Source organism: Pseudoxanthomonas sp. F37 (assembly GCF_022965755.1).
Lineage (GTDB): Bacteria > Pseudomonadota > Gammaproteobacteria > Xanthomonadales > Xanthomonadaceae > Pseudoxanthomonas_A.
In genome coordinates this window covers 1,421,962-1,645,524 of sequence record NZ_CP095187.1, presented here as the reverse complement: position 1 = coordinate 1,645,524, position 223,563 = coordinate 1,421,962, and the positions used below count along the sequence as shown (strand labels likewise).

Here is a 223,563-nt window from a genome sequence, read left to right as displayed (position 1 = left end):
CACCTTGAAGGTGCGCACGTTCTTGGCGCCCTTCGCGGGGAAGTGCTTGCCCTGGGTGACGCGCGAGTTCTTCGGGAGGGAAAATTCGGCCATGGCTCAGATCCGGGAATGGGGAGTAGAGAAAGGGGAATGGGCAGAAGCGGGATACGGACGGCTGCAGATACCGCCGCCTTTCCCAGTCCCTATTCCCGATTCCCTATTCACGGCTTTCAGTAAACGCGCGGCTTGGGCGGCACCACGTCCACGTCCTTGCTGAGCGTGTACATGTGCACCGGGCGGGAATCGAAGCTGCAGGTGCCGTCGTCGGCCACGTTGACCAGCGTGTGCTTCTGCCAGTTGACGTCGTCGCGCTCGGGGAAATCCTCGTGCGCGTGCGCGCCGCGGCTCTCGTGGCGCTGTTCGGCCGAGTTGATGGTGGCCACGGCGTTGAGCAGCAGGTTGTGCAGTTCGTAGGTCTCGATCAGGTCCGAGTTCCAGACCAGCGAACGGTCGCTGACCTTCACGTCCTGGAAGCTGGCGAAGATGTCGGCCATCTTGTCGCAGCCTTCCTTCAGCGTCTTGCTGGTGCGGAACACGGCGGCGTCGGCCTGCATGGTGCGCTGCATGTTGTCGCGGATGACGGCCGTGGGCGTGTCGCCGTTGGCGTTGCGCAGCTTGTCCAGGTGCGACAGCGCCTTGTCGCAGGCGTCGCCCGCCAGCGGCTTGTGCGATGCCCCGCTCTTGATCGTCTCGGCGCAGCGGTTGGCCACCGCGCGGCCGAACACCACCAGGTCCAGCAGCGAGTTGGAACCCAGGCGGTTGGCGCCATGCACCGACACGCAGGCGGCCTCGCCGATGGCGTACAGGCCGGGCACCACGGCATCCGGGTTGTCGCCGACCTTGCGCACCACTTCGCCGTGGTAGTTGGTCGGGATGCCGCCCATGTTGTAGTGCACGGTCGGGATGACCGGGATGGGCTGCTTGGTCACGTCCACGCCGGCGAAGATGTGGGCGCTCTCGGCGATGCCGGGCAGCTTCTCGTTGATCACTTCCGGGCCCAGGTGGGTCAGGTCGAGCAGGATGTGGTCCTTGTGCTCGCCCACGCCGCGGCCTTCGCGGATCTCGATGGTCATCGAACGGCTGACCACGTCGCGCGAGGCCAGGTCCTTGTAGTGCGGGGCGTAGCGCTCCATGAAGCGCTCGCCGTTGCTGTTGCGCAGGATGCCGCCTTCGCCGCGCACGCCCTCGGTGATCAGGCAGCCCGCGCCGTAGATGCCGGTGGGGTGGAACTGCACGAACTCCATGTCCTGCATCGGCAGGCCGGCGCGCATCACCATGCCGCCGCCGTCGCCGGTGCAGGTATGGGCGGAGGTCGCCGAGAAATAGGCGCGGCCGTAGCCGCCGGTGGCCAGCACCACGCCATGCGAACGGAACAGGTGCAGCGTGCCGGTGGCCATGTCCAGGGCCAGCACGCCACGGCAGGCGCCTTCCTCGTCGAAGATCAGGTCCAGCGCGAAGTACTCCACCATGAAGCGCGCGTCGTGCGCCAGCGACTGCTGGTACAGCGTGTGCAGCATGGCATGGCCGGTGCGGTCGGCGGCGGCGCAGGTGCGCTGCGCCGGCGGACCTTCGCCGAACCGGGTGGTCATGCCGCCGAACGGACGCTGGTAGATCTTGCCGTCCTCGGTGCGGGAGAACGGCACGCCGTAGTGCTCCAGCTCGATGATGGCCGGGATGGCCTCGCGGCACATGTACTCGATGGCGTCCTGGTCGCCCAGCCAGTCCGAACCCTTGATGGTGTCGTAGAAGTGGTAGCGCCAGTCGTCCTCGCCCATGTTGCCCAGCGCGGCGGAAATGCCGCCCTGCGCCGCCACGGTGTGCGAGCGGGTCGGGAAGACCTTGGTCAGGCAGACGGTCTGCAGGCCCTTGGCGGCCAGGCCGAAGGTCGCGCGCAGGCCGGCGCCGCCGGCGCCCACCACGACCATGTCGTACTTGTGTTCGGTGATCTTGTAAGCGGACATGGACTCAATTCCCCAGCGCGATGCGGGCCACGGCGAAGACGCCGACGATGGCGCCCAGCACGGCGATGAACTTGACGGTGGTCTGCACCGCCAGGGCGAGCAGCGAGTTGTGGATGTAATCCTCCAGCACGACCTGCAGGCCGAGCTGGGCGTGCCAGAACATGGCCACCAGGAAGCCGACCAGCAGCACCGCGTTCCACGGCTTGGCGATGGCCGCGGTGGCGGTGACGTAATCCGCGCCCAGCAGGCTGAGGACGAACACCAGGAACCACAGGGTCAGCGCGACCAGCGCGGTGGCGGTGAGGCGCTGGTGGACGAAGTGTTCGGTACCGGTCTTCGCCGAGCCCAGGCCGCGCGCATTCTTGATGGGGGTGCGGAAATTGCTCACGCGCCACCTCCCAGCAGCACATAGCCCCAGACCAGGGCGGTGATGACCAGGCTGCCGATCACCGACAGCCAGCTGCTGCGCACGAACGTGGCGATGCTGTAGCCGATGGCGAAGTCCTGCACGATGTGGCGGATGCCGTTGCACAGGTGGTAGGCGAAGGCCCAGGTCCAGGCGAACAGGAAGGCCTGGCCGTACCAGGCGCCGGCGTGCGTGGTGACGCAGGTCCAGGCTTCGGGCCCGATCATCAGCGCCATCAGGCCGGCGGTGATCAGCAGCGCGCCGGCGGCCAGGACGATGCCGGTGGCGCGGTGCAGGATGGAGGTCACCATCTGGATCTGCCAGCGATAGACCTGCAGATGGGGGGAAAGCGGACGTTGTGGAGTCGCCATTCGTTGCGCTCGTTGTCTCGGCTGGGCGGTCAGGACCGCGTTGGCTTTACGCGTGCTGCTCAGAAATCGATGCAGCGCCCGTTCTTCTCCCAATCCCCGTATCGCGTGGGCTCGGGCCCGTCGCGTCCGCCGATCTCCTTCGCCACCTCCGCTCCTGCCGCTCCGTTACCCGCACGCGGGGAGGAGGTTTCGGATGGCTGTGTTCCGGGATCGGGGTCGGGAGTCGGGGGTGTTTGACCTATCATGGTGGTCTCGCAACGCACAAAATTTTAATCCCCGCCCCCTTGGCTTACAACCTTTCCCCTACCACTACGCCGGTTTTCGGCCTGCCCGACCATGCGCTGGTGACGCTGGAAGGCCCGGATGCCGTGGCTTTCGCCCACGCCCAGTTCGCCAACGATGTCGCCGCGCTGGCGCCCGGACACTGGCAGTGGAATGCGTGGCTGACGCCCAAAGGGCGCGTGATCGCGGTGTTCGCGCTGGCCCGGCTGGCCGAGGACCGCGTGTGGCTGGTGCTGCCCGACCACCCTGCCGACACCTTCGCCGAAGCGCTGCGTCGTTTCGTGTTTAGACGAAAGTTGAAGATCCAGGCGCCCGCGGACCGGGCCATCGGAGGCGCCCATGCCGCGCCGGCGCGCGCACAAGGCCCCCTGCTGGGCACCGTGGACGACACGGTGGAACTGGACATGGGGGGCGATGGCGGCCCGCGCACGCTGCGGATCGGGTCCACGGCGCCGCACGACGAGGCGGCACGCAGCGCATGGCAGGTGTCGGACCTGCGCCACGGCCTGCCCCGCCTGCCGGCGTCCCAGCGCGAGCAGTGGACGCCGCAACAGCTGGCGCTGGACCGGCTGGCCGCCTACAGCGTGAAGAAAGGCTGCTATCCCGGCCAGGAAATCGTGGCGCGCACGCATTTCCTGGGCAAGGCGAAGCGCTCGCTGCAGTGTTTCGCCGCCGCAGGCCCCGTGGTGGCGGGCACCCCGGTGCGCCACGACGGACAGGACGCGGGTGAGGTGGTGTGCGTGGCGCCCGACGGCGCGCGCAGCGTGCTGCTGGCGGTGATGCCGCTGGAGCATGCGGGCACCGGCCTGTTCGCCGGCGGCCACGCGCTGGAGCGGCTCCCGCTGTACGACGGCCTGCGCCGCTGAGGGACGGCCGCGCCGGGATTGATCCACGTCAATGCCGCTCGCGCACACCTGCCTAGACTGCCCGGGACCCCCAGCAGAAGGCATGCGCATGCATCACGACGTCATCATCATCGGCGCCGGCCCGGCCGGCCTGTGCCTGGCCAAGGCACTGTGCGACCTCGACCTGAAGGTGGCGCTGGTGGAGCGTCAGGCGCGTGCCGCGGTCGCCGAACCCGCCTTCGATGGGCGCGAGATCGCCCTCACCCACGCCTCCATACGGCAATTGCGCGACCTCGGCATCTGGCAGCACCTGCCCGACGACGCCGCTTCGCCCCTGCGCGCCGCGCGGGTGATGGAAGGCGACTGCCTGCACGACATGCGCATCGATGCCGCGCTGGCGGGCAAGTCCGAACTGGGCATGCTGGTGCCCAACCACCGCATCCGCGAGGCGGCATGGAAGGCCGTGAGCGACCTGCCGGGACTGGACTTCTTCGATGGCGCACGCGTGCACGCGGTCCGCACCACCGACGACCACGCCTGCGTGACGCTGGGCGACGGCCTGCGGCTGGAGGCGCCGCTGCTGGTGGCGGCCGACAGCCGGTTCTCCGAGACGCGGCGCGCGATGGGCATCGGCGCGGACCAGTACGACTTCGGCAAGAGCATGCTGGTGTGCCGCATGCACCACGAGCAGCCGCACCAGGGCGTGGCATGGGAATGGTTCGGCCACGGCCAGACGCTGGCCCTGCTGCCGTTGCAGGAACACCAGGCCTCGGTCGTGGTCACCCTGCCCGACAGCGCGGCCAGGCGCCTGGCGGCCCTGGACGTCGATGCGTTCGCCCACGAAATGGAACAGCGCTACGGCCACCGGCTGGGCCACATGCGGCTGGAAAGCAGCCGTCACGTGTATCCGCTGGTCGGCGTGTACGCGCGGCGTTTCGTCGCACGCCGCTTCGCCCTGGCCGGCGATGCCGCGGTCGGCATGCACCCGGTCACCGCGCATGGCTTCAACCTGGGCCTGGACAGCGTGACACGGCTGGCGGACATGGCACGCCAGGCCCTGCGCTGCGGTGGCGACCTGGGATGCGCCGAAGGCCTGGCGCGCTACGAGCGGCGCCACCGCCGGGGCACGCGTCCGCTCTACCTGGTCACCCGGGCCATCGTGGAGCTCTACACCAACGATCGCGCGCCCGCGCGCGTCGTGCGCGAGACGGTACTGCGCGCGGGGCGGCGCCTGACGCCGTTCCGGCGCGCCCTGGCCCGCACCCTGGCCGACGACGCACCGGTGAACCGCCCTTCCCTGCAACGCCTGCGCGACGGGCTGGCGCTGCTGCGCCCGTAGGCCCTGCCAGGCACGAGGGAAGCGGGCGGGCGCGCCGCCTGCGTCGCCCCGCTATGCGGCCAGCCAGGCCTCGAAGCGGTCGAGGAACAGCCGCAGGCGCTTGAGCAGGCGTTCGTCGCTGATGTTGCCGTCGGGGTCGATCTGGCCTTCGCGGTACTGGATGGCGATTTCCGGCTGCGGAAGGACCGCCAGATCCACCGCGGACAGCACGTTGCGGAGGTGCTGCTGCGCCGACACCGTGCCGTGCGCACCCGGCGATGTGCCGATGATCGCCGCGCGCTTGCCCGCAAAGGCATTGTCCCCGCCGGGACGCGTCCCGATGTCGATGGCGTTCTTCAGCACACCGGGGATGGAACGGTTGTATTCCGGGGTGACGAACAACAGCGCGTCGCAGGCCGCCACCTGCTGCTTGAAACGCAGGCCGGCGGCGGGAAACGCCGCGTCGTCGTCCTGGTCGTACAGCGGCAGGTCGGCGATGCCGATCTCCTCGAAGACGAAGCGCTCGCCCGCCAGCATCCGCACGGCGCCGGCCAGCTGGCGGTTGAAGGAACCGGCGCGCAGGCTGCCGATGACCAGGCCGATGCGTAGTGTGGGCATGTCCGTTCCTCAGTGAAGGGGCATGGCGATCATGCCAGCCTGTCGGCCGCCGCGACGATGTCGTCGTCGCCGGGCAGTACCAGGAACGCCGCGCCCGCCAGCGGCGTGTAGGTGTCGGCACCGACCACGCGCTGGAACGGGCGCGCCCGGTAGCCCGCTTCGGCGATGGCCGTGATGACGCCCTCGCCGACGCCCGCGGCGTGCCGCCCTTCGTCCACCACCAGGATGCGCTTGGCCGTCTGCGCCTGGGCCGCGATGAAACCCTGGTTGAGCGGCACCAGCCAGCGCAGGTCGACCACGCGCACCTTCCAACCGTGCCTGCGCTCGATGGTGCGTGCGGCGCGCAGGCTCATCGGCACGCCGTTGCCGTAGGTGAAGACGACCAGGTCGTCCGCGTCCCCGCCGTACACGCGGCCTTCGCCGAGCGGCATCGCCTGGTCCTGCGGCGGATACGGAAACAGCCACTGCCCGTCGCCGGCCTCGTGCAGGTCCTTGGTCATGTACAGCGCGATCGGCTCCAGGAAGACGCTGACGCGCCCGTCCACCTTGGCCAGCGCGGCCAGCGTGCGCAGCATGGTGGCCGCGTCGTCGCCGCGCGAGGGACAGCCCACGACCAGGCCCGGGATGTCGCGCAGGGCGGTGATCGAGTTGTCGTTGTGGAAATGCCCGCCGAAGCCGCGCTGGTAGCCCAGGCCGGCGATGCGCACGACCATCGGGTTGCGGTACTGGTCGTTGCTGAAGAACTGCAGGCTGGCGGCCTCGCCGCGGATCTGGTCGCAGGCGTTGTGGAAGTACGCCAGGTACTGGATCTCCGGCAGCGGCAGCATGCCCATGTTGGCGTAACCCTGGGCCAGGCCCAGGATCATGGTTTCGTCCAGCAGCGTATTGAACACCCGGCTGCCCTTGAACGCCTTCTGCAGGCCCTTGGTCACCGTGTACACGCCGCCCTTCTGCGCCACGTCCTCGCCGAACAGCAACGCTTCGGGGTACTTGCAGAACAAGTCGTGCAGCGCGTTGTTGATCTGGATGGCAAGGTGCCTGGGCGGCAGCTTCTCCGGCAGTCTGTCCTCGCTGCCGAATGCGGCCACGCGCGTTTCGTGCGGCGCCGCGCGCGACGCCTCCGCCGCCACGGCATCGGGCGTGTACGGCGCCAGCGGCGCCATCACCTGCTCCAGCGTGGCGATGCGCGGCCGACGGTCGGCGTCCTCGGCCGCGGCGAAACAGCGCGCGCGCGTGGCCTCGTACAGCCCCAGCAGCGCGTCCTTCGTCAGCAGTCCCGATTCCAGCGCGATCGCCGCCGAGCGCAGCAGCGGGTCGGTGGCTTCGACCGCGCACAACTCCTCCAGCGGACGCCACTCGATCTCGAAATCGGTGCCCGCGTGGCCCATGATGCGGGTGGTGCGCAGGTGCAGGAAGGTCGGCCGGCGCGTGCGCCGGCAGTGCTCGACCGCCGCCTGCACCTGGCCGTAGCCGGCCGCCAGGTCCAGGCCGTCGGCGTGGAAGTAGTCCAGGTCCGCGCGATCGCGGAAGTTGCGGCCGATCCAGCCATCCGGCGTCTTCACCGAAATGCCGATGCCGTTGTCCTCGCAGACGAACAGCACCGGCGCGGGCAGCTTCTGGTAGGCCGTCCATGCCGCCGCGTTGAACGCGGTCTGCGCCGTCGCGTGGTTGCTCGACGCATCGCCGAAGGAGCAGATGGCGATGCTGTCCTCGGGAATCGGCAGCACATGGCCGATGCGGCGCGCCTGTTCGATCGCCACCGCGGTACCCAGCGCCTTGGGCAGGTGCGATGCGATGGTCGAGGTCTGCGGCAGCACCCACAACGGCTTGCTGCCCCACACCTTGTGGCGGCCGCCGGAGGCCGGGTCCTCGGCGCTCGCGGCGAAGCTCAGCGCCGAGTCCATCACCGGGTCCATGCCGGGCAGCTTGCGGAACCGTTCGGCCATGAAACCGCCGCTGCGGTAATGCAGGAAGGCGGGGTCGGTATGGCGCGTCGTCCGCGCGACCATCGCGTTGCCCTCATGGCCACTGGAGCCGATGGTGTAGAAGACCTTGTTCTGCACGCGCAGCACGCGCGCCATCAGGTCCAGATGGCGGCTGATCAGCTGCGACTCCAGCAGTTCGACGAAGCCGCACGCGTCCAGCGCGCTGCCGGGCAGCACGGGATCGGTGGCGGCCGGCGTGCCGCGCACGGGGCCGTCCCATTCCTTCACGAACTCGATGAAATTCTGGTCGCAGATCTCGGCCCGGTTCAGGCCCTTCATGCGCGCTGGGATCGCTTTGGACGTCATGTGCTCGCTCGGATCAGGGGGAGGCCAGGCGTACGGCGACTTCGTCGCTCACACCCGGCATGGGAACGAAACCCGGCTGCGCGCGCACCCGCGCCAGCCAGTCGGTGACATGCGGGAAGGCGGCCAGGTCGAAACCGCCGTCTCCCGCGCAGTGGGTGTAGGCGAACAGCGCGATGTCGGCCACGCCGTACGCGGGACCGGTGAACCATGCTGCCTGCGCCAGATGCTTTTCCATCACCGCCAGCGCCTGCATGCCCCGTTCGTGCAGGCGCGGCAGCTCGGCACGGCGCGGCGAATCCAGCGGCGTCCAGCCGCGGATGAAGCGTGCCACGGCGATGTACGGCTCGTGGCTGTACTGTTCGAAGAACAGCCAGCTCAGTGCCTGCGCACGCTGCCATGCATCTTCCGGCAGGTACGCGCTGCCCTCGGCCAGCCAGCAGAGGATGGCGTTCGACTCCACCAGGAGGGCGCCATCGGCGCGCTCCAGCATCGGCACCTTGCCGTTCGGGTTCTTCGCCAGGTAGGCGGGCGTGCGGGTGCCGCCGTTGGCGCTGTCGACCTCGACCCACGTGTAGGGCCGGCCGAGTTGTTCGAGCAGCAGGCGCACCTTGTGGCAGTTGCCGGAGGTGGACATGCCATGGACGGTGACGGGATCAGGCGACATGCGGATGCTCCGGAACGGCGATGCGGGCGGCCTTGGCCAGGTCCTTGCCGCGGCCGAACGCGAGCAGGATGCGGCGCTGGTCGGCCAGCGTCGGGATGCGCACGGCGTGGCCGGCGATATCGATGCGCAGGTCGTCGTGCACACGGAGTTCCTGCCAGCCGGTGGCCGTCATCACCTCCAGGCCCCCCATGACTTCGAGCGGCATCGCCAGGTGCGTGAAGCGCGCGAAGAGGGAACGGAAGCGCGCTTCGTCCGCCGGCTGGAAGTGCCCATCGATATGGCCCGACCACGCCTCGCGCAGCCTGAGCGCATCGCCCCGGCTGCACAACACGTCGATGTCCTGCGGCACGATGCCCGGAACGCCCGCGAGCGCCATTGCGGCGCTGCCGATGATCCACCACGCATCGCGGAACGTCCGCGCCAGCTCGGGCAAGGCGTCATGCAGGCCTGCGTGCAGCGCGGGGGACGGGGTCACGGGTGCGCGGCCCTGCGTGCCTGCCATTGCGCGCGCGTCTGGCCCCAGACTTCCACCGGCTTCTCATGGTGCGGTTCCGGCAGGCGGTCCATCCGCAGGTAGGCTGATCCCAGCTTGGCGGCCACCGCCTTGGAGTTGGCGTTCTGTGGATCGATGGTATGGATCACCTCGTCCCAGCCAAGATGATCGAACGCCCAGCCGATGCTGGCCGCGGCGGCTTCCGGCGCATAGCCGCGGCCCCAGGCTGCCCGTGCGATGCTCCAGCCCACCTCGGTGCCCGGCCAGTCTTCCGGCTGCCAAGGCCCCACCCGGCCGACCCAGCGGCCTGTCGCCTTCTCGATCACCGAGAACATGCCGAACCCCTGCAGGTGCCAGCTGCCGAGCGTGGCCGCCAGGCTCCGCCACGCGGGCGAGCGGGCCTGCAGGCCGCCGATGAAACGGGTGGCTTCCTCATCGGCACCGAACGCCGCCCAGGCTTCGTAGTCCTCGCGCCGCGGCAGCCGCAGCAACAGGCGCGGAGTTTCGAGCTGGAGATCGGAAAGGTCCATCGACGCCACACCATCCCACCAGAAAACCGGACACGACGAGCGGCGAGGCCCGACTTCGCTGCACCTGCGCCGCCGCTACGGGAGCGGGCCCGTCAGAACGCGTTGATGCCCGTCAGTTCGCGGCCGATCACCAGCTGGTGCACGGTTTCGGTGCCCTCATAGGTGATGACCGACTCCAGGTTCAGCGCGTGGCGGATGGCGGCATGCTCGGTGGTGATGCCCGCACCGCCCAGCAGGTCGCGGCATTCGCGCGCGATGTCGATGGCCATGCGGCAGTTGTTCCACTTCGCCAGCGAGACCTGCTGCGGCGCCATGGTGCCGGCGTCCTTCAGGCGACCCAGCTGCAACGAGAGCAGCTGCGCCAGGGTGATACGGCGGGCCATCTCGGCCATCTTGATCTGCGCGCTCTGGGTGGCGGCCACCGGGCGGTCGAACAGGATGCGTTCCTTGGTGTAGGCCAGCACCTCGTCCAGGCAGGCGATGGCCGCGCCGATCGGCCCCCAGGTGATGCCGTAGCGCGCCTGGGTCAGGCAGCCCAGCGGGCCTTTCAGGCCCTTCACGTTGGGCAGGCGGCTACTGTCGGGCACGCGCACGTTGTCGAAGAACAGCGCGCTGGTGACCGACGCACGCAGGCTCATCTTGTGCTTGATCTCCTGCGCGGTGAATCCGGCCATGCCCTTCTCGAGCAGGAAACCCTGGATGCCCTCGTCGGTCTGCGCCCACACGATGGCGATGTCGGCCAGGTTGCCGTTGGTGATCCACATCTTGGAGCCGTTGATGACCCAGTCGTCGCCATCGCGGCGCGCATGGGTCTTCATGTTGGCCGGGTCGGAGCCACCGTGCGGCTCGGTCAGGCCGAAGCAGCCGATCACCTTGCCGGCGGCCATGTCCGGCAGCCAGCGCTGGCGCTGTTCTTCGCTGCCGTAGGCGTAGATGGGATACATGCACAGCGAGGACTGCACGCTGACGAAGCTGCGGATGCCGCTGTCGCCGCGCTCGAGTTCCTGGCAGATCAGGCCGTAGCTGACGGCGTTGAGGCCGGCGCAGCCGTACTTCTCCGGCAGCGACGAGCCCAGCAGGCCGAGTTCGGCGATCTCGGGCACCAGCTCTCTGGGGAAACGGCCCTGGTCGAAGGCGTCGCCGATGATCGGCCGTACGCGCTCGTCGGTGAAACGGGCGACGGCGTCCTGGACGGCGCGCTCCTCTTCGCTCAGCAGGGAACGGACATCGAACAGGTCGTACGGGTTAAGGGCCATCGCGTTTCAACCGGCGGTCGGGTATTCACCGCATTGTATGCGGTGCCCCTCGCCGCCGGTAAGCGCCAGTCCGCAAAGCAAAGGCCGGCGAAACGCCGGCCTTTGCTGGGTGCCACGTTGAAATGCAGGCCCTCGCAGGGCGTGGGCGTCAGCCCTTGCCGGGCGCGTCGATGGCGGCGGTCTGGGTCACCACCTGGCCGTCGATCACCGGCAGGCGCTCGCCCGGCTTCTGGTCCAGGCGGATGGTCTTCTCCTGGCCCTCGAACCGGTAGGTCACGTCATAGCCGATCACCTTGTCCGTGGTGCCCATGGCGATGCGGGTGCCCGGCTTGCTGTCCATGCGCATGGTGCCGGTGGTGCCGTCCGGGTTGCGGTAGGTGACGTTGTAACCGGTCACGCGCGAGGACTCGGAGGTCGCGTTCTCGGTATGGCACTGCCGCTCGGTGCGGTTGACGACCTTGCCGCCCACGTGGCGCTTGTCCACCTGGTTGCCGATCACGCCACCGGCCACGGCGCCGGCCACGGTGGCCGCCTTCTTGCCGCTGCCGCCGCCCACCTGGTTGCCCAGCAGGCCGCCGATCACCGCACCCGCGACCGTGCCGCCGGCATTGCCGTCGCGCTCGGGCAGGCGCTCCTGCACGACCACGTCTTCGCAGACTTCGCGCGGGGTGCTGGTGGTGGTGGTCTCGCGCACCGGCTCGGTGCCGATGACGGTGGCATAGAGCTTCTCCGAACTGGTGATCGGCTCGGCCTTCACCACCTCGGCGTACTGCAGGGTGCCGACCGGCAGCTGATTGTCGGTGGCCGCGGCATCATCGGCGACCAGTGCGCCCTCGGTGGCCGTCACCAGGCCGTCCTGCGCGGCCGGGCTCTTGTCGCCCCCCTTGAGGAAGGCTGCGGTGGCCACACCGCCCACCAGCAGCGCGCCGACGGCGACCAGGATCGTAGTGCTATTGCTCTTCATCGCTGCCTCCAAGTCGGGCTGTCCCCGATTCACGTTGGTCATCATTGCACCACTGCGAACCTGAACCAAGTACCCGGGTAAGGCCACGAAAACCAACGGAAAATGAACGATTCCGTCAGACAACGATCATGTTAGCGTGATGCCCATCCCATCGCGGTCGAGTGCCTGCGCCATGCCCAATCCTGTTCTCCTGCCCCTCCTCGACTGGGCGCGCAAGCTGCGCTACCCCACCCTGTTCAAGATCACCGCCGCGCTGTTCGTGGTGACCCTGTTCCTGCCCGATCCGGTCCCGTTCGTGGACGAGATCCTGTTCGGCCTGGGCACCCTGCTGCTGGCCAACTGGAAACGCCGCAAGGATCCGCCGTCCTCGCTGCAGGCCCCGGACACCCGTCGCTGACGTGATGCTGGTCGACAGCCACAGCCACTTCGACGCGCCCGAGTTCGACCACGACCGCGAGGCGGCGCTGGCACGGGCACGCGCCGCCGGCGTAACCCGGCAGGTGGTGCCGGCCGTGGCCGCCTCCGGCTGGCCGAAGCTGCGCGAGGTGTGCGCGCAGGACGCGGGCCTGTTCCCGGCTTACGGGCTGCATCCCATGTACCTGGCCGAACACCGCCCCCCGCACCTGGACCAGTTGCGCGCATGGATCGCGCGGGAGCGGCCGCTGGCGGTCGGCGAATGCGGGCTGGATTTCTTCGTCCAGGGCCTGGACGCGGACGAACAGCGCCGCTACTTCGAGGGCCAACTGCAGCTGGCGCGCGAGTTCGACCTGCCGCTGATCGTGCATGCGCGGCGCGCGGTGGACGCCGTGATCGCATCGGTCAGGCGCGTCGGCCGCCTGCGCGGCGTGGTGCACAGCTTCTCCGGCAGCCCGGAGCAGGCGCGCCAGCTGTGGCAGCTGGGATTCCTGATCGGGCTGGGGGGACCGGTGACCTACGAGCGCGCCAACCGCCTGCGCGCCCTCGTCCGCACGATGCCGCTGGATTACCTGCTGCTGGAAACCGACGCGCCCGACCAGCCCGACGCCGGCATCCGCGGACAGCGCAACGAACCCGCCCGCCTGCCGGTGGTGCGCGATGTCATCGCGGACCTGCGCGGAGCGGCGCCGGAGGACATCGCGGCTGCGACCACGCGCAACGCCGAACGGCTGTTCGCGCTGCCCTCCGCCAGCTGACGCTCAGCGCGCGGCCGCGCCCTCGGCCGATCCGGGAGTCCATGCGTGGTAGGCCTTGACCACGATGCGCCATGCGTCGTCGCGACGCAGCAGCGTCATGTGGTCCAGCGCCTTCATGTCGGGATAGTCCAGTTCGATCACCGCAGTCGCGACGTCGCCGGTCACGGTGATCTGCCGGATACGGCGCTTGCGTAGCGCCTCGTCCGCCGGCACATGACTGCTGGAAGAGACGTCGGTGTACTCGCGCGCGGGCCACTGGCGGTAGCGCCCGTCCTTCACGCCCACCAGCACCGCATCTTCCGCGAAGGCCCGCTCGAAGTGGCGGCGCTGGCCGGTTGCGTGTCCGTCCAGATACGCCTGCAGCGGCACGCGGACGGCGGCCACGCCATCGCCGCTGGCGTGGTCCACATTGTCCGCCGCCACCGCGACGACCACCTTGCCGCGGGTCGCGCCGGCGCGATTGTGCTGCTGCGCCTGGACGATCTGCGACAACGGATAGAGTCCGTCGATGTGGACACGCAGCCGACCGTCCGCGATCAGCGGCGCCACCTCCGCAAGTCCGGCCTGCACGTCCCACGCGGGCGCCGGAGGACAGAGGATGCGGCCAGGTGCACACAGCGCGGCGGGCACCTGCCCGACCAGCGTGACCAGACGTCCGCCGTCGCGCAGCACGGCCGGCGAACGCGCCAGCGTGTCGCCTCCCACCGTGTCGATGACGATGTCCATGTCATGCACCACGTCCTCGAAACGGACACTGCGGTAGTCGATGACCGCATCGGCGCCCAGTCCACGCAGGTAGTCGTGGTTGCGCGCGGACGCGGTAGCGGTCACATGGGCGCCGCGCGCTTTCGCCAGTTGCACGACCATTGATCCGACCCCGCCCGCACCGCCGTGCACCAGCACCCGGTCTCCGGACCGGACACCGGCCGCTCCCACCAGATAGCGCCACGCCGCGACGGCCACCGTCGGGTAAGCCGCGGCTTCCTGCAGGGTGAACGCAGCGGGCGCAGGCACGAGGGCCGTGACCTGTGCGGACACGTAGCCGGCATAGCTGCCGGAACGTTCGCGCGGATCAACGATGCCGGCGACGCGGTCACCGCACGCGAAGGCGGTCACGCCCGGGCCCACCGCCACGACCTCGCCGGCGAAGTCACCGCCCGGTGTCGCCGGAAACGGCAGGCGACCGGCTTCCTGCAGTTTCCAGTCGACAGGATTGACGCTCGCATAGTGCACGCGCACCAGCACCTCGCCTGCCGCCGGGACGGGTACCGCCACGCGCTCCACGCGCAACGCGTCCGGTCCCCCTGCGGCGTGGATGCGCGCGGCCTGCATGGTGTCGGGAATGGCGGGACAGGCCTGGGCCGTCGCAGCGAACGGCAGCAGACCGGCCAACATCAGCAGGAGACGGGTGGACATGCGGGTGGCACGCTCCGGGAGGGGCGGGCACTATCCCGCCGCGCGACCACCGTGCACAGACGGCATGCGCCAGAACGTCGCGTGCGTGCGCCGGGACGAGCCAGCCGGCCCCGTCAGGCGCCGGCGGCGGCCGCCTTGCGCGGTTTCGCCAGCAGTTCCAGCGCCCTGCCCACCATGGCGAAGGCGAACGCACCGGTGATGTGGGTGGCCGCCCCCAGCCCCACGCCGCAGTCCAGTTTCAGCGCCGCATCCGCGCCCAGCTGCGGGCGCAGGCCGCAGACGGTGCCATTGGCCTGCGGATACTTGACGTTCTCCAGCGAATAGACGGCCTGCACGCCGAAGTAGCGGTCCTTGTTCCTGGGGAAATTGAACTCGGCGCGCAGCTTCTTGCGCACCAGGGCCAGCAGCGCGTCGTGTTCGGTGCGGGAGAGATCGCGCAGCCGGATCTGGGTGGGGTCGGTGCGTCCACCGGCCGAGCCGGAGACGACGATGGGCAGCTTGCGGCGCCGGCACCACGCGATCATCTCCACCTTCACCCGGAAGCTGTCGCAGGCATCGAGCACCAGGTCGAAACCGCGATCCAGCAGGTCGGCCATGTTGGAGGCCGTCAGGAACTGCGGGATGGCGTCCACCTCCACCAGCGGATTGATCGCTCGGCAACGCTCGGCCATCGCCTCGGCCTTGTTGCGCCCGTACTGGCCGTCCAGCGCGGGCAACTGCCGGTTGGTGTTGGACACGCAGATGTCGTCGGCGTCGATAAGAGTGAGATGACCCACGCCCGAGCGCGCCAGGGCTTCCACCACCCACGAGCCCACGCCGCCCATGCCCACCACGGCCACGCGCGCCGCCGCGTGCCGTTCCACCGTGCCCACGCCGTACAGTCGGTCGATGCCGGCGAACCGGTCCCTGAGTTCTTTCTTCATGTCACCAGTGTAAGCCGTGGCGCAAACCGTGACGGCCGTCGTACCATCGCCGCGTCATCCACAAGGAGCCCGCCGCATGGCCAGCCAGCCCGAGATCAAGAAGCCTTCCGCCGCGTCGCGTTACCTGTTCCTGTTCCTGATCGGCCTGGTGGTGGGCGCCATCTGCACCGTGATGGCGATGCGCGCGCTGCAGGCGCGGCAGGACCCGTTCCCGGACAGCGTGATGCAGGTGATGGCCAAGCATTCGGGCCAACTGGCCGACAAGGTGAAGCAGAACCGCTGCGCCGCCACCGACACCATCCCGCACGTGCGCACGCTGCGCGCCATGGCGAACGATCTGGAGATGGCCTTCCCCGGCATCGCCGACGACGCCCGCTTCCAGACGCATACCAGCCAGTTCCGCGCCGACCTGGATGCCGCGTTGAACGCGCCGCCCACCGACTGCGCCGCCGCCGGCGCGCTGGTGGAGAAGGTGGGCACGGACTGCAAGGCCTGCCACCAGGACTTCCGCGGCTGAGGCGTGGCGCACGTCTGAATCGCACCTGACATCCGGGCCGCACAAGCGGCCCGATTGTCATGATGTTCACGCGTGCGTGTGGAGCATGCCGGTGAAGGGACCGCGCCGTGTCGGCCGCCCCACCCTCAGGAGGCTTCCATGAACATGCGTCTGATCGCCATCGGCCTGACCGCCACCCTCGCCCTCGCAGGCTGCGCCAGCACCTCGCCGGGCTACTCCAGCGGCTATGGCGGCGGCTACAACAGCGCGCCGGCCAACCGTTACTGCGCCGACTGCGGCATCGTCGAGCGCATCGACGTGGTCCCGTCGGGCCGCAGCGCGCCCTCGGCCACCGGCGCGGTGCTGGGCGGCATCGTCGGCGCGGTCGCCGGGCGCCAGATCTCCGATCGCACCGGCGGCAGCGAGGGCAACAAGAACGTCGCCACCGTGGCCGGTGCGGTCGCCGGTGCGGCAGCCGGCAACGCCATCCAGAACCGGACCACCGGCGATACCTACAACATCACCGTGCGCATGGACGACGGCCGCCGCGTGACGATCAACCAGCACGATCTGGGCGGCGTACGCGAGAACACCTATGTGCGCATCCAGAACGGCCGCGTGGTCATCCGCTGACTCCCGGCCACCGGAAAAGAAAAAGCCCGGCGCATGCCGGGCTTTTTTGTGGAGCCCGCGCGGATGCGCGGTTCGATGGGCCAGGTCAGACCGGCTGCACCGCATCGGCCTGCAGGCCCTTCTGGCCCTGCACGACGGTGAAGGTGACCTTCTGGCCTTCCTTGAGGCTCTTGAAGCCCTGGGTCTGGATGGCACGGAAATGCACGAACACGTCTTCACCATTTTCGCGGCTGATGAAGCCGAAGCCCTTGGCATCGTTGAACCATTTCACGGTTCCGGTTTCACGATCAGACATCTACTTGCTCCTTGAAACGGGTGGTGGATACGCCTGCTGGGCGGCTGGTTGCAAGGAGGAAGCGAGGTACAAGGATGTAGCGGATCATGGATCTACCCCATCAGGCCACGATTCACGGTGACCTTGGCAACGGCAGCGGCCGCACAGTAACCCGGCATTTGTGAAAATGCAAACGCCTCGACGATAAAGTCAAGCCCCCGGCAACCCCTTGATTCCGTAGGAGAATTGATTGGACATCCAGTTCCTGTATTACGCCATGGCCATCGTGCTGATCCTGGTCGGCATCGCCGGCGTGCTGCTGCCCGCCCTGCCCGGCCTGCCGCTGGTGTTCGCGGGCATGCTGCTGGCCGCCTGGGCGGGCGACTTCCAGCAGATCGGCTGGGTCACGCTGGTGGTGCTGGGCGTGCTGACGGCGCTTTCCTTCGTGGTGGACATCGTTTCCACGGCCATCGGCGCGCAGCGCGTGGGCGCCAGCCGCAAGGCGTTGCTGGGCACGGTGATCGGCACGTTCGCCGGCCTGTTCTTCATGCCCATCGGCCTGTTGGCCGGCCCCTTCGTCGGCGCGCTGCTGGGCGAACTGTGGCATGGCCGCGAGCTCCGCCAGGCCACCACGGTCGGGCTGGGCACGTGGCTGGGCATCGTGCTGGGCGTGGTGCTGAAGCTGGGACTGGCCTTTGCGATGCTGGGCCTGTTCGTCTTCGCCTGGATCTTCTGATCTTCGCGCGCCGGCTGGCAGAATGGCGGCGCCCCCACCGAGCGACCCCGCATGACGCATCGCATCCGACTGCTTCCGCTGGTAATTGGAGTTACATACGGACTGAGCGCCCACGCCCAGGAAGGCGCGCCGACCGCCACGCCCGCCGAGGCCTGCTTCTCGCTGGAGAACGATGCCGCCCGCCTGGCCTGTTACGACGCTGCGCTGGGCCGCACCGCCGCCGACACCCGGCGCGCCGACGAGGAAGCGACGGCGGCGAAAGAGGCCGAAGCGGCCGCGCGCGCCAGGGCGCGGGCCGAGGCGCGCGCCGCCGCCGAGGCGCAGGACCAGGAACTGGCCATGAGCGAGCGCACCCGCCGCCGGCTGGGAGCCTGGTTCCGTGCCGACGATCCGGGCGATGCCGGCCTGATCGCCAATGCCGGCCGCGGCTCCCTGCTGGACAGCCGCTGGGAACTGGCCAAGGACTCCAAGCTGGGCGTGTTCCAGCTGCGCGGCTACAAGCCGCTGTACCTGCTGCCGGCGTTCTGGACCAGCCGGGTCAACGAAACGCCCTCGTCCCCGAATCCCGACAACACGGTGACCGAGCCGCAGGCGTTGCAGGACATCGAGGCCAAGTTCCAGCTCAGCTTCAAGACCAAGTTCGCCGAGAACCTGTTCGGCGACAACGGCGACATCTGGGGCGCGTACACCCAGAGCTCGCGCTGGCAGGTCTACAACGGCGAGGAGTCGCGCCCCTTCCGCGAGACCAACTACGAGCCGGAAGTGATGCTGGTGTTCCGCAACAACTACAGCATCGCCGGCTGGAAGGGCCGCATGGCCGGCATCGGCATCAACCACCAGTCCAACGGCCGCGGAGACCCGCTCTCGCGCAGCTGGAACCGGGTCATCGCCACCATCGGCCTGGACCGTGAGAACTGGGCCTTCGTGGTGCGGCCCTGGTACCGCGTGCCCGACGGCAACGACGACGACAACCCGGACATCGAGGATTACATCGGCCGTGGCGACGCCATGCTGACCTACGCACGCGACGGCCACGTCTTCACCGTGCTGGGACGCCACTCGTTGCGCGGCGGCGAGGATTCGCACGGCGCGCTGCAGGTGGACTACGGCTTCCCGATCAACCGCACCTTCCGTGGCCACGTGCAGCTGTTCCATGGCTACGGCGAAAGCCTGATCGACTACAACCACAAGGCCACCTACCTGGGCCTGGGCATATCGCTGCTGGACTGGTACTGATGGACGAGGTGACGATCTACCACAACCCCGCCTGCGGCACCTCGCGCAACACGCTGGGGCTGATCCGCAATGCCGGCATCGAGCCGCACGTCGTCGAATACCTGCGCACGCCGCCCGACCGCGCCACGCTGCTGGCGTTGATCGCGGCCATAGGCGTGCCCGTGCGCGAGGTGGTGCGCACGAAGGAACCGCGCTACGCGGAACTGGGCCTGGCCGACGCCGACGACGCGACCCTCGTCGAGGCCATGGTGGCCCATCCGGTGCTGATCAACCGCCCCATCGTGGTCACCGCCCTGGGCACGAAGCTCTGCCGCCCATCGGAAACGGTGCTGGACATCCTGCCTCAGCCGCAGCGCGGCGCCTTCCGCAAGGAAGACGGCGAGCCGGTGGTGGACGCGGCCGGAAACCGCATCGTCTGACGTAAGATCGGGCGCAGGACCCGTACCGCCTGCCAAGGATGCCCCCCATGCCGCGCCCGCGCCGTTCGTTCTTCGCCTATGCCTCCGCCATGCTGGGCCTGCTCAGCCTGATGGCGGTGGCCTGTTTCCATTTCCCGGAACTGCTGACCAGCAAGGAGTTCCGCGCGGCGTACAACGAGCAGTTCGCCCGCCACCTGTTGCTGGTGGGGCTGGCGGCGGCGTTCGCCATGGGCACCTGGGCCATCCTGCGCGACCGCAACAAGCGCATCGCGCTGGTCGGCGTGGGCAGCGCGACCCTGGCTGTGCTGTCGGGCGGCACCAACGTGCAGTTCGACGCCATCGGCAAGACCCCGTACTCGCTGGGCCTGGACTGGTTCGTCATCTCGCTGTTCTTCTCGGCCCTGGTGTTCGTGCCGCTGGAGCACTACCTGGGCAAGCGCCGCATCTCGCCGCTGCGGCCGGGGTGGCGCACGGACGTGGCGTACTTCTTCATGAGCCACGTGCTGGTGCAGTTCATCCTGATCCTGGTGACCGCATCCACGTCCACCATCGCGGGGCTGGCCGCCTTCCCGGCCCTGAAGGACGCGATCCAGTCGCTGCCGGTGTGGGCGCAGTTCCTGATCGCCGTGTTCGTGGCCGACCTGGCGCAGGCGCTGCTGCACCGCGCGTACCACAACATCCCCTGGCTCTGGCGCTTCCACGCCGTGCACCACTCCAGCCGCGAAATGGACTGGCTGGCGGGTTCGCGCATCCATATCGTGGAGATCGTGCTGACCCGCAGCGCGGTGCTGCTGCCGCTGCTGGTGCTGGGCTTCTCCACGCCGGCGGTGAACGCCTACGTGATCCTGGTCGGGCTGCAGGCCGTGCTGGCGCATGCCAACCTCGGCATCCGCTTCGGCTGGCTGGAATACCTGCTGGTGCTGCCGCGCTACCACCACTGGCACCACGCGCGGCACAAGGACTACCTGGACGTGAACTACGCCATCCACCTGCCGCTGGTGGACATGCTGATGGGCACCTTCAAGCTGCCGCCGAAGCAGGAAGACTGGCCAGGGGAATATGGCGTGATGAAGCTGGAAACGGTGCCGCGCGGCATCCTGCGCCAGCACCTGATGCCGTTCCAGGGCGGCAGGAAGTTCGACGAATACGTGGACTGAGTGACCGGTACTGGCTGTTGTAGGAGCGACGTGAGTCGCGACCGCATGCCAAGACGGGCAGGAACACTGCTCCAAGCGATGCATTTTGCAGGCGAAATGCGCATGACCTTGGTTTCACGCCATTTCAGGATCCGCGGTCGCGACTTGCGTCGCTCCTGCATTGGGCCCGGCGATCGTCACGTCCAGTCCGTCAGCCCCTCGCGGGCATAGACTTCCTTGAAGCTCGGCAGCGCCTTCATGCGCTGCGCGTGGGCATGCAACACCGGCCAGCTGTCGGTCGGCCTGGGCATGTTGCGCGACCAGCGCATCAGCATGGTCAGCAGGAAGTCGGCGGCGCAGCGCTGCGCGCCCAGCAGGTAGGGGCCGTGCGCCTCCAGATGGTCGGCGACCTGCTGCCACGCGCGTTCCAGCTTGAGTCGTGCGTGCAGCCGGCTGGCCTCGGCGTTCTCCGGGCCCGCGATCTCGTCGGCATAGAACCACGCGCGGTAGGCAGGCATCAGCGTGTTGGCGCAGAACAGCATCCAGCGGTAGTACTGCGCGCGCTGGGTGGTCGCCACCGCAGGCGCCAGCTCGGCGCGGGGACGGGTATCGGCCAGGTGCATCAGGATGGCCGCGGTCTCGGTGACCACCTGCCCGTCCATCACCAGCGTGGGCACCACGCCGGCAGGGTTGAGCTTCAGGTAGTCCTCGGATTTCTGGTCGCGCCTGTCGAAATCCAGTTCCCGCAACGCGTGCGGGATGTCCAGTTCGATCAGCAGCCAGTGGACGACCAGGCTGGCGGTGCTGCGGGAGTAGTACAACGTCGTCGTCATGCGGGTCGCCTGCTGGTATTCAGGTGTTGGATCCGGGGGCGGCCACAGAGGCCTGTACCGGCGTACCGCACTGCGGACAGGCGCCGGCACGCAGGAAGGCGTCCAGCCCATCCAAAGCGTGAGCGCACCGGACGCAGTGGAAGCCGGGATCGATACGGCTGCGATCGACAGCCGGCACATGCATCACGCCTCGCTCGTCGGATTCGACCACCCACCCACGGCGAGAACGGTCGTAGCGGGCAGTGCCATGGATTTCGAGATCTTCGATGGCATCCGATTCATCGTAGGCCACCAACGCGAGACCCTCCTCAAGCACGATTCCCGCGTTCGACAGGTCTCTCGCCGAACCGAAAGTATCGAGCACAACCGAGACGCGACCGTCCACCGGTCCACGCACCAGACCATTGAAATCGGCATGGATCCGTGGCGCGGCGGTGGGCATCCGATCAGGCCACCACCACCGGAATCTTCCCGATCCGCGCCTGCCATTCCTTCGGGCCGGTCTGGTGCACCGAGGTCCCCTGCGAATCGACGGCCACCGTCACCGGCATGTCCTGCACGGTGAACTCGTAGATGGCCTCCATGCCCAGGTCGGCGAAGCCGACGACCTTGGCCGCCTTGATCGCCTTCGAGACCAGGTACGCCGCGCCGCCCACCGCCATCAGATAGGCCGACTGGTGCTTCCTGATGGCCTCGATCGCCGCCGGGCCGCGCTCGGCCTTGCCGACCATGCCCAGCAGGCCGGTCTGCGCCAGCACCTGCTCGGTGAACTTGTCCATGCGGGTGGCGGTGGTCGGGCCGGCGGGGCCGACGACCTCATCGCGCACCGGATCGACCGGGCCCACGTAGTAGATGAAGCGGCCCTTCAAGTCCACCGGCAGGGCCTCGCCCTTGTTGAGCATGTCGACCATGCGCTTGTGCGCGGCGTCGCGGCCCGTCAGCAGCTTGCCGTTGAGCAGCAGCACTTCGCCCGGCTTCCAGCTGGCCACGTCCTCGCGGGTCAGCGTGTCGAGGTTCACGCGACGGCCCTTGGAGGCGTCGTAGGTCAGCTGCGGCCAGTCTTCCAGCGACGGCGGGTCCAGCATGACCGGGCCGCTGCCGTCGAGGGTGAAGTGCGCGTGGCGGGTGGCCGCGCAGTTCGGGATCATCGCCACCGGCAGGTTGGCCGCATGGGTCGGGTAATCCTTGACCTTGATGTCCAGCACGGTGGTCAGGCCACCCAGGCCCTGTGCGCCGATGCCCAGCGCGTTGACCTTCTCGTACAGCTCCAGCCGCAGTTCTTCGGCGCGGTTGGACGGGCCACGTGCCTGCAGGTCGGTGATGTCGATCGGCTCCATCAGCGACTCCTTCGCCAGCAGCATCGCCTTTTCGGCGGTACCGCCGATGCCGATGCCCAGCATGCCCGGCGGGCACCAGCCGGCGCCCATGGTCGGCACGGTCTTCAGCACCCAGTCGACGATGGAGTCGGACGGGTTGAGCATGGCGAACTTCGACTTCGCTTCGGAACCGCCGCCCTTGGCGGCGACGATCACCTCGACCGTGTTGCCCGGCACCACCTTCACGTTGACCACGCCCGGCGTGTTGTCCTTGGTGTTGGTGCGCTTGCCGGCCGGGTCGGCCAGCACGCTGGCGCGCAGCTTGTTGTCCGGATGGTTGTAGGCGCGGCGCACGCCCTCGTGGACCATGTCCTCCACGCCCATCGTGGCGTCGTCCCAGCGCACGTCCATGCCGATCTCGAGGAACACGGTGACGATGCCGGTGTCCTGGCAGATCGGGCGGTGGCCCTCGGCGCACATGCGCGAATTGATCAGGATCTGGGCGATGGCGTCCTTCGCGGCCGGCGACGCCTCGCGTTCGTAGGCGGCGGCGAGGTGCTTGATGTAGTCCACCGGGTGGTAGTAGCTGATGTACTGCAGGGCATCGGCGATGGACTGGATGAGGTCTTCTTGCTTGATCGAGGTCATGGAGCGACGGGCGGCTGCCGGTGGGGTAGCGGGCGGAGGCGCCCATTTTAGGCCAAAGTAACCGCCCGCCCCGGTGTCACGGGCGGGCACCCTCGCCCGTCTTTGGTCGCATGAACGCCGAAAACACCTTCGAAAGCCACCGCTCCCGCCTGTTCGGGCTGTCCTACCGCCTGCTGGGCAGCCGCAGCGACGCCGAGGACGTGGTCCAGGACACCTGGCTGCGCTGGCAGCAGGCCGACAGGACGGGCATCCGCGACCCCGAAGCCTGGCTGGTCACCGCCGCCACCCGCCTGGGCATCGACCGCCTGCGCGCCGCCCGCGTGCAGCGCGAGCACTACACCGGGCCATGGCTGCCGCCGCCGTCGGAGATCGACGAATCGCCCTCGCCGGAGCAGTCGGCCGAAGTGACCGAACAGGTTTCGCTGGCCTTCCTGGCCGTGCTGGAACGGTTGGGACCGGAGGAACGCGCGGCCTTCCTGCTGAAGGAGGCCTTCGATTACGACTACGCGCAGATCGCGCCCCTGCTGGGCCAGAGCGAGGCGAACTGCCGGCAGATGGTCCACCGCGCGCGCGAACGCGTGCAGGCGGGCAGGCCGCGCTTCGATGTTCCCCGCGAGAACCATCGTCGCCTGCTGGAGCGCTTCATGCAGGCCGCCCGCCGCGGCGACCAGACCGCCATCACCGCCCTGCTGCGCGAGGACGCGCAACTGGTTTCCGACGGCGGCGGCAAGGCCGTGGCGGTCATCCGTCCGCTGCTGGGTGCCCTCCGCATTGCACGGTTGTTCTGGGCCGCCTATCGGCGACAGGATCCTGCCATCGACTGGCGCATGGGCACGGTGAACGGCGAGCCGGCCATCCTGCGCTATCGCGATGGCGTGCTGGTCGCGGTGATGGTGGCGGTGAGCGATGGCGAGCGCATCAGCGATATCTTCACCGTCGCCAATCCCGACAAGTTGGGCACGGCTGTCACGGCGAAGGACGGTGGCGCGTCCTGGTAGTGAAGGCGGCCATGGTGGCCGCCACGGAAGCCCTGCCATGAGCCAGAAGTTCCATCGCGTCGACTACCCCAAGCACGTCCCCGAAGCCTTCCGCGGCCTGTATGCCGCCAGCACCGCCCTGCACAACGGTGCGCTGGGCAAGGAATTCCTGGAACTGGTGTTCCTGCGCGTCTCCCAGATCAACGGCTGCGCCTATTGCATGGACATGCACGGCGGCGCCCTGCGCAAGGCGGGCGTGGAACCCCGCAAGCTGGATACGCTGGCCGGCTGGCGCGACAGCCGTTTCTTCGATGCCCGCGAAGGCGCCGCGCTGGCCTGGGCGGAACAGCTGACCACCCTGCCCTCGGGCGCCCCCGCCGACGCAACCTACGAAGCGCTGAAGGAACACTTCGATGAGTCCGGCATCGCCGAACTGACCATGGCGGTGGCCGCGATCAACGCCTGGAACCGGCTGGGCGTGGGCATGCAGCCCATCCTGCCCTGACCCGGCACGCCGCCAGGCGGCACAATGGGGGCCATGGAAACCCTGGTCCTCATCCTCGACCTGGTCGGCACGTTCGTGTTCGCGCTCAGCGGCGCCATGCTGGGCGTGCGGCGCCGGCTGGACCTCTTCGGCGTGCTGGTGCTGTCGTTCGCCGCGGCGACGGCGGGCGGCATCACCCGCGACCTGCTGATCGGCGCCACCCCGCCGGCGGCGCTCAGCGACTGGCGCTATCCGGTCACCTCGCTGGCCGCCGGGGTGGTGACGTTCTTCCGCGCAGCGTTGATCGAAAAACTGCACCACCCGGTGCGCCTGTTCGATGCGATGGGCCTGGCCCTGTTCGCGGTCGCCGGCACGCAGAAAGCCCTGGAGTACGGCATCGCGCCGCCGATGGCGGCCGCGATGGGCATGCTGACGGGCATCGGCGGGGGCATCGCCCGCGACGTGCTGCTGGCGCAGGTGCCGCTGGTGCTGCGCGCCGACCTGTACGCCGTGGCCGCACTGGCCGGCGCCCTGATCGTCGCCCTGGGCCACTGGCTGCAGTTGCCGCCGTTGCCCTGCGCGCTGGCGGGCGCCCTGGTCTGCTTCGGCTTGCGCATGGCCGCGATCACCTTCGGCTGGCACCTGCCGGTGGCCCTGCAATCCGGCGGCGACGGCGAACCGCCCGGTCCGCTGCACTGACGACGGGCCGCCTGCGCCCAAGCGTGCGCAGGGGCCGTCGAACCGTGCGGCACGCGCCGCCGCATGGGCTTAGCATGGCGGCACCTGCGCCCATCCCCGTCCGCCATGGCCATCGCCGCCTCCCGTCCGCTCGACATGCCCCGCCAGCAGGCTTTCTGGCTGCTGCACCTGGCCGGCTGGAGCGCCTACTTCGCGCAGGGCTGCCTGTACGCCGTCGCGCACGGCAAACCGTCGGGCTACTGGGTGGTGCCGCTGACCGCGGCGACGACCGGTGCCGTGGTCACGCTGGGGCTGCGCTACCTGCTGCGCGCCTGCTGGGGCCTGCCGCCGCGCCGGCTGCTGGCGGTGATGGTGCCGGCCATCCTGGTCAGTTCGGCGGTCATCGATTTCGTCACCCGCGAAGCGCTGGTCGACTTCTGCGAGACCTGCAGGCCGACCACCCGACTGGAGTTCATCGCCTACTCGCTGGGCTACATCTACGTGGTGCTGGCGTGGGTGGGCGCCTACATGGGGATCAAGTACTACCGCCAGCTGCAGGGCGAGACCGAGCGCGCGCTCGCCGCGCGCAGCATGGCCCACCAGGCGCAGCTGAAGATGCTGCGCTACCAGCTGAACCCGCACTTCCTGTTCAACACGCTCAACGCCATCTCCACGCTGATCCTGGACCGCGACAACGCCACCGCCAACCGCATGGTGCAGAGCCTGTCCTCGTTCCTGCGCCACTCGCTGGACAACGACCCGATGCAACGGGTCACCCTGCGCCAGGAACTGGATGCGCTGACGCTGTACCTGGACATCGAGAAGATCCGCTTCGCCGAGCGCCTGCGCATCGAGACCGCCATCGACGAGGACTGCTGGCGCGCCCTGTTGCCCAGCCTGCTGCTGCAGCCCCTGGTCGAGAACGCCATCAAGTACGCCGTCGCCAAGCAGGTCGCCGGCGGCTTGCTGCGCATCGAAGCCGAACGCGACGGCGAGCAACTGGTGCTGCGCGTGATCGACGACGGTCCCGGCTGCGGCGCCATCGAAGGCGACCAGCTGCCGCCCGGCAAGGGCGTGGGCCTGCGCAACACGCGCGAACGCCTGCACGTGCTGTACGGTGATGCCGGCGGCTTCTGTGTGTGCAACCGCGAGCGCGGCCTCCAGGTGACGCTGCGCCTGCCGTTCGAAACCTCGCAGACCCTGGGGGACTGACGCATGGACACCGCCGTTTCCGCCCCCTTGCGCGCCATCGTGGTCGACGATGAGCCGCTGGCCCGCCGCGGACTGGAGATCCGGCTTGCCGCCCATGCCGACGTGCAGATCGTGGGCTACTACGGCGATGGCGCTTCGGCCATCGGCGGACTGCGCGAGCACCGCCCCGACCTGATGTTCCTGGACGTGCAGATGCCGGGCATGGACGGCTTCCAGACCCTGCGGGCGATACCCGCCAGCGAGATGCCGCTGGTGGTGTTCGTCACCGCCTACGACCACTACGCGATCCGCGCGTTCGAGGCCTCGGCCACCGATTACCTGCTCAAGCCGGTGGAGGACTCCCGCCTGGCGCAGGCGCTGGCGCGGGTGCGCCAGGCACGCGCCCAGCGCCAGGCCAGCGGCCATTGTGCGCACCTGCTCGGCCTGCTGGGCGAACTCAGCGGCCGCCCGCTGCTGGACCTGGACGAAGCGCTCAAGCCCGACGCGCTGGACCTGTTGCGGCGCGAGGACAAGCTGGCGGTGCGCGACGGCGGCCGCACCGTGCGCGTGGACCTGCACAGCATCCGCTGGATCGACGCGGCCGGCGACTACATGTGCATCCATACCGACGGCGACGGGCCGAACGGCAATACCCTGGTGCTGCGCGCCACCATGCGCGAGCTGGAGAAGCAGCTGGACCCGCAGCGCTTTCCGCGCATCCACCGCTCCACCATCGTCAACGCGCGCCGCGTGGTGGAGATGCGCCCGCACACCAACGGCGAGAGCTTCCTGCGCCTGGACTGCGGCCAGGAACTGAAGCTCTCGCGCAGCCATCGCGACAAGCTGGCGGTGTTGCTGTAGCCGCGGCATTGCGGAACAGACGCTGCCCCGGGTGCGATCGAGACAATTCCGTCATCCCGGCGAACGCCGGGACCGCTATGGCTTCCGCTTCTTTCCATCGACCCATGGCAAGAGCGGAATGGATCGCGGCATTCGCCGGGATGACGATGCAGGAATCTGGTGCGTCTCCAGCGTAATCGGGAATCTCCAGACTCGGCTCGTCGTAGCGCATCCACCACTCACCGCAACGCCGCGCCACGCATGACTTCCGGGCCATAACGCCCGCGTTCGCTGCGCGCATCGTGCGCACCGCCGACCACCCCGCGGACCCGCACGATGAAACTCACCGAAGCCTCCCTGCGCAATCCGGCCGCCGTCGCGGTCGTCGTGGCGATGGTCTGCGCGTTCGGCCTGATGAGCCTGGGCAAGCTGCCGCTGCAGCTGTTCCCCGACATCGAACGCCCGCAGATGTCCATCCAGACCAGCTGGCGCGCCGCCTCGCCGCAGGAAATGGAGTCGGAGATCGTCGAGCCCATCGAGACGGTGATGCAGGGCCTGCCCGGGCTGGAGGAGATGGCCTCCAACGTCAATGCCGGCAACAGCTCCATCAACCTGACCTTCGCCGTGGGCAGCGACATGGACGCCATGCTGGTGGAAGTGCTGTCGCGGATGAACCGTCTGCAGCCGCTGCCCCGCGACGCCACGCCGCCGGTGGTGCAGGCCGGCGCGGACAACGCCAACAATTCGCTGACCTACTTCTTCGTGCAGAAGCTGCCCGGCACGCGTGGCGACATCCTGGATTACCGGCAGTTCATCGAGGACCGCATCGTGCCGCGGTTGACCTCGGTCGACGGCGTGGCCGGCGTGGACATCAATGGCGGCGCGGAAGAGGAGCTGACCATCACCCTGGACCTGGCGCGCGCCGCGGCGCTCGGCATCCAGATCCCCGAGGTGGCCGCCGTGGCCGCGCGCGCCACCGATGTGTCCGGGGGCGTGGTCGAAGCCGGCCGCCGCGAATACGTGCTGCGCTTCGCCGGGCGCTATTCGCCCGAGGCACTGGGCGAGCTGATCCTGGCCTGGCGCGACGGCCGCCCGGTGCGCCTGGCCGATGTCGCCAGCGTCCAGGTCAAGCGGCCCGAGCAGCGCTTCTTCGCCTACCAGAACGGCAATCCCGCCATCGGCCTGCGCATCCTGCGCGAGAGCGGCGCCAACGTCCTGAACACGCTGGACCAGGTCAAGCAGGTCGTCGCCGAGGTGCGCGAGCAGGAACTCCGGCCGCGGGGCCTGGACATCGCCCAGAGCTTCGATGCCTCGGTCTTCATCAACCGCGCACTGGGCCTGCTGTCCGGCAGCCTCACCGTCGGCGTGCTGCTGGCCGTGGGCTGCCTGTGGTGGTTCCTGCGCGACGTGCGCGCCACCGCGCTGATCGCCTGCGCCATTCCCATTTCGCTGCTGGCGACGTTCATCGTGCTGCAGCTGACCGGGCGCAGCCTCAACGTCATCTCGCTGGCCGGACTGGCGTTCGCGGTGGGCATGGTGATGGATGCGGCGGTGGTGGTGGCCGAGAACATCGTGCGCCTGCGCGAGCAAGGCCTGCCACCCGCGCGCGCCGCGCTGGAGGGCACGCGCCAGGTCGGTGGCGCACTGGTCGCCTCCACCCTGACGACGGTGGCGGTGTTCCTGCCGGTGATCTTCATGGAGGACGTGGAAGGCCAGCTGTTCGCCGATCTCGCCCTGACCATTTCCATCGCCGTCGGCATCTCGCTGCTGATCGCCGTCACCGTGTTGCCCGCCGCCGCCGGCAGTTGGCTGCGCACGCGGCCTGGCGAAGAACGCCAGCACCGGTTCTGGTCGCGCCTGAGCGACTGGGCACTGAAGACCACCGAGGGCCGGACGCGCCAGTGGGGCTGGGTCGGCGCGCTCGTGCTGGCGCCCGCCCTGCTCGCCGCGCTGCTGATGCCGCAGATCGACTACCTGCCGCCGGTGAAGCGCGCCGCCGTCGATGCGTTCTTCAACTTCCCGCCCGGCATGAGCCCGGAGCGCGTGAACCGCGAGATCGCACCGGTGCTGCTGGAACGCATGCGGCCCTACATGGACGGAGAGAAGGGGCCGCAGTTGAGCAACTGGTACCTCAACCTGTGGCCGGGCGGCGGCACGCTGGGCGCGCGCGTGGTGGACCCGGCCGATATCGGCGAACTGGAGCGCATCGTGCGCGATGAGATCGTCGTCGGCTTCCCGGACACGCGCGCCTTCGCCAGCGAGGGCGAGCTGTTCGGCAGCTTCGGGGGTTCGGCGCGCGCCATCGCCATCCACCTGCAGCACGGCGACGGCGACGCGCTCGCCCGCGCGGCGGAGTCCGGACGCAAGCTGCTGGCCGAGCGCTTCGCCGGCGCGAATGTGCAGGCCTGGCCCAGCGCCGACGGCGGCACGCCGGAACTGCGCGTCAATCCCGACGACCGGCGCCTGGCCGAAATAGGCTGGCGGCGACCCGAACTGGGCACCGTGGTGCGCACGCTGGGCGACGGACAGTGGCTGGGCGAGCATTTCGACGGCGACCGCCGCCTGGCCATCATCCTGCGCAGCGGCAGCGAAGACGACATCGCCGGCCTGGGCGCCGCACCCCTGGCCACGCCGCAGGGCGGCGTGCTGAGCCTGGCCGAGCTGGCGCAGGTGGACACCGTGCTGGCGCCCAACCAGCTGCGCCGCATCGACCGCCGCCGCACGGTCACCCTCACCGTCGATCCCCCGGCGGCGATGTCGCTGGAAGAGGCCCTGGACATCGTCGACGACGAGATCGTCCCGGCGCTGCGCGACCGCCTGCCGGCGGATGCCGCCATCCGCGTCTCCGGCAGCGCCGACCGGCTGGGCGAAGTGGTGCGCAGCATGGGCATGAACTTCGCCATGGCGCTGGTGGTGCTGTTCATGCTGATGGCGGCGATGTTCCGCTCGCTGCGCGACAGCGCCTTCGTCATGGCCACGCTGCCGATGGCCGTGCTGGGCGGCGTGGCCGGCCTGCGCGTGCTCGACCTGGCGGCCGGGCAGACGCTGGACCTGCTGTCCATGATCGGCTTCATCATGCTGCTGGGCATGGTGATCAACAACGCCATCCTGCTGGTCGCACAGACGCGCGAAGCGCAGGCGCAAGGCGCGTCCCTGGACACGGCCCTGAAGCAGGCGCTGGAACAGCGCCTGCGCCCGATCCTGATCGCGGCGCTCACCGGCGTGCTGGGCGCGTTGCCGATGGCCATCAATCCCGGCCCCGGCGCGGTGATCTATCGCGGCCTGGCCGCCGTGTCGGTGGGCGGCGTGGCGCTGAGCCTGCTGTTCACCGTGGTGCTGGTGCCTGCGCTGCTGCGCCTGGCGACCCGCCGCGCAGCCCCCGCCGCCGTGCCGTCGATGCACGCCGCGCCGCTGCATCCCCCCGCTTCCTGACCCCTGCTCCGGAGAACGACATGCCCCTGCTGCACAAATCCCTCATCGCGCTCGCGCTGGCCGGCATCCTCGCCCTGCCCCTGCTCCGCCTGGACGCCGATGCCAGTGCCCCCGCCGCCGAAGCGCCGCCCGCCATTGTCAGCGTCGCCCCGGCGGTGCGTACCGACTTCGCGCCACGCCACTGGGCGCCCGGCAGCATCATCAGCCGTCGCGACGCGCGGGTGGCGAGCGAACTGGAAGGGCGCGTGCTGCAGGTGGCCGAGGTCGGGCAGCGCGTACGCGCCGGACAGGCGCTGGCGGTGCTGGACGACACGGCGCTGCGCCTGCGCGCTCGCGAGAGCGAGGCGGAGCTGGCCCGCATCCGGGCCCAGCTGGATCTGGCCGTGCGCCAGGAGCAACGCTATGCGCAGCTGGCGGCCCAGCAGAACATCGCGCGTTCGCAGTACGAGCAGTTGCGGGCCGAGCGCGACATGCTGGCGCAGGACCATGCCCGCGCGCAGGCCCAGCTGGCCCAGATCCGGCACCAGCGCACCCAGATGGTGGTGCGTGCGCCGTTCGACGGCGTGGTGGCCGAACGCCACACCCAGCGCGGCGAGTACCTGGTGACCGGCGCATCGGTGGCGCGGCTGGTGGACACCGCCGCGCCCGAGGTGCGCGTGCGCGCGCCGGTGGAACTGGCACGTCACCTGGGCCCGGGCACGGCGGTACGCGTGCGCAGCGCCGACGGCGAGCGCGACTACCCCGTCAGCGCGCTGGTGCCGGTGGGCGACGAGGCCTCGCGACAGCTGGAACTGCGCATCGCCCTGGGCGGTGCGCAGGCACCGGTCGGCACGGCCGTGGAAGTGGGACTGCCCAGCGCCGAGCCCCGCAGCGTCGTGGCCGTGCCGCGCGATGCGGTGATCCTGCGCCGCGAAGGCGACTTCGTGCTGCGCGTGGACAATGCCGGCAAGGCCGAACGGCTGGCGGTGAAGACCGGCGCCACCGTGGACGGACTGGTCGAAATCAGCGGCGACGTGCGCGCCGGCGACCGCCTGATCGTGCGGGGCGGCGAACGCGTGGACGCCGGACAGCCCGTGTCCGTGCAACCGCTGGCGGCCCTGGCGCTGCGTTGAAGCCTCCACGCGCGATGACGCCGGCTCGGGAATCGGCGGCGCGAGGCGTTCACTGACGACGACGGGGATAGCAGGCACAATCCCCGCATGGCGTCCCCTTCCTCGCATGCGCCCGCGCGGCGCGCCGGCCAACCCAACCTGCGCGAACGCTTCGATGCGATGCGCAACCTGGCGCCCTTCCTGCGCCAGATCTGGCAGACCAGCCGCACGCTGACCCTCGCCAGCCTGGGCCTGCGGGGGGTGCGCGCGCTCATGCCGGTGGCCACGCTGTACATCGGCAAGCTGATCATCGACGAGGCCATCGGCCTGGTCGGGCTGGGGCTGGACTTCGGCTCGCTGGGCGAAGCCTGGCGCGGTGGCCAGCTCGACACCCTGCTGGGCCTGCTGGCGCTGGAATTCGGCCTGGCCATCGTGTCCGACCTGCTGGGACGGCTGGTGAGCTACGCCGATGCGCTGTTGTCGGAGCTGTTCACCAACGCCACCAGCATCCGCCTGATGGAGCATGCGGCGCAGCTGGACCTGGAGGACTTCGAAGACCCCGACCTGCAGGACAAGCTGGACCGCGCGCGCCGCCAGACGATGGGGCGCATGAACCTGATGAGCCAGCTGTTCGGCCAGGTGCAGGATGCCATCACCGTGGTCAGCTTCGCCGCCGGCCTGCTGGTGTACGCGCCATGGCTGATCGCGCTGCTGGCGCTGGCGCTGGTGCCGGCCTTCATCGGCGAGGCGCATTTCAATGCGCTGGGCTATTCGCTGAACTTCCAGTGGACGCCCGAACGCCGCCAGCTGGAGTACCTGCGCCAGATGGGCGCCAGCGTGGAAACGGCCAAGGAGGTGAAGATCTTCAACCTCCACCGTTTCCTGATCGACCGCTACCGCACGCTGGCCGAGAAGTTCTTCCTCGCCAACCGCGCGCTGGCGCGGCGGCGCGCGGTGTGGGGCGCGCTGCTGGCGGCGCTGGGAACGCTGGGCTACTACGTGGCCTACGGCTACATCGCCTGGCGCACGGTGCGCGGCGACTTCAGCATCGGCGACCTGACCTTCCTGGCCGGCAGTTTCCTGCGCCTGCGCCAGCTGCTGGAGGGCCTGCTGATCGGCTTTTCGCAGGTGGCCGGACAGGCCCTGTACCTGGACGATCTGTTCTCGTTCTTCGAGATCGAGCCGGAAATCACCTCACCGGCGCAGCCGGTGCCGGTGCCGCGCCCGATCGCCCGCGGCTTCGTGTTCGAGAACGTCGGCTTCCGCTATCCCGATGCCGAACGCTGGGCGGTGCGCCACCTGGACTTCGAACTGCACGCCGGCGAGGTGCTGGCGCTGGTGGGCGAGAACGGCGCCGGCAAGACCACCCTGGTGAAACTGCTGGCCCGCCTGTACGACCCGGACGAGGGCCGCATCCTGCTGGACGGCCGCGACCTGCGCGACTACGACATCGACGACCTGCGCGCCAACATCGGGGTGATCTTCCAGGACTTCGTGCGCTACCACCTGACCGCGGGCGAGAACATCGGCGTCGGCCGCATCGAGGCCATGCACGACCAGGACCGCATCCGCGCCGCCGCCGCGCGCGCGATGGCCGACGAGGTGATCGAACGCCTTCCGCGCGGCTACGACCAGCTGATCGGCCGCCGTTTCAAGGACAGCGTCGACCTTTCCGGCGGCCAGTGGCAGAAGATCGCCATCGCCCGCGCCTACATGCGCGATGCGCAGGTGATGATCCTGGACGAACCCACCGCCGCCCTGGACGCACGCTCGGAGTTCGAAGTCTTCCAACGCTTCAAGGAATTGTCGGACAATCGGACCGCCGTGCTGATCTCGCACCGTTTTTCCAGCGTGCGCATGGCCGACCGCATTTTGGTGCTCGACGAGGGCCGCCTGGAAGCCAGCGGCACGCACGAGCAGCTCATGGCCCAGGGTGGCCGTTACGCCGAACTGTTCGAACTGCAGGCCGCCGGCTACCGCTGACTTTCCCCCACAGGAGATACGACGTTGCGCCACGCTCCCCATCGACTCGCCACCGCCCTGCTGCTCGCGCTGCCGCTGGCCGCGTGCCATTCCTCCGCCAACGGCGACGCAACGGGCGCTACGGCGCCTGCGGCCGCACAGGCCGCGCCGGCCGCGCCGGCCAGCCCGCCCGCACAGACGCTGACCAGCGCCAAGGGCCAGATCCGCGTCACCCAGGTGGCCGGCGGCCTGGTCCATCCGTGGGCGCTGGCCTTCCTGCCCGACGGCGCGATGCTGGTCACCGAGCGCGGCGGCGCGCTGCGGCGCGTCGGTACCGACGGTGCGGTGTCCGCGCCCATCACCGGCGTGCCGGAGGTCTTCGCCACCGGCCAGGGCGGCCTGCTCGACGTGGCGCTCGCCCCGGATTTCGCCACCACGCAACGCCTGTACCTCAGCTATGCCGAGCCGGGCGAGAACGGCACCGCGGGCACCGCCGTCGCCTACGGCACGCTGGCCGGCAACGCGCTCACCGACGTGAAGGTCATCTACCGCCAGGAGCCTAAGGTCGACGGCCCCAACCATTTCGGCTCGCGGCTGGTCTTCGACGGCAAGGGCCATCTGTTCATCAGCCAGGGCGAACGCAACAAGCGGCCGATGTCGCAGCAGTTGGACAAGCTGCAGGGCAAGCTGGTGCGCCTGAACCTGGACGGCAGCGTGCCGCAGGACAACCCCTTCGTCGGCAAGCCCGGCGCGCGCCCGGAGATCTGGAGCTACGGCCACCGCAACATGCAGGGCATGGCGCTGGACCCGCGCACCGGCAAGCTGTGGCAGAGCGAGCACGGCCCGCGCGGCGGCGACGAGATCAACCTGCCCGAAGCCGGCAGGAACTACGGCTGGCCCGTCATCACCCATGGCATCAACTACTCCGGCCAGCCCATCCCCGAGGCCGAGGGCAAGGCGAAGGACGGCATGGAGCCGCCCTACCATGTCTGGGAGAAGTCGCCCGGCGTATCCGGCATGGCGTTCTACACCGGACGTCCCGAAAGTCCGTGGAACGACAGCCTGTTCCTCGGCTCGCTGGCCGAACGCAACCTGATCCGCCTGACCCTGCAGGGCGACACCGTCCTCGGCGAGGAACGCCTGCTCAACGAGATCGGCGAACGCGTGCGCGACGTGCGCGTGGGTCCGGACGGCAACGTCTACGTGGTCACCGACGAGGAAGACGGCAAGCTGCTGCGGATCGAACCGCCGAAGGCGCCGTGACCATGCGCCTGCCCGCCGCCGCCCTCGCCCTGCTCGTGCTCGCGGCGGCCACCGCGCTTTCCGCCCACGCGCAGTCGATCATGGACTATGCACAGGCCAAGCAGCGCGCCGACGCGGACGAAGCGTCGCTGCATCCCCTGACCTCGCAGGCGATGCGCGACGCCCAGGCACGCGTGCTGGACGACGCCATCGCCCGCTGCGCCGCCCCCGATGCCGACACCTCGCCGTTCGTGGTGGTGGCGGAACTGGACGCCGCCGGCAAGGTGGCGCGGACGTGGCGCGATGGCGGCACGGCGCTGGCAGCCTGCGTGCAGGCGCAGATCGCCGGCAGGACGCTGCCCGCCCCGCCGCGCGCGCCATTCCTCACCTCGTTCGAACTGAGCTTCACGCCATGAGCGACGGCACCGACATCAACGCCCTGCTGCGCGCGCGCCTGCCGGCGGACGCGCCCCTGCAGATCCCGCCGCCCTGTCTGACCGACATGCAGGGCGAGCCGGTCGGCTACGTCGAAGGGCAGTCGCTGGCCATGCGTTTCCCCGTGGTGCAGCGTTACCAGAATCCGATCGGGCACATGCAGGGCGGCTTCATCGTGGCGGCGCTGGACAATACGCTGGGCCCGTTCTCCTACCTGATCGCGCCGCCCAGCGTGACGACCTCGCTCAACACGCAGTACCTGCGCCCGGTGACGCAGGAGATGTCGCACATCATCTGTCATGCGCGGTTGGTGGAACGCACGCGCACGCAGTTGTTCCTCGCGGGCGAGGTGCGCGACGACGCCGGCCGTGTGCTGGTGATGTGCCAGGCGGTGTGCCAGATCCTGCCGCAGAAGGGCAGCTGACGCGGTTGGGTCCCTTTCCCTGCGGCGACCGAAGGACGTCCCTGTGGGAGAGAGGGGTTGGGGTGAGGGGCAACGACTGCGTGCGGTCTTGCCGCATCGGCGATGGTCTCCGAACGCATATTCCCTGTGAACCTGTCGGGTCTTCCGGGTTTGCCTGCTTTGTGTCCGGCATGGTGCCGCTCGCCGCGGGGGCGTTCCTTTCTTTGCTCGTGCAAAGAAAGGAACCAAAGAAACACGCCCCAGGCGGCACGCCCTGCGCTTCGCTCCGGGTCCGCGGGCGGGCCGGGAATTTTCGTATGGCACATCCCTGTGCCATACGAAAACGCCGTCATCCATGACGGCGCCCTGCGGGTTTTACCCGGCCCACTCGCCGTGCCTCATGGGGGCCCCGAAAAGCAGGAGCAACAGCACATGCAGATCGCGGGCGCGGACGCGTTTGCTTTTGCCCCTGGGGCCCCTTAGGTCCGGCAGTCCCGGCGGGTAAAACCCGCAGGGCGGCGCACAAGGATGTGCGCCGTTTTCGGCCGGGGCAGGATGCCCCGTCCGAAAATTCCCGCCGGGACTGCGCACCCGCCGCTCAGCGGCGGGCGGACCGCCGGGGTGTGTTTCTTTTGCTTACTTTTCTTTGCACAAGCAAAGAAAAGTAAGGCCCCCGCGGCCAGCGGCGCCATGCTTCAAAGGAGAAAAGCCCATCCCAGTGGGCCCAAGAACCGAAGCCCAACGCGAAGCTGGCTACCGCCAAGGCAGGCCCAAGGTACGGACTTCGTTAGCGCTCACCCCAATCCTCTCTCCCACAGGGACGTCCTTCGGTCGCCGCAGGGAGAGGACTTTGGGGGTTCCGGCGGCATGGTTCAGCGCAGCTCGAACCGGTCCGCATCCAGCATCGCCGGGAACCGTTCCCGATGCGCCACCAGCGCTTCAGCCGAAATCGTCGTTGTCACCACACCCTCGCCCGCCGGCAACTCCACCACCGGCTGCCCCAGCATGTCGACCACCGCACTGTCGCCCGCATACTCCAACCCATTGCCATCCGTGCCCGCACGATTCACCGCCGCCACGTAGCACAGGTTCTCGATGGCACGCGCCCGCAGCAGCGTCTTCCACGCATGAGCGCGCGGTGCCGGCCAGTTGGCGACGAAGAGCTGCAGGTCGAAATCCAGCTGTCCCGCCCGCTCCACGTCGTAGCGGTTGCGTGCGAACACCGGGAAGCGCAGGTCGTAGCAGACCAGCGGATTGATCCGCCACCCCTTCCACTCGACCGTCAGCCGGCCGCTGCCTGCCGCATACCGCTTGTGCTCGTTGGCGTAGCGGAACAGATGGCGCTTGTCGTAGTGCTGCAGGCTGCCATCGGGCGTGGCGAACAGCAGGCGGTTGAACACGCCGTCCGCTGTGCGCAGCTGCACGCTGCCGGTCACCGCCGCGCCCAGCCTGGACGCCTGTTCGCGGATCCATGCCACCGTGGCGCCGTCCATGCCCTCGGCCTGATCGATGGCCTCGTTGCTGAAGCCGCTGGTGAAGGTCTCCGGCAGCACCACCAGATCGGACTGTCCGGCCAGCGGCGCGATCAGGCCAGCGTAGTAGTCGCGGTTGCCCGCCGGGTCGTGCCAGCGGGTTTCGCCCTGGACAAGGGAAATGCGCAGGTCCTGCATGGATTCTGTCTCCAGACCGCCGTCAAGTGACGACGATCGCAATGGTTCCGACGTCATCCCAGCGAACGCTGGGATCCATTGGCTTTGCCACTTCCCGGACCTGGAGCAAAACCAGATGGATTCCGGCTTGAACAGCCATTCGGCTGTTGAAAGCCGCCGGAATGACGGATCACTACAGCGCTTTCAACCGCGCGATCGCCGCATCCAGCGTCGCCTCGTTCTTGGCGAAACACAGCCGCGCCAGGCGCTGGCCGGCCGGCGGCGTTTCGTAGAACGGCGACAGTGGAATCGCGGTGACGCCGTGCTCGACGGTCAGCCACTTCACGAACTCGGCATCCGGCAGGTCGCTGACGGCGGAATAGTCGACCAGCTGGAAGTAGCCGCCCGGCACCGGCAGCGGCTTGAACTTCGTGCCCAGCAGCTGTTCGCGGAAGCGGTCGCGCTTGTCCTGGTAGAACGCGCCCAACTGTTCGTAGTGCTCCGGCTCCTGCCGGATCATCGCGGCGAACGCATGCTGCGCCGGCGCGAACGTGCAGAACACGTTGTACTGGTGCACCTTGCGGAGCTCGGCGCTCAGTGCCGGCGGCGCGATGGCGTAGCCGATCTTCCAGCCGGTGCAGTGGTAGGTCTTGCCGAAGCTGGAGACCACGAAGGCGCGCGCGGCCAGTTCGGGATAGCGCAGGATGGACTCGTGGCGGCGGCCGTCGAACACGATGTGCTCGTACACCTCATCGGAGATCAGGTAGATGCCGGTGCCTTCCAGCAGCGCGGCCAGCGCGCGGATGTCGGCCTGGTCGAACATCGCGCCGGACGGGTTGTGCGGGCTGTTGACGATCAGCAGGCGCGTCTTCGGCGTGACGGCCGCGCGCACGCGGTCCCAGTCCACCGCGAAGGTCCGCGGATCCAGCGGCACGTGCACGGCGCGCGCGCCGGCCAGGTCGATGGCCGGTTCGTAGCTGTCGTAGGCCGGGTCCAGCACGATGACTTCTTCGCCCGGGCGCACCACCGCGTGGATCGCGTTGAACAGCGCCTCGGTGGCGCCGCTGGTCACGGTGATCTCGGTGTCCGGGTCGACCTGGCGGCCGTAGCAGCGCAGCACCTTCTCGGCGATGGCCTGGCGCAGCGGCGGCACGCCCGTCATCGGCGCGTACTGGTTGTGCCCGGCGCGCATGGCCGCGTCCAGTTCGTCCACCAGCCGCTGCGGCACCGCGAAGTCCGGGAAGCCCTGGCCCAGGTTGACCGCGCCGTGCTCGGCGGCGAGCTGCGACATCACGGTGAAGATGGTGGTGCCCACCTTGGGCAGCTTGGTCTGCGGCTGGAACATCCCGGTTCAGGTACTCGGCGGAGGGGGAGCACGGAGTGTACGCGCTCGGCGTTACGCGCGATGATGCGGCCATGGCCGAACACAGCGTTCCTGCCGACGGCACCGCGAACGGGGACGTGCCCGAATCCGAGCGCGCACGGCTGGCCAGCGCCTGGGCAGCGGCGCACTACTTCGTCACTCTTGGCCGCAGGGAATGGCTGTTCTGCACGGGCCTGACCGCGCCGGAGATCGAGCGGCAGCTCATGGCCGACCGCTATCTGTTCATCACGGCCTGGAATCCGCCACCGGGCGAGACCCCGCGCGCCGACAACCATGCCGCCCAGGCCCGGCTGGAGGCGCGCGTGCACGCGCTGGGGCTGACGCTGCACCCCGCGCTGGGCTGCGACCACCGCGGCGGCATGGCCGAGTACGGCTGCCTGGTCCTGGACGCCACCCTGGCCCAGGCCGATGCGCTGGCGCGGGAATTCGGCCAGGGCGGCACGCTCTGCTGGAGCGCCGGCCAGCCCGTCCGCCTGCGCATGATGTGGCCGCGCCCGGCCAATGCCGATGGCGATCCGCACACCGACTGGGTGGGCTGACCCGCCGGTACGGCGCGGGGCGCGACGGTCTGTCGCAGGCGGCCGGGTCGGCGGCTCCGTTTAGAATGGGCGGCTGAGCCTTCAGGACACCCCAGCCTCCCTTCCGGGAACGCCCGATCCGATGACCGACGCCGCTCCCTCCCATCCGCCGTTGCTGGCCGCCCAGGGCCTGACGTTCTCGCGCAACGACGAGCCGGTGTTCGGGCCCCTGCAGTTCGCCGTGGACGCGGGCGAGGCGCTGCTGGTGCAGGGCGGCAACGGCGTGGGCAAGACCACCCTGCTGCGCGTGCTTGCCGGGCTGCTGCGCGCCGATGCCGGCCGCATCGATATCGACGGACAACCCGCCGGCCCGTCCCGCCGGGCGCATGCGATGGCCTATCTGGGCCACCTGCCCGCGCTGAAGGCCGACCTGAGCGCGCTGGAGAACCTCGACTTCCTCTGCGGCCTGCATGGCCGCCGTGCGCGGCAGATGCCCGGCAACGCACTGGCCATGGTCGGCCTGGCCGGCTACGAGGACGCCCTGGCGCGGCAACTCTCCGCCGGGCAGAAGAAGCGCCTCTCGCTGGCCCGCCTGTGGCTGTCGCCCTCGCCGCTGTGGCTGCTGGACGAGCCCTACGCCAACCTCGACCTGGACGGCATCACCCTGGTGAACCGGATGATCTCGGCGCACCTGCGCGACGGTGGCGCGGCCCTGGTCACCACGCACGGCGCCTACGCGGCGCCGCCGGTGCAGACCCGCATGCTGCTGCTGGAGCGTCCGGCATGAGCGCCGCGCCTTCCCTGCTCCAGACCGCACGCGCGCTGGTCGTGCGCGACGTGCGGCTGCTGTGGCGCCGTCGCGGCGATGCGCTGCAGCCGGCACTGTTCGCGCTGCTGGTGGTGGTGCTGTTCGCGCTGGGCCTGGGCACCTCGCCGCAGGCGCTGTCGAAGGTGGCGCCCGCGGTGCTGTGGGTCGCCGTGCTGCTGGCCGGGCTGCTGTCGCTGGACACGCTGTTCCGCGGCGATGCCGAGGACGGCTCGCTGGAACAGTGGATCCTGGCCCCGGTGCCGCTGGCCTGGCTGGTGCTGGTGCGGGTGCTGACCCACTGGGCCACCACCGCCCTGCCGCTGGTGCTGGCCGCGCCGCTGCTGGGCGAGATGCTGCACCTGCCGCGCAGCGAGTGGCCGATGCTGCTGGCCACGCTGGCCCTGGGCACGCCGCTGCTGAGCCTGCTGGGCGCGGTGGTCGCCGCCCTGACGGTCGGCATGAGGCGCTCTGGTATCCTTGTGGCCCTGTTGGCGCTGCCGCTGTACGTGCCGGTGCTGGTGTTCGGCGCCGGCGCCGTGGCCGCCCACGCGCAAGGGCTGGATGCCTCCGGCGCCCTCCTCTGGCTGGCCGCCGGCCTGCTGCTGTCGCTGCTGCTCGCCCCGCTGGCCGCCGCCGCGGCGATCCGCATCGCCCTGACCTGAAGACCGACGCCGCGCATGAATCCCCAGGCCGTATGAACCCACTGCTCCGCTGGTTCCACCAACTCGGTTCGCCCCCCTACTTCGACCGCTTCGCGGCGCGCTGGACACCGTGGTGCTATCTGGCCGCCCTCGTGCTGTTGGGCGTCGGCCTGTGGCAGGCGCTGTTCGTGGCCCCGGCCGACTACCAGCAGGGCGACAGCTTCCGCATCCTCTACATCCACGTGCCCAGCGCGTGGATGAGCATGTTCGTGTTCGGCCTGATGGCGTTCTACGCGGCCATCGCGCTGGTCTGGCGGATCAAGCTGTGCGAGATCCTGGCCATGGCCTGCGCGCCCACCGGCGCGGCGTTCACCGTCATCACCCTGGCCACCGGCAGCATCTGGGGCAAGCCGATGTGGGGCACGTGGTGGGACTGGGACCCGCGCCTGACCACCGAGCTGCTGCTGCTGTTCCTGTACCTGGGCGTGATGGGCCTGTACGGCGCCATCGACGACCGCCGCAACGCCGCGCGCGCGGCCGGCCTGCTGGCCATCGTCGGCGTGGCGCTGCTGCCGGTGATCCGCTACTCGGTGGTGTGGTGGAACTCGCTGCACCAGGGCCAGACCATCCGCGTGTTCGGCGAGTCCAGCATGGACAGCAGCATGACCCTGCCGTTGGTGCTGATGGTGATCGCGACGAAGTTCTGGTTCGCCGGCTCGCTGCTGGCGCGCGCGCGCGCCGACAACCTGCGCCGCGAGGCCGGCAAGGACTGGGTGGCCAGACTCGCCGCCGCGAAGGGAGCCGCGCAGTGACCTACCTGGAATACGTCATCGGCGCCTACGCCGTGTTCGCCCTGGTGCTGGCGTGGGATTTCCTCGCACCACGCCTGCAGGTGCGGCGCGAACTGCGCGCCGCCCGCCTGCGCGCCGCGCGCGAGACCCGCCGCCACGCCGCCCCCGCCGACCTGGAACGCTGACCGCATGAATCCCGTCCGTCGCCGCCGCCTGCTGTTCGTGCTGCTGGCCCTGCTGGTGGCCGGTGCCGCCACCGCGCTGATCGCGATGGCCCTGCAGCGCAACGTGGCCTACCTGTACACGCCGGCCGAGGTGCTGCGCGGCGATGCCAGCGAGCGCGCCCGCTTCCGCCTGGGCGGCATGGTCGAGAAAGGTTCGTTCGAGCGCGAGAACGGCTCGCTGGTCTCGCACTTCCGCGTCACCGATGGCGATGCGCAGCTGACCGTGCGCTACGACAAGATCCTGCCGGACCTGTTCCGCGAGGGCCAGGCCGTGGTCGCCACCGGCGCCATGCAGGACGGCGTGTTCGTGGCCGAAGACGTGCTGGCCAAGCACGACGAGACCTACATGCCCAAGGAAGTCGCCGACAAGATGGGCAAGGCGCACCAGAAGCACGACGTGCAGACCGCACCGGCGGGGTCATCGAATTGATCCTCGCGCCTGCCGACCATTCCCGTCTCCCCGCGTGCGGGGAGAAGGTGGCCGCAGAGCCTGCCGCGTACTCGATACGGGGCCGGATGAGGGGCGCGTTTGCTTTCAGGCGCCGCTGTCGGACATCCCGTCCGCGCACCCGGATGTGCGCGGATGGTTCGCAACTCCGCGACGCCGCTCGCCCCTCACCCGCCTTCGGCACCCACCCCGGCCGGGCGCAGCGCGCCCGGCGTTCAAACGATCTGCGCGGCATGCCGCGCAAGCAGATCGTTCTCACCCCCGTCCGCAGGGCGAGGGAATGGATGACTGATGCTCCCTGAACTCGGACAAATCGCGCTGATCCTGGCCCTGCTGGTGGCCGCCCTGCAGGCGCTGCTGCCGCTGGCCGGGGCGCATCGCAACAAGGCCGCCTGGATGGACGTGGCGCGTCCGGCCGCCTACGCGCAGCTGTGGCTGGTGATGCTGGCCTTCATCGCGTTGACGGTGGCGTTCGTGCGGCAGGACTTCTCGGTGAAGTACGTCGCCGACAATTCCAACTCCCTGCTGCCGATGGTCTACCGCTATACCGCGGTGTGGGGCTCGCACGAGGGCTCGCTGCTGCTGTGGGCGCTGGTGCTGGCCATCTGGACCGGCGCGGTGGCGCTGTTCTCGCGCCGCCTGCCCGAGGTGGTGATGGCGCGGGTGCTGGGCGTGATGGGCGTGGTGGCGGTGGGCTTCCTCGCCTTCCTGATCTTCACCTCCAATCCCTTCATCCGCCTGCTGCCCTCGCCCGGCGAAGGCCGCGACCTGAACCCGCTGCTGCAGGACCCGGGGATGATCATCCATCCGCCGCTGCTGTACGTGGGCTACGTGGGTTTCGTGGTGCCGTTCGCGTTCGCCATCGCCGCCCTGCTGGACGGCCGCGTGGACGCGCGCTGGCTGCGCTGGACGCGGCCGTGGACCAACATCGCCTGGGGCTTCCTGACCCTGGGCATCGCCCTGGGCAGCTGGTGGGCCTATTACGAACTGGGCTGGGGCGGCTGGTGGTTCTGGGACCCGGTGGAGAACGCCAGCTTCATGCCCTGGCTGGTGGGCGCGGCGCTGATCCACTCGCAGGCCGTCACCGAGAAGCGCGGCGCCTTCCGCGGCTGGACCCTGCTGCTGGCCATCGCGGCCTTCTCGCTGTCGCTGCTGGGCACGTTCCTGGTGCGCTCGGGCGTGATCACCAGCGTGCACGCCTTCGCCGCCGACCCCAGCCGCGGCGTCTTCATCCTGGTCTTCCTCGGCCTCGTGATCGGCAGCTCGCTGCTGCTGTATGCCTGGCGCGCGCCGCAGCTGGCCGATGAGGCCTCGGAGAAGTCGTATTTCGCCGCCGGCTCGCGCGAGACGCTGCTGCTGGCCAACAACCTGCTGCTGGCCGCGGCCTGCGCGATGGTGCTGCTGGGCACGCTGTACCCGCTGATCGCCGACGCGCTGGACCTGGGCAAGATCTCGGTCGGCCCGCCCTACTTCAGCCTGCTGTTCATCGTGCTGATGGCGCCGCTGGTGGCGCTGGTGCCGTTCGGCCCGCTTACCAAGTGGCAGCGCGACAAGGCCTCGCGCCTGGGCGCGATGCTGCTGCCGTGGCTGCTGCTGTCGCTGGTGCTGGCCGTCGTGGCCTATTTCGTCGCGCCGCAGGGCAAGCTGAAGGCCGCCGCCGGCATCCTGGGCGCGGCCTGGGTCGGCCTGGGCACCGTGCGCTTCCTGTGGTCGCGCCTGCGCGCCAACGGCCGCTTCACCCCGGAGATGCTGGGCATGACGCTGGCGCACACCGGCATCGCCGTGTTCCTGGTCGGCGCGCTGCTGGTGGAAGCGCTGAACGTGCAGCGCGAACTGGCGGTGAAGCCGGGCCAGACCGTCGAGGTCGGCCGCTGGGGCTTCCACTTCCAGGGCGTGGATGAGACACAGGGCCCGAACTACCTGTCCGACCGCGGCCACGTGCAGGTGCTGCGCGACGGCCGCCCGGTCACGCTGCTGCACCCGGAGAAGCGCGCCTATGCCAGCGGCGGCCAGGTGATGACCGAGGCCGGCATCCGGCCCGGCGTGCTCGGCGATGTCTACGTCGCCATCGGCGAACCCCTGGGCGATGGCGCCTGGGCGCTGCGCGTGCACATCAAACCCTTCGTCCGCTGGATCTGGCTGGGCGCCGCGCTGATGGCGCTGGGCGGCTTCGTCACCGCCGCCGACCGCCGGTTCCGCAACCCCCGCAAGTCCGAGGCGACCCCCGCATGAACAACGCGTCCGAACTCCCGCCCTCGCCCCCGCGCTCACGCGGCGCGCTGACGTTCGCGCTGGTCATCATCGGCCTGTTCTTCGTCGGCCTGATGGGCCTGCTGTACTACGGCGTGAAGCAGTCCGACCGCGCCGGCCGCGACGCGCTGCCCTCGCCGCTGATCGGCAAGCCGGCACCGGCCTTCGACCTGCCGCTGCTGCACGAACCCAACAAGCGCGTGACCAACGCCGACCTGGCCGGCCAGCCCTACGTGATGAACGTATGGGGCAGCTGGTGCCCGGAATGCCGGGTCGAGCATCCGGTCCTCACCCAGTTCGCGCTGACCAAGCGCGTGCGCTTCATCGGCTACAACCTGAAGGACGAACGCCCGGACGCCCTGCGCTGGCTGGAGCAGTTCGGCAACCCGTACATGATGGTGCTCGCCGACGTGGAAGGCCGCACCGCCATCGACTGGGGCATCTACGGCGCGCCCGAAACCTTCCTGGTGGACGGCAACGGCGTGATCCGCTGGAAGCACGTCGGCGCCATCGACCAGGCCATCATCGACCACCAGTTGATTCCCGCGCTCGAGAAGATCGAAGCCGGCCGATGAGTACTTCTCCCGTCCTGCTGCTGCGCGCCTTGCTGCTGGCCCTGCTGGTCGCCGTCGCCGCGCCCCTCTTCGCCCAGGCCAGCGACCCCACCCCGCTGCAGTTCAACGATGCGGCGGAAGAAGCCCGCTTCCACAAGCTCACCGCCGAACTGCGCTGCGTGATGTGCCAGAACCAGTCGCTGGCCGATTCCAACGCGCAGATCGCCCACGACCTGCGGCGCGAGGTGCTGGAGCTGATGCGCCAGGGCAAGGACGACGCGCAGGTGAAGCAGTTCCTGGTGGACCGCTACGGCGAGTTCGTGCTGTACAAGCCCGACGTGGCGCCCGGCACCTACATCCTCTGGTTCGGGCCGCTGTTGCTGCTGCTGGCCGGCGGCGTGTGGGTCGGGCGCATCGTGGCGCGCCGCGCCAAACAGCCGGGCCCCGTCACCGACGACAACGACCAGGAGTGGTGATGACCGCCTTCGTGATCCTCGCCATCGTGCTGTCCGTGGCCGTGCTGCTGGCGGTGCTGTGGCCGCTGTGGCGCGATGCGCGCGGGCTGGTGCTGGCCGGCGTGGCGACGCTGGGCGTGGCCACCTTCGCGCTGTACCGCGTGGTCGGCACGCCCGCCGCGCTGGAACCGCAGGCCACCGCCACCATGCCGACCACGCTGGAAGAGGCCATCGGCCAGCTGGAGGCCGAGCTGCAGAAGAAGCCGAACGAACCCGAAGGCTGGCGCCTGCTGGGCAAGTCCTACGCCGCGCTGCAGCGCTACGCCGATGCGCAGAAGGCCTTCGAGCGCGCGGTGCAGCTGATGCCCGACGACGCCGACCTGCTGGTGGAAGCCGCGCAGGCGCGCCTGTTCAACAACGCCGAACGCAAGTTGGATGCGCGGGCCCGGGAGCTGCTGGACAAGGCCATCGCGATCAACCCCGACCACCAGCGCGCGCGGTGGTTCGTGGGCCTGGCGCAGCGGCAGGAAGGCAAGCACGCCGAGGCCGCGAAGACCTGGGAGCCGCTGCTGGCGAAGGTCGACCCGAATACCGCCGCCACCCTGCGCACCCAGATCGACGAAGCCCGCGCCGAAGCCGGCCTGCCGCCGCTGGCCGATGCCGCGCCCGCCGCGGACGCATCGCCGGCGCTGCTCACCGTCACCGTGGACCTCGCGCCCGCACTGGAAGAGAAGCTGGCGCCGGGCGACACGCTGTTCGTGTTCGCGCGCCAGGTGGGTGGCCCGCCGATGCCGGTCGCGGCCAAGCGCCTGCCGGCGTCGGCGTTCCCCGTCACCGTGCCGCTGGGCGACGGCGACAGCCCCATGCCCACGCTGAAGCTGTCGCAGCTGCCGCAGGTGCAGCTGGTCGCGCGCATCGCCAAGGGCAACGGCCCCGCCGCGCAGTCCGGCGACCTGGAAGCCGCCGCCGTCACCGCCGAGGTCAAGGCCGGCAACCGCTACACGCTGACGATCGATCGGGTGGTGCCGTAGGGCCGCACGCGGCAGGCGTTGCGCATCCGCATCTGTCGTACGCCTCCGCATCCGTTGTAGGAGCGCCCCATGGGCGCGATGCTTTTCAAGGCGGCGGCCATCCGGCTCACAAGCATCGCGCCCATGGGGCGCTCCTACACGGGCATTCTTGTACGCGGTCGTTGCTGAAATGGCATCACCCCGCCGCATTGCCTACACTGCCGCGATGACCGAATTCATTCCCCCCGGCACCCGCTTCCATCCCCTGCCCTCGCCGTTCCGCATGAAGCGCGGTGGCGCGCTGCATGGCGCGCGCATGGCCTACGAAACCTGGGGCACCTTGAACGAGCGCCGCGACAATGCGGTGTTGATCGTCACCGGGCTGTCGCCGGATGCGCATGCCGCGCGCACGCCCGGCAACCCGGCCGACGGCTGGTGGGAGCCCATGCTGGGCCCGGGCAAGCCGATCGACACCGACCGCTGGTTCGTCGTGTGCGTGAACTCGCTGGGCAGCTGCAAGGGTTCCACCGGCCCGGCCTCGGTCAATCCCGATACCGGTGCGCTGTACCGCCTGGACTTCCCCGAGCTGTCGGTGGAAGACGGCGCCCACGCGGCCTTCGACGTGGTGCGCGGGCTGGGCATCGAACAGCTGGCCTGCATCATCGGCAATTCGATGGGCGGGATGACCGCGCTGGCCTATCTGCTGCTGCATCCGGGCGCGGCGCGCACGCACATCAACATCTCCGGCAGTGCGCAGGCGCTGCCGTTCTCCATCGCCATCCGTTCGCTGCAGCGCGAGGCGATCCGGCTGGACCCGCACTGGAACGGCGGCCAGTACGACGACGACACGTATCCGGAATCGGGCATGCGCATGGCGCGCAAGCTGGGCGTGATCACCTACCGCTCGGCGCTGGAATGGGATGGCCGCTTCGGCCGGGTGCGGCTGGAGTCCGACCGCCCGGACGAGGATCCGTTCGGCCTGGAGTTCCAGGTGGAAAGCTATCTGGAAGGCCATGCGCGCCGCTTCGTGCGCCGCTTCGACCCCAATTGCTATCTCTATCTCAGCCGGTCGATGGACTGGTTCGACATGGCCGAATACGCGGACGGGGATGTCATGCGGGGGCTGGCGAAGATCCGCGTGCAGCGGGCGCTGGCCATCGGGGCGGCCACCGACATCCTGTTCCCGCTGCAGCAGCAGCAGCAGATCGCCGAGGGCCTGGCCGCCGGCGGTGCGCAGGCGGAGTTCCTGCCGCTGGAATCGCCGCAGGGCCACGATGCGTTCCTGGTGGACTACGACCGCTTCGGCCCGGCGGTGGCGGGGTTCCTGGGGTCGATCTGACCGCAGTTGCTCTCTTCTCCCCCGCGGCGGGGAGAAGGCGCGGAAGGCGGATGAGGCTGGGGGGAACCTCAAAGCTGTTCCTTCTCCCCGCGAGACGGGGAGAAGGTGCCCGGAGGGCGGATGAGGGGCGAGCGCGGTATCGCCCCGGCGCCGATGCGTTCCCTCTCCGTTCGCCCCTCACCCGCCCGTTGGGCACCCTCTCCCCGCCGCTAAGCGGGGCGAGGGAAACGCCGACCATCCCGCACCGCAAAACCCCGTCCGCGCCCACCCGGCTAAACTGGGCGCACCTTCTTACCGGGGCCGTCCCATGACCCTCGATTTTCCCGGCGCCGACAAGCTGGTCGCCTCGCTGGATGCGGCCGTCGCACTGGGCGACGACCGTGCCGTCACCGATGCGCTGCGCAAGTCGCTGTGCGAACTGATCTGCGACCAGGAGGTCAGCCTGCCGGCCTGTGTGCTGGAGCCGATCGCCGACCATTACGCGCGCCGTGAGCTGTACACCAGTCCGGAGCATGGCTACAGCGTGATCGCGATGACGTGGGGCCCGGGCCAGGGCACCAAGATCCACGATCATTCGGGCATGTGGTGCGTGGAGGGGGTGTGGCGGGGGCGGCTGGAGATCACCCAGTACGAGTTGGCCGAGCGCGATGACGTGCGGTACCGGTTCGTGCCGGCGGGCACCATCGAGGCGGGCACGGGGTCGGCGGGCAGCCTGATCCCGCCGCACGAGTACCACACCATCCGCAATCCCAGCGACAAGGCCATCGCGGTGAGCCTGCACGTGTACCAGCGCACGATGGTCCGGTGCGGGATCTACACGCCGGAGGACGAGGCCGGTGGCGGGGGCTGGCAGCGGCGCGGCGAGCGCCTGCTGGGCACCGATCAGGTGAATTGAGGCGCTGTAAGGCCCCCGGCCTGTCGGCGGGGGTGCCGGCTCGGCTATACTTCGCCTCCGCGCCGGAGTGGCGGAATGGTAGACGCAGCGGACTCAAAATCCGCCGCCCTTAAAAGCGTGTGGGTTCGAGTCCCACCTCCGGCACCACGATCAGACCCTGGACATCCGGGGTTTTTTCGTTTGTGAGGCCTAGGTATCTCGTAGGATGGGATGAGGCGCTGGCAGTTCTCAACGGCGATGCCGGGCTACCCGTCATTGCCGCATGCCGGCATCATGGCAATCGGTACTGAACCCTTCCCACGAGTTTTTACAAACACTATCTGCTTACAAGGAAGACCCAATGACAAGCAAAACTCTTGCGGACATACGGCAGGTGGATTTCGGTCGACTGGATGCAGAGAGCGATCCGAAGCTCACAGACTTCTTTCTGGACACCGGAGTTACGGAACATATCCGCAAAGGTGAGCGGATGATCGTGCTAGGCCGTAAAGGGTCGGGCAAGACTGCATTGTTTCGTGAAGCAAGGTTTCCGACGCCGCAAGTCGTTCGCCTCGAGTTTGATGACTATGCGTGGGACGCTCACAAAGCCATCCAAGAACTTGGCGGCACAGCCGACACCAGATACATGGCGTCATGGGTCTTCACATACCTTGTAGCAGCCTGCCGCGCGTGGATGAAATCGCCTCACAAGGACGTCAGTGCCGCCGCAACCGCCCTCCATCTAAAAATATATGGAGCGGATGCCGTCGGGGACACCCTCGATATACTGTTCGATAGAGCAAAACGCTTGAGAAAACTCGAACTCCCGAATGCAGGCGATATTGGCGGCTTGGGCGCGGTGGAGTTTAAAGATGCGGCGGAAGGAGCGACCCTCGCAAGGACCGCTCACGAGTGGAACAAGCAACTCGAGGCACTCGCGACTCAATGCCTTAAGAAGCACCCGCTGAGTATCTTTATCGATAAACTGGACGATGGATGGGATGCCTCAGATGAAATTAAGCTGATGCTCGCAGGCGCGATCAAAGCCGCGCGCAACCTCAACATCGTATTCAAACAAGCAATGCGAACGCCTTTTGTAGTTTTGTTCCTCAGGACGGACATCTACGATCTCTTACGCTTTGGCGACAAAGGGAAACTGGCTCAGGATATTGAAAAGATCGTTTGGACAGACGATGCACTCATTAAAATGGCAAGCAAACGCATCGCTGATGCTTGCCCTGTCACCATCGAGGACGCCTGGGACTCGGTGATTTCAACTCAGCGAATCCGCCAAAGAACGACGATAAAAAAATACATCCTGAAGCGCACAATGCGTCGCCCAAGAGACTTGATTTCGTTCTGCTTAGAGATAAAGAAAGCGGCGCAAAAGAACGGTGTGTCTATCGCAACACGCGACGAAGTTTATGCAGCCGAAGATTCCTACTCTGAACACATCTACGGTGAACTTGTAGACGAAATGCATAAGCAACTACCTAACACCGACGATTACTTTCTAACATTGAATCGTATTGGCCACGCGAAGTTCAATAAAGCGACGTGGGTGGCGACGGTAATGGAAGTGTCCCCCTCATGTAGCGACCCCACAAAGTGGCTGAGTGATCTTTACGACTACGGCGTCGTGGGCGTTCCCATTGTCGGAGGAAAGAAGGGCGGCAGCAAAGTAGAGTTCGTTTACGACACAAAGTTTCCGCAAAAGAATTTCAGCGGCGAAGTAGTCGTCCACCCCGCCCTTATAAAAGTATTGAAGCTAAAGGAAGGCTCGGCCGGCGATCCCTCTCCAGTTGAGTATGATGACGAAGAGGACGAGGCAATCTCCGATACCACAGATCATCCCGCTCCCCAACAACGTAGTGACTGACTCCGAGCTCATAGTTTGCATTGATGAATTGAAATTCAAATCTGCACGCCCTATGGCGCTGGGCTTCGCAAGCTCACCCCAACCTGTTCCTTCGATCCCGCACAAAACAAGGGAGCCATACGCCCCTTGTTATGCACCTATCCAACCGTAATCGGCATGCCCTACGCCGACGCTGCACTCTCCACCAACGGCTCCTCATCCTCTTCCGGCTCGCCCCTCGCCAGCTTGTTCTTGAACCGCACCGATAACTGCTTGCGCAACGAATCCAGGCCGCCGCACTGGCCGTCAAGCTTGAGCAGCTGGTAGCCCTCCACGCTGTTCGGGATGATCCGAGTGCGGGCTAAGTTCGCGAGCATCGGGTTCGCCGCCATGGGAGATATCGCGCCCATCGTCATAGGGAAATGGCCTCACCAGACGTCTACCGTGATGGATGGGCGCTGTTCGCAGCCCGTGCACTGTCGAGCAATGATCAAAGACCACCCGAATCCGTACATCCAAGCCTCGCTCCGCGAGCTCTCGGCCGCCCTGGACCGGTGTGCAGGCCAACTGCAGACGGCGAATGGGACCTTTGAGCGGCAGGATATGGCCCATCTGCTCCTCGCCACCGCCAAGCGCCTTGCCCCCAAGGACAAACGCCGGGGAGAGCCGGCCAATCGTGTGCGCGCGGATGCAGACGTCCTTCCAGAGTTCTGGCCGCGCTACGAACTTGAGAAGCGCGCGATGCGCTGGCACCTGTTCCACCAAGCCACCGAGGCCGCCGGACTCACGCCTGCTGACTTCGATGCGTACTTCACACTGACAGGGCGGCCCCTGGCGGACCGCGTCCTGGAAAGCGAAGACGGCTACCGCGAAGCCCTGGATTGGATTGAAGAAGCCCGCCGTGTAGGTGACTGGGCTTCTCGCCAAGTTGAGTAGAACCCTAGCTTTGGCCAAGAAGCAGGGGTCAGAGTGCAATTGCTTCCGGACGACCGGTGAACCTCGCGACGCCCTAGCACCGCGCATGCCGGGTGTCAGTCATCAGCCAAGCGCACCCTAAGGCTCGCTCTGGAACACCAGCGTCACCTTGGGCCTCGCCGGATCACCCGCGCTGTACTGCGTCTGCGGAAAGTTGGGATAGTCCGGGTAGCTCGCATGCAACGTGTCGTTGGACCGCCACCGCAGCTTCAGCGGTGCGTGGTCGAAGGGCGCATCGAATCCGGCAACGCCGGTGGAGGCCATGCACTCGGCTTTGCGCGAAGACTCCAGCACCATGACCTGGGTGCGGCGGTAGGTGGTCAGGCTGCAGCCGCAATGGCGCAGCTCGGCCTTCAGCGTGCCGTCGGGAGATGGCAGAGTGTCGACGTATTCGTCCACACAACCGCAGGCGGTCAGGCCGGACAACAACACACACGGAACCAAGACGCGGGACAGCTGCTTCATAACTGAGCGACTCCCAAACGACACGACACTCCTGCCCCCATCCTGCCAGCCACGCGCGCCACTGCGAAGCGAAAAAAAGGGAGGCGCGCCGCGCCTCCCACCCTAAATTTATATAACGCCCCGGGGCTTGCGGCAAGGCCCGCCGCGCGCCGCAGTATCGCCGGCCTGCCGCTGTGGCAGGCCGCCGGAACACCACCCCCATGCGCCATACCGAGATCTACTACCACGGCACCAAGGCCAGGCTGGCACCCGGCGACCTGATCGCCGCGGGCTACACCTCCAACTTCGGCAAGCGCCGCACCGCCCGGTACGTCTACCTCACCGCCATGCTGGAAGCCGCCATCTGGGGCGCGGAACTGGCCGTCGGCGAAGGCCACGGACACATCTACATCGTCGAACCGACCGGCCCGTTCGAGGACGACCCCAACCTCACCAACCAGCGTTTCCCCGGCAATCCCACCCGCTCCTACCGCACGCGCGACCCCCTGCGCGTGGTCGCCGAAGTGAAAGGCTGGATAGGCCACACGCCCGAACAGCTCACCACCATGCGCGAGCGCCTGGCGGAACTGGATCGGCAGGGCGTGGAAGCCATCGAGGACTGAGGCGCGGCCGCGTGCGGTGTCCGTTTCGTGTTCGCCGGCCTACGAGGCCGGATCGAACCCGAACACCCGCAGTTCCTGATCGCAGCGGCAGGCCTTCGCAAGCCGCGCCGCCCACGCGATCGCCTCCTCGCGCGAGGGCAGTTCCAGCACGGTGAAGCCGCCGGTGAGCGGCGGCGCCCACGGATAGCCGCCTTCGGCCACCGCGCCGTCGGCCGACACGCGCAGCGGCGGCTCGCGCTCGTCGATGCCGCCGCCGAAGACGTACACACCCGCGGCCTTCGCCTGCTCGATCACCGCGTGCGAATCGCGGCCCGCCGCGTCCAGTTCGTCCCCGCTGGCGACCATCGCCGCGCTGGGGAAGGAGATCAGGTATTTCATTCGGGCGTCCTCTGCTGGCCGGGCGACGGCATCGGGCGGGACGGTGGCGCAGCCCCGCGCGCGTGCAATCCAACCTACCCTCACCCGTCAAACCGCTCAACCCTGCGCAGCGCGCCGCCCCGCATAATCCGTCCACCTCAGGCACACGTGGTGGAACACGCATGAAGACGATCGGACTGATCGGCGGGATGAGCTGGGAATCGACGCTGCCCTACTACCGCCTGCTCAACGAAGGCATCCAGGCCCGGCTGGGCGGCCTGCATTCGGCGCAGATCGTGCTGTACAGCGTGGACTTCCACCCGATCGAACAGCTGCAGCGCGCCGGCGACTGGGACACCGCGGGCGCGCTGCTGGCCGAGGCGGCGCGCCGCGTGCAGGCGGCCGGGGCCGACCTGCTGGTGCTGTGCACCAACACCATGCACAAGGTGGCGCCGCAGATGGAGGCGGCGGTCACCATCCCGCTGCTGCACATCGCCGACGCCACCGCCGCGGCCATCACGGCGGCCGGCCATCGCACCGTCGGCCTGCTGGGCACGCGCTTCACGATGGAACAGGACTTCTACCGCCAGCGCCTGCATGAGCGCCATGGCCTGCAGGTTCTGGTGCCGGATGCGGACGAGCGCACCCGCGTGCACGAGGTGATCTACGACGAACTGTGCCGCGGCGTGGTGCGCGACGCCTCGCGCCAGGACTACCGCCGCGTCATGGACGCGCTGGTCGCCCGCGGTGCCGAGGCCATCATCCTGGGCTGCACCGAGATAGGCCTGCTGGTGGGGCCGCAGGACGCACGCGTGCCGCTGTTCGACACCACCGCCCTGCATGCCGGCGCCGCGGTGGAGGCCGCGCTGGCGGACTGAGCCCTCAGCCGGCGCGCGGCAGACGGGCGACGACCTTGATCTCGAAGTCGAAGCCGGCCAGCCAGTTCACGCCGAGGGCGGTCCAGGCCGGGTACGGCGCCTGCGGGAAGATGTCGTCCTTGACCGCCAGCACGGTGTCGAACTGGCGCTCGGGATCGGTGTGGAAGGTGGTCACGTCCACGATGTCGTCCAGTCCGCAGCCCGCGGCGCGCAGGGTCGCCTGCAGGTTGGCGAATGCCAGGCGCACCTGCGCTTCGAAATCCGGCTCGGGCGAGCCGTCCTCGCGGCTGCCCACCTGCCCGGACACGAACAGGAAGCCATCGGCGCGCACCGCGGGCGAATAGCGGTGATGCTCGTACAGGGCCTGGCGGCCGGCGGGAAACACGACGTCACGGGAAGGCATGGGGAATCTCCTGGGCGGGACCGGCGGCCCCGGAATGTGCGGACCACTCTAGGCAGTACGGCAACCGGGATATACGGGGCGATCCGGGGATCACTGTTTGTAGAATCCAAACAATCCCCTCTTCCAGGAGCCCGCATGGACCGCATCGACGCGATGCAGGCCTTCGTCCGCGTGGTGGAAACCGGCAGCTTCACCCGGGCCGCCGACACGCTGCAGACCAGCCGCACGCGGGTGACCCAGCTGGTGCAGCAGCTGGAGGCGCACCTGCGCGTGAAGCTGCTCCACCGCAGCACGCGCCGGGTCGGCGCCACCGCCGATGGCGCGGCGTACTACGAACGCGTCGTGCGCCTGCTGGCCGACCTGGACGACGCCGAAACCAGCCTGTCGGCCGCCTCGGACGCGCCGCGCGGGCGCCTGCGGGTGGACGTGCCGGCGCCCTTGGCCAGCCTGATCGTCGTGCCGGCGCTGCCCGCCTTCCACGCGCGCTACCCGGACATCCAGCTGGACCTGGGCGCCAGCGACCGCAAGGTGGACCTGATCGACCAGAACGTGGACTGCGTGGTCCGCGGCGGTGAGCTGACCGAACCGTCGCTGCGCGCGCGCCACGTGGCCGACCTGGCGCTGGGGGTCTATGCCGCCCCCGCCTACCTGGCGCGCGTGGGGACGCCCGCGCATCCGCAGGCGCTGGAAAGCGACCCCCACCGCATCGTCGGCTATCGCGGCGCGCGTACGGGCGCGCCGCCGGCGTACGCGATGCAGCGCGGCAGCGAGCAGGTACGCGTCCACGGCCGGCACGTGCTGTCGGTGGACGACGGCAACGCCTATCTCGCCGCCGGCCTGGCCGGCCTGGGCGTGCTGTGGCTGCCGCAGTACATGGCGCGCACGCCGGTCGCGCGTGGCGATCTTGTGCCGCTGTTCGAGGACTGGCAGCTCGCCCCGATGCCGCTGTACGTGGCCTTCCCGCCCAGCCGGCATGTCAGCCGCAAGCTGCGGGTGTTCATCGACTGGATCGTGGCCCTGCTGGCCCAGCACGCGCCGGCCATCACGCCGCCACGATGATGCAGGCGCGGCGCACCTCACGTCGTGCCGCCGCCGTGCACCGTCGCGCGGCCGGTCCACGGCGCAGGCCGCGGTGCGTCCGGCCCAGCGATCGCGCTGGCGACGCTAGGGCCTGAGCCAGTGCAGCAGGTCCGGATAGCGGCCGCCGGCATCCCCGTCGGACGGCGGGCCGGCCACCGTCATGCCGCAACGCGCCAGTCCCGCGCTGCCCGGATACACGCCCATCGAGAACGTGGCGATCAGTGCTTCCGCGTGGCCGTGGTAACCGCCGGGGTGGAACAGCACCGCGGCATCCAGGCCCATCTTCATGCAGGCCGCGTACGCCCAGGCGGTCGCTTCGGCTTCGCCCCGTGGGCAGGCTCGTGCTGCGCGTCCAGTGCGTCGGACAGCGCGGCACGCAAGGCAGCGGGGGTCAACGCGATATGGCCGGCCTCGTGCAGCAGGTCGCCGGGCCATTGCAGACGCTGGCGGTCGAACACCAGCGTGCCGCGGTGGATGCGCACGCCCGACAGGAAACAATCGTCCGGCACGCGGCCTTCCGTCACCACCAGGCCGATTCCGCGCAGAAAGGCCACGATCCTGTCCGTCACCCCTGCCTGGCCTTCCCCTGCACGCTGCTGCTCCCCGACTGCGCCGCCAACGATGATATCGGCAGGCATGCGTGGACATGCCGCCGGAGCTGCCCGGGTCGCGTCGGTACCGGCGTAAGCTGTCGCCATGACGACGTTCGCCTCGCTGCTGGGCACCGGGCTTCCGCTGATCCAGGCCCCCATGGCCGGCGTGCAGGATGAGGCACTGGCCCTGGCCGTGGCGGGCGCCGGTGGCCTGGGATCGCTGCCGTGCGCCCTGCTGGAGCCCACGCGGCTCGCAGCCGCGCTGCAGGCCTTCGCCACGCTGGCGCAGCCGATCAACCTGAACTTCTTCTGCCACGCGATGGCCGGGCCCGATCCCGATGAGCACGCGCGCTGGCGACAGGCCCTGGCCCCGTACTACGACGAGTACGGCATCGCCCCGCCCGCGCCGTCCACCGCAGGTGCACGCCGTCCGCTGGATGCGGCGACGGTGGATCTGCTGGCAGCGTTCCGTCCGCGCATCGTCAGCTTCCACTTCGGCCTGCCCGATGCCGCGCTGCTGGCACGCATCAAGGCCTGGGGCGCGGTGGTGCTGTCCTCGGCCACGACGGTGGAAGAAGGCCTGTGGCTGCAGCGCCATGGCGCGGATGCGGTGATCGCGCAGGGCATCGAGGCCGGCGGCCACCGCGGCCATTTCCTGTCCGACGACCTGTCGCGGCAGCCCACTACGCACGCACTGGTGGCGGCGCTGGCGCGGACGCTGACGGTGCCGGTGATCGCCGCGGGCGGCGTGGGCGAGCGCGCCGACGTGCGCAGGCTGTTGGACGCGGGCGCCAGTGCGGTGCAGGCCGGCACGGCCTATCTGCTGTGCCCGGAAGCCACCACCTCGCCGGTCCATCGCGCCGCCCTGCTGCAGCCCGCGCGCGTGGCCGCGCTGACCAACCTGTTCAGCGGCCGGCCCGCACGCGGCCTGGTCAACCGCTTGATGCGCGAGCTGGGCCCGCTGTCGGACCGGGCACCCGCCTTCCCCTGGGCCTCGCAGGCGCTGGCGCCCCTGCGCGCCGCCGCCGAGGCGCGTGGCCGCGACGACTTTTCCCCGCTGTGGTCCGGCGCCCGGCCCGGCACGCTGGCCGGGCTGGATGCCGCGCAGGTGACCCACCGCCTGATGGGCCTGGACTGAGCGCGTGCCCCCGGGCGTCGGCGGGATTCGCGCGGGCAGCGGCGGGTTCGATCGTCCCCAGCACGGTTTCGTCGCACCCGGCTTGCCGCGGGCGGAGGGCGGGGACAGGATCGGCGCTGTCTCGTCCGATCTCCCCTGCCCGAGGACCTGGAACATGAAGACCCTCATCGCGCTGCTGGCCTGGTGCCTGCTGTTCGTCCTGTGCTGGCCGCTGGCCCTGCTGGCCCTGGCGGCCTGGCCGCTGGTGTGGCTGCTGTCGCTGCCGTTCCGGCTGGTCGGCATTACCTGCTCGGCGCTGTTCGCGTTCCTGCGGGCGCTGCTGATGCTGCCGGCGCGCCTGCTGGGCGGGCGCCCGCACGCACCGCTGGTGTCGGCATGACCCCGGCACGTTCGCGCCTGGCGAAGGCCGTGCTGACCGGCCTGATGGGCACCGTGCTGCTGTTCGGCGCGGTGGAATCCGCCGCCGCGGCCGAGCGCACGCCCGAGCAGCTCACGCAGGTGATCGACGGGCTGGACACGGCGGTATTCGATGCGTTCAACACCTGCGCCGACCCTGCCCGACTGGCCGAACACGCGGCCTACTTCGACCCGGCGGTGGAGTTCTACCACGACAACGGCGGCGTCACCTGGAGCCGCGACGAGATGATCGGGCGCACGCGCGCCAACGTGTGCGGGAACTACCGGCGCGAGCGCGTGCCGGGCACGCTGAAGGTCTTCCCCATCAAGGATTTCGGCGCCATCGCGCAGGGCACGCACCGTTTCTGTCCGCTGGGATCGACGGACTGTGCGGGCGAAGCGGACTTCGTGATGGTGTGGCGCGAGCGCGACGGCCAGTGGCAGGTCACGCGCGTGCTGAGCTATGCGCACCGGCAGGCCGCGCGCTGAAATCGGCGCTGAAGCGCGCGTCCGTCAGGGACGGCTTTCGCTGATCTCTTCCAGGATGCCCCAGGCGTTACCGTTGCACGCCGCCACCTTGAGCGTTATCGGGCTGGTGTAATCCTTCAGCAGCGAATAGCGGGACGCGGAGATGCGCACGGCATCGCCTTCGCGGGTGAACGCCACCGAGGAAAATGTGCTGCGGTCGCCACGCTGCCGGGCGACTGGCATTGCGGCGCGTACGAGATCCTTGTACTGCGCTGCCGACAATTCCAGCGTGCGCTCGGTGCCATCGGGAAAGCGCCGCGTATTGCTTATCCGCGCCGCGTCGCAGTAAAGATCGGCGAAGGCCGGATCGAAGGCGTCGGCCAGTTGTCGATAACGCTGGAACAGCGCCTGTGCCTGCATGGTGTCGTCGGCATGGACGGGCATCGCAGTGGACAGCAGCAGGAGCGACAGGACGAACGAGCGCATGGACGAAGTCTCCCCGGAACGGGCGCCGAGTCTAACCGGTACGCCGCGGACCGGCATCGACACCGGTCCTGCACTTCGCACCCGCTTCACACAGCCCCCGTCACCGGCGCACGCCGGCCGTGGATCCTGCGTCCGGCATGCCCACCGCCGACACGGAGACCGACCATGACGCACGACACCTATCGCAACGCGATCGCCTGGATACGGGTATTGCGCCCGCTCGTGTGGGGTGGCGCGGCCCTGTTGCTGCTGACGCCGTGGGTCGCGATGCGTTTCACGGACGAGGTGGCATGGACGGGAGGCGACTTCGTGGTGTTCGGCGCGATGCTGCTGGCCGGCTGTGTCGCCTTCGAGACGACGGCGCGTGTCGCGCGCGTGCCCAGCTACCTGCTGGCCAGCGCCATCTCCATCGGCGCCGGCTTCCTGCTGCTGTGGGCGAACCTGGCCGTGGGCATCGTCGATGAACCGGGCCATCGTGCCAATCTGCTCTTCCTTGGCGTGCTGGTGGTCGGCGCGCTCGGCGCCGGCGTTGCCAGGCTGCAGGCGCGTGGAATGTCCCGTGTGCTCGTCGCGATGGCGCTGGCACAGATGGCGGCAGGCAGCATCGCGATGGGCATGGACACGCAGGAATCACCGACGTTCGTGCTGGCCTTCACCGGCCTGTATGTCGTCGCCTGGCTGTTGTCCGCACGGCTGTTCCACAAGGCGGCCAGAGCACGTGCTGCCGGCTGATCAACGCGGCTTCGGGTGCCACAGCGCGTTGACGATGATCCAGCGGTCGCCGAAGCGGCCCATGTGGAAGTGGTCGACGAACCACGGCGTCTCCAGGCGGACGACGGCCGTCTCGGCGGTGACGTCGAGGATGCGGCAGCTGCGGTCCCATTGCGCCTTCGGTGTTTTCAGCACGCCCTGCCGGGTCAGCGAGACCAGTTCGTCCTTCGACATGCGACGCAGGCCAAGGCGCTCGTCGGGCGTGTCGCCGATGACGGCGCGCTTGGCCAAGTCCGGGTGCAGCGCACGCGCCACGCGCGCCGGGTCGGCTTCCAGCTGGCCGTCGATGTAGTCCAGGCAGGTGGCCTCGATGGCGGCCAGGGTGGCCGCATCGGCGGCGGGAACAGGCGCGGGCGCAGCGACGGCGGATGCCGCCATGACCAGGGACAGCAACGGCATCGGAAACTCCTGAGGACGGATGCCCGTATCGTGCCGGTGCGCCACGGCCATGGCACGTGCCGGAAGTCCGGCCGCCGTCCGGGGACGTCAGGGGGTGTAGCCGATCCTCGGCCCGAGCCCCGGCGGGTCGGCGGGTGGTCGTTCTCGATGGCCACCGAGAGGCCGATGATACTGCTGGGTCAGTCGCCTGAGAGTGCGGCGTCCGCCAGCGCGTCGAGATCGGCATCGGCGCGGAAGCCGAGGGCGAGCGCCGGCGCGGCGTCGAGCGGCGGCATGGCGCCGAAGAGGCGCCGCAGGTTGTCGTCATCCCCCCAGCGGATACGGGCCTGCTCGCCGGTGACGCGGCAGACCGCATCGCATACGCCCTGCAGATCGGCACGCAGGACCGGAGGCTGGACGACGGTCCAGGCGGGGCTGGCCAGCCGGGCGGCGTGCAGCAGGGTGGAGACCGCCGCTTTCCTCGACATCCACCAGCAGGTGCTGGCCGCGGGGATGGGACAGTCATAGGGCTCGCCGGCCGCGATGCGGTGGAAGATCTGGCTCATGAACGCCGATCCGTGCCCGCTCTGGCCGACCGGCCGGGCGACGATGCCGGGAAAGCGCAGGCTGATGGCCGAGAGCACGCCGCGCCGTGTCATGTCGGAGAGCAGGATTTCCGTCATCAGCTTGTGAGCGCCATAGGTGAGAAGCGGCGCCGGCCGGGTTTCCGCCGTCACCGTGCGCTCATCCAGATCACCGTACACCGCGATCGATGAGGCGAAGACGAAGCGGGCGCCGAGACGATGTGCCGCTACCGCGTGCGCCAGCGCCAGGGGTGCCAGCAGATTGACGTGATGGCCGAGATCCTGTTCCCGTTCGGCCAGACCGCCGGGAACGCTTGCCAGGTGAAAGACAAGATCGAAACCCGGCTCCAGCAGGGTTTCGAGAAATTCCCGGTCGCCGAGATCGCCGGAGATGGTTTCCGAGCCAGAAGGAGCCGGTCCGGCAAAGGCCCGGTCGGTCAGGACAATCCTTTGCGCATCGGGATAGGCTTGCGGGAGCGCGGCGGCCAGTCCCCGTCCCAGAAAACCGTCGGCGCCGGTGACCAGGATTCGCATCAGGCCCGCACCACGCCCTGGTCGATCACCCCGAACGGGGCGGAGCCATCCGGCAGACGCGCCTCCATCCGCACGCGATCGCCCCAGGTGAGGAAGGGGGTACGCGCGGCGCCTTGGTCGAGAAGCTCGATCACGCGGATTTCCGATATGCAGGACGAGCCGGCGTTTCGATCCGCATTGGAAACCGTGCCCGAGCCGACGATTGTGCCGGCCGAAAGCCTGCGGGTGCGGGCGCAATGGGCGATCAGTTGGCCGAAGGAGAAATGCATCTCGTCACCACGGGCGCGTCCGACTTCACGGCCGTTGATTTCGACATGCAGGGGAAGGTTGACGCGTCCCTTCGCCCAGTGCGGGCCGAGTTCATCCGGCGTGATGGCGACGGGCGCGAAGGCGGTGGAGGGCTTTGCCTGCAGGAAGCCGAACCCGGCGCGCATTTCGCGGGGACCCAGTGCGCGCAGCGACCAGTCGTTGATCTGCACCAGCAGGCGTATATGGGCTTCCGCCTGCCCGGCCGCCGTCCCCATCGGCACATCCGACAGCACTGCGCCGAACTCGCCTTCCATGTCGATCAACAGCGCGTCGTCTGGGAATTCGACATCGGCAAGCGGGCCACGGAAGTCGTCGCTGGCGCCCTGATAGATCAGCGGGACCGTCTCGACGTCCGGATTGGGCGGATTGTCGAAGGCCTTGTCCATCAGCCGCCCGTGATTGAGAAACGCCGATGCATCCAGCCATTGCGGTGCGCGCGGCAGCGGCGCCAGGCAACGCCGCGGCTCGAAACGGGTCGCGAACGGTTCCTCGCCCGCGTTCAGCCGATCGTAGAGGCTGGCCAGGTGCAGAGAAACGGCCTCCCAGTCTTCGATGGCCGAGAGCAGCGAGGCTGCAATGCCGGTTGCCGGCACTGCCAGCGTCAGATCGCGCGAGACCACCCACAATTGACCGTCGCGGCTTCCGTCATGGCAGGTTGCGAACTTCATGGGGATCTCTTTGGTTCCATTCGAGGCCGGTTAGGCCTTCGGGGCATTGCGCTTCATCGCTCGGCGAGGCTCGCGGCGAGCGCGGGCTCGTAAGCGCCGGAGACGAGCACGAAGAGCATTCGGCACATCCTGCCGGAGCGGTTGGCCCAGGCATGGTTGGTGCCGCGCTGGATGACCACGGCACCGGTCTTCAGGGGGACCTCGCCATCATCCAGCACCAGGGTGATTTCGCCCTCGATGACGATGCCGTAGTCGATGGACTCGGTCCGGTGCATCAGCGGATGCGGTGAGTTCTCCTTGACCGTCGAGGCGCCCTTGTCGCCGATCTGCTCGAACATCTCGCCCATCCGCCCGGCCCCCGACGTCAGGAACTCCTCGGTGTCCGGCGGAATGTCGACGAAACGGATGCGGGTGCCGCCGGGCGGCGGCGGCAGCAGCAGCGGGCCCAGCGTCGGGTCGTCTTCGTTGGCCACGCGCGCGGGGCTTTCCGCCGTGGACCAGACCTCATGGAATACGGTGCCCGGAATGGCGGTGAGCTCCACGACGGTCGGCAGCGGTCCGACCTGGGTGAGAAGGGAGCGCCCGTCCTGGCTGTGTCCGGTCACGACGCGGGTAATGGGGGCAAGGAAGTGGGTCATGCGCTTTTCGCCTTGGTGAAGAAGCCGATGGAGATGATGCTCACGACGACGGCGGCGACGCCGAGCGCCGGATAGCCGAGGTTCTGGCCGAGCGCGCCGCCGACGATCGGCCCCAGTGCCGCGCCGACCATCAGCGTGGCCGGCGTGGCGGCAAGCGCGCGCCCGGTCGGATCGAGCTTCGCCAGTCGCCCGAAGGCGAACGTGTGGGTGAAGATCTGGATGGAGACGAAAACCGCCGCGGCGGGCGCCCACAGGTTGAATACCGTCGTCGACGTGACGATGACCGCGAGAACGGCCTGAACCGCAGGCCCGATCTGGGTGACCCGCGTCGCCGAGACGCGCGTCTGCAGGATGGCCGCCAACGGCGACGGCAGGATGAAGTTGACGAAACCCAGCGCGATCAGCACCGCGAGAACGCTATCGGACGAGAAGCCACGTGCCTTGCCGATGACTTCGACGAAGGAAAACACCATCGCCTGGTTGAAGGTCATGATGCTGATGCCGAAGATGGTCAGCCAGGTCGCACGGCTGAAGGGCCACCTTTGGTGTTCGACACCGCGCATGGGGTTGCGGAACAGCAGCGCGGAACTGAGGGTGGCGACCGCCATGATCCCGGCGAAAACCTGGAACAGGACCGGGCCGCCCTGGGCGATCAGCAACCGAGGGATGACGGCAAGCAGAATGATGGCAAGCAAGCCGAGCGTGATACCGGCCAGCGCGTACAGGCGATGCGGGTTGGCGGCGTGTCCCATCGTCCCGTGCACCATGGACAGCGCGACGCCGACCGACAGGCCCGCGACGATGTGCAGCAGGGCGAGCGGCATGAAGCCGGCCCGTGTGGACGCGAGCAGGAAGGCCGCCGCGGCCGTGCCGAAGCCCAGGGTCGCGGCCACTCGCTGGTTCATCCTGTCGAAGCGCGGGGCGACCAGGGCACTTGCGAGTACCGCGCCGACCAGGAACAGGGTCGCCAGCGCGCCTGCCTGCTGCGGACTGAAGCCGTAACGCTCGACCAGCGCGCCGATCCAGACGGGCAACGCGATGAGATCCAGCATCCCCGAGAAATGGCCGATGACGAGGGCGGCGACCCCGGCCACTCCGAATTTTTGTCCTGACATTCGCGTTCCTCCAGCAGATGGGACGGCGGCCATCGGTGCGCGGTCTCCCGAACCGCCGCACCACCACGACTTTTTTCAGATGGCTTCCGCCAGCGTTTTCATGGACGCCTGCATGATCGCGGCATGCGCCTCGCGGCTGCCGCCATGGATCTCGATGTCGGCCAGTTGGCCGGAATTCTCGACCACCATCCGACAGCGCTCCCAGCGTCTTGCTTCGAATGCGGCAAGCGCGGCACCGACATCGCTGCCTCGTCCCAGTTCTTCGGCCAGCACCATGGCGTCCTCGATGCCGATGCAGGCGCCGGCCGCCAGGTGCGGTGTCGTGGCATGCACGGCATCGCCGATCAGCACCACGCGGCCCTTGAACCAGGGCCTGGGCAACAGCATCTGCTGGAGCGGGCGGTAGATGATCTGATGTTCGTAGGACAGCTCAGACGCGATCCTGCGGATGATCGGCGAGGGAAAGCGCTCCAGCAGGCCCCGCAAGGTCTCCACCAGCACCTCCGGCGGAACGAAGTCGTTGGTGGGGCGGTCTTCGGTCAGGAACAGGTAGGCCTGGTCCTGGTTGACGCCGTTCAAGCCGACCTTGAGCTTCGGGCCCATCCACATGGCGACGGTGTCGATGCCCTCCGGCCTTGGCAGCACGGCGCGCCAGACCGACTGGCCGATGAAGCGGGGTTTGGGCGCTTCGGGAAAGATCTTGGCGCGGACGGCGGAATACAGGCCGTCCGCACCGACGACGAGATCGTAGGTATCCGCACTGCCGTCGCTCAAGGTGACGCGCACGCCGTCCTCGCCCTGCACAATGTCGGTGAAGGTGAGGCCCAGGCGAACCCGGGTGGCGGAAGAGCGCACGGCTTCGGAAAATATCCTGGCGAGCGCCGGACGCATGATGCCGCCCCCGCCGGGGATGTCGGGGCCGGCCACGCGCGGGGTCGGCAGCGTGACCAGCACGGCGTCGTCCGGCCCGCGCATCTGCACGCCGTCGCTGACGAAGCCTTCCTCGAAGAACCGGTCGATCAGGCCAAGGTCCCGCAGCACCCGCAGCGTCGAGCCGTGCAGGCTGATGCCGGCGCCATAGGAGCGCCACCCTGCGTCGATCTCGACCAGATCCACCGCGAAGCCCTGGCGGGACAGTTGCAGCGCCGCGGTCATGCCGGCGAAGCCGCCGCCGATGACAAGCACTTTGATACTGGAATTCATGGGGTCTCCTCCTCTGCGGGCGCGGCGACGAACACCTCTCCTTCGTCGCTCACGGCAATATCCACGGCTGTCAGCTTCTGTCCCAGGCAGGGCCCAAGAACGCATTGGCCGGTATCGATTTCGAACAGCGCGCCATGCGAGTGGCAGGTCAGATGGGTCTTTTCGCCATTCAGGTAGGCATCGGTCTTCCAGGCCATCGGCGTGCCGGCGGCATAGTGCGGGCAGGCATCGAGCCAGGCGTGCAGAACGCCCCGGCGCCGGATCAGGACGATCTTGCGGCGCGCTCCGTCGAAGGGGCCGAAGCCTTTCGCCTCGGCCTCGCCGATCTCGTCGGACCGGCATACGTAGTGGAGTTTTCGCGTGGCGCTCTGCATGGGTCAACCCTTCGCGCCGGGCGGCGGACCTCCGGTGGGGGCCCACTTCTCGCGCATCTCGAACAGCACGATCTGCGAGGCCTCGGCGCCCATCGGCGCTTCGCGCGCGATCCAGCTGTCGTCGTGCTTGTCCATGTCGGCGTCATATTCGAAATGGCAGCCGAGCGGACTGTTGAAGTACCAGAACCAGTTGGATCCGAACTTGTGCCGGCCGGGGCCCCAGAAACTCTGATAGCCCTTCTTCACGAAGCGCGTTCCCGCCACCATCAGCTCGGTCGGACCCCCCATGTGGAAGGCCAGGTGCTCGCACCCCTTCATGTATTCGGGCGTGCGGATGAAGAAGAGCGTGTGGTGGTCGTCGTTCGCTTTCGAGCGCAGGAAGGGCCCGGCCCCGGTCAGCGTGTCGGTGATCACGAAGCCGAGGCGGTCGCAATAGAACCGGGCGGCGATGTCGGTATCGGGAACGAACAGCACGACATGGCTGAGCGTGCGCGGCAGCGCCGGCATGTCTTCCCAGACGCCGATTTCGTTCGGCTTGCGTTGCGCCGGCGCGCCCGGCGCATTGATCTTTTCCGCGGGCATGACGAGTTCGCGGCGGATCGTGACCTGGAACTTCAGCTCGAAGCCATGGTCGTCCTTCAGCTCGATCGAGCCGTCGGACAGGCGTACCACCCGGCGGTCCCTGGAAAGCTCCGCTTCGATCGCGTCCAGATCTTCGGCGCAGCGCACGCCATAGACCTGCTGGCGCAGCCTGTTCGACGTCGGCAACGGTGCAGGCAGCGAAGGATCGGACGTGTGGCGGATGATGATGCCCGTGCCGTCCAGCGCCTCGAACAGGCCGCCGGCAGCGGTCACGTCCATCGGCTTCAGGCCGAAGGCCGCCAGGTATTCACAACAGGCGGCGACATCGTCGACGCCGAAGACCAGATAATCAGGCCCGATGATGTTCATGGGATATTCCTTTCTGTTCCGATGTCTCGATCAGCCTGCGTGGAGAACATGTTCGCGGGCGATCGCCAGGCAGTAGCGCGTATCGGCGGGAGCGAGCGACGGTGCGGCGTCGCGGCAGGCCTGCGCGAAGGCAAGCCCGGCGACCTCGTCCGGCAGCCAGAATTCGTCGACGGCCTGGACCGGCCCCGGAAACAGCGGCAGGTTCCGACACTGACCGAAGAGGCCGAAATCCGCGCCATTGGCGGCATCGGGCACTGTCTTGGCGTCCGGTGCATGGTTGAACCAGAACAGGAAGACTTTCACGGCGCCGTCCCGCACGCCCGGTGGCAGGATCGTCTCTTCGGTGACCGGCAGGCCGAAGACGCAGGAGGCATCCACCATCCTGGGCTCGTCCGGCTGCAGTTGCTCGAGATAAAAGGGCGTCTCGCGCGAGGATTTCGCCGCCGCCATGTCCGGGAACCAGACCTCGGTGACGAAATCCAGGCCGAGCGAGAGGGCCTTGGGCTGCCTGTCCCCGCCGAAATAGATGCCGTCGAAGACATGGTTCTGGACGTAGCGGCGCGGCGCCTGGGACGGCTCGCGGGCGACATAGTCCAGCACCAGCCTGCCGTGATGGTCCTTCATGTGGGCACGGTGTTCGCCCAGCGTCTGCCCGGGACGGCGCCGACCGCAGATCATGGTCTTGATCGTCATGCTGCTTGCTCCGCGACCGTGCGTCCGCCCAGGGTTTCCGCGACCCAGTCGGCGATGTAGGCGCCGGCATTGGCGGAATTGTCGAAGCTCGAATGCTGCACGCCGCCGGTGCGCGCATCGAAGATCTTCAGTTCGCGCCTCGGGCTGTTGACCAGCTGGTCGTAGGTGGCATGCGCCCACTGCAGGGGGATCTGGCTGTCCTTCTCGCCATGGGTCACCAGGAAGGGCACGCGGATCCGGTCGAGGATGCCGTCCAGATGGACGTTTTCAGCAATCCGCATGAACTCGTCCATGTCCTGGGCGCCCCAGACCCACATGACATGGCTCCAGTAGTGGGGGACCGGGAAATTGCCCTCGCGGGCGAGGCGCTTCTTCTGCACGTCGCGCCAGTCGTGGTTGGCACCCCAGACGACGCCGCAGGCGAACCGCGGCTCGAAGGCGACCGCGCGCGGACAGTAGTAGCCGCCCAGCGACACGCCCTCCATGCCGATGCGGCTGGGATCGACCTCCGGCCGGCCCTCCAGCCAGTCGACGACGCGGCTGGCCCAGTGCTCGCTGTCGAAGCGGGCGGTGAGCCCCTGCAGGCGGAGCGCTTCGCCGGTGCCCGGCTGGTCGACGATCAGCGAGGCCACGCCGCGCTTGGCCAGCCAGCCCGGCAGGCCGACGAGAAACTTCATCTCCTTGGTGCTGTCCAGACCGTTGACCTGGACCAGCAGCGGCGCGGGTCCCTCGACACCTTCTGCGGGCACATGGAGCGCCGAAAGATGCGTTCCCTCGTAAGGGATCTGCACCCGGCGGCAGGGCGAGCCGGAAAGCACCAGACCTCTCTCGAAGGTGGCGAGAAAGCGCTGGTAAAGCGCCACGCGCCCCTCCGAACCATGCGCCAGCAGGCGCTCGGCGGTCAGCATGTAGTTGGCGGCACGGATCAGCTTGTCGCCGGCCGAAATCAGCCGACCCCTGGCTTCGTCTTCGTCGGCAAGCGATACCAGCTTGTCCGCCATCCTGACCCAGGTTTCGCGGAAGGCCTGGGTTCCGGCCGCATCCGGCGCCTTGGCCGCGTCCTGCAGCGGGGCGCACATTTCCTCGATCTCTCCCATCCGGGCGCCCATCTCGATCGACAGATCGACCGACAGGTTCCAGACGTAGTTGCTCGGGAAGTATTTGAACATCGGGTCTCCTCCAGGCCGCCGCGGGCGGCGCGAATTTCACCGGGAGGACAGCCGAGCGATGGCGTGGCTCGACCGGCCACACGACATCACTTCCTCCCGAGGACAAGACTCAACGAAGATCGACCTGTTTACAAAATTGCTTTGATGAATGATTAATATTCACGTCATGAATATCCGGGAGGAAACTCATGCGTTTCAAGAACCTTGATCTGAACCTGCTGGCGGCGCTCGATACGCTGATCCGTGTCCGCAATGTCAGCCGTGCGGCCGAGCAGATGTTCATCACCCAGTCGGCGATGAGCAATGCGCTCGGACGACTGCGGGACTATTTCGACGATCCGCTGCTCATCCAGGTCGGGCGATCCATGGAATTGTCGCCACTGGCCGCATCGCTCGAACAGCCGGTGCGCGACATCATCGTCCGGATCGAGGCCGCGGTCGTTTCAACCCCGTCGTTCGCTCCTGAGGACTCGAGCCGGAGCTTCAGCTTCATCGTGTCGGACTACACCGTCCTGACCATCATGCCGGCGTTTCTCCAGCGTCTGCAGGAACGGGCGCCCGGCATCCAGATCGAATTCAAGCCGCAGCAGAACTATCCGCACCTCCTGCTGGAACGTGGCGAGGCCGACCTGTTGATCGCGCCCACCCTCTTCTGCTCCACCCATCATCCGATGGAAACGCTGCTCGAAGACAGGCTCTGCTGCGTCGTCGATGCGGACGGGCCGTTTTCCACGGGCGTGATGTCGCAGGCCGACTTCCTTTCCGCCGGCCATATCGTGATGCAACCGCCCAATGGCGGCGAGAGCTTCGCCCAGCGCGCTTTCAATGGCTTGGGCATCAAGCTCAGGATCGAGGTGACCACCTTCTTCTTCGCGTCGCTACCGCTGCTCGTGCGTGGAAGCCGAAGAATCGGTCTGGTGCAACGGAGCCTGGCGCAGGTACTGTCGAAACTCGGCGGCGTCAGGATCGTGGAGCCACCGTTTCCGTTGCCCGCGCTGCAGCAATCGCTGCAGTGGCACAGCTACCGGACACGCGATCCGGCCCTCTCGTGGATACGCGAGCAGCTCCACGAGACGGTCCGCGTGATTGCTGAGGATCGCGCGGCCGAGGGCATGGATCATGTGAGGTGACGAATGATCCGTACCGGCTATTTTTCCTGCAAATAGCTCGTATTGCCAATGACCATTTTACATCCGCCAAGCGCCGGCATATTTCGGATGCCGGGTGGCATCGGGTTTCCCTGGGAGATCGCGATGCACCGGTGGCGAGGTGGCCGCCGAGAGGGAGGGGCAGCAGACAATCGGGATGACCAGACTCGCAGACCGCGAGGATGATGTCGTGCACGCGTCTGCGACCCGGAATTCCTTCTCTCGAACATCGTCGTCGTTGTTCATGTGAGGAGGATGAATGATGAAATTCAGAAAGTTCGGGCTTGCCGCTGCGCTATCGGCAACAACGCTCTGTCAGGCGCAGGCCGCCGAGAACGGCAACACGCAGTATTCGCCGGGTTCACCGCAATTCTACGCGGCGAGCATGCCACCCTACCCTGGTCTCTATTTTCTTTCCCAGACTAACTATTTCACCGCCGACCGGACCAACGACTCGAACGGCGACAAGGTGCCGATCGACTTCGAGGTCAAGGCGCTGGCGGAAACCTTGCGCTTCCTCTACGTCAGCGACACCAGAATCGGCAGCGCCCAGGTATGGGGGCAGCTCGTCGTTCCGGTCGTCCATGTCGACACGTCGCTGCCATTCGGCGAGGACACCGCGCTCGGCCTCGCCGACATCACCACCTCCGTGGGACTGGCCTGGCACCCGGATCGCAAGAATTCGTTCGTGGTGGGTCTGGACGTGGCATTGCCCACCGGCAAGTACGAGGTCTCCGACATCGCCAATATCGGCACCCACCACTGGTCCGTTCAGCCGACCGTCGGCTACCACTATTCGGATCCGCAGGGTCTCGAGGTCGCCACCACGGCACGCCTGATCTTCAACTCGAAAAACACCGAAACCGACTACACCTCCGGTACGGAATTCGTGCTGGATTATGCGGTGGGCTGGAACGTCGACAAGTGGCGCATCGGCGCCGTGGGCTACTATCTCGAGCAGTTGGAGGACGACGACGGCACGGCGGTTGCGGCCGACGGGCACCGCGGCAAAGGTTTTGCCATCGGTCCGTCGCTGACCTATTCCGTCAATCCGGGCATGCAGTTCAGTGCGTCGTGGCAGCACGACGTTTTTTCGGAGAACCGGGCCCAAGGTGACGCGGTCTGGGTCAACTTCGCCACCAAGTTCTAGGATCGATCGCGGGGAGCGGGCGGCCCGCCCCTCCCCGCGGTTCATGCTTGACCCGCTCGGCAGAGAAGAGGGCGGCGGCAAGGGCGCCCGGTTCGACCACGCCGCGCAACGCCTCTTCGAAAGGAATCGCATGCATGGCCTCCCGGGCACGGAAAGCGTCCGGACGAGGAACGGGCAGGCACGGATCCGGCACCCCGGCGGCTCAGGGCAGCCAGAGTTTCTCCAACTGGCGGAAACCCCACTTCTCCGGCGACTCGATGCCGAGGATGCGCTCCCTGCCCTCGCTGGCGGCCAGGTCGATGTCGACCTGCAGCAGTTGCGTACGCGATTTGGCCGAGTAGAACACGCGCACGCGGGGGGCCAGCAGCGTGCCGGGGTTCTGTTCCACCACCACCGCCAGGCGGTCGCTGGACAGGCGGACCAGGGTGCCCACCGGGTAGATGCCCAGGCCGCGCACGAAGGCCTTCAGCAGCTCGGTGTCGAAATGGCCCTGCCAGCCGGCCATGCGGCGCAGGGATTCGCCCGGGTCCCAGCCGGCCTTGTACGGGCGGTTGGAGGTGATGGCGTCGTAGACATCGCAGATCGCGCCCATGCGGGTGAGCACCGGCAGGGCGCTGCCCGGCAGCCGGTCGGGATAGCCGGTGCCGTCCACGCGCTCGTGGTGGTGGCGGGTGATGTGCAGCACGCCCTCCTGGGTGATGCCGCCCTCGCGCAGCAGGCGCTCGCCGTGCACGGGGTGCTGGCGGATGACGTCGAACTCCTCGTCGGTCAGCCTGCCGGGCTTGTTCAACACCTCCAGCGGCATGGCGGCCTTGCCCATGTCGTGCAGCAGGCCGCCCAGTGCGGCCTCGCGCAGCTGCGCGCCGGACAGGCCGACCTCGCGACCCAGCATCACCATCAGCGCGCTCACCGCCACCGAGTGCAGATAGGTGTAGCTGTCGGCGTCCTTCAGGCGCGCCACGCTGACCAGCGCGGTGGGGTGGCGGTCGACCGAACCGGTGATCTCGTCTATCAGAGGCAGCGCCTGGCCGGCATCGACGCCACGCCCCAGCCTCGCCTCGCGGAACATGGCCTCCACGGCATCGCGGGCCTCGCCGCAGATGCGACGGGCGCGCGCCAGTTCGGCGGCGAAGTCGGGCCGGCCGTCGGGCAGCGCGATGCGGCGACGCTCGCCCTCGGCGGCGGCAACGTCGCTGGCGTGCGACCACGCCGGTGCCTCCGGCGAGGCGGCTTCGACAGCGGGCCCGTCATCCAGCCGGCTGCGCGCCAGGTCCACCACGACCTGCTGCACGCCGCTGTCCTGCAACTGCGCCAGCCGCGCCTGGTCCAGGACGAAGGAGGTGCGCCAGAACGGATGCTGCATCCAGGGCCCCAGCAGCCGCTGCACGTGCATGCCGGGCCGGAGCTCCGCCACATCGAGGGTTTTCAGCATGTACGACTCCGCGGACTGGGACTATCCTCCGGGCATCCGGCGATGCCGGCGGGACAGGCCCGGCCGCCCCGGGGACGATATCGGCACGGGAGGCCTGATGCTGAAGACCTATACCGGCAGCTGCCATTGCGGTGCGGTGCGATTCCAGGCGGACATCGACCTGGCCCAGCCCACCTACCGCTGCAACTGCTCGGTCTGCCGGCGCAACCGGTTCTGGCCGGCCATCGTGCCCCCGCAACACTTCCGCCTGCTGGCCGGCGAAGACGCGCTGACCGAGTACCGCTTCAACACGCGGCGCAACGCGCACTATTTCTGCCGGACCTGCGGCGTGCGCCCGTTCGGCGTGGGCAACGACGTGCCCGACGGGCAGCGCATCTACGGGGTGAACCTGGGCTGCCTGGAGGACGTCTCGCCCGAGGAACTGGCGGCCGCGCCGATCACCTACGTGGACGGCGCGCACGACCGCTGGGACCACCCACCGGCGATCACGCGCTACCTCTGAGAGGGCGCGGCCATCTCGGCGGCTTCGTACTGCACCTGGCCGCCGCGCATCACCCACACCACGTCGGACAGCGCCAGCACGTCGTCGGCCGGATCGCGACCCAGCAGCACCAGGTCCGCGTCCATGCCCGGCGCGGGCTCACCAAGAAAGCCCTAGGGCGACAAGTGCAGTCTCCAAGTCCTCAGACATTCGCTCCCTGACGACTGGATCTCCATTAGGCAACCGGCCGAACGCAGGTAAATGCAGATAGTTGCCCTCAGAAAAAAATAGCTAAACTCAAATTGGGCCCCTCGATTCACTCACCTCGTGAAAGGAACATCACATGAAAGTCCGAATGGCGGGATTCTTCTTTCTCTCGGCGCTCTGGACAAGCGCCTTCGCAGGAAATGGCGAAGAGATCTATGATCAAATGCCTGACTTGGGTGACCAAGAGTTCCGTATGACCTATGGCTACATGGATCGTGTCGGCGGCACTCTCACACTCGATTCCAACTTCGGATTGCTTACAGTCGATCCAGTGACAAGCACTGCCTACCTTTCTACCGGCTCAGGGATAGCTGAATACCCCCTTGGCTCGGCGCTATCTGCCGCAGGCCTAAACCCCAGCACACTCGATTTCTCGACCGCTTTCCCGGGCACAGACACATCATTGTTCATCATCAACCAGAATGATGATTGGCCAGGTGTCATCCCGCCCTGCGCATTAGTTCCCTGCCAGCGCGAATGGGATCCTGTAGATAGTGCCTGGGTCTATACATCAACACTGCAATACGACTTTGCGAACCCTGATCCACTCCTCGTACAAGACCATATCGCGTTCGAAAATTGGCGTGATGAGCGATGCGATGATTTTAACGAGAGCGTTATCGAAAGCTCTGTCGCCGCTGGCCCCACTGCAGCAGCATGTACGCTTGATGGCTGGGCATCGGAGCTAGCATGTGCAGGCGGCCTGATCCACCAAGCATATGAAGTCGGGCGTCGTAACAGCGCTATGACCGACTGTAACTCGGAATATCCTGGACCAGGGCGGTGGGAAGGCTCCAATCTACCTAGGAACCATGGCCAATGAATCTCGTCACATGGGCACCGCTCTTGGTGCTTTTAGTCTTGTTGCCGATCGCCTACTTTGCGTTGCGTAAACAACCCACGGAGCGAAAGCAGCTCATTGGGGCGTTCTGCTTGGGATTCATCGCTAACGCGCTGATCTCAAGTCTAATAAGTTCGTTGGTCTGAGAAAGCGACGGGCCCTAGCACCGGCCAGCACCTGCACCTCGCCCGCACGACCGACCGACACGATGCGCCCGTCGCGCACCACCACGACGGCATCGGCCAAGGGCGCGGCCTCGGGCGAGGCCACGACGGTCGCCCGCTCGATGGCCCAGGTCTGCGCATGGACGGCGCCGGCCATCGTGTACACCGCCACCAGGCACGCCAGCCACCCGGCCCATCTGCGTCGCATTCCTGTCTCCACCATGCGGCCTGCCGGCCGGCAGGGCAGTCTAGGGCATCGCGGCGCGAGCGCGCCCGCACGGTGAGGAAACGCGCGCCCTGTCATGTGTTTGCCACAGTCCGCCGAGCTTTTGCTAGGCTGCGGGAATCGTCGCCCAACGGCCGCGCGCAGGAGCTCCCGTGAGCACAACCACCGATCATCTGGAAAACGTTTTCAGCGACACTGCCCGCTCGCCGCTGCGACCGCGACCACAGGTGGATCTGTGCAGGCGCGGCGAGATCCGCGCGGAGAAGTTCCTCGACGCCGCCACCGAGGTGTTCGCCGAGAAGGGCTACCAGCACGCGCGGCTGAGCGAGATCGTCGCGCGCGCCGGTGGATCGCTGGCCACGCTGTACCGCATCTTCGGCGACAAGGAGGGCCTGGCCAGCGCCATCCTCGAACGCCGGCTGGACATGCACATCCACCTGCTCAGCGACCTCAACCTGACCGAACTGCCCCCCGAGCAGGCCCTGCGCAGGGTGGCGATCCGCATGGCGCAGGTCATGGCGCGCACCGATTCGCAGGTGGTGTACCGCATCGTGATCGGCGAGGGGCAATCGTTCCCCGCGCTGCGCGACTGGTTCCTGGACCATGCGGTGGCCTCCATCCGCGCCACGCTGACCGCCTATTTCGAGCAGCAGGTGGCCGCCGGCCGCATGCGGCTGGCCTCGCCCCAGGCCGCCGCACAGCAGTTCTACATGAGCCTGTTCGGCGACCAGATCTTCCGCCTGGCCGCGGGCAGCCACCACCTGCCCGACGTGGACACGCTGGAAGCCCAGGCCTTGGCTTCGGTGGAACTGTTCCTGCAGGGCGCCCTTCCGCGCTGACCCTCGCGGGGCCTTCACCCGGCCCTGCCCCGGCACCTGCCAGCATCCGCGGGTCATCCGGATGCGGGGCAGGCATGGATCTGAAGAGCGGGTATCCCTTCTGGGCGGTCAGCAACGGCCTGATGCAGGCCTTTCCGCGCCTGGAATCGGACCATCGATGCGACGTGGCCGTGCTGGGTGGCGGCATCACCGGCGCGCTGATCGCCGATGAACTGGCCGGCCACGGTTTCGACGTGGCGATACTCGAACAGCGCGACGTGGGCTGGGGCAGCACGGCCGCCAGCACGGCGCTGCTGCAATACGAGATCGACACCCATCTGGTCGATCTGGCCGAGCGCCGCGGCGAAGCCGATGCCGCCCTGGCCTACCGCGCCTGCGCCGATGCCATCGACCAGCTGCATGCGCTCGCCTCGGCGTGGCGCGACGTGGGTTTCGCGCGCAACGACAGCCTGTACTACGCCAGCCGCCGCCGCGACGTGCGCGCGCTGGAGCGGGAACATGCCGCGCGCCGGAAGCACGGGCTGGAGGTGGAACTGCTGTCGTCCGATCGCATACGCGCGGACTACGGCTTCGACGCACCTGCCGCCCTGCTCAGCCGGCAGGCGGCGCGCGTGGACCCGTACCGCCTGACCCATCGCCTGCTGCAGCGCCTGCGGAAACGGGGCGCATCGATCTTCGACCGTACGCGGGTGGCCCGGATCGCCGCCACTTCGCGCGGGGCGAGCCTGCATACCGACACCGGCTTCACTGTCCGCGCGCGGCATGTGGTCGTCGCCGCGGGCTATGCCAGCCAGCACTGGCTGAAACGACCGGTGGCGCGCAACCGCAGCAGCTACGCCCTGATCACCGATCCCATGCCGGAAGCGCAACTGGGCTTCCTGGGCGACACCCTGTTATGGGAAACCGCACGCCCGTATCTGTATGCGCGCAGCACCTCCGACCGCCGCCTGCTGCTGGGCGGCGAGGATGATGCCGTCGACGTGCCCGCCCGCCGCGACGCACGCGTGCAGAAGAAGGCGCGCACCCTCCTGAAGCGGCTGCATGCGCTCTTTCCCGCCCTGCAGGTGACGCCGGCGTTCTCCTGGGCCGGCACCTTCGCCGAAACCGAAGACGGCCTGCCGTTCTTCGGCCCGCACCCCCAATGGGGCCCGCATGTGCATTTCGCGATGGCCTACGGTGGCAACGGCATCACCTACAGCATGCTCGGCGCCGGCCTGCTGCGCGCGCGCATCGAACGGCGTGCGCATCCGCTGTGGCCGCTGTTCTCGTTCCAGCGCCTGGAGCGCTGAAGCCCGGCCGGTGCATTGCGCGCCGTTGACGCGCTCGTCATGCCGCGCTTACGCGCGTGCGCGCAGGCTGGACGCACACCCCGCAGGAGCACCCCCATGCCCCGTGGCGAAAAATCCGCCTATACCGACAAGCAGAAGCGCCAGGCCGAGCACATCGAGGACAGCGAGCGCGAGCGCGGCCGTTCCAAAGAGGACGCCGAACGCATCGCCTGGGCTACCGTCAACAAACAGGATGGCGGCGGCAAGAAGTCCGGTTCGGGCCGCGCGAAGCATCACTGACCGGCGCGCCCGTCCCAGGGCCACCAGCCCTGGCCCGTCAATGCGTACCGGTCCGCGGCGCGTTCGAAGGGATTGCGCACGCTGACGCCTCCGCACAGCAGGTATAGCGGCAGGAACAACGGGCCCAGCACCATGTACTGGTAGACGTGGGCACGCTCGTGGTCGCCCAGGCGGATGCGCGGATGCAGCGCGCGCCCGGCACGGTGCTCATAGGTGATGCATTCGGCTTCCAGCGTGTCGCCGGTATGCAGGATGCTGTTGCCGAAGGTGATGGCGCCGCCCGGGCCCCAGGGCCAGCGGTGGAACACGAGCGCGAAATCGCGGCGGCTCCATTCCGCGCGCGCGCCGAACGCCATGCCGGCCACCCCGGCCAGGACGCCGACCGCGGTATTGGGCACGGCCCACACGATGCCGACCGCACGTGCGACCCACAGCCCCGTCCCCGCCATGGGTCAGTCCTGTTCGTTCGGCATCAGCAGCCAGAGGATCAGGTAGACCAGGATGCCGGGGAACGCCGCCGAGGCGATGGACATGATCACGAAGATCACGCGCAGCAGCGTGGAGCTCCAGCCGTAGCGATGCGCGATGCCGCCCATGACGCCCGCGATCATGCGGTCGTTCAGCGACCTGGCAAACGGCTTGGATGCGGTGTTCATCGCCAGCGACTCCCCACGGTTGTCCGTCGCCAGTCTAGCGCGTCAGCGACCGGGCGCACCTGAACCGCGCAATGCGTCGAGCCGGGCCTTGAACCACACGGCGGCCGGCTGCACGGGTTGGCCCGGACACCGTACCTGGTAGGCGCGCCCGCTCATGCTGCTCTTGCTGGCGGCGCGCTCGATGAACTGCTCGGCGGTATCGGCCAGGTCGCGCTTGAGCAGGTAGTCGTACTTGCGCTGCAGGTGTTTGCGCGCCTCGTCGCGACCATGCCAGGTACCGTTGCGCTGGAACTCGCACGACGACGCCGACAGCGCGTCCAGGAGCCCCTGGATCTCGCGTTGGGCCTTTGGCGAGGGTGCGGCCAGGCTCGGCGCGCAGCAGGACAGCAGGCAGGCAATGGTCAGAAGGCGTAGCGGCATGTCGTTACCCTAACGCAATGCGGATGAACGATGCACGCATCCCTGCAGCAGCGACGTGAGTCGCGACCGCACCCCGACAGGTCCCGCGGAGCGCGATGAGAAACACATCGCAACGGACCCGACGGGCCGACAACAAGGGGATGGACGATGGGATGGGGCGCATCGGGCCGTGCGATCGCGACTTGCGTCGCTCCCGCAAGCGCAACCACGCGCACCTAGCGCGCGCGCTGGCCCAGCCAGTGGTGGATGGCCGATGGCACTTCGCGCTGGGCCCGGCTTGAAACGTAGATGCCGATGTGGCCGCCCTTGAAGCTCAGCTCGGTGTAGTCCGCCGTGCCCACCACGTCCTTCAACGCACGCGAGGCATCCGGCGGCACCAGGTGGTCCTGCTCGGCGTAGATGTTCAGTACCGGCATGTCGACGAAGCCCAGGTCCACCGGTTCGCCGCCGATCTCGATGCCGCCCTTGATGAAGCCGTTGCGCTGGTAGAACTGCTTGATGAACTGGCGGAAGGCTTCGCCCGCCAGGTCGGGCGAGTCGAAGATCCACTTCTCCATGCGCAGGAAATCCTCGATGGCGCGCTTGTCGTCCAGGATGTCCATCAGCCCCACGTACTTCTGCAGGTTCAGCCGGAACGGCTTCAGCATCAGGTAGCAGGCGTTCATCATGTCGGCCGGCACGTTGCCCAGCGCATCGACGAACAGGTCCACGTCCAGCTCGCGCGTCCAGTGCGAAAGCATGTTGTCCGGGGTGTGGAAGTCCACCGGCGTGACCATGGTGATGAGGTTCTTGACCTTCGCGGGGTGCAGCGCGGCATAGCACAGGGAAAACGCGCCGCCCTGGCAGATGCCCAGCACGTTGACCGCCTCGCGCCCGTGGCTGTCGCGCAGGTGGTCGACCGCACCGTCGAGGAAGCGGTTGATGTAGTCGTCCAGTTCGAGGAAGCGGTCGGAGCGGTCGGGATAGCCGCAGTCGATGACGTAGACATCCTCGCCCTGCGCCAGCAGCCCCTTCACCAGCGAGCGGTCGTGCTGCAGGTCCACCATGTACGGCCGGTTGACCAGTGCGTAGACGATCAGCAGGGGGACCTTCGCCGTGGGGGCCTTCTCGCCGATGAAGCGGTACAGCACCACCTTGCCATCGCGCCAGACTTCCTGCTTCCGGGTGGCGCCATAGTGGACATCGTCCACCTCCGGCAGCGTATGCAGGCCGGCGGAGAGTTTCTGCACCAGCGTGGTGGCCTCCTGGGCCAGCGTTTCGGCGGTGAAGTTGAGCGGTCCGTTCACTTGCCTTTACCCCGCTTCGTCTTGCTGGCGGCCTTCGGCGCCTGCGCCGTGGCGGCGCGCGCGGCGTTGCGGGCCACCCAGTCCTTCATCGACACGACCGAGGCCGGCTTGCTGGCGGGCGCTGCCGTTTTCTTCGGCGCTTTGGCCACACGCGCCTTCGGCACGGCCTGGGTCGGCGTCCTGGCCCTGGCGGGCTTGCGCGCGACGGCCTGCGCAGCGGCCGGCGCCCGCTCCTGCCGGGTGGCGAGGGGCGCCGCCGCGGCGACGGCCCGTCGCGGGGGCTTCTTCGCCGCCGTCTTCTTGGCCGCCACGCGCTTCTTGGGCGCGGCTTTGGCTGCCGGTGCAGGCTTGCGCGAAGGCGGACGCTTCTTCACCGCCTTCGGTTTTGCCGGGCGTGGTGCAGGCGGCGGCGGTGCTTCAGCGACCACCGGCGCTTCCACCGGCTCAGCAGCGGCGCGCTGCACGGGCGCGCGCCGCACGGGGGCCGCCTGTGCGCGCGTGACCCTGCGCAGCGCGCGTTCGAGTTCGACGATCTTGCGATGCGCGGAATCCACTTCGGTGCGCGTGGGCATGCCGAACAGCGTGCAGACCTGTTCCACCTCGCGCTGCACGCCCAGCCGCAGGCGGGCCTGCGCATTGGCCAGGCCGCCGAAGACGTGGCGGAAATCCTCGGACAGGGCGACCTGCGCATAGGCTTCTTCGGCCGCGTCGATCCACAGGTCGAACAGCGCGCGCGCATTCTGCAGTTGCCGGCCCGGCTCGGCGTGTTCCTCCAGCTTGCGCTCGAAACGCGCGAATGCATCCTGCGCCACCTGCAGCATCAGCTGGTCGTATTCGGCCACGCGCTGCTGGTAACCCTGGTACGCCTGCGCCAGATGCTGCCAGCGTTCCTGGTGCTCGCGCGCCAGGCCGAAGGTCGGCACGTGCAGCCAGCGGTCGCCATCGCGTTGCAGGTTCTCCAGCCACGGGCGCAGTTGCTGCATCCAGCCATCCAGTCCGTGCGCGCCGCCCTGCATGCTGCGGAAGATGTCGGCGAAGGGATTGTGCGCGGGCGTGGGCTCGGCCATGCCCAGCGCCGAGCGCCAGGCGCGGCCGATGTCGGTGGCGTCGTGGTCGCGGCCGGTGAACTGCGCCGCGACCTGCTGCATCTGCCCGAACCACTGGCTGGCCTGCCGCTGGAAGCGGCCCACGGCCTCGTCCACCTGCGCCTGCCCGCCGGGCACCAGCTGCGCCCACCAGTCGACCGTCTGCTGCCAGCCCGGGGCCGCGCCCGGCATCGGCATCGCCGGCGCTGCGCCCACCTGTCGCAGGGCGTCGCCCCACAGGCTCCAGTACTGCTGGGCCACCGATTCGAAATCGCCCGGCCACGGTGGAACGTTTGTCGCCATGTGCCCTCCCTTCCCGACCGATTCTAGCCGCGGCCGGCGACGCGTGCATGACGCGCCCGCGCGGGCGGGTTCAGGGCTTGGGGATGCGCAGCGTCTTGCTGATCATCAGCGTGCCGGATACGGCATACAGCAGCACCAGCGGGTGCAGCAGCCAGGGCCCCAGCTTCAGCGAACCCAGCCACAGCTGTGGGCCGACGTGGCCCAGGTAGGCCGCCACGGCCAGCACGATGACCAGCACCAGGCTGGTGGGAATGGGCGTGCCCTCGAAGAACTTCACCTTGTCGCCGCCCTCGGCCAGCGTCTCGGCGGTGACGTTGTAGCGCGCCAGCCGGCTGACGCCGCAGGCCACGAAGTACGACAGCACCAGCCAGTCCCAGCCGCCCTGCATGCCGCAGGCATAGGCCAGTGCGGCCGGGGCGACGCCGAAGGAGATCACATCGGCCAGGGAATCCAGTTCGCGTCCCAGTACCGAGGCCTGCTTGCGCCACCGCGCCACCCGGCCATCCAGGGCGTCGAAGATGAAGGCCAGCGGGATCAGCGCCATGCCGATCATCAGGTCGCGCAGGATGCCCTCCTGCAGGAAGCGCATCGCCGCGAAAATGGCCCCGGTGCCGCAGAAGGCGTTGCCCAGCGTGAACCAGTCGGCCAGCTGGAAGTCGCGGATCATGGAGAAGTGTCGGGACATGGGGGCGCCGGTCGGCCGGGAACGGCCTACAGGGTAAGCCGAACCGGGTGAATCCGTCGCGGGGGGCCCGGCTCGCCCCCACACCACCAGATTTACCGCGGAATCGCGAACTGGCTGGCTTCCACGCTGCCCGTGCCGCGCGGATTGGCGTTGATCAGCGCATTCGCCGGCAGCTCCCTGCTGCCATCCAGCGTGGCGTCGACCTGGTCCAGCGCGGCATACACGTAGGGCAGCAGGGGCACATAGCGCGCCCCGTAGGCCGGCAGCGCAAGGAAGCCGTCGAAGTGCTGCGCATGCCGCACCTGCCAGTAGCGCACGTCCGGATTGGCGGCGCGCGCGGCCTCCACGTACGGCGCACTGGAGAACGCCGGCGGCACCAGCCCGTCGTCCAGGCCGTGGATCACCACCACCGGACGGCGCGTACGCGGAAAGCGCGCCGAGGTCTGCGCGATACCGGCCTGCACGCGGCGCGCATCGTCGCTCTCGCCGGCCTGCAGCGCACGCAGGCATTGCAGGCCCGGCAGGGTGAAGTCCGGCGGTGCCAGCCGCGTGTCGACGATGCCCACGCCCGCGCCCGGGGGAATGCCGCTGCCGTCGGACCACCACGCTGCGCGTTCCGCGGCGCTCGCCGCGCGTGCGCTGAAGTCCGGATTCTGCGCGGAGAACGCGTACCCGCACGGATGCTCGCCCGCGCCGTAGCGGCCATAGGCCGAGGCGTAGGTGACGGCCACCGCGCGCCACAGGTCGAAGCCCACGCTCAGCGCGCCGGCCACCAGCGCCTGGTCGGTCCAGCCGTTCGCCTTCAGCTGCGCACGGGCCGAGGCCGCCTGCGCCTTCGCGTCGCCACCGGTGACCAGACCGGCGGCCTTGAGCGTGGCGCAGCGCGCGACCCACAGCGGTTCCACCTGCGCGCGCAGCGGCGGCTGCGGCAGCGATTCCGCCGGCAGGTCCAGCAATGCGCAGGGCATCAGCAGCGCGGCTTCGGTGGTGTAGTCGTACAGCGAACGCGCGCCGGGCGCATCGGCGGCGTAGATGTTGGGCTCACCGGCGACGACGGCGTCCAGCCAGCCGCCCTCCTCCTCGCTGGCGCGCAGGACCGCGCCACCGCCATTGGAAATGCCGACCGCGATGACGCGCGTATTGTCGAAGCGGAACGGCGCCGCCTGCGGGAATGCCTGGTCCAGCGCCGCCAGCGCGAACTCGGCGGCCTGCTTCACGTGCCGGCCCCAGTCCGCTTCCGGATTGTCCTTGGAATGCGCGTGCTTGACCGCCACGCCGCTGGCGCCGACCGGCGCGTCGGGCGCGAACGCGAGCGTGTCGGTGCCCAGTGCCCCGGGCGTGCCGTCCTCGCGCGCACCCCGCTGTTCGTCGAGGTCGAAGTAATCCGTGCCCGCGCCCTTGTCGGTGTAGGCGACGGCGCAGCCCTTCGGCAGGCCCCACGGCGCGGCCACCGCGATGGCGCCATAGATGCCGCGCGAACCCGACGAGGCGGTGACGACGATGCAGCGCTTGCCCGTGTCGAAGTTGTCGGGTACCTGCACCAGCACGCGGTGCGGTTGCGCCGCCCCCGGCACTTTCGCCAGTGCCGAGTATTCGCGCCCCGGCACCCGGGCCACGCTGCCGTAGGCCTGGCCATAGCCGCCGCTCGGCGACAGGTCGGCGATGCCGCGCCAGTTCCCCCAGATCGCCCGGCGGCGCAGCTCGGCGGCCGTGGGATGGGCGGGATCGGCGAACGCGGGGGCCGCCATCGCGCGCAGGCCGTCCAGGCCCAGCCCCGCGGTCAGCAGGTCGTCATCGCCGCGGTGCTCGGTGACGCGCTGGGGCTGGATCATGTGGGTCACGGCCTCGGGCCTGGAGGGGGCGCTGGTGCAGCCGGCGAGCATCGCCGCCAGCCATACGCCACAGGAAAGTCGCATCGTCGCGTTCATGCCTGGAGTGCATCCATGGTTCCGGTCAATGCCACGAAACTACCGCGCCACGGAAGTCCCGTCATCGTACTTTGGTACCACGAACGGCGGACGCCTGCCTGCTACCCTAGCCGCAGCACGCAGGAGCCCCCATGCAGAAGACCCACACCCTCCTCATCACCGGCGCGGCCAGCGGCATCGGTGCCGGCATCGCCTCCCAGCTGGCCGAGGCCGGCCGCCACGTCATCGTCAGCGACCTCAACCTGGAGGCCGCCGAAGCCGTCGCCGCGCAGATCCGCACCGCGGGCGGTTCCGCCGAGGCGGTGGCACTGGACGTCACCTCGCAGGACAGCATCGATGCCGCGCTGGCCACGATCTCGCGCCCCATCGACGTGCTGGTCAACAATGCCGGCCTGCAGCATGTGTCGCCGCTGGAGGAGTTCCCCATCGAGAAGTGGGATTTCCTGGTGCAGGTGATGCTGGTGGGCGTGGCGCGGCTGACCCGCGCCGTGCTGCCCGGCATGCGCGAACGCGGGTTCGGCCGCATCGTCAACATCGGCAGCATCCACGCGCTGGTGGCCAGCCCCTACAAGAGCGCCTACGTGGCGGCCAAGCACGGGCTGGTCGGCTTCTCCAAGGTGCTGGCGCTGGAAACCGCCGACACCGACATCACCATCAACACCGTCTGCCCCAGCTACGTGAAGACGCCGCTGGTGGACAAGCAGATCGCCGACCAGGCGCGTACCCGCGGCATTTCCGAGGCCGACGTGGTCAGCCAGGTGATGCTGAAGCCCATGCCGAAGGGCGTTTTCATCGGCCTGGACGAACTGGCCGGCATCACCGCCTTCCTCACCTCGCCTGCCGCGCGCAACATCACCGGGCAGACGATCGTGGTGGATGGCGGGTGGACGGTACAGTGAAGCAGGAAGCCAGAAACGGGGGTTGAGGAACGAGAAACGAGTGGGAGCCTGCTGGCGCAACTCGGTACATCGTCCCGGCACGTCGCGCGTTCCGTCGCTCGTTCCTCGTTCCTCCCAACTCGTTCCTCGCCCATGCCCAGCCTCCTGATCGCCGACGACCATCCGCTGTTCCGGGCCGCCCTGCGCGGCGCGGCCGCCGATGCCGTGGCCCAGTTGACGGTGCGCGAGGCCGAATCGCTGGACGGGGTGATTGCCACGCTGGAAGCGCACGACGACATCGACCTGGTGTTGCTGGACCTGCACATGCCCGGCAATCACGGCCTGGCCGGGCTGGCGGCGATCCGCGCGCAGTTCCCTGCGGTCGCGGTGGTGGTGGTGTCGGCCAACGACGATCCGCGCGTGGTGCGGCGTGCGCTGGACCATGGCGCCGCGGGCTATCTGCCCAAGAGTTCCGGCCTGGACGAACTGCGCGACGCCATCCGCAGCGTGCTGGCCTGCGAGCAGTGGCTGCCGGCCTCGCTGCGTGGCGCGGTGGCGCGCGCGCAGTCGTCCGAACACGACACCGAACTGGCGGGCCGCCTGGCCAGCCTGTCCCCGCAACAGTTCCGCGTGCTGACGCTGGTGGCGCAGGGCCTGCTGAACAAGCAGATCGCCGACCGCCTGGACGTGCAGGAGCGCACCGTCAAGGCGCACCTGTCCGCCATCTTCGACCGCCTGGGCGTGCGCAACCGCACGCAGGCCGGCGTGGTGCTGAGGGAACTCGAGCTGGCCGACCCGGCGCGGCATATCGAGGGCTGAGGTTCCACGGCTGCATTGTTCGCGCGTTGCGACGCGTGCGGAGTCGCCGGCGACCGCAGGCCAAGGGGGCGCGGTCAAAAATTCGCCACACACCTTGACAGCCTTGTGCCGCAAAGCGCGCCGAGGCTTATCCACATGTTGGTCGACGAACCATCCACACCGGGTGTGGACAACCCGGACACGGGACCGTCACGGCCTGGTCAAAAATTCGCCATCCATCTTGACAGGCTTGCGCCGCAAGGCGCGGACGCGGTTATCCACACGGTTTCCCCAATGTCATTCCACAGCAGGTGTGGAAAAGTCGTACCGTGGAACACTCCCCGCTTCCATCTCCTGCGGGAGCGACGCCAGTCGCGATGAGCCATCCGAGATCGCGACTCGCGTCGCGCCCACGCCCCGCCGGTCGCTTCAGATGCGCGAGTAGCCCCACGACACCATGCGGCCGTCGCGGTACGGCATGACCCCGTGGAAGCCGCGCGGGTCCTCGTCGAACACCAGCGGCAGAAAGTGGCGATCCCCGTCCCACAGGGGCAACTCCATGATCTTCTCCACCGGCACCCATTCCAGCGTGCCTTCCGGATTGCGCTCGAACGGTGTGCCGCTGTACGTGGTGATGAGGAAGACGAAGCCCAGCCAGTCCTCGCCGTGCTTGCCGAAGCCCGGCCAGCTGATGGTGCCGCGCAGCGTCATCGCCTCGCAGTCGATGCCGGCCTCCTCGTGGATCTCGCGGCGCATGCCGGCCACCACGTCCTCGTCGCGCTCGATCTTGCCGCCCAGGCCGTTGTACTTGCCCAGGTGCAGGTCGTCCGGGCGCGCATTGCGATGGATCAGCAGCACCTGCGAACGATCGGGCGACAGCACATAGCCGAGGGTGGCGACGATGGGGGTGTAGGGCATGGGGGATCGGTGAGCAGCGGAGGAGTGATTCTACCTGTGAACCCTCGACCGTCGTCCCGGCGAACCTGGAATCCATTTGATGTTGATCTCCGCGGGCTCCCCGCCCTGTGCTCGGAACCGCAAGCGCAAGATGGGTCCCAGCGTTCGCTGGGACGACGGAGAAGGAGTCCGGGTGTGTGATCTGCTCCGGCCCGTCATTCCAGCGCAAGCTGGAATCCATTTCCCATGAGGGCCCGGATGCCGTCAGTAGGAGCAGATGGGTCCCAGCGTTCGCTGGGACGACGGAGGGAGCCCTGGCGTGTGATCCGCTCCGTCCCGTCATTCCAGCGCACGCTGGAATCCATTTCCCATGAGGGCCCGGATGCCGTCAGTAGGAGCAGATGGGACCCAGCATTCGCTGGGACGACGACGCGTCATCACATCGCCCGCGCCACCAGCAAGCGGTCCAGCACCGACTTCAGCGCCAGCGGCCGTACCGGCTTGGCCAGCAGCGGCAGGTCGGCGTCGCGTACCGCGCGGCGTACCGCCTCGGTCTGGTCGGCGCTCAGGATCAGGCACGGACGTTGCCCATGCGCGGCACGCAGGCGTTCGGCCAGCGCGACGCCGGTGTCGCCGGCATCCAGGTGATAGTCGAACAGCCACAGGTCCGCGGCCCGTGCGCGCAACGCAGCGTCGGCAGCTGCGCCATCGCTGGCGGTCGCCACGCTGCATCCCCACCCCATGAGCACCTGGCGCAATGCCTCGAGCGCGTCGGGATCGTTGTCCACCGCCAGCACATGGCGGCCGGCCAGGCCGGGCTTGCCGGCCAGTGAAGGCGTCGCCACGGGAGGCGCCACCCGCACCAGGTCGACCGCGAAGACGGCGCCGTGCCCGACCCGGCTGCGCAGCGACAGGGGCGCGTCCAGCAGCATGGCGATGCGGTCGGCGATCGACAGGCCCAGTCCCAGGCCCTGCCCCGGCACGTCGTCGCCGCGGCGGAATTCCTCGAAGATCCGCCGCTGCTCGGCCTCGGCGATGCCCGGCCCGGTATCCCACACCTCCACGCGCAGGCGAGCGCCACGACGACGTACGCCCAGCCGCACGCCGCCGCGTGCGGTGTAGCGCACGGCATTGGCCAGGAAGTTCTGCAGGATGCGGCGCAGCAGCTGCGGATCGGTGTGCACCCAGGCACGGGTGGGCACCATCGCGAACGACAGGCCGCGCTCGCGTGCCAGTACGCGGAATTCCGACGCCAGCGGCTCCAGCACGTCCATCAGCGGCAGGTCGCGCGGCTCGGGGACCAGCCCGCCGGCCTCCAGCCGCGACATGTCCAGCAGGCCGGTCAGCAGGTCGGTGGTGGAATCCAGCGCGCCGCGCACCTGCAGAGCGGTGTCGCGCTGGCGCTGTTCCGGCAGCTGCTGCGACAGCGCGTCGGTGAACAGCTGCGCAGCGTGCAAGGGCTGCAGCAGGTCGTGGCCGATCGCGGTCAGGAAGCGGCTCTTGGCATCGTTCGCATGCTCGGCCTCGCGCTTGGCCGTTTCCAGCAGTGCGGTGCGCTCGGCCACGCGCTGCTCCAGGGTCTCGTTGGCCTGCTTGAGTTCGCGCTCGGCCTGGCGCGAGGCGGTCACGTCGGTGTACGTGGCCACGAAGCCGCCGCCCGGCATGGGATTGCCGCGGATCTCCACGATGCTGCCGTCGGGAAACACGCGCTCGGTCAGGTGCGGCGTGCCGGCGCGCATGAAGGCCAGCCGCCGGTCCAGCGCCCGTTCGTCCTGCCCGCGCTGCGGCATGCGTTGCAGGGCCCATCGCGTGAGGTCGGCGATGGGACGCCCGACCTGCAGCAGTTCGGACGGGAAACCGAACATCTGCGCATAGCGGCGGTTCCATGCCACCAGCCGCTGCTCGCGGTCGATCACGCTGATGCCCTGGCTCATGTTCTGCAGCGCGGCTTCCAGCACCTGCTGGTTGAAGCGCAGGTCCTGGGAGACTTCGCCGACGATGGCGGCCACCGTGTCCAGGTCACCGCTCTCGCGTCGCGCGGCATCCAGCAGCAGGCGTGCCGAAGCCGAGCCCAGCACGGCCGACAGTTCGCGCTCCAGGCGCGCCTCGATCGCGCCGGGCACCGGGCCGCTGCGCGGCGCATCGGCCAGCAGTTCCTCCACGCGTTCGCGCGGCAGGAAGCGGCGGCCGGCATCGCGCAGGGTCTTGGCATCGAAACCGCGGCTGTCGAGCCTGCGCGGGGCCGTGCCGCGCCAGCCCATCACCAGCAACGTCACCGCCGTGCCCAGGAACAGGCTGACGCCCACCGCGCGGCCCAGCCGGCTCCATCCGGTCAATCCGAAGAAACCATCGGGCGAGAGCCCGGCAATGCCGAACGGGCCAGCCTGCAGCCAGGCCGGCGCCACGCCGCGCGCGTCCATCGTCACCGGCAGCAGCAGCAGCCACACCCACACGGCGAATGCCGCCACGATGCCGGCGATCACCGCGCGCGGCGGCGTCTGCGGCCGCCAGATGGCGAAGCCCAGTGCCGGTGCCAGCGTCGCCAGCGCCGAGAACGACACCGCTCCCACATCGGCCAGCGCATCGTTGCCCGCGATCAGCCGGCTGTACGCCCACGCCAGCAACATCACCGCGACGATGCCGATGCGCCGCTGCGCCAGCACCGCGCCGCGCAGGTCGCCACCGGTGCCGCGCAGCCAGCCGCCGCGCAACAGGCCCGGCGCCAGCCAGTGGTTGCCGATCATCAGGCTGAGCGTCAGCGTGCTGACCACCACCATGCCGGTCGCGGCGCTGAGGCCGCCGAGGAACGCGAGCAGTGCCAGGCCCTGCTGCCCCTGCGACAGCGGCAGCGCCAGCACGTAGAGGTCGGACGGCACCGCATCGCCGAACATCGCGCCGCCCGCGCGCGCCAGCGGCAGCAGGGGCGCGGCCATCAGCACCATGTACAGCGGGAACAGCCAGCGCGCCGTGCGCACATGGCGCTCGTCGCGGCATTCCACCACGCCCACGTGCACCTGGTGCGGCAGGGTGAACATCGCCAGCACGCCCAATGCCACCAGCGGCAGAAAGCCGTAGGTGGTGGACGGCGGTGCCTGCACGGCGGGCACCTCGGGCAGTTCGGGCAGGCCCCACCAGACGAACACGCCCAGCGCCAGCATCGCCGCCAGCTTGAACAGCGACTCGAACGCCATCGCCAGGACCAGGCCGCGGTTGTGTTCGGCCGCACTCGCGCGGCGCGTGCCGAACAGCATCGCGAACACCGCCATCGCCAGCGCCACGTACAGCGCGCTGTCCTGCCAGGCGGGCAGCGCGTCGTTGCCCGGCGAGCGCGTCAGCAGCGCGAAGCTCATCGCCACCGCCTTCAACTGCAGCGCGATGTAGGGGATCAGTCCCAGCGCGGCGACCAGGGTGACGGTGGCCGCCAGCCACCCGTCCTTGCCCAGCCGCGTGGCGATCAGGTCGGCCAGCGAGGTGGCATTGGACTCGCGCGCCATCCGTACCAACCGCACCAGCAGGAACGCGCCGAACACGTACAGCAGGATGGTGCCGACGAAGGTGGGAGGCAGCGGCCACCCGTAGCGCGCGGCCTGGGTCACCGTGCCGAAGAACGTCCACGACGTGCAGTAGACGGCGAGCGACAGCGCGTAGATGTACGGCCACTGCACCGCCAGCACGCGCGGGTGGCGCTCGGCATACAGCGCCGAGCCGAACAGCACGCCCAGCCAGAGCAGCCCCGCCAGCACCACGATACCGATGCTCAGCATGCTTCCTCGAATCGTCCTGTCGGCCCAGCCACGATCTTACCGCGCCGACGATCGGCGCCGTCCCCCGCCCATTGCCGTGGCCGACGTCTCCGCAGGGCCTCGTTCTTCCTCATGACGAAACCGATGCGTGACGCCCCCCGACGGGGTGGACGCCCTGCGGTTCCGTCATCGCCGGGCCCAAGGGGGTGCCCACACGGAGTCGAACAAGGAGATCGTCATGCACAACCACATGTTCCTGCGCGCTGTCGCGCTGTCCCTCGTACTGATTGCCGCATCCGCGCCCGCCTGGGCAACGCGCACCAGCACCGCGCTCGGCATCTGCATATCGCGTGGCCCGGACTGCAGCATCGCCAACAAGGGCGACAACTACGAGATCTGCGTCAACAACACCGACGGCAGGCAATGCGTCAGCTGCCCCAACCTGGCCCAGGACAAGCAGGAGTGCGCCGTCGCCAGGACCGACAAGGGCACCCCCGCCCCGACCACCGGCGTGGCCGGCCTGCTGGCGGAGGAGTACCTGGCCTCGCCGCGCAAGCCCGAACGTCCCGCCCGCAAGCCCTGAGGGCGCGCCGGCCTTCCACCCGCCCGTGCACGAACGACGACGCGGCACTGCATGCGCAGCGCCGCGTCGCCTCGGGTTGCGCGTCAGAAGTCGTAGCGCGCGGTCAGGCTGTACTGGCGCGGCGGACCGTAGAAGCCGGACAGGACGCCCAGCGCCGCCTGCAGGTTGTAACCGGTGGTGCGGTATTCCTCGTCGGTCAGATTGGTCCCCTGCAGCGAGAACGACCATGCGTCGTTCGCGCGCCAGACCACGCCTGCACCGAGCAGGCCGTAGCCGGGCTGCTTGATCGCCTCGCTGAGGTCGGTGGTGGGATAGACCTCGGACTGGTAGGAGTAGGTCACCCGCGCGGAGAGGTTGCCCCCGTTCGCGAGATCGGTGCGGTACTCCACGTTGAGTGCGCCGGAGAATTCCGGGGCGTTGGTGAAGTACTGGCTGTCGGCGACATTGACGCCGCCGGTGATGAACTCGTCGTACTTGGCATCCAGCCAGGCCAGGTTGCCGCTGATCAGCCAGTGCTGGGTGGGCAGGAACTGGTACTCCACCTCCACGCCGTTCACCGTGCCCTTGCCGGCGTTGGTGAAGTCGCCGAAGAACTGCGGGTTTCCGTTGCCGTCGATGTACTGGGTGAACACCGACAGCTGGATGTCCTCGTACTTGTTGTGGAATGCCGACAGGTTCAGGAACAGGCGCTGGTCGAGGAAGGACATCTTGCTGCCGACCTCGAAGCTGTCGACCTGCTCGTCGTCGAACGGCTCGCCCGAGCGCGGCACCGCCGTGGTATTGGCGCGGATGTTGTAGCCGCCGGACTTGAAGCCGCGCGAGGCCAGGCCGTAGACCATGATGTCGGGCGTGATCTGGTAGTCCAGCGAGACCTTCGGCGAGACGTTCTTGAAGTTGATGGTCTTGTCGAAGTTCGCGGCCACCACGCCGTTGGGAACCGTGAAGGTGGCATCGGTATAGCCGATGTTGTAGGCCACCGCATGCTTGTCCTCGTCGGTGTAGCGGGCGCCGACGTCCAGCTTCAGGCGATCGGTCAGGTCGAACGTCCAGTCGGTATAGACGGACAGGCTGCTGGTATTCACCACGCCCTGGGTGTCGCCGAAGCTCAGGCCGAAGAAGTTGTTCAGCACCTGGCCACCAGCATCGCCATCGAAATGGTAGATACCGACCACGCCGCGCGCACGACCGCCGGCATCGTAGTTGGCCTGCACTTCGTTGGTCACCTGGCTGTCGCTGTAGAACGCCTTCACGTCCGCGACCGGGAACGGCGTCATGTCGAAATCGATGTTGGTCTCGGTATCCGACTCGCGCTTGGCGACGATGTACTTGAACGCCCAGTCGTCGTTGGGACGCCAGTTCACGGTCGCCGACAGCCCCTTCATCTCGGTGTCGTTGACATTGGGCATCGCGCTGTAGATGTCGTAGCGGCTGTCCATCGGGGTATAGGCCGACAACCCCGGGAACAGGAAGTTCGCCGTCGCACTGGTGTTGGCCGACAACAGCTTGCCGCCGCGCACGCCGGACTGGTCGTCAAGATAGTCGAACGCGAACTGCACGTCGAAATCGTCCTGCGAGTACGCCCCCAGCTGCAGGCGGACCGCATTGATCTCCTTGTCGCTGACCTGCTGGCCGTTGAGCTTGTTCTCGCCGAAGCCGTCGCGGTTCATGCTGGCCACCGACACGCGGCCGCGCAGGCCGCTGTCCTTGCCGCCGATCTCGCCGCCCAGCGCCGCCTTCACGTCCAGCTGGTTGTAGTTGCCCACGGTGACCGAGGCGAAGCCCGTGGTCTCCTGCGGCAGGCCGCGCGAGATGTACTTGATGGCGCCGCCGATGGTGTTCTTGCCGTACAGGGTGCCCTGCGGACCGCGCAGCACCTCGATGCGCTCCACGTCGAACACGTCCAGCAACGCGCCCTGGGGACGGGCGATGTAGACGTCGTCCAGATAGATGCCCACGCCCGGGTCCACGCCCCACAGCGGATCGGCCTGGCCCACGCCGCGGATGTAGGCGGTGACGGTGCTGGTGGAGCCACGCGCCGCGTACACGGTCAGGTTGGGCACCTGCGCGTCCAGGTCGCCCAGGTCCTTGATGTTCAGCTTGTCCAGGGTTTCCGGCGTGAACGCGGTGACGGCCACCGGCACGTCCTGCAGGGTCTCTTCGCGCTTGCGTGCGGTGACCTTGACCGAATCCAGCGTGGTGGCGTTGGCGGCTGGCGTGTCGCCGGCCGGCGCGGCCTCCTGCGCCCATGCCACCGGCACGGACGACAACAGGACGCAGCCGATGGCCAGGCTCAGATGCTTGCGCTTCATGGGTCTCCCCTCCTCCCGGGTATGACGTTGGCGGCGGGCGGATGCCGCCGATTGGAGCGAACACTAGAGGGCGGGCCGCGCGGGCGGCATCGTACCTTCGTACAGTGGGACGGCCGCCACGGCCCTGCCGATACTCGCCGCACCTGCAACCGGCGCTGGCCGAGGAGTCGTGGATGTCGTTCCTGATCGTGCTGGCCGCGCTGTGCTTCCTGATGTTCGTGGCCTACCGCGGCTACAGCGTCATCCTGTTCGCGCCCATCGCGGCGCTGGGCGCGGTGCTGCTGACCGATCCCTCGCTGGTGGCGCCCATGTTCACCGGCCTGTTCATGGACAAGATGGTCGGCTTCCTGAAGCTGTACTTCCCGGTGTTCCTGCTGGGCGCGGTGTTCGGCAAGCTGATCGAGATCTCGGGCTTCTCCAAGGCGATAGTGAAAGCCACCATCAAGGTGGTCGGCGCGCAGCGCGCCATGCTGTCCATCGTGCTGGTGTGCGCGCTGCTGACCTACGGCGGCGTGTCGCTGTTCGTGGTGGTGTTCGCGGTGTACCCGTTCGCGGCGGAACTGTTCCGCCAGAGCGATATCCCCAAGCGGCTGGTGCCGGGCACCATCGCACTGGGCGCCTTCACCTTCACCATGGATGCACTGCCGGGCACGCCGCAGATCCAGAACATCATCCCGACGTCGTTCTTCGGCACCACCGGCTGGGCCGCGCCGGTGCTGGGCACGATCGGCGGCGTGTTCATCCTGATCGTCGGCATGAGCTACCTGGAATGGCGCCGCCGGGTGGCCGCGCGCAATGGCGAGGGCTATGCCGGCGGCGCGGAACTGCGCAACGAGCCGGAGCCCTTCAACGGCGACCGCCTGGCGCATCCGCTGATCGCGATCCTGCCGCTGCTGCTGGTGGGCGTGGCCAACTTCCTGTTCACCCGCTGGATTCCCGGCTTCTACGGCGACAGCCAATCCTTCGTGCCTGCCGTCATCGGCAACCCCGCGCCCGTGGTGCAGGAAATCTCGAAGGTCGCCGCCATCTGGGCCGTGCAGGGCGCGCTGCTGGTGGGCATCGTCTCGGTGATCGCGTTCGCGTGGAAGCCGGTGTTCGCCAGTTTCGCAGAAGGCACGAAGAGCGCCATCGGCGGCGCATTGCTGGCCTCGATGAACACGGCATCGGAATACGGGTTCGGTGCCGTCATCGCCGCCCTGCCGGGCTTCCTGGTGGTGGCCAATGCGTTACAGGCCATCCCTAACCCACTGGTCAACGAGGCGATCTCGGTCACCGCGCTGGCCGGCATCACCGGTTCGGCCTCGGGCGGCATGAGCATTGCGCTGGCGGCGATGGCCGACAGCTTCATCGCCAACGCGAACGCGGCCGGCATCCCGATGGAGGTGCTGCACCGCGTGGCCTCGATGGCCTCCGGCGGCATGGACACCCTGCCCCACAATGGTGCGGTGATCACCTTGCTGGCCGTCACCGGCCTGAGCCACCGGCAGTCGTACAAGGACATCTTCGCCATCACCCTGATCAAGACCGCGGCCGTGTTCGTGGTGATCGGCACGTTCTACGCCACCGGCCTGGTCTGACCCGGGGTCCGGCATGACCGGGCTGTGCGCGCTGTCGCAAACGGCGTGCGGGGTCCTGGCCAATACTGCCGCCTTCCTGGGGAATGTGGGAAACACCGCATGGCGCGCTATACCCTTCCGTGGCGCCGGTTCGCTGCGCGCGGGCCCGTCCGCCGCGCCGCGGGCGGCCCGGCCCTCCGCGCCGGCGCGGAGACCGACGCACCGGTGCCGCGGCGCAAGGCCGACCTCACCGCCCAGGTCCGCCAGCGACTGAACCGCCTGTACGGCTGGAAGGGCGGCGAACGGCCCAGTCCCAAGGACACGACGCCCGCGCCTGAGGCCGTCGCCGCCGGCAGCGGCGGCCGCGTGATGATGGGCCAGTCCCATCCGCGCCTGCTGACGATGGCGCGTCCGCCTTTTGCCGTGCAGGCCCTGAACAACCTCAGCTATGGTGCCACCGCCGCCAGCATCGCCGAATTCAACGCACTGGGCAGTACCGACCGCCAGCGTCTGGCCAACTGGGTGGACTGGCAGCTGGACTGGGACGCCATCGACGACAGTGCGGTCAGCAACCGCCTCAACGCGGCCGGCTACACCACCCTCGGCAAGTCGCTGACCCAGCTGTGGGCCGACCATGTGTTGCCGGACCCCGAGCACAGCATCCGCATGCGTCCGGCCAACGAGGTGCAGCGCGCGGCCTTCGTGCGCGCGGTGTACTCGCGCCGGCAGCTGCGCGAAGTGCTGGTGAACTTCTGGCACGACCACTTCAACGTGCTGGGCACCGACTTCAGCGTCGGCCCGGTGTTCGTGCACTACGACCGCGACGTGATCCGCGCCAACGCCAAGGGCAATTTCCGCACGATGCTGGAAGGCGTGGCGCAGAGCACGGCGATGCTCTATTACCTGGACAACATCAGCAATTCTCGTTCGGGCCCGAACGAGAACTTCGCCCGCGAACTGCTGGAACTGCACACTCTGGGCGCGGAGAACTACCTGGGCTTCATGGACCCGTTCCAGGTGCCGCCCTGCCCCGAGGACCCGGCCTACCCGATCGGCTACACCGACATCGATGTGTACGAGACATCGGCGGCCTTCACCGGCTGGTCGGCCAAGAACGGGCACTGGCAGTTCCCCAGCGAGAACGACGGTACCTTCGTCTACCGGCAGTCCTGGCACGATGCCGGCCCCAAGTTCCTGCTCGGCATGCTGATCTATCCCGAACAGCCGGCGATGAAGGACGGCCGCGACGTGCTGGACCGGCTGGCCAGCCATCCGCGCGTGGCCAAGTTCATCTGCAAGAAGCTGATCCGACGCTTCATCAGCGACACACCGAAGCAGGCGCTGATCGACAGCGCCGCGGCGATCTTCCGCGCGAACTGGCAGGCGCCGGACCAGATCGAACGGGTGATGCGCCACATCCTGAACTCCGATGATTTCATCAACAGCTTCGGCCAGAAGAACCGCCGCCCCTTCGATGCCGCGGTGGCGGCGATGCGCGCGCTGGGCGGCGACTGGACGCTGCGCCCGGACCACGGCCGCAGCAACGACTTCATGTGGTTGTACGGCTTCACCGGCCATGCGCCGTACAACTGGCCGGCACCGAACGGGTATCCGGACACCGGCCTGGCATGGTCGGGCTCCAACTCCTTCGCCATGACCTGGCGCGTGCTGGGCTGGCTGACCGAGACCCGGGACGGCGAGGTACCGCTGCATCCGATCGTCGACACCACGCGCGCCAACGTGCCGGTCGCCAACTGGACCGCGAACAACCTGGTCACCTGGTGGTGCACCCGCCTGCTGGGCTACCAGCCCCAAGCGGCGCGCAAGCAGGCGCTGGTGGCATTCATGGCGCAGAACGGCGACCCCAACACCTATGTCATCGCCGACACCAACACCTGGCAGGGCAGCGACCTGAAACGGCACTACAACCACGAGCGCCTGCGCAGCCTGGTGGCGCTGATCCTGCTGACTCCCGAATTCATGAGCCGCTGAGGGCCTGCCATGCGCGATCTACGACTGACCCGGCGCGAGTTCGTCAAAGGCTGCGGCAGCGCCGCCATCGTCGGCGCCACCGGCGGCACGCTGATGTTCGCCGATCCGGTGGATGCCGCCGTGAACAGCTACGACACCGTCGTGCACCTGTTCCTGCGTGGCGGGCTGGATGGCCTGAATCTGGTCGTTCCCACCACAGGCGCGGACCGCGGCTTCTACGAAGAGGCGCGGCCCAGCCTGCAGATCGCCACCAGCGGTGCCTACGGGGCATTGCCGCTGCTGCTGGCGAACGGCACGGACACGGGCTTCGGACTGCATCCCTCGGCCACCGGCCTGCGCGACCTGTGGAACGACGGCAGGCTGGCCATCGTGCACGCCTGCGGCATGGCCACCACGGTGACGCGCAGCCATTTCGACGCGCAGCTGTACATCGACCTGGGCACGCCCGGGAAGTACGGCTCGCCCACCGGCTGGATGACGCGCGCATGGGAAACCCGCCCGGGCGGCACCGGGACCCTGCCCGCACTGGGTGTCAGCGGCACCCAGCCGGCCGGCCTGATGGGCGCGGTGGATGCGCTGACGATGAGCAGCCCGTCGGACTTTTCGCTCAACACCACCGCATGGAGCTGGCAGCGCACGCGCGCCGATTCCCCTGCCGGGCTGCGCGGCGTGGCCGAGACCGTCGCCTCGCTGTGGAACGGCCAGACCGGCATGGAAATCACCGGCCGCCGCGCCGACGGTGCGCTGCGCCTGATCGGCCAGCAGGGGTATGCCAGCCTGCCAGCGAGTTGGCCGACGGGTGGTTTCGCCCAGCAGCTGTGGACCATCGCGCAGACCATCCGCTTCGACCTGGGCCTGCGCTATGCCACCCTGGACCTGGGCGGCTGGGACACGCATGAAGGCCAGGGCACGGCAGGCAGCGGTTACCACTACTACCAGAACAAGATCAACGAGCTTTCCGCCGCGCTGGCCGCGTTCTATGCCGAACTCAACGGCGGCGGCGAGATGGCGCGGGTGACGGTGGTGGTGCAGTCCGAATTCGGCCGCCGCGTGCGCGCCAATGCCAATGGCGGCACCGACCACGGCTACGGCAACCCGCTGCTGGTGCTCGGCGGCGCGGTCAACGGCCGCCGCTTCTACGGCAACTGGCCGGGCCTGAATCCGGAAACGCTTTCGCCCACCTTCGGCGACGTGCCGGTGACCACCGACTACCGCCGCGTGATGTCGGAAATCCTCATCCGCCGCATGGGCAACGCCAACCTCAGCCAGGTGTTCCCCGGCTACACCGGCTACGCCCCGCTGGGCATCGTGCAGGGCACCGACCTGGCGCCGAAGCGGGAAGAGGCCGCCACCGCGGCGTCGATCCCATCGTTGGCGGCCGCCGGTACAGGCACCACGACCGTGGCCGACAACGCGCCCACCGGACGCGTCGTGCCCGACTGGCAGCGCCGCGGCCCGGTGGACCGCACACTGGTGCGCCGGGAGCGCTGAACCACCGTCTGCAGGAGGGAGCCCAGGCTCACCCCTTGCGCGCGTGCCACGCCTTCAGCAGCTCGGCTTCCTTCTCGCGGGTGATGCCGGCGCCCAGCTTGGCCTGGCGTTCCGCGGGCAGGCTGCCGAACCATGCCAGCAGATCCTGCACGGTGGTCGCCAGCGGGCGGAAGGTCAGGCCGGCGGCGATCGCGCGTTCGTTGCTGACCGCGCCGTAGCCGGCATACGGGTTGTCCTTCGACGGCACCCAGATGGGCAGGCCGACCTGCTGCTCGTCCAGGAACGCCGGCGACACGTGGGTCAGCGTCATGCCGCCGCCGGTGACCGCCTGGCAGCCGTAGAGCATCGCATCCATCGACAGCGGGTAGTCCGGGCCGCAGGCGTTGAAGGTGCCGGTGGTGCCGGCCTCGGCCAGGCGGATCATCCACTCGCCCAGGTCGCGGCCGTCGATGATCTGGATGGGATCTTGGCCATCCCCCGGTACCAGGATCTCGCCGCCCTGCGCCACCCGGTGCGGCCAGTAGGTGAAGCGGTCGGTCTCGTCGCGCGGGCCGACGATATAGCCGGGGCGCACGATGGTGACGTTCTTGCCGAACTGCTTGTGCGCTTCGGCTTCGCTCAGCGCCTTCAACGGGCCGTAGAGGTTCTCGATGTCCGCACGCAGGGTCTGCTGCGTTTCGGCCATCGCATCCTTGCCCTTGTACTGCGCCAGCGGCGAGTTCTCGTCGATGCCCGGCTTGCTGCTGTCGGCATACACCGAGATGGTGGAGATGAAGAGGTAATGGCCCACGTTGCCCTTCAGCACTTGGCCGGCATCGCGCACCCAGAACGGCAGGCTGGTGGGGTTGTCGATGCAGACGTCCCACTTGCGCCCCTTCAGTGCGGCGAGATCGCCGGTGTTGCGGTCGCCGTGCAACTGCTCGACCGCGGCCGGCCACTCCGGCGACGGGCGCTTGCCACGGTTGAACAGGGTGACCTTGTGCCCGCGCTTGAGCGCGTACTCGACCTGGAACGGACCGGTAAAGCCGGTGCCGCCGAGGATCAGGATGTCCAATGGCCTGGCGGCCTTGCCCACGGGCTTGGCCTGGCCGGCGGCGGAGGCGAACGACGGCAGCGCGGCCGCGGCGGCGGCCAGCGCGCCCAGCTTGAACAGGTCACGACGGGTGGTCATGCGGTGCTCCCCAGCGGTGTCGGAAACCGACTAGATAGCACCGCCCCGGCCGGCAAGCCCCTGCCGGAAGTCGTTATGACTTCTTGTGGACCGCCGAAATGAGGTCGCGGGACCGTGCTAGTTCTGCAGACCGTAGTACACGATTGCACGACCGGCGATTGTCAGCAGGGCGGAGCCGACTATCGTCAGCAGGAACAGGATCGTTGCGATGAGGCCGCGTTTCGCACCGCGGGAGCGGAAGAAATAGTAGGGGAGCCCCAAGAGGGCGATCGCGACGATCGCAACGTTCAGCCCGGCGCTGCGACGGTATCCCGACAGCGCGGAATCGAAACGGTACCAAGCGAAGATCAGCAGCGCGCCGACGATGGTCAATACAACGTCCACCGGGCTGCTTTCTGCGAACGGATAGAAATACTGCGCAGCAGCCCCAGCCGCCAGCGACAACAGCGCCCCCGCCACCAAGATGGCCGATTTTGGTTTCAAGACGTCTCCCCCAACATGGATCTTCCCTGTGCGTCTGGTGATCGTGCCGGCGAAGTATTCGGGCTCGCCCGAGTGATCGTCAAACCGGGTGGCGGCAAATCGCTCCTTCGTTCGGCGGCCGCCCTCGCCCCCTGCATTGGCTCCCTTAGTGAACCATGCGCTCGACAACATCGCCGCTTACAGAAAGTCGAAGTTCGCAGAATGGGCGGAGCGCAGCGATACCCATCAAGGAGCAGTTTGAAGCCACGATGATGGGTATCGCCTGGGGCTCAACCCATCTTGCTCACGCGTGCCAAGTGTCTTCCAGATACCGCGGCCGGCAGGCCAGATAGCCGCCGATCAGCAACGCGCCGACGCAGGTCGCAAGGAACGCCATCGGCAGGGTCCAGCCGTGCGTGCGTTCGTGCAGCAGACCGAAGGCCAGCGGTCCCGCGCAGGACAGCGTGTAGCCCACGCCCTGCATGAAGCCGGACAGCGCGGCGGAGCCTTCCGGTGTGCGCGTGCGCAGGTTGATCAGGGTCAGCGACAGCGGGAACGTGCTGGGCCCCATGCCCAACAAGGCCACCCACAGCGCGGGCGCCGCCATCGGCGCCAGCAGCAGACCCGCGAAAGCGACGGCATAGAAGCCGACGCAGACCACCACCACGATGAAGGGATTGCGCATGCGCACCGCGATCTGCGGCATGGTCAGCGAGGCCACCAGCCCCAGCGCGGAGAACAGCGCCACCATCGTGCCGCCCAGCGCGGGCGTAGCGCCGGCTTCGACCAGCAGCTTGGGCAGCCAGGTGAACATCGAGTACGTCACCAGCGAGGTCATGCCGAACATCAGCGCCATGCCCCAGGCCACCGGCGAGCGCCAGGCGCGACCGGCGGGGCGTGGCGCCGCCAGTTCGGGCGCCTCGTCGTCGACGGTGACGGCGGCGTCGTGCACGCGCGCCAGGGGCGTGTTGCGCTGCCGCTCCTGCCACAGCACCAGGCACCACGGCACCGCCGACGCCGCCGCGAACACCGCCCACAGCCCCAGCGAGATGCGCCAGCCGGCGGCTTCCATCACCGGCACCGCGACCAGCGCCGGCAGGATGGTGCCCGCCTGCAGCACGGAGATGTACAGCGTGCTGACCGTGCCCACCCGGTCGGCGAAGTAGCGCTTCACCAGCGGCGGCAGCACGATGTTACCGATGCCCATGCCCGCCAGCGCGGTCAGCGAGGCCGCCACCAGCGCCGTCGTGTCGCCCGCCGCGCTGCGCAGCAGCAGGCCCAGCATGGCCAGCAGCATCGCCAGCAGTGCGGTCCGTTCCAGGCCGATGCGGTGCGCCAGCGCCGGCGTGACCACCCCGAACAGCGCGAACGCCGCCGTCGGCAGCATGCCGAACACGCCGGTCATGGTCGCGCCGAAGCCGAACGCGTCGCCCAGCGTGTCGAGCAGCGGCGTGAGCGAGGTCACCGCCGTGCGCAGATTGAAGGCGGACAGCACGATGCCGAGCAGCACCAGGCCGCGGCCGGACCAGAGGGATGCTGGCGCGGGGGTGCGTGTATTCGACGAATTCATGGACGCCATTATCGTCGACGGCACGTCGGCATTCTTCGCATGCGCGAAGACGCTGTGTCCTGCGCAATCGTGCATGGCGTGAATCCTTCTCCCCGCCTGCGGGGAGAAGGTGGCCGAAGGCCGGATGAGGGGCGACGAAGCCAAGGCACTCAATGGCACAGCAGACGAACCGACCGAGGGGAGAGCAGCACTCGATGCATCACGCACGATGAAACATCGCGACTCCGGCATCGCCCCTCACCCTCCCCCGTATCAGCTACGGGGCAGGCTTTCGGCCCCCCCTCTCCCCGCAGACGGGGAGAGGGGAAAGAGCCAGCAACATCGCTCATTGGAGAGGGTCGGCCCCATCCAAAGAAAAAGCGGGCCGAAGCCCGCTTTTCCGTCACGCCTTGCGATGTCGTGCGGCTTACTCGGCCGACACGCCCTCGCCTTCTTCCACGGCCTTGATCGACAGGCGGATGCGGCCCTGCTTGTCGACTTCCAGCACCTTGACCTTGACCACGTCGCCTTCCTTCAGCGCGTCGCTGACCTTCTCGACGCGGTCGTTGGAGATCTGCGACACGTGCACCAGGCCGTCCTTGCCCGGCAGGATGGTGACGAACGCACCGAAGTCCATGATCTTGGCGACCTTGCCTTCGTAGATGCGGCCCGGCTCGACGTCGGAGGTGATCTGCTCGATGCGGGCCTTGGCGGCCTGGCCGGCGGCGCCGTTGACCGAGGCGATGGTGATGGTGCCGTCGTCCTGGATGTCGATCTGCGTGCCGGTTTCCTTGGTGATGGCCTGGATCACCGAACCGCCCTTGCCGATCACTTCGCGGATCTTGTCGGGGTGGATCTTGATGGTGATCAGGCGCGGCGCGAACTCGGACAGCTCGGCGCGCGGGGTGGTCAGCGCCTTCGACATCTCGCCCAGGATATGCAGGCGACCCTGCTTGGCCTGCGCCAGCGCGGCACGCATGATCTCCTCGGTGATGCCGTCGATCTTGATGTCCATCTGCAGGGCGGAGATGCCCTCGGCGGAACCGGCCACCTTGAAATCCATGTCGCCCAGGTGGTCTTCGTCACCCAGGATGTCGCTCAGCACGACGTAGCGGTCGCCTTCCTTCACCAGGCCCATCGCGATGCCCGCGACCGGCGCCTTCACCGGCACGCCGGCATCCATCAGCGCCAGCGAGCTGCCGCAGACCGAGGCCATCGAGGAGGAACCGTTGGACTCGGTGATTTCCGAGACCACGCGGATGGTGTACGGGAATTCTTCCATCGACGGCATCACCGCCAGCACGCCGCGCTTGGCCAGGCGGCCGTGGCCGATCTCGCGGCGCTTGGGCGCACCGAAACGGCCGCACTCGCCCACCGAGAACGGGGGGAAGTTGTAGTGGAACAGGAAGTGTTCCTTGTACTCGCCGCTGACCGCGTCGATGATCTGGCCGTCGCGTGCGGTGCCCAGCGTGGTGACCACGATGGCCTGCGTCTCGCCACGGGTGAACAGGGCCGAACCGTGGGTGCGCGGCAGCACGCCGGCCTTCACGGCGATCGGGCGCACGGTATCCAGCGCGCGGCCGTCGATGCGGACCTTGGTGTCCAGCACGGAGTCGCGCATCGTGCGGTACTCCAGTTCGCCGAACTCCTTGGACAGCTCGGCCTTGTCCCAGCCTTCGGACTCCATGCGACCGGCCAGCTGTTCGCTGACGTCCTTCTTGATGGCTGCGATGGCGTCGCGACGCTGCAGCTTGTCGTGGATCTTGAAGGCTTCCACCAGCTGGCCGCCGACGACTTCCTTCAGCGCGGCGATCAGGGCGGTGTTCTTGGCCGGGGCGACCCAGTCGGACGGCTTGGTGCCGGCTTCGACGGTCAGCTCGTTGATGGCGTTGATGACCTTCTGCATCTCGCGGTGACCGAAGGTCACGGCGCCCAGCATCACGTCTTCCGACAGCAGCGCGGCTTCGGATTCGACCATCAGCACGGCGCCGCTGGTGCCGGCGACCACCAGCTCGAGCTGCGATTCCTTCAGCTCGCTGGCGGTCGGGTTGAGGATGTACTGGCCGTCCTTGTAGCCGACCTTGGCGGCGCCGATCGGGCCCTGGAACGGGGTGCCGGCCAGCGACAGCGCGGCGGAGGCGCCGATCAGGGCGGGGATGTCGCCATCCACTTCCGGGTTCAGCGAGATCACCTGGGCGATGATCTGCACTTCGTTCTTGTAATCCTCGGGGAACAGCGGGCGGATCGGCCGGTCGATCAGGCGCGAGATCAGCGTTTCCTTCTCGGTCGGACGGCCTTCGCGCTTGAAGAAGCCGCCGGGGATGCGGCCGCCGGCATAGAACTTCTCGACGTAATCGACGGTCAGCGGGAAGAAGTCCTGCCCTTCGCGCGCGCTCTTGGCGGCGACGGCGGTGACCAGCAGTACGGTGTCGTCGACGTTGACGATGACGGCGCCGCTGGCCTGGCGTGCGACTTCGCCGGTCTCCAGGGTGACGGTGTGCTTGCCGTACTGGAAGGTTTTGGTGATCTTTGCCACGTGGTTTCCTTGGGGATGCCTTGTTCGGGTTGGACCGGGCGCGACCCTTGCCGCGCGCGGGTGGCCGGGGGTGCCGGCCGGTGCTTCAGCGTGTGCGGGCCCGGTGCGGTCCGCGGGTACAGCGCATTCCGTTCCCTGAAATGCAAACCGCGGCGCATCTCTGCGCCGCGGCGGGGTGTTGCATCAGCGGCGCAGACCGAGCTTTTCGATCAGGGCCTTGTAGCGCTCGTTGTCTTTGCGCTTCAGGTAATCCAGCAGGCTGCGGCGGCGGTTGACCAGCTGCAGCAGGCCACGACGGCTGTGGTGGTCCTTCTTGTGGGTCTTGAAGTGGCCGCTCAGGTGCTCGATGCGGGCGGTCAGCAGAGCGACCTGGACTTCCGGGGAGCCGGTGTCGTTGGCGCCGCGGGCGTTGTCGGCAATCACTTTCTGGGTATCGACGGACATGGTGTTCTCTCGTTGGATGCGTGACCTGCAGGAACGCGGGCTGTCCTCCGCGCGCACCGCCTGGTTCGCCGTTGATGAAACTGGGGAATGTTGCAGAGGCCGGCATGAAACCGGCGGCGTAGTGTAGCCGCCAGGTCCTTTTGAAACAAGGTTTTATTGGCTGCCGCCCGCCGGGAGGGCCGCTTGGGCGGTCCAGGTGAACAGGCGCTGCGGCGCCAGCACGCCCGCCGGATCGACCGTCGCAAGGCCCAGCACGCGGCCGTCCGGGCCATGCACGGCCACGGGTCCGTCGCTGGGCGGCTGCCCGCGCAGGCGCTGGCCCTGCCCCAGCCGGCGGGCGCCATCGGCATCCACGTCGACCCGGGGAAACCCCGCCAGGCCGGCCTCGATGGGCAGCAGGCAGGCATCGAGCGCGGCTTCCCCACCCTCCGCGGCCAGCGCCTGCAAGGACTCCAGGGTGAACATCCGCGGGTTCCTGAACGGGTCCACCCACAGCCGGCGCAGTGACCCGACATGCGCACCGCAGCCCAGCGCCTCGCCCAGGTCGCGGACCAGGCTGCGCACGTAGGTGCCGGAGCCGCACTCCACACGCAGCGTGATGCGGCCGGGAGCGAGGTCGAGCAGGTCGATCGCGTGGACCTGCACCTCGCGCTCGGGGGCCTCGATGGCTTCGCCGCGGCGCGCCTTGGCGTACAGCGGCTCGCCCCCCTGCTTGAGGGCCGAATAGATGGGGGCACGCTGGCGGATGCGGCCCAGCAGCGGCGCCAGCGCCCCCTGCACGACTGCCGCGTCCAGCGGCGGCACCGGCCGCTCGCGCAGCGGCGCGCCGTCGGCATCGTCCGTATCGGTGGTGGTCCCGAGCACGGCCACCGTGTCGTAGGCCTTGCGCGACCCCAGCAGCAGGCCGGCGATCTTGGTCGCCTCGCCGAAACACAGCGGCAGCAGGCCGGTGGCCAGCGGGTCCAGGCTGCCGGTATGGCCGCCCTTCTCCGCCCTGAACAGGCGGCGCGCGACCTGCAGGGCACCGTTTGAACTCATGCCCTGCGGCTTGTCCAGCAGCAGGATGCCGTCAAGGGAGCGGAACTTGGGCTTGGGCGACGCCATCGGGAGGAACGCATTCCTTACTGTAGGAGCGGGCCATGCCCGGGATGCTCTTCGCACATATGGGCGGCGCAGGAGCATCGCGCGCATGGCGCGCTCCTACAACCGCCGCTCGCGGGCCGGGCACGACGCCGGCGCGTGGACCGTCCGGCGCAACGGAACGGCGGCGGGCCCGACCGTGCGCAGGCCAGGCGCCGCCCCGCTTACGGATCCCGCGGTTCGTCGTCGGATCCGGCAGCCGGCGGATTGTCGCGCAGCAGCGTCTCGATGCGTTCGCCGCGGTCGACGGAATCGTCGTAGTGGAAGTGCAGCTCCGGCACGTGCCGCATCTTCACGCGGCGCGCCAGCTCCATGCGCAGGCCCCAGGCCAGTTCCTTCAGGCCCTTCACCGCCTCGGCCGAGCGCTCGGGCATGAGCGCGGTGACGAATACCTTGGCATGCGCCATGTCGCGGGTGACTTCCACGTCGGACACGCTGACCGACGGCAGGCCGTGCTCGCGCACGGCCTCGTGCACCAGCGTGCCCAACTCACGGCGGAGCTGGGCGGAGACGCGGTCGGTGCGGTGGAACGACTTGGTAGGCATGGGGTGAGAAGTGAGCGAAGAGGAGTGAGAAGTGAGGGAAGGCAACAGTGTTGGCAGTGAGTGAAGCATCGTCGGATAGCTTTCGCTCGTTCCTCACTCCTCTCCACTCACTCCTCGCCTTACAGGGTGCGCTGCACTTCGATGCGCTCGAAGCACTCGATCTGGTCGCCCGGCTGGACGTCGTTGTAGGCCTTCACGCCGATGCCGCACTCGGTGCCGTTGCGCACCTCGTCGACGTTCTCCTTGAAGCGGCGCAGCGATTCCAGTTCGCCCTCGAAGACCACGGTGCTGGCGCGCAGCACGCGGATCGGCTTGTTCCGCTTGACCACGCCCTCCACCACCATGCAGCCGGCGACCGCGCCGAACTTGGAGCTGCGGAACACGTCGCGCACCTCGGCGATGCCGATGATCTCCTCGCGGATCTCCACGCCCAGCAGGCCGGACGCCACCTGCTTCACCTGGTCGATCACGTCGTAGATGATGGAGAAGTAGCGCAGGTCCACGCCGTTGGCTTCGATGATGCGACGCGCGGAGGCGTCGGCACGCACGTTGAAGCCGATGACGGTGGCCTTGGAGGTGACCGCCGAGTTGGCGTCGGACTCGGTGATGCCGCCCACGCCCGAGCTGATGATGTTGATGCGGATCGATTCGTTGGACAGCGCGGTCAGCGAATGACGCAGCGCCTCCACCGAGCCCTGCACGTCGGCCTTGATGATCAGGTTGAGGCTGAGCTGGCCTTCGCCCTTGCCCAGCTGCGCCATGATGTCTTCCATGCGGCTGCCGGCGGACTGGACCAGGCGCGACTCGCGGCGCTTGGCGTCGCGCTGCTGCGCCACGTCCTTGGCCAGGCGCTCGTCCTCGACCACCACGAAGTCGTCGCCGGCCTCCGGCACGCCGGACAGGCCGAGCACCTGCACGGGGATGGAGGGACCGGCCGACGGCGGCTGTCCGCCGGTCTCGTCGAACAGCGCGCGCACGCGGCCGTACTGGATGCCGCACACCAGGTAATCGCCCTTCTTCAGGGTGCCCTGCTGCACCAGCACCGTCGCCACCGGGCCACGGCCCTTGTCCAGCGAGGACTCGATGACCACGCCGCTGGCGCGGCCCTCTTCCACGGCCCTCAGTTCCAGCAGTTCGGCCTGGATGGAGATGGCATCGAGCAGGTTGTCCACGCCCTGGCCGGTCTTGGCCGAAATCTCGACCATCTGGGTGTCGCCGCCGAACTCTTCGGCGACCACTTCCTCGGCCAGCAGTTCGTTCTTCACGCGCAGCGGGTCGGCGTCGGACTTGTCGATCTTGTTGACCGCCACGATCAGCGGCACCTTGGCCGCCTTCGCGTGCTGGATGGCTTCGCGGGTCTGCGGCATGACGCCGTCGTCGGCGGCCACCACCAGCACCACGATGTCGGTCAGCTTGGCGCCGCGGGCGCGCATCGCGGTGAACGCGGCGTGGCCCGGGGTATCCAGGAAGCTGATGACGCCCTTCGGGGTTTCCACGTGGTAGGCGCCGATGTGCTGGGTGATGCCGCCGGCTTCGCCGCTGGCGATCTTGGTGCGGCGGATGTAGTCCAGCAGCGAGGTCTTGCCGTGGTCGACGTGGCCCATGATGGTGACCACCGGCGGACGCGCGACCTTCTCGCCCTGCTGCTCCTCGGCATGCGCCAGCAGTTCGCTTTCCACGTCGTTGGCATCGGCGCGGGTCGCCTTGTGGCCGAGTTCCTCGGTCACCAGGACGGCGGTGTCGTGGTCGATGGTCTGGGTGATGGTGGCCATCACGCCCATCTTGAACAGCGCCTTCACCACGTCGCCGCCCTTCAGCGCGAGCTTCTGCGCCAGGTCGGCCACGGTGATGGTCTCGCCGATGGCGACTTCGCGCACGACCGGCGCGGTCGGGCGTTCGAACCCGTGCGCACCGCCACCGCCACGGCTCTGCTCGTGACGGCGGGGGGCCTTGGGCTTGCCGCGCGAGGCGCCGCGGCGTGCGCGGTCGGCGGCCGAGAGGTGCAGCTGGCCGGCGAAACGGCTGGTGCTGTCGTCGTCCTCGACGCCGGCCACCATCACGTGCGAGCCGCGGGTCTTGTGCTTGGCGGCGGCCGCGTTGCGGTCGTCGGCACGCGGCGGCTCCTTGCGCACCACCTGCTTGGGCACATGGTGCCCCGGGGTGGCGGCTCGGGCCGGCCGGGGCGTCTGGTCCCCATCCACGGCGGTGGCGCCGGCAGCCAGGGCGGCGGCCTCGGCCTCGGCCTGGGCACGCGCGGCTTCGGCCTCGGCCCGGGCCTTGGCCTCTTCCTGTCGGCGGCGCTCCAGTTCCTCGGCGCGCTTGGCGTCTTCCTGGGCCAGGCGCTGCTGTTCCTCGAGATTGCGCTGGCGGGACTCCTCGAGCTTGCGCAGGATCTCCGCGCGCTCGGGGTCGGCTTCGCTCTGCCAGTGGGTGGCCACGGACTCGGCATCGGTCGGCTTCACATAGGTGCGCTTCTGGCGCACCTCCACGTTCACCGTGGTCTTGGTGCGGCCGGCGGCGACCGTCACTTCCTGCACCTTGCGGCGGTTCAGGGTGATCTTCTTGGGCGCAGCCTCATCCGTCGCGGCATCGCTCTTGCCGTGCGAGCGCTTGAGGAAGCCGAGCAGCTTCACTTTTTCCATGCTGGTCACGACCTGGTCGGGACCGCTGAAGCTCATGCCGGCCTCGGCCAGCTGCTCCAGGAGTTTCTCGACCGGCGTGTTGACCAGTTCAGCGAGCTTGCGGATGGTGGTTTGCTGCGACATTCGGATCCTAGGTTTCTTGTTGCGCCCCCCTGGCGGTGGAGGGGCAACCCTTTTCGAGAGGGGGGATTCTAAGCCCTGCGGGTGCCAGGGCGGTGTTCATGGGTGGCTCATGCGCCGCGTCCCGGGCGGGCCCGGGCGGCGCTCATGCGCCGCGCTCCAGACGGGCGATCTCCTCGGCGCGAGCGGCCAGGATCAGCGCGGCGGCGCGCGCCTCGTCCAGGCCCTCGATACCGAACTCGACCACTTCGTCGGCCGCCAGGTCGGACAGGTCCTCGCTGGTGCGCACGCCCTGCGCGGCCAGCGCGAACGCGGTCTCCTCGTCCATGCCTTCCAGCGCCAGCAGGTCCTCGGCCGGATGGTTCTCCTCCAGGCCTTCTTCCTCGGCCAGCGCCTCGTTGAGCAGGGCATCGCGGGCGCGCGAACGGAGTTCCTCCACGATGTCCTCGTCGAAGCCCTCCACGGCCAGCAGTTCGCCGACCGGCACGTAGGCGATTTCCTCGACCGTGCTGAAACCCTCGGCGACCAGGATGGCGGCGATCTCCTCGTCCACTTCCAGCTTGTCCATGAACAGCTGGCGGGCGACGGCCTGTTCGGCCTCGCTCTTGGCCTGCACCTGGTCGGCGGTCATGACGTTGAGCTGCCAGCCGGTCAGGCGGCTGGCCAGGCGGACGTTCTGGCCGCCCTTGCCGATCGCCTGCGCCAGGCGGTCTTCCGCCACGGCCAGGTCCATCGAGTGCTTTTCCTCATCGACGATGATGGACTGCACTTCGGCAGGCGCCATCGCGTTGATGACGAAGGTGGCCGGATTGTCGTTCCACAGCACGATGTCCACGCGCTCGCCGTTGAGCTCGTTGCTCACGGCCTGCACGCGCGAGCCGCGCATGCCGATGCAGGCGCCGATGGGATCGGTGCGGGTGTCGTGCGCCAGCACGGCGATCTTGGCGCGGTCGCCCGGATCGCGCGCGCAGGCCTTGATCTCGACCAGGCCCTGGCCCACTTCCGGCACTTCCAGCTTGAACAGCTCGATCATGAATTCCGGGGCGGCGCGGCTGATGAACAGCTGCGGGCCGCGCGGTTCGTAGCGCACGTCGTACAGGTAACCGCGCACGCGGTCGCCGGCACGCAGCACGTCGCGCGGGATGCCCTTGTCCTTCGGGATGAAGGCCTCGGCGTTGCCGCCCAGGTCCACGTAGATGTTGCCGCGCTCGGCGCGCTTGACCACGCCGGTGACCAGCTCGCCCACCCGGTCCTTCCACGCATCGACCACCTGGGCGCGCTCGGCCTCGCGGACGCGCTGCACGATGACCTGCTTGGCGGCCTGGGCGGCGATGCGGCCGAAATCCGGATTCTCGATCTTCTCTTCGATCCAGTCGCCCACCTCGGCGCCTTCGGCCTCGTCCTCGGCGTCCATCAGGCGGATCTGGCGATCGGGCGATTCCATCACCACGTCGTCGGCCACCACTTCCCAGCGGCGGAACGTCTCGTAACTGCCGTCCTTCGGATCGATGGCCACGCGCACCTGCACGTCCTGGTCCAGATAGCGCTTCTTGGCGGCGGAGGCCAACGCGGCCTCGATGGCCTCGAAGATGACTTCGCGCGGCACGCCCTTCTCGTTGGCCACCGCATCCACGACCAGCAACAATTCCTTACTCATTGATCACTCCGCGCGCGGCTTGCGGGCCGCCGGTTGGTTGGGTTTCTTCTTGGCTTTGCCGGCCGGGGCGCGCTTGGCGCCGCCAGCCTTGGCACCGGCCTTGCGGCCGGCACCGGATCCGGGTTTCTCGGGCGCCAGGCCCAGCGCCGCCCAGTCGGGGACCAGGCGCGCCTTGTCGATATTATCGAACGCCACCGGCAGTTCGGCACCGTCCACGACGAACACGACGCGGTCGCCTTCGATGCGGGCGATGGTGCCCTGCAGGCGGCGGCGGCCGTCCTGCGGCAGCTTCATCACCACTTTGGCCGACTCGCCGACGAAGCGGGCGTAATGCTCCAGCCGGAACAGCGGCCTGTCCACGCCGGGCGAGGACACTTCCAGCGTGTAGTTGCCGGAAATGGGATCTTCCACGTCCAACTGCGCGGACACCTCGCGGCTGACCGCCTCACAGTCCTCGATGTTGACGTGGCGCGTGGCGCGCTCGGCTTCCTGCACGTCGATGTACAGGCGCAGGGTGGCGCCGCCGGGCGCCGGCAGGTATTCGATGCCGAGCAGCTCCACGCCCAGGGACTGGACGGTCGGTGCCAGCAGGTTGGCGATGTCGTTGGCCTTCTCGCTCACGGATTGGATGCCGTTGTCGGGGATGGTGCGGTATACGGGTCGCTGAAACGGACAAGGGGCCCGATGGGCCCCTTGTCCGATACGCTGGATGTCGGTGCAACGACGGGAACATGCGTCGTTGCGTGCCCAGGTTTTTCGTCGGCCGCCTGATGAAGGCGGCCTCGGACAAACATGGTAGCGGGGGCAGGATTTGAACCTGCGACCTTCGGGTTATGAGCCCGACGAGCTGCCAGACTGCTCCACCCCGCAGCAGAGGCGAGATTATGATGAATGCGCCGATCTATTGCAAGCCTTGCAGGCGATCGGCGTGGGGAATCGCGTTCATCGCGCGTTGCCGGCCCTTGGCGGACCTGCGGTTCCCCGGGTGACGGGATCAGCCGGCGAACGCCAGCCTGCACCACGCCATGATCGGGTTCCAGGCGATGCCCAGCGCCAGCAGTGCCAGCGCGTTGACGCCGAACACCAGCGGCACCACGCGGTCCTTGCGCGCGGGCGGGACTTCGCCGACAGGCTCGTCGAAGTACATCACCTTGATCACGCGCAGGTAGTAGAACGCACCGATCACCGCGCACAGCACGCCGACGATGGCCAGCCACAGGAAACCGCCGTTGACGGCCGCACCCAGCACCACCAGCTTGGCCCAGAACCCGAGGAACGGCGGCACGCCGGCCAGCGAGGCCATCACGCACAGCACCAGACCGGCCTGCCACGGGTTGCGCGCGTTCAGGCCCTTGAAGTCGTCGATCCGGTCGGCCTCGAAGCCCTGGCGCGACAGCACGATGATCGCGCCGAACGCCGCCGCCGACATGATGGCGTAGCTGATGGCGTAGAACAGCGCGGCGGAGTAGCCGACTTCGCCACCGCCGGCAAAGCCGACCAGCAGGAAGCCCACATGCGACACCGTGGAATACGCCAGCATGCGCTTGAGGTTGGTCTGGGCGATCGCGATGACGTTGCCGATCACCAGCGATGCGACGGCCAGCCCGGCCAGCAGCCACTGCCACTGCGCCGCGGCCGGGCCCACGCCATCCTGCAGCAGGCGGAACGCCATGCCGAAGGCGGCCAGCTTCGGTGCCGCACTGATGAACAGCGTCACCGGCGTCGGGGCGCCCTGGTAGACGTCCGGCAGCCACATGTGGAACGGCGCCGCGCCCAGCTTGAACGCCACGCCCGCCACCATGAACACCACGCCGGTGAGCAGCAGCAGGCGCTGGTCGCCGCCACCGCCCAGTGCGGCCCCGGTGGCCTCGAAGATCGCCGGCAGGTGCAGCGAGCCGGTCGCGCCGTACACCAGCGACATGCCGTACAGCAGCAGGCCCGAGGCCAGCGAGCCCAGCACGATGTACTTCATCGCGGCCTCGGTGGCCAGCCCGTCGTCGCGGTTCAGCGCGACCAGGGCGTACGAGCACAGCGCCAACAGCTCCAGGCCCAGGTAGACCATGACCAGGCTGCCGGCGGACACCATCATCATCATGCCGGCGGTGGCGAACATCACCAGCACCGGCGCCTCGCCCGGATACAGGTTGCGCTCGCGCAGGTAGGGCCAGCCATAGACCAGCGACAGCGCGCTGACCGCGACGATCACCACCTTGCTGACGTCGGCCAGGGTGTCGCGCACGAACATGCCGCTGAACACGGCGCCCTGCCCGCCCACGCCCGTGGCCAGCATCCAGACCACCGCGACCATGACGGCCAGCGCCAGCGCATGGGTGATGAAGCGGCGGGCGTTGTCCAGGAACAGGTCGAGCATCAGCAGGGCGAACGCGCCTGCGATCAGGGTCAGCTCGGGCAGCAGCGGCTGCAGGTCGGCGGCGGAGATGGGCATCGGCGTCGTCATGGTTCTTCCTTACAGCTTGCTGTTGGCGAGCTGCATCGCCAGTTGCGCGATCGACGGTTCCATCAGGTCCGTCAGCGGCTTGGGATACACGCCGAGCGCCAGCACGCAGGCGGCGAAGCCACCCAGCACCAGCGCCTCGCGCAGGGAGACATCCTTCAGTTCGGCGACATGCGCATTGGCCACCTCGCCCAGGATGACCCGCTTCACCAGCCACAGCGTGTAGGCCGCACCGATCACCAGCGTGGTGGCGGCGAAGAACGCGATCAGCGGATGCTGCTGGAAGCTGGCCAGGATCACCATGAACTCGCCGACGAACCCGCTGGTGCCCGGCAGGCCGGAGTTGGCCATGCCGAACAGGATGAAGAACGCGCCGAACCACGGCATCGTGTTGATCACGCCACCGTAGTCCTTGATCATGCGGGTATGCATGCGGTCGTACAGCACGCCGACGCAGGTGAACATGGCGCCGGAGATGAAGCCGTGGCTGATCATCTGCACCATCGCGCCCTGCAGGCCCAGGCGCGCGCCGTCCAGGTTGCCGTAGTCGCGCACCAGGCTGAAGGCGATGAAGATGCCCAGTGTGACGAAGCCCATGTGCGAGACCGACGAATAGGCGATCAGCTTCTTCATGTCGTCCTGCACCAGCGCCACCAGGCCCACGTACACCACCGCGATCAGCGACAGCACGATGACGAACATGGCCCACTCGTGGCCGGCGTCCGGCACGATCGGCAGGCTGAAGCGCAGCAGGCCGTAGCCGCCGATCTTCAGCGCGATCGCCGCCAGGATCACCGAACCTGCGGTCGGGGCTTCCACGTGCGCATCCGGCAGCCAGGTATGCACCGGGAACATCGGGATCTTCACCGCGAACGCGATCAGGAAGGCGAAGAACAGCCACGTCTGTTCCTTCGCGGTCAGCGGCATCGCGTACAGGTCGGCCAGCTGGAAGCTGCCGCCCTTGATGTACAGGTACACCAGGCCCACCAGCATCAGCACCGAGCCCAGGAACGTGTACAGGAAGAACTTCAGCGACGCATAGATGCGGCGCGGGCCGCCCCAGACGCCGATGATCAGGAACATCGGGATCAGCATCGCCTCGAAGAACACGTAGAACAGCACCGCATCGCTGGCCGCGAAGATGCCGTTGGTCAGGCCTTCCAGGATCAGGAACGCGGCCACGTACTGGGCCACGCGCTTGTTCACCGCCCCCCATGCGCCGGCCAGCGTCAGCACCGTGATCAGCGTGTTGAGCAGCAGCAGGGCGACGGCGATGCCGTCGGCGCCCAGGTTGTAGTGGATGTCGAAGCTCGGGATCCAGGCGCGGCTCTCGACGAACTGCAGGCCCGGGTTCGCATAGTCGAAACCGCTCAGCAGCCCCAGGCTGAAGACGAAGGTCAGCACCGCCACGGCGAAGCCCAGCCAGCGGGCCGCGCCGGCGCGGGCATTGCCCAGCGCGAGCACCAGCGCGCCACCCAGGATGGGCAGCCAGATCAGAACACTAAGCAGGGGCCAGTTCGACACGTTGTGGTATCCGTTGAGTTCTTCGCCAGGACGTCCCGCGGGGTGCGGTCACGTCAGGTCGTTACTGCCAAAACTTGATGACCGCGCCCAGCAGCAGGATCAGGCCGACGATCATCGCGAACGCGTAGTGGTACAGGTAGCCGGACTGGGACTTGCGCAGCAGTTGCGCGCCCAGGTCGACCAGCTTGGCCGTGCCGTTGACCGCAACGCCGTCGATCACGTGGCTGTCGATCGCGCGCGACACCTTGCCCAGCCTGACGCCACCGCCGGCGAAGCCGTTGATCCACAGGTGGTCGGCCCAGTACTTCTTGTCCAGGATGTTGGTCAGGAAGGCGCCGACCGTGCTGTTGCGGATCTTGCCCGGCAGCTCCGGCTTGAACAGGTACAGGAAGGTAGCCAACAGGAAGCCGCCCAGCGCCAGCCAGAACGGCGGCATCTGCATGCCGTGGGTCGCGTAGCCGACCGGCCCGTGCCAGAACTCTTCCTTCAACGACATCACGGTGTCGCGCGCCGAGATGGCCGTGGTCGGATCCAGGCGCAGGAAATCGATGGCGCCCAGGAAGAACGGCGTGGCCTCGTGGTGCCCGCTCCAGTCCGTGCCGAACAACATGGGACCGATGGTGAAGAAGCCGACGAAGATGGAGGGGATCGCCAGCAGCACCAGCGGCACCGTCACCACCCACGGGGATTCGTGCGGCTCGTGCGCGCCGTGGTGGCCATGGCCGTGATCGTCGTGCGCATGATCGTCGTGCGCGTCATGTCCATGGGCATGGCCGTCATGCGCATCGCGGAAGCGCTCCTTGCCATGGAACGTCAGGTACAGCAGGCGGAAGCTGTAGAAGCTGGTGACGAACACGCCCAGCAGCACCGCCCAGTAACCGTAGGTGGCGATCCACTCGCTCGGCCCGTGGTACCCCTGTGCGGCCATCACGCCCATCTGGGCCACCTTCTCGCCCACCTCGTGCGCCACGTGCTGGTGGTGCTTGGCGGCCTCGATGATGGTGTCCTTCGAGTAGAAGCCGGAGAAGAACGGCGTGCCCACCAGCGCCAGCGTGCCGATCAGGCTGGTGATCCAGGTGATGGGCATGTACTTGCGCAGGCCACCCATCTTCCGCATGTCCTGCTCGTGGTGCATGCCGATGATGACCGAGCCGGCCGCCAGGAACAGCAGCGCCTTGAAGAAGGCGTGCGTCATCAGGTGGAACACGGCCGCCGAGTACGCCGACACGCCCAGCGCCACCGTCATGTAGCCCAGCTGCGACAGCGTGGAGTACGCCACCACGCGCTTGATGTCGTTCTGCACGATGCCGATCAGGCCGGTGAACAGCGCGGTGGTGGCGCCGATGAACAGCACGAAGTCCAGGGCCGTCTGCGACAGCTCGAACAACGGCGACATGCGCGCCACCATGAAGATGCCGGCCGTCACCATGGTCGCGGCGTGGATCAGCGCGGAGATCGGCGTGGGGCCTTCCATCGAGTCCGGCAGCCACACGTGCAGCGGCACCTGGGCCGACTTGCCCATGGCACCGATGAACAGGCAGATGCAGGTCAGCGTGGCCATCGACCAGATCACCGGCTGGTCCAGCACCTGCCAGGTCTGGCCGAACATGGACACGGCCCCGCTCCATACAGGCACGGCCTTGCCCGCCAGCAGCGTGGCGTTGGCGAACACGGTGGCGTAGTCCAGCGTGCCGAACATCAGCAGCACGCAGCCGATGCCCAACAGGAAGCCGAAGTCGCCCACGCGGTTGACCAGGAAGGCCTTCATGTTGGCGAAGATCGCCGTGGGGCGCTTGAACCAGAAGCCGATCAGCAGATAGGACACCAGGCCGACCGCCTCCCAGCCGAAGAACAGCTGCAGGAAGTTGTTGCTCATCACCAGCATCAGCATGCTGAAGGTGAACAGCGAGATGTAGCTGAAGAAGCGCTGGTAGCCCGGGTCTTCGGCCATGTAGCCGATCGTGTACAGGTGCACCAGCAGCGACACGAAGGTCACCACGACCATCATCATGGCCGTCAGCTTGTCGATCATGAAGCCGACGTGGCCGCTGTAGTTGCCGACCTCGAAGAACGTGTACAGGTTCTCGTTGAACGGCGAAGCGCCCTGCGCCACCAGCTGGTACAGCACCCAGCAGGACAGCGCGCAGCTGACCGCCACGCCCAGGATGGTGGCCGTATGCGCGCCCGCGCGGCCGACCAGGCGGCCGAACAGGCCGGCGATGATCGAGCCCAGCAGCGGCGCCAGCACGATGGCCAGCAGCACGTTCTTGGAGAGGAGGACTTCCATACCGGTCATCGGTGCATCAGCCTTTGAGCGTGTCGACTTCGGCCACGTTGATCGTGCGCCGCGTGCGGAACAGGGTGACCAGGATCGCCAGGCCGATGGCGGCCTCGGCCGCGGCCACGGTGAGGATGAAGAACACGAAGATCTGTCCGGCGGCGTCGCCCAGCTCGCGCGAGAAAGCGACAAAGTTGATGTTGACCGACAGCAGCATCAGCTCGATCGACATCAGCAGGACGATGACGTTCTTCCGGTTCAGGAAGATGCCGGCCAGGCTGATGCAGAAAAGCACCGCGCCGAGCGCCAGCAGATGGCCTACGGAAATCATGCCTTGCCCTCCCCTTCCGCCGGCGCAGCGGCCGGCACGTCACGCACCGGCTTCTCGGCCGGCATGGACACCATGCGGATGCGGTCGCTGGCCTTCACGCGCGACTGCTCGGCCGGGTCCTGCGCCTTGGTGCCGGTGCGCTTGCGCAGCGTCAGCATCACCGCGGCCACGACGGCGACGGTCAGGATGACGGCGGCGAACTCGAACGGCAGCAGGAACTCGGTGAACAGCGTGCGCGCCAGCCAGGCGGTGTTGGACACCTCCGCGGCGGCCGAGGCGGCATTGTCCGGGAACGGCGTGGCCGTGCGCGCCTTGATGCCGATCAGCACCAGCATCTGCCCCAGCATCACCACCGCCACCAGCAGGCCGATCGGGAGGAACTTCACCCAGCCCTCGCGGATCTTCACGATGTCGATGTCGAGCATCATCACCACGAACAGGAACAGCACCATCACCGCGCCCACGTAGACGAGGATCAGGGCCACGCCCAGGAACTCGGCCCCCACCAGCAGCCAGGTGCAGGCCACCGAGAAGAACGTCAGGATGAGGCACAGCACGGCATGCACCGGGTTGCGCACGCTGATCACCGCGCCGGCGGCGACGACCGCGACGGTGGCGAAGGCGTAGAAACTGATCAGGACCCAATCCATGCTTCGGACCTCAACGGAAGGCGGCGTCGGCGGCGCGGCGCTCGGCGATCTCGGCTTCCAGCCGGTCGCCGATCGCCAGCAGCTGCGGCTTGGTGACGATGTTCTGCCCGCGCTTGTCGAAGTGGTACTCCAGCACGTGCGTTTCCACGATCGAGTCCACCGGGCAGCTTTCCTCGCAGAAGCCGCAGTAGATGCACTTGAACAGGTCGATGTCGTAGCGGGTGGTGCGGCGGGTGCCGTCCTCGCGCGGGGCCGAGTCGATGGTGATCGCCAGCGCGGGGCACACGGCCTCGCACAGCTTGCAGGCGATGCAGCGCTCCTCGCCGTTCGGATAGCGGCGCAGCGCGTGCAGGCCGCGGAAACGCGGCGACTGCGGGAACTTCTCCATCGGGTACATCAGCGTGTACTTCGGCTTGAAGGTGTACTTCAGCGTCAGCCACAGGCCCTGGAGCAGCTCCAGCAGCATCAGGCTCTTGAAGTAGTGCACAACCTTGCTCATGTCTTACACACCCTTCTCGAACACGCCGAAGAACACCAGCAACGCCGTCACCGCGATCCAGAAGATCGTGAGCGGGATGAACACCTTCCAGCCCAGGCGCATGATCTGGTCGTAGCGGTAGCGCGGGAAGCTGGCGCGGAACCAGATGTAGGCGCTGGCGAAGAACAGCACCTTCAGCAGCAGCCACGGCCAGCCGCCGGTCCAGATCCAGTCGATCCAGGGCGACACGTCGGCGGTGATCCAGCCCTGCAGCGGGCTGAGCCAGCCGCCCAGGAAGAACAGCGACACCAGGAAGCTGACCAGGATCATGTTGGCGTATTCGGCCAGGAAGAACAGCGCGAACGCCGCGCCCGAGTACTCCACCATGTGGCCGGCCACGATCTCCGATTCGCCTTCCACCACGTCGAACGGCGAGCGGTTGGTCTCGGCGACGCCGGACACCCAGTACACGATGAACAGCGGGAACAGCGGCAGCCAGAACCATTCGAAGAAACCGGCGTTGCCGGCCTGCGCCATCACGATGTCGGTCAGGTTCAGGCTGCCGGCGGCGATCAGCACGCCCACCAGCGCGAAACCCATCGCGATCTCGTAGCTGACCACCTGCGCCGCCGAGCGCATGGCGCCCAGGAACGCGTACTTCGAGTTCGACGCCCAGCCGGCGATGATGATGCCGTACACGCCCAGCGAGGTCATCGCCAGCAGGTACAGCAGGCCGGCGTTGGCGTTGGACAGCACCAGCCGGTAGTCGAACGGCACCACCGCCCACGCGGCGAACGCCGGCGCCAGCACGATCAGCGGCGCGATCACGTACATCGCCTTCTGCGCGCTGCTGGGCTGGATGATTTCCTTGAACAGCAGTTTGAAGACGTCGGCGAAGGCCTGGAAGATGCCCATGCCCACGTACATCGGCCCGTGGCGCACGTGCATCCAGCCGATCAGCTTGCGCTCCCACACCACGTAGAACGCGACCGAGATGATCACCGGCATGGCGATCACCAGGATCTTCAGCACGATCCACAGCACCATGCCGATGTCGCCCAGGCCGAAGAACCACTCGCGCAGCGGGCCGACGGCGTTGATCAGGAGTTCGTTCATGCGCTCACCACCGTCACGCGTCCGGCGCCCAGCGGCGCGGTGGCGCCGTAGCCGCTTTCGATCCAGGCCGCGCCCGCGGCGACGCGGGCGTCCACCACCACCGGCAGTGCCGCGGTGCCAAGACCGTTGCCCACCTTGGCGACCTGCCCATCGGCCACGCCGGCGGCCTGCGCATCGGCCGGATTCAGCACGATGCGGGCACCGACATTCAGGGGATGCGCCTGCAGCGCCTCGGCACGACGGACGGTACCGTCGGTGCGGTAGATCGCCGCGCTGACGGCCAGTTCCAGGCCCTGGGCATCCGCTGCAGGTGCGGCGGATTTCGCGATGGCGACGGGCTTCGTGTGGCCGATCGCGTCGCGCATCCCGGCCGCATCGGTGAACTCGAAGCCGGCCAGCTGCAGTTCGCCACCCAGGGCGCGCAGCACCTTCCAGCCCTCGCGTGCCTCACCCGGCAGCTTGCCGGAGGCCTGCGTGCGTTGTTCACGCCCGTCCAGGTTGGTCAGCGTGGCCTCGATCTCGGGCAACGCGCCGATCGGCAGGATCACGTCGGCGACATCGCGCGTGGAGGTGCACGCGAAATGGCTGAAGGCCACCACCTTCGCCGATGCCAACGCCTTCGTGGCGGCCGGCGTGTCGGCGAAATCCAGCCCCGGCTCGATGCCGTAGATGACATAGGCGCTGCGCGGCTGGGCGAACATGCCGGCCACGTCGCGCGCGCTCGGCAGCACGCCATGGCGCGCCAGGCCCACGGCATTGGCACCCTGCGGGATGCGGCACAGCGAGGCGCCCGTCGCGGCGGCGAAGTCGCCCGCGGCGGCACGCAACGCAGCGGCCTGCGGATGGTTCTCGGCAATCCCGCCGACGATCACGACCGCGCGATTGGCGGCCTTGGCGACATCGCGCAACGCGGCGTCGTTGAGGGCGCCGGCCAGCTGCGACGGCGCGACGATGCGCTTGCCGGCCACGCTGAAGGCAAAATCGAAATCCACCGGGTTGACCACGTGCACCCTGGCGCCCTTGCGGACGGCCTTGCGGATGCGCTGGTGCAGCAGCGGCAGTTCATGGCGGATGTGGGTGCCGAACAGGACGATGACATCGGCCTGCTCGATCTCCGCCAGCGGCAGCGCGAACGGTTCGGCGACGGCGCCGTCGGAGAAATCGCGATTGCTGATGCGATGGTCCAGGTTGCCGGTGCCCAGGCCTTCGGCCAGCTTCGCCAGCAGGCCGCCCTCCTCGTTCGACACGGCCGGATGCACCAGCACGCCGAGGCTGTCGCCACGTTGCGCGCGCAGGATCTCGGCTGCGGCGGACAGGCCTTCTGACCAGGACACTTCGCGCCACTCGCCGTTGACCTTCTGCAGCGGCTTCACCGCGCGGTCCTCGGCATACAGGCCCTGGTGCGAGTAACGGTCGCGGTCGGACAGCCAGCACTCGTTGACCGCTTCGTTCTCGCGCGGCACGGTACGCAGCACCTGGCCGCGACGCGCGTGGTGGAACAGGTTGGAGCCCATCGCATCGTGGAAGCCGACGGATTCGCGCGCGATCAGTTCCCACGGCCGGGCGCGGAACTGGAACACCTTGTTGGTCAGCGCGCCCACCGGGCAGACGTCGATGACGTTGCCGGAAAGTTCCGTGGTCAGCGGCTTGCCGTCGTAGGTGCCGATCTGCAGGTTCTCGCCGCGGTACATGCCGCCCAGTTCGTAGGTGCCGGCGATGTCCGCGGTGAAGCGCACGCAACGCGTGCACTGGATGCAGCGGGTCATCTCGGTGGCGACCAGCGGACCGATGTCCTCGTCCGGCACCACGCGCTTGCGTTCCTGGAAGCGGCTGACCGAACGGCCATAGCCCAGCGACAGGTCCTGCAATTCGCACTCGCCGCCCTGGTCGCAGATCGGGCAGTCCAGCGGATGGTTGATCAGCAGGAATTCCATCACGTTGCGCTGCGACTTCAGCGCCTTGTCGCTGCGCGTGGCGATCTTCATGCCATCCATCACCGGCGTGGCGCAGGCCGGCGCCGGCTTGGGCATCTTCTCCACCTCCACCAGGCACATGCGGCAATTGGCCGCGATCGGCAGCTTCTCGTGGTAGCAGAAGCGCGGGATGGGAATGCCCGCCTTGTCGGCGGCCTGGATGATCATCGAACCCTTCGGTGCGGCCAGCTCCACGCCGTCGATGAAGACGGTGACGTGGTCCGGCGGCAGGTTCGGGTTGACGGGCTGCGCACTCATGCGGCCACCTTGCTCTCAATGACCGTGCCGGCGCGCTGGTCGTCGACCAGGAAGCGCTTGTTGACGATCGCGTATTCGAATTCGTTCCAGAAATGGCGCAGGAAGCCCTGCACCGGCCATGCGGCGGCCTCGCCGAAGGCGCAGATGGTGTGGCCTTCGATCTGGCCGGCGGCGGCCTTGAGCATGTGCAGGTCGTCCAGGGTCGCCTTCTGTTCGGCGATGCGGGTCAGCATGCGGTACATCCAGCCGGTGCCTTCGCGGCACGGCGTGCACTGGCCGCAGCTTTCCTTGTAGTAGAAGCGCGCGATGCGCTGGCAGGCACGCACCATGCAGGTGGTGTCGTCCATCACGATGACGGCGCCCGAACCCAGGCCCGAACCGGCCTTCTGGATGGCGTCGTAGTCCATCGTCAGGCCCATCATCACCTCGCCCGGCAGCACCGGCATGGAGGAACCGCCCGGAATGACGGCCTTGAGCCTGCGGCCCTCGCGCATGCCGCCGCACAGCTCCAGCAGCTCGGCGAACGGCGTGCCCAGGCGGATCTCGTGGTTGCCCGGACGCGCGACGTGGCCGGACACCGAGAAGATCTTGCAGCCGCCGTTGTTCGGCTTGCCCAGGTTCATGAACCACTCGGCGCCGTTGCGCACGATGGCGGGCACCGACGCATAGGTCTCGGTGTTGTTGATGGTGGTCGGCTTGCCGTACAGGCCGAAATTGGCCGGGAAAGGCGGCTTGAAGCGCGGCTGGCCCTTCTTGCCTTCCAGCGACTCCATCAGCGCGGTTTCTTCGCCGCAGATGTAGGCGCCCGCGCCGAGGGCGTTGTACAGGTCGATGTCCACGCCCGAACCGAGGATGTTCTTGCCAAGCCAGCCGTGCTTGTAGGCCTCGGCGGTGGCTTCTTCCAGGTGCTCGAACGGCTCGTGGTGGAACTCGCCGCGCAGGTAGTTGTAGCCCACGGTCGAACCGGTGGCGTAGCAGGCGATGGCCATGCCCTCGATCACCGCATGCGGGTTGTAGCGCAGGATGTCGCGGTCCTTGGCGGTGCCCGGCTCGGATTCGTCCGAGTTGCAAAGGATGTACTTCTGCATGTCGCCCTTGGGCATGAAGCTCCACTTCAGGCCGGTCGGGAAGCCCGCGCCGCCGCGGCCGCGCAGGCCGGACTGCTTGACCATCTCGACGACGTCGGCCGGCGGGATCTTCTCTTCGATGATCCTGCGCAGCGCGGCGTAGCCGCCGGTCTTCAGGTAGTTCTCGTACGACCAGGGCTTGTCGAAATGCAGCGTGGTGTAGACGGCCTGGTGCTCCTTGGGAGCCGGGCCGACCGGGCCGTAGCCTTCTGAACCATGCTTGTTCGAATCTGGGGAATGGCCTGCCATGTGCTTACTCCAGCCCGTCCAGCAGCTCGTCGACCTTCGCCGGGGTGAGCTTCTCGTGGTAGTGGCCGTTGATCACGACCACCGGCGCGCCGCAGCACGCGGCCACGCACTCTTCTTCGCGCTTCAGGTACACGCGGCCGTCGGCCGTGGATTCGCCCAGCTTGCAACCCAGCTTCTTCTCCGCGTGCGCAACCAGGTCCTGGGCGCCGTTGAGCCAGCAGCTGATGTTGGTGCAGAAGGCCACGTTGTTGCGGCCGACCTTCTCGGTCTCGAACATCGAGTAGAAGCTGGCGACCTCGTAGGCCCAAACCGGCGGCAGGTCCAGGTACTTGGCGACCGCGGCGATCAGTTCGTCGGTCAGCCAGCCGTTGTTCTGCTCCTGGGCCGCATGCAGGCCCTGCAGCACCGCCGACCGCTTGCGGTCCGGCGGGAACTTGGTCAGCCAATGGTCGATGTGCGCGCGCGTTTCGGCGCTCAGCGCCACCAGCGGATCGACGTTCTGCGCCGCTTCGAAATTACCCGTGGCCCTCATCGGTCCACCTCACCAAAGACAAGGTCATAAGTACCGATCATCGCGACGACGTCGGGGAGCATGTGGCCGCGCACGATCTCGTCCATCGAGGACAGGTGCGCGAAGCCCGGCGCGCGCAGTTTCACGCGGAAGGGCTTGTTGGCGCCGTCGGAGACCAGGTAGCAGCCGAACTCGCCCTTCGGCGCCTCGACCGCGGCGTAGGTCTCGCCGGCCGGCACGCAGTAGCCTTCGCTGAAGAGCTTGAAGTGGTGGATCAGCGCTTCCATGTCGTCCTTCATCTCCTCGCGCTTGGGAGGGGCGACCTTGAAGTTCTGCACCATGACCGGGCCGGGGTTGGCCTTCAGCCACTGCACGCACTGTTTGATGATGCGGTTGGACTGGCGCATCTCGGCCACGCGCACCAGGTAGCGGTCGTAGCAGTCGCCGTTCACGCCGACCGGAATGTCGAAATCCACCGCGTCGTACTTCGCGTAGGGCTGCTTCTTGCGCAGGTCCCAGGCAATGCCGGAACCGCGCAGCATCGCGCCGGTCATGCCCAACGCCCGCGCCTGCTCCGGCGCGACCACGCCGATGCCGACGGTGCGCTGCTTCCAGATGCGGTTGTCGGTCAGCAGGGTCTCGTATTCGTCGACGCGCTTGGGGAACTCGTTGGTGAAGTCTTCCAGGAAGTCCAGCAGCGAGCCTTCGCGCGCCTGGTTGAACTGCTTGAGCGCCTTGCCCTTGCGCCAGGGCGATTCCTTGTACTTCGGCATGCGGTCCGGCAGGTCGCGGTAGACGCCGCCCGGACGGTAGTAGGTCGCATGCATGCGCGCGCCGCTGACCGCCTCGTAGCAGTCCATCAGCTCCTCGCGCTCGCGGAAGGCGTACAGCATGACCGCCATGGCGCCGAGGTCGAGCGCGTTGGAACCGACCCACATCAGGTGGTTCAGGATGCGCGTGATCTCGTCGTACATGGTGCGGATGTACTGCGCCCGCTCCGGCGCCTCGATACCCAGCAGGGTCTCGATGGCGCGCACGTAGGCGTGCTCGTTGCACATCATGGACACGTAGTCCAGGCGATCCATGTAGCCGATCGACTGGTTGAACGGCTTGGACTCGGCCAGCTTCTCGGTACCCCGGTGCAGCAGGCCCACGTGCGGGTCGGCACGGACGATGGTTTCGCCGTCCATCTCCAGGATCAGGCGCAGCACGCCGTGCGCGGCCGGATGCTGCGGGCCGAAGTTCAGCGTGTAGTTGCGGATTTCCTGCTTGGCTTCGGCAGGATTGCTGGCGAACGCGGTGCCGGATTGCGGATTGCTCATGCCTTGCCCTCACGCGCTGCCGTCTGTGAAGCGGCGAGTTCGCCGGCAGCGGTCTGGTAGCGCGCATCGTCGCGGATCACGCGCGGCACGCCGACGCGCGGCTCGACCGAGGTGACCGGCTCGTACACCACGCGCTTCTTCTCTTCGTCGTAGCGGACTTCCACGTTGCCGATCAGCGGGAAGTCCTTGCGGAACGGATGGCCGACGAAACCGTAGTCGGTGAGGATGCGGCGCAGGTCCGGGTGGCCCTCGAAGATGATGCCGTACAGATCGAAAGCCTCGCGCTCGAACCAGTTCAGGCCCGGCCACACGTCGCACAGCGAGGCGACGACCGGCAGCCCGTCGTCGGGCGCGAAGCAGCGCACGCGCACGCGGCGGTTGTGCTGGTACGACAGCAGGTGCAGCACCACGGCGAAGCGGTTGGGGCGGGCGGCGTCGCGCGGACGCTGCTCCCAGTTGAAGCGGCCCGGACCGAAGCCCTCGACGCCACGGCTGAAGCCCTCGGACGACACGTCGGCGGTATCCCACTCGGCGCTGCCGTAGCCCAGGTAGTCCACGCCGCTGATGTCGACGGCCTGCTCGAAGCCGAACTCGTCGCGCAGGGCCAGCGCCACGGCGTGCCAGGACGCGGACGGCACTTCAAGGGTGATTTCGCCGCGCGGCTCGGCGACGCTGACCGTCGCGTCGGCGAAGCGCGCGCGCAACCGGTCGGTGAAGTTTGCAGCTTGCTCAGCCATGGGGCGTGGCGTGCTCTGGAAAGGGATCGGGGGGAGACGGATCAGCGCGCGATGGTCTGCGTGCGCCAGATCTTCTTCTGCAACTGCAGGATGCCGTACACCAGCGCCTCGGCGGTGGGCGGGCAACCGGGCACGTACACGTCCACCGGCACCACGCGGTCGCAACCGCGCACGACGGAGTACGAGTAGTGGTAGTAGCCGCCGCCGTTGGCGCAGCTGCCCATCGAGATGACCCACTTGGGGTCGGGCATCTGGTCGTAGACCTTGCGCAGCGCCGGGGCCATCTTGTTGACCAGCGTGCCGGCCACGATCATCACGTCCGACTGGCGCGGCGACGGGCGGAACACCACGCCGTAACGGTCCAGGTCCAGGCGCGAGGTGCCGGCGTGCATCATCTCCACCGCGCAGCAGGCCAGGCCGAACGTCATCGGCCACATCGAACCGGTGCGCGCCCAGTTCATCAGCGCATCGACGCTGGTGGTCACGTAGCCCTTTTCCAGCAGCGGGTTGTCGCCTTCGGGGCGCAGGATGTCGTCCACCCGCCCTTCCGGGATCGGGTTGTTCATCAGACGGTCGACGGTCTGGATCACTCCCATTCGAGCGCTCCCTTCTTCCAAACGTAAACGAAGCCGAGGAACAGCATGCCCACGAACAGGCCCATCGTGACCAGCGCACGCGGGCCCAGCTCCTGGAACACCAGCGTCCACGGAACAATGAAGATGATTTCCAGATCGAACACGATGAACTGGATGGCGATCAGGTAGTAGCGCACGTCGAACTTCATGCGCGCGTCCTCGAAGGCCTCGAAGCCGCATTCGTACGGGGACAGCTTCTGCGCGTCGGGGCGACGCGGGCCCAGGAAGCGTCCGGCCACCATCAGCGCGATGCCGATGCCGGTGGCGACGATCAGGAACAACAGGGTGGGCAGGTAGTTGGCCAGCACTCGCTTGTCTCTTCTTGTCCTATCCGCCGACGCGCGGGGGCGCGGTCCGGCATGCATGGGGTTCGATCGCCCGCCTGGCCGCGTCGCGTGCCGCGACCGGCCCGCGGCGAAACCGCCCGGCCCAGCTTCCGCGGACGCCCTTCCGCAACACGTACCGGGCATCCGATGAATCGGCGGGATTGTAACGGTTGGTGAACTAGGTAGTAAACGATTACCCGCGCTTTCGCCGCGCGCGGACGAAAGAAAAAACCCGCCTCAAGGCGGGTTTTTCGTGGCGCGACCGCGTTGCCGCGGACGCGCCGGTGATGGTGCCCAAGAGGGGACTCGAACCCCTACGACTTTCGTCGCTACCACCTCAAGGTAGTGCGTCTACCAATTCCGCCACCTGGGCATTGAAACCTGCGTGGCGCTCTTCGCGCCCCGCCATTGTATCCGGGCTCAGCCGCCCTGCGGTGGCGTCACCGGAGCCTGTTCGCCCGCGGGCGCGGCCTGCTGCGGCGCAGCGGGGGCAGCGCCGGCCGGCGCGGCGGGCGTCGGCTGGATCGGCGTGCTGGGCACGGTGGACGGCTTGGGCAGTTCACCCACCGGCGCCTGGGGCGCGGCAGGCAGCTGCGACATCACGCCCAGGTTCTGCTGTGCGGCCGGACGCGCGCTGTGCGTGGCATACCAGGCCATGAACAGGCTGATGCCGAAGAACGCGATGGCCAGCCACTTGGTGCTCTTGGAGAGGAAATTGGACGCGCCGCGCGCGCCGAACACCGTGCCGGAGGCGCCCGCGCCGAAGCCGGAGCCCGCCTGGGCACCGGAGCCGCGCTGCATCAGCACCAGCGCGATGATGGCGATGGCCACCAGCACGTACACCACATTCAGGATCAGCATCCACATTTGGAATCAGTCTCAACCGGTTGAGTCGTCGGGCCCCTGGGGAGCCGGTCTTGCCGGGGTCAGCCCCGGCCGGCCGCCGCTCGCGCGATGGCCAGGAAATCCCGGGCGACCAGCGAAGCACCGCCCACCAGCCCTCCATCGACATCGGGCTGCGAGAACAGTTCCGCGGCGTTGTCGGGCTTGACGCTGCCCCCGTACAGGAGGGGCAACGAATCGGCGATTCTAGCATCGCGCGCGGCCACTTCGCCACGGATGAAGGCATGCACGGCCTGCGCCTGGGCCGGGGTGGCGGTCAGCCCGGTGCCGATGGCCCAGACCGGCTCGTAGGCGATGACGGCACGATCGAAGGCCCGCGGGCCGGCCAGGTCGAACACGGCTTCCAGTTGCTTGAGGATGCGGAACTCGGTCTGCCCGTCCCGCCGCTGCTGTTCGGTCTCGCCCACGCAGAGCACCGGGATCAGGCCCGCGTGCTTGGCCGCGACGAACTTGCGGGCCACGAATTCGCTGCTCTCGTTGTGGTACTGCCGGCGCTCGGAATGGCCCACCAGGCCATAGCGCGCGCCCACGTCGACCAGCATGGACGCCGAGACTTCGCCGGTATAGGCGCCCTTCTCGTTGCTGCTGACGTCCTGCGCGCCGAAAGCCACGCCACGGTCGCCGTAGTCCTGGATCAGTTCGCCCAGATAGGGCAGCGGCGGCAGGACCAGCAGGTCCACGCCCTCCAGCGGCAGGCCCGCGACCAGTTCGTCCATCAGTGCCGTGGCGAACTGACGGGTGCCATGGAGCTTCCAGTTGCCGGCCACGAGCTTGCGACGCATAAGACCAATTCCTGTCCAGTTCGGGGCCGCGCAGTCTAGCCGATGTTGGGCGGGGCACCTACCGGCCGCGCTATCTTTCCCGCTTCCATGTCCGCACAGGCCTCCCGCATGCCGTCTGCCTCCCCTGCCCCGCTTCCCGGCTACGCCCTGGTGACCGGCGCTTCCAGCGGTATCGGCGAGCGGATCGCACGCGAGTATGCGCGCCGGGGCGTGCCGCTGGTGCTGACCGCCCGGCGCGCGGACCGGTTGCAGGCCCTGGCGGAGGAACTGCGGGTGCAGGTGGCGGTGGAGGTGGTGGCCGCCGACCTGGCCCATCCCGCCGCACCGGCCGCACTGGTGGAGGAACTGGACCGGCGCGGGGTGAGGGTCCGCATCCTGGTCAACAACGCCGGCTACGGCATGCCGGGACGCTACCGCAGCAGCGACTGGGCCGACCATGCGGCCTTCCTGCAGGTGATGACGACCGCCATCTGCGAACTGACCTGGCGGCTACTGCCGTCGATCCGCGCCGACGGTCGCGGGCGTATCCTCAACGTGGCCTCGTTCGCCGCGCTGATGCCGGCCGCCGACGGGCAGACCCTGTACGCACCGGCCAAGAGCTTCCTGCTGAAGTTCAGCGAGGCGCTGGCACTGGAGAACGCCGACCACGGGGTCCACGTGACCGCGCTGTGCCCGGGCTTCACCTATTCCGAATTCCATGACGTCACCGGCACCCGGTCGCGCATGCGGGTATCGCCGACGATGTGGCTGCAGGCGACGGAGGTGGCGCGCGCCGGCATCGAAGGCAACGAGCGCGGCGACATCCTGGTGATTCCCGGCTGGCGCTACCGGTTGATGCACGCCATCGTGAAGCTGCTGCCGCACCGCGTGGCGATGGGCCTGATGGCCAGAGGTTCGCGGCGCGTACGCCCCCTTTAGGAGCGCACGCGCCGCGAACCCGCGAACCCGTGATTCGTGATTCGTGATTCGTGATTAGTGATTCGTGATTAGTGATTAGTGATTCGTGATTCGTGATTAGTGATTAGTGATTCGTGATTCGTGATTAGTGATTCGCGACGGGTGATTCGTGACGGGTGATCCGTCGGAGCAGAGCGCCACGCTTGACCGCTTCGCTGCTGCTCTGGCGGTTGCCCATCACGCCTCCCGAATCACCCATCACGGCGCTTCAGCTACTTCAGCTTGATCTCGCGCAGGCGCTCTTCCAGGTACCCCTGCGCGGTGATCGCCTCCGGATAGCGCTTCGGATTGTCGGCCGTGACCGTGGACGGCAGCACGTCGATCAGGAAGTCCGGGTTCGGGTGCAGGAAGAACGGTACCGAGTAACGCGGCTGGCGCGCCTGTTCGCCCGGCGGATTGGTCACGCGATGCGTGGTGGACGGGTACACGTGGTTGGTCAGGCGCTGCAGCATGTCGCCGATGTTGACCACGATGGTGTCGGCATCGGAGGTGAACGGTACCCACTCGCCCTGCTTGGAGCGCACTTCCAGCCCGGCCGCGCTGGCCCCTACCAGCAGCGTGATCAGGTTGATGTCCTCGTGCGCACCGGCGCGCACGTTGGGGATGTCGTCGGCGGTGATCGGCGGGTAATGGATCGGGCGCAGGATCGAGTTGCCCGAGTCGGTCTTGTCGGCGAAGTAATCCTCCGGCAGGCCGATGTGCAGGGCCAGCGCCGACAGCACGCGCGAACCCAGCTGGTCCAGCGCCTGGTACAGGCCGTAGCCGTGTTCCCTGAAACCCGGAACTTCCGCCGGCCACAGGTTTGGCGGCATGACGTCGCGGTATTTCGAATCGTCGGGAATCTCGCGGCCGATGTGCCAGAACTCCTTCAGGTCGAAATGCTTGGAGTCCTTCGCGGTCTCCACGCCGAACGGCGTGTAGCCGCGCGCGCCGCCGCCACCGGGCACGTGGTACTGCTTCTTCACTTCCTCCGGCAGGGCGAAGAAGCGCTTGAACACGTCGTACGCGGCATCGATGCGCGCCTGCGGAATGCCGTGGTTGCGGATGCCGGCGAAGCCCCATTCGCGATAGGCCGCACCGAGCTCGGCGACGAATGCATCCCGGTCGGTATCGAAACGGGTGATGTCCAGGGTGGGGATTCGGGCACTCATGCAATCTGCTCCAACAGGGAAAAGGCGCGGGAGGCCATGGGACCATCGCCGCGCCGGAAGTTCATTGATCCGGCTCAAGCCGCCGCGGCGGCGCGCACGGCCTCGGCGAGCGTTTCCAGCGTGCTCTTCACCAGCGCATCGTCATCGGCTTCCACCGTGACGCGCACGACCGGCTCGGTACCGGAGGGACGCAGGAACGCACGACCGCGCCCGGACACCGCCGCCTGCGCCTGCGCCAGCGCCGCCTGCACGCTGGCGGCCTCGGTCGGCCGGCTGCCGTTGGCCAGCTTCACGTTGACGGTCTTCTGCGGCAGCATGGTCAGCCCGTCCAGGGCCTCGCGCAACGTCTGCCGGCGGCGGCGCAGGGCTTCCAGCACCTGCAGTGCGGCGATGATGGCATCGCCGGTGGTGGTGCGGTCCAGGCACAGCAGGTGGCCGGAGGCTTCGCCGCCCAGCACCGCATTTCCTTCGACCAGCGCCTGGTGCACGTAGCGGTCGCCCACCTTGGTGCGGACGAACGGGATTTCCAGCTGGGCCAGTGCGCGCTCCAGGCCGTAGTTGGTCATCAGCGTGCCGACCACCGGCCCGCGCAACCGCCCGCTGGCCTGCCAGTCGCGCGCCAGCAGGTAGATCAGCTGGTCGCCATCCACCGGCGTGCCGGCTCCGTCGGCCATCAGCACGCGGTCGCCGTCGCCATCGAAGGCGATGCCCAGGCGGGCGCCGGTCTGGCGCACCTTGGCGGCCAGGTTCTCCACGTGCATGGAGCCGACGCCGTCGTTGATGTTGACGCCGTTGGGCTCGGCACCGATGGTGACCACGTCGGCACCCAGTTCGCGGAACAGCAGCGGCGCGATGTGGTACGTGGCGCCGTGCGCGCAGTCCAGCACCACCTTCAGGCCTTTCAGGTCGAAACGGCGCGGCACGCTGGCCTTGCAGAATTCCATGTAGCGGCCGACCGCGTCGCGCGTGCGGATCGCCTTGCCCAGCTTCTCGGATTCGGCGGTGAAGAACGGTGCGTCGAGCGCGGCCTCGATGGCCAGCTCCGTCGCATCGTCCAGCTTCTCGCCCTCGGCGGAAAAGAACTTGATGCCGTTGTCGTAATGCGGGTTGTGCGATGCGCTTATCACGATGCCGGCATCGGCACCCAGCGTGCGCGTCAGGAACGCCACCGCCGGCGTGGGCATGGGTCCCATCAGCTGCACGTCGGCGCCTGCGGCCACCAGCCCGGCCTCGAGCGCGGCTTCGAACATGTAGCCGGAGATGCGGGTGTCCTTGCCGATCACCACCACCGGACGCGCATCGCCCGCCTTCTCGCACAGCACGCGCCCCAGGGCGTTGCCCAGGCGCAGCACGAAATCGGCGGAGATGGGGCTGGTGCCGACGCGCCCACGGATGCCGTCGGTACCGAAGTATTTGCGGCTCATGCGGTCACCAGTTCGCTGTCCTGCGGCTTGGGCTGTCTCATCAGCAACGCCAGCAGGTCGGCCAGCCGGTCACGCAACTCGCGACGGTCGCAGATCTGGTCGATGGCGCCGTGCGCCACCAGGAACTCCGACCGCTGGAAGCCTTCCGGCAGGGTCTCGCGCACGGTCTGTTCGATCACGCGCGGGCCGGCGAAGCCGATCAGCGCTTCCGGCTCGGCCAGGTTGATGTCGCCCAGCATCGCGAAGCTGGCCGACACGCCGCCGGTGGTGGGGTGCGTCATCACCGAGATGTAGGGCAGGCCGGCCTCGCGCAGCCTGCCCAGCGCGGCCGAGGTCTTGGCCATCTGCATCAGCGAGAACAGGCTTTCCTGCATGCGCGCGCCGCCGCTGGCGGAGAAGCACACGAACGGCGAACCGATTTCCAGCGCGCGCTCGGCGCCCAGCGAAAAGCGCTCGCCCACCACCGAGCCCATGGAACCGCCCATGTAGGCGAAATCGAAGGCGCTGGCGACCAGGTCGCGGCCCTTCAACGTGCCCTGCAGGGTGATCAGCGCATCGCGCTCGCCGGTGCTCTTCTGCGCGGCCTTGATGCGGTCGGCGTACTTCTTCTGGTCCTTGAACTTCAGCACGTCGGTCGGGCCCAGCGCGGCGCCGATCTCGCGGGTGCTGCCGGGGTCGAACAGCGCCGCCATCCGGGCACGGGCGCGGATCGGCATGTGGAAGCTGCACTTGGGGCAGACTTCCAGGTTCTCTTCCAGCTCCGGGCGGTAGAGCACCGCGCCGCAGCGGTCGCATTTTTCCCACAAACCCTCGGGGACGCTGCGTTTGTTCCTGCCCGCGTTGCCCTCGGTGCGGATGCCGGAGGGCATCAGTTTGCTGAGCCAGCTCATGCGTGGTCTTGCTGCCTGCCCCGGGAGGGGCCCAATGGATTAGCGCGGCAGTTTAGCTCAGTCGTCCATGCACGACCGTACGGTGGCTCAGCCGTCCAGCGCCGCCCGCAACGGCGCCAGGAACGCCGCCGCGCGCGCGGGCGCTTCATCGCCGGCTTCCGCCAGCGCGGCCACCAGCGCGCTGCCCACCACCACGCCGTCGGCATCGGCCGCCATCGCGCGGGCGCTGTCGGCGTCCTTGATGCCGAATCCGGCCACCACGGGCGCGCGGGAGGCTCCCCGCAGCAGCTTCAGGCGTTCGCCGGCCGCGGTCGCATCCAATCGCTCGGAGGCGCCGGTCACCCCGGCGAAACTGACGTAGTACAGGTAGCCCTGCGCGGTCCCGCACAGCATCCGCAGGCGCTCGGACGAGGTGGTCGGCGATGCCAGCGCAATCAGGGCCAGCCCCTCCCGGTTGAACACCGCACGGGTCTCCTCGGCTTCTTCCGGCGGCAGGTCCACCAGCAACACGCCATCCACACCGGCGGCGACCGCCTCGCGGGCGAAGCGCTCCGCCCCGTGGATCTCGATCGGGTTCAGGTAGCCCATCAGCACGATGGGCGTGGTGTCATCCTGCTGGCGGAACACCTCCACCGCCTCCAGCACGTAGCGCAGGCCCGCGCCGCGGGCCAGCGCGCGTTCGGAGCTGCGCTGGATGACCGGGCCGTCGGCCATCGGGTCGGAAAAAGGCACGCCCAGTTCGATGACATCCGCACCCGCATCGACCAGCGCATGCATCACCGGGACCGTGGATTCCAGCGACGGATCGCCGGCGGTGATGAACGGGACCAGGGCCTTGCGGCCGGCGGCCGTGAGTTGGGCGAACTTGGCTTCGAAGCGGCTCACAGGCTGATCCCCTCGCGGGCGGCGATGGTGTGCACGTCCTTGTCCCCACGGCCGGACAGATTGCACAGCACCAGGTGGTCCTTGGGCAGTTCGCGCGCCAGCTTGATCGCCTGGGCGACCGCGTGGCTGGACTCCAGCGCCGGCAGGATGCCCTCGGTGCGGGTCAGGCGATGGAACGCGGCCAGCGCTTCCTCGTCGGTGACACCGACGTACTCGGCGCGCCCGCTGTCCTTCAGGAAGGCGTGCTCCGGACCGACGCCCGGGTAATCCAGGCCGGCGGAGATGGAGTGGGTCTCGATGATCTGCCCGTCGTCGTCGCAGATCACGTAGGTGCGGTTGCCATGCAGCACGCCGACGCGGCCGGCGGACAGCGAAGACGCATGGCGACCGGTGCCGATGCCGTCGCCGGCGGCCTCGGCACCGACGATGCGCACGCTGGCGTCGTTGAGGAAGGCGTGGAACAGGCCGATCGCGTTGCTGCCGCCGCCGACGCAGGCGGTGATGGCGTCCGGCAGGCGGCCGTAGTCGGCCAGCATCTGCGCCCTCGCCTCGCGGCCGACCACGGCGTTGAAGTCGCGCACCATGCGCGGATACGGGTCCGGGCCGGCGACGGTGCCGATGATGTAGAACGTGTCGTGCACGTGGGTCACCCAGTCGCGCATGGCCTCGTTCAGCGCATCCTTCAGCGTGGCCGAACCGCTGGTCACCGGCACCACGGTCGCGCCGAGCAGCTTCATCCGGTAGACGTTGATCTTCTGGCGCTCGATGTCGGTAGCGCCCATGTAGACCACGCATTCCAGCCCCAGCCGGGTGGCGACGGTGGCGCTGGCCACCCCATGCTGGCCGGCGCCGGTCTCGGCGATGATCCGCTTCTTGCCCATGCGGCTGGCCAGCAGCGCCTGTCCGATGGTGTTGTTGATCTTGTGCGCGCCGGTGTGGTTCAGGTCCTCGCGCTTGAGCAGGATCTGCGCGCCGCCGACTTCGCGGCTCAGGCGCTCGGCGTGATAGATCGGGCTGGGCCGGCCGACGTAATGCTTCAGGTCCTTGTCGAAGGCGGCGATGAAGGCCGGATCGACGCGGGCGGTGTCGTAGGCGGCGGCCAGTTCCTGCAGCGGACCGATCAGGGTTTCGGCGACGAAGCGCCCGCCGTGACGGCCGAAGTGGCCGCGGGCGTCCGGGTAGGCGTGGAAGTCGGTGACGGGCTGCATGGCGAGGTTCCGGGGAAGCGATGCCTCACGTTATCGCACCGTCATCTCCGCGAAAACCGACTATTCCGGACAAACCCGTGAGTTAAACTCACAGAATGAGCCGCTCCCTGCCTTCGTTGAATGCCCTTCGTGCCTTCGAGGCCGCGGCCCGCCTGGGCAGCGTCAGCCAGGCCGCCACCGAGCTGCACGTCACCCATGGTGCCGTCAGCCGGCATATCCGCGCGCTCGAAGACGCGCTGGGCCGTCCGCTGTTCGTCCGCGACGGGCGGGGCCTGGCCCTGACGGGCGATGGCCATCGCCTGCGCGACAGTGCGGGCGAAGCGTTCGGCGTGCTGCAGGCGGGCTGGACCGCGTTGCAGCGCGGTCCGCGCGCGCCGGCACTGGTGCTTGGCTGCCCGGGCAGCCTGCTGGCGCGCTGGGTCATTCCCCGCCTGGAGCGCCTGGCGGCGGACCTGCCCGACCTGACCCTCCATCTGTCCGCGCAGGAAGGCGCGATGGACCTCGCGGCCGCGGGGCTGGATGCCGCCCTGTTCCTGGGCGAAGCGCCGTGGCCCCCGGGATGGCAGGTCTGGCCGCTGGCGCCCGAGCGGATCGGCCCGGTGCTCAGCCCCCGTCACGCACGGTTCGACGCCTTGCGCAAGGGTCCGCCGCGCGCGCTGCTGGACGAACCGCTGCTGCACACCGCCTCGCGGCCGCAGGCCTGGCCGCGCTGGCTGGCGTCGCAGCAGCTGACGGACGCACCGCGCCTGGGCACCGGTTTCGATCACCTGACCTATCTGCTGGAGGCGGCGGCCGCCGGCCTGGGCGTCGCCATCGCACCCAGAGAACTGGTACAGGCCGACCTGGACAGCGGGCGCCTGGTCGCGCCCTGGGGGTTCGCCGACACCGGCGGAACCTGGGCGCTGTGCGCCGCGCGCGGCAATCCGGATGCGCGCATCCCCCTGCTGGCCGACTGGCTGCGCCGCGACCTGCTGTCCGCGGGCTAGCCGCGGGTGTCGGCGGTGCGGACCGCATCGACGAAGCGTCGCATCTTCTCCGGATCCTTCTCGCCGGGCGCGGTCTCGATGCCGCTGGACACATCCACGCCCCACGGACGCGCAGTGCGCAGCGCAAGCCCGACATTGTCGGGCGACAGGCCGCCGGCCAGCAGGCATGGCCGGTCGCTGACCGCCGGCATCTGCCGCCAGTCGAACCGTTGCCCGCTGCCACCCTGCTCGCCCGCCCCGTGGCCGTCGAAAAGAAAGCCGCTCGCGCTGGGATAGGCCGCCAGGCTGGCGAAGGCGCCCCCGTCCTGCCCGCCCATCGCGATCGCCTTCCAGAACGGCCGCGGGAACGAACCGGCGAACGCATCGTCCTCGGCGCCGTGGAACTGCAACAGGTCCGGCTGCAGGGATTCGATGATCTGGTCGATCTCGTTGCGCGGGTTGTCCATCACCAGCGCCACCACGCCGATTTCCTCCGGCACCAGCTCGCGCAGCATGCGCGCCTGGCCCAGCAGCAGCCGACGGGGGCTGCGCGGCGCGAACACCAGGCCGATGTAGTCCGCGCCCAGTTCCACCGCCAAGCGGACATCCTCGGCGCGGGTCAGCCCGCAGAACTTGATGCGCGTATGCATGGCGCAAGGGTAACCCGGCGGCTCAGCCCATGGCGGCAGGCAGGGTCACTTCCGACGGCAGGCCCCATTCGGCCGGATACAGTGGACTGACGAACACCAGCCCATCGGGCGGCGCCGTCGGCCCGGCGACGGTGCGGTCGCGGCCCGCCAGCAGTTCGCCGATCCAGCCCTCCGGCCGTTCGCCACGCCCCACCACCAGCAGCGAACCCACGATGTTGCGCACCATGTGGTGCAGGAACGCATTGGCCTGCACCTGGACGACCACGCGCTCGCCCTGGCGCTCGACCGAGATCGCGTGCAGGTTGCGCATGGCGTGCGGCGACTGGCAGTGCACGGTGCGGAACGCGCTGAAATCGTTCTCGCCCACCAGCACCTGGGCGGCGCGGTGCATGGCGTCGGCGTCCAGCGGCATCTTTTCCCAGCTCAGGTACTGGCGCTCCAGCGCCGGCCGCGCCAACCGGTTCACCAGCGTGTAGCGATAGCGCCGCGCGCGCGCAGAGAAGCGCGCATGGAAATCACCGGCCACCGGCTGGCACCAGCGCACGCAGACCGCGGGGGGCAGGCGCGCGGTGGCGCCCAGCAACCAGCCGCGCGGCGTGCGCGCGGCGTCGCTGTCGAAGTGGACCACCTGGCATTGCGCGTGCACCCCGGCATCGGTGCGGCCGGCGCAGACCGTGTCCACCTGGGCATCGGCCACCGACGACAGCGCGTTCTCCAGCGCCGCCTGCACGGTGGTGGTGTCGTCCGGCGTGCCGGACTTGCTCAGCCGCTGCCATCCCAGGAAACCGCCGCCGTCGTACTCGACGCCCAGCGCATAGCGCGTCACGACATCACTCCGCGCCCGTCATCCGATCTCGCGCAGCAGTTGCAGCGCCTCGTCGCGCGCCGTCGCGTCCTGGCCGGCCACGACCTCGTTCAACAGGTCGCGTGCGGTCGCCACATCGCCCAGGTCCAGGTAGGCCACGGCCAGTTCCAGTCGATCACGACCGGCAGGCGGCTGCGGCGATGCCGGCGCAGCGGCAGGCGCTGGGCCGCTGCCGGCATGCCAGGTGGGGCCCACCGCGGGCGCAGGTTTCGGCGGCGACTTCGGCGCGGCGGCGACCGGTACGCTGACCGCCGGCTCCAGCACGGGACTGGGGGCGGGCTCGGCGTCGGGCGTGGCCGCCTGCGGCATCGCCGCGGCCAGTTCCGCGGCCCGGCTGTCCGCCGGCGCATGGCCGAACACCGGATTGCGCGGCACCGGCGCTGGCGACGTTCGCTGGCGGCGCTGGGCGAAGCCCCACGCCAGTGCGCCGACGAACAGCAGGCCGAAGCCCGCCCACGCCCAGACCGGGATGCCGCCTTCGCCGCCATTGGCCTGCGCCAGGCGCTGCTGTGCGGCGGCCAGGTCGCTGTCCTTCATGGCCAGCAGCTTCTCCTGCTGGGCCTTGAGCTTTTCCAGTTCCGCCACCTGCGAGCGCAGTTCCTGCACCTCGGCTTCGCGCGCGGCCAGGTCTTCCTTCGACTGCTGCAACTGTTCGTTCGCCAACATCTCGCCCTCACCGCCGGCGCTCACGCCGGACTGCGTTCCAGAACCCGACGTGCCAGTGGCCGCGGGAGCGATTTCCAGGCGCGCGCCGGCCACGGGCGCGGGCGGTGCCGACGGCGCGGCGGTCGCCGCAGGCGCCGGGTCCACCACGGCGGCCGGCTGCGGAATGGGCGCGCGCGCGCGTCGCCACTCGGCGATCTGGCTGCGCACCAGGGCGGCGGCTTCGTCCTCGAGGATGGCCTGCGCCTGGGCCGACTCCGGCACGCGCAGCACCGCGCCCTGCTTGAGCAGATTGATGTTGCCGTTGATGAAGGCTTCGGGGTTGGCGCGCAGCAGCGCGACCATCGCCTGGTCCAGGGTGTAGCCCTGCGCGCGCGCCAGCGGCGCCGCGACCTGCGACAGCGATTGCCCGCGGCGCACGGGCGCCAGCGCATCGCCCGCTGCGACCTGCGCGGGCGGCGTGGCCGCGACCGCAGGTGCCGGCGAAGAAGGCACGGGCGCCGGACGCGTGGGCGCGGGCGGTGGCGCCTGCTCGGCCGGCGCGGGTTCCGGCACGGTGGCCACGGCAGGCGCGACCGGGCGCGCGATGGTGTCCGCCGGCGCGGCGGCCGGCGCATCGATCACGGGTTGTCCGGCCGCCGCCAGCGTGCCCGGCGCGCTGACCAGCGCGGAGTACTCGCGCACCAGCCGGCCCTGGCCCCAGTCCACTTCGATCAGGAAATTGACCGCCGGCACGTCCACCGGCGTGCGGCTGGTGACGCGCACCACCGGGCGTCCGGCTTCATCCAGCGCGACGCTGAAGTCCAGTTCGTTGACCAGGCCCTGCGGGCGCGGCAGGCCGACGCGCTCGAACGTCACCGGCGAGGCCAGGCGCGCACGCAGCTGTTCCAGCTCGCCCGGCTCGCTGGAAATGATCGGGATCTCGGCCAGCAGCGGCTGGCCGGGTTGCGATTTGACCTTGATCTCCCCCAGGCCGAGCGCGAGGGCGGCATTGCTCAGCAATGCCAGCCCCAGCCCGATCATGCCGGCCAGGCGGAGTGCTGCCGTCCGAGGTCTGTGCTTCGGTTTCACGGCCCTTCCCCATGTTTCCCGGGCACGACTATAGCCGCTCAGCCGCCGTTCGCCACCAGTTCGGCCAATTGCACGGCGTTCAGGGCCGCGCCCTTGCGGATGTTGTCGGCCACCACCCACAGGTTGAGGCCGCGCGGATGCGAGAAGTCCTCGCGGATGCGGCCGACGAACACCGGGTCGCGACCCGAGGCATGGGTGACCGGCGTCGGATAGCCGCCCGCCCTGGGCTCGTCGACGACTTCCACGCCGGGCGCGGCGCGCAGCAGTTCACGGGCCTGTTCCGGCGAAATCTTCTTCCTGGTCTCGATGTTGACGGCCTCGGAGTGCCCGTAGAACACCGGCACGCGCACGGCGGTGGGATTGACCTGGATGCTGTCGTCCTCGAGGATCTTGCGGGTCTCCCAGACCAGCTTCATCTCTTCCTTGGTGTAGCCGTTGGGCTGGAACTCGTCGATGTGCGGGATCAGGTTGAAGGCGATCTGCGCCTGGAACTTCTTCGGCTCGATGTCCTGGAAGGCCAGCAACTGCGCGGTCTGGCGACCGAGTTCCTCCAGGCCGGAACGGCCGGCCCCCGACACCGACTGGTAGGTGGCCACGTTGATGCGCTCGATGCCGTACTCGCGGTGGATCGGCGCCAGCACCGGCATCAGCTGCATGGTCGAGCAGTTGGGGTTGGCGATGATGCCGCGCGGACGGTGCTTCGCCGCGTGCGGATTGACCTCGGACACCACCAGCGGCACGTCGGCGTCGTAGCGGAAGGTGGAGGAGTTGTCGATCACCACCGCACCGGCGGCGGCGAACTTCGGCGCGTATTCCTTCGATACGCTGCCGCCAGCCGAGAACAGGGCGATGTCCACGCCGGTCGGGTCGAAGGTTTCCAGGTCGAGCACGTCGACCTTCTGGCCCTTGAAATCGACCTGGGTGCCGGCCGAACGCGCCGAGGCCAGCAGGACGAGCTTGCCGACCGGAAAGTGGCGTTCGGCCAGGATGGACAACATGGTTTCGCCGACGGCGCCGGTGGCGCCGACGACAGCGACGGTGAAGCTACGGTTCTGGTTGCTCATGGAAAGGATTCGCGAAAGATTTCGGTTGAAGACAGCGGACAGGGAGGCTGTGTTCGGGGAACCTGCGGACGTGCCTCAGGCTCCCTGTCGTTTGGCGATGATGGTGTTGATGGTCGAGGCGGTAGCCAGCGCGTCCGGATTGACCGGCGACGGCGGATGGCCCGCGTCCGGCCCTTCGCCCAGCGCGGCGATCAGGTTGTCCACCGCCAGCGACACCATGGCGCGGCGCGTGGCCAGGCTGGCACTGGCGATGTGCGGGGTCAGCACCACGTTGCGCAGGGCCAGCAGTTCCGGACGCACGGCGGGTTCGCCCTCGTACACGTCCAGGCCGGCGGCAGCGAGGCGGCCGCCGGCCAGCGCATCGGCCAGCGCGGCTTCATCGACCAGCCCGCCACGGGCGATGTTCACCAGCGTGGCGGTGGGCTTCATCTTCGCCAGCGCCGCGGCATCGACCAGGTGGTGGACCTGCGGCGAGTAAGGCAACACCAGGATCACGTGGTCGGCCTGGACCAGCAGATCGTCGAAGCCGGCATAGGTCGCGCCGCACTCACGCTCGACGAGCTCTGGCAGGCGGCTGCGGTTGTGGTACAGCACGCGCATGCCGAAGCCGCGTGCACGGCGGGCGATCCCCTGCCCGATCCGGCCCATGCCGACGATGCCCAGCGTGCTGCCGTGCAGGTCCGCACCCAGCAGCGTACCGAACGACCACTGCCGCCACTGGCCGTCGCGCAGCCAGCGTTCGGCCTCGGTGATGCGGCGCGCGGTGGCCATCAGCAGGGCGAAACCGAAATCGGCGGTGGTCTCGGTCAGCACGTCCGGGGTGTTGGTCGCGACGATACCGGCCTGCGTCAGCGCCGCGACATCCAGGTTGTTGTAGCCCACGCCGACGTTGGCGATGGCGCGCAGCTGCTCCGCACCGGCGATTTCCCGGGGGCCGATGCGTTCGTTCAAGGTCACCAGCGCGCCGGTGCTGCCGCGCAGCGCTTCGGCGATGGCCTCGGGACTGTGTTCGGTCACGTCGGCCGTAGCCCGCACGTCGAAATGCGCCGCCAGCCGCCCGACGATGTCGTCGAACAGCGGCTGCGACACCCAGACGCGCGGCCGCAGCTCAGCCATCGACGCTGCCGGGAACGTGGGGCGGCACATCGCCGACATCGCCGCACTGCGCGCGATGGCGCAACGCCTGGTCCATCAGCACCAGCGCCATCATCGCCTCGGCGATGGGCGTGGCGCGGATGCCCACGCAGGGGTCGTGCCGTCCGGTGGTGACGACGTCCACGGTATGGCCGTCCACGTCCACCGTCGCGCCCGGCAGGCGCAGGCTGGAGGTCGGCTTCAGCACGATGGAGGCGGTGACCTGCTGGCCGGTGGAAATGCCGCCGAGGATGCCGCCGGCATGGTTGGACAGAAAGCCTTCGGGCGTCATCAGGTCCCGATGCTCGGTGCCCTTCTGGGCGACCGCGGCGAAGCCGTCGCCGATCTCCACCCCCTTCACCGCGTTGATGCTCATCAGCGCGGCGGCGAGCTCGCCGTCCAGCTTGCCGTAGATCGGTTCGCCCCACCCCGCCGGCACGCCGTCGGCGACGACATTGACGCGCGCGCCGATGGAATCGCCCGACTTGCGCAGCGCATCCATGTAGGCTTCCAGCGCCGGTACCTGCGCCGCATGCGGCCAGAAGAACGGGTTGTCCTCCACCGCATTCCAGTCGAAGCCCTCGGGCGTGATCGGTCCCAGCTGCGACAGGTAACCACGCACGCTCACGCCGTAACGCTGCTGCAGCCATTTCTTGGCGATCACGCCCGCCGCCACCCGCATGGTGGTTTCGCGCGCGGATGAGCGGCCGCCGCCGCGCGGGTCGCGGATGCCGTACTTCTGCCAGTAGGTGTAATCGGCGTGGCCGGGGCGGAACTGCCGCGCGATGTCGGCGTAGTCCTTGCTGCGCTGGTCGGTGTTGCGGATCAGCAGCGCGACCGGCGTGCCGGTGGTGCGGCCCTCGTACACGCCGCTGAGGATCTCCACCTCGTCGGCCTCGCGGCGCGCGGAGGTGTGCCTCGACTTGCCGGTGGCGCGGCGCTCCAGGTCGCGGCGGAATTCCTCGGGCGCGATCTCCAGCCCGGGCGGACAGCCATCGACCACGCAGCCGATCGCCGGCCCGTGCGATTCGCCGAACGTGGTGACGGTGAGGAGTTTTCCGAAACTGTTGCTGCTCAAGCGCCGCTCCGCGGGTGGGAACTACCTGTGCCGGGCCTTCAAGCATCGCATACCGGCCACCCTGTTGTGCAGTGCGCCAACGCGGGCCGCGACGGTTGCAGGCGCAACCGCTGCAGGCGTGGCAAGGCGGTTCCGGCGCCTTATTTGCGGGCGGCGGCCAACGCGGCGATGCGCGCGTTGTGGCGGATCAGCTCGGCGCATTCGACGGCGAAGATACCCATCTGGCCGACCTTGAACTCGATCCAGGCGAATTCCACATCGGGCAGCAGCTTCACCAGCGCATGCTCGGACTCGCCCACCTCGCAGATCAGCAGGCCGTCCTGGCTCAGGTGCAGCGGCGCATCGCGCAGGATCTTCAGCACCAGGTCCAGGCCATCGTCGCCGGCGCGCAGGCCCAGCTCCGGCTCGAAGGAGTATTCCTTCGGCAGTGCGTCGGTCTCGTCGTTGGTGACGTAGGGCGGATTGGTGACGATCAGGTCGTAGTGGCGCCCGGTCAGGCCGGCGAACAGGTCGGATTTGACCAGATGCACGTTGTCCGCGTGCAGGCGCGCCTTGTTTTCGGCCGCCAGCGCCAGCGCATCGTCGCTGATGTCCACGCCGTCGACCTGCCAGTCGGGGTGGTAGTGGCCCATGGCGATGGCGATGCAACCCGAGCCGGTGCACAGGTCGAGGGCGCGGTTCACTTCGCGCCCCCCAGCCAGGGCTCGAAGCCCGATTCGATCAGTTCGGCGATGGGCGAACGCGGTACCAGCGCACGCGCGTCGCTCTTGAAGCTGAGGCCGGCGAACCAGGCCTCGCCGGTCAGGTACGCGACCGGAATGCGCTCCTCCACGCGGCGCTGGAACAGCGCCAGCACCTGCGCCTTCTCCGGCGTGGTGACGCGCGCCTGCCCGTAGGCCGGGCCCAGGTCCGGCGGCAGGTGCAGCGTGTGCAGCACCAGGTGCGAGGCCTCGTCCAGGGCGTTGTCGTAGCTGTGGCCGAAGGTCAGTCCGGCCGCATTGAAGCGGCTGGCGCCGTAGCGGATCAGGTCGATGATGGTATGCAGTTCGGCGGCGACGTCGGCGGTCATGGCAAGGCGGGGGAAGACGCCGGAACGGCGAGTGCCGCCGATTATAGAGGCTGCCCCGGTATCATGGCCTCCTCCTGCCGTCCATGCCGACCACGGTCCAACGGCCAAGCCCCTCCCTCGTGGGACTTCCCAGCACATGTTCAACAAGAAGATCGGCCTCATCCTCGTCCTGGCGCTGGCCGCCGGCCTGGGCCTGCTGGCCGCACAGAAATTCTTCGGCCCGGTCACGCCGGCGACCCCATGGCCCCCCACCCAGGCCGTCACCCTGTTCCCGCAGGCGCGTCCGCTGCCGCCGTTCTCGCTGCGGCAGTCCGACGGCACCCAACTGGCCGATGGCGAGCTGAAAGGCCACTGGACGCTGGTGTTCATCGGATTCACCTTCTGTCCGGACATCTGCCCCACCACCCTGGCCGAGCTGGCCCAGGCGCAGGCGCAGTGGAAGGACCTGCCGGACTCCACCCGCCCGCGCGTGCTGTTCGTGTCGGTCGACCCCGAGCGCGACACGCCCACCCGCATCGGCGAGTACGCGCATGCCTTCCATCCCGACACGCTGGCGGCCACGGCCGACATCCCGGCGCTGGAAAACTTCGCCAAGTCGCTGGGTTTCGTGTTCATGAAGGTGCCCGGCAAGGGCTACGACCAGAACCCGAACGACTACAGCATGGATCACTCCTCGGCCATCGCCGTACTCGACCCCCAGGGCCAGCTGGCCGGCCTGATCCGGCCGCCGTTCCAGCCCCAGGCGATCGCCTCCGACATGCGCGCACTGACCGGGGCCTCGTCGAAATGAGCCTGCTGACGTCGCTGACGTATGTCCTGCCCCATCGCCTGCTGTCCTCGCTGGCGCGCCGGCTGGCGTATTCCACCTCGCCCGCGACCAGCCGCTGGCTGATCGATACGGTGACACGGAAGTTCAACGTGGACCTGGCCGAAGCCGCCAATCCCGACCCGCGTTCATACCCCAGCTTCAATGCCTTCTTCACCCGCGCGCTGAAGCCCGGCGCCCGCATGGCCGATCCCGATCCGCGCGCCCTGCTGATGCCCGCCGACGGCCACATCAGCCAGTGCGGCGCCATCGAGGACGGCCGCATCTTCCAGGCCAAGAGGCAGTCGTTCACCGCCGCCGAACTGCTGGGCGACGCCGCGGCCGCCGAGCCGTTCCGCAACGGCTTGTTCGCCACCGTCTACCTGTCGCCGCGCGATTACCATCGCGTGCACATGCCATGGACCGGCACGCTGCGCGAAACCGTGCACGTGCCCGGACGGCTCTTCAGCGTGGGCACCGATGCGGTGGCGCGCGTGCCGCGCCTGTTCGCCCGCAACGAGCGCCTGGTCTGCCATTTCGACACCGACTTCGGCCCCATGGTGTCGGTGATGGTGGGCGCACTGCTGGTCTCCGGCGTTGAAACCGTGTGGAGCGGCGAGGAAATCCCCGCCTACGGCAGCGCGATCACGCGCAAGGACTACCGTGGCAAGGGCATCACGCTGGAGCGGTTTGCCGAAATGGCGAGGTTCAATTACGGCTCCACCGTCATCGTGCTGCTGCCGCCGGGGGTGGCCGAACTGGCGCCAGGTTTGAAAGCCGAATCACCCGTGCGGTTGGGTCAAGCGCTGGCCAAGCTGCGCTAAAGGAACAGCCCCGCGCCGTAGCGTGCGCCCTGCGCACGTCGCGGCGATGCATGGCAGGCCGCAGGCGCGCGACGCGCATCGCGTGATCGTGCGCAGGGCGCACGCTACTTCCCGCAGCCTTCCAGCTTCAGCTCCTGCCCCGGTCGCACGGCGTAGGCCGGCGCCTTCAGTTTGTTGGCCCGGGCCAGCTTCTTCAGATCGCACTGGAAACGCTGCGAAATGCGTCCCAGCGTGTCGCCCTTCGCCACCCGGTATTCGCGTACCTGTCTGGCCTTGGGCTCGGCCGGTTTGGGCTCGCCGGTGGCCACGGTGGTGGGAACGCCGGCCACCGGCGTGACGTCGCCGACGGCCACGTTGCCGGCCCGTGCCCCGCGCCGGATCGCGGCGGCCGGATCGGCGCTCACCAGCGTCCGGGCAAGCTCCGCACGCGGTCCGTTCACGCAATGGCGGGCGTACAGGCCGGCGATGCGCGCATTGGCCTTCAGCGTCGTGCCGGCCGGGATCCACGCTTCCGGCTGGTAACGGGGGTTGAGGTTGCGCAACGTGCGCATGTACCCCTCGCGGGTGCCGCCGTTGCCCAGGCAGATGGTCAGTTCGTAGAGCGAGGCATCGCGTGCCAGTTTCAGCGGTGCCGGCTGCGCGTTGACCTTCGGGAACTCCAGGCCGTACTGGCGCGGATGCAGGAACAGCCACGCCGCCGCGATCACCATGGGCACGTAGTCGCGCGTTTCACCGGGGAACTGGCTGTAGACCACGTCGTCCCAGAAGCCCAGGCCGCTGTTCTCGCGATACACGCGCGCCGCGCGCCCTTCACCGCCGTTGTAGGCGGCCAGCGCCAGCTCGATGTTGTTGTTGAGGCTGCGCATGCGTTCGTTCATGTAGTCCGCGCTGGCCTGGCCCGAGGCATACGGGTCGTAGCGGGTATCGAAGCCACTGGCGTCGCGGCCCAGCCCGAAACGGGCGCCGGTATGGAACATGAACTGCATGGGCCCCGCCGCGCCGGCGCGCGAGGTGGAATGCACCCGGCCATTGGACTCCTTGGCCATGATGCCGAACAGCAACGCTTCCGGCAGGCCGCTGCGCTCCCACGCCGGATACAGCTCGGCGCGCATGTTCTGGTAGTTCTCGTAGCTGTCGATCAATGCCGGCCGCATGTCGGTGAGCCAGCGGCGGATGCCGGCCTGCACCGCCGGGTTGTACTCGACCATGCGGTCGAATGCGTGCCGCTGGTCGTTGAGCAGCGCCGCGGTGCGCGCCGTCTCCGGCATCGCCGTGCCCACCGGCACCGCGTGGTCGCTGCCGTCGTCCAGCGCATCGATGGCCTCGCCCTCGCCTTCGCCCTCCGCGCCCTGCGCATCGGCATTGCCCTTCAGCAGGCGCTTGTAGGTGGCCAGCAGGGTCGGCACCTGGCAGCCGCGCTGCTGCACGCACGCCGCCAGCACGTCTTCCATGTCCTCGAGCGCGGCATCGCTCTCGGTCGCTCCGCGCGGATCGCTGTTGGCCACCAGCACCAGGCCATCGCGATAGCGTTTCTCCGCAGCGGCCATGCGCTGTTCCAGCGCCTCCGCCGCCGCGCGATCGCGCGCCGAGACGCGCTGCGCCATTGAGGCGGGCGCTACCAGCAGCAGGGACAGGGCGGCCGCGACGGGCCAGTGACGCAGACAGGCAGGAACCGCAAACGACATCAGGCATGCATCCAGAGTGTGAGTCGGGAGGGTAGCCCTGGCCGCCCGCCGCGGGCAAGGCAGGACGTCGCATCTCTTTATCCCGCATGCGGTTTCCAGCGGCTAGAATTCCCGCCATCACCACGCGAGGTTGCACATGGACCCGATCCTGCTGGGCAAGGGCATCACGGACGACATCCCGGTCACGCTGCAGCCGAAGTTCGGCAACCGCCACGGCCTGGTGGCCGGCGCCACCGGCACCGGCAAGACGGTGACGCTGATGACGCTGGCCGAGGGTTTCTCCCGCATGGGCGTGCCCGTGTTCATGGCCGACGTGAAGGGCGACGTGGCCGGACTGGCGACAGCCGGCGACGGCAGCGAACGGGTCGTGCAGCGCGCGAAGGACATCGGCATCACCGACTACGCGCCCGGCGCGAACCCGGTGATCTTCTGGGACCTGTACGGCCGGCTGGGCCATCCGGTCCGCACCACCGTCAGCGAGATGGGCCCCACCCTGCTCTCGCGCATCCTGGAACTCAACGACACCCAGAGCGGCGTGCTGGACATCGTGTTCAAGCTGGCCGACGACCGCGGCCTGCTGCTGCTCGACCTGGAAGACCTGCGCGCCCTGCTGGGCCTGGTCGCCGCCGAGCGCAAGGACATCTCCACCAGCTACGGCCTGGTCAGCACGCAGTCGGTGGGCGCCATCCAGCGCGCGCTGCTGCGGCTGGAACAGGAAGGCGGCGAGATGTTCTTCGGCGAGCCGGCACTGGAACTGGCCGACCTGATGCGCACGGACACCGACGGCCGCGGCGTGATCGGCATCCTGGCGGCGGACCAGCTGATCCTGAAGCCGCGCCTGTACTCCAGCTTCCTGCTGTGGCTGCTGTCGGAGCTGTTCGAGACGCTGCCGGAAGTCGGCGACCTGGACAAGCCCAAGCTGGTGTTCGTCTTCGACGAAGCGCACCTGCTGTTCGACGATGCCCCGCCGGCCCTGCAGCAGCGCATCGAACAGGTGGTGCGCCTGATCCGCTCCAAGGGCGTGGGCGTGTACTTCTGCTCGCAGTTCCCCGACGACGTGCCGGACGACATCCTCGGCCAGTTGGGCAACCGCGTGCAGCACGCGCTGCGCGCCTTCACCCCGCGCGACCAGAAGGCGGTCAAGACCGCGGCGGAAACGTTCGTGCCGAACCCGAAGCTGGACGTGGCCCAGGCCATCTCCAAGCTCGGCACCGGCGAGGCGCTGGTGTCCACGCTGCAGGACAAGGGCATTCCATCGCCCGTGCAGCAGACGCTGGTGTCGCCGCCGCGCTGCCGCATGGGCGCGATCAACGAAGCCGAGCGCCAGCAGGTGCGCAACGGCAGCCCTGTCGGCGGCAAGTACGACACGCCGGTGGACCGCGAATCCGCCGCGGAAATGCTCGCCAAGCGCGCGGAAACCGCGGCGCAGGCCGCCAACGCACCGGCGGCGAAGACGGAGAAGGACGATCCGGACGCGGGCGGCTTCGGCCAGTCGGTCAAAGACGCGGTGTTCGGCACCAGGCGCCGCCAGGGCATGATCGAGACAATGGCCAAGCAGACCACGCGCACCATCGGCACCAAGCTGGGCAACCAGATCGTGCGCGGCATCCTGGGCGGCCTCTTCGGCGGGCGCCGCTGATCGCATGCGCATGAAGTGGCCTTTCGTCCTGCCAGGCATCGCCGTGTCGCTGGTGGCCGCCGCCGCCAACCCGACCCCGGCGAGCTTCGCCGGTCCGTTCTTCGGCAGCCTGCCATCCACCGGCTGCGTGATGCAGGACGTGCTGCTGGACCTGCGCGCCGACGGACGCTACACCCTGCAGGCGCACTGCCAGGACGACCTGCGGGCTGCGCCGGTGAGCGCCGGGCGCTGGTCGGTGACATGGAACGGCACCTGCGTGCAGCTCGTGCCGGACCACGGCCAGCCCGCGCAGGAGTTCGCCATCCACCAGGAAGACCTGCTGGTGCTCACTTCAGGCAGCTGCATCGAGCCGGTCGAGGATCCGCGCGGACGCACGCTGCGGCGCGCGGACGCGGCTGCCGGGGAGCGCTGAGGTGTCGCGCTGGCGGCCGCCGGGCGAGAAGAGCACCGCCCTGATCACCCGCGCGGGCCACGACCGCCTCAAGGCGGAACTGGACGACCTGTGGCGCGTCAGGCGTCCGGAGGTGGTGAAGGCGCTGGCCGCTGCGGCGGCGGAGGGCGACCGCTCCGAGAACGCGGAATACACCTATCGCAAGAAGCAACTGGGCGAAATCGACCGCCGCGTGCGCTATCTCAGCAAGCGCCTGGAAGTGCTGCGCGTGGTCGACACGGCACCCAGCGATCCCGACGTGGTGTTCTTCGGCGCCACCGTCGAACTGGAGAACCTCGCCAGCGGCGAGGTGTCGCGCTACCGCATCGTCGGCCCCGACGAGACCGATGCGGCCCGCGGCTGGATCAGCATCGACTCGCCGATGGCGCGCGCGCTGCTGAAGAAGCGCATCGACGACGAATTCGCCGTGGAACTGCCTGGCGGCGTTACCCACTTCGTGTTGGTGGATGTCGGCTACGCGGGCTGACGCTCACCACGGTGGCGGATACACGCGGCCCTCGCGTAGCGGCCTGAAGTAATCCGTCTGCGCATAGAACGCCTCGCTCTGTCCCGCGTGCCAGCCCGGAATGCCGGCCAGGGGCAGCGGGCGCAGCGCGGCCGGCGTGGCGAGAATGGCGCCATCCGAAATCGATGCGGCCACGCGCGCGACAGGATCCAGCGAACCGCCCGGCACGACCACGCACTTGCCGACCAGCAGACGTCCCGGCACCAGCATCTGCTCCATCAGCGCATGTCCCACCACCGCAACCACGGCGATGTCGCCGCTGCGCCAGCGCGCGGCGTTCGAATGGAACAGGCCCGTCCAGTCGTGCCAGTCCCACAGATCCAGCAGCGCCGTTCCGCGCACCTGCACGATGACCCCGTTCTCATCGAACTGCGTCAATGCCTGCTGGGCAGGACTGCGCTCGCGCGCCCCCATCCTGGCGATATGCCGGCATTGCTGCTGGTTGAGCGCGCGCTTGAGGCCCGGGTGACGCATCCAGACCATCGCGTTGAACAGGTCGTGCCAGTTCTCCGGCCGCGTGGCGATGCATCCCTGGGCAAGGCGTGCCTCGTAGTGCAGCCCGTCGGCGAGCAGCGCCGCATCCTGCATCACGAAGCGGGGCCCGGAGGCCGGCATCCGCGCATTGAGCTCTTCGATCGACGGCCAGGGCGCGGCCGTCGCCAGATCGAGAAAGTCGCCGTATTCCTCGAACAAGGGATGCCGGAAGGACGCGGCATCCACGTCCTCGCGCAAGGGGGCGACAAAGCGGCGCCGGCCACCGCCGGCGTGGGCGCCGGTCGCCGGCGCGGTCACAGCACCTTGACGTCGAGCGGCCGGCCCGCCGTTGCGACGATGGCGTCGCCGAACAGGTCGTGTTCGTCGCTCTCGGTGATCTCCACGTCGACGAACTGGCCCACGCGCAGGCCCGCTTCGCCGCCGTTCTGGATATGCACCAGGCCGTCGATCTCAGGCGCATCGGCCTTCGAACGCGCCACCGCGATGTCGTCTTCGATCAGATCCACCAGGCACTGCTGCACCGTGCCGACCTTCGCTTCCAGGCGCGCGGCGGAAATCTCCGCCTGCTTCTCCATGAAGCGCGCCAGGCGTTCCTGCTTCACCTCTTCCGGCACCGGGTCCGGCAACAGGTTCGCGGCCGCGCCCTCGACCGGCGAATAGGCGAATGCGCCCACGCGGTCCAGCTGCGCCTGGTCCAGGAACTGCAGCAGTTCCTCGAACTCCTGGTCGGTCTCGCCGGGGAAGCCGACGATGAAGGTGGAACGCAGGGTGATGTCCGGGCAGATCGCGCGCCAGCGCTTCACGCGCTCCAGCGTCCTGTCGACCGCACCCGGCCGCTTCATCAGCTTGAGGATGCGCGGGCTGGCGTGCTGGAACGGGATGTCCAGGTAGGGCAGCACCTTGCCCTCGGCCATCAGCGGGACGACGTCGTCGACGTGCGGGTACGGGTAGACATAGTGCATGCGCACCCAGGCATCGAGCTCGCCCAGGCCTTCGCACAAGGCCTTCATCCGCGTCTGGTACGCCTTGCCGCGCCATTCGCGTTCGGCGTACTTCAGGTCCACGCCGTAGGCGGAGGTGTCCTGCGAGACCACCAGCAGTTCCTTCACGCCACCGCGCACCAGCCGCTCGGCCTCGCGCAGCACGTCGTCGACCGGCCGCGACACCAGGTCGCCACGCATCGACGGGATGATGCAGAAGCTGCAGCGGTGGTTGCAGCCTTCGGAAATCTTCAGGTAGGCGTAGTGGCGCGGCGTCAGCTTGATGCCGTAGTCCGGGACCAGGTCGACGAACGGATCGTGCCTCGGCGGCAACGCTTCGTGCAGCGCTTCCATCACGCTCTGGTAGTCCTGCGGACCACTGATCGCCAGCACGTCCGGGTACTGCTCGCGGATCTGTTCCGGGCGCTTGCCCAGGCAGCCGGTGACGATGACCTTGCCGTTCTGGTTCATCGCCTCGCCGATGGCGTCCAGCGACTCGGCCACCGCCGAATCGATGAAGCCGCAGGTGTTCACCACCACCACGTCCGCCGCATCGTAGGTCGGCACGATGTCGTATCCCTCCACGCGGAGCTGGGTGAGGATGCGCTCGGAATCGACCAGGGCCTTCGGGCAGCCGAGGCTGACGAAGCCCACCTTGGGGTTCTGCAGGGACATGGGAGTACGGCGGCGGCGTGTACGGGGCCGCGGATTATAGCCCCCGTGCGTCGGCCGACCCCGCCGGGCCGTTCAGACGGTGCGGTCCGCGCGCCGCCCTGCGCCCGGCCCGCCTACACTATCCCTCCCCACGACAGGAGCGCCTCCATGGGCCACTGGCTGCCTTTCGAGTCCCCTCATGGCCGCATCCATGCCTGGCGGGCCGATCCCGCGGGAACGCCGCGTGGCGCGCTGGTCGTGGTGCAGGAGATCTTCGGTGTCAATCCGCACATCCGCACCGTGGCGGAAAGCTTCGCGCGGGAGGGGTACGTGACGCTTGCGCCGGCCTACTTCGACCCGCTGGAAACCGGCGTGGAACTGGACTACGACGCCGGCGGCATCGCGCGCGGGAAGGCGCTGATCACCGCCCTGGGCCTGGAGCGCGCCGTGGACATCACCCGCGCCGCGGCCGACGCGCTGGCAGGCCACGGCAGGGTCGGGACGGTGGGCTACTGCTGGGGCGGCACGGTTGCCCTGCTGGCCGCGCTGCGGCTGGGCCTGCCCTCGGTGAGCTATTACGGTGCGCGCAACCTGCCCTTCCTGGCCGAGGCGCCAAGGGCGCCGGTGATGTTCCATTTCGGCGAGCGCGATGCCTCCATCCCGCCGGAGATGGTCCAGGCCCACCGCGATGCGCTGCCGCAGATGCCGCTGTTCACCTACCCGGCGGGCCACGGCTTCAACTGCGACCTGCGCGCCGACTACGATCCCGCCAGCGCGCGCCTTGCCCGCGAACGCACGCTGGACTTCTTCGCACGGAACCTCGCATGACCGACTTCGTCCTGGACCCCCGCCTGGCCGCCGACAGCGTCTTCGTCGCCGACGGCCCGCTGTCGCAGGTGCGCCTGATGGATGACACGCGCTTTCCGTGGCTGGTGCTGGTGCCCCGCGTGAACGGCATCAGCGAATGGCTGGACCTGGAGGGCGGCCAGCAGCGCCTGCTGCTCGCGGAGATCAACCAGGCCGGGCAACTGGTCCGCGCGCAGGCCGGCGTGGAGAAACTGAACATCGGCGCGCTGGGCAACATCGTGCGCCAGCTGCACGTGCATCTGGTGGGACGTCATGCAGGCGATGCCGCATGGCCGGGGCCGGTGTGGGGCAACGGGAGTGCGGTACGCCACGCGCCCGCCATGCTGGAGACCAAGATCCAAGAATGGATAGAGTGGCTTAAGTGAAGTTCTCGAGATGTGCCACTACACAGACCGCGCGCTGCCGTCTTGTAACTCCTCGCCCCCAGAAGGACGAGGAGCACTCTACAGTCACAATAAACTAGTCAAGCAGAAACGTCCCAGCCACGACAATTGCCACCTTTCCGACATCAATCGCCGCAGACACAAGTAGCAAACCACCGTTTCCGCTCACAGCCGCCGCATCTTGAAACATGCCAATCGCCGTGCCCGCTGTGTCAAAAAAATCTCCGCCAGCGACTCGGATGCATTCCCATCTATCTAGCTGCCTCATATAAGATCCTTATTATGTGAGATGTCAAACATGACAACCAAAACAGGTCGTCACGTAGACACTCTCATGTCTGTAGATCTCTGGCTATTAACATTTGCCGACTCAGGTGCGCGGCAGCGTTACGCCGGTCTGGCCCTGGTACTTGCCGCCGCGGTCCTTGTAGCTGGTCTCGCAGACGTCGTCGGCATCGGACTGGAAGAACAGCATCTGCGCCACGCCCTCGTTGGCGTAGATGCGCGCCGGCAGCGGCGTGGTGTTGCTGAACTCCAGCGTCACGTGCCCTTCCCACTCCGGCTCCAGCGGGGTGACGTTGACGATGATGCCGCAGCGCGCGTAGGTGCTCTTGCCCAGGCAGACCACCAGCGTATCGCGCGGGATGCGGAAGAACTCCACGGTGCGCGCCAGCGCGAAGCTGTTGGGCGGGATGATGCATTCGTCCGCCTCGATGTCCACGAAGCTCTTCGGATCGAAGTGCTTCGGGTCCACGATGGTGGAATTGATATTGGTGAACACCTTGAACTCGCGCGAGCAGCGCACGTCATAGCCGTAGCTGGAGGTGCCGTAGCTGACGATGCGCTGGCCGTTGGCCCCGCTCTTGTCGGCGAACTTCACCTGGCCCGGCTCGAACGGCTCGATCATGCCCTGCTGCTCGGCCATGCGGCGGATCCAACGGTCGCTCTTGATGCTCATGCAAATCCTGGTCTGGTGGGCGAAGGCCGCGCGGCGGCGCGCGGCGGACGGGGGATTGTAGGACGGGCCCCTGCCCGCCGTCTTCGCCGGGCCTCAGACCAGCGAGGAGACGATGGACAGCGGCGCGCGCGGACGCTGCGCCAGGGTGGCGGCCATGACCCGCGCCGTCTGCCGGTAGGCCTGCGCGACCGCCGAATCGGGCGCGGCGACCACGACCGGCTGGCCGGCGTCGCCCTGCTCGCGGATGGCGATGTCCAGCGGCAGCGAGCCCAGCAGCGGCACGCCGTACTGCGCGGCCATCCGCTCTCCGCCGCCCTGGCCGAACAGGTGCTCCACATGGCCGCAGCTGGAACAGGTGTGGACCGCCATGTTCTCGACGATGCCCAGCACCGGCACGTCCACCTTCTCGAACATCTTCAGCGCCTTCTTCGCATCCAGCGTGGCGATGTCCTGCGGCGTGGTGACGATGACCGCACCGGCCACCGGGATCTTCTGGGCCAAGGTCAGCTGGATGTCGCCCGTGCCAGGCGGCAGGTCGATCAGCAGATAGTCCAGGTCGCCCCACAGCGTGTCGTTGAACAGCTGCATGAGCGCCGAGGTGGCCATCGGCCCGCGCCAGATCATCGGCGTGTCCTGGTCGACCAGCAGGCCGATGGACATGGCCTCCACCCCGAACGCCCGCATCGGCTCGATGGACTTGTTGTCCGGGCTCTCCGGGCGCCCCGACAGGCCCAGCATGGCCGGGATGCTGGGGCCGTAGACGTCGGCATCCAGCAGCCCCACGCGGGCGCCCTCGGCCGCCAGCGCCAGCGCCAGGTTCACCGCCGTGGTCGACTTCCCCACCCCGCCCTTGCCGGAACCGACCGCGATGACGTTGCGGACCCGGGGGTGGGGGGCGAGGCTGCCCTGGACGGCGTGGGGGACGATTCGGGACGCCAGCGCCAGCGACGCCAGCCGTTGCCCCCGCGCCGCCAGCGCGGCGGTCACCAAGGGCTCGATGACGCCCCGCAGCTGCTCCACGGGGAACCCGGCATGCAACGAAACCGCGGCACCCGAGGGGCCCAGCGCCACATCCCACCGCAAGCAGCGGTTCAGGTTTGCCGGCAATCCCGGCAGCTCAATCTGAGACAGCGATTCCAGTTCCGAGTCCATTTCCGTCCAATTTGTGACTTATGTCACACTTCGAGAAGTAACGCCTGTAACATGTTTCCGTGCTAGGGGCATCGCCGTTAATCCCATGTTAACGTCGGATCACGAGGACGCTTCTGTGCGGCTGGAGCTGAAGGACCAGTCCATTGGGCCGCATCCATTGACAGTTTAGGGGATTCACCACATGTCAGTTCGCAACAAGAATGCGCTCAAGCGCAGTCGTTTGACTGCGGCCCTGTTTACGGCATTGATTCCGTTCGCGGGAGCCGCCGTCGCACAGGAATCGACCCAACAGCAGGCCGACGCACCTCGGGCCACCGAGTTGGATAAGGTCGTGGTGACCGGCTCGCTGATCCCGCAGACACAGTTGGAAACGTTCACGCCGGTGACCATCATCACGGCAGAGGACATCCAGGCCCGCGGTTTCAACAGCGTTTCCGATGTGCTGCAGCAGAGCTCGTTTTCCACGGGCGGCGTGCAGGGCTCGCAGTCTTCCGCATCCTTCACCCAGGGTGCCGAAACTCTCAGCATGTTCGGTTTGCCGCCGGGGTACGTTAAGTACCTGATTGACGGCCGGCCGATGGCGAACTACCCCGCGCTCTACAATGGCAGCGACACTTTCAACAACATCAGCGGCATTCCGATCGACCTGATTGATCGTATCGAGATCCTGCCTGGTGGACAGTCCTCGCTCTACGGATCGGACGCCATCGCTGGCGTGATCAACGTGATTCTGAAGAAGCAGATGGATGGGGCCGCCTTCAGCCTGCGAGGCGGCTGGTACAGTGAAGGCGGTGGCGACAGCGTCCGCTTCAGCCTCGCGGATGGATTCTCGAGCGAAGACGGCCGCCTCAATGCGCTGGTCGGATTCCAGTATGAGGACCGCGATCCCATCTGGGGTTATCAGCGCGATCTGACCAAGCAGTACAACACCAACGGCACCAGTGCCCCGCTGGCCAGCCGCGACTATCTGGTCTTCAGTCCGTTCACCAGCTACGCATTCCTCGATCCGGCGAACTGCGCCAACGTGACCGGCCAGTTCGGCGGCACGGAAGGCCTGCAGACGCGTCCCGGCTTCGGCGACGAAAACTACTGCGGCTCGTTCTATACCCCTGGCTACCGCACGCTGCGCAACTCCAAGGAAGCCACCCAGGTCTACGGACACGTCACCTTCGACGTGAACGACAACCTTCAGCTGTATGCGGACGCCCTTTATAGCCGAGAACATGTCAAGTACCACGTCGGCTCGAACTACACCTGGTGGGGCACCAGCGTGGAATGGGGCTACTACTACGACCCGGACTACGACAACTTCTTCAACCTGCAACGCGCGTTCTCGCCGGAAGACATGGGCCCTGGCGGCTTCGCCAGCACGATGAGCAAGGATTCGTCGACGGCGTATCACCTCACGTTCGGAGCCAAGGGCACGTTCGGCGCATCCGCGTGGGACTACGACGTGGGCTTCACCCGCACCGAGTACAAGCTCGATGAGAACGGCTTCGTCCGCTGGGCCGATGCCATCAACCAGTACTTCCAGGACCGCGTGTTGGGTCCGCAACTGGGAATGGACCCCTACTACGGCGCCTATCCTGTTTTCCAGCCTGACTATGCGGCCTTCTATCAGCCGATGTCGCCCGAGGACTTCAAGAGCTTCACGGGCTACGCGCTCAGCAAGAGCCGTACGTGGGACAACATGCTGCGCGCGCAAGTGACCAACGGTTCACTGTTCACGCTGCCGGGCGGCGAAGCGGGTCTGGCCGTAGTGGTGGAGGCCGGCAAGCAGAGCTGGGATTACGATCCCGCCCCGGGTTATCTGGATGGCTCCGTATGGGGCACGACAGCGGTATCCGGTGGTGGCGAGCGCGATCGCTACGCGGTGACCAGCGAACTGCGTCTCCCGCTGTGGGACATGTTGACGGTATCGCTCTCGGGTCGTTACGACGCATTCGAAGCCAGCGGCCGGACGATCGACAAGCCGACCTATAGCGTCGGCCTGGAGTTCCGCCCGCTCGAAACTTTGCTTTTCCGCGGCAAGTACGGCACCGCATTCCGCGCCCCCACACTCTCTGACCTGTATCAGGGCGTGAGCGGCTTCTACACCTTCGTGATCGACTACTACGGCTGCAGCCAGCTGGGTATCGCGCCCGAAGACGCCGCCGACCTCTGCCCCGCTGCGCTTTCGAACCGCCAGGTGTTCGGCACCCAATCGGGCAGCCTCGACCTGGAGCCGATCAACGCCGATGTCTGGAGCGTAGGTACGGTGTGGGCGCCGTTGGATCGCCTGTCCCTGACCCTGGATTACCACAACTGGGACATCCGCGACGAGGTGACACAGCAGAGTGCAAACGGCCTGACCCTGCAAGAGTATCGCTGCCGCACCGGTCTGGATGACATCAACTCGCCCCTGTGCGTCAACACGCTGTCGCAGATCACGCGCAACGTGAACGGCGCCATCACCGAGATCTTCACACCGAAGATCAACGTGTCGCGCCAGCAACTGGAGGCCTTCACGTTCGGCGTCAACTACGGCATCGACATCGGCTCATTCGGCGACCTGTCGTTCCGCGGCAACTATACGCAGAAGATCAGTCACGAATACCAGCAGTATGAGGGTGATGACCTCATCGACCTGTTGAACGACCCCACCTGGAGCACCGATCCCAAGCGCAAGGCGGACCTGTCGGCCAGCTGGAGCAAGGGCAACTGGAGCACCACGCTGTACGCCAATTGGATCGACAAGACTCCGAACTACCGTGCATCTGTCGTGGGTTACGACAACCCGCTTTCGGGCAAGCTGGGTTCGTTCACCCTGTACAACGCGAGCGTTTCGTACTCGCCGCTGCCGGGGCTCGACCTGTCGCTGCTCGTCAACAATGTGTTCAACAAGATGCCGCCCTTCGACGCAACCTATCCGGGCAGCACGGGTGCTCCGTACAACAGCTCCAATTTCAATGTGTTCGGCCGCGCCATCTATATGGAAATGAAGTACGCCTTCGGCGCCAAGTAAGGCCTCCGAAGAGCCTGTAGCGTTTCAGACCCCGCCGAAAGGCGGGGTTTTTTTTAAGTTCGCTTCAGTCAACCGGCCCCTGAAGTACGGTGCCGGGCTTGTGCAGCCCTTCCATACGCCAGCGGATGCGGTATAACTGCCGCATCCCGGCGGCGTCGCCGTCGGGCCTGACCTGAATCCCTGGGAGGGGAATATGCGCAAGACCCTGATGGCCGCCTGCCTGGCCGCTCCGCTGATGGCCCTGTCGCTGGTGGCCTCCGCCGCCGACCCGGTGGTCGGCCGCTGGAAGACCATCGACAGCGAGACCGGCAAGCCCAAGTCCTTCGTCGAGATCACCCAGGCCGCCAATGGCACGATCAGCGGCCGCATCGTCGAGCTGATCAACCCCAGCAAGCCGAACCCCACCTGCGACAAGTGCAAGGACGACCGCCGGAACAAGCCGATCACCGGCATGGAGATCATCCGCGGCATGAAGGCCGAGGGCGGCGGAGAGTACGCCGGCGGCACCATCCTCAAGCCCGACGAGGGCAAGGTGTACAAGTCGAAGATGGAGCTGGTCGACGGCGGCAAGAAGCTGGAGGTGTCCGGCTGCATCGCCTTCCTCTGCAAATCGCAGACCTGGATCCGCCAGTAAGCGTCGCGCACTTTTCCCTGATGCGGGCCCGGCCATGCGCCGGGCCCGCTGCGTTTCCGGCAGCGGAAAGGCCCCTTCCCGGTCCGTGCGATAATCGCCATCCCCCGTCACGATGCCCGTCATGAGCCGCACCGCCCTCGTCACCAATGCCCTGCCCTACGCCAATGGTCCGCTCCACCTGGGCCATCTGGTGGGCTACATCCAGGGCGACATCTGGGTGCGCGCGCGGCGGATGCGGGGCGATACGGTGTACTTCGTCTGCGCCGACGACACCCATGGCACGCCCATCATGCTGGCGGCGGAGAAGGCCGGCGTCACGCCCGAGGCCTTCATCGCCGGCATCCAGGCCAGCCACGAGCGCGACTTCGCCGCGTTCGGCGTTGCGTTCGACCACTACGACTCGACCCACTCCGCCGCCAACCGCGAACTGACGGAACTGTTCTACCAGCGCCTCGAGGCCGGCGGGCACATCAGCCGCCGCACGGTGGCGCAGTTCTACGATCCGGCCAAGGGCATGTTCCTGCCGGACCGCTACATCAAGGGCATCTGCCCCAACTGCGGATCGGCCGACCAGTACGGCGACAACTGCGAAGTCTGTGGCGCGACGTACGCACCGACCGATCTGAAGGAGCCCACGTCCATCCTGTCGGGCAGCACGCCGGAAATCCGCGATTCGGAACATTATTTCTTCGAAGTCGGCCGCTTCGAAGCCTTCCTGCGCGAGTGGCTGGCCGGCGACGTCGCCCTGCCGGGCGTGAAGGCCAAGCTGCGCGAGTGGCTGGATGCCGAGGGCGGCCTGCGCGCCTGGGACATCTCGCGCGATGCGCCCTACTTCGGCTTCGAGATTCCCGGTGCACCGGGCAAGTACTTCTATGTCTGGCTGGATGCGCCGATCGGCTACCTGAGCAGCTTCAAGAACCTGTGCACCGAGCGCGGCCTCGATTTCGAGCCACACCTGGTCGCCGGTACCGATGTGGAGTTGCACCACTTCATCGGCAAGGACATCGTCAACTTCCATGGCCTGTTCTGGCCGGCCGTGCTGCACGGCACCGGCCACCGGGCGCCCACGCGCCTGCACGTCAACGGCTACCTGACCGTGGACGGCGCCAAGATGTCGAAGTCTCGCGGCACGTTCATCATGGCGCGCACCTATCTGGACGTGGGTCTGGAGCCCGAAGCGCTGCGTTACTACTACGCGGCCAAGTCGTCCGGCGGCGTGGACGACCTCGATCTCAACCTGGGCGACTTCGTCGCGCGCGTCAACGCGGACCTGGTGGGCAAGTTCGTCAACCTGGCCAGCCGCTGCGCCGGCTTCATCGACAAGCGCTTCGCCGGCAGGCTGGCCGATGCCTTGCCCGACCCGGCCATGTACCAGCGCTTCGTCGATGCGCTCGGCCCCATCGCAGAGGCCTACGGGCGCAACGAGCCCGCCAGCGCCCTGCGCCTGACCATGGCGCTGGCCGACGAGGCCAACAAGTACATCGACGAGACCAAGCCCTGGGTGATCGCCAAGCAGGAAGGCGCCGATGCCGAACTGCAGGCGGTGTGCACGCAGGGACTGAACCTGTTCCGCATCCTGGCCGCGGCGCTCAAGCCAGTGCTGCCGCGCACGAGCGCGGAAGCCGAGGCCTTCCTCGGCGCGCCGGTCGAATCCTGGACCGACGTCGCGGCGCCCCTGCAGGCGCACACCATCCAGCCTTACTCTCCCCTGTTCACCCGTATCGACCCGAAACTGATCGACGCCATGACCGACGCTTCCAAGGACACCCTGGCCGCCGCGCCCGCACCTGTCGCCCCCGTGAAGAAGGGGCAGGCGCAGCCCGCCCCGCCGGCGGAGACAAAGGATGCGGCAGGCACCATCGGCATCGAGGATTTCGCCAGGCTCGACCTGCGCATCGGCCAGGTGCTGGAATGCGGCTTCGTGGAAGGCTCCGACAAGCTGCTGCGCTTCCTGCTGGATGCCGGCGACCTGGGCCAGCGGCAGATCTTCTCCGGCATCCGCGCCAGCTACGGCGAACCGGAAGCGCTGGTGGGCCGCAAGGTGGTGTTCATCGCCAACCTCGCGCCGCGCAAGATGCGCTTCGGCGTGAGCGAGGGCATGATCCTGTCGGCCGGCTTCGACAGCGGCGCACTGGCGCTGCTCGATGCCGATGCCGGCGCCCTGCCCGGCATGCCGGTGCGCTGAAGCGCGGACCGCCGTCGCGGCGATGAACGCCGACCTCGTCGAGCGCCTGGACCGCCTGCTGCCGCAGACCCAGTGCGGCCAATGCGGCTTCGACGGCTGCCGTCCCTACGCCGAAGCCATGGCGCGCGGCGAAGCCGGCATCGACCGCTGCCCGCCCGGCGGGGACGCTGGCGCACGTGCGCTGGCCAGACTGCTGCAGGTGCCCGCGCTTGGCTACGACCGCAGCCGCGGCGCGCACAAGCCGCCCATCGTGGCGGTGGTGGTGGAGGCAGACTGCATCGGCTGCACCAAGTGCATCCAGGCCTGTCCGGTGGACGCCATCATCGGTGGCGCCAAGCACATGCACGTGGTCATCGATCCGCTATGCACCGGCTGCGAACTATGCGTGCCCGCGTGCCCGGTGGACTGCATTGAACTCCTGCCATCGCGGTCCGACTAACGCGGACCCGCCACCACTCCCGCGCTTTCGAGGAAACGGTACAGTTCATCCATCCGATCGCCATAGCGTTTCCAACGTTGGAGCGAGGTGCGGAACATGGGCGACCTTACTTGGACCGCGCTGGCAGTGGCTACCGGCGCCTGGTTGTCCTCGAATCTCAGGCAGGCCTGCTCCCAGTCCAGGCCGCACCAGGCGACCAACTCGCGGGTCACCGCTTCCTGGTTGTCCACCAGCTCTTCATAGCGGACCTCGAGTATCCGGCCTGGCATGGCTGTGTGCCAGTGCGCCATGAGACGTTCGAACATCACGTAGTAACGGCCGGTGTCCATGAGATCGAACGAATAGTCGTAGTACGGCGACGTCAGGGCAAACAGCTGCCTGAAGTTGCTGAGGCACACATCCATGGGGTCGCGCCGCAGACAGACGATCTTCGCATTCGGCAGGGCGCGCGCAATGAATCCTGCATACAGGAAATTGTGCGGCAGCTTGTCGACGAAATGGCGCCGATGACCGGTGCCCGGACGCGTGCTTTCGACATACGCTGCCCCCACTCTCGCCCAATCGAGGCCAGTCGCTGCAGCGATCGTTTCAGCATCCAGCATGTGCGGCGTCTGACTGCGCGAGGCGCGTTTCAGGACGACACCGAAATTCTGGAGTTCTCCGGCAGATGAAACTGCACTATGGCTGGAAAGTATTCGATCCACCAATGTGGTACCCGAGCGCGGCATTCCCACCACGAAGATGGGCTCGCTGCTGGCGTGGCCTTCGCCGCCGCCGGCGACCGCGTCCCGGGATGCCATCAGCGCATCGAAAATACGGCCATCGCGTTCGCTTGAGTAGGACCGTCCGCGCCGATGGGCATGCTTGCCCGCTACCAGATGATCGAAGGACCGCGGGTAGTCCCCGATATCCTCGAGTTCTTTTGACAATGCGAGATTGACGTACAGTTGTCCAAGGGCGTCCGATCCTGCCCCACCCAGTGCCGCGCGCAACCGTTCGACATGGTTGTCGGTGGCGGTCTGCTTGCGAAGCTGGGACAGGGCCAGCCAGGCTTTCCAGTACCGTGGCGCAACCTGAAGGCAGGCCTCGTACTCCCGCTCGGCCTCATCCAGACGCCCTGCGAATGTCAGGGATGTCGCGAGATTGAAGCGATACCCTGCGCGCGCGGGTTCCAGCTCGACGGCTCGGCCGAATGCGCGTGCCGCCTTCGCATGCGCATTCGACTGTGAATACACCACGCCAAGGGTATCCAGGGTAAGTGCATCCTGCGGCTGCAGGGCGAATGCGCGATCGGCGGTCTCCTCCGCCTCCCGACCGAACCGTCCCATGGCCAGCGCGCGCGCGCACTGGGCCAAATAATCGGGCCTGCTCGGATTCAATGCCATGGCGCGCTTCAGCAGTTCGAGCGCCAGCGGCACCTGCTCCATCTGGAGCGCGGCAACCCCCGCGACAAAGCTCACCCCCGCGTGGGAAGGATGCTTGCGCAACAGTTCCATCGATGCGCGTTGAGCCTCGCGCCACTGCCCTCTGTTCAGCGCGTCAACGGCGTGCCGGTAATGCCGCGCATCCTCTTCGGCATGGGCATCGCCGCCTGCCGGATTGATGTCGTCATTCATTTCCCGACATGCCCGAGAGCGCGCATGAGGAGCACACCCGCTCGACCCTGTAACCACGGTCGCGCAGCTTTTCCACCACGCCGTCCTCGCCCAGCAGGTGCAGTGCGCCGACGACCACCAGCGCGTCGTCGTTGCCCGGCTGGGTGAGGATCCGCTGGACCTTGGGCACCCACGCGTCGTTGCGCTCCACGTTGATGCGCCTGTAGAGGCGCGGGTACTGACGCTTCATGTCGGCGGCCATGCCGTTCCAGAGCTCCTCGGCGTCGCCGCGGCGCCAGGCCCGGTGCAGGCGCTCGGTTTCGGCCGAGCCCTTCTCCGCCTGGTCCAGCGCCTCGACGATGAACTGGCGCTGCTCGGTGGCCTCCATGCCGTCCAGCACGCCGATCTGCTCTTGTGCCCGTTCAAGGCCCGCGGTGGGCTTGCCGGCCGCCCTGGCCTTGTCCATGAAGTGGTTGTCCAGGCCCAGCTTGGGATCCAGTCCCTGCCGGGTCATCTCGACGATGCTGATGGTCAGGCCGACGAACCAGGGTTCGAGGTTGTTGAACGACACCACCGGCATGCCGTTCTTCCCGGCCCATCCTTCGAGCCGGCGCCAGGTCGCGGCATCCAGTTCCTGCTGCAGCGTCCTGCCGTCGGTGCGCAGCGCCGCCTGCAGCATCATCTGGGGCATGGCGGGCGACTGCATTTCCTCGGGGGCCAGTTCGAACATCAGGCGTTCGGCATCGGCGAACGCCGCTTCCACCTCCGCCGACAGCGGATAATCGCCCGGGCGCAGCAGATGGAACGAGCCGAGCAGATAGACCGCGTTGTCCTTGTCCGACACCTTCCACAGCAGCGGCACCGGCGCGGAGGGCGGCTTGGCGGTATCGGCGGCCAGCACCGAGGCACTGGCGAGCAGGCCCACGGCGACAAGGGATTTCAACGGCATGCGCAACGTCATCGGTTCCTACCTCAGAGTACCTTGATGGGCTTGGCGTAGGCTTTCTCGCCCGCGTCGACCAACAGGTCCAACCGGTTTTCGGCCGGCGGCAGCGGACAGGTGGCGTACGGGGTGAACGCGCAAGGCGGGTTGTAGGCGCGGTTGAAATCCAGCACCACCTTGCCGTCGCGCGGCGGCTCCGCATCGAGGAAGCGGCCAGCGGGATAGCTGCCGTGCCCGCTGGTGCGGTCGGCGAAGACGAAGAACAGCGGACCCTCCGGCGGGCCGAGGGCTTCGAGCCTGAACGTCTTGCCTTCGCGCTCGAACTCCACCGCGCCCGGATTGGGCGACTCGTTCGCCACGCCGATCACGTCGACGATGGTGAGCGTCTTGCCGGGAGGATGGGGAACGTAGCGGCCTTCGACGCGCCACGGTTCCTGCAGGGGCCAGTAATCCAGGCCGACGAACTGCGTGCGGGATTCGGCATCGGCATGCTTGACGCGCAGCGCATGGCGGCCGCCGCGTTCGATCACCGACAGCGCGCCCTTGCCCTCGTCGAAGCCGATCACGCCCGGCATCGGGTCGTGATCGCTCTGCAGTTCCACGCGACCGGTCAGCGGCTCGCCGTTGAGCGTCAGGTCCACGCCGCGCTCGGGGGTGAAGAAGATGCGGCCCTCCTGCTGGGCCACCATGCCCATCTTCGGCGGACCCACGACCAGCTTGATGCCACTGGCCCGCCCGCTGCCGATGAAGTGCGACTTCAGCTCGATCCAATGCAGGCCCACCAGGCTGGTCCAGCCGTCCGGCGCCAGGAGCTGGCGCTTGCGCTCTTCGCGCCAGGCTGCGTTGTCGGCCAGGAAGCGGGCGTCGACGACCTTGCCGGCGGCCTCGCCGCGGTTGTCGCCATCGCCGCAGCCGGCCAGCACCCCCAGCAGCATGGCCATCCCCAGCCATCCTGTCTTCATCCCCATGTCAACGTCCTCGCAGGAACCAGCGGTCGATCTCGTTCAAGGAAAAGCGCGCCCAGGTCGGGCGGCCGTGGTTGCATTGGCCCGAGCGTTCGGTGATCTCCATCTCGCGCAGCAGGGCATTCATTTCAGGCAGCGTCAGGCGCCGGTTGGCGCGCACCGCGCCGTGGCAGGCCATGGTGGCCAGCAGTTCGTCGCGCGCGGCCGCCACGCGACGGCTCTCGCCGTGCTCGCGCAGGTCCGCCAGCACGTCGCGCAGGAGCGCCTCGGGGTCGGCGTTGGACAGCAGCGCGGGAATGCTGCGCACGCTGAGCGACTGCGGGCCGCTGCGGGTGATGTCGAAGCCCAGTGCGGCCAGCGTGGCCGCCTCGCGCTCGGCCACGTCGGCTTCGCGCTCGGCGACCGCCAGCGACATGGGTACCAGCAGCGGCTGCGTCCGCAGACCGATGCCATCGTGCGCGGCCTTCAGGCGTTCGTAGCCGATGCGCTCGTGCGCGGCGTGCATGTCGACCACGATCAGGCCGTCCGCGTTCTCCGCCAGGATGTAGATGCCGTGCAGTTGGGCGATGGCGAAGCCCAGCGGCGGAACGCCGTCCGGGTCGTTGGCCGGCATCACCGGCAGGGAGGGCACGTCGTGACCCGGCATGGGCCCCGACGACGCGTCGGGGGCCGATGCGTAGAGCGCGGCGTAGGCAGCGGGGGCTTCGGCCACCGACAGTCCCAGCGGCGACTGCCGGGTCGGCATCCATGCGGACGGCATCGGCCCCGCCGCGCGCGGCGCGAACGGAGCGGCCGCGACATCCTGCGGCAGGCTGCCCGCACGTGTTTCCGCAAGCGCCTCGTGCAGCGTGCGGTAGACGAAGTCGTGCACCAGCCGCGTATCGCGGAAGCGCACCTCGTGCTTGGCCGGGTGCACGTTCACGTCGACACGGGTGGGGTCGAGTTCCAGGAACAGCACGTAGGCCGGCTGGCGACCATGGAACAGCACGTCCTGGTAGGCCATCTTCACCGCATGCGCGATGTTGCGGTCGCGCACCGAACGCCCGTTGACGTAGAGGTACTGCTGGTCGGCGCTGGCACGCGAGTAGCTGGGTTGCGCGATCCATCCGTGCAGGCGCAGGCCGGCGGCCGCATGATCCACGCGCAGGGCGCTGCGCGAGAAGTCCTCGCCCAGCGTTTCGTCCAGGCGCACCACCGATTCCAGTTCGTCGGGCTTGTAGCGCCGGGACGGGCGCCCGTTGTGCGACACGCGCAGTTCGATGTCCGGGCGCGCCAGCGCCAGCGAGCGCAGCCATTCCTCGATGTGGCCCAGTTCGGTGCGCTCGGCGCGCAGGAACTTGCGCCGCGCCGGCACGTTGTAGAACAGCTCGCGCACCTCCACCGTGGTGCCGATCCCGTGCGGCTTGGGAACCACCTGCCCCACCTTGCCGCCTTCCACCTGCAGCGATGCGCCGTGCTCGTCCTGGAGGCGTCGCGAGGTCAGCGAAAAGCGGCTGACCGAGGCGATCGACGGCAGCGCCTCGCCACGGAAGCCCAGGGTGGCCACCGCTTCGAGATCGTCGAGCGAGGCGATCTTGCTGGTGGCATGGCGCGACACCGCCAACGGCAGTTCTTCCGGCGCTATGCCGCCGCCATCGTCGCGGATGCGGATCAGGCGCACGCCGCCTTCTTCCAGATCGATGTCCACGCGCCGCGCACCGGCGTCCAGCGCGTTCTCCACCAGTTCCTTGACCACGGAAGCGGGCCGTTCGACGACTTCGCCGGCGGCGATCTGATTGATGAGGGTGTCGGGAAGCTGGCGGATCGGCACGTGCTGGCGGCGCGGTGGCGCCGTCCGAGGGGGATCAGCCGTGATGATAGCCGAGCGCGTGCGGAATCAGGGCGCGCCGGCCGCCCCGCCCGCGGCGGCGGTGCGGGCTTCGGCCTCGGCCTGCGCACGCGCGGCGAACAGCGTTCCGGGGGGCGGCTGGCGGGTGAAGTACGACTGGATGCCGTCCAGCACCGCGCTGGCGACCTTGCGCTGGTGCGCGGGGTCGAACAGGCGCTTCTCCTCGTCGGGATTGGAGATGAACCCCGTCTCCACCAACATCGCCGGCATGTCGGAATTGCGCAGCACTTCGAAGTTGGCGAACTCGATCTGCGGCTTGTGGGTCTTGCCCAGCCCCTTCAGCGAGGTCAGCACATGGCCGGCCGCATCCTGCGACGCCTTCATGTGGCCGCTCTGGGCCAGGTCCAGCAGCACGTTGGACAGCGTGTCCCGGGTCAGGCGCACGCCGCCGACCAGGTCGGAGGCGTTTTCCTTGTCGGCCAGCCAGCGCGCATGCTGCGAGGACGCCCCGCGCAACGACAGCACGTAGACCGACGAGCCCCAGGCGCTGCGGTTCTCGGCCGCGTCGGCGTGGATGGAGACGAACATGTCCGCCTTCGCCGCGCGCGCCTTGCGGGCGCGCTGGGGGCGCTCGACATACACGTCGTTGTCGCGGACCAGGTAGGCCTTCATGCCGGGGATGGCGTTGATCTGGCGCGCCAGTTCCTTGGAAATGGCCAGCACCGCATGCTTTTCGTAACGGCCACTGGGGCCGATGGCGCCGGGATCCTGGCCGCCGTGGCCGGGATCGATCGCGATGACCAGCGGGCGCGTGCCGGCGGTGGCCACGGACGGTTTCGGCGGCTCGGCGACGGCGCCAGCGGGTCCCTGGGCGGACGTCGCCGCCGCAACAGGGGCGGGCTGGCCGGTGGCGATGGTGTAGGCGGGGCGCTCGCTGGAGGTGGCCGGTGCCGGGATGGGCGTGCTCTGGCCATTGAGGATGGCCTGCGGCGAGGGCGACGTGGCCCTCTGCACCGGCGCGGCCGCCGATGGGGCAGGCACCGTGCCCGCCTGCACCACCTGCGCGGTCAGCAGCGCCGTGGCGCGGGCCGCCTCCGTCTGGGTCGAGCCTGGGGCCACAGTCGGCGATGCGGCGGGTGCGGCGGGTGCGGCGGTCGCCGCCACCGCTTGGGCGGGTGCGGCCTGCGGAGGCGTGGCGGCGGTCGATGCCGGCGCAGCCGGGCCGTCGCCCGGCCACTCGATCACCAGGCGCGATACGCCCGCCACCTGTTCCATGCGGGGCTTCAGCGCGGCGACCGGGGATGCCAGGTCGAAGACGATGCGCAAGGTGTCGGCGTCCGGCTGCCCGGTGCGCACGGCGCGCACGATACCCGTGGGCGACGGCAGCCGCAGCCCGGCCTTCGCCTTCGAGGCCGGCAGGTCGACGACCAGCCGGTCGGGGCCTTTCAGGCTCAGCGTCCTGTATTGCCCGGCGCCTGCCAGCTGGATCTCCGCGCGCGTCCCGGTACTGCCCTGGTCCACCGAAATGCCAGTGACCTCACCCGCCCACAGGGCGCACGGCGCTGAGGCGAGCAGGCCCGCGAAGGCCAGGCGCAGCATGGTGGTGGGGGTCCCCGGGCTCATGCCGCGGATTCAAGCACCATCGCCTCACAAATGCAAGGCGTTTTCCCTTAATAATCCGTGACCTGCCGGATGTTCCTAATCGGACTGGAGAGATGACGCCGTTAACTCGCCTTCCGTCGCCATGCGCGCCAGCCACCGCTCCCCATCAGGCGAGGCCGCCGCAAGCCGTGCCATCCGGCCGTTGCCCTCCACCGCCAGGTCCACCTGCAGATCGGCCCGCGGCAGTGCCGCGCCGCCCCGTTCCGGCCATTCCACCAGCCAGAGCACGGCCGCTCCTTCGTCCAACCCCAGGAATTCCAGCTCGCCCGCGTCGCCGATGCGGTACAGGTCCAGGTGCCAGGCTTCACCGCCTTCCACCGGATAGCGTTCCACCAGCGTGTAGGTGGGGCTGCGGATGGCGCCCGCCACGCCCAGTGCGCGCAGCAGGGCACGGGCAAGGGTGGACTTGCCGGCGCCCAGGTCGCCGCGCAGGTGCACGACGGCGACCGCAGGACGCGTGCGTGCCAGTGCCTGGCCCAGCGCCTCGGTGGCGTCGGTGTCGGGAAGGAACAGATGCATGGGGCGATTCTATGCGCTCAGGGCACGCACGATCAGTGAATGCACGACTCAGGGGTTGGCCAGGCGGCGCACGTGCGGGAGCAGGTCCGACGGCAGCAGCCCACGCTCGCCGTCCCAGGCGGCGGCATCGCCCGCCAGCCCATGCAGCAGCGCGCCCGCGCTCGCCGCATCGAAGGCCGACAGCCCCTGCGCGCGCAACGAGGCGATGATGCCGGTCAGCAGGTCACCCATGCCCCCCACCGCCATGCCGGGGTTGCCCGCCGCCACGATGCGCGTCGCCTGTCCGCTGGCGACGACAGTACCCGCGCCCTTCAGCACCACGACGGCCGCGTATCGCTGTGCGATGGCCCGCGCGGCGCCGACGCGGTCGCGCTGGATGTCCGCCGCGTTGCAGGCGAGCAGGCGCGCGGCCTCGCCCGGGTGCGGCGTGAGCACCGCATCCTGCAACGGATGCGCTGCCGCGGGCAGCAGGTTCAGCGCATCCGCGTCCACCACCAGCGGCAGGCCGCTGCGCAGCGCATGGTGGAACAGCGCCTGCCCCCATTCGCCCTGGCCCAGGCCCGGGCCGACGGCCACCACGCGGGCACGCGCGACCAGGGGAGCAAGGTCATCGCTGGATTCCACCGCCCGCACCATCGCCTCGGGCCGGCGCGCGAGCAGCGAGGGCACGTGCGCCGGCCGCGTGGCCACGCTCACCAGGCCGGCCCCCGCACGCAGGGCGGCTTCGGCGCACAGCGCGATGGCGCCACCACTGCCCTCATCGCCGCCGATGCACAGCACGTGGCCGGACTCGCCCTTGTGCGTATTGCGTCGCCGCGGCAACAACCACTGCACCAGCGCATCGCGGTCGAGCAGTGCGGCATCGGCGGGCACGCCTTCGAAGCTCTCCCCCGGAATATCCAGTTCCTCCAGCGCGAGCTGGCCGGTGTATTCCAGCGCATCGCCGGTGTGCAGTCCGACGTGCCGCACGATGAACTGCAGCGTGCGCGTGGCCAGCACGGCAGCGCCGGGCGCGCTGCCGCGATCGGCATCCACGCCGCTGGGAACATCCAGCGCGAACACCGGCGCGGCCTGCGTGTTGATCGCATCGATCAGGGCGCGAGCCTCGCTTTCCGGCGCACGCGACAGGCCGATGCCGAACAGCGCATCCACCACCAGGTCGGCATGCGGCAGCACGGCGTCGAACAGCGCGACCCGTCCGCCGGCGGCCACGTATTCGGTGCATGCGCGCTGCGCGATGGGGTTTCCCGGCACGTGCGAACGCACGTGCACCACCTCCACGCTGCGTCCGGCGCGGTGCGCATGCCGGGCAAGCACGTAGCCGTCGCCGCCATTGCTGCCCGGCCCGCACACCACGACGATATGCTGCGCTTCGGGCCAGTGCTGCAGCACGTGCTGCCACGCCACCTGGCCCGCGCGCTGCATCAGCACGTAGGCGTCGCCGCCGAGCGCGCGCGTGGCGCGCTGGTCCAGCGCCCGCGCGGCTTGCGTGGAGTACAGGGGCCAGGTGCCGGACATGGCCGGATTCTAGGTCCGCGCAAGGTTGCGGGGAAGTGAAGCCGGCCGGCCTCCTATAATCCGCGCATGCCCGCTCCCGGCCCCCCTGCCGCCCTGCCCGATCCGTCGCAGCTCGCGCAACGCGTGCGCGCGCTTGCGCAGGAGTTCGGCTTCCAGCGGTGCGGCATCGCCGGCATCGAACTGGGCGAGGACGAACAGCACCTGCGCGACTGGCTGTCGCAGGGGTTGTACGGCTCGATGGACTGGATGGCCCAGCATGGCGACAAGCGGTCGCGCCCGCAGGAACTGATTCCCGGCACGCTGCGGGTGATCTCGGTGGGCCTGGACTACGGCCGCAACGACAGCGACGATGCCTGGGACACGCTGCAGGACGGCACGCGCGCCTATGTCGCGCGCTATGCCCTGGGCCGCGACTATCACAAGCTGATGCGCCACCGCCTGCAGAAGCTGGCCGAGCGGCTGCAGCAGGAGGTGGGCGCGTTCGGACACCGCGTGTTCGTGGATTCGGCGCCGGTGCTGGAGCGCGCGCTGGCGCGCAATGCGGGACTGGGCTGGATAGGCAAGCACACCTGCCTGATCGACAAGGATGGCGGCTCGTGGTTCTTCCTGGGCGAAATCTACGTCGACCTGCCGCTCCCGATCGATGCACCGGCCAGCGCGCATTGCGGCACCTGCACGCGCTGCATCGAGGTCTGCCCCACGCAGGCGATCACCGCGCCTTACCGGCTGGACGCGCGCCGCTGCATTTCCTACCTGACCATCGAGCACGAGGGCGCCATCCCCGAAGACCTGCGGCCGGCCATCGGCAACCGCATCTTCGGCTGCGACGACTGTCAGCTGGTCTGCCCCTGGAACAAGTTCGCCAGGCGCACCGACGAACCCGACTTCCGCGCGCGCAACGGGCTGGACGTGGCGACGCTGCCGCAGTTGTTCGCGTGGAGCGAAGACGAATTCCTGCGCCGCACGGAGGGCTCGGCGATCCGCCGCAGCGGGCATGAACGATGGTTGCGCAACATCGCCGTCGCGCTTGGCAACGCGCCCACCACGCCCGAGGTGCTGGTCGCGCTGGAAAGCCGCCGGGATGATCCCTCAGCCGTCGTGCGCGAGCACGTGGCCTGGGCGCTGGCGCGTCACCGCCTTCCCGTGGAAGCGGGGTAAGTCGCCAACGGCACCAGGCCAGAACGCGCGCGACTTACCTCGCTCCCACGCGTTCCGGAAGAAAGCAGTGCTGCGGACCCCTCACCCGCGCGCCGCGATCTCGGCCAGCAGCGCCCGGGTCACCGGATCCTGCGCCTCGGTTTCGCCCTTGAGCGCCGGCAGCAGGCCATTGGCCAGCTGCTTGCCGAGCTCCACGCCGAACTGGTCGAACGCGTTGATGCCCCACAGCACGGACTGCGCGTAGACGCTGTGCTCGTACATCGCGATCAGGCCGCCAAGCGCCTCGGGGGTCAACGCGTCCAGCAGGATCAGCGTGCTGGGGCGACCGCCGGCGTAACTGCGGTGCGGATCGTCGCTGCGCTGCCCGTTCGCGAGCGCCTCGCTCTGGGCCAGCAGGTTGGACAGCAGCGCCTGGTGGTTCTCGGCATACGGCGCGTCGCTGTTGACCGTGCCCACGAAATCCAGCGGCACGATGCCGGTGCCCTGGTGCAGCGCCTGGAAAAAGCTGTGCTGCACATCCGTGCCTGCGCCGCCCCACCACACCGGCACCGTGTCGGCGTCGACCGGCGTGCCGTCCAGCTTCACCGACTTGCCCAGGCTTTCCATGACCAGCTGCTGCAGATAGGCCGGCAGCAGCGCAAGGCGCTGGTCGTAGGTCATCACGCCCTGCGCCGCATGGCCCAGCACATTGCGGTTCCACACCGCGGTAAGCGCATGGCGCACGGCGATGTTGTCGGCCAGCGGCGTGTGGACGGCGTGCGCGTCGAAGTCCGACGCACCGGCCAGCAGACGCTCGAAACGGTCGAAGCCGATCGCCAGCGCGATCGGCAGGCCGACCGCGGACCACAGCGAATAGCGGCCGCCCACCCAGTCCCACATCGGCAGCACGCGCGCGGGCGCGATGTCGAAGGCCGCGGCGGCGCGCTGGGGATTCGCGCTGACGGCATAAAGCCGCTCGCTGCCACCCAGCCAGTCCCGCAGGATGCCGCCATTGAGCAGGGTCTCCTGGGTGCCGAACGTCTTGGAGATGAGGATCGCCGCGGTGCGCGCGGGGTCGAGCGGAGCGAGCGTGCGCTGGGCGGCCGCACCGTCGACGTTGGACAGGAAGTGGACCCGGAAGCGCCCCGGCAGCGGGTCGCGCAGCGCGTCGGCCACCAACCGCGGCCCCAGGTCGGAACCGCCGATGCCCACGCTCACGATGTCGGTGATGTCGCTGGCCTCGAGCTGCGCGATCAGGTCCGCCATCCGCGCGCGCACCTGCAACGCGCTTTCGTGCGCCTCGCGCGCCACGGGGGTGTCGGAATGGCGTCCGCGCAGCGCGGTATGCAGGGCTGCGCGCTCTTCGGTGACGTTGACCTTCTCGCCGTCGAACAGGCGGCGGAAAGCGACGGCCAGGTCCGCCTGTCGCGCATGCTCCACCAGGGCCTGCCACGCGGCCGCGTCGTAGGACTGCCGCGCGAAGTTGAAGTAGAGCGGCCCGCTGCGCAGGGCGTGCGCGGCCACCCGGCCGGGCTCGCGCGCCAGCAGACCGCTCAGGGGGGCGCCACGCAGGCGCGTGGCGTGGGGCTGCAGCGCGTCGAAACCCTGGCTCATGTCAGGCGGCCTGCTTGGGAATGCTGCGGTTGGTGTGGGTGATGCGGTTCTGGCCGTCCACGTACACCAGCGTGGGCTGGAACTGGTCGGCTTCCTGCTCGCTCATCGACGCGAACGCCGCGATGATGATCAGATCCCCCACCTGCACGTGGCGCGCGGCGCCGCCGTTGAGCGAAATGATGCCACTGCCTTCGTCCGCGCGGATCGCATAGGTGGAGAAGCGCGCGCCGTTGGTGACGTCCCAGATGTGCACCTGTTCGAACTCGCGGATGCCGGTGGCGTCCAGCAGCAGGCCGTCGATGGCGATGGAGCCTTCGTAGTTCAGCTCCGAATGGGTGACGGTCGCGCGGTGGATCTTGGTCTTGAGCAGGCTGAGGTGCATGGCGGGCGGAATCTGGATCGGGAACGCGAAGTTTAGCCCCTTGCGCCTGGGGCGGCATGCATGGCCGTGCAACACCGCGTCCGCCGCTGGCGCGTTCAGAACTCCAGGTTGTCGATCAGCCGCGTGCGTCCCAGCCTGGCCGCGATCAGGGCGACGCGCGCACCGGCTTCGCCGTCGGCCGGCTCGCTCAGGTCGGGACGACGGACCACCGTGTAGTCCACGGCGAACCCGACCTCGGTGAGCCGCCGCGCCGCGCCGGCTTCCACCTGCGCACGCGGCAGGCCGGCGAGCAGGCCGTCGCGCATGGCGAGCAGCGCCTTGCGGATCTCCCCGGCGCGCGGGCGCTCGTCGGCGGACAGGTACTGGTTGCGCGAACTCATCGCCAGGCCGTCGGCCTCGCGCACGATGCTGCCGGCCAGGATCTGCACCGGGAACGCCAGGTCGGTGACCAGTTGCCGGATCACCGCGAGTTGCTGGTAGTCCTTCTTGCCGAAGGCCGCCACGTCGGGCTGCACCTGGTTGAACAGCCGGCTGACCACCGTGCACACGCCGTCGAAGTGACCGGGGCGGTGCGCGCCTTCCAGCACGCCGCTCACGCCCGGCACGTGCACGTTGGCCGCCAGTTCGACCCCGAACGGATACATCGATTCCACCGTCGGCAGCCAGAGGACGTCGCAGCCGGCGCCTTCGAGCCCGCTCATGTCCGCTTCCGGCGTGCGCGGGTAACGGGTGAAGTCCTCGTTGGGACCGAACTGGGTGGGGTTGACGAACACGCTGGACACCACCCGGTCGGCGTACTGGCGCGCCAGCATCACCAGCGAATAGTGGCCGGCATGCAGGTTGCCCATCGTCGGCACGAAGCCGACCCGCAGGCCCTGCTGCTTCCATTCCCTGACGCGGGCCCGCAGCGCCTCCAGTTCGGTGATGGTCTCGATCATCGTGGCCCCTGTGGCGTGTGGTTTGCGCGCGGCGCGGTCAGTAGGAATGGGCGTGGTCGGGGAACGCCCCGCTGCGCACCGCGTCGGCATAGGCGCGGACCGCGCCCGCCACCGAACCGCCCTCGGCAAGGAAATCCTTCACGAACTTCGGGCGCCGGTGGCCCGTATCCAGGCCGAGGAAATCGTGCAGCACCAGCACCTGCCCGTCGCAGCCGGGGCCGGCGCCGATGCCGATGGTGGGAATGGCGAGGTCGGCGGTGATGGCGGCCGCCAGCGAGGACGGCACGCATTCCAGCACCAGCAGCTGCGCGCCGGCCTGCGCGACAGCGCGGGCCTCTTCGCGCAGGCGCGCCGCGGCGGCCTCGTCGCGCCCCTGTACGCGGTAACCGCCGAACTTCAGCACCGACTGCGGGGTCAGGCCCAGGTGCGCGCACACCGGGATGTCGCGTTCGGCCAGGAAACGGATGACCTCCAGCTTGTGGCCCGCACCTTCCAGCTTGACCATCTCCGCCCCGGCCTGCAGCAACGCGATGGCGGCGTCCAGCGCCCGCTCGGGCGTGGCATCGGACTGGAACGGCAGATCGGACACCAGCAGCGCCCGGCTGAGGCCGCGGGCGACGGCGCGGGTGTGGTAGACGATGTCGTCCACGGTCACCGGCAGCGTGGAGTCGTGCCCCTGCACCACCATGCCCAACGAGTCGCCGATCAGCACCAGGTCCACGCCGTTGGCATCCAGCACGCGCGCGAAGCTGTTGTCGTATGCTGTCAGCATCACCAGCTTGCGGCCCTCGCGCTTGGCGTCGGCGAGTGCGGGAACGGTCCAGGGCTTGCTGTCGGCGTGCGTGCTCATAGCGCCTTATTATCCACTCATAGCGGATGGATGTTGGACATTTCCAGCACGGACACAGCATCCCGCGCATCGCCGTAACCCGGGATACGGGCGTCCGGCCACACGTCCAGCAGCGGCACCAGCGCGAAAGCGCGTTCGTGCAGGTGCGGATGCGGCACGCGCAGGCCCGGCAAGTCGATCACCGCATCGCCGTACAGCAGCAGGTCCAGGTCCAACGAGCGCGGACCCCAGCGCTCGCCGGCGACGCGATGGCGCCCGAACTCGGCTTCCACCGCCAGCAGCAGGTCCAGCAGCGCGCGCGGCGCGAGCGAGGTGTCCACCAGCGCCACGGCGTTGACGAAGTCGGGCTGGTCCTGCCGGCCCCACGCCGGCGTGCGGTAGAAGCGCGACACCGCACGCAGCGCCACGCCATCGCGCGCGGCCAACACCTCGACCGCCTGCCGCAACGTGCCGACGGCATCGCCCAGATTGGCGCCCAGGCCGACGGCGGCCCGGATGTCCGGCGTCATTCCGGCGACGCGGCCGTGCTGCGGCGCCGGCGGCGGCGGCGCTTGACGGGCGGCGCGCCCTCGTCGGCCAGCGCGTCCACCGCCGGAGCGACGCCGAGCGCGGCCGCCAGTTCCTCGCCCGACTGGGTCTGCGCCTCGCGCCAGAACGCCACGTCCTCGGCATGCTCGGGCGAGGCCGCCAGCCGCAGCACCAGGAAATCGAAGGCCGCCCGGAACCGCGGATGCGACAGCAGGCGCATCACCCGCTTGCGCTGGCGGTTGCCGAAGCGGGTCTGCAGCAACCAGATCTCCTGCATCGGCAACGAGAAGCGGCGCGGCAGCGCCACGGTATTCAACTGGTGCAGGGTGACGCGGTCGGCCGCGCGGCGCTGCGCCTCCTCGGCATGCACGCCCTGCGCCTGCAGGCCCATCAGCGCGCGGCAGTAGGCGGGCCACAGCAGCAGGGCGAACAGGAATGCGGGCGACACCGGTTCGTCGTTGGCGACGCGCTGGTCGGTTCCGGCCAGGCCCGCCAGCACCATCCGGCGCAATGCGCCGCTGCGGTTGGAGGCCAGCGCGGCCGCCGTCTCCGGGAACAGCACCTTCAGCAGGCCGAAGCGCTCCAGCCCTTCGAAGCTGGCGACGCCATGCCCGGACAGGAACAGCTTCAGGATCTCCTCGAACAGCCGGGCGGGCGCGGCCTCGGCCAGCAGGGGCGCCAGCGGCGCGATCGGCGCCGCGGTATCGGCATCGATCTCGAAATCCAGCTTCGCGGCCAGCCGCACCGCGCGCAGCATGCGCACGGGATCCTCGCGGTAGCGCTGCTCGGGGTCGCCGATCAGCTTCAGCCGCCGCGCCATCGTGTCCTCGAAGCCGCCGACGTAGTCGCGCACCGAGAAGTCGTCGATGGCGTAGTACAGCGCGTTGGCGGTGAAGTCGCGACGCACCGCGTCGTCCTCCACCGTGCCGTACACGTTGTCGCGGACCAGCCGGCCGTTGTCCATCTCGCGGTCGCCGCTGCCGTCGTCGACATTGGCGCGGAAGGTGGCGACCTCGATGATCTCGCGCCCGAACACCACGTGGGCCAGGCGGAAGCGGCGCCCGATCAGGCGGCAGTTGCGGAACTGCTGGCGCACCTGTTCGGGCGTGGCGTCGGTGGCGACGTCGAAATCCTTGGGGTGCCCGCCCACCAGCAGATCGCGGACCGCGCCCCCCACCAGGTACGCCTGGAACCCTGCGTCCCGCAGGCGGTAGAGCACGCGCAGCGCGTTGGGGCTGATGTCCTTGCGCGAGATGGGGTGCTGGTCGCGCGGGATGGTTCGCAGAGCGGTGGACGGCGTAATAGCGGCGGTTCCATGCAGGAGGGGTCACACGGCGGCCCGGACTGATTGCCCTGGGCGAGCCCGTTGCATATACTAATCCGCTAGGCCGGTTTCACCAAAAACGCTCCCTTCGTCTAGTGGTTAGGACGTGGCCCTCTCAAGGCTAAAACAGGGGTTCGAGTCCCCTAGGGAGCGCCATCCGGCCAAGGCCGCGGGTTGAGATCCGCGGCAGGTGGAACGACCAGAACCCCGCTCCGGCGGGGTTTTGCGTTTCCAGCGCTGGCCGGCGCCGCATTAAAACCGGTTTAATCGCTACTCCCTAGCATGGGGGTCCCGCCACCCCGAGGCACGCTCGTGTCGCGCCTGCTCCTGGTTGAAGACGATCGTATGCTCGGCGACGCGCTGGCCGCCGCACTGGCGCAGGACGGCTGGTCGATCGACCGCGCCGGGGATGCCGCGTCCGCACGCCTGGCGCTGATCGACCACGGCTACACCGCGGTCCTGCTGGACCTGGGGCTGCCCCGCGGCTCCGGCCTGGACGTGCTGGCCTCGCTGCGGCAGCGCTACGACACCACGCCGGTGCTGATCATCACCGCCCGCGACCAGCTCAGCGACCGCGTGCGCGGCCTGGACGCCGGCGCGGACGACTACATCGTCAAGCCCTTCGAAGCCGGCGAACTCGGCGCGCGCCTGCGCGCCGTGGTCCGCCGCACCCAGGGCCGCGTGGCGCCCGTGCTGCGCCATGGCGAGATCGTGCTGGACCCGGCGGACCGCTCGGTGCGCCTGGGCGATCGGCCGGTGCGGCTGGGCGTGCACGAGTACCGCACCCTGCTGGCGCTGATGGAACGTCCCGGCCGGGTGATCGCGCGCGACATGCTGGAATCGCTGGTCTACGGCGGCGACGGCGCGATCGAGAGCAACACCATCGCGGTATACATCCACCAGTTGCGCAAGAAGTTGGGCGAGGGCGTCATCGTCACCGTGCACGGCTTCGGCTACCGCCTGGGAGATGGCGAATGAGCCATTCGCTCAAGTCCAAGCTGTTGCTCGCGGTGATGACCCCGCTCGCGGTGGGATGGGGCTGCTGGCTGGGCAGCCAGCATTTCCAGATGACGCGCCAGCAGAAGGGCCACGACGACCTGTTCCTGCAGGAGGTCAGCGAGCAGATCCTGCTGTCGATGCCGGCCAACCTCACCGCCCTGGGTGATGGCCCGCGTCTGCGGCTGCCGACGCAGGCGAGCGTGGCAGGCCGCAAATTCGAGACGCTGCGCTACCAGGTGTGGATCCTCGGCCGCGACAAGCCCGTCGTGTTGTCCGATGGCGCACCCTCGCAGCCGCTGAAGGCCGACTTCCGCCCCGGCTTCGTGGTCACCGAAGTGGCCGGCGAGCCCTGGCGCGTCTACGCGGTCACCGATGCCGGCGGCCGCATCCAGGTGCAGTCCGGCATGGCCCTGTCGGCGATGCGCGCCGAGCTGGCGTACTGGGTGAAGGTCAGCGTGTGGAGCGGGATTGCCATCCTGCTGATCCTCGGCATGAGCGTCGGCCTGGCCATCCACTGGAGCCTGCGCCCGATGAACCGGCTGCGCCGCGAGATGGCGCAACGCGAAGCGCACGACCTGGCCCCCCTGCCCTCCGCCGGCCTGCCGCGCGAGATCAGGCCGCTGGTGGACTCGTTCAACCTGCTGCTGGAGCGGCTGTCGGAGGCGATGCGCGGCGAACGCCAGTTCCTCGCCGACGCCGCGCACGAGCTGCGCACGCCGCTGGCGGCCCTGCTGACCCAGACACAGGTGGCCTTGCGCGCCGGCTCGCAGGCCGACGCGCGCGCGGCCCTGGAGCCGCTGGTGCAGGGCATCCAGCGCACGTCGCGGCTCGCGCAGCAGCTGCTGGATTCGGCGCGCGTGGAGGCCTCGCCGTTGCGCGAAGAGCAGCCGACCGTGCAGCTGCCCGATGTCGTCACGATGGTCGCACGCGAATTCGAATCGATGGCGGCGCGGCGTGGCCAGACCATCAGCGTGCACGCCGAGCCGGCCAGCGTGCGCGGCGACCTGGACGATCTCGGCATCCTCGCCCGCAACCTCATCGACAACGCGGTGCGCTATTGCGGCGAGCAGGGGCGCATCGAGATCGCCTGCGGCACCGAGGACGAGGGCCGCACGGCCTGGCTCTCCGTGCGCGACAACGGACCGGGCGTGGCGCCCGAGGAGCGCCAACGCGTCTTCGAACGGTTCTTCCGCGGCAGCCACGGCAATGGCGAACGCGGCAGCGGCATCGGGCTGTCGCTGGTCCAGCGCATCGCGCAGGCGCACGAAGCGACCCTGGTGGCGGGCGACGGCATCGCCGGCCGCGGCTTCGGCTGCCGGGTGCGCTTCGCGGCCGCACCCGACAACCCCTGAGGGCGGATCATTCGGCGCGCCACCACGGCTGCGTGCCGTCCGGCTGGCGGATCGCCAGAGGGGCGCCGATGACGGGCGTGGCGATGTCCACGCCGGCATCGCGCGCCAGCGCATGCAGCGTTTCCATCGGTTCGCTCCAGCCATGGAAGGCCAGGTCGAACGTGCTGTTGTGGACCGGCACCAGCCAGCGGCCGCGCAGGTCCCGATGCGCCTGCAGCGTCTGCGCCGGCAGCATGTGCACGTCCTGCCAGCGGCGGTCGTAGGCGCCGCATTCCAGCAGGGTGAGGTCGAACGGCCCGAAGCGGTCGCCGATGGCGCGGAAGCCGTCGAAGTAGCCGCTGTCGCCGCTGAAGAACACCCGGGTGTCGCCCGCCTGGATCACCCACGACGCCCACAGCGTCCTGTTGCGGTCCAACGGCGTACGGCCGGAGAAGTGCTGCGAGGGCGTAGCGGTGAACCGCACGCCCGCCACGTCCGTGCTCTCCCACCAGTCGAGCTGCCGGATCCGCTCGCGCGGCACGCCCCAGCGCGCCAGGCGATCGCCTACGCCCAGCGGCGCCAGGAAGACGTCGGTCCTGGCCGCGAGCGCGACGACGGTGTCGCGATCCAGGTGGTCGTAATGATCGTGCGACAGCACCACGGCGGACAACTGCGGCAGCTCGTCCAGCGGCAGCGGCGGCGCATGGAAGCGCTTGGGTCCGGCCCATCGCACGGGCGATGCGCGCTCGGCGAACACCGGATCGGTCAGCCAGAAGCGGCCCTCGATCTTCAGCAGCACCGTGGAATGCCCCAGGCGATACACGGTGCCGTCGGGCGCCTGCGCCAGTTGCTGCGCGGACATCGCCTGCACCGGGATCCCGCCCGCGGGCACCGTGCCCGCGGGCTTGCCGCCGACCAGGAAATCCCACCAGAGCCTGCCGGCCTGCCGCCAGCCCAGCGGACGCGGCTTGCGTCCGTTCTGGAACCCGTCCTCGCCATACTGGGGCGACTGCGGATAGGCCAGCGTGCTGCAGCCGGGCGCGCCGGCGTACACCGCGGCCGTCGCCGACACGCATGCCATGGCGACCCTTCGCCGCCAACGCAGGTGCGCCGGCGCCCCGGCTTCGATCCGCTCACTCATCGCGCAGGCTCCGCAGCGATGTCGGGAACACGTACTGGATCACCGAAGCGGCCGCGGCCTGCCCCGGCAACGCCAGCGCGCCTGCCTGCGCCACCGGCACCTGCCAGCGCAGGTCGACGCAGCCCAGTTCGTCGGCCATGGCGCGTGCCGCGTCGAACAGTGCCGAGGCGGCACCGGAAGGCCGCGCCTCCGCGGACACGTACAGCGACTCCAGGTTGAAGTAGTAGGCGCGTTCGAGCATCGAGAAGCCGACGGTGCCGAAGGCATAGCCTTGCGGCATGCCGTCGCGTTCGCAGATCCACGCCCATGCGCGCAGGGGCGCCTCGAACAGGGCCTCCATCAGTTCCAGCACGCGACCGCCGGCGGCGCGCTGGGCGTTGGCCCCGGCCGGCGATTCCGCCATGTGGCGGTCGCAGAGGTGCATCAACGCAGCCGCGCAGGCGCGGGTCACGCGGGTGATGCGGACATGCGGCATGGGTTCGATGGCACGGATGGCGGGCGCGGCGAGGGCTTCGCCGCGCCGGGGAGCTGCGGTCAATGACATGGTGGGTTCCTCTTGAAGGAGACGGGCTGGCCTAGAAGCCGCGCGAGACGCCGATGAACAACGAGGCCGCGCGGTCCTTGCCCTCTTCGACCAGCGGACTGTCGCGCAGGGCGTCCGGCAGCGCGCGGTATTCGAGAGTGCCCAGCAGGGCCCAGCGTCCGGCGAACGGGCGGACCACGGTGACGCTGGCGCGCGCCAGGGTGGCCGCGCCGGGACGGTAAGCCACCACGCCCCGCGCGATCTCTTCGTCGAGCGTGCCGTAGTAGTAGTTGGCCATGTCCTCCGACAGGCGCACGGCCCCCACCGACGGGATCACGCGGGTGCGGCCGAACGCCAGCGGGTAGCTGTAGTCCAGCGCGACCGCATACCCGTCGCTGGTGCCGGTGACGTCGCTGCGCACATCGAGCTCCAGCTTGCCGGCGGCCCCTTTCCAGCTGGCCGCCATGCCGAGGTCGACGCTGTCGTCCCGGTCTTCCAGCAGGCTGCGGTCGACGCCACGCCGCGCGAGCTCGGCCACGCCGAAGTCGTCCGCGTCGATGCCGTCCAGGCGGCCGGCGACGAAGGCCCGCAGTTCGATCCGCTCGTCCGTGTGGACGCGGTAGCCGAAGGCGGCGCCGCGCAGGTAGAAGCGGTCGCCGTCGTAGGCGATGTTCGGAAGCAGGCGCGTGCGCGTGCCTTCGCCGGCGTACTCGCTGTCGCGATGGACCACCGCCAGGCCGGCGCTCCAGCGCGAGGAGACCTGGTCCTGCGCCTTGGCATCGGTGCGCTCGACGACTTGCGCGGCGGCGGACAGGGGGAACAGCAACAGCAGGGGCGTGCAGACGCGCAGTGCGCTCATGGGAGGGGCCTCGGGTGGGGGAGCCGGATATCCGGCCACGCCATGCTCCCGCAGCCTCTTTAAGAACTCCTTAAATCCGCTTCAGAGGTCGATGATGCCCCGACGCACCGCGATGGTGACCGCGTGGGTGCGGTCGTTGGCATCCAGCTTGGACAGGATGTTCTTCATGTGCGCCTTCACCGTTTCCTCGGAAATGCCGAGCAACTGGGCGATGCGCTTGTTGCCGTTGCCGTCGGCCACCTGCCGCAGCACCTCGATCTCGCGCTGGCTCAGGGCATCGTCGGAGGCGTGTTCGGCGATGCCGGCCGCGATCTCGGGCGGCATGCGGCGGCGGCCGGCGTGCACACTGCGGATGGTGTCCACCAGTTCGCGCCGCAGCATGCTCTTGAGCAGGTAACCCGCCGCCCCGGCCTTGAACGCGCGCAGCGCCTGCGCATCGCCCTGGTAGGTGGTCAACACCACCACCCTGGCTTCCGGGAATTCGCGATGGAGGGCGCCGATGGCCTCCACCCCGCTCATCCCGGGCATCTGCAGGTCCATCAGGGTCACGTCGGGGCGGCAGTCGCGGAACACCTGCAGGGCCTCCAGGCCGTTGGCGGCTTCGCCGACCAGTTGCATGTCCGGCTGGCCTTCGATCACCGCCGCGATGCCCTCACGCAACAGGGGGTGATCATCGACGGTCAGGATGCGGATCGGCATGGGAGCGGTCGGGGCGCGGCGCCGGGCACCGGGGAGGGGGACGTGTCATATCACGATACGAGGGCAGTCGCCGCGCAGGCAACTCCGGGACCGCATCGCGGATCGCCCACCCCCATTCGAGTGAGCGCCGGCCCGCCCTGATGGGGGTACGGGCGCAGCGCGGGGGCCCGCACCATGGCACGCGCCTGCCCGCCCCACCCGCCGCACACCCCTGTGGTGGCAGGCGCCTCCCGCCATCGCCGCCCGAGGACACCGCCGTGGATGCTCCCCCGTCCCTGTTCCTGCGCGAGACCGTCGCGCCCGCTTTTCCCTTCACCCTGCCGGCCATCTCAGGGTCGGCACCCCTCCAAGCACATGAAGCCCAGGCTGGCGCCCGGGGCCTGAGTCCGCGGGCGCTGGCACGCGCGCTGGACTACATCGAGCACCACATCGGCGACACCCTCACCCTCGCCGACATCGCCAGCGCCGCCTGCATCAGCCGCTTCCATTTCGCCCGCCTGTTCCGCGTCAGCACCGGGCGCAGCCCCATGGAGTTCGTGCTGGCCAAGCGCATCGCGCTGGCGAAGGAGCAACTGGCCCGCGGTCCGCAGAAGATCTCGGCCACGGCCGCATCGCTGGGCTTCTTCGACCAGAGCCATTTCACCCGCACCTTCCGTCGGATGACGGGCTATTCGCCGCGCGAGTTCTGCCACCTGCACACGCCGGTAACCCGATCCGCGTAACCCTGCCCGTCCGCCGCGTGCGGCGCGTCCCCTTTCCCGCTGGAGTCCTGCCATGGCCAAGGTCCTGATCCTCTACTACTCCGCCTACGGGCACATCGAGACGATGGCCTACGCGGTGGCTGAAGGCGTGCGCGCCGGCGGCGCGAGCGTCGACGTCAAACGCGTGCCGGAACTGGTGCCGGAGGACGTGGCGAGGAAATCCCACTACAAGCTCGACCAGCCCGCACCGGTGGCCTCCATCGCCGAACTGGCCGACTACGACGCCATCATCGTCGGTACCGGCACGCGCTTCGGGCGAATGGCCTCGCAGATGGCCAACTTCCTGGACCAGGCCGGCGGCCTGTGGGCCAAGGGCGCCCTGCACGGCAAGGTCGGCGCCGCGTTCACCTCGACCGCCACCCAGCATGGCGGCCAGGAGACCACGCTGTTCTCCATCATCACCAACCTGCTGCATTTCGGCATGGTGATCGTGGGGCTGGATTACGGCTACGCCGGACAGATGAAACTGGACGAAGTCACCGGCGGCTCGCCCTACGGCACGACCACCATCGCCGGCGGCGACGGATCGCGCCAGCCCACCGGGAACGAACTGGACGCCGCGCGCTACCAGGGCCGGCGCGTGGCCGAGACCGCGATCAAGCTGCACGGCTGACGCGCGCACCAGCGCGCACGCCGGTGCAATCCGGCGTGCACGCATGTCCGCGACAGTGGCGCGATCGTTCCTTCACGCCTGGAGCCCGACATGCCCACCGCCTCTCCTGCCGCCGGCAAGACCCTGCTCACGCCGGCCGACCACACCCTGGTCCTGATCGACCACCAGTCGCAGATGGCCTTCGCCACGCATTCCATCGACGTGGCCATGCTGCGCAACAACGTCGCGCTGGTGGCCAAGGGCGCCGCCGGGTTCGGCGTATCGACGCTGCTGACGACGGTCGCCGAGAAGTCCTTCTCCGGCCCGCTGTTCCCGGAAATCCCCGACGCGTTCCCGGACGCGAACGTGCTGGACCGCACCACCATGAACTGCTGGGAGGATGCGGCCGTCGTGGCCGCGGTGAATGCCTCCGGCAAGGGCCGCATCGTCCTGGGGGGGCTGTGGACCAGCGTATGCATCGTCGGACCGGCGCTGTCGGCGCTGGACCAGGGCTTCGAGGTGTACGTGATCGCCGACGCCTGCGGCGATGTCACCGGCGAAGCGCACGAACGCGCGATGCAGCGCATGATCCAGGCCGGCGTGCGGCCGCTGACCAGTGTGCAGTACCTGCTGGAACTGCAGCGCGACTGGGCACGCAGCGCCACCTACGACCTCACCACCGGCATCGCCAAGCTGCATGGCGGCGGCTACGGCCTGGGCATCCAGTACGCCAAGCGCATGTTCGGCGCGTCCGAGGGCGGCCACTGACGGCGCGCGCGATGGTCGCCCACACCGCTTCCGTTGTGCGTCCGGGCACGACATCGGCCGGCTTGCTGGTGCTGCGCCTGGCTGCCGGCGGCTTCCTGCTGCCGCATGGCCTGGGCAAGTTGCTGGGCTGGTTCGGCGGACCCGGTATCGCAGGATTCGCGGCCGAACTCCAGCACTTCGGCCTGCCCTCCGCGCCGCCGTTGCCCCTGCTGCTCGCGGCGCTGCAGACCCTCCTGGGCCTGATGGTGGTCGTGGGTGCATGCACGCGCATTGCGGCGCTGGGTTCGGCGGCGTTCCTCGGCGTTACCGTCGCCCTGAACCTCTCGCATGGCTGGTTCTGGATGCACGGCGGCATCGAGTACCCGCTGCTATGGTTGCTGGCCAGCCTCGCGGTCGCGCTGACCGGCGCGGGCGCCCTGTCCTTCGACGCCCTGCGCGCGGCACGCCGGGGGAGCGCGCATGGCCATTGACGATACGCGCCGCCACCTGCTGAAGAGCGTGGCGGCCGCGGCCACGCTCGCCGCGCTGCCCCGCGATGCCCGCCCCGGAGAGTCCCGCATGGCCGACCTGATCCTGCGCAATGCGCGCATCACCACGCTGGATGCGACACAGCCCTCCGCCAGCGCGATCGCCTTCGCCGATGGCCGCGTGCTGGCGGTGGGCGACGAGGCCCAGGTGATGGCGCATGCCCGCGACACCACCCGCGTGATCGATGCCGGCGGTCGCCGACTGGTGCCGGGCCTCAACGACAGCCACACCCACCTGATCCGCGGCGGCCTGAACTACAACCTGGAATTGCGCTGGGACGGCGTGCGCTCGCTGGCCGACGCCATGGCGATGCTGAAGGCGCAGGTGGCGGTCACGCCAGCGCCGCAGTGGGTGCGCGTGGTGGGCGGCTTCAGCGAATCGCAGTTCGCCGAGAAACGCCTGCCGACGTTGGACGAGTTGAACGCCGCAGCGCCGGATACGCCGGTCTTCATCCTGCACCTGTACGACCGCGCGCTGCTCAACCGTGCTGCACTGCGCGCGGTGGGCTATACCAAGGACACGCCGGACCCGCCGGGCGGCGAGATCCAGCGCGACAAGGCCGGCCATCCCACCGGCCTGCTGCTGGCCCGGCCCAACGCGCTGATCCTGTACGCGACGCTGGCGATGGGGCCGCGGCTGCCGGCCGAGTACCAGCTCAACTCCACCCGCCATTTCATGCGCGAGCTCAACCGCCTTGGCATCACCTCGGTGATCGATGCCGGCGGCGGTTTCCAGAACTATCCGGAGGACTACCGCATCATCGAACAGCTGCACGCCGAGGGGCAGCTGACGGTGCGCATCGCCTACAACCTGTTCACCCAGAAGAAGGGCGAAGAGCTGGCCGATTTCCAGCGCTGGTCGGCGATGGTCAAACCCGGCCAGGGCGACGACCTGCTGCGCCACAACGGCGCCGGCGAAATGCTGGTGTTCTCGGCGGCGGACTTCGAGGATTTCCGCGAGCCGCGCCCCGACCTGCCGGCGACGCTGGAAGGCGAACTGGCGAACGTGGTGCGCTTCCTGGCCGAACAGCGCTGGCCGTTCCGCATCCATGCCACCTACGACGAGAGCATCACCCGCGTGCTCGACGTCTACGAGCAGGTGAACCGGGAAGTGCCGTTCGACGGCCTGCACTGGATCGTCGACCACGCCGAAACCATCTCGCCGCGCAACATCGAGCGCGTGCGCGCGCTCGGCGGCGGCATCGCCATCCAGCACCGCATGGCCTACCAGGGCGAGTTCTTCGCGCAGCGCTACGGCAGCGACGCGTTGCGGCACACGCCGCCGGTGCGGCGGATGCTGCAGGCCGGGGTACCGGTGGGCGCCGGCACCGACGCCACCCGGGTCGCCAGCTACAATCCGTGGGTGGCGCTGTACTGGCTGGTCAGCGGGCGCACGCTCGGTGGGTTGCAGATGTACGGCGACGACAACCGGCTGGAGCGCCAGGAGGCGCTGCAGCTGTGGACGCACGGCAGCGCCTGGTTCTCCACCGAGCAGGCGCGCAAGGGCCGACTGGCGCCGGGCCAGTTCGCCGATTGCGCGCTGCTGTCGGCCGACTACTTCACGGTGGCCGAGGACGATATTCCCGATATCACCAGCGTGCTGACCGTGGTGGATGGACGCATCGTGCACGCCACCGGGCCGTTCGCGCCGCATGCGCCCGCCCTGCCCGCACCGATGCCGGACTGGTCGCCGGTCAACCGCTTCGGCGGCTACCAGGGCGGAACGCTCGCGCAGGCCAGCGCGGCGCTTGCGCATGCGCATGGCCCGGCCTGCCGCGTGCACGCGCACGGACATGCACACACCCATGCGGCGCACCACGCCGTCCCCACGCGCGACCTGCAGGCCTTCTGGGGCGCGCTCGGCTGCGCGTGCTTCGCGTTCTGAGCATGTCCGCACCTGCCACTCACGGCCCGTGGTCCCCGCTGGGACAGCCCACGTTCCGCGCGCTCTGGCTGGCCATCCTGGTCGGCAACATCGGTACGTGGATCCATGATGTCGCCGCCGCCTGGGTCATGGCCGAAACGACGGACTCGCCGCTGATGGTCGCCGCGGTGCAGTCGGCCACCACCCTGCCGGTGGTCCTGCTGGCGGTCATCGCGGGCACGCTGGCCGACATCGTGGACCGGCGACGCTATCTCATCCTGGCGCAGCTGTGGATGCTGCTGGTCGCCAGCACGCTGGCCGTGCTCGCCCACCTGGACCGCCTGGGCCCCTGGGTCCTGGTGGCGCTGACGTTCGCGCTGGGCATCGGCGCGGCGATGGCGATGCCGGCGCAGCAGGCCACCACGCCGGAACTGGTGCCCAAGCCGATGCTGGGCCCCGCGGTCGCGCTGGGCTCGCTGAGCATGAACATCGCGCGCGCCATCGGGCCGGCGCTGGGCGGCCTGATCGTGGCGCAGGCCGGCATCGCGTGGGCCTTCGCCGTCAACGCACTGACCTTCCTCGGCGTGGCGGTGGTGCTGTGGCGCTGGCGCCGCGCGCCGGCCACCTCGGTGTTGCCGCCGGAAACCTTCGGTGTCGCCCTGCGCGCCGGACTTCGCTACGCCACGCGCGCCAGCGTACTGCAGGCGGTCCTGGTGAAGGCTGCGTGGTTCTTCACCTTCGCCAGCGCACTGACGGCGTTGCTCCCGATCGTCGTGAAGCAGGACCTGCACGCGAGCGCGGGCACGTACGGCCTGCTGCTCGGCTGCATCGGCGCGGGCGCCATTGGCGGCGCGATGCTGCTGCCCGGCCTGCGCACGCGCATGGACCCGGACCGGATGGTGTTGTTGGCGACGCTGGCGTATGCCGCGTGCATCCTTGCCATCGCGTTGCTGCGCTGGGTGCCCCTGCTGTACGCCATCGCACTGCTGGCCGGCTTCGCCTGGATCGCGGTGCTGTCTTCGCTGCAGATCGCCGCGCAGACCGCGGTGCCGGCCTGGGTACGCGCACGCGCGCTGTCGCTGTACATCGTGGTGTTTTCCGGCGGCATGGCGGCGGGCAGCCTGGGCTGGGGCTGGCTGGCGCAGACCTTCGGCACGCCGCGCGCGTTGCTGGCCGCCGGCCTCGGCACCGCCGTGGCCGCACTCGTCGGCGCACGCTTCCGCTTGGGCGAAGCCGCGCATGTCAACGTGACGCCGTCCGGCCATTGGCCGCAGCCGGTGGTCGGCCCGGACCTGCACGACGATCGCGGTCCGGTGCTGGTGACGATCGAATACCGCATCGACCCCGCGCGGCGCGCGACCTTCCTGCAGCGCATGCAACCGCTCGGACGCGCGCGCCGCCGCAACGGCGCGCTGCAATGGGGCGTGGCCGAGGACAGCACGCAACCCGGCGTGTATCTGGAGTATTTCGTCGACGCTTCGTGGCGCGAACACCTGCGCCAGCACGAACGCGTGACGGAGGACGAGCGCGCCCTCCAGGACGCCTTGCTGGAGACGCTGGCCGATCCCGCGCAGCGGCCCCTGGTACGGCATTTCATCGGCGGCGCGCCGGGCGTGGCCCCGCCCTCCGCTGCTCCCGCCCAAGGAGGCCTTGCTTGAACGGAAAATTCATCGCCGGCCTGCTGCTGGGCTTCGCCATCGGTTTCGGCTGCCGTGCGTTCGGGGTGCCGGTACCGGCACCGCCGGTGCTGGTCGGCGCGCTGCTGGTGGTGGCGATGACCAGCGGTTACATGCTGGCCGACCGCGCGCTGGTCCGGCGCGAAGCGCGGCATCGACGCGACTGCGGCGGACCTACCGGCCACGGCGTGCGGAGCGACAGGCCATGATCACGGCACTGGTGGGCATCGTGCTTGCCCTGGCCATCGGCATCGCCTGCCGCTGGCTCGACATCCCGGTGCCCGCACCTCCGCGTCTGCAGGGTGCACTGCTGGTGGTGGCGATGACGGCGGGTTTCCTGGTCGCAGACCGATTGCTGGGCTGACAACGGCCCGAACGGAAAAGGGCGCGACAGGCGCGCCCTTCCCTTCGCCACATGACGACGCTTACTGCATCGCCGGCAGGTCGAACACCAGCACTTCGGCGCCGATGCCGCGTTCGATGCTGACCAGCGGCTCGTCGCGGTACAGCAGCGCATCGCCGGCCTTCAGCGCCTGCCCGTTGACGGTCGCCTCGCCGCGCGCGATGTGCACGTAGCCGAGCCGGCCATCCGCCAGGCGCAGTTCCGCCTTCTCGCTGCCATCGAACAGGCCCGCGTACATGCGTGCATCCTGGTGGATGCTGACCGAACCGTCGGCACCATCGGGACTGACGACCAGGCGCAGGCGGCCCTGCTTGTCGGTGGCGGGGAACGACTTCTCCTCGTACGAGGGCTGCACGCCCTGGCGGTCGGGGATGATCCAGATCTGCAGGAAGTGCGTGGTGCCGGTTTGGCTGTAGTTGAACTCCGAGTGCTGCACGCCGGTGCCGGCGCTCATGCGCTGCACGTCGCCGGGCACGATGCTGGAACTGTTGCCCATCGAATCCTTGTGGCCCAGCGCGCCCTCCAGCACGTAGCTGATGATCTCCATGTCGCGATGGCCATGCTCGCCGAAGCCGCGACCGGCGGCCACACGGTCCTCGTTGATCACGCGCAGCGGCCCCCAATGGACGTGCTTGTCGTCGAAGTAGTTCGCGAAGGAGAAGCTGTGCCAGGAATCCAGCCAGCCATGGTTGGCGTGGCCGCGCTCATGGGCAGGGCGGAGGGTGATCATGGCGGTACTCCTTGGAAGTCGGGTGTGGCGCACAGCATGGATATCGCCACCAATGGAATAAATATACAAAATACCTATTGATTGTTCTATTTTTGCAAAACAAGCAGCCTTGGCCGCCGCACGCCAAGCGTATCCGCAGGCCCGCGCACGATCGCGGACCTGCGTGCGCGGCCCACGCCGGCCGGCGGCTGCGACACGGCGTCGCAGTGCCGGTACGCGCGCAGCGGTCGGAACGACGTTCGATGCGCCATCGCCTGCCACGTGCATTAAACTTGCGCGGTTTCCGTTAGAGCCGCGTCTTCATGCCCTTCGTCGTCACCGAAAACTGCATCAAGTGCAAGTACACCGACTGCGTGGAAGTCTGCCCGGTGGACTGTTTCCACGAAGGCCCGAACTTCCTGGTGATCGATCCGGACGAATGCATCGACTGCACGCTCTGCGAACCCGAATGCCCCATCAACGCCATCTATCCCGAGGACGACGTGCCTGCGGGCCAGGAAGGCTATGTGGCGCTGAATGCGGAACTCTCGCGCGCATGGCCGGTGATCACCACGCGCAAGGATCCGCTGCCCGACGCGAAGGAATGGGAAGGCAAGCCGGGCAAGCTGCCGCTGCTCGAACGCTGATCCGCCTCCACGACGGCAACGAAAAAGGGCGCCACTGGCGCCCTTTTCTGTTCCCGTGAAGCGGGCGGATCAGCCGCCCAGCTTCGCCTTCAGCGCCGCCAGCAGCTTGGTGGGCGCAGCGCCGGTGGCGGGCAGGCCGCGCGGATCGACCGCGGAGACGTAGGCGCCGGCATCGACCGCACTCACGCGCACCAGGAAGCTGGCGCCCTCGTAGCTGACGTCGTAGGTGCCCAGCAGCTGCGCGCGGCTGGCGATGGCCACACCCTCGATACCGGACAGCGCTTCACCCACGCGGGTGAACGCCTCTTCGCGGCTGCCGCCGACGGTGAAGCCGCCCGCGGGTGCGGCGGTAGTGCTGCCGCCGGCCGCGGGAGCGACGTTCGGCACCTGCATGGCGCCGCTGGTGTTGGGCAGGTTGAGATCCGGCGGCACTTCCAGCGGGCGCGCTTCCGGCGCCAGCGCGTAATCGCCCTTTGCGCCCTTCTTGAACCAGGAGCAGCCGGCGACGGACACGACCAGCAGCACCAGGGCCAGCGGACGCACGAGGGAAGACGAATGACGCATGGAGTTCTCCTGGGTTCAGGCCGCGAGATCGTCGCGACTGGATTGTGCTTCGAGCGACTGCACCAATGTGGCGAGCCGGTCGGCGGTGGCGGTATGGGGGGCGGACAGCGGCAACAGCGGCAGGCGCAGGCCCTGGCCGAAGCCGGCCCGCTGCAACAGCGCCTTCACCGGAATGGGATTGGATTCCACGCCCAGGAACCCGTAGATCTCCTGCAGCTGCGCATCCAGCGCGGCCACGGCGTCGGCCCGGCCCGCGCGGGCCAGGTCGCACAGCCGGCGGAACGTACGCGGCAAAGCGTTGGAACCCACCGAAATCAGGCCGTCGGCACCGGCCAGCATGGCGCGCGCGGCGGTCGGGTCGTCGCCGCTGAGGATGGCGAATCCTTCACGGCGCAAGGCCAGCAGCGCAGCCATGCGCTCGGGCTCGGCGCGCGCTTCCTTGATGCCGACGATGCCGGGGTGGTCCACCAGCTCCGCCACGGTTTCGGGCAGCAGGTCGCAGCCGGTCCGGCCCGGCACGTTGTACAGCACCACCGGCAGGCCGCCCTGGTCGGCCACGGCGCGGTAGTGCGCCAGCAGGCCTGCCTGGGTGGGGCGCACGTAGGGCGGCGTCACCACCAGCGCGAACTGCGCGCCACCGGCCGACGCGCGGCGGGTGGCGGCGATGGTCTTGGCGGTGTTCATCTGGCCGGTACCCGCCAGCACCGGGATGCGCCCGCGCAGCGCTTCCACCGCGATGCGCAGCAGGGTGTCGTATTCCTCGTCGGACAGGGCCGCGGCCTCGCCGGTGGAGCCCGCCACCACCACGCCCTGCGTTCCACCGTCCACCTGCTGTTGCAGCAGCGCGCGCCAGGCGTGCAGGTCGAGCTCGCCCGACGCCAGGAACGGCGTGGCCAGTGCGGTGATGCTGCCGGAAAGGTGCAAGGTAAGGCTCTCGGTGGGGACCCGGCGCCCCGGAAGCGCGCGCGGGCGCGATCGTCCGGACCGCCTTCGATGTCCGCCGCATGTTACTTGCGGGCTCGAAGGGCGGGCAAGTATGCTGCCCGCGTCGCCAGGCGCTTGCCCGGCCGCCATTCAGCCTCACCGCAACGCCGGAAGCTCCTTTGACCGATTCCACGCCCCGGCCTTCGCCGACCGAAAACCACCTGCTGATCACCGCCTACACGACGCATCCGGAATCGCCGCTCCTGTCGGTGACGCGCCGGATCGCCGACAGCGGCTGCAATCTGGTGGATGCCCGGCTGGCCACCGTGGGCCGCGACGTGTCCGTCACGGCGCTGGCCACCGGTTCGTGGGACGCGGTCGCCAAGCTGGAGGCCATGCTGTCGCGCCTGGAGCGCGACGAGGGCCTGAAGCTGGTGTTCTACCGCACCGGTCCGAAGGTGGTGCAGTCCAACCTGCTGCCCTACATCGTGGAAGTGGTGGCCGCCGACAAGCCGGGCATCCTGTTCCAGCTGGCCGACTTCTTCGACCGCCAGGGCATCACCATCGAGAACCTGCAGAGCACGCGCTACCGCGCCATGCAGACCGGTGCCGAGATGTTCTCGGCCCAGGTCACCATCGGGGTGCCGGCCAACATGCACATCGCCGCGCTGCGCGACGATTTCCTCGAATTCTGCGACCATCTGAACCTGGACGCGATCATGGATCCGATGAAGTTCTGACGATGACGGCAAAAAGCGCCAACGCCCTGCCCAAATCGACATTGAAACTGCCGCTGGCGCTGTCCGGCGGCGATACCGCGACCCTCGCCGACTACGCCGGCGCCTGGCTGGTGCTGTACTTCTACCCGAAGGACAGCACGCCGGGCTGCACCACCGAAGGCCTGGACTTCAATGCCTTGCTGCCGAAGTTCGAGAAATTGAACGCCACCGTGCTGGGCGTCTCGCGCGACTCGGTGAAGTCGCACGACAACTTCTGCGCCAAGCAGGGTTTCAGGTTCCCGCTGGTGAGCGACGCCGACGAAGCGCTGTGCAAGGCCTTCGACGTGATCCACGAAAAGAACATGTACGGCCGCAAGGTGCTGGGCGTGGTGCGCAGCACCTTCCTGATCTCGCCGGACGGCCGCATCGCGCAGGCATGGCGCGGCGTGAAGGTACCCGGCCATGCCCAGGCCGTGCTGGACGCCCTGAAGGCCCACCAGGCCCAGTGACCGAATCCCCTTCCCCTTCACCCACCATCCCGCGCCGCGGCGGGTCATGGTGGTTCGCTGCTGCCCGCGGAAAAGTCGCCCGTGTTCACACATCTTCCTCGATGAGGTTGCCCGAATGACCCGTAGCAAGCGTATCTATGTGTTGGACACCAACGTGCTGATGCACGACCCCACCGCGCTGTTCAAGTTCGAGGAACACGACGTCTACCTGCCGATGCAGGTGATCGAGGAACTGGACAACGGCAAGAAGGGCACCTCCGAAGCGAGCCGCAACGCGCGGCAGGTCAGCCGCTTCCTCAACGAACTGGTCCAGGCATCGGGCCTGGACAACCTGGCCGACGGCATCCCGCTGGTGCAGCCCAGCGGCCTGCAGCTGCGCAACACCAGCAGCGCCGGCCTGCTGCGCTTCCAGACCAGCCACTTCGAGGCGGGCAAGAGCTTCGGCGCGGTGATCCCCGACAACGCGATCCTCGGCGCGATCCTGGCCCTGAAGGAAGAACACCCCGAGATCCCGGTCGTGTTCGTCTCCAAGGACATCAACCTGCGCATCAAGGCGGCCATCGCCGGCATCGTGTCGGAGGACTACGAGAACGACCGCGCGCTGGACGACTTCAGCCTGCTGTACACCGGGGCGACCGCGCTGCCGGAGGACTTCTGGCAGCGCCACGGCAAGGACCTGCGCTCGTGGACCGACAAGGGCCGCACGTATTACGAAGTGACGATGGGCGAAGACGCGGGCTGGTACCCCAACCAGTACCTCTACCTGCCGGGCGACGACGAATCCGAGTTCCGCGTGGCCCGGGTGGACGGCGACAAGGCCACGCTGCAGATCGTGGACGACTTCCGCCACAGCCAGCATGCGGTATGGGGCATCAATGCGCGCAACCGCGAGCAGAACTTCGCGCTCAACGCGCTGATGGACCCGGAAGTCGACTTCGTCACCCTGCTGGGCACCGCCGGCACCGGCAAGACCCTGCTCGCGCTGGCGGCCGGCCTGGCGCAGACCATGGACCAGCAGCGCTACCGCGAGATCATCATGACCCGCGCCACCGTCAGCGTGGGCGAGGACATCGGCTTCCTGCCCGGCACGGAAGAGGAAAAGATGACGCCGTGGATGGGCGCGCTGACCGACAACCTGGAAGTGCTGACCCACAACCAGGAAGGCGGCGCGTGGGGCCGCGCGGCGACCAACGACCTGCTGGCCAGCCGCATCAAGATCCGCTCGATGAACTTCATGCGCGGCCGCACGTTCCTGAGCCGCTACCTGATCCTGGACGAGGCGCAGAACCTCACCCCCAAGCAGATGAAGACGCTGATCACCCGTGCCGGCCCGGGCACCAAGATCGTCTGCCTGGGCAACGTGGAGCAGATCGACACGCCCTACCTGACGGAGACCACCTCGGGACTGACCTACGCGGTGGACCGGTTCAAGAACTGGGCGCACAGCGCGCACATCACGCTGCGGCGGGGCGAGCGCTCGCGCCTGGCGGACTACGCCTCGGAAGTGCTGTAGTAGGCTTCCGGCCCCGACGTGGCAGGACGTGTTGCAGATGCCTACCGATGCAGCGACCGCGGCTTCCCAGGGGCGTACGCCCCTGGCAACGGGGCGGCCTGAGGCCGCCCGCGTAGCCCCTCGGTGAGCGTGCATCTGCCCCGTTGGGTCTGGATCGGCGCGGTCGCGCTGGCCTGCGTGGCGGGCATGGTGAACGCGGTCGGCTTCCTCGGCTTCGAGCGCCTGGCCGTCAGCCACCTCACCGGCACCACCACCCAGTTGGGCACGGCCTTGGCCGACGGCGACTGGCGGGGCGTGCGCCACCTGTGGGCGGTGCTGATCGCCTTCAGTCTGGGCGCGATGCTCAGCGGGCTGATCATCCAGGACAGCACGCTGAGACTGGGCCGCCGCTACGGCGTGGTACTGGCGCTGGAATCGGCGCTGCTGCTGGCCGCGATCCCGCTGTTCTTCCGCCAGCAGCTCAACGGCGCACTGCTGGCGGCGGTGGCCTGCGGCCTGCAGAACGCCATGGTCACCACCTACAGCGGCGCAGTGGTGCGCACCACCCACCTGTCGGGCATGTTCACCGACTTGGGCATCGGCCTGGGCCATCTGCTGCGTGGGCTGCCGCTGCCGATGCGCCGCCTGACCCTGAGCGGGTTGATCATCAGCGGCTTCCTCGTCGGTGGCATCCTCGGCACCTGGGGCTACCGCGCGCTCGGCTACTATGCGTTGGCGATCCCGGCGGCGCTGACCGGTTCCACCGGCATTGGCTACGTGATCTACCGCCACCATGCGTTGCGCCGGCTGGGTCAGCCCGGCGGTCCGTCCGACGGCAGCGCTGCACCGGAACGACGGCCCCCCCGGAGGAGTGATGGACGCCACCCGGCTGCGCGCCTATCTGCACCAGTTCGAACCCAAGCTGCTGACCGCGCTGCGCGAGGGTTATGACCTGCGCAGCCTGCGCGCGGACGCACTGGCCGGCCTGACCGTCGCCATCGTCGCCCTGCCGCTGGCGATGGCGCTGGCCATCGCCTCCGGCGCTCCGCCGGAGAGGGGCCTGCACACGGCGATCATCGCCGGCTTCCTGGTCTCGGCGCTGGGCGGCTCGCGGGTGCAGATCGGCGGACCAACCGCGGCCTTCATCCCGGTGGTGTTCGTGGTCATCCAGAAGTTCGGTTACGGCGGGCTGATCCTGTGCACCCTGCTGGCCGGCCTGATGCTGATCGCCGCCGGCCTGCTGCGCCTGGGCACGCTGATGCGGTACATGCCGCAGCCGGTCATCACCGGTTTCACCGCCGGCATCGCGGTCAGCATCCTGTCCTCGCAGGTGAAGGACGCGCTGGGCCTGCAGATGGAGGAGGTACCGGCCGAGTTCCTTGCGCGCTGGGCCGCCTACGGCCGGCATCTGGCTACCACCCAGCCGGCGACCGTCGCGCTGACCGTGCTGGGCCTGGCGGTGATCCTGCTGCTGCGCAAGTGGCGACCGAAGTGGCCGGGCTTCCTGATCGCGCTGCTGGCGTGCACGCTGGCGACCACCGCGCTGGGCCTGCCGGCCGACACCATCGGCAGCCGTTTCGGCGAACTGCCCTCGGCGCTGCCGACCTTCGATTTCCCTCGCATTCCGTTCGAGCGCACCTTCGAACTGCTGCCCAGCGCCTTCACCATCGCCTTCCTCGCCGGGGTTGAATCGCTGCTCTCGGCGGTGGTCGCCGACGGCATGACCGGCGGCCGCCACCGCTCGAACGGCGAGTTGGTGGCGCAAGGCGTGGCCAATGCCGCCTCGGCCCTGTTCGGCGGCCTGCCGGCCACGGGCGCCATCGCGCGCACCGCCACCAACGTACGCGCGGGCGCCCGTACGCCGGTGGCGGGCGTGCTGCATGCGGTGTTCCTGCTGGGCTTCATGCTGCTGCTGGCATCGCTGATGCGCTACGTGCCGCTGGCCGCGCTGGCGGCCGTGCTGCTGGTGGTGGCCTGGAACATGAGCGAGGCCGAGAACTTCCGCCACATCCTGTCCGCGCCGTGGGGCGACCGTATCGTGCTGCTGGTCACCTTCGGGCTGACGGTGTTCTTCGACCTCACCCTGGCCATCGAGGTCGGGCTGGTGGTGGCCGCACTGATCTTCATGCATCGCATGGCCGAGAGCGTGGAGATCAGGTCCGGGACGCGCAGTGCGGATGAGGACCTGGCCGACCACGATCCGGCGCTGGCTGCGGACGAGCAGCAGCGCAGCCACCTGCCCAAGGGCGTGGAGGTCTACCAGATCAGCGGGCCACTGTTCTTCGGCGCCGCCAACCGGCTGGACAGTCTGCTCGATCAGTTCTTCGAGCCGCCACGGGTGTTCATCCTGCGCATGCGACGGGTGCCCTACATCGACGCCAGCGGCGTGCATGCGCTGCAGAGCCTGGCCAACCGCTGCGCGCGGCGCGGCATCGTGCTGGTGGTGTCCGGGCTGCAGGCGCAACCCAACCGCGTGCTGGCCGACATGGCGCTGGCCGAGCAGCCCGGGCAATTGCACTTCACCTCCAACTACGAGCGCGCGCTGAAGCTGGCGACATCATTGGCCGAATCCCATACCACCGCCGCGAAGCACGCGCCTCCCGGCGCACAATGAGCACATGACCGAATCCCGCCCCCCTGCTGCCCTGACCATCGCCGGATCCGATTCCGGTGGCGGCGCGGGCATCCAGGCCGACCTCAAGACCTTCGCCGCGCACCGCGTGCACGGGCTGTCCGCCATCGCCGCGCTCACCGCGCAGCACACCCGCGGCGTGACGGCGGTGAACGTGCCCCCCGTGGCGTTCCTGCGCGCGCAGCTGGACGCCTGCTTCGACGATTTCGACATCCGCGCGGTGAAGCTGGGCATGCTGGCCACGGCCGAGGTGATCGGCGTGGTGGCCGATGCCCTGCGCGCGCACCGCCCGGCCGCCGTCATCGTCGATCCGGTGATGGTCGCCACCAGCGGCGCCAAGCTGCTGGAGGACAGCGCCCTGCAGGCGATGCGCACGCAACTGCTGCCGCTGGCGCACGTGCTGACGCCCAACCTCCCCGAGGCCGAACTGCTGTTGGGCCGCGCCATCGCCGACGCGGCGGCCATGCGCCGGGCCGCGCAGGATCTGCTGGCACTGGGCGCGCGCGCGGTCTTCCTCAAGGGCGGACACCTGCCCGGCAACGCCGACGTGGTGGACCTGTACTGCGACCCGGACGGCCTGGCCGAGACTTCGCACCCGCGCCTGTCGCTGGAAGCCCATGGCACCGGATGCACGCTGGCCTCGGCCATCGCCGCGCGCCGCGCGCAGGGCATGCCCATGAGGGACGCCTGCCTTGCCGCCTCCGACTATGTGCACGCCGCGCTGCGCGCAGGCTACCGGCCCGGCCGCAGCGGGATCGTCGTGCTGGACCACTTCGGCGCGGCGCCCGCCGCGTGACGGCCACCGACGCGCCCGTCCTGGCCGAAGAGATTCCGCTGCAGGCGCAGGACGGCCACGCCTGCACCCTGATCGCGCGCATGCCGGCCCATCCGTCCGGCGCGCTGTTGTGGGTCCCCGCACTGGGCGTGGCCGCGCGCCATTACCTGCCGTTCGCGGAGGCGCTCGCCGCGCGCGGGGTGGCGGTGTGCGTGCACGAATGGCGCGGCAACGGCAGCAGTTCGCTGCGCGCCGATCGGCGCACCGACTGGGGCTATCGCGAACTGCTGGGCACGGACCTGCCGCTCAGCCATGCCGCGTGGCAGGCCCGGCTGCCCGACATCCCGCATCGCATCGGCGGCCACAGCCTGGGCGGACAGCTGGCCGCCTGCCACCTGGGCCAGCACCCCGACGCCTTCACCGGCCTCTGGCTGGTCGGCAGCGGCACGCCCTACTGGCGCACGTTTCCCGCGCCACGCGGCTACGCATTGCCGTTCTTCTACCGGTTCGCGCCCTGGCTGGCGCGCGCCTGCGGCGCCCTGCCCGGGCGCCGGCTGGGCTTTGGCGGCGACGAAGCGCGGGGCCTGATCGGCGACTGGGCGCGCGTGGGGCTCAGCGGCCGGTATCGCGCCGCCGGTTGGCCGGTCGATCTGGAAGCGGGCCTGCGCCGGGTCCGCGCACCGATCGACGGGGTGTTGTTCGACGACGACTGGCTGGCGCCGGAAAGCTCGCTGCGCGCTCTGATGGCGAAGATGCCCCACGCTCCGGCCCGCATCCACACGCTGCATCACGCCGCCCTGGGCACGCGCGCGGACCACTTCGCGTGGATGAAGCAGCCGCAGGCGGTGATCGGCGCGCTGCTGTCCTGAGCCGGCTCAACAGCCCACGACGATGCAGTCGCGCCCGCGCGCCTTGGCCCGGTACAGCGCGGCGTCGGCGCTGTTGACCCAGTCCGACACCGACGCGATGCCCGGATGGCACTCGGACAGCCCGATGCTGACCGTGCAGCGCAGGCCGCGCGCGGAGAAGGCGCAGGCGGCGACCTGCCGGCGCAGCCGTTCCGCGGCCACGATGGCCTCTTCCCAGCGCGTGTCGGGCATGACCACGCCGAACTCGTCGCCGCCATAGCGGCCGGCGGTATCCACATCGCGCAGGCAGGCTTTCAGCAGGCGCGCGAATTCCTCCACCACCTCGTCGCCGACCGTGTGGCCGTAGCCGTCGTTGACATCCTTGAAACGGTCGATGTCGATCAGCACCAGTACCCCCGCGCGCCCCGAGCGCTGGAAGCGCTTCAGCTCATGGGTGGCCGCATGCAGCCATTGCTGCCGGTTCATCAGGCCGGTGGCCGCGTCGAAGCGCGCCATCTTCTCCAGCAGCGCCTTCTGCTTGCGTGCCGTGCGCGACAGCGCGTGGGTGGCCACGCCTATCGCTACGGGGTAGACCGCCAGGAACGGCAGGCAGGCCAGCACCACCGGGAAACTGGTGTGGGGATCGAACGCGAAGCCCCAGGCCGCGCTCGCGGCCAGGCAGGTGGCCGCCATCGCCGCCAGCGTCCTGCTGGCGAAGCGGCCGCCCCCGATGATCACCTTGTCCATCGTCAGCATCACCGCCAGCAGCACGCTGGGCAGCGCATCGAACTGCATCGCCGCAATCCAGAAGCCGCCCATCGCGGCGTCGAAGGTCAGGTTCTGGTACTCCGCCTGCAGCGGATCGTCGCGGCTCGCCCTGACCCGCAGGTAGGCCAGGTGGGGCCATGCGAATCCGTTGGCCGCCAGCAGGCCCCACAGCGCCGGGGGCGCGCCGTGCTCGTACAGCACGGCCGCCACGCAGATCGCACCCAGCCCCAGCCCCAGCGCGCGCATGCGGTACATGCGCAGGCCGTAGCGCACGCGGTTCTGTTCCGCCAGGTGGCGCGCAGCATCCAGGGGCAAAGCAGATCCGGGCGGCAGGGTATTGGCGCGATTCTCGGCCAATCGCGTTCCCGCCGCCAGCCCGCCGGCATGGCCGGCGGCACGTGCGGGCAGGGCCCGTCCATGCCGGGGGGACCCTCACGCCACGGGATAGCCCTGCGGGTTCTGCGACTGCCAGCGCCAGGCATCGCGGCACATGGCCTCCACGCCCAGTTCGGCACGCCATCCCAGCGTCCGCGCGGCCAGCGAGGGGTCGGCGTAGACCTCGGCCACGTCGCCGGGGCGCCGCGCCACCACCTGGTAGGGGATCCTGCGCGCCGCGGCCTGCGCGAACGCTTCCACCAGCTGCAGCACGCTGACCCCCTGCCCCGTGCCCAGGTTGACGGTGAGGCTGCGGCGTTCGCGCACCAGGAAATCCAGTGCATCGGCATGCGCGCGCGCCAGGTCCATCACGTGGATGTAGTCGCGCACGCCGGTGCCGTCGACGGTGGGCCAGTCGCCGCCGAACACGCTCAGGCGGTCGCGCCGCCCCACCGCCACCTGGCAGATGTACGGCATCAGGTTGTTGGGAATGCCGGTGGGGTCCTCGCCTATCAGGCCGGAGGCGTGGGCGCCCACCGGATTGAAATAGCGCAGGTTGGCGGCATGGAATCCGGCATCGCTGCCGCACAGGTCGCCGATCAGCTCTTCCATCACCAGCTTCGTGCGCCCATAGGGATTGGTCACCTGCAGGCGCGCATCCTCGCGCACGGGTACGTGGTCGGGGTCGCCATAGACGGTGGCCGACGAGCTGAACACCAGCCGGTCGACGCCGGCCTGGCGCATGCCGTGCAGCAGGTTCAGCGTGCCGCCGATATTGTTGTGGAAGTAGTCCAGCGGGCGCTCGCACGACTCGCCCACCGATTTCAGCGCCGCGAAGTGCACGACGGCATCGAAGGCCTGGTGGGCGAAGAATCCCGCCACCGCATCGCGGTCCCGCAGGTCCAGCGGCTGGAACGGCACCGGTCGCCCGGTGATCTGCCGCAGGCGGGCCAGCACGCCCGGCGAACTGTTGCTGAAGTTGTCGGCCACCACCACGTCGTGGCCGCGTTCCACCAGCACCACGTAGGTATGCGCGCCGATGTAGCCGGCGCCGCCGCACAGCAGGATCCGCATCTCGACTCCCCCGGTCGCAGGTCGCCGCGCCATGCGGGCGGGCGATCATCCGCTGTTACGCAGATCGTGGCGATATCAGGCCAGTGTGCGCCGCGTGTCCTGAGGCGCATGCTTTGCACGTTGATCGGCTCGATGCCAGGCCGGCGACGGGAACGCCCGCGCCATGCCTGCGTATAGACTCTTCAGACACGCGACACACAGGGGAACCCCACATCGATGAACGCTCCATTGCCCACCCTGGACCAGGCCAGGATCGCCGTGATCGGACTGGGGTACGTCGGGCTGCCGCTGGCGGTCGCCTTCGGCCGCAAGTTCCCCACGCTCGGCTTCGACATCAACGGCAAGCGCGTGTCCGAGCTGCGCGAACACCAAGACCACACGCTGGAAGTGTCCGCCGACGAGCTGCGCGACACGCCGCTGCTGGACTTCAGCGACGATCCCGCGGCGCTGGCCGGCTGCAACGTGTTCATCGTCACCGTGCCCACCCCCATCGACGACTACAAGCGCCCCGACCTGCGCCCGCTGGAGTCGGCCAGCCGCACCGTCGGCCGCGCCATCGGCAAGGGCGGCGTGGCGATCTTCGAATCGACCGTGTACCCCGGCGCCACCGAAGAGGCCTGCGTACCGATCATCGAGCGCGAATCCGGCCTGCGTTTCAACCAGGATTTCTACGCCGGCTACAGCCCGGAACGGATCAACCCGGGCGACAAGCAGCACCGCCTGGAAACCATCATGAAGGTCACCTCCGGCTCCACCCCGGAGGTCGCCGACTTCGTGGACGCCCTGTACGGCAGCATCATCGCCGCCGGCACGCACAAGGCCAGCAGCATCCGCGTGGCCGAAGCGGCCAAGGTCATCGAGAACACCCAGCGCGACGTCAACATCGCCCTGATCAACGAACTGGCGCTGATCTTCCACCGCCTCGGCATCGATACCCACGAGGTGCTGGAAGCCGCGGGCACCAAATGGAATTTCCTGCCCTTCCGCCCGGGCCTGGTCGGCGGCCACTGCATCGGCGTGGATCCGTACTACCTGACCCACAAGGCGCAGCAGATCGGCTACCACCCCGACGTGATCCTGGCCGGCCGCCGCATCAACGACGGCATGGGCAGCCACGTGGCGCGCCGCGTGGCCAAGCTGATGGCGCGCCGCAACCTGCCCACGGCCGGCGCGAAGGTGCTGGTGCTGGGCCTGGCGTTCAAGGAGAACTGCCCGGACGTGCGCAACACGCGCGTGGTCGACATCGTGGCCGAGCTGCGCAGCTACAACGCGCAGGTCGACGTGCACGATCCGTGGGTCAGCGCCGACGAGGCGAAACATGAATACGGATTGGACCTGGTGGCGGAACCCGAGGCGGGCCAGTACGATGCGGTCATCCTCGCGGTGGCGCACCGGCAGTTCAGCGAACGCGGCGCCGATGGCATCCGCGGGTTCGGCAAGCCGGGCGCGGTGGTCTTCGACGTGAAGCGCACCCTGCCCCGCCACACGGTCGACGACTGCCTGTAATCCCTTCCCCTCCAGGAGTACCTGATGCGCGTACTGGTCACCGGCGCCGCCGGCTTCATCGGTTCCCACCTCAGCGAGCGCCTGCTCGCCCGCGGCGATGAAGTGCTGGGCTACGACAACCTGAACGCGTATTACGACCCCGCGCTGAAGGAGGCCCGGCTGGCCAGGCTGTTGCCGCAGGCCGGCTTCGGTTTCGTGCGCGCGTCGCTGGAGGACCGCGCGGCGCTGGAGGCCGCGTTCGACGACTTCAAGCCCCAGCGCGTGGTCAACCTGGCCGCGCAGGCCGGCGTGCGCTACTCGCTGGAGAATCCGCACGCCTACATCGACAGCAATATCGTCGGTTTCCTGAACATCCTGGAAGCGTGCCGGCACCGCGGCATCGAGCACCTGGTCTACGCCTCGTCCAGTTCGGTCTACGGCGCCAACCGCAAGCTGCCGTTCGCGGTGGAGGACAGCGTGGACCACCCGGTCAGCCTGTACGCCGCCAGCAAGAAGGCCAACGAGCTGATGGCGCACACCTACAGCCACCTGTTCGGCCTGCCCACCACCGGGCTGCGCTTCTTCACCGTGTACGGCCCGTGGGGCCGGCCGGACATGGCGCTGTTCCTGTTCACCCGCAGGATCCTGGCGGGCGAGCCGATCGACGTGTTCAACCACGGCCACCACACCCGCGACTTCACCTACATCGACGACATCGTCGAGGGCGTGATCCGCACCCTGGACCGCGTGCCGGGCCCCGACCCGGCCTACGATCCGCTGGCGCCCACGCCAGCCAGTTCGCTGGCGCCTTACCGCGTGTACAACATCGGCAACCATCAGCCCGTGCAGCTGCTGCGCTACATCGAGGTGCTGGAGGACTGCCTGGGCCGCAAGGCGGAAAAGCGCCTGCTGCCCCTGCAGCCGGGCGACGTGCCCGATACCGAGGCCGATGTCGAAGCCCTGCGCCGCGACACCGGCTACTCGCCGGCCACGCCCATCGAAACCGGCGTGCGCCGCTTCGTGGAGTGGTATCGCGCGTTCTACGACGTCTGAGGTGCGTCCGGGATGCCCCGCAGGCATCCCGGGCTGGCCGGATTCCGCCGTTGCCGCCGTTGTTACCGGCATCGAGCAACTCCAGGGGATCCTCCGATGAAACGCGCCTTTGCCGGCCTCGCCGTCACCGTCCTGTCCCTGCTGCTGGCCGCATGCGCCACATCGTCCGGCAGCGAAGCGCCACCACCGGCCACCACCACGCTGGGCACCGATGCGTACCACATCGGCGTGGACGACATCGTGCAGGTGTCGGTGTGGCGCAACCCGGAACTGGGCATCACCGTGCCGGTACGCCCCGACGGCATGATCTCGGTACCGCTGGTGGGCGATGTGTCCGCTGGCGGCCGCACCCCCGGCGAGGTCGCCAAGGACATCCAGGAGCGACTGGCCGCCTACGTGCGCGACCCGCAGGTCGCGGTCATCCTGACCGACCTGCGCAGCCATGAATACCTGTCCCGCGTGCGCGTCACCGGCGCCGTGCGCCAACCGGTCTCGCTGCCTTACCGTCCCGGCATGACGGTACTGGATGCCGTGCTGGCCGCCGGCGGCATCACCGAGTTCGCCGCCGCCGACCGTTCGGACCTGCACCGCAAGAACGCCGACCAGACCCAGACCTATGCGGTGCGGCTGGACCGCATCCTCAACCGCGGCGACCTGAGCACCAACTACACGGTGTCGCCGGGCGACGTCATCACGGTTCCCGAGCGCACCTTCTGATGAGCCAGAGCAACCTTCCCGCGCGGCGCGGATACGCCGCGCCGGCCGCGCCCGCCGGCACCCTGACGCCCAACGAACTGGCCCCCATCCTGCTGCGCGAAGCGCGCCGCCACCGGGTGGCGCTGGTCGGCATCTTCGCCGCCGTCGCCCTGCTGACGCTGGTGGTGGGCCTGCTGGTGCTGCCGAAGAACTACACCGCCTCCACCACGATCCTGGCGCAGGAGAGCGACATCATCCAGCCGCTGCTGGAAGGCCGCGCCGTGGCCACCGAGGTCGTCGACCGCGCCGGCATCGCGCGCCAGGTGATCTACAGCCGCAAAGTGCTGGAAGATGCGCTGAAGACCGGCGGCTGGCTGGACGACAAGCCCAGTGCCGTCGAGCAGGACCGCCTGATGGAGCAGATCAAGGGCCGCATCGCGATCACCAGCCCGCGCCCCAACCTGATCCAGATCACCTACCGCGACAGCGACGCCAAGCGCACCTACGAGGTGACCGAACGCCTGGGCGACATGTTCATCAAGGAAAGCCTGGCGGCCAAGGAACGCGAAAGCCGCGAGGCCTACGAGTTCATCGACAAGCAGGTGCAGGACTACCACGCCAAGCTGCTGGAAGCCGAAGAGCGCCTGCGCCAGTACCGCACGGACAACACCGACGCCCAGCCCGGCAGCGCCACCGACGCCAACACGCGCATCAGCTCGCTGCGCACGACGGTGGAACAGACCCGCATGGCCCTGCTGGAGCAGCGCTCGCGCGAGAATGCCATCGCCTCGCAGCTATCCGGCGAGTCGGCGGTGACCGCGGTGCAGACGCGCGAAAGCCTGTATCGCGCGCAGCTGCTCGAACTGCAGGGCCAGCTGGACCGCCTGCTGCTGAACTACACCGAGCAGCACCCGGACGTGGTGCGCGTGCGCCACCAGATGGCCGACCTGCAGCAGGCCATGGCCAACGAGCAGACCCGCCGTGCCGCCGCGCCGCAGGGCGCCAGCCCGTTCGACGAGGCGCAGATGAACCCGCTGTACCAGGAACTGCGCAGCCAGCAGGCGCAGACCCGGCGCGAAGTGGCGGCGACCGCGTCGCGCATGGCGATCGCCGAGTCCATGCTCAACGAAGAGTTGAACCGCAGCCGGCGCATCGCCGATTCGGAGAGCGCGCTGGCCGAGCTGACCCGCGACTACGAAGTCAACCGCGACATCTACCAGGACCTGTTGCGCCGGCGCGAGAATGCCCGCGTCTCGATGCAGCTGGACCGCGAGGAGCGCGGCCTGACCCTGCGCGTGCAGGACCCCGCCACCATGCCGCTGCGCCCCACCGGCCTGCGCTTCATGCATTTCGCCATCGGCGGGCTGCTGGTCGCCGTGGGCATCCCGCTGGGCCTGCTGTTCCTGCGCGCCCGGTTCGATCCGCGCATCCGCTCGGCCCAGCAGCTGCAGCGCATCACCGACCGCCCCCTGCTGACCGTGGTGCCGACCTACCATTCGCCGCGCGACCGCCGGCAGGAGCTCAGCCGCAATGCGATGAGCTTCGGCATCCTGGCGCTGGTCGTGCTCGCGTACGGGCTGGCGTTCGGCCTCAAGCAGCTTGCCGCCTAAGACCGCCGCCATGACCTCCTATGCCACTCTGGAAAAGCCCGTGACCCCGGACAACGAACGACTGCACGGCGTCCCCCATCGCACCGACACCTCGCGCTCGCTGGCGTTGATGGACGAACCCACCGCGTTGACGCCGCGCGAACTGGAAGAGCGGCGCGTCATCCACCGCAACGATTCCGTGCGCGAGCAGGCCGATGCGTTCCGCGAACTGCGCACCCGCCTGCTGGCCCTCGGCGGCGAGCGCAACTTCGTCACCCTGGTGGCGCCGGTCAGCAACGGCTGCGGCGGCAGCTTCGTCGCCCGCAACCTGGCCACGGCGTTCGCCTTCGACGACGCCAAGAGCGCCCTGCTGGTCGACTGCGACGTCCTGCATCCCTCGCAGCACACCGCCCTGGGCGTGGACGCCAGCCACGGCGGCCTGATGGACTACCTGGGCGATGGCGACACCGACCTGGGCCGCATCATCTACCGCACCGGCGTGCCGCGCCTGCGGCTGATCCCCAGCGGCCGCCAGCGCGAGACCACGGGTGAAGCCTTCAGCGCGTTCCGCATGCGCGCGATGGTGGACTCGCTGCGCAGCCGCTACCCGGACCGCTATCTGATCCTGGACAGTCCCTCGGTGCTGGGTTCGCCGGACGCGCGCATCCTGTCCGAACTGGCCGACCTGGTGGTGCTGGTGGCCGGTTACGGCAAGGTCGCGCCGGAGAAGCTGGAAAAGGCCGTCGCCAGTTTCCCTGCCGACAAGGTGGCCGGCGTGGTGTTCAACGAAATCCCGTAAGGCGGCCAAGGAGCAGCGGCATGCGCACCCTTCCACTACGCATCTCCCTCATCGCCGCCGCTGTCCTGGCCACGTTGCCCGGCCACGCGCAGGCGGCCCGGGTGGACTACACCGTGGACCTGGGCATGGAGCGGAACAGCAACGTGACCATGGCGCCGGTCGATCCGATCGAGCAGCGCTACCTGCGTGCCGGCGTCGGCTTCAGCATCACCGAGAACGTCTCCGCGCTGCAGCTGAACCTCGATGGCCGCGCGGAGTACCGCGACTACGAGGACGACATCTTCGCCGACACCGTGGACGGCACGCTGTCTGGCCGCCTCAACTGGGTCGTCATCCCGGAGCGCCTGTTCTTCCTGGTGGAAGACAACCTGACGGTGCAGCCGGTCGACTCGCTGGTGCCGGACGGCCCCGGCAACCGCCAGCAGGTGAACGTGTTCTCCGCCGGGCCCACGCTGCTGTTCAACTGGACGCCCTCGCTGCACGGCCAGGCCGAATTGCGCTACGTGCTCAGCGATGCGGAGGTCACGGACGAATTCAACTCGCAGCGCCTGGCCGGCGCCATCCGCACGATCAGGGAGCTGTCGCCGACCAGCCGGGTGTCGCTCAACCTGCAGGCGCAGCGCGTGGACTTCGACGACGACATCGTGGCGCGCGACTACAACCGCTACGACCTCTACGGGCGCTACGTGCGCACGCTGGCCAACTTCGAGCTGGGCGCCGACCTGGGCTATTCGCGCATCGATTACCGCCGCGGCGGGTCGCGCTCGGAACCGCTGATGCGCGCGGATGCGGAATGGAACCTGTCTCCGCGCTCGCAGCTGAGCATCGCCCTGTCCAGCCAGTTCTCCGACACCGCGACGGACGCCCTGACCGGCATCCAGTCCGAAGCCACGATCCCCGAGAACGTGCTGACCGGCGACGCGGTGGTCAACGCCTCGCCCTACGAGGTGCGCGGCATCGACCTGGGCTACCGCTTCACCACGACCCGACTGAACCTGTCGGTGGCGCCGTACATGCAGAAGCGCGACTACGTGGACTCGGACGAGTTCGACCAGAAGACCCGCGGCGCGCGCTTCGACCTGCACTGGCTGGCGCGGCGCTCGCTGACGCTGGGCACCTACGCCACCTGGGAACGGCTGGACTACACGCAGCTCGGCCGCGAGGACGAGACCTCGCGCGTGGGCGCGAGCCTGGCCTACCACTGGGCGCCGCGCTGGACCGCACGCCTGCACGCGGAACGCTACAAGCGCGAAAGCACCGAGGCCGGCCAGGACGTCTCGCAGAACATCGTCTACCTGAGCGTCGCCTATTCCAACCGCTGAGGGGTCCGGCATGCGCGCCAAACCTTCCACCCTGCGGACGCATGGCATTCCCAGTGCGGTCCTGCTGGTCCTGGCCCTGCTGGCGGCGGCCATCGGGCACTGCGGATCCGCCGATGCCCCGGAAACGACATCCGCCCCGCCGCCGGTCGCGCCGCCGGCGGCGGCACCCGTGGCGGCGTCCGCTCCGGTGCCGCCTGCGCAGCCCGGCACCGACCTGCTGAAGATCGACCTGGCCTTCGTCGACCGCAGATCGCCCGCGTTCGCCCGCTTCCGCAGCTGGGTGGACGCGGCCGTCGCGGGCAGCCCCGGCTATGCCTTCAGCGCCAGCGATGCCGCCTTGATGTTCCTGCTCAGCGGCGGCGACAAGTATTGCGACCTGGCCGTGCGGATGGTGGAGAAGGAAGTGGCCGAGGCCGAGGCCGCCATCGCCGCCGGCGCGCGTCCGGCGATCGCGGGCGACTCGTACCTGGAAGTCGGCCCCCGCATCGCGGACCTGGCGATGACGCTGCACGCCTGCCACGCGACCATCGACGCGGCGCAGAAGCGGCGCTGGTCGTCGTATGCGGAACAGGCGGTATGGAACGTCTGGAACCACCCGCGCGCGCAATGGGGTGGACGCACGCATGCGTGGACAGGCTGGTCGGTGGACAACCCCGGCAACAACTACTACTACAGCTTCATCGAGGCGACGATGTACTGGGCGCTGGTGAGCGGCAGCCCGTCCTGGCTGGAGGACCTGCGCACGCGGCGCCTGCCGCCGCTGAAGACCTACTATGCCGGGTTGCCGGGCGGCGGCAGCCGGGAAGGCACGGGCTATGGCGCCGCGCAGATGCGCCTGTTCGGCCTGTATCGCCTGTGGAAGGACAGCACCGGCGAGGACCTCGCCGCCGCCAGCACGCATGCGCGCGACAGCATTCCCTATTGGGTGCATGCCACGGTCCCCACCCTGGACCGCTTCGCGCCGATCGGCGACCAGTCGCGCAACTCGGTGCCGGAGCTGTTCGACTATCACCGCCGCCTGGTGCTCGAGGCGCGCCAGCTGACCACGGACGAAGAAGCGCGCGCGATGGCGTCGTGGTGGCTGGACAACATTTCGGTGCCGCGGATGACGCAGGGCTTCAACAGCCGCTACGACCTGCTGCCCGCCGGCAAGGGCGGCACCCCGCCGTCGGCGCTGGTCTACCTGGCCGAGGGTGCGGGGCATCTGTTCGCGCGCAGCGACTGGGGCAAGGACGCCATGTGGATGTCCTTCGTCGCCGGGCCGTACAACGAAAGCCATGCCCACCAGGAACAGGGGGCTTCACGCTGTTCGCGCGCGACTGGCTGGCGGTGACCGAGAACATCTGGAGCCACAGCGGCATCCAGCAGGGCACGCCGGTCCACAACGTGGTGCGGTTCGAGCGCGCCGATCCGGATGCGCCGCAATGCGCGGCGCCCCGTGGCGATGTGGTGGTGCACCAGTGCGAGATGCCGCAATCGCGCGCGCGGTTGACGGTCACGCCGCGTGCGGACGGCGGGGTCACGGCGGTGGCCGACATGACGCCGGTCTACCGCGACAACCCCGCCCTGCAGTCGTGGCAGCGGCGCATCGATTTCGCGGGCCGCACGCTGCGGGTGAAGGACGATTTCCGCCTGGGTGCCGGCACCCGCGCCGTTTTCCAGGTGAACGTGCCCGAGCGTCCCGTGATCCAGGGCAACGAAGCCATCGCCGGCCGCCTGCGCATCCGCGTGCTGGAGCCGGCCTCGGCGACCTTGCGCGTCCATGCCTGGAGCGACGAGGACCCGCAGGAATTCCGCCGCGGCTGGCGGGTCGACGTGGCCGGGGGCCAGAGCGGCTATACCGTCGAACTCAGCGAAAAATAGGGCCGGCCAGGCCGCCCGCCGACGCCGCCCGGGTCAACGGGCGGTCGTCACACTCCCGTGAACTCCCCTGCCGCAAGCTGAACCGGCACGCATTTCTGTGACCCAGCGCGTCCGTTTGCCCGAATGCCCCACGTTATGATCCGCCCCGCCGTTGCGCGGATCGCATGTAGCGAGGGGGCGCTGCAGCGGGTAGCCACCAGCCCCAGGGGCTGTCGTCTTCCATTGTGTTCGTGCGCGGTTTTCTTGCCAGGAGAACCCCCTTGTCGCGCACGTCCGCCTCCCCCCGCTCCACCCGCCGGCTCCCGCTTGCCCTGATCCTGGGCACCGCCGCACTCACCACCTTGACCGCCGCCAGCGCCGCGGGCGGCCTGTTCGGCCAGCGCGCCCAGCGCCTGGCCTACGACGCATGGGACCGCACCGAAGACGGTTTCGCGGACCTGCGCGACTCCGGTCGCGACACCGTCATCCGCTTCTGGACCCGCACCACCTCTTCCGTGAAGGCCGCACGCAGGGCGCGGGAACGCGGCGTCGCCGCCCTCCCGGCCGGTAGCGGCGGTACGCCGTCGCTGGGCAGCCCAGGCAGCCGGCTCCCGGCCACCGGCATCGACACCGGCCCGGTGCTGAGCAGCGGCGGCCGGGTCAGCTCCAATTCCTCGCGCCCCCGCCTGGTGAACCTGCCCATGCCGGTTCCGCCGGTCGACAAGAATTCGGCCGCCTATACGCGTTTCAAGGGATGGGTCGATGCCGCCGTCGCCGGCAACCGCGGCTATGGCTTCAGCGCGGCCGAGGCCGCCCTGATGTACCAGCTCTCGCCCGAAGCCAAATACTGCACGCTGGCCATCCAGATGGTCGAAGAGCAGGTCACCGCCGCCGAAGCGGCCATCGCCGGCGGCGGCAGGCCCGCCGTGTCGGGCGACTCGTACCTGGAAGTGGGCCCGATGATCTCGGACCTGGCCTACACCATGACCGTCTGCGCGGGCAGCATCACCGCCAGCCAGCGCAGCCGCTGGTCCGCCTACGCCGAACAGGCGGTGTGGAACGTCTGGAACTACAACAACGCCCAATGGGGCGGCCGCAGCCATCCGTGGTCCGGCTGGTCGGTCAACAACCCCGGCAACAACTACTACTACAGCTTCGTCGAAGCCACGATGTACTGGGCGCTGGCCAGCGGCAACAGCACCTGGTTCAACTTCCTGCGCGACAACAAGCTGGCGGCCCTGCAGGCCTACTTCGCCCGCCTGCCGGGCGGCGGCAGCAGCGAAGGCACCGGTTACGGCACGGCGCACATGCGGCTGTTCTCGCTGTACCGCATCTGGCGCGACGCCACCGGCATGGACCTGGCCAACGCCAACAGCCATGCGTCGGACAGCATCCCCTACTGGATCCACGCCACGGTGCCGACGCTGGACCGCTTCGCGCCCATCGGCGACCAGGCGCGCAGCTCGGTCCCGGACCTGTACGACTACCATCGCCGCCTGATGCTCGAGGCGCGTTCGGTCAACACCAATCCCGCGATCCAGAACCAGGCGACCTGGTGGCTGAACAACATCTCGATCGCGCGGATGGGTTCGGGATTCAACTACCGCTACGACCTGTTGCCGGCCGGCACGACGGCCACCCCGCCCACCGACCTGGTCTACCACGCGCGTGGCCCCGGCCACCTGTTCGCGCGCACGGGCTGGACGCGCGACGCGATGTGGGTGGCGATCGTCGCCGGCCCGTACAACGAAAGCCATGCCCACCAGGACCAGGGCTCGTTCACCCTGTTCTCCGGAGACTGGCTGGCCGTCACCGCGAACATCTGGAGCCACAGCGGCATCAACCAGGGCACCGACGTGCACAACCTGGTGCGCTTCGTCCGCAACGGAACGGTGGCGCGCCAGTGCGAATCCACCACCCGGGCCTCGACACTCACGGTCACGCCGGGCACCGGCGGCGCGTTCACGGCCGATGCCAACCTGACCCCGGCGTTCTGCAACACCGATGCGGTGACCAACTGGCGGCGCAATTTCAGTTTCGCCAATCGCCGCCTGACCGTGCGCGACACGTTCTCCATCACCAGCGGCACCACGGCCACCTTCCAGGTGAACGTGCCGGTCGCGCCCACCCTGGTGAACAGCCGCGAAGCCACCGCCGGCCGCCTGCGCGTGCGCGTGCTCGAACCGGCCAACGCCACCATCAACAGCAACTTCAGTACCGGCAAGTACGTCGAGGATGGCGCGCGCTATCGCATCGACGTGCAGGGCGGCACCACGGGTTACGTGGTGGAGCTGAGCGAGATCTGAGCCCGCACGTCAGGGGTTCCGCAGCGTCCGCCGCCCGCGCAAGCGCAGGCGGCGGCGTACGTCCAGCACCTGCACCGGCAGGCAGCTGACCGACATCAGGCCGATCCGCTCCAGCGTGGGGCGCTCGCACAGGGCGGGCGCCAGCAGCCGCCGCGCCGGGCGCAGCCTGCGCGCATGGATCAGGTGGCGGGCGAAATCGGTGCGGATCGCCCGTATCTTCCAGCGCACCATCGCCGCGGGCAGCGCCAGCATCTCGCCCAGCATCCGCGCGTTGAATATCTCCGCGGCCGCGCATCGTTCGATGCGGCTGGTCAGGCTGCCCTGCGCCGGCGTGTAGTGACCCACCAGCATGGGGCAGGCGCGCACCTTCCAGCCGGCGTGCGCGATGCGCAGCCACAGGCTGTAGTCCTCGGCGCCGATGAGTTCGCCGCCGTCGAAGAACCCGCCCAGCGCGTCGAACACTTCGCGCCTGACCACGCTCATCGACGTGCAGATCCGGTTGCTGCGCCACAGCAGGTCGAAATCCATCTCAGCGGGCAGCGTCGTGCGGTCCTCGCGCGCACCGCCATGCACCAGGCCGACGCCGGGGTCGGCCGCCAGCGCCATCTGCGCACGCATCTTGTGCGGCAGCCAGCTGTCGTCCGCGTCCAGGAACGCCACCCAGGCCGCCGACGTGGCGCGCACGCCGGCGTTGCGCGCCGCCGCCGGTCCCGCATTGGCCTGCCGCACCAGCGCGACCCTGCCGCGGTAGCCGGCCACGATGCGCGCCAGGTCCTCGCCATCGGGCGAGCCGTCGTCCACCACCACCACCTGGCGGGGCGGCAGCGTCTGCGCCATCACGCTGTCCAGCGCCCGCGCCAGCGTGGCCGCGGCGCGGTAGGCGGGAATCACCACGGCATAGTCGCCGAAGCCCGGGGAGGAAGAAGACGACACGTCAGGCGGGCCTGGAGAGGGGGTTTCGCTTGAGCAGCGCATGGGCCACGTAATGCAGCATGCACCAGGCCGACCGCGGCAGCGTCAGCCGTTCCACATGCCGGTAGATGCGCCATTGCCAGCCGGCGGCGCGCAACTTGTTGGCCGATACCGAGCCTCCCCGCACCAGGTAGTACGCCAGCGGACGCGCCTCCGGCACCCGTTCGGCGTGACCGGCACGGCGTACCCGGTCCAGCCAGAACACGTAGTCCTCGTGGCCCGTCTTCTGGAAAGCCGCTTCGCCGAGCGAACGCGCGTACATGCCGGTGAGGTTGCCGATGCGGTTGCTGTAGAGCATGCCGGCGTAGTCCACCCGTTCGGGCGGCACCACCTGCCCCAGTGCACGGCCGTCCTCGGCCACCCGCTGATAGGCGGTGTAGCAGACGCGCGCGCCGGTCCGCGCCATGTGCGCCAGTTGCAGGGCCAGCTTTTCGGGGTCCCACCAGTCGTCGCTGTCCAGGAAGGCGACGTGCGTGCCGCGTGCTTCCCGCAGGCCGCGATTGCGTGCGGCGGCGACGCCGCCGTTGGCCTGGCGCACCGCCACCACGCGCGCGTCGCGTGCGGCGTAGGCCTCCATGATGGCGGCCGAGCCGTCGCGCGAGCCGTCGTCCACCAGGATCAGTTCCAGCTCGCGGTGCGTCTGCGCAAGCACCGAATCGATCGAGCGCGCCATGGTCGCCTGCGCGTTGTAGACGGGCATCACCACGCTGACCAGCGGCGCCTGCGGGTCCGCCACCGACTTCACCGCACTCATGCCGCCGCCTGCGCCTGCCGCCCGCCGGCCCAGGACGCGCGCGGCGGCGGCAGGTGGAAATCGCGGTAGTCGCCGGGGTTGCCCTGCAGGCCCGCTTCGGCGGCCTTCACGATGTTGTAGGCCTCGCGCGCGCTCACATAGTGCAGCACGTAGCGCTGGCCATCGTTGTACGCCGACTCCAGGTAGTCGTGCATCGCGTCCACCGGCCGGCCCAGCAGCGTATCCATGTCGCCTTCCTGGGTGCCGTGCGTGTGGATCTTCACGAACACCCAGTCGGGGCGACCCTGTACGTGCACGCCGGCCCTGACCCATGCATCCACGCGCTGCGGGGTGGGCGGCTGCCCACCACGGACATCGGCGTTTTCGATGCGCGGCACCAGGCCCATGCGGCGGTCCTTCCAGTTCAGTCCCAGGGGGCCCTGGATCAGCATCAGGTCGCCGCTGGCCTGCCCGCCCACGCGCACCGGCACGCCGGTATCGTGCGACTTCGGCGCGTGCGGATCGTCGGTGGCGTAGTAGATGCTGTTGATCGTGCGGGTCTGCGTATCGCTAGGCGCGGACGGCAGGGTGAAATCCGCGTAGCAGCCCAGTTCGCGCAGCAGGATGAGCTCGTTGTCCAGGCCGCACCAGCGTCCGTCCGGCCGCGAGTTGTCCAGGCACCAGTTGCCATGGATGAAGCCGAACCGGAGTTCGCCCGTGGCCGGATCGCGCGGCAGCGCGCCGTGCCGCTCGTGCAGCACCCGGCAGAAGCGCGACATGCCTGCGCGGAAGTTGGCCTCGGTGTCGTTGTCGTGGTGCAGATGCACCTCGATCTCGCCATAGCCTTCGGCGCACAGCGCCGACAACTTGTCCAGGTACTCCGGTACGTACTCTTCCTCGGGGTAGAAGAAGCTGTGCTGCGGCGGACGCCCGTCCGCATCCCGGTGCCGCGCCGCCAGCGCGCGATAGTCGCGGCACCAGCGGTCGACACGCTGCCGCTGGGTGGCCTCGTCCGCGCCGTGCCACATGGGCTCGAAGTGGTCGACGAAGCAGAACATCACGTGCACGGGACCCGGCGTGGCCGTCACCCGCGGGCGGCGCAGATAGCTGCCGATCCAGATCTCCATGTTGCGCGACCGCAACAGCGCCCAGACCGCCACCGCCGTCGCCGCGAGGATCGCGACCGCCGCCGCTGCCACCCACACCAGAATGTCCACGTGCCCCCCTTGGTCCCGTCGGCATGCGCCCCGTCACCATCGAGAACGCGGCGAGGGCTGCGTACCGGCCACGGGGGACCGCCGGCTTCAACGCACGTGCGGCAACGCGCGCAGCGAAAACCCCTGCGCCATCCAGGCCGGAATCAACGCACGCAGCAACTCCAGCGAGTGTTCGCTGTCGTCGTGCATCAGGATGATGTCGCCGCCGCGCGGCGGGTTGCGCTGGATCGTTTCCAGCAGCTCCGGCACCGGTCGGCGGCTGTAGTCCAGGCTGTCGTAGGACCAGTAGTCGATGCGGTGGCGCCGCCCCACCAGCCTGGCCAGCATCGCGGGAGTGAGCACGCCGCGCGGAGGCCGGAACGCGTGCCGCCGGCGTCCGTCGATGCCGGTGAGCAGGCGCTCGGTGCGTTCGATCTCTTCCAGCTGCTCGCCCAGTGTCAGCGCTTCGAAGCGCGGGTGCGAATAGGAATGGTTGCCCAGCGTGTGCCCTTCCGACGCGATGCGGCGCGCCAGCGCATCGTGGCGTTCCACCTCGCGCCCGACCAGGAAGAAGCTGGCCTTGGCGCCGTACTCGGCCAGCAAGTCCAGCAGCGCGGGGGTGTGGTCGGGGTGGGGGCCGTCGTCGAAGGTGAGGTACAGGCTGCGCGCCGCCGCCGTCGGGCCGGACGTCATCAGCCAGCCGTTGGGCAGCAAGCGCAGCAGTCGCAGGCGGCGTGGGCGCGGATTCATGGCGGTGCGGCCGGCGGCAGGAACGGAACGTTCATGATGTGCGTCCCTGCAGCGCCATGGTCGCCGAAGGCAGTTCGGGCGAAGCATCGTAAAGGCCGTGGTAGCGCTCGGCCATGGTGCGGAACGAGGCTTCCGCCTGGGCCCAGGCATACCCCGCCCGCCCCATGGCGGCGGCCTGTTCGCCACCCCGCAGCAGGGCGATCAGCGCGGTGGCGATGGCGGCGGTATCGCCCGACGGCACCAGCCGGCCGTTGATGCCATGGCGGACGATTTCGCGGTTGCCTCCCACGTCGGTCGCCACGATCGGCAGCGACGAGGCGCACGCTTCCAGCAAAGCGACCGAGTAGCCCTCGCTCGCCGATGACAGGGCGAAGACCTCCATCCCCGTCAGCAGCCGGGGCACGTCGTGGCGGTCGCCGAGGAAGCGCACCGCATCCGACAGCCCCGCCTGTTCGGCCTGGGCCTCCAGCGCAGCGCGCAGGGGACCATCGCCGACGATCGCCAGCGCCGCCTCGGGCACCTGCATCCTGACCTTCGCGAACGCGCGCAGCAGCAGGGCGTGGTCCTTCACCGGCTGCAGCCGGCCCACGGTACCGATGATGCGGCTGCCGGGCGGCAATCCCAGCTCGGCGACCAGTGCCTGGCGCGCCACGTCGTCGGCGGGCCGGAAACGCTCCAGGCGGATGCCGTTGGGCACCGCCAGCAGCGCGCGCCGCGGACGCATCCCGTCGGCGGCGAAGCGCTGCCGCGCCGCCTCGCATACGGCGACCGCATAGTCGGTGAAGCGCAGGCTCTGGCGGTACAGCCATTCCTGCCGGCCGCTCCGGGTGCGCCCGCCCATCCCGTGACGCGTGTTGATCCTGCATTTCACCGGCAGGCCCAGTGTGGCGAGCACGGCGTAGTAATGCGCCATGGCGTTATGGGTATGGATCACCGCTCCGGGCGACTGGCGGATCAGCGCGCGCGCGCGCCGCAGCGCGCGCAGGTCCAGGCCGCGACGCTTGCCGCAGGCATCCACGCGCACGCCGCTGGCGAGCAGTTCCCTGGCCAGCAACCCCAGCTTGAACAGGCAGATCACCCGGCATTCATGCCCCGCGTCGCGCTGGCTCGCGATCAGGTCCACCACGGTGCGTTCCAGGCCACCGCGATCCAGGTTCTCGACGACATGCACGATCTCCACGCTTTTCCTAACCCCCCAGTTCAGACACGGTGACACGTTGCTTCCCGCTGGGCGTCAGCGGAATCTCGTCCGTCAGGCGGAATTCCAGCGCCACGCTGTCGCCCACCACCTTCACCAATTCGCTGCGTACCCGCTCGATGACGCCCGGGTCGAACCCTTCGTCTGGCACGACCAGGATCTCGAACGCCTCCAAGCGCTTCTGCACCACCTGGTAGCGGCGGATGCCGGTCGCATAGAGAAAGGCGTACACCACGTACTCGCCCGGCACGAACCGCCCGTCCGGGGTCCGCAGCGCATCCAACTTGCGCCCGTCCACGCTGGCCAGCCGCGGCAACCCGCGCCCGCAGGCGCAGCGCCCATGGCCCGGCGTGGCCAGATCGCCGTTGACGTAGCGCAGCAGCGGCATGCCGTAGTTGTGCAGATCGCTGACGACCAGCTCGCGCGGACCGTCCGCGCCGGCGCCTTCGCCGTGCCCCAACTCCACCACCAGGTGGTCGGCGTTCACGTGCAGGCCGTCGCGGTGCTCGCACTCGGCGGCGATCAGCATGAACTCGCGGCAGCCGTAGGTGTTGTAGGCCGGCGCACCGAAGGCCTGCTCGATGCGCTGCTTCTGCGACGCGTGCAAGGCTTCCGCCGCGCCGAGGATACGCGCGGGCGCATGCAGGCGCCGGCCGCTGGCGGTCAGCCAGTCCGCCATTTCCACGATCGGCGACACGTAGGACACGATGGTCTCGGGACGGAAGCGGTCTATCGCGTCGGCATACTCCGCGATGCGCGCGCGGTCCATCTCGAAGGCGTTGAGCATGCGACGGTTGAACGCGCCGTGGTAGAGACGCTCCTTGCGCTTCTGCGCGCCCAGCGGCGTGCCCCACAGATAGAGGGTGCGCTGCCCGAGGCGCGCACCGGCCCAGCCATACCCCCGCCACATGACCGCGACCCGGCGCTCGTAGCTCTCGCGGGTATAGCCGAACCTCAGGGGCTCGCCGGTGGAGCCTCCCGTGGTCTTGTAGAACAGGCCGGCACGGTGCGTGTCGGCGATCAGACTGTCGAAGTTCGCCCGGATGGTGGGCTTGTCCAGCACGGGCAGGCGCGCGAAATGCGCGCGGTCGCGGATGTCCTCGGGCGAGGCGATGCCCAGCGCGGACCAGGTCTGCCGGTAGTACGGCACATGGTCCCAGCAATGGCGCAACAGACCCTGCAGCTTGCCCCACTGCAGCGCCTCGATCCGCTCCGGATCCAGCCACTGCTGCCGCTCGTATTCCCTCAGGTAGGCCAGCGTCTTGCGTCCGCGCAGTCCCGACTCGTAGGCGGGAAACAGGACGTGGCGGAACAGCGGTTCGTACAGACTGGCCATCATGCGCTCTCCCCTGCGCGTGCGTGCGCCCAGGCAAGCAGCCGCGCGCCAGCGCGCGGTCGGCCCGCGGCGAACCGCCGATGCAGCAACTGCAGGTGCTCGATGTCGTCGCGGCTCCAGCACCGCAGCACCAGCGTGAACAGGGCATACGACAGCACCAGCAGTACCCCGCCCAGCACCACCGCCGCCCAGGGCACCAGGTGGCCACGCAGTGGCCAGGCCAGCGCGGCCGCCAGCGCGCCGGCCAGCGCCACCCGCCCCAGCGCGCCCCACGCGGGCCGCGCATGGCTGATGCGGATCGCCAGCGAGATGTACGCCGTGGCGTTGACCAGGGCCACGGTCAGGTAAGCCACCACCGCGCCCACCAGCGCGAAATGGGCGATCAGCACCGCATCCAGCGCCAGCTTGAGCACGCCGCACATCACCACCAGCACCAGGATGCTGCGCTGGCGGTCCGCACTGACCAGCAGGCTGGAGGCCCCCTGTGTCATGGTCGTCACGCAGGTCGCGAACAGGCACGCGGAGAACAAGGGGCCGGCCGCCCAGTACTCCCTCCCGTACAGCAGGTGGATCACGTCGTTGCCGAACACCAGGCCGAACGCCATCAGCGGCGTCGCCAGCAGGGCCAGGTAGTGGGTGGTGCCGACGAAGCGGCGCGCCGCCACCTCCCTGCCCTGGCTCAGTGCGCCCGCCATCATCGGCAGCAGCAGCGCACCGAACACGCCCGGCACCAGCGCCGCCGCGCCCACGGCCAGCTGGTAGGCCACCTTGAACTGGCCCGCATCGTGGCTGTCGGCGTACAGGTTGAGGAACATCACCTCCACCTCGCTGGCCACCAGGAAGCTCACCGACACCGTCAGCGCCGTCCAGCGCATGTGGTGGCCCATCCTGGCGCGCAGCGCCGGCGGCAGCACCACGCCGGCGCGGCGCGGCGGCAGCAAGGGACGGATCTGCCGCAGCGACACCACGTAGAACACGATGCCCGACAGCGAGAACACCGCCAGCAGCCACTCCACCGGCGCATCGAGTTGCCACGCCGCGATCACCAGCAGCAGGTTGACCGGCGTGGACACCAGCGCCACGATCGCGGTGGCCCGGAAGTTCTCGAACCCCTTCGCCACGCCGATGTTGAACATGTAGGACGAGCGCAGGACCACGCCCACCACCAGGAAGCCGAGCAGCATCACGTGGTTCATCCCGGGGGCGACATGGTCGCCGGCGAAGATGAACAGTGCCGCGCCTCCGGCCAGCACGAACAGCATGAACACGCGCTGCGCCTTGCGCAGGTAGCCCAGCACGTAGGGGATCTGCTCCAGGTGGCCGGCGCCGCGCAGCTCGGCCACGAACTTGATCGCCGCACTGGCCGTGCCCGAGTTGGTGGTGGCCACGCCGACGGCCACCAGCCAGATCACCAGGCTGTAGGTGCCGAAGCCGTCGGGCCCCAGGTGGCGGGCGATGATGATCGAGGTGAGCATGCCCAGCACGTACTCGGTGTACATGCCCACCGAAGAGAAGAACGTGTTGCTGAGCGTGCGCGAGCGGTCGTTCATGCCAGGGCCAGGAGGACCTTCACGGTCAGGTACAGGCCAATAACGCCGATTACGGCGTAGGAAGGCCAGCGGATGAGATCCTTCTCGAGGGAGAACACCGGCAGGCTGGGATACGTAGCGCGCATCCGCGTGTAGTGGCCCACGACCAGCGCGACCAGCAGGTACAGGATGACGACATAGCTGCGGCTGAGGAAGAAGGCCGCGGTGAAGAAGCCGGTCAGCGACAGCAGCAGGCACAGGCTCAGGGCCCGGTCCGCCTTCCAGTCCCTCAGGGCCACCTCGTCGGGCACCTCCAGGGGGACGTCGTCGATGATGTCGTCGCCGCGGTCCACGATGGCCAGCATCATGCGGAAGCAGTAGCCCACGATCGCCAGCCAGATCGTGAAGCCTATGATGCCGGTCTCGGCCAGCACCAGGACGAAGGAGTTGTGCGCGGTCAGTTCGTGCAGGTCCGAGTAGCCGCCGGCGCCGATGCCGAACACCGGGCTGCCGATGAACATCTGGATGCCTTCGTACCAGGACTCGACGCGCCCCATGGCCGATGCCTCGGAGACTTCCATCTCCTGCAGGCGCGAGGGCAGCATCATCAGCCCGCCCAGCGCCCCCACGCCCATCAGGGCGGCCATCACCACGCCGCGGGTGCGCCACACGTACACGCCCAGCATGGCCACCAGCGCCAGCAGCGTGCCGCGCGAATTGGTCAGATAGCAGCCCCATACCAGCAGCACGATGGCCGTCCACCAGAACAAGCGCTTCAGCCCCAGCCAGCCGCCGCGGCTGCTCAGGTAGAACGCCATCGGCAGGCACATCACGAACAGCATGCCCAGGTCGTTGGGATCGTTGAAGATGCCGACGTACTGGATGCGCGTGCCCTGCGACAGCTCCACCCCCGTCCAGCCGATGCCCGTGCTGGCCTGCTCGATGCCGTGGACCGCCAGCACCGAGGCGCAGATCACGAACACCCCCATCGCCGCCTGCAGGCGCGCGCGCGTATCCACCGCATTGGCCAGCAGCACATAGGCCAGCAGCACCGGCGCGAACACGAAGAACACGAAGAGCGCTCCTCCCGCCCAGCCGTTCACCACCTTGGACACCATCGCCACCAGCAGGAACGCCGGGATCAGCAGGTACTGCGGCTGGTTGAACGACTTGCGCTGCGAGAACAGCCACAGGCCGGCCGCCAGCACCAGCGCGATCGACTGCAGCGGCGGCCCGGGCGATTCGGCCACCGCGGGATAGTCCTGGGGCCGGATCAGCACCAGCACCAGGTACACCATCAAGAAATAGAACATGTCCCCTGTCGCTCCCCTGCCTCAACCGGTACGCAATCGCGAGGCGTAGGTGAACAGTTCCGGCATCGCCATCATCGCCTGGAACCATGGCATGTCCATGTGCCGCTCCACCGGCAGCCGCGGCAGCGCGTACCGCGTGCGCGGGTCCGGACGGCTCACGCCGGCCACGTAGCTGCACGCGAGGTCGAACCCCGCCTCTCGCACCGCCTGCACGGTGTCGTGATTGAAGGCGTCGGGCCCGCCCACCGGATAGGAAATGACCCGCGCCGGCACGCCCAGCTCCCGTTCCAGCGCCTGCTTGGAACCGCGCACCTCGTCCACCATGCGCCCCGGCGACAGCTTGGCCAGCATGCGGTGGTCCACGCCATGCGAGCCGATCTCCATGCCGCCGCGCTGCATTTCGCGCAGCTGGTCCCAGCTCATCGGACGGCAGTCCGGGTGCCCGGCCGCGCGCGGGATGCCCCAGTCCTCTTCCAGCCGCGAAACGAGATCCGCCTGCATGTCGTCATCCAGCAGCTTCACCCGGTACAGCAGGTCGGCGGCCTGTCGCCGGCGTTCCGGCAGCGCCGCCTCGATGCGCCAGTCGATGTCCAGTGCGGGTACGTGCAGGCGCTCGCCCGCGGGGACCGAGCACAGCATGTGCACCAGCCAGTCGTACGCGTAGGGCCGGCCCGAATCGATATGTCCGGTGGAGACGAAGAACATGGCCGACATGCCCAGTTCGCGCAGGATCGGGAATGCGACCCGGTAGTTGTCGTCGTAGCCGTCGTCGAAGGTCACCAGGACCGCACCGGCCGGCAGCGGCACGCCACGTTGCTGGTGGTCCAGCACCTCGTCGAAACGCATCGGCACGAAGTGCGCCTTCAGGTGGCGCATCTGTTCGCGGAACGCCTCGGCCGAGGCGCTGATCAGCTCGGGGTCGAAGCTGAAGTCCTGCGGCTCGGCGGACTCCAGCACACGGTGGTACGCCAGCACGCGCGCTTCCCCGCGCGCGGCCGGCCTTACCCGCTTCAGCAATGGCAGCGCGCCCAGCCGGTGGCACCAGCGTGCCAGCAACTGGCGGCGTCCTACGCGCGCCGCGACGCTCACCGATGATCCCCTGGCCATCATCTTCCGCATGTTCGGCAACCTTGCCTGTGCAGGTACATACGCGAAAAGGGCGCGAGCGCGGCCAGTGCCGCGGCTGGCCGGATCGGCCCGCGGATCGCGTATTGCAGGTAAAGCGGACACCACGCGCCGGACAGGCGCCGACGGCGAAACAGGGGCGCGCCACCAATGTCGGAAGATACCGACTTCGTCAGCATGTACGAAGAACTGGGGCTGGACGCCGAATGCGGCATGGATGCCTTCAAGCAGGCCTATCGCCGCCGCGTGGCCGCCCTGCACCCGGACATGCAGGGAGAGGCCTCGGACCTGCCGCGGCTGCAGCGCCTGAACCGGATGTACGAAGCCACCCTCGATTTCCATCGGCTGCACGGCCGTCTTCCGGGTGCGTCCGCGCCCCCGCGGCCTGCGCACGCAACGGCACCGCCCCACCGCAGCGACGCCTGGATGCCGGATAGCGAAGCGCCGGCGCCCCCGCGCGGACGCCGGCGCTACCTGCTGGCCGGCGCGCTGCTGGCGGCGTTGCTGTATTGGCTGGGTGCGCACCGCACCTCGATTCCCACGCTGGATCCGACCGGACCGGGCGACAGCGCCGCGGCCGCCTGGATGCCGCGCCCCGCCAGGCAGCTGGAGCTGGGCATGGATACGGAGCAGGCACGGCGCATCCTGGGAAGCCCCACCGTCGAACACGCCGCACGCTGGCAGTACGGGCCGTCCTGGGTGGACTTCGAATGCGGCAAGGTCAGCGGCTGGTACAGCGCGCCGGCAAGGCCGTTGCAGGTGGGTCGGGATTCTGCGCACCAGGCGGCCGAAGGGTCGCGTGGCGCGTCGGACTGCGGTTGAAGCACGACAGGGAAAGGGGAACGCGGAATGTGGAGCGATACCGCCAGATTGCTGAGGAAGGCCCAGCGCCGCCTGTGGATGAAGTACGCCTTGCGCGGGGTGGGCGGCAACGACAACCACGCACGGCTGGAACTGGCGTACCGCATGCCGGACCCCTGGAACATGGAGTCGCCCATGGAGCGCGCACGCTTCGAGGCCACCAACCGGGTCATCGAACAGGCGTTCGGCCGCGTGGGCTCGGTGCTGGAGATCGGCTGCGGCGAAGGCCACCAGACGCAGTACCTGGCGCGGCTCAGCGACGAACAGTACGGGCTGGATGTCAGTCCGGCCGCCATCGAGCGCGCCCGTGTGCGCCTGCCGCAGGCGCACTTCGCCGCCGCCGACCTGTTCCAGCAGCCCTGGGGCGAGCAGCGCCACCGCTTCGACCTGGTCACCGCCTGCGAGGTGCTCTACTACCTGAGCGATCCGGCCGCCACCCTGGCACGCATGCGCCACCTGGGCCGCAACGGGCTGGTGACGTTCTTCGCCCCGGCCTGCGCCCGCGTTGGGGCGCACGTGGAAGCCATCCCCGGCCTGCAGAAGACCTGGATCCACCATGGCGGCACGGCCTGGCTGATCGGCTGGTGGCGCGATGAGTGACCCCTCGACCGCCCTGGATGGGCGCGGCGTGGTGTATTTCGGCAACGACTGGAACGCGGAGAACCGCACCAGCAGCCACCACATCGCCCTCCGCCTGGCCCGGCGCATGCCGGTGCTGTACGTGGATTCGCCCGGCATGCGCGCACCCACCACCTCCGGACGCGACCTCAAGCGCGCCTGGCGCAAACTGGCGGCCGCGCTCAAACCGCCCGTGCAGGTGCGCGAGGGCCTGTGGCACTGCACCGTGCCGCAGCTGCCGTTCCGCCGCATTCCCGGTGTGGACGCCTTCAACCGGGTGTTCAGCCGCTGGGCCGTGCGCCGCGCGCTGCGCAAGACAGGCATCGAACGCTACCTCTCGTGGTTCGTGGTACCGCACCCGGGATTCCTCGCCCACCGGCTGGGCGAGGATTTCTGCGTGTATTACTGCATCGACGACTATGCCGCGCATCCCGGGGTGGATGCGGACCTGATCGGGCGGCGCGACGAGGCGCTGAGCCTGGATGCCGACCAGTTGTTCGTCGCGCCGCCCGCGCTGCTGTCCATCAAGCAGGCGATCAACCCGACCACCACCTATGCGCCCCACGGCGTGGACCTGGACCTGTTCCTCTCCGCGCGTGCGCCGGAAACGCCGGTCGCCGAGGGCGCACGCGGCCTGAGCGGCCCCGTGGTCGGCTACATCGGCTCGCTGCACGAATGGATCGACATCGAGTTGATCGCCTGGCTGGCGCAGGCGCGGCCGCAATGGAGTTTCCTGCTGGTCGGCCACGCCGCCGCCGACGTGTCCGCGCTGCGCGCGCTTCCCAATGTGCGCCTGGCCGGCCCGCAACCCTATGCCACGCTGCCGACCTGGGCGAAGGCCTTCGATGCGGCGATCATCCCGTACCGGATGAACCGCCAGGTCGCCAATGCCAATCCGCTGAAGCTGCGCGAATACCTGGCCACCGGCAAACCGGTGGTCAGCACGTACAACCCCGAGATCGCCAAGTTCTCCCGCTGGGTCCGCATCGCCGAGGATCGCGAAGGCTTCCTGGCCGCGCTCGACCAGGCGCTGGCCGAAGACAGCGATGCCGCCGCCCAGGCGCGCGTGGCCGCCGTCGCGGCGCAGACCTGGGACCGCCGCGTCGATGACGTGCTGGCGACCGTGGCGCAGGCACTGGCGCGCCGATGAACAACTCCCCTTGACGACCCCCCACTCATGACCGTTCCTGACTCCACCCGCCTGCGCGTCGCACTTGTCGGCGCCGGTTACGTCGCCACCCACCACCTGGCCGCGCTCAAGCAACTGGACTTCGTCGATGTGGTCGGCATCTGCGACCCGCAGTTGCCCGCCGCGCAGGCGCTGGCCGACCGTTTCGGCGTGAAGCGCGTGGCCGCCCGCCTGGAAGACCTTGCCGACCTGCAGCCGCAGGCCGTCTACGTGTTGACGCCGCCGGCCTACCATGCGGCCATCGCC

General features: G+C 68.7%; 222 protein-coding genes, 4 tRNA genes and 2 pseudogenes (2 of these 228 cut by a window edge). 103 read left to right on the top strand and 125 right to left on the bottom strand.

Features of this window, described 5'->3' with window-relative positions; all coding sequences use genetic code 11:
* The 5 genes from MUU77_RS07660 to MUU77_RS07640 form a co-directional block, all read right to left on the bottom strand.
* Positions 1-93, bottom strand: partial view of a succinate dehydrogenase iron-sulfur subunit gene (locus MUU77_RS07660; RefSeq protein ID WP_245093443.1) — the start only. It extends 690 nt beyond the left edge of the window; the window shows 93 of its 783 coding nt (coding positions 1-93); it begins with the start codon at positions 91-93; its stop codon lies beyond the left edge, outside the window.
* Between the two features lie 116 nt (positions 94-209).
* Positions 210-2,000: a succinate dehydrogenase flavoprotein subunit gene (sdhA, locus tag MUU77_RS07655; protein WP_245093441.1), complete on the bottom strand. Its 1,791-nt coding sequence runs from the start codon at positions 1,998-2,000 to the stop codon at positions 210-212.
* A gap of 4 nt (positions 2,001-2,004) precedes the next feature.
* Positions 2,005-2,388 carry a succinate dehydrogenase, hydrophobic membrane anchor protein gene (sdhD, locus tag MUU77_RS07650; protein WP_245093439.1) on the bottom strand — a complete coding sequence of 128 codons (384 nt, stop codon included), beginning with the start codon at positions 2,386-2,388 and terminating at the stop codon, positions 2,005-2,007.
* Positions 2,385-2,777, bottom strand: a complete 393-nt coding sequence (gene sdhC / locus MUU77_RS07645) for a succinate dehydrogenase, cytochrome b556 subunit (RefSeq protein ID WP_245093437.1) — start codon at positions 2,775-2,777, stop codon at positions 2,385-2,387. The genes sdhD and sdhC overlap by 4 nt, the downstream gene beginning before the upstream one ends.
* Before the next feature lie 59 nt (positions 2,778-2,836).
* Positions 2,837-3,022, bottom strand: coding sequence for a DUF1674 domain-containing protein (locus MUU77_RS07640; RefSeq protein ID WP_245094301.1), 186 nt, complete (start codon positions 3,020-3,022; stop codon positions 2,837-2,839).
* A gap of 39 nt (positions 3,023-3,061) precedes the next feature.
* Here MUU77_RS07640 and MUU77_RS07635 point away from each other — a divergent pair, with 39 nt between their 5' ends.
* Together MUU77_RS07635 and ubiM are read left to right on the top strand one after the other, a co-directional pair.
* Positions 3,062-3,925 carry a folate-binding protein gene (locus MUU77_RS07635; protein ID WP_245093435.1) on the top strand — a complete coding sequence of 288 codons (864 nt, stop codon included), beginning with the start codon at positions 3,062-3,064 and terminating at the stop codon, positions 3,923-3,925.
* Between the two features lie 88 nt (positions 3,926-4,013).
* Complete coding sequence (gene ubiM, locus MUU77_RS07630) at positions 4,014-5,243, top strand: 5-demethoxyubiquinol-8 5-hydroxylase UbiM (protein ID WP_245093433.1); 1,230 nt, start codon at positions 4,014-4,016, stop codon at positions 5,241-5,243.
* Between the two features lie 51 nt (positions 5,244-5,294).
* Here ubiM and MUU77_RS07625 read toward each other — a convergent pair whose 3' ends face one another.
* From MUU77_RS07625 to MUU77_RS07595, 7 genes are all read right to left on the bottom strand, one after another.
* The gene (locus tag MUU77_RS07625) at positions 5,295-5,840 is read right to left on the bottom strand and encodes an NAD(P)H-dependent oxidoreductase (protein ID WP_245093431.1); all 546 of its coding nucleotides are present in this window, start codon (positions 5,838-5,840) and stop codon (positions 5,295-5,297) included.
* A 29-nt stretch (positions 5,841-5,869) separates the two neighbouring features.
* Positions 5,870-8,131, bottom strand: coding sequence for a thiamine pyrophosphate-dependent enzyme (locus tag MUU77_RS07620; protein WP_245093429.1), 2,262 nt, complete (start codon positions 8,129-8,131; stop codon positions 5,870-5,872).
* Between the two features lie 13 nt (positions 8,132-8,144).
* The gene (locus tag MUU77_RS07615) at positions 8,145-8,795 is read right to left on the bottom strand and encodes a glutathione S-transferase family protein (RefSeq protein WP_245093427.1); all 651 of its coding nucleotides are present in this window, start codon (positions 8,793-8,795) and stop codon (positions 8,145-8,147) included.
* A complete protein-coding gene (locus MUU77_RS07610; protein WP_245093425.1) occupies positions 8,785-9,270 on the bottom strand; it encodes a hypothetical protein in 486 nt (161 codons plus the stop codon). The genes MUU77_RS07615 and MUU77_RS07610 overlap by 11 nt, the downstream gene beginning before the upstream one ends.
* Positions 9,267-9,818 (bottom strand): GNAT family N-acetyltransferase, encoded by a 552-nt coding sequence (locus MUU77_RS07605; RefSeq protein WP_245093423.1) that lies wholly within the window; start codon positions 9,816-9,818, stop codon positions 9,267-9,269. The genes MUU77_RS07610 and MUU77_RS07605 overlap by 4 nt, the downstream gene beginning before the upstream one ends.
* Positions 9,819-9,910: 92 nt before the next feature.
* Positions 9,911-11,074, bottom strand: a complete 1,164-nt coding sequence (locus tag MUU77_RS07600; protein ID WP_245093421.1) for an acyl-CoA dehydrogenase family protein — start codon at positions 11,072-11,074, stop codon at positions 9,911-9,913.
* A gap of 148 nt (positions 11,075-11,222) precedes the next feature.
* Positions 11,223-12,038 carry a glycine zipper 2TM domain-containing protein gene (locus MUU77_RS07595; RefSeq protein ID WP_245093418.1) on the bottom strand — a complete coding sequence of 272 codons (816 nt, stop codon included), beginning with the start codon at positions 12,036-12,038 and terminating at the stop codon, positions 11,223-11,225.
* 172 nt (positions 12,039-12,210) lie between these two features.
* Here MUU77_RS07595 and MUU77_RS07590 point away from each other — a divergent pair, with 172 nt between their 5' ends.
* Complete coding sequence (locus MUU77_RS07590) at positions 12,211-12,435, top strand: DUF6116 family protein (protein WP_245093416.1); 225 nt, start codon at positions 12,211-12,213, stop codon at positions 12,433-12,435.
* Positions 12,436-12,439: 4 nt separating this feature from the next.
* Positions 12,440-13,210, top strand: a complete 771-nt coding sequence (locus MUU77_RS07585; RefSeq protein ID WP_245093414.1) for a TatD family hydrolase — start codon at positions 12,440-12,442, stop codon at positions 13,208-13,210.
* A gap of 3 nt (positions 13,211-13,213) precedes the next feature.
* Here MUU77_RS07585 and MUU77_RS07580 read toward each other — a convergent pair whose 3' ends face one another.
* Together MUU77_RS07580 and MUU77_RS07575 are read right to left on the bottom strand one after the other, a co-directional pair.
* A complete protein-coding gene (locus MUU77_RS07580) occupies positions 13,214-14,626 on the bottom strand; it encodes a nuclear transport factor 2 family protein (RefSeq protein WP_245093412.1) in 1,413 nt (470 codons plus the stop codon).
* 113 nt (positions 14,627-14,739) lie between these two features.
* Positions 14,740-15,549 (bottom strand): tRNA threonylcarbamoyladenosine dehydratase, encoded by an 810-nt coding sequence (locus MUU77_RS07575; RefSeq protein WP_245093410.1) that lies wholly within the window; start codon positions 15,547-15,549, stop codon positions 14,740-14,742.
* A 76-nt stretch (positions 15,550-15,625) separates the two neighbouring features.
* Here MUU77_RS07575 and MUU77_RS07570 point away from each other — a divergent pair, with 76 nt between their 5' ends.
* On the top strand, positions 15,626-16,066 hold the full coding sequence (locus MUU77_RS07570) for a cytochrome c (protein WP_245093406.1): 441 nt from the start codon (positions 15,626-15,628) through the stop codon (positions 16,064-16,066).
* A gap of 138 nt (positions 16,067-16,204) precedes the next feature.
* Positions 16,205-16,678, top strand: a complete 474-nt coding sequence (locus MUU77_RS07565; protein ID WP_245093396.1) for a glycine zipper 2TM domain-containing protein — start codon at positions 16,205-16,207, stop codon at positions 16,676-16,678.
* Positions 16,679-16,763: 85 nt separating this feature from the next.
* On the opposite strand, the gene MUU77_RS07560 is transcribed toward MUU77_RS07565, so the two are convergent.
* Positions 16,764-16,973: a cold-shock protein gene (locus MUU77_RS07560; protein WP_108765608.1), complete on the bottom strand. Its 210-nt coding sequence runs from the start codon at positions 16,971-16,973 to the stop codon at positions 16,764-16,766.
* Positions 16,974-17,202: 229 nt separating this feature from the next.
* Here MUU77_RS07560 and MUU77_RS07555 point away from each other — a divergent pair, with 229 nt between their 5' ends.
* The 4 genes from MUU77_RS07555 to MUU77_RS07540 are packed head-to-tail and all read left to right on the top strand — an operon-like array spanning position 17,203 to position 20,500.
* Positions 17,203-17,688 carry a DUF456 domain-containing protein gene (locus MUU77_RS07555; protein WP_245093394.1) on the top strand — a complete coding sequence of 162 codons (486 nt, stop codon included), beginning with the start codon at positions 17,203-17,205 and terminating at the stop codon, positions 17,686-17,688.
* Between the two features lie 51 nt (positions 17,689-17,739).
* Complete coding sequence (locus MUU77_RS07550) at positions 17,740-18,924, top strand: phospholipase A (RefSeq protein ID WP_245093392.1); 1,185 nt, start codon at positions 17,740-17,742, stop codon at positions 18,922-18,924.
* Positions 18,924-19,343 carry an arsenate reductase (glutaredoxin) gene (gene arsC / locus MUU77_RS07545; protein WP_245093390.1) on the top strand — a complete coding sequence of 140 codons (420 nt, stop codon included), beginning with the start codon at positions 18,924-18,926 and terminating at the stop codon, positions 19,341-19,343. The genes MUU77_RS07550 and arsC overlap by 1 nt, the downstream gene beginning before the upstream one ends.
* 47 nt (positions 19,344-19,390) lie before the next feature.
* Entirely contained in the window at positions 19,391-20,500 is a 1,110-nt protein-coding gene (locus MUU77_RS07540; protein ID WP_245093388.1) for a sterol desaturase family protein, read from the top strand.
* Positions 20,501-20,676: 176 nt separating this feature from the next.
* Here MUU77_RS07540 and MUU77_RS07535 read toward each other — a convergent pair whose 3' ends face one another.
* Genes MUU77_RS07535 through MUU77_RS07525 form a run of 3 tightly spaced genes read right to left on the bottom strand, consistent with a single transcriptional unit; the run spans position 20,677 to position 23,276 of the window.
* On the bottom strand, positions 20,677-21,312 hold the full coding sequence (locus MUU77_RS07535; RefSeq protein WP_245093386.1) for a glutathione S-transferase family protein: 636 nt from the start codon (positions 21,310-21,312) through the stop codon (positions 20,677-20,679).
* A 19-nt stretch (positions 21,313-21,331) separates the two neighbouring features.
* A complete protein-coding gene (locus MUU77_RS07530) occupies positions 21,332-21,754 on the bottom strand; it encodes a hypothetical protein (protein WP_245093384.1) in 423 nt (140 codons plus the stop codon).
* A 4-nt stretch (positions 21,755-21,758) separates the two neighbouring features.
* Positions 21,759-23,276, bottom strand: coding sequence for a fumarate hydratase (locus tag MUU77_RS07525; RefSeq protein WP_245093382.1), 1,518 nt, complete (start codon positions 23,274-23,276; stop codon positions 21,759-21,761).
* Between the two features lie 110 nt (positions 23,277-23,386).
* Here MUU77_RS07525 and MUU77_RS07520 point away from each other — a divergent pair, with 110 nt between their 5' ends.
* From MUU77_RS07520 to MUU77_RS07470, 11 genes are all read left to right on the top strand, one after another.
* Positions 23,387-24,274 (top strand): RNA polymerase sigma-70 factor, encoded by an 888-nt coding sequence (locus MUU77_RS07520; protein ID WP_245093380.1) that lies wholly within the window; start codon positions 23,387-23,389, stop codon positions 24,272-24,274.
* A gap of 37 nt (positions 24,275-24,311) precedes the next feature.
* Entirely contained in the window at positions 24,312-24,758 is a 447-nt protein-coding gene (locus MUU77_RS07515) for a carboxymuconolactone decarboxylase family protein (protein WP_245093370.1), read from the top strand.
* A gap of 33 nt (positions 24,759-24,791) precedes the next feature.
* Entirely contained in the window at positions 24,792-25,436 is a 645-nt protein-coding gene (locus MUU77_RS07510; RefSeq protein ID WP_245093368.1) for a trimeric intracellular cation channel family protein, read from the top strand.
* Between the two features lie 105 nt (positions 25,437-25,541).
* Positions 25,542-26,627, top strand: a complete 1,086-nt coding sequence (locus MUU77_RS07505) for a histidine kinase (protein ID WP_245093366.1) — start codon at positions 25,542-25,544, stop codon at positions 26,625-26,627.
* A gap of 3 nt (positions 26,628-26,630) precedes the next feature.
* Positions 26,631-27,467 carry a LytTR family DNA-binding domain-containing protein gene (locus tag MUU77_RS07500; protein WP_245093364.1) on the top strand — a complete coding sequence of 279 codons (837 nt, stop codon included), beginning with the start codon at positions 26,631-26,633 and terminating at the stop codon, positions 27,465-27,467.
* 315 nt (positions 27,468-27,782) lie between these two features.
* The gene (locus MUU77_RS07495; protein WP_245093362.1) at positions 27,783-30,878 is read left to right on the top strand and encodes an efflux RND transporter permease subunit; all 3,096 of its coding nucleotides are present in this window, start codon (positions 27,783-27,785) and stop codon (positions 30,876-30,878) included.
* Between the two features lie 20 nt (positions 30,879-30,898).
* Complete coding sequence (locus MUU77_RS07490) at positions 30,899-31,990, top strand: efflux RND transporter periplasmic adaptor subunit (RefSeq protein WP_245093360.1); 1,092 nt, start codon at positions 30,899-30,901, stop codon at positions 31,988-31,990.
* A gap of 87 nt (positions 31,991-32,077) precedes the next feature.
* Complete coding sequence (locus MUU77_RS07485) at positions 32,078-33,952, top strand: ABC transporter ATP-binding protein (RefSeq protein WP_245093358.1); 1,875 nt, start codon at positions 32,078-32,080, stop codon at positions 33,950-33,952.
* A gap of 24 nt (positions 33,953-33,976) precedes the next feature.
* Positions 33,977-35,194 carry a PQQ-dependent sugar dehydrogenase gene (locus MUU77_RS07480; RefSeq protein WP_245093356.1) on the top strand — a complete coding sequence of 406 codons (1,218 nt, stop codon included), beginning with the start codon at positions 33,977-33,979 and terminating at the stop codon, positions 35,192-35,194.
* Between the two features lie 2 nt (positions 35,195-35,196).
* Positions 35,197-35,589, top strand: a complete 393-nt coding sequence (locus MUU77_RS07475) for a hypothetical protein (protein ID WP_245093354.1) — start codon at positions 35,197-35,199, stop codon at positions 35,587-35,589.
* Positions 35,586-36,032, top strand: coding sequence for a PaaI family thioesterase (locus tag MUU77_RS07470; protein WP_245093352.1), 447 nt, complete (start codon positions 35,586-35,588; stop codon positions 36,030-36,032). The genes MUU77_RS07475 and MUU77_RS07470 overlap by 4 nt, the downstream gene beginning before the upstream one ends.
* 851 nt (positions 36,033-36,883) lie before the next feature.
* On the opposite strand, the gene MUU77_RS07465 is transcribed toward MUU77_RS07470, so the two are convergent.
* Both MUU77_RS07465 and MUU77_RS07460 read right to left on the bottom strand, forming a co-directional pair.
* On the bottom strand, positions 36,884-37,681 hold the full coding sequence (locus MUU77_RS07465; protein ID WP_245093350.1) for an amidohydrolase: 798 nt from the start codon (positions 37,679-37,681) through the stop codon (positions 36,884-36,886).
* 172 nt (positions 37,682-37,853) lie between these two features.
* Complete coding sequence (locus tag MUU77_RS07460; RefSeq protein ID WP_245093348.1) at positions 37,854-39,005, bottom strand: pyridoxal phosphate-dependent aminotransferase; 1,152 nt, start codon at positions 39,003-39,005, stop codon at positions 37,854-37,856.
* Positions 39,006-39,076: 71 nt separating this feature from the next.
* Between MUU77_RS07460 and MUU77_RS07455 the strand changes: the two genes are divergently transcribed.
* The 14 genes from MUU77_RS07455 (at position 39,077) to MUU77_RS07390 (ending at position 50,835) form a co-directional block, all read left to right on the top strand.
* Complete coding sequence (locus MUU77_RS07455; protein WP_245093346.1) at positions 39,077-39,583, top strand: DUF3293 domain-containing protein; 507 nt, start codon at positions 39,077-39,079, stop codon at positions 39,581-39,583.
* 121 nt (positions 39,584-39,704) lie between these two features.
* Positions 39,705-40,349, top strand: a complete 645-nt coding sequence (gene ccmA / locus MUU77_RS07450) for a heme ABC exporter ATP-binding protein CcmA (protein WP_245093344.1) — start codon at positions 39,705-39,707, stop codon at positions 40,347-40,349.
* Positions 40,346-41,032: a heme exporter protein CcmB gene (gene ccmB / locus MUU77_RS07445; protein WP_245093342.1), complete on the top strand. Its 687-nt coding sequence runs from the start codon at positions 40,346-40,348 to the stop codon at positions 41,030-41,032. The genes ccmA and ccmB overlap by 4 nt, the downstream gene beginning before the upstream one ends.
* Before the next feature lie 32 nt (positions 41,033-41,064).
* A complete protein-coding gene (gene ccmC / locus MUU77_RS07440; RefSeq protein ID WP_245093340.1) occupies positions 41,065-41,823 on the top strand; it encodes a heme ABC transporter permease CcmC in 759 nt (252 codons plus the stop codon).
* Positions 41,820-41,987: a heme exporter protein CcmD gene (gene ccmD, locus MUU77_RS07435; RefSeq protein ID WP_162108470.1), complete on the top strand. Its 168-nt coding sequence runs from the start codon at positions 41,820-41,822 to the stop codon at positions 41,985-41,987. The genes ccmC and ccmD overlap by 4 nt, the downstream gene beginning before the upstream one ends.
* A gap of 4 nt (positions 41,988-41,991) precedes the next feature.
* A complete protein-coding gene (ccmE, locus tag MUU77_RS07430; RefSeq protein ID WP_245093338.1) occupies positions 41,992-42,456 on the top strand; it encodes a cytochrome c maturation protein CcmE in 465 nt (154 codons plus the stop codon).
* A 309-nt stretch (positions 42,457-42,765) separates the two neighbouring features.
* The gene (locus tag MUU77_RS07425; RefSeq protein WP_245093336.1) at positions 42,766-44,706 is read left to right on the top strand and encodes a heme lyase CcmF/NrfE family subunit; all 1,941 of its coding nucleotides are present in this window, start codon (positions 42,766-42,768) and stop codon (positions 44,704-44,706) included.
* A 92-nt stretch (positions 44,707-44,798) separates the two neighbouring features.
* Complete coding sequence (locus MUU77_RS07420) at positions 44,799-45,299, top strand: DsbE family thiol:disulfide interchange protein (RefSeq protein WP_245094299.1); 501 nt, start codon at positions 44,799-44,801, stop codon at positions 45,297-45,299.
* Positions 45,296-45,754 (top strand): cytochrome c-type biogenesis protein, encoded by a 459-nt coding sequence (locus MUU77_RS07415; RefSeq protein WP_245093334.1) that lies wholly within the window; start codon positions 45,296-45,298, stop codon positions 45,752-45,754. The genes MUU77_RS07420 and MUU77_RS07415 overlap by 4 nt, the downstream gene beginning before the upstream one ends.
* On the top strand, positions 45,754-46,764 hold the full coding sequence (locus MUU77_RS07410; RefSeq protein ID WP_245093332.1) for a tetratricopeptide repeat protein: 1,011 nt from the start codon (positions 45,754-45,756) through the stop codon (positions 46,762-46,764). Before MUU77_RS07415 ends, MUU77_RS07410 begins: the two co-directional genes overlap by 1 nt.
* 205 nt (positions 46,765-46,969) lie before the next feature.
* Positions 46,970-48,082, top strand: coding sequence for a homoserine O-acetyltransferase (locus tag MUU77_RS07405; RefSeq protein WP_245093330.1), 1,113 nt, complete (start codon positions 46,970-46,972; stop codon positions 48,080-48,082).
* Between the two features lie 307 nt (positions 48,083-48,389).
* Complete coding sequence (locus tag MUU77_RS07400) at positions 48,390-48,977, top strand: cysteine dioxygenase family protein (RefSeq protein ID WP_245093328.1); 588 nt, start codon at positions 48,390-48,392, stop codon at positions 48,975-48,977.
* A 61-nt stretch (positions 48,978-49,038) separates the two neighbouring features.
* Positions 49,039-49,124, top strand: a tRNA-Leu gene (locus MUU77_RS07395).
* Positions 49,125-49,239: 115 nt separating this feature from the next.
* A complete protein-coding gene (locus MUU77_RS07390) occupies positions 49,240-50,835 on the top strand; it encodes a hypothetical protein (protein WP_245093326.1) in 1,596 nt (531 codons plus the stop codon).
* Between the two features lie 161 nt (positions 50,836-50,996).
* On the opposite strand, the gene MUU77_RS07385 is transcribed toward MUU77_RS07390, so the two are convergent.
* Positions 50,997-51,206: a hypothetical protein gene (locus tag MUU77_RS07385; RefSeq protein ID WP_245093324.1), complete on the bottom strand. Its 210-nt coding sequence runs from the start codon at positions 51,204-51,206 to the stop codon at positions 50,997-50,999.
* A 94-nt stretch (positions 51,207-51,300) separates the two neighbouring features.
* Between MUU77_RS07385 and MUU77_RS07380 the strand changes: the two genes are divergently transcribed.
* Positions 51,301-51,750: a hypothetical protein gene (locus MUU77_RS07380; RefSeq protein ID WP_245093322.1), complete on the top strand. Its 450-nt coding sequence runs from the start codon at positions 51,301-51,303 to the stop codon at positions 51,748-51,750.
* A gap of 117 nt (positions 51,751-51,867) precedes the next feature.
* Here MUU77_RS07380 and MUU77_RS07375 read toward each other — a convergent pair whose 3' ends face one another.
* Positions 51,868-52,254, bottom strand: a complete 387-nt coding sequence (locus MUU77_RS07375) for a hypothetical protein (protein ID WP_245093319.1) — start codon at positions 52,252-52,254, stop codon at positions 51,868-51,870.
* A gap of 200 nt (positions 52,255-52,454) precedes the next feature.
* On the opposite strand from MUU77_RS07375, the gene arr reads away from it, so the two are divergent.
* Complete coding sequence (gene arr, locus MUU77_RS07370) at positions 52,455-52,856, top strand: NAD(+)--rifampin ADP-ribosyltransferase (protein ID WP_245093317.1); 402 nt, start codon at positions 52,455-52,457, stop codon at positions 52,854-52,856.
* A gap of 39 nt (positions 52,857-52,895) precedes the next feature.
* Here arr and MUU77_RS07365 read toward each other — a convergent pair whose 3' ends face one another.
* Complete coding sequence (locus MUU77_RS07365; RefSeq protein ID WP_245093315.1) at positions 52,896-53,234, bottom strand: YciI family protein; 339 nt, start codon at positions 53,232-53,234, stop codon at positions 52,896-52,898.
* A 161-nt stretch (positions 53,235-53,395) separates the two neighbouring features.
* On the opposite strand from MUU77_RS07365, the gene MUU77_RS07360 reads away from it, so the two are divergent.
* The gene (locus MUU77_RS07360; protein ID WP_245093313.1) at positions 53,396-54,091 is read left to right on the top strand and encodes an aspartate/glutamate racemase family protein; all 696 of its coding nucleotides are present in this window, start codon (positions 53,396-53,398) and stop codon (positions 54,089-54,091) included.
* A 4-nt stretch (positions 54,092-54,095) separates the two neighbouring features.
* On the opposite strand, the gene MUU77_RS07355 is transcribed toward MUU77_RS07360, so the two are convergent.
* On the bottom strand, positions 54,096-54,494 hold the full coding sequence (locus tag MUU77_RS07355) for a RidA family protein (RefSeq protein WP_245093311.1): 399 nt from the start codon (positions 54,492-54,494) through the stop codon (positions 54,096-54,098).
* A gap of 135 nt (positions 54,495-54,629) precedes the next feature.
* Between MUU77_RS07355 and MUU77_RS07350 the strand changes: the two genes are divergently transcribed.
* Positions 54,630-55,553 carry a LysR family transcriptional regulator gene (locus tag MUU77_RS07350; RefSeq protein ID WP_245093309.1) on the top strand — a complete coding sequence of 308 codons (924 nt, stop codon included), beginning with the start codon at positions 54,630-54,632 and terminating at the stop codon, positions 55,551-55,553.
* A 105-nt stretch (positions 55,554-55,658) separates the two neighbouring features.
* Here the strand turns inward: MUU77_RS07350 and MUU77_RS07345 are convergent, their stop codons facing one another.
* Together MUU77_RS07345 and MUU77_RS07340 are read right to left on the bottom strand one after the other, a co-directional pair.
* Positions 55,659-55,862: a hypothetical protein gene (locus tag MUU77_RS07345; protein WP_245093307.1), complete on the bottom strand. Its 204-nt coding sequence runs from the start codon at positions 55,860-55,862 to the stop codon at positions 55,659-55,661.
* Positions 55,859-56,128 (bottom strand): hypothetical protein, encoded by a 270-nt coding sequence (locus tag MUU77_RS07340; protein ID WP_245093305.1) that lies wholly within the window; start codon positions 56,126-56,128, stop codon positions 55,859-55,861. Before MUU77_RS07340 ends, MUU77_RS07345 begins: the two co-directional genes overlap by 4 nt.
* Positions 56,129-56,270: 142 nt before the next feature.
* Here MUU77_RS07340 and MUU77_RS07335 point away from each other — a divergent pair, with 142 nt between their 5' ends.
* The 3 genes from MUU77_RS07335 (at position 56,271) to MUU77_RS07325 (ending at position 58,190) form a co-directional block, all read left to right on the top strand.
* On the top strand, positions 56,271-57,305 hold the full coding sequence (locus MUU77_RS07335) for a nitronate monooxygenase (RefSeq protein WP_245093303.1): 1,035 nt from the start codon (positions 56,271-56,273) through the stop codon (positions 57,303-57,305).
* A gap of 154 nt (positions 57,306-57,459) precedes the next feature.
* Positions 57,460-57,684 (top strand): hypothetical protein, encoded by a 225-nt coding sequence (locus tag MUU77_RS07330; RefSeq protein WP_245093301.1) that lies wholly within the window; start codon positions 57,460-57,462, stop codon positions 57,682-57,684.
* The gene (locus MUU77_RS07325) at positions 57,681-58,190 is read left to right on the top strand and encodes a nuclear transport factor 2 family protein (protein ID WP_245093299.1); all 510 of its coding nucleotides are present in this window, start codon (positions 57,681-57,683) and stop codon (positions 58,188-58,190) included. The genes MUU77_RS07330 and MUU77_RS07325 overlap by 4 nt, the downstream gene beginning before the upstream one ends.
* A 24-nt stretch (positions 58,191-58,214) precedes the next feature.
* On the opposite strand, the gene MUU77_RS07320 is transcribed toward MUU77_RS07325, so the two are convergent.
* Positions 58,215-58,655 carry a hypothetical protein gene (locus MUU77_RS07320; RefSeq protein ID WP_245093297.1) on the bottom strand — a complete coding sequence of 147 codons (441 nt, stop codon included), beginning with the start codon at positions 58,653-58,655 and terminating at the stop codon, positions 58,215-58,217.
* Between the two features lie 165 nt (positions 58,656-58,820).
* On the opposite strand from MUU77_RS07320, the gene MUU77_RS07315 reads away from it, so the two are divergent.
* Positions 58,821-59,387, top strand: a complete 567-nt coding sequence (locus tag MUU77_RS07315; protein ID WP_245093296.1) for a hypothetical protein — start codon at positions 58,821-58,823, stop codon at positions 59,385-59,387.
* On the opposite strand, the gene MUU77_RS07310 is transcribed toward MUU77_RS07315, so the two are convergent.
* The 10 genes from MUU77_RS07310 to MUU77_RS07265 all read right to left on the bottom strand — a co-directional run bounded on the left by MUU77_RS07310 (position 59,388) and on the right by MUU77_RS07265 (position 68,042).
* Positions 59,388-59,825 (bottom strand): nuclear transport factor 2 family protein, encoded by a 438-nt coding sequence (locus MUU77_RS07310; protein ID WP_245093294.1) that lies wholly within the window; start codon positions 59,823-59,825, stop codon positions 59,388-59,390.
* A gap of 179 nt (positions 59,826-60,004) precedes the next feature.
* Positions 60,005-60,922: an NAD-dependent epimerase/dehydratase family protein gene (locus tag MUU77_RS07305; RefSeq protein WP_245093292.1), complete on the bottom strand. Its 918-nt coding sequence runs from the start codon at positions 60,920-60,922 to the stop codon at positions 60,005-60,007.
* Entirely contained in the window at positions 60,922-61,899 is a 978-nt protein-coding gene (locus MUU77_RS07300; protein ID WP_245093290.1) for a fumarylacetoacetate hydrolase family protein, read from the bottom strand. The genes MUU77_RS07305 and MUU77_RS07300 overlap by 1 nt, the downstream gene beginning before the upstream one ends.
* 53 nt (positions 61,900-61,952) lie before the next feature.
* The gene (locus MUU77_RS07295; protein WP_245093288.1) at positions 61,953-62,537 is read right to left on the bottom strand and encodes a cupin domain-containing protein; all 585 of its coding nucleotides are present in this window, start codon (positions 62,535-62,537) and stop codon (positions 61,953-61,955) included.
* The gene (locus MUU77_RS07290; RefSeq protein WP_245093286.1) at positions 62,534-63,652 is read right to left on the bottom strand and encodes an MFS transporter; all 1,119 of its coding nucleotides are present in this window, start codon (positions 63,650-63,652) and stop codon (positions 62,534-62,536) included. Before MUU77_RS07290 ends, MUU77_RS07295 begins: the two co-directional genes overlap by 4 nt.
* 75 nt (positions 63,653-63,727) lie before the next feature.
* On the bottom strand, positions 63,728-64,855 hold the full coding sequence (locus tag MUU77_RS07285; RefSeq protein ID WP_245093284.1) for an FAD-dependent oxidoreductase: 1,128 nt from the start codon (positions 64,853-64,855) through the stop codon (positions 63,728-63,730).
* Complete coding sequence (locus MUU77_RS07280; protein WP_245093282.1) at positions 64,852-65,229, bottom strand: Rieske 2Fe-2S domain-containing protein; 378 nt, start codon at positions 65,227-65,229, stop codon at positions 64,852-64,854. The genes MUU77_RS07285 and MUU77_RS07280 overlap by 4 nt, the downstream gene beginning before the upstream one ends.
* A gap of 3 nt (positions 65,230-65,232) precedes the next feature.
* Positions 65,233-66,180 (bottom strand): VOC family protein, encoded by a 948-nt coding sequence (locus MUU77_RS07275; RefSeq protein ID WP_245093280.1) that lies wholly within the window; start codon positions 66,178-66,180, stop codon positions 65,233-65,235.
* A 30-nt stretch (positions 66,181-66,210) separates the two neighbouring features.
* The gene (locus tag MUU77_RS07270; protein WP_245093272.1) at positions 66,211-66,873 is read right to left on the bottom strand and encodes an EthD domain-containing protein; all 663 of its coding nucleotides are present in this window, start codon (positions 66,871-66,873) and stop codon (positions 66,211-66,213) included.
* Positions 66,870-68,042, bottom strand: a complete 1,173-nt coding sequence (locus tag MUU77_RS07265) for a prolyl oligopeptidase family serine peptidase (RefSeq protein ID WP_245093270.1) — start codon at positions 68,040-68,042, stop codon at positions 66,870-66,872. Before MUU77_RS07265 ends, MUU77_RS07270 begins: the two co-directional genes overlap by 4 nt.
* A 188-nt stretch (positions 68,043-68,230) precedes the next feature.
* On the opposite strand from MUU77_RS07265, the gene MUU77_RS07260 reads away from it, so the two are divergent.
* Together MUU77_RS07260 and MUU77_RS07255 are read left to right on the top strand one after the other, a co-directional pair.
* A complete protein-coding gene (locus MUU77_RS07260) occupies positions 68,231-69,172 on the top strand; it encodes a LysR family transcriptional regulator (protein ID WP_245093268.1) in 942 nt (313 codons plus the stop codon).
* A gap of 280 nt (positions 69,173-69,452) precedes the next feature.
* A complete protein-coding gene (locus MUU77_RS07255; RefSeq protein ID WP_245093266.1) occupies positions 69,453-70,340 on the top strand; it encodes a transporter in 888 nt (295 codons plus the stop codon).
* 202 nt (positions 70,341-70,542) lie between these two features.
* Here MUU77_RS07255 and MUU77_RS07250 read toward each other — a convergent pair whose 3' ends face one another.
* Positions 70,543-71,772: an HD-GYP domain-containing protein gene (locus tag MUU77_RS07250; RefSeq protein ID WP_245093259.1), complete on the bottom strand. Its 1,230-nt coding sequence runs from the start codon at positions 71,770-71,772 to the stop codon at positions 70,543-70,545.
* A 97-nt stretch (positions 71,773-71,869) separates the two neighbouring features.
* On the opposite strand from MUU77_RS07250, the gene MUU77_RS07245 reads away from it, so the two are divergent.
* Positions 71,870-72,274 carry a GFA family protein gene (locus MUU77_RS07245; protein ID WP_245093257.1) on the top strand — a complete coding sequence of 135 codons (405 nt, stop codon included), beginning with the start codon at positions 71,870-71,872 and terminating at the stop codon, positions 72,272-72,274.
* Here the strand turns inward: MUU77_RS07245 and MUU77_RS18495 are convergent.
* Positions 72,265-72,399, bottom strand: coding sequence for a hypothetical protein (locus MUU77_RS18495; RefSeq protein WP_256452071.1), 135 nt, complete (start codon positions 72,397-72,399; stop codon positions 72,265-72,267). The two genes, MUU77_RS07245 and MUU77_RS18495, sit on opposite strands and share 10 nt — an antisense overlap.
* A 197-nt stretch (positions 72,400-72,596) precedes the next feature.
* Between MUU77_RS18495 and MUU77_RS07240 the strand changes: the two genes are divergently transcribed.
* The 5 genes from MUU77_RS07240 to MUU77_RS07220 all read left to right on the top strand — a co-directional run bounded on the left by MUU77_RS07240 (position 72,597) and on the right by MUU77_RS07220 (position 76,158).
* The gene (locus tag MUU77_RS07240) at positions 72,597-73,343 is read left to right on the top strand and encodes a hypothetical protein (RefSeq protein WP_245093255.1); all 747 of its coding nucleotides are present in this window, start codon (positions 72,597-72,599) and stop codon (positions 73,341-73,343) included.
* 226 nt (positions 73,344-73,569) lie between these two features.
* Positions 73,570-73,809 (top strand): hypothetical protein, encoded by a 240-nt coding sequence (locus tag MUU77_RS07235; RefSeq protein WP_245093253.1) that lies wholly within the window; start codon positions 73,570-73,572, stop codon positions 73,807-73,809.
* Positions 73,810-73,903: 94 nt separating this feature from the next.
* On the top strand, positions 73,904-74,590 hold the full coding sequence (locus MUU77_RS07230) for a TetR/AcrR family transcriptional regulator (RefSeq protein ID WP_245093251.1): 687 nt from the start codon (positions 73,904-73,906) through the stop codon (positions 74,588-74,590).
* A 74-nt stretch (positions 74,591-74,664) separates the two neighbouring features.
* Positions 74,665-75,879, top strand: a complete 1,215-nt coding sequence (locus MUU77_RS07225; RefSeq protein WP_245093249.1) for an FAD-dependent oxidoreductase — start codon at positions 74,665-74,667, stop codon at positions 75,877-75,879.
* A gap of 96 nt (positions 75,880-75,975) precedes the next feature.
* Complete coding sequence (locus MUU77_RS07220; protein ID WP_245093247.1) at positions 75,976-76,158, top strand: hypothetical protein; 183 nt, start codon at positions 75,976-75,978, stop codon at positions 76,156-76,158.
* Here MUU77_RS07220 and MUU77_RS07215 read toward each other — a convergent pair.
* From MUU77_RS07215 to MUU77_RS07185, 7 genes are all read right to left on the bottom strand, one after another.
* Positions 76,152-76,607, bottom strand: coding sequence for a hypothetical protein (locus tag MUU77_RS07215; RefSeq protein WP_245093245.1), 456 nt, complete (start codon positions 76,605-76,607; stop codon positions 76,152-76,154). The two genes, MUU77_RS07220 and MUU77_RS07215, sit on opposite strands and share 7 nt — an antisense overlap.
* A gap of 3 nt (positions 76,608-76,610) precedes the next feature.
* Positions 76,611-76,814 (bottom strand): PspC domain-containing protein, encoded by a 204-nt coding sequence (locus MUU77_RS07210; RefSeq protein WP_245093243.1) that lies wholly within the window; start codon positions 76,812-76,814, stop codon positions 76,611-76,613.
* 42 nt (positions 76,815-76,856) lie between these two features.
* Positions 76,857-77,234: a DUF5329 domain-containing protein gene (locus MUU77_RS07205; protein ID WP_245093241.1), complete on the bottom strand. Its 378-nt coding sequence runs from the start codon at positions 77,232-77,234 to the stop codon at positions 76,857-76,859.
* A 215-nt stretch (positions 77,235-77,449) separates the two neighbouring features.
* Entirely contained in the window at positions 77,450-78,520 is a 1,071-nt protein-coding gene (locus MUU77_RS07200) for a class III poly(R)-hydroxyalkanoic acid synthase subunit PhaC (protein WP_245093239.1), read from the bottom strand.
* On the bottom strand, positions 78,517-79,908 hold the full coding sequence (gene phaE / locus MUU77_RS07195) for a class III poly(R)-hydroxyalkanoic acid synthase subunit PhaE (protein WP_245093237.1): 1,392 nt from the start codon (positions 79,906-79,908) through the stop codon (positions 78,517-78,519). The genes MUU77_RS07200 and phaE overlap by 4 nt, the downstream gene beginning before the upstream one ends.
* Before the next feature lie 70 nt (positions 79,909-79,978).
* Complete coding sequence (locus MUU77_RS07190) at positions 79,979-80,593, bottom strand: CDP-alcohol phosphatidyltransferase family protein (RefSeq protein ID WP_245093235.1); 615 nt, start codon at positions 80,591-80,593, stop codon at positions 79,979-79,981.
* Positions 80,594-80,685: 92 nt separating this feature from the next.
* On the bottom strand, positions 80,686-82,509 hold the full coding sequence (locus MUU77_RS07185) for a D-(-)-3-hydroxybutyrate oligomer hydrolase (RefSeq protein WP_245093233.1): 1,824 nt from the start codon (positions 82,507-82,509) through the stop codon (positions 80,686-80,688).
* Positions 82,510-82,652: 143 nt separating this feature from the next.
* On the opposite strand from MUU77_RS07185, the gene MUU77_RS07180 reads away from it, so the two are divergent.
* Together MUU77_RS07180 and MUU77_RS07175 are read left to right on the top strand one after the other, a co-directional pair.
* Entirely contained in the window at positions 82,653-83,420 is a 768-nt protein-coding gene (locus tag MUU77_RS07180; RefSeq protein ID WP_245093231.1) for a 3-hydroxybutyrate dehydrogenase, read from the top strand.
* Positions 83,421-83,552: 132 nt separating this feature from the next.
* Positions 83,553-84,218 (top strand): response regulator transcription factor, encoded by a 666-nt coding sequence (locus MUU77_RS07175; RefSeq protein ID WP_245093229.1) that lies wholly within the window; start codon positions 83,553-83,555, stop codon positions 84,216-84,218.
* Positions 84,219-84,626: 408 nt separating this feature from the next.
* Here the strand turns inward: MUU77_RS07175 and MUU77_RS07170 are convergent, their stop codons facing one another.
* Complete coding sequence (locus tag MUU77_RS07170; protein WP_245093227.1) at positions 84,627-85,115, bottom strand: 8-oxo-dGTP diphosphatase; 489 nt, start codon at positions 85,113-85,115, stop codon at positions 84,627-84,629.
* Positions 85,116-85,531: 416 nt separating this feature from the next.
* Positions 85,532-88,858: a PAS-domain containing protein gene (locus MUU77_RS07165; RefSeq protein WP_245093225.1), complete on the bottom strand. Its 3,327-nt coding sequence runs from the start codon at positions 88,856-88,858 to the stop codon at positions 85,532-85,534.
* Between the two features lie 217 nt (positions 88,859-89,075).
* Here MUU77_RS07165 and MUU77_RS07160 point away from each other — a divergent pair, with 217 nt between their 5' ends.
* Positions 89,076-89,420, top strand: coding sequence for a hypothetical protein (locus tag MUU77_RS07160; RefSeq protein ID WP_245093223.1), 345 nt, complete (start codon positions 89,076-89,078; stop codon positions 89,418-89,420).
* 83 nt (positions 89,421-89,503) lie between these two features.
* Here MUU77_RS07160 and MUU77_RS07155 read toward each other — a convergent pair whose 3' ends face one another.
* Complete coding sequence (locus MUU77_RS07155; protein WP_245093221.1) at positions 89,504-91,729, bottom strand: TonB-dependent receptor; 2,226 nt, start codon at positions 91,727-91,729, stop codon at positions 89,504-89,506.
* 173 nt (positions 91,730-91,902) lie between these two features.
* Here MUU77_RS07155 and MUU77_RS07150 point away from each other — a divergent pair, with 173 nt between their 5' ends.
* The 3 genes from MUU77_RS07150 to MUU77_RS07140 all read left to right on the top strand — a co-directional run bounded on the left by MUU77_RS07150 (position 91,903) and on the right by MUU77_RS07140 (position 96,768).
* Positions 91,903-93,306: a GntP family permease gene (locus tag MUU77_RS07150; protein ID WP_245093219.1), complete on the top strand. Its 1,404-nt coding sequence runs from the start codon at positions 91,903-91,905 to the stop codon at positions 93,304-93,306.
* A gap of 99 nt (positions 93,307-93,405) precedes the next feature.
* Positions 93,406-95,277: a DUF1800 domain-containing protein gene (locus MUU77_RS07145; protein WP_245093218.1), complete on the top strand. Its 1,872-nt coding sequence runs from the start codon at positions 93,406-93,408 to the stop codon at positions 95,275-95,277.
* Between the two features lie 9 nt (positions 95,278-95,286).
* Positions 95,287-96,768: a DUF1501 domain-containing protein gene (locus MUU77_RS07140; RefSeq protein WP_245093217.1), complete on the top strand. Its 1,482-nt coding sequence runs from the start codon at positions 95,287-95,289 to the stop codon at positions 96,766-96,768.
* Between the two features lie 28 nt (positions 96,769-96,796).
* Here MUU77_RS07140 and MUU77_RS07135 read toward each other — a convergent pair whose 3' ends face one another.
* From MUU77_RS07135 to tpiA, 28 genes are all read right to left on the bottom strand, one after another.
* Positions 96,797-97,939 carry an NAD-dependent epimerase/dehydratase family protein gene (locus tag MUU77_RS07135; RefSeq protein ID WP_245093216.1) on the bottom strand — a complete coding sequence of 381 codons (1,143 nt, stop codon included), beginning with the start codon at positions 97,937-97,939 and terminating at the stop codon, positions 96,797-96,799.
* A gap of 117 nt (positions 97,940-98,056) precedes the next feature.
* Positions 98,057-98,593, bottom strand: coding sequence for a hypothetical protein (locus tag MUU77_RS07130; RefSeq protein ID WP_245093215.1), 537 nt, complete (start codon positions 98,591-98,593; stop codon positions 98,057-98,059).
* A gap of 112 nt (positions 98,594-98,705) precedes the next feature.
* The gene (locus MUU77_RS07125; RefSeq protein ID WP_245093214.1) at positions 98,706-99,971 is read right to left on the bottom strand and encodes an MFS transporter; all 1,266 of its coding nucleotides are present in this window, start codon (positions 99,969-99,971) and stop codon (positions 98,706-98,708) included.
* Positions 99,972-100,377: 406 nt separating this feature from the next.
* On the bottom strand, positions 100,378-102,486 hold the full coding sequence (gene pnp / locus MUU77_RS07120) for a polyribonucleotide nucleotidyltransferase (protein WP_245093213.1): 2,109 nt from the start codon (positions 102,484-102,486) through the stop codon (positions 100,378-100,380).
* A 183-nt stretch (positions 102,487-102,669) separates the two neighbouring features.
* Complete coding sequence (gene rpsO / locus MUU77_RS07115; protein ID WP_162108519.1) at positions 102,670-102,930, bottom strand: 30S ribosomal protein S15; 261 nt, start codon at positions 102,928-102,930, stop codon at positions 102,670-102,672.
* Positions 102,931-103,083: 153 nt separating this feature from the next.
* On the bottom strand, positions 103,084-104,034 hold the full coding sequence (truB, locus tag MUU77_RS07110) for a tRNA pseudouridine(55) synthase TruB (protein ID WP_245093212.1): 951 nt from the start codon (positions 104,032-104,034) through the stop codon (positions 103,084-103,086).
* A gap of 200 nt (positions 104,035-104,234) precedes the next feature.
* Complete coding sequence (gene rbfA, locus MUU77_RS07105; RefSeq protein ID WP_245093211.1) at positions 104,235-104,615, bottom strand: 30S ribosome-binding factor RbfA; 381 nt, start codon at positions 104,613-104,615, stop codon at positions 104,235-104,237.
* A gap of 119 nt (positions 104,616-104,734) precedes the next feature.
* Entirely contained in the window at positions 104,735-107,380 is a 2,646-nt protein-coding gene (gene infB, locus MUU77_RS07100; RefSeq protein WP_245093210.1) for a translation initiation factor IF-2, read from the bottom strand.
* 142 nt (positions 107,381-107,522) lie between these two features.
* Positions 107,523-109,034: a transcription termination factor NusA gene (gene nusA / locus MUU77_RS07095; protein ID WP_245093209.1), complete on the bottom strand. Its 1,512-nt coding sequence runs from the start codon at positions 109,032-109,034 to the stop codon at positions 107,523-107,525.
* A 3-nt stretch (positions 109,035-109,037) separates the two neighbouring features.
* Entirely contained in the window at positions 109,038-109,655 is a 618-nt protein-coding gene (rimP, locus tag MUU77_RS07090; protein WP_245093208.1) for a ribosome maturation factor RimP, read from the bottom strand.
* Between the two features lie 172 nt (positions 109,656-109,827).
* Positions 109,828-109,904 (bottom strand) — tRNA-Met (locus MUU77_RS07085).
* Positions 109,905-110,028: 124 nt separating this feature from the next.
* Entirely contained in the window at positions 110,029-111,492 is a 1,464-nt protein-coding gene (gene nuoN / locus MUU77_RS07080; protein WP_245093207.1) for an NADH-quinone oxidoreductase subunit NuoN, read from the bottom strand.
* Positions 111,493-111,501: 9 nt separating this feature from the next.
* A complete protein-coding gene (locus MUU77_RS07075) occupies positions 111,502-113,013 on the bottom strand; it encodes an NADH-quinone oxidoreductase subunit M (protein WP_245093206.1) in 1,512 nt (503 codons plus the stop codon).
* Between the two features lie 61 nt (positions 113,014-113,074).
* Positions 113,075-115,300, bottom strand: a complete 2,226-nt coding sequence (gene nuoL / locus MUU77_RS07070; RefSeq protein ID WP_245093205.1) for an NADH-quinone oxidoreductase subunit L — start codon at positions 115,298-115,300, stop codon at positions 113,075-113,077.
* A 16-nt stretch (positions 115,301-115,316) separates the two neighbouring features.
* Positions 115,317-115,622: an NADH-quinone oxidoreductase subunit NuoK gene (nuoK, locus tag MUU77_RS07065; protein ID WP_056881218.1), complete on the bottom strand. Its 306-nt coding sequence runs from the start codon at positions 115,620-115,622 to the stop codon at positions 115,317-115,319.
* On the bottom strand, positions 115,619-116,272 hold the full coding sequence (locus tag MUU77_RS07060) for an NADH-quinone oxidoreductase subunit J (protein ID WP_245093204.1): 654 nt from the start codon (positions 116,270-116,272) through the stop codon (positions 115,619-115,621). Before MUU77_RS07060 ends, nuoK begins: the two co-directional genes overlap by 4 nt.
* A gap of 10 nt (positions 116,273-116,282) precedes the next feature.
* On the bottom strand, positions 116,283-116,771 hold the full coding sequence (gene nuoI / locus MUU77_RS07055; RefSeq protein ID WP_162108528.1) for an NADH-quinone oxidoreductase subunit NuoI: 489 nt from the start codon (positions 116,769-116,771) through the stop codon (positions 116,283-116,285).
* Positions 116,772-116,774: 3 nt separating this feature from the next.
* Positions 116,775-117,866, bottom strand: coding sequence for an NADH-quinone oxidoreductase subunit NuoH (nuoH, locus tag MUU77_RS07050; RefSeq protein WP_245093203.1), 1,092 nt, complete (start codon positions 117,864-117,866; stop codon positions 116,775-116,777).
* Positions 117,863-120,097, bottom strand: coding sequence for an NADH-quinone oxidoreductase subunit NuoG (gene nuoG, locus MUU77_RS07045; RefSeq protein WP_245093202.1), 2,235 nt, complete (start codon positions 120,095-120,097; stop codon positions 117,863-117,865). The genes nuoH and nuoG overlap by 4 nt, the downstream gene beginning before the upstream one ends.
* A complete protein-coding gene (nuoF, locus tag MUU77_RS07040; protein ID WP_245093201.1) occupies positions 120,094-121,473 on the bottom strand; it encodes an NADH-quinone oxidoreductase subunit NuoF in 1,380 nt (459 codons plus the stop codon). Before nuoF ends, nuoG begins: the two co-directional genes overlap by 4 nt.
* Positions 121,474-121,477: 4 nt before the next feature.
* Positions 121,478-122,005 (bottom strand): NADH-quinone oxidoreductase subunit NuoE, encoded by a 528-nt coding sequence (gene nuoE / locus MUU77_RS07035; RefSeq protein WP_245093200.1) that lies wholly within the window; start codon positions 122,003-122,005, stop codon positions 121,478-121,480.
* Positions 122,002-123,306 carry an NADH-quinone oxidoreductase subunit D gene (locus MUU77_RS07030; RefSeq protein WP_245093199.1) on the bottom strand — a complete coding sequence of 435 codons (1,305 nt, stop codon included), beginning with the start codon at positions 123,304-123,306 and terminating at the stop codon, positions 122,002-122,004. The genes nuoE and MUU77_RS07030 overlap by 4 nt, the downstream gene beginning before the upstream one ends.
* A complete protein-coding gene (locus tag MUU77_RS07025) occupies positions 123,303-124,043 on the bottom strand; it encodes an NADH-quinone oxidoreductase subunit C (RefSeq protein WP_245093196.1) in 741 nt (246 codons plus the stop codon). Before MUU77_RS07025 ends, MUU77_RS07030 begins: the two co-directional genes overlap by 4 nt.
* Positions 124,044-124,084: 41 nt before the next feature.
* Complete coding sequence (locus tag MUU77_RS07020) at positions 124,085-124,639, bottom strand: NADH-quinone oxidoreductase subunit B (RefSeq protein WP_162108535.1); 555 nt, start codon at positions 124,637-124,639, stop codon at positions 124,085-124,087.
* Positions 124,630-124,986, bottom strand: coding sequence for an NADH-quinone oxidoreductase subunit A (locus MUU77_RS07015; RefSeq protein ID WP_162108536.1), 357 nt, complete (start codon positions 124,984-124,986; stop codon positions 124,630-124,632). The genes MUU77_RS07020 and MUU77_RS07015 overlap by 10 nt, the downstream gene beginning before the upstream one ends.
* 306 nt (positions 124,987-125,292) lie before the next feature.
* A tRNA-Leu gene (locus MUU77_RS07010) sits at positions 125,293-125,377 on the bottom strand.
* Positions 125,378-125,424: 47 nt separating this feature from the next.
* A complete protein-coding gene (gene secG / locus MUU77_RS07005; protein WP_245093194.1) occupies positions 125,425-125,871 on the bottom strand; it encodes a preprotein translocase subunit SecG in 447 nt (148 codons plus the stop codon).
* A gap of 59 nt (positions 125,872-125,930) precedes the next feature.
* Positions 125,931-126,689 carry a triose-phosphate isomerase gene (gene tpiA / locus MUU77_RS07000; RefSeq protein ID WP_245093192.1) on the bottom strand — a complete coding sequence of 253 codons (759 nt, stop codon included), beginning with the start codon at positions 126,687-126,689 and terminating at the stop codon, positions 125,931-125,933.
* Positions 126,690-126,797: 108 nt separating this feature from the next.
* Between tpiA and MUU77_RS06995 the strand changes: the two genes are divergently transcribed.
* The gene (locus MUU77_RS06995; RefSeq protein WP_245093190.1) at positions 126,798-127,607 is read left to right on the top strand and encodes an SDR family NAD(P)-dependent oxidoreductase; all 810 of its coding nucleotides are present in this window, start codon (positions 126,798-126,800) and stop codon (positions 127,605-127,607) included.
* 251 nt (positions 127,608-127,858) lie between these two features.
* On the opposite strand, the gene MUU77_RS06990 is transcribed toward MUU77_RS06995, so the two are convergent.
* The 5 genes from MUU77_RS06990 to trpB form a co-directional block, all read right to left on the bottom strand.
* Complete coding sequence (locus MUU77_RS06990) at positions 127,859-128,797, bottom strand: 2-oxoglutarate and iron-dependent oxygenase domain-containing protein (protein WP_245093183.1); 939 nt, start codon at positions 128,795-128,797, stop codon at positions 127,859-127,861.
* Between the two features lie 74 nt (positions 128,798-128,871).
* Entirely contained in the window at positions 128,872-130,221 is a 1,350-nt protein-coding gene (gene glmM / locus MUU77_RS06985; protein WP_245093181.1) for a phosphoglucosamine mutase, read from the bottom strand.
* Positions 130,218-131,111 carry an acetyl-CoA carboxylase, carboxyltransferase subunit beta gene (gene accD / locus MUU77_RS06980; RefSeq protein ID WP_245093179.1) on the bottom strand — a complete coding sequence of 298 codons (894 nt, stop codon included), beginning with the start codon at positions 131,109-131,111 and terminating at the stop codon, positions 130,218-130,220. The genes glmM and accD overlap by 4 nt, the downstream gene beginning before the upstream one ends.
* A gap of 87 nt (positions 131,112-131,198) precedes the next feature.
* Positions 131,199-131,996 (bottom strand): tryptophan synthase subunit alpha, encoded by a 798-nt coding sequence (gene trpA, locus MUU77_RS06975; protein ID WP_245093177.1) that lies wholly within the window; start codon positions 131,994-131,996, stop codon positions 131,199-131,201.
* Positions 131,993-133,204 (bottom strand): tryptophan synthase subunit beta, encoded by a 1,212-nt coding sequence (gene trpB / locus MUU77_RS06970; protein ID WP_245093175.1) that lies wholly within the window; start codon positions 133,202-133,204, stop codon positions 131,993-131,995. The genes trpA and trpB overlap by 4 nt, the downstream gene beginning before the upstream one ends.
* A gap of 95 nt (positions 133,205-133,299) precedes the next feature.
* Between trpB and MUU77_RS06965 the strand changes: the two genes are divergently transcribed.
* Positions 133,300-134,190 carry a LysR family transcriptional regulator gene (locus MUU77_RS06965; RefSeq protein ID WP_245093173.1) on the top strand — a complete coding sequence of 297 codons (891 nt, stop codon included), beginning with the start codon at positions 133,300-133,302 and terminating at the stop codon, positions 134,188-134,190.
* Here the strand turns inward: MUU77_RS06965 and MUU77_RS06960 are convergent.
* From MUU77_RS06960 to prmB, 7 genes and pseudogenes are all read right to left on the bottom strand, one after another.
* Complete coding sequence (locus MUU77_RS06960; RefSeq protein ID WP_245093171.1) at positions 134,187-134,819, bottom strand: phosphoribosylanthranilate isomerase; 633 nt, start codon at positions 134,817-134,819, stop codon at positions 134,187-134,189. The genes MUU77_RS06965 and MUU77_RS06960 overlap by 4 nt on opposite strands.
* A 22-nt stretch (positions 134,820-134,841) precedes the next feature.
* Positions 134,842-135,645, bottom strand: a complete 804-nt coding sequence (truA, locus tag MUU77_RS06955; RefSeq protein ID WP_245093169.1) for a tRNA pseudouridine(38-40) synthase TruA — start codon at positions 135,643-135,645, stop codon at positions 134,842-134,844.
* An 18-nt stretch (positions 135,646-135,663) separates the two neighbouring features.
* Positions 135,664-137,370: a FimV/HubP family polar landmark protein gene (locus MUU77_RS06950; protein WP_245093167.1), complete on the bottom strand. Its 1,707-nt coding sequence runs from the start codon at positions 137,368-137,370 to the stop codon at positions 135,664-135,666.
* A gap of 86 nt (positions 137,371-137,456) precedes the next feature.
* Complete coding sequence (locus MUU77_RS06945) at positions 137,457-138,482, bottom strand: aspartate-semialdehyde dehydrogenase (protein ID WP_245093165.1); 1,026 nt, start codon at positions 138,480-138,482, stop codon at positions 137,457-137,459.
* 75 nt (positions 138,483-138,557) lie between these two features.
* A complete protein-coding gene (locus tag MUU77_RS06940) occupies positions 138,558-139,598 on the bottom strand; it encodes a D-glycerate dehydrogenase (RefSeq protein ID WP_245093159.1) in 1,041 nt (346 codons plus the stop codon).
* Complete coding sequence (gene aroC, locus MUU77_RS06935; RefSeq protein WP_245093152.1) at positions 139,591-140,694, bottom strand: chorismate synthase; 1,104 nt, start codon at positions 140,692-140,694, stop codon at positions 139,591-139,593. The genes MUU77_RS06940 and aroC overlap by 8 nt, the downstream gene beginning before the upstream one ends.
* Before the next feature lie 140 nt (positions 140,695-140,834).
* Positions 140,835-141,763, bottom strand: a pseudogene (gene prmB / locus MUU77_RS06930) (50S ribosomal protein L3 N(5)-glutamine methyltransferase).
* A 136-nt stretch (positions 141,764-141,899) separates the two neighbouring features.
* On the opposite strand from prmB, the gene MUU77_RS06925 reads away from it, so the two are divergent.
* Positions 141,900-142,553: an SCO family protein gene (locus tag MUU77_RS06925; protein ID WP_245093150.1), complete on the top strand. Its 654-nt coding sequence runs from the start codon at positions 141,900-141,902 to the stop codon at positions 142,551-142,553.
* Positions 142,550-143,392 (top strand): archaetidylserine decarboxylase, encoded by an 843-nt coding sequence (gene asd / locus MUU77_RS06920; protein WP_245093148.1) that lies wholly within the window; start codon positions 142,550-142,552, stop codon positions 143,390-143,392. Before MUU77_RS06925 ends, asd begins: the two co-directional genes overlap by 4 nt.
* Positions 143,393-143,496: 104 nt before the next feature.
* On the opposite strand, the gene MUU77_RS06915 is transcribed toward asd, so the two are convergent.
* On the bottom strand, positions 143,497-145,077 hold the full coding sequence (locus MUU77_RS06915) for a transglycosylase SLT domain-containing protein (protein ID WP_245093146.1): 1,581 nt from the start codon (positions 145,075-145,077) through the stop codon (positions 143,497-143,499).
* Between the two features lie 136 nt (positions 145,078-145,213).
* On the opposite strand from MUU77_RS06915, the gene MUU77_RS06910 reads away from it, so the two are divergent.
* Genes MUU77_RS06910 through greB form a run of 3 tightly spaced genes read left to right on the top strand, consistent with a single transcriptional unit; the run spans position 145,214 to position 147,633 of the window.
* A complete protein-coding gene (locus MUU77_RS06910; RefSeq protein ID WP_245093144.1) occupies positions 145,214-146,716 on the top strand; it encodes a helicase HerA-like domain-containing protein in 1,503 nt (500 codons plus the stop codon).
* Between the two features lie 10 nt (positions 146,717-146,726).
* Positions 146,727-147,128 (top strand): copper resistance protein NlpE N-terminal domain-containing protein, encoded by a 402-nt coding sequence (locus MUU77_RS06905; protein WP_245093143.1) that lies wholly within the window; start codon positions 146,727-146,729, stop codon positions 147,126-147,128.
* A gap of 1 nt (position 147,129) precedes the next feature.
* Positions 147,130-147,633, top strand: a complete 504-nt coding sequence (gene greB, locus MUU77_RS06900) for a transcription elongation factor GreB (protein ID WP_245093141.1) — start codon at positions 147,130-147,132, stop codon at positions 147,631-147,633.
* Between the two features lie 3 nt (positions 147,634-147,636).
* Here the strand turns inward: greB and MUU77_RS06895 are convergent, their stop codons facing one another.
* A complete protein-coding gene (locus MUU77_RS06895; RefSeq protein WP_245093139.1) occupies positions 147,637-148,464 on the bottom strand; it encodes a DUF3025 domain-containing protein in 828 nt (275 codons plus the stop codon).
* Complete coding sequence (gene rimO, locus MUU77_RS06890; protein WP_245093137.1) at positions 148,461-149,822, bottom strand: 30S ribosomal protein S12 methylthiotransferase RimO; 1,362 nt, start codon at positions 149,820-149,822, stop codon at positions 148,461-148,463. The genes MUU77_RS06895 and rimO overlap by 4 nt, the downstream gene beginning before the upstream one ends.
* Positions 149,823-149,969: 147 nt before the next feature.
* Here rimO and MUU77_RS06885 point away from each other — a divergent pair, with 147 nt between their 5' ends.
* Positions 149,970-150,629 (top strand): dienelactone hydrolase family protein, encoded by a 660-nt coding sequence (locus MUU77_RS06885; RefSeq protein ID WP_245093135.1) that lies wholly within the window; start codon positions 149,970-149,972, stop codon positions 150,627-150,629.
* Positions 150,626-151,033 (top strand): HIT family protein, encoded by a 408-nt coding sequence (locus MUU77_RS06880; protein WP_245093133.1) that lies wholly within the window; start codon positions 150,626-150,628, stop codon positions 151,031-151,033. Before MUU77_RS06885 ends, MUU77_RS06880 begins: the two co-directional genes overlap by 4 nt.
* 388 nt (positions 151,034-151,421) lie before the next feature.
* Here MUU77_RS06880 and dcd read toward each other — a convergent pair whose 3' ends face one another.
* The gene (gene dcd / locus MUU77_RS06875) at positions 151,422-152,009 is read right to left on the bottom strand and encodes a dCTP deaminase (RefSeq protein WP_245093131.1); all 588 of its coding nucleotides are present in this window, start codon (positions 152,007-152,009) and stop codon (positions 151,422-151,424) included.
* 93 nt (positions 152,010-152,102) lie between these two features.
* Positions 152,103-152,954, bottom strand: a complete 852-nt coding sequence (gene apbC / locus MUU77_RS06870) for an iron-sulfur cluster carrier protein ApbC (protein WP_245094296.1) — start codon at positions 152,952-152,954, stop codon at positions 152,103-152,105.
* 388 nt (positions 152,955-153,342) lie between these two features.
* Here apbC and MUU77_RS06865 point away from each other — a divergent pair, with 388 nt between their 5' ends.
* From MUU77_RS06865 to rnfB, 4 genes are all read left to right on the top strand, one after another.
* On the top strand, positions 153,343-156,165 hold the full coding sequence (locus MUU77_RS06865; RefSeq protein ID WP_245093129.1) for a TonB-dependent receptor: 2,823 nt from the start codon (positions 153,343-153,345) through the stop codon (positions 156,163-156,165).
* A gap of 193 nt (positions 156,166-156,358) precedes the next feature.
* The gene (locus tag MUU77_RS06860; protein WP_245093127.1) at positions 156,359-156,799 is read left to right on the top strand and encodes a DUF2147 domain-containing protein; all 441 of its coding nucleotides are present in this window, start codon (positions 156,359-156,361) and stop codon (positions 156,797-156,799) included.
* A gap of 121 nt (positions 156,800-156,920) precedes the next feature.
* A complete protein-coding gene (metG, locus tag MUU77_RS06855; RefSeq protein WP_245093125.1) occupies positions 156,921-158,984 on the top strand; it encodes a methionine--tRNA ligase in 2,064 nt (687 codons plus the stop codon).
* Positions 158,950-159,423, top strand: coding sequence for an Rnf electron transport complex subunit RnfB (gene rnfB / locus MUU77_RS06850; protein WP_256452070.1), 474 nt, complete (start codon positions 158,950-158,952; stop codon positions 159,421-159,423). The genes metG and rnfB overlap by 35 nt, the downstream gene beginning before the upstream one ends.
* On the opposite strand, the gene MUU77_RS06845 is transcribed toward rnfB, so the two are convergent.
* The 7 genes from MUU77_RS06845 to MUU77_RS06815 form a co-directional block, all read right to left on the bottom strand.
* The gene (locus tag MUU77_RS06845) at positions 159,420-161,039 is read right to left on the bottom strand and encodes a sulfotransferase (protein ID WP_245093116.1); all 1,620 of its coding nucleotides are present in this window, start codon (positions 161,037-161,039) and stop codon (positions 159,420-159,422) included. The two genes, rnfB and MUU77_RS06845, sit on opposite strands and share 4 nt — an antisense overlap.
* A complete protein-coding gene (locus MUU77_RS06840) occupies positions 161,032-161,979 on the bottom strand; it encodes a TraB/GumN family protein (RefSeq protein WP_245093114.1) in 948 nt (315 codons plus the stop codon). The genes MUU77_RS06845 and MUU77_RS06840 overlap by 8 nt, the downstream gene beginning before the upstream one ends.
* 11 nt (positions 161,980-161,990) lie before the next feature.
* A complete protein-coding gene (locus tag MUU77_RS06835; RefSeq protein WP_245093112.1) occupies positions 161,991-162,929 on the bottom strand; it encodes a DUF1684 domain-containing protein in 939 nt (312 codons plus the stop codon).
* A gap of 1 nt (position 162,930) precedes the next feature.
* The gene (gene mutL / locus MUU77_RS06830) at positions 162,931-164,736 is read right to left on the bottom strand and encodes a DNA mismatch repair endonuclease MutL (RefSeq protein ID WP_245093110.1); all 1,806 of its coding nucleotides are present in this window, start codon (positions 164,734-164,736) and stop codon (positions 162,931-162,933) included.
* Positions 164,737-164,802: 66 nt separating this feature from the next.
* Positions 164,803-166,353, bottom strand: coding sequence for an N-acetylmuramoyl-L-alanine amidase (locus MUU77_RS06825; RefSeq protein WP_245094294.1), 1,551 nt, complete (start codon positions 166,351-166,353; stop codon positions 164,803-164,805).
* Positions 166,354-166,452: 99 nt separating this feature from the next.
* The gene (gene tsaE / locus MUU77_RS06820) at positions 166,453-166,935 is read right to left on the bottom strand and encodes a tRNA (adenosine(37)-N6)-threonylcarbamoyltransferase complex ATPase subunit type 1 TsaE (RefSeq protein WP_245093108.1); all 483 of its coding nucleotides are present in this window, start codon (positions 166,933-166,935) and stop codon (positions 166,453-166,455) included.
* Positions 166,936-166,983: 48 nt separating this feature from the next.
* Entirely contained in the window at positions 166,984-168,453 is a 1,470-nt protein-coding gene (locus MUU77_RS06815; protein WP_245093099.1) for an NAD(P)H-hydrate dehydratase, read from the bottom strand.
* A 66-nt stretch (positions 168,454-168,519) separates the two neighbouring features.
* Between MUU77_RS06815 and queG the strand changes: the two genes are divergently transcribed.
* A complete protein-coding gene (gene queG, locus MUU77_RS06810) occupies positions 168,520-169,611 on the top strand; it encodes a tRNA epoxyqueuosine(34) reductase QueG (protein WP_245093097.1) in 1,092 nt (363 codons plus the stop codon).
* A gap of 81 nt (positions 169,612-169,692) precedes the next feature.
* Here the strand turns inward: queG and pgi are convergent, their stop codons facing one another.
* The 6 genes from pgi to pcnB all read right to left on the bottom strand — a co-directional run bounded on the left by pgi (position 169,693) and on the right by pcnB (position 175,223).
* Complete coding sequence (gene pgi, locus MUU77_RS06805; RefSeq protein ID WP_245093095.1) at positions 169,693-171,204, bottom strand: glucose-6-phosphate isomerase; 1,512 nt, start codon at positions 171,202-171,204, stop codon at positions 169,693-169,695.
* 1 nt (position 171,205) lies between these two features.
* Complete coding sequence (gene panD / locus MUU77_RS06800; protein ID WP_162108577.1) at positions 171,206-171,586, bottom strand: aspartate 1-decarboxylase; 381 nt, start codon at positions 171,584-171,586, stop codon at positions 171,206-171,208.
* A gap of 95 nt (positions 171,587-171,681) precedes the next feature.
* The gene (panC, locus tag MUU77_RS06795; protein WP_245093093.1) at positions 171,682-172,524 is read right to left on the bottom strand and encodes a pantoate--beta-alanine ligase; all 843 of its coding nucleotides are present in this window, start codon (positions 172,522-172,524) and stop codon (positions 171,682-171,684) included.
* A 37-nt stretch (positions 172,525-172,561) separates the two neighbouring features.
* The gene (gene panB / locus MUU77_RS06790; protein ID WP_245093088.1) at positions 172,562-173,374 is read right to left on the bottom strand and encodes a 3-methyl-2-oxobutanoate hydroxymethyltransferase; all 813 of its coding nucleotides are present in this window, start codon (positions 173,372-173,374) and stop codon (positions 172,562-172,564) included.
* A 17-nt stretch (positions 173,375-173,391) separates the two neighbouring features.
* Positions 173,392-173,883 (bottom strand): 2-amino-4-hydroxy-6-hydroxymethyldihydropteridine diphosphokinase, encoded by a 492-nt coding sequence (folK, locus tag MUU77_RS06785; protein WP_245093086.1) that lies wholly within the window; start codon positions 173,881-173,883, stop codon positions 173,392-173,394.
* Positions 173,880-175,223: a polynucleotide adenylyltransferase PcnB gene (gene pcnB / locus MUU77_RS06780; RefSeq protein WP_245094290.1), complete on the bottom strand. Its 1,344-nt coding sequence runs from the start codon at positions 175,221-175,223 to the stop codon at positions 173,880-173,882. Before pcnB ends, folK begins: the two co-directional genes overlap by 4 nt.
* 84 nt (positions 175,224-175,307) lie before the next feature.
* Here pcnB and MUU77_RS06775 point away from each other — a divergent pair.
* The 3 genes from MUU77_RS06775 to MUU77_RS06765 all read left to right on the top strand — a co-directional run bounded on the left by MUU77_RS06775 (position 175,308) and on the right by MUU77_RS06765 (position 177,577).
* A tRNA-Glu gene (locus tag MUU77_RS06775) sits at positions 175,308-175,382 on the top strand.
* A gap of 189 nt (positions 175,383-175,571) precedes the next feature.
* A complete protein-coding gene (locus MUU77_RS06770; RefSeq protein WP_245094287.1) occupies positions 175,572-176,204 on the top strand; it encodes a response regulator transcription factor in 633 nt (210 codons plus the stop codon).
* Entirely contained in the window at positions 176,201-177,577 is a 1,377-nt protein-coding gene (locus MUU77_RS06765; RefSeq protein ID WP_245093084.1) for an ATP-binding protein, read from the top strand. Before MUU77_RS06770 ends, MUU77_RS06765 begins: the two co-directional genes overlap by 4 nt.
* Before the next feature lie 7 nt (positions 177,578-177,584).
* Here the strand turns inward: MUU77_RS06765 and MUU77_RS06760 are convergent, their stop codons facing one another.
* From MUU77_RS06760 to MUU77_RS06745, 4 genes are all read right to left on the bottom strand, one after another.
* Positions 177,585-178,697 carry an MBL fold metallo-hydrolase gene (locus MUU77_RS06760; protein ID WP_245093082.1) on the bottom strand — a complete coding sequence of 371 codons (1,113 nt, stop codon included), beginning with the start codon at positions 178,695-178,697 and terminating at the stop codon, positions 177,585-177,587.
* On the bottom strand, positions 178,690-179,241 hold the full coding sequence (locus MUU77_RS06755) for a GNAT family N-acetyltransferase (protein ID WP_245093080.1): 552 nt from the start codon (positions 179,239-179,241) through the stop codon (positions 178,690-178,692). Before MUU77_RS06755 ends, MUU77_RS06760 begins: the two co-directional genes overlap by 8 nt.
* 31 nt (positions 179,242-179,272) lie before the next feature.
* Positions 179,273-180,079, bottom strand: a complete 807-nt coding sequence (locus MUU77_RS06750) for a MipA/OmpV family protein (RefSeq protein ID WP_245093079.1) — start codon at positions 180,077-180,079, stop codon at positions 179,273-179,275.
* Between the two features lie 81 nt (positions 180,080-180,160).
* Positions 180,161-180,778 (bottom strand): response regulator transcription factor, encoded by a 618-nt coding sequence (locus tag MUU77_RS06745; protein ID WP_245093074.1) that lies wholly within the window; start codon positions 180,776-180,778, stop codon positions 180,161-180,163.
* 257 nt (positions 180,779-181,035) lie between these two features.
* Between MUU77_RS06745 and MUU77_RS06740 the strand changes: the two genes are divergently transcribed.
* From MUU77_RS06740 to MUU77_RS06705, 8 genes are all read left to right on the top strand, one after another.
* The gene (locus MUU77_RS06740) at positions 181,036-181,500 is read left to right on the top strand and encodes an AraC family transcriptional regulator (protein WP_245093072.1); all 465 of its coding nucleotides are present in this window, start codon (positions 181,036-181,038) and stop codon (positions 181,498-181,500) included.
* A gap of 52 nt (positions 181,501-181,552) precedes the next feature.
* Entirely contained in the window at positions 181,553-182,152 is a 600-nt protein-coding gene (wrbA, locus tag MUU77_RS06735) for an NAD(P)H:quinone oxidoreductase (protein WP_245093070.1), read from the top strand.
* A gap of 90 nt (positions 182,153-182,242) precedes the next feature.
* Complete coding sequence (locus tag MUU77_RS06730; RefSeq protein ID WP_245093068.1) at positions 182,243-182,899, top strand: hydrolase; 657 nt, start codon at positions 182,243-182,245, stop codon at positions 182,897-182,899.
* Between the two features lie 11 nt (positions 182,900-182,910).
* Positions 182,911-183,369 carry a DoxX family protein gene (locus MUU77_RS06725; protein ID WP_245093066.1) on the top strand — a complete coding sequence of 153 codons (459 nt, stop codon included), beginning with the start codon at positions 182,911-182,913 and terminating at the stop codon, positions 183,367-183,369.
* A gap of 88 nt (positions 183,370-183,457) precedes the next feature.
* A complete protein-coding gene (locus MUU77_RS06720; protein WP_245094285.1) occupies positions 183,458-185,311 on the top strand; it encodes an amidohydrolase in 1,854 nt (617 codons plus the stop codon).
* A gap of 2 nt (positions 185,312-185,313) precedes the next feature.
* On the top strand, positions 185,314-186,948 hold the full coding sequence (locus MUU77_RS06715) for an MFS transporter (RefSeq protein ID WP_245093064.1): 1,635 nt from the start codon (positions 185,314-185,316) through the stop codon (positions 186,946-186,948).
* Positions 186,945-187,175 carry a XapX domain-containing protein gene (locus tag MUU77_RS06710; RefSeq protein WP_185896581.1) on the top strand — a complete coding sequence of 77 codons (231 nt, stop codon included), beginning with the start codon at positions 186,945-186,947 and terminating at the stop codon, positions 187,173-187,175. Before MUU77_RS06715 ends, MUU77_RS06710 begins: the two co-directional genes overlap by 4 nt.
* A complete protein-coding gene (locus tag MUU77_RS06705; protein WP_245093062.1) occupies positions 187,172-187,330 on the top strand; it encodes a DUF1427 family protein in 159 nt (52 codons plus the stop codon). The genes MUU77_RS06710 and MUU77_RS06705 overlap by 4 nt, the downstream gene beginning before the upstream one ends.
* A 61-nt stretch (positions 187,331-187,391) precedes the next feature.
* On the opposite strand, the gene MUU77_RS06700 is transcribed toward MUU77_RS06705, so the two are convergent.
* Positions 187,392-188,099 (bottom strand): pirin family protein, encoded by a 708-nt coding sequence (locus MUU77_RS06700; protein ID WP_245093060.1) that lies wholly within the window; start codon positions 188,097-188,099, stop codon positions 187,392-187,394.
* Positions 188,100-188,401: 302 nt separating this feature from the next.
* On the opposite strand from MUU77_RS06700, the gene fdxA reads away from it, so the two are divergent.
* Positions 188,402-188,725: a ferredoxin FdxA gene (gene fdxA, locus MUU77_RS06695; RefSeq protein ID WP_162110889.1), complete on the top strand. Its 324-nt coding sequence runs from the start codon at positions 188,402-188,404 to the stop codon at positions 188,723-188,725.
* A 69-nt stretch (positions 188,726-188,794) separates the two neighbouring features.
* On the opposite strand, the gene MUU77_RS06690 is transcribed toward fdxA, so the two are convergent.
* Positions 188,795-189,289 carry a hypothetical protein gene (locus MUU77_RS06690; RefSeq protein WP_245093058.1) on the bottom strand — a complete coding sequence of 165 codons (495 nt, stop codon included), beginning with the start codon at positions 189,287-189,289 and terminating at the stop codon, positions 188,795-188,797.
* Between the two features lie 15 nt (positions 189,290-189,304).
* Positions 189,305-190,213 (bottom strand): 4-hydroxy-tetrahydrodipicolinate synthase, encoded by a 909-nt coding sequence (gene dapA / locus MUU77_RS06685; RefSeq protein ID WP_245093056.1) that lies wholly within the window; start codon positions 190,211-190,213, stop codon positions 189,305-189,307.
* 179 nt (positions 190,214-190,392) lie between these two features.
* Between dapA and MUU77_RS06680 the strand changes: the two genes are divergently transcribed.
* The 7 genes and pseudogenes from MUU77_RS06680 (at position 190,393) to MUU77_RS06650 (ending at position 197,209) form a co-directional block, all read left to right on the top strand.
* Positions 190,393-190,953, top strand: a complete 561-nt coding sequence (locus MUU77_RS06680) for a glycine cleavage system protein R (RefSeq protein ID WP_056881142.1) — start codon at positions 190,393-190,395, stop codon at positions 190,951-190,953.
* 2 nt (positions 190,954-190,955) lie between these two features.
* A complete protein-coding gene (locus MUU77_RS06675) occupies positions 190,956-191,441 on the top strand; it encodes a peroxiredoxin (RefSeq protein ID WP_245093047.1) in 486 nt (161 codons plus the stop codon).
* A 115-nt stretch (positions 191,442-191,556) separates the two neighbouring features.
* Entirely contained in the window at positions 191,557-192,954 is a 1,398-nt protein-coding gene (locus MUU77_RS06670) for a PhoH family protein (RefSeq protein WP_245093045.1), read from the top strand.
* Between the two features lie 123 nt (positions 192,955-193,077).
* Positions 193,078-193,722: pseudogene (locus MUU77_RS06665) on the top strand (YoaK family protein); the annotation flags it as partial.
* Positions 193,723-193,807: 85 nt separating this feature from the next.
* Entirely contained in the window at positions 193,808-195,547 is a 1,740-nt protein-coding gene (locus tag MUU77_RS06660; RefSeq protein WP_245093043.1) for a SulP family inorganic anion transporter, read from the top strand.
* Between the two features lie 4 nt (positions 195,548-195,551).
* On the top strand, positions 195,552-196,361 hold the full coding sequence (gene thiD, locus MUU77_RS06655) for a bifunctional hydroxymethylpyrimidine kinase/phosphomethylpyrimidine kinase (protein WP_245093041.1): 810 nt from the start codon (positions 195,552-195,554) through the stop codon (positions 196,359-196,361).
* Complete coding sequence (locus tag MUU77_RS06650; protein WP_245093039.1) at positions 196,358-197,209, top strand: alpha/beta fold hydrolase; 852 nt, start codon at positions 196,358-196,360, stop codon at positions 197,207-197,209. Before thiD ends, MUU77_RS06650 begins: the two co-directional genes overlap by 4 nt.
* A 6-nt stretch (positions 197,210-197,215) precedes the next feature.
* On the opposite strand, the gene MUU77_RS06645 is transcribed toward MUU77_RS06650, so the two are convergent.
* Positions 197,216-198,313 (bottom strand): sensor domain-containing diguanylate cyclase, encoded by a 1,098-nt coding sequence (locus MUU77_RS06645; protein ID WP_245093037.1) that lies wholly within the window; start codon positions 198,311-198,313, stop codon positions 197,216-197,218.
* Positions 198,314-198,388: 75 nt separating this feature from the next.
* Entirely contained in the window at positions 198,389-199,405 is a 1,017-nt protein-coding gene (gene galE / locus MUU77_RS06640) for a UDP-glucose 4-epimerase GalE (protein ID WP_245093035.1), read from the bottom strand.
* A gap of 216 nt (positions 199,406-199,621) precedes the next feature.
* Here galE and MUU77_RS06635 point away from each other — a divergent pair, with 216 nt between their 5' ends.
* The 9 genes from MUU77_RS06635 to MUU77_RS06595 all read left to right on the top strand — a co-directional run bounded on the left by MUU77_RS06635 (position 199,622) and on the right by MUU77_RS06595 (position 210,497).
* Positions 199,622-200,911 (top strand): nucleotide sugar dehydrogenase, encoded by a 1,290-nt coding sequence (locus MUU77_RS06635; protein ID WP_280640363.1) that lies wholly within the window; start codon positions 199,622-199,624, stop codon positions 200,909-200,911.
* A gap of 24 nt (positions 200,912-200,935) precedes the next feature.
* Positions 200,936-201,943, top strand: a complete 1,008-nt coding sequence (locus tag MUU77_RS06630; RefSeq protein ID WP_245093033.1) for an NAD-dependent epimerase — start codon at positions 200,936-200,938, stop codon at positions 201,941-201,943.
* A gap of 96 nt (positions 201,944-202,039) precedes the next feature.
* Complete coding sequence (locus tag MUU77_RS06625; RefSeq protein WP_245093031.1) at positions 202,040-202,660, top strand: XrtA/PEP-CTERM system exopolysaccharide export protein; 621 nt, start codon at positions 202,040-202,042, stop codon at positions 202,658-202,660.
* Complete coding sequence (locus MUU77_RS06620) at positions 202,660-204,249, top strand: XrtA system polysaccharide chain length determinant (RefSeq protein ID WP_245093029.1); 1,590 nt, start codon at positions 202,660-202,662, stop codon at positions 204,247-204,249. The genes MUU77_RS06625 and MUU77_RS06620 overlap by 1 nt, the downstream gene beginning before the upstream one ends.
* 10 nt (positions 204,250-204,259) lie before the next feature.
* Complete coding sequence (locus MUU77_RS06615) at positions 204,260-205,027, top strand: polysaccharide biosynthesis protein (RefSeq protein WP_245093027.1); 768 nt, start codon at positions 204,260-204,262, stop codon at positions 205,025-205,027.
* A gap of 20 nt (positions 205,028-205,047) precedes the next feature.
* Positions 205,048-206,349, top strand: coding sequence for an outer membrane beta-barrel protein (locus tag MUU77_RS06610; protein ID WP_245093025.1), 1,302 nt, complete (start codon positions 205,048-205,050; stop codon positions 206,347-206,349).
* A gap of 10 nt (positions 206,350-206,359) precedes the next feature.
* Complete coding sequence (locus MUU77_RS06605) at positions 206,360-207,682, top strand: hypothetical protein (RefSeq protein ID WP_245093023.1); 1,323 nt, start codon at positions 206,360-206,362, stop codon at positions 207,680-207,682.
* A complete protein-coding gene (locus tag MUU77_RS06600; RefSeq protein WP_245093021.1) occupies positions 207,679-208,212 on the top strand; it encodes a hypothetical protein in 534 nt (177 codons plus the stop codon). Before MUU77_RS06605 ends, MUU77_RS06600 begins: the two co-directional genes overlap by 4 nt.
* A gap of 260 nt (positions 208,213-208,472) precedes the next feature.
* Positions 208,473-210,497: a heparinase II/III family protein gene (locus MUU77_RS06595; protein ID WP_245093019.1), complete on the top strand. Its 2,025-nt coding sequence runs from the start codon at positions 208,473-208,475 to the stop codon at positions 210,495-210,497.
* A 9-nt stretch (positions 210,498-210,506) separates the two neighbouring features.
* Here MUU77_RS06595 and MUU77_RS06590 read toward each other — a convergent pair whose 3' ends face one another.
* The 9 genes from MUU77_RS06590 to MUU77_RS06550 form a co-directional block, all read right to left on the bottom strand.
* Entirely contained in the window at positions 210,507-211,430 is a 924-nt protein-coding gene (locus MUU77_RS06590; RefSeq protein ID WP_245093017.1) for a glycosyltransferase family A protein, read from the bottom strand.
* A 1-nt stretch (position 211,431) separates the two neighbouring features.
* The gene (locus tag MUU77_RS06585) at positions 211,432-212,223 is read right to left on the bottom strand and encodes a glycosyltransferase family 2 protein (RefSeq protein WP_245093008.1); all 792 of its coding nucleotides are present in this window, start codon (positions 212,221-212,223) and stop codon (positions 211,432-211,434) included.
* A complete protein-coding gene (locus MUU77_RS06580) occupies positions 212,220-213,419 on the bottom strand; it encodes a hypothetical protein (protein ID WP_245093006.1) in 1,200 nt (399 codons plus the stop codon). Before MUU77_RS06580 ends, MUU77_RS06585 begins: the two co-directional genes overlap by 4 nt.
* An 87-nt stretch (positions 213,420-213,506) precedes the next feature.
* Positions 213,507-214,148 carry a polysaccharide deacetylase family protein gene (locus MUU77_RS06575; protein WP_245093004.1) on the bottom strand — a complete coding sequence of 214 codons (642 nt, stop codon included), beginning with the start codon at positions 214,146-214,148 and terminating at the stop codon, positions 213,507-213,509.
* A 31-nt stretch (positions 214,149-214,179) separates the two neighbouring features.
* Positions 214,180-215,328, bottom strand: a complete 1,149-nt coding sequence (locus MUU77_RS06570) for a glycosyltransferase (protein ID WP_245093002.1) — start codon at positions 215,326-215,328, stop codon at positions 214,180-214,182.
* A gap of 7 nt (positions 215,329-215,335) precedes the next feature.
* Entirely contained in the window at positions 215,336-216,685 is a 1,350-nt protein-coding gene (locus tag MUU77_RS06565; protein WP_245093000.1) for a phenylacetate--CoA ligase family protein, read from the bottom strand.
* Entirely contained in the window at positions 216,682-218,232 is a 1,551-nt protein-coding gene (locus tag MUU77_RS06560; protein ID WP_245092998.1) for an oligosaccharide flippase family protein, read from the bottom strand. Before MUU77_RS06560 ends, MUU77_RS06565 begins: the two co-directional genes overlap by 4 nt.
* Complete coding sequence (locus MUU77_RS06555; protein WP_245092996.1) at positions 218,229-219,524, bottom strand: O-antigen ligase family protein; 1,296 nt, start codon at positions 219,522-219,524, stop codon at positions 218,229-218,231. Before MUU77_RS06555 ends, MUU77_RS06560 begins: the two co-directional genes overlap by 4 nt.
* Before the next feature lie 21 nt (positions 219,525-219,545).
* On the bottom strand, positions 219,546-220,613 hold the full coding sequence (locus MUU77_RS06550) for a polysaccharide deacetylase family protein (protein ID WP_245092994.1): 1,068 nt from the start codon (positions 220,611-220,613) through the stop codon (positions 219,546-219,548).
* 186 nt (positions 220,614-220,799) lie between these two features.
* On the opposite strand from MUU77_RS06550, the gene MUU77_RS06545 reads away from it, so the two are divergent.
* The 4 genes in view from MUU77_RS06545 to MUU77_RS06530 are tightly spaced (at most 27 nt apart) and all read left to right on the top strand, a layout consistent with a single transcriptional unit that may run on beyond the window.
* Entirely contained in the window at positions 220,800-221,471 is a 672-nt protein-coding gene (locus MUU77_RS06545; RefSeq protein WP_245092992.1) for a hypothetical protein, read from the top strand.
* A gap of 27 nt (positions 221,472-221,498) precedes the next feature.
* Complete coding sequence (locus tag MUU77_RS06540; RefSeq protein ID WP_245092990.1) at positions 221,499-222,110, top strand: class I SAM-dependent methyltransferase; 612 nt, start codon at positions 221,499-221,501, stop codon at positions 222,108-222,110.
* The gene (locus MUU77_RS06535) at positions 222,103-223,278 is read left to right on the top strand and encodes a glycosyltransferase (protein WP_245092988.1); all 1,176 of its coding nucleotides are present in this window, start codon (positions 222,103-222,105) and stop codon (positions 223,276-223,278) included. Before MUU77_RS06540 ends, MUU77_RS06535 begins: the two co-directional genes overlap by 8 nt.
* A 27-nt stretch (positions 223,279-223,305) precedes the next feature.
* Positions 223,306-223,563: the beginning of an NAD-dependent epimerase/dehydratase family protein gene (locus tag MUU77_RS06530; RefSeq protein WP_245092986.1), read on the top strand. It continues 1,803 nt past the right edge of the window; only the first 258 of its 2,061 coding nucleotides appear in the window; the start codon lies at positions 223,306-223,308; its stop codon lies beyond the right edge, outside the window.

Excerpts from the sequence above, each read along its gene's own strand:
- MUU77_RS06835 (WP_245093112.1), bottom strand. The coding sequence starts at position 162,929 with ATGGGGATGAAGACAGGATGGCTGGGGATGGCCATGCTGCTGGGGGTG.
- MUU77_RS07570 (WP_245093406.1), top strand. The coding sequence starts at position 15,626 with ATGGCCAGCCAGCCCGAGATCAAGAAGCCTTCCGCCGCGTCGCGTTAC.
- MUU77_RS06565 (WP_245093000.1), bottom strand. The coding sequence starts at position 216,685 with ATGATGGCCAGTCTGTACGAACCGCTGTTCCGCCACGTCCTGTTTCCC.
- panB (WP_245093088.1), bottom strand. The coding sequence starts at position 173,374 with ATGAGCACGCACGCCGACAGCAAGCCCTGGACCGTTCCCGCACTCGCC.
- MUU77_RS07265 (WP_245093270.1), bottom strand. The coding sequence starts at position 68,042 with ATGTTCAAATACTTCCCGAGCAACTACGTCTGGAACCTGTCGGTCGAT.
- MUU77_RS06990 (WP_245093183.1), bottom strand. The coding sequence starts at position 128,797 with ATGAGTGCCCGAATCCCCACCCTGGACATCACCCGTTTCGATACCGAC.
- MUU77_RS07185 (WP_245093233.1), bottom strand. The coding sequence starts at position 82,509 with ATGCGACTTTCCTGTGGCGTATGGCTGGCGGCGATGCTCGCCGGCTGC.
- MUU77_RS07250 (WP_245093259.1), bottom strand. The coding sequence starts at position 71,772 with ATGCTGAAAACCCTCGATGTGGCGGAGCTCCGGCCCGGCATGCACGTG.
- MUU77_RS06675 (WP_245093047.1), top strand. The coding sequence starts at position 190,956 with ATGACGGCAAAAAGCGCCAACGCCCTGCCCAAATCGACATTGAAACTG.
- folK (WP_245093086.1), bottom strand. The coding sequence starts at position 173,883 with ATGACGCCGGACATCCGGGCCGCCGTCGGCCTGGGCGCCAATCTGGGC.
- MUU77_RS07565 (WP_245093396.1), top strand. The coding sequence starts at position 16,205 with ATGAACATGCGTCTGATCGCCATCGGCCTGACCGCCACCCTCGCCCTC.
- trpB (WP_245093175.1), bottom strand. The coding sequence starts at position 133,204 with ATGCAGCCCGTCACCGACTTCCACGCCTACCCGGACGCCCGCGGCCAC.
- MUU77_RS07355 (WP_245093311.1), bottom strand. The coding sequence starts at position 54,494 with ATGCCTTCCCGTGACGTCGTGTTTCCCGCCGGCCGCCAGGCCCTGTAC.
- MUU77_RS18495 (WP_256452071.1), bottom strand. The coding sequence starts at position 72,399 with ATGGACGCGGACCTGGTGCTGCTGGGTCGCGATCCGGCCGACGACGTG.
- MUU77_RS07240 (WP_245093255.1), top strand. The coding sequence starts at position 72,597 with ATGAAAGTCCGAATGGCGGGATTCTTCTTTCTCTCGGCGCTCTGGACA.
- ccmA (WP_245093344.1), top strand. The coding sequence starts at position 39,705 with ATGACCGACGCCGCTCCCTCCCATCCGCCGTTGCTGGCCGCCCAGGGC.
- MUU77_RS07155 (WP_245093221.1), bottom strand. The coding sequence starts at position 91,729 with ATGAAGCGCAAGCATCTGAGCCTGGCCATCGGCTGCGTCCTGTTGTCG.
- MUU77_RS07175 (WP_245093229.1), top strand. The coding sequence starts at position 83,553 with ATGCCCAGCCTCCTGATCGCCGACGACCATCCGCTGTTCCGGGCCGCC.
- MUU77_RS06555 (WP_245092996.1), bottom strand. The coding sequence starts at position 219,524 with ATGTTCTATTTCTTGATGGTGTACCTGGTGCTGGTGCTGATCCGGCCC.
- MUU77_RS06625 (WP_245093031.1), top strand. The coding sequence starts at position 202,040 with ATGAAACGCGCCTTTGCCGGCCTCGCCGTCACCGTCCTGTCCCTGCTG.
- MUU77_RS07235 (WP_245093253.1), top strand. The coding sequence starts at position 73,570 with ATGCGCCCGTCGCGCACCACCACGACGGCATCGGCCAAGGGCGCGGCC.
- MUU77_RS07495 (WP_245093362.1), top strand. The coding sequence starts at position 27,783 with ATGAAACTCACCGAAGCCTCCCTGCGCAATCCGGCCGCCGTCGCGGTC.
- MUU77_RS07585 (WP_245093414.1), top strand. The coding sequence starts at position 12,440 with ATGCTGGTCGACAGCCACAGCCACTTCGACGCGCCCGAGTTCGACCAC.
- secG (WP_245093194.1), bottom strand. The coding sequence starts at position 125,871 with ATGTGGATGCTGATCCTGAATGTGGTGTACGTGCTGGTGGCCATCGCC.
- MUU77_RS07505 (WP_245093366.1), top strand. The coding sequence starts at position 25,542 with ATGGCCATCGCCGCCTCCCGTCCGCTCGACATGCCCCGCCAGCAGGCT.
- MUU77_RS07620 (WP_245093429.1), bottom strand. The coding sequence starts at position 8,131 with ATGACGTCCAAAGCGATCCCAGCGCGCATGAAGGGCCTGAACCGGGCC.
- sdhA (WP_245093441.1), bottom strand. The coding sequence starts at position 2,000 with ATGTCCGCTTACAAGATCACCGAACACAAGTACGACATGGTCGTGGTG.
- MUU77_RS07170 (WP_245093227.1), bottom strand. The coding sequence starts at position 85,115 with ATGCCCTACACCCCCATCGTCGCCACCCTCGGCTATGTGCTGTCGCCC.
- wrbA (WP_245093070.1), top strand. The coding sequence starts at position 181,553 with ATGGCCAAGGTCCTGATCCTCTACTACTCCGCCTACGGGCACATCGAG.
- MUU77_RS06605 (WP_245093023.1), top strand. The coding sequence starts at position 206,360 with ATGCGCGCCAAACCTTCCACCCTGCGGACGCATGGCATTCCCAGTGCG.
- MUU77_RS07490 (WP_245093360.1), top strand. The coding sequence starts at position 30,899 with ATGCCCCTGCTGCACAAATCCCTCATCGCGCTCGCGCTGGCCGGCATC.
- MUU77_RS06540 (WP_245092990.1), top strand. The coding sequence starts at position 221,499 with ATGTGGAGCGATACCGCCAGATTGCTGAGGAAGGCCCAGCGCCGCCTG.
- MUU77_RS07560 (WP_108765608.1), bottom strand. The coding sequence starts at position 16,973 with ATGTCTGATCGTGAAACCGGAACCGTGAAATGGTTCAACGATGCCAAG.
- MUU77_RS07020 (WP_162108535.1), bottom strand. The coding sequence starts at position 124,639 with ATGGGAGTGATCCAGACCGTCGACCGTCTGATGAACAACCCGATCCCG.
- MUU77_RS07060 (WP_245093204.1), bottom strand. The coding sequence starts at position 116,272 with ATGGATTGGGTCCTGATCAGTTTCTACGCCTTCGCCACCGTCGCGGTC.
- MUU77_RS06940 (WP_245093159.1), bottom strand. The coding sequence starts at position 139,598 with ATGGCTGAGCTGCGGCCGCGCGTCTGGGTGTCGCAGCCGCTGTTCGAC.
- MUU77_RS07425 (WP_245093336.1), top strand. The coding sequence starts at position 42,766 with ATGCTCCCTGAACTCGGACAAATCGCGCTGATCCTGGCCCTGCTGGTG.
- nuoG (WP_245093202.1), bottom strand. The coding sequence starts at position 120,097 with ATGAGTGCGCAGCCCGTCAACCCGAACCTGCCGCCGGACCACGTCACC.
- MUU77_RS07415 (WP_245093334.1), top strand. The coding sequence starts at position 45,296 with ATGAGTACTTCTCCCGTCCTGCTGCTGCGCGCCTTGCTGCTGGCCCTG.
- MUU77_RS07590 (WP_245093416.1), top strand. The coding sequence starts at position 12,211 with ATGCCCAATCCTGTTCTCCTGCCCCTCCTCGACTGGGCGCGCAAGCTG.
- MUU77_RS06815 (WP_245093099.1), bottom strand. The coding sequence starts at position 168,453 with ATGTCCGGCACCTGGCCCCTGTACTCCACGCAAGCCGCGCGGGCGCTG.
- MUU77_RS07145 (WP_245093218.1), top strand. The coding sequence starts at position 93,406 with ATGGCGCGCTATACCCTTCCGTGGCGCCGGTTCGCTGCGCGCGGGCCC.
- MUU77_RS07575 (WP_245093410.1), bottom strand. The coding sequence starts at position 15,549 with ATGAAGAAAGAACTCAGGGACCGGTTCGCCGGCATCGACCGACTGTAC.
- truB (WP_245093212.1), bottom strand. The coding sequence starts at position 104,034 with ATGGCGTCGCCCAAGCCCAAGTTCCGCTCCCTTGACGGCATCCTGCTG.
- MUU77_RS06750 (WP_245093079.1), bottom strand. The coding sequence starts at position 180,079 with ATGAGCGCACTGCGCGTCTGCACGCCCCTGCTGTTGCTGTTCCCCCTG.
- MUU77_RS07140 (WP_245093217.1), top strand. The coding sequence starts at position 95,287 with ATGCGCGATCTACGACTGACCCGGCGCGAGTTCGTCAAAGGCTGCGGC.
- MUU77_RS07595 (WP_245093418.1), bottom strand. The coding sequence starts at position 12,038 with ATGAAGAGCAATAGCACTACGATCCTGGTCGCCGTCGGCGCGCTGCTG.
- MUU77_RS07025 (WP_245093196.1), bottom strand. The coding sequence starts at position 124,043 with ATGGCTGAGCAAGCTGCAAACTTCACCGACCGGTTGCGCGCGCGCTTC.
- MUU77_RS06575 (WP_245093004.1), bottom strand. The coding sequence starts at position 214,148 with ATGAATCCGCGCCCACGCCGCCTGCGACTGCTGCGCTTGCTGCCCAAC.
- arr (WP_245093317.1), top strand. The coding sequence starts at position 52,455 with ATGCGCCATACCGAGATCTACTACCACGGCACCAAGGCCAGGCTGGCA.
- MUU77_RS07640 (WP_245094301.1), bottom strand. The coding sequence starts at position 3,022 with ATGATAGGTCAAACACCCCCGACTCCCGACCCCGATCCCGGAACACAG.
- ubiM (WP_245093433.1), top strand. The coding sequence starts at position 4,014 with ATGCATCACGACGTCATCATCATCGGCGCCGGCCCGGCCGGCCTGTGC.
- MUU77_RS07540 (WP_245093388.1), top strand. The coding sequence starts at position 19,391 with ATGCCGCGCCCGCGCCGTTCGTTCTTCGCCTATGCCTCCGCCATGCTG.
- ccmB (WP_245093342.1), top strand. The coding sequence starts at position 40,346 with ATGAGCGCCGCGCCTTCCCTGCTCCAGACCGCACGCGCGCTGGTCGTG.
- MUU77_RS07165 (WP_245093225.1), bottom strand. The coding sequence starts at position 88,858 with ATGCTGAGCATCGGTATCGTGGTGCTGGCGGGGCTGCTCTGGCTGGGC.
- MUU77_RS07260 (WP_245093268.1), top strand. The coding sequence starts at position 68,231 with ATGCGTTTCAAGAACCTTGATCTGAACCTGCTGGCGGCGCTCGATACG.
- MUU77_RS07550 (WP_245093392.1), top strand. The coding sequence starts at position 17,740 with ATGACGCATCGCATCCGACTGCTTCCGCTGGTAATTGGAGTTACATAC.
- MUU77_RS06715 (WP_245093064.1), top strand. The coding sequence starts at position 185,314 with ATGTCCGCACCTGCCACTCACGGCCCGTGGTCCCCGCTGGGACAGCCC.
- MUU77_RS07615 (WP_245093427.1), bottom strand. The coding sequence starts at position 8,795 with ATGTCGCCTGATCCCGTCACCGTCCATGGCATGTCCACCTCCGGCAAC.
- MUU77_RS06700 (WP_245093060.1), bottom strand. The coding sequence starts at position 188,099 with ATGATCACCCTCCGCCCTGCCCATGAGCGCGGCCACGCCAACCATGGC.
- MUU77_RS07280 (WP_245093282.1), bottom strand. The coding sequence starts at position 65,229 with ATGCAGAGCGCCACGCGAAAACTCCACTACGTATGCCGGTCCGACGAG.
- MUU77_RS07405 (WP_245093330.1), top strand. The coding sequence starts at position 46,970 with ATGACCGAATTCATTCCCCCCGGCACCCGCTTCCATCCCCTGCCCTCG.
- MUU77_RS07600 (WP_245093421.1), bottom strand. The coding sequence starts at position 11,074 with ATGGCCCTTAACCCGTACGACCTGTTCGATGTCCGTTCCCTGCTGAGC.
- rimO (WP_245093137.1), bottom strand. The coding sequence starts at position 149,822 with ATGTCCCTGCAGAACCCCAAGGTGGGCTTCGTCAGCCTCGGCTGCCCG.
- queG (WP_245093097.1), top strand. The coding sequence starts at position 168,520 with ATGCCCGCTCCCGGCCCCCCTGCCGCCCTGCCCGATCCGTCGCAGCTC.
- MUU77_RS07320 (WP_245093297.1), bottom strand. The coding sequence starts at position 58,655 with ATGCGCTCGTTCGTCCTGTCGCTCCTGCTGCTGTCCACTGCGATGCCC.
- MUU77_RS06880 (WP_245093133.1), top strand. The coding sequence starts at position 150,626 with ATGACCGACTTCGTCCTGGACCCCCGCCTGGCCGCCGACAGCGTCTTC.
- MUU77_RS06615 (WP_245093027.1), top strand. The coding sequence starts at position 204,260 with ATGACCTCCTATGCCACTCTGGAAAAGCCCGTGACCCCGGACAACGAA.
- asd (WP_245093148.1), top strand. The coding sequence starts at position 142,550 with ATGAGCCTGCTGACGTCGCTGACGTATGTCCTGCCCCATCGCCTGCTG.
- galE (WP_245093035.1), bottom strand. The coding sequence starts at position 199,405 with ATGCGGATCCTGCTGTGCGGCGGCGCCGGCTACATCGGCGCGCATACC.
- accD (WP_245093179.1), bottom strand. The coding sequence starts at position 131,111 with ATGAGCTGGCTCAGCAAACTGATGCCCTCCGGCATCCGCACCGAGGGC.
- MUU77_RS07460 (WP_245093348.1), bottom strand. The coding sequence starts at position 39,005 with ATGTTCCAGCCGCAGACCAAGCTGCCCAAGGTGGGCACCACCATCTTC.
- rpsO (WP_162108519.1), bottom strand. The coding sequence starts at position 102,930 with ATGTCCGTCGATACCCAGAAAGTGATTGCCGACAACGCCCGCGGCGCC.
- MUU77_RS07325 (WP_245093299.1), top strand. The coding sequence starts at position 57,681 with ATGACCCCGGCACGTTCGCGCCTGGCGAAGGCCGTGCTGACCGGCCTG.
- MUU77_RS06965 (WP_245093173.1), top strand. The coding sequence starts at position 133,300 with ATGAGCCGCTCCCTGCCTTCGTTGAATGCCCTTCGTGCCTTCGAGGCC.
- nuoN (WP_245093207.1), bottom strand. The coding sequence starts at position 111,492 with ATGACGACGCCGATGCCCATCTCCGCCGCCGACCTGCAGCCGCTGCTG.
- MUU77_RS06745 (WP_245093074.1), bottom strand. The coding sequence starts at position 180,778 with ATGCCGATCCGCATCCTGACCGTCGATGATCACCCCCTGTTGCGTGAG.
- MUU77_RS07030 (WP_245093199.1), bottom strand. The coding sequence starts at position 123,306 with ATGAGCAATCCGCAATCCGGCACCGCGTTCGCCAGCAATCCTGCCGAA.
- nuoH (WP_245093203.1), bottom strand. The coding sequence starts at position 117,866 with ATGAACGAACTCCTGATCAACGCCGTCGGCCCGCTGCGCGAGTGGTTC.
- MUU77_RS07345 (WP_245093307.1), bottom strand. The coding sequence starts at position 55,862 with ATGAAGATGGGCCTGGATGCCGCGGTGCTGTTCCACCCCGGCGGTTAC.
- MUU77_RS06610 (WP_245093025.1), top strand. The coding sequence starts at position 205,048 with ATGCGCACCCTTCCACTACGCATCTCCCTCATCGCCGCCGCTGTCCTG.
- MUU77_RS07315 (WP_245093296.1), top strand. The coding sequence starts at position 58,821 with ATGACGCACGACACCTATCGCAACGCGATCGCCTGGATACGGGTATTG.
- MUU77_RS07305 (WP_245093292.1), bottom strand. The coding sequence starts at position 60,922 with ATGCGAATCCTGGTCACCGGCGCCGACGGTTTTCTGGGACGGGGACTG.
- MUU77_RS07330 (WP_245093301.1), top strand. The coding sequence starts at position 57,460 with ATGAAGACCCTCATCGCGCTGCTGGCCTGGTGCCTGCTGTTCGTCCTG.
- ccmC (WP_245093340.1), top strand. The coding sequence starts at position 41,065 with ATGAACCCACTGCTCCGCTGGTTCCACCAACTCGGTTCGCCCCCCTAC.
- nuoF (WP_245093201.1), bottom strand. The coding sequence starts at position 121,473 with ATGGCAGGCCATTCCCCAGATTCGAACAAGCATGGTTCAGAAGGCTAC.
- rnfB (WP_256452070.1), top strand. The coding sequence starts at position 158,950 with ATGCCGGCGCCCTGCCCGGCATGCCGGTGCGCTGAAGCGCGGACCGCC.
- MUU77_RS06630 (WP_245093033.1), top strand. The coding sequence starts at position 200,936 with ATGCGCGTACTGGTCACCGGCGCCGCCGGCTTCATCGGTTCCCACCTC.
- panD (WP_162108577.1), bottom strand. The coding sequence starts at position 171,586 with ATGCACCTCAGCCTGCTCAAGACCAAGATCCACCGCGCGACCGTCACC.
- MUU77_RS06765 (WP_245093084.1), top strand. The coding sequence starts at position 176,201 with ATGAGCCATTCGCTCAAGTCCAAGCTGTTGCTCGCGGTGATGACCCCG.
- MUU77_RS07525 (WP_245093382.1), bottom strand. The coding sequence starts at position 23,276 with ATGACCTCGATCAAGCAAGAAGACCTCATCCAGTCCATCGCCGATGCC.
- MUU77_RS07205 (WP_245093241.1), bottom strand. The coding sequence starts at position 77,234 with ATGCCGCTACGCCTTCTGACCATTGCCTGCCTGCTGTCCTGCTGCGCG.
- tpiA (WP_245093192.1), bottom strand. The coding sequence starts at position 126,689 with ATGCGTCGCAAGCTCGTGGCCGGCAACTGGAAGCTCCATGGCACCCGT.
- MUU77_RS07580 (WP_245093412.1), bottom strand. The coding sequence starts at position 14,626 with ATGTCCACCCGTCTCCTGCTGATGTTGGCCGGTCTGCTGCCGTTCGCT.
- MUU77_RS07465 (WP_245093350.1), bottom strand. The coding sequence starts at position 37,681 with ATGCAGGACCTGCGCATTTCCCTTGTCCAGGGCGAAACCCGCTGGCAC.
- MUU77_RS07135 (WP_245093216.1), bottom strand. The coding sequence starts at position 97,939 with ATGACCACCCGTCGTGACCTGTTCAAGCTGGGCGCGCTGGCCGCCGCC.
- MUU77_RS07255 (WP_245093266.1), top strand. The coding sequence starts at position 69,453 with ATGAAATTCAGAAAGTTCGGGCTTGCCGCTGCGCTATCGGCAACAACG.
- MUU77_RS07350 (WP_245093309.1), top strand. The coding sequence starts at position 54,630 with ATGGACCGCATCGACGCGATGCAGGCCTTCGTCCGCGTGGTGGAAACC.
- MUU77_RS07625 (WP_245093431.1), bottom strand. The coding sequence starts at position 5,840 with ATGCCCACACTACGCATCGGCCTGGTCATCGGCAGCCTGCGCGCCGGT.
- MUU77_RS07275 (WP_245093280.1), bottom strand. The coding sequence starts at position 66,180 with ATGAACATCATCGGGCCTGATTATCTGGTCTTCGGCGTCGACGATGTC.
- thiD (WP_245093041.1), top strand. The coding sequence starts at position 195,552 with ATGACCGAATCCCGCCCCCCTGCTGCCCTGACCATCGCCGGATCCGAT.
- MUU77_RS06995 (WP_245093190.1), top strand. The coding sequence starts at position 126,798 with ATGCCGTCTGCCTCCCCTGCCCCGCTTCCCGGCTACGCCCTGGTGACC.
- nuoK (WP_056881218.1), bottom strand. The coding sequence starts at position 115,622 with ATGATTTCCGTAGGCCATCTGCTGGCGCTCGGCGCGGTGCTTTTCTGC.
- MUU77_RS07270 (WP_245093272.1), bottom strand. The coding sequence starts at position 66,873 with ATGACGATCAAGACCATGATCTGCGGTCGGCGCCGTCCCGGGCAGACG.
- MUU77_RS07220 (WP_245093247.1), top strand. The coding sequence starts at position 75,976 with ATGCCCCGTGGCGAAAAATCCGCCTATACCGACAAGCAGAAGCGCCAG.
- pgi (WP_245093095.1), bottom strand. The coding sequence starts at position 171,204 with ATGAGCCAGGGTTTCGACGCGCTGCAGCCCCACGCCACGCGCCTGCGT.
- ccmE (WP_245093338.1), top strand. The coding sequence starts at position 41,992 with ATGAATCCCGTCCGTCGCCGCCGCCTGCTGTTCGTGCTGCTGGCCCTG.
- MUU77_RS06545 (WP_245092992.1), top strand. The coding sequence starts at position 220,800 with ATGTCGGAAGATACCGACTTCGTCAGCATGTACGAAGAACTGGGGCTG.
- MUU77_RS06905 (WP_245093143.1), top strand. The coding sequence starts at position 146,727 with ATGAAGTGGCCTTTCGTCCTGCCAGGCATCGCCGTGTCGCTGGTGGCC.
- MUU77_RS07510 (WP_245093368.1), top strand. The coding sequence starts at position 24,792 with ATGGAAACCCTGGTCCTCATCCTCGACCTGGTCGGCACGTTCGTGTTC.
- MUU77_RS06915 (WP_245093146.1), bottom strand. The coding sequence starts at position 145,077 with ATGTCGTTTGCGGTTCCTGCCTGTCTGCGTCACTGGCCCGTCGCGGCC.
- MUU77_RS06585 (WP_245093008.1), bottom strand. The coding sequence starts at position 212,223 with ATGAGTGCGGTGAAGTCGGTGGCGGACCCGCAGGCGCCGCTGGTCAGC.
- glmM (WP_245093181.1), bottom strand. The coding sequence starts at position 130,221 with ATGAGCCGCAAATACTTCGGTACCGACGGCATCCGTGGGCGCGTCGGC.
- MUU77_RS06865 (WP_245093129.1), top strand. The coding sequence starts at position 153,343 with ATGTCAGTTCGCAACAAGAATGCGCTCAAGCGCAGTCGTTTGACTGCG.
- MUU77_RS07375 (WP_245093319.1), bottom strand. The coding sequence starts at position 52,254 with ATGAAGCAGCTGTCCCGCGTCTTGGTTCCGTGTGTGTTGTTGTCCGGC.
- MUU77_RS07535 (WP_245093386.1), bottom strand. The coding sequence starts at position 21,312 with ATGACGACGACGTTGTACTACTCCCGCAGCACCGCCAGCCTGGTCGTC.
- MUU77_RS07215 (WP_245093245.1), bottom strand. The coding sequence starts at position 76,607 with ATGGCGGGGACGGGGCTGTGGGTCGCACGTGCGGTCGGCATCGTGTGG.
- MUU77_RS07210 (WP_245093243.1), bottom strand. The coding sequence starts at position 76,814 with ATGAACACCGCATCCAAGCCGTTTGCCAGGTCGCTGAACGACCGCATG.
- MUU77_RS07295 (WP_245093288.1), bottom strand. The coding sequence starts at position 62,537 with ATGACCCACTTCCTTGCCCCCATTACCCGCGTCGTGACCGGACACAGC.
- MUU77_RS07285 (WP_245093284.1), bottom strand. The coding sequence starts at position 64,855 with ATGAATTCCAGTATCAAAGTGCTTGTCATCGGCGGCGGCTTCGCCGGC.
- MUU77_RS07150 (WP_245093219.1), top strand. The coding sequence starts at position 91,903 with ATGTCGTTCCTGATCGTGCTGGCCGCGCTGTGCTTCCTGATGTTCGTG.
- MUU77_RS06945 (WP_245093165.1), bottom strand. The coding sequence starts at position 138,482 with ATGAGCAACCAGAACCGTAGCTTCACCGTCGCTGTCGTCGGCGCCACC.
- nusA (WP_245093209.1), bottom strand. The coding sequence starts at position 109,034 with ATGAGTAAGGAATTGTTGCTGGTCGTGGATGCGGTGGCCAACGAGAAG.
- MUU77_RS07160 (WP_245093223.1), top strand. The coding sequence starts at position 89,076 with ATGCACAACCACATGTTCCTGCGCGCTGTCGCGCTGTCCCTCGTACTG.
- MUU77_RS07530 (WP_245093384.1), bottom strand. The coding sequence starts at position 21,754 with ATGCCCACCGCCGCGCCACGGATCCATGCCGATTTCAATGGTCTGGTG.
- MUU77_RS07335 (WP_245093303.1), top strand. The coding sequence starts at position 56,271 with ATGACGACGTTCGCCTCGCTGCTGGGCACCGGGCTTCCGCTGATCCAG.
- MUU77_RS06960 (WP_245093171.1), bottom strand. The coding sequence starts at position 134,819 with ATGCATACGCGCATCAAGTTCTGCGGGCTGACCCGCGCCGAGGATGTC.
- fdxA (WP_162110889.1), top strand. The coding sequence starts at position 188,402 with ATGCCCTTCGTCGTCACCGAAAACTGCATCAAGTGCAAGTACACCGAC.
- MUU77_RS06840 (WP_245093114.1), bottom strand. The coding sequence starts at position 161,979 with ATGACGTTGCGCATGCCGTTGAAATCCCTTGTCGCCGTGGGCCTGCTC.
- MUU77_RS07520 (WP_245093380.1), top strand. The coding sequence starts at position 23,387 with ATGAACGCCGAAAACACCTTCGAAAGCCACCGCTCCCGCCTGTTCGGG.
- MUU77_RS07380 (WP_245093322.1), top strand. The coding sequence starts at position 51,301 with ATGATCAAAGACCACCCGAATCCGTACATCCAAGCCTCGCTCCGCGAG.
- MUU77_RS07400 (WP_245093328.1), top strand. The coding sequence starts at position 48,390 with ATGACCCTCGATTTTCCCGGCGCCGACAAGCTGGTCGCCTCGCTGGAT.
- MUU77_RS07410 (WP_245093332.1), top strand. The coding sequence starts at position 45,754 with ATGACCGCCTTCGTGATCCTCGCCATCGTGCTGTCCGTGGCCGTGCTG.
- MUU77_RS07455 (WP_245093346.1), top strand. The coding sequence starts at position 39,077 with ATGGCCGAACACAGCGTTCCTGCCGACGGCACCGCGAACGGGGACGTG.
- MUU77_RS07130 (WP_245093215.1), bottom strand. The coding sequence starts at position 98,593 with ATGTTGTCGAGCGCATGGTTCACTAAGGGAGCCAATGCAGGGGGCGAG.
- MUU77_RS06925 (WP_245093150.1), top strand. The coding sequence starts at position 141,900 with ATGTTCAACAAGAAGATCGGCCTCATCCTCGTCCTGGCGCTGGCCGCC.
- MUU77_RS07225 (WP_245093249.1), top strand. The coding sequence starts at position 74,665 with ATGGATCTGAAGAGCGGGTATCCCTTCTGGGCGGTCAGCAACGGCCTG.
- MUU77_RS06705 (WP_245093062.1), top strand. The coding sequence starts at position 187,172 with ATGATCACGGCACTGGTGGGCATCGTGCTTGCCCTGGCCATCGGCATC.
- sdhC (WP_245093437.1), bottom strand. The coding sequence starts at position 2,777 with ATGGCGACTCCACAACGTCCGCTTTCCCCCCATCTGCAGGTCTATCGC.
- MUU77_RS06885 (WP_245093135.1), top strand. The coding sequence starts at position 149,970 with ATGGGCCACTGGCTGCCTTTCGAGTCCCCTCATGGCCGCATCCATGCC.
- MUU77_RS07190 (WP_245093235.1), bottom strand. The coding sequence starts at position 80,593 with ATGTCCCGACACTTCTCCATGATCCGCGACTTCCAGCTGGCCGACTGG.
- rbfA (WP_245093211.1), bottom strand. The coding sequence starts at position 104,615 with ATGCCTACCAAGTCGTTCCACCGCACCGACCGCGTCTCCGCCCAGCTC.
- MUU77_RS06950 (WP_245093167.1), bottom strand. The coding sequence starts at position 137,370 with ATGATCGGGCTGGGGCTGGCATTGCTGAGCAATGCCGCCCTCGCGCTC.
- infB (WP_245093210.1), bottom strand. The coding sequence starts at position 107,380 with ATGTCGCAGCAAACCACCATCCGCAAGCTCGCTGAACTGGTCAACACG.
- MUU77_RS06720 (WP_245094285.1), top strand. The coding sequence starts at position 183,458 with ATGGCCGACCTGATCCTGCGCAATGCGCGCATCACCACGCTGGATGCG.
- MUU77_RS06770 (WP_245094287.1), top strand. The coding sequence starts at position 175,572 with ATGCTCGGCGACGCGCTGGCCGCCGCACTGGCGCAGGACGGCTGGTCG.
- MUU77_RS07385 (WP_245093324.1), bottom strand. The coding sequence starts at position 51,206 with ATGGCGGCGAACCCGATGCTCGCGAACTTAGCCCGCACTCGGATCATC.
- tsaE (WP_245093108.1), bottom strand. The coding sequence starts at position 166,935 with ATGCATCTGTTCCTTCCCGACACCGACGCCACCGAGGCGCTGGGCCAG.
- arsC (WP_245093390.1), top strand. The coding sequence starts at position 18,924 with ATGGACGAGGTGACGATCTACCACAACCCCGCCTGCGGCACCTCGCGC.
- MUU77_RS06730 (WP_245093068.1), top strand. The coding sequence starts at position 182,243 with ATGCCCACCGCCTCTCCTGCCGCCGGCAAGACCCTGCTCACGCCGGCC.
- phaE (WP_245093237.1), bottom strand. The coding sequence starts at position 79,908 with ATGGCGACAAACGTTCCACCGTGGCCGGGCGATTTCGAATCGGTGGCC.
- nuoI (WP_162108528.1), bottom strand. The coding sequence starts at position 116,771 with ATGAGCAAGGTTGTGCACTACTTCAAGAGCCTGATGCTGCTGGAGCTG.
- MUU77_RS07180 (WP_245093231.1), top strand. The coding sequence starts at position 82,653 with ATGCAGAAGACCCACACCCTCCTCATCACCGGCGCGGCCAGCGGCATC.
- MUU77_RS07245 (WP_245093257.1), top strand. The coding sequence starts at position 71,870 with ATGCTGAAGACCTATACCGGCAGCTGCCATTGCGGTGCGGTGCGATTC.
- MUU77_RS07420 (WP_245094299.1), top strand. The coding sequence starts at position 44,799 with ATGGGCCTGCTGTACTACGGCGTGAAGCAGTCCGACCGCGCCGGCCGC.
- MUU77_RS07475 (WP_245093354.1), top strand. The coding sequence starts at position 35,197 with ATGCGCCTGCCCGCCGCCGCCCTCGCCCTGCTCGTGCTCGCGGCGGCC.
- MUU77_RS07390 (WP_245093326.1), top strand. The coding sequence starts at position 49,240 with ATGCCGGCATCATGGCAATCGGTACTGAACCCTTCCCACGAGTTTTTA.
- MUU77_RS06620 (WP_245093029.1), top strand. The coding sequence starts at position 202,660 with ATGAGCCAGAGCAACCTTCCCGCGCGGCGCGGATACGCCGCGCCGGCC.
- MUU77_RS06690 (WP_245093058.1), bottom strand. The coding sequence starts at position 189,289 with ATGCGTCATTCGTCTTCCCTCGTGCGTCCGCTGGCCCTGGTGCTGCTG.
- MUU77_RS06845 (WP_245093116.1), bottom strand. The coding sequence starts at position 161,039 with ATGAATGACGACATCAATCCGGCAGGCGGCGATGCCCATGCCGAAGAG.
- MUU77_RS07300 (WP_245093290.1), bottom strand. The coding sequence starts at position 61,899 with ATGAAGTTCGCAACCTGCCATGACGGAAGCCGCGACGGTCAATTGTGG.
- MUU77_RS07605 (WP_245093423.1), bottom strand. The coding sequence starts at position 9,818 with ATGGACCTTTCCGATCTCCAGCTCGAAACTCCGCGCCTGTTGCTGCGG.
- nuoL (WP_245093205.1), bottom strand. The coding sequence starts at position 115,300 with ATGGAAGTCCTCCTCTCCAAGAACGTGCTGCTGGCCATCGTGCTGGCG.
- dcd (WP_245093131.1), bottom strand. The coding sequence starts at position 152,009 with ATGAGCATCAAGAGCGACCGTTGGATCCGCCGCATGGCCGAGCAGCAG.
- MUU77_RS06860 (WP_245093127.1), top strand. The coding sequence starts at position 156,359 with ATGCGCAAGACCCTGATGGCCGCCTGCCTGGCCGCTCCGCTGATGGCC.
- MUU77_RS06670 (WP_245093045.1), top strand. The coding sequence starts at position 191,557 with ATGACCCGTAGCAAGCGTATCTATGTGTTGGACACCAACGTGCTGATG.
- MUU77_RS06760 (WP_245093082.1), bottom strand. The coding sequence starts at position 178,697 with ATGAGTGAGCGGATCGAAGCCGGGGCGCCGGCGCACCTGCGTTGGCGG.
- metG (WP_245093125.1), top strand. The coding sequence starts at position 156,921 with ATGAGCCGCACCGCCCTCGTCACCAATGCCCTGCCCTACGCCAATGGT.
- MUU77_RS06660 (WP_245093043.1), top strand. The coding sequence starts at position 193,808 with ATGGACGCCACCCGGCTGCGCGCCTATCTGCACCAGTTCGAACCCAAG.
- MUU77_RS07470 (WP_245093352.1), top strand. The coding sequence starts at position 35,586 with ATGAGCGACGGCACCGACATCAACGCCCTGCTGCGCGCGCGCCTGCCG.
- MUU77_RS06825 (WP_245094294.1), bottom strand. The coding sequence starts at position 166,353 with ATGCTGCGCCTGGCCTTCGCGGGCCTGCTCGCCTCAGCGCCGTGCGCC.
- MUU77_RS07125 (WP_245093214.1), bottom strand. The coding sequence starts at position 99,971 with ATGAATTCGTCGAATACACGCACCCCCGCGCCAGCATCCCTCTGGTCC.
- MUU77_RS07515 (WP_245093370.1), top strand. The coding sequence starts at position 24,312 with ATGAGCCAGAAGTTCCATCGCGTCGACTACCCCAAGCACGTCCCCGAA.
- MUU77_RS06535 (WP_245092988.1), top strand. The coding sequence starts at position 222,103 with ATGAGTGACCCCTCGACCGCCCTGGATGGGCGCGGCGTGGTGTATTTC.
- MUU77_RS07365 (WP_245093315.1), bottom strand. The coding sequence starts at position 53,234 with ATGAAATACCTGATCTCCTTCCCCAGCGCGGCGATGGTCGCCAGCGGG.
- MUU77_RS07310 (WP_245093294.1), bottom strand. The coding sequence starts at position 59,825 with ATGCCGTTGCTGTCCCTGGTCATGGCGGCATCCGCCGTCGCTGCGCCC.
- MUU77_RS07500 (WP_245093364.1), top strand. The coding sequence starts at position 26,631 with ATGGACACCGCCGTTTCCGCCCCCTTGCGCGCCATCGTGGTCGACGAT.
- MUU77_RS07485 (WP_245093358.1), top strand. The coding sequence starts at position 32,078 with ATGGCGTCCCCTTCCTCGCATGCGCCCGCGCGGCGCGCCGGCCAACCC.
- MUU77_RS07290 (WP_245093286.1), bottom strand. The coding sequence starts at position 63,652 with ATGTCAGGACAAAAATTCGGAGTGGCCGGGGTCGCCGCCCTCGTCATC.
- panC (WP_245093093.1), bottom strand. The coding sequence starts at position 172,524 with ATGATCGAGACCATCACCGAACTGGAGGCGCTGCGGGCCCGCGTCAGG.
- MUU77_RS07360 (WP_245093313.1), top strand. The coding sequence starts at position 53,396 with ATGAAGACGATCGGACTGATCGGCGGGATGAGCTGGGAATCGACGCTG.
- MUU77_RS06755 (WP_245093080.1), bottom strand. The coding sequence starts at position 179,241 with ATGTCATTGACCGCAGCTCCCCGGCGCGGCGAAGCCCTCGCCGCGCCC.
- nuoE (WP_245093200.1), bottom strand. The coding sequence starts at position 122,005 with ATGAGGGCCACGGGTAATTTCGAAGCGGCGCAGAACGTCGATCCGCTG.
- MUU77_RS06635 (WP_280640363.1), top strand. The coding sequence starts at position 199,622 with ATGAACGCTCCATTGCCCACCCTGGACCAGGCCAGGATCGCCGTGATC.
- MUU77_RS06725 (WP_245093066.1), top strand. The coding sequence starts at position 182,911 with ATGGTCGCCCACACCGCTTCCGTTGTGCGTCCGGGCACGACATCGGCC.
- MUU77_RS06910 (WP_245093144.1), top strand. The coding sequence starts at position 145,214 with ATGGACCCGATCCTGCTGGGCAAGGGCATCACGGACGACATCCCGGTC.
- MUU77_RS06560 (WP_245092998.1), bottom strand. The coding sequence starts at position 218,232 with ATGAACGACCGCTCGCGCACGCTCAGCAACACGTTCTTCTCTTCGGTG.